At 39.9% G+C, this 230,686-nt stretch carries 206 protein-coding genes, 4 tRNA genes and 1 riboswitch (2 of these 211 running past the window's edge); of the genes, 135 read left to right on the top strand and 75 right to left on the bottom strand.

The genetic code is table 11. From position 1 onward, the window contains the following. The 4 genes from AAH582_RS17025 to AAH582_RS17010 all read left to right on the top strand — a co-directional run. Positions 1-119: the 3' portion of a PadR family transcriptional regulator gene (locus tag AAH582_RS17025; protein ID WP_046675346.1), read on the top strand. Its footprint begins 220 nt before the window's first position; 119 of the gene's 339 nt are visible here — the last part of the coding sequence; its start codon lies beyond the left edge, outside the window; it ends in the stop codon at positions 117-119. Next, the gene (locus AAH582_RS17020; protein WP_343318987.1) at positions 116-790 is read left to right on the top strand and encodes a hypothetical protein; all 675 of its coding nucleotides are present in this window, start codon (positions 116-118) and stop codon (positions 788-790) included. Before AAH582_RS17025 ends, AAH582_RS17020 begins: the two co-directional genes overlap by 4 nt. A gap of 18 nt (positions 791-808) precedes the next feature. Next, a complete protein-coding gene (locus tag AAH582_RS17015; protein WP_343318986.1) occupies positions 809-1,801 on the top strand; it encodes a hypothetical protein in 993 nt (330 codons plus the stop codon). A 169-nt stretch (positions 1,802-1,970) separates the two neighbouring features. Continuing rightward, positions 1,971-2,636, top strand: coding sequence for a hypothetical protein (locus tag AAH582_RS17010; RefSeq protein WP_343318984.1), 666 nt, complete (start codon positions 1,971-1,973; stop codon positions 2,634-2,636). Between the two features lie 94 nt (positions 2,637-2,730). On the opposite strand, the gene AAH582_RS17005 is transcribed toward AAH582_RS17010, so the two are convergent. Then, on the bottom strand, positions 2,731-3,678 hold the full coding sequence (locus AAH582_RS17005; protein WP_343318981.1) for an alpha/beta hydrolase family protein: 948 nt from the start codon (positions 3,676-3,678) through the stop codon (positions 2,731-2,733). A gap of 677 nt (positions 3,679-4,355) precedes the next feature. Here AAH582_RS17005 and AAH582_RS17000 point away from each other — a divergent pair. The 8 genes from AAH582_RS17000 (at position 4,356) to AAH582_RS16965 (ending at position 17,260) form a co-directional block, all read left to right on the top strand. Next, positions 4,356-5,756: an inorganic phosphate transporter gene (locus tag AAH582_RS17000; protein WP_343318979.1), complete on the top strand. Its 1,401-nt coding sequence runs from the start codon at positions 4,356-4,358 to the stop codon at positions 5,754-5,756. An 80-nt stretch (positions 5,757-5,836) separates the two neighbouring features. Continuing rightward, positions 5,837-6,670, top strand: coding sequence for a universal stress protein (locus AAH582_RS16995; RefSeq protein ID WP_343318977.1), 834 nt, complete (start codon positions 5,837-5,839; stop codon positions 6,668-6,670). Between the two features lie 250 nt (positions 6,671-6,920). Further along, positions 6,921-7,469, top strand: coding sequence for a sigma-70 family RNA polymerase sigma factor (locus AAH582_RS16990; RefSeq protein WP_343318975.1), 549 nt, complete (start codon positions 6,921-6,923; stop codon positions 7,467-7,469). 60 nt (positions 7,470-7,529) lie between these two features. After that, positions 7,530-8,582, top strand: coding sequence for a FecR family protein (locus tag AAH582_RS16985; protein ID WP_343318973.1), 1,053 nt, complete (start codon positions 7,530-7,532; stop codon positions 8,580-8,582). Positions 8,583-8,692: 110 nt separating this feature from the next. Further along, positions 8,693-12,028 carry a SusC/RagA family TonB-linked outer membrane protein gene (locus tag AAH582_RS16980; RefSeq protein WP_343318970.1) on the top strand — a complete coding sequence of 1,112 codons (3,336 nt, stop codon included), beginning with the start codon at positions 8,693-8,695 and terminating at the stop codon, positions 12,026-12,028. Positions 12,029-12,045: 17 nt separating this feature from the next. Next, positions 12,046-13,674, top strand: a complete 1,629-nt coding sequence (locus tag AAH582_RS16975) for a RagB/SusD family nutrient uptake outer membrane protein (RefSeq protein ID WP_343318968.1) — start codon at positions 12,046-12,048, stop codon at positions 13,672-13,674. Between the two features lie 61 nt (positions 13,675-13,735). Then, positions 13,736-15,259 carry a hypothetical protein gene (locus AAH582_RS16970; protein WP_343318966.1) on the top strand — a complete coding sequence of 508 codons (1,524 nt, stop codon included), beginning with the start codon at positions 13,736-13,738 and terminating at the stop codon, positions 15,257-15,259. 6 nt (positions 15,260-15,265) lie between these two features. Next, positions 15,266-17,260, top strand: a complete 1,995-nt coding sequence (locus AAH582_RS16965; protein WP_343318964.1) for a hypothetical protein — start codon at positions 15,266-15,268, stop codon at positions 17,258-17,260. Positions 17,261-17,302: 42 nt separating this feature from the next. Here the strand turns inward: AAH582_RS16965 and AAH582_RS16960 are convergent, their stop codons facing one another. Further along, positions 17,303-17,674 (bottom strand): nuclear transport factor 2 family protein, encoded by a 372-nt coding sequence (locus tag AAH582_RS16960; RefSeq protein ID WP_343318962.1) that lies wholly within the window; start codon positions 17,672-17,674, stop codon positions 17,303-17,305. A 263-nt stretch (positions 17,675-17,937) separates the two neighbouring features. On the opposite strand from AAH582_RS16960, the gene AAH582_RS16955 reads away from it, so the two are divergent. Then, entirely contained in the window at positions 17,938-19,524 is a 1,587-nt protein-coding gene (locus AAH582_RS16955) for a glycoside hydrolase family 16 protein (RefSeq protein WP_343318960.1), read from the top strand. Between the two features lie 56 nt (positions 19,525-19,580). On the opposite strand, the gene AAH582_RS16950 is transcribed toward AAH582_RS16955, so the two are convergent. Then, positions 19,581-20,462, bottom strand: a complete 882-nt coding sequence (locus AAH582_RS16950) for an AraC family transcriptional regulator (RefSeq protein WP_156167711.1) — start codon at positions 20,460-20,462, stop codon at positions 19,581-19,583. 33 nt (positions 20,463-20,495) lie between these two features. Beyond that, positions 20,496-21,752 carry a hypothetical protein gene (locus AAH582_RS16945; RefSeq protein ID WP_343318956.1) on the bottom strand — a complete coding sequence of 419 codons (1,257 nt, stop codon included), beginning with the start codon at positions 21,750-21,752 and terminating at the stop codon, positions 20,496-20,498. Positions 21,753-21,896: 144 nt separating this feature from the next. On the opposite strand from AAH582_RS16945, the gene AAH582_RS16940 reads away from it, so the two are divergent. From AAH582_RS16940 to AAH582_RS16930, 3 genes are all read left to right on the top strand, one after another. Then, positions 21,897-22,463, top strand: coding sequence for a Crp/Fnr family transcriptional regulator (locus AAH582_RS16940; RefSeq protein WP_343318954.1), 567 nt, complete (start codon positions 21,897-21,899; stop codon positions 22,461-22,463). Between the two features lie 52 nt (positions 22,464-22,515). Continuing rightward, positions 22,516-22,965, top strand: coding sequence for a DoxX family protein (locus tag AAH582_RS16935; protein WP_343318952.1), 450 nt, complete (start codon positions 22,516-22,518; stop codon positions 22,963-22,965). A 98-nt stretch (positions 22,966-23,063) separates the two neighbouring features. Further along, the gene (locus AAH582_RS16930; protein ID WP_343318950.1) at positions 23,064-23,756 is read left to right on the top strand and encodes an HAD family hydrolase; all 693 of its coding nucleotides are present in this window, start codon (positions 23,064-23,066) and stop codon (positions 23,754-23,756) included. Between the two features lie 385 nt (positions 23,757-24,141). Here AAH582_RS16930 and AAH582_RS16925 read toward each other — a convergent pair whose 3' ends face one another. From AAH582_RS16925 to AAH582_RS16910, 4 genes are all read right to left on the bottom strand, one after another. Next, positions 24,142-24,906 (bottom strand): helix-turn-helix domain-containing protein, encoded by a 765-nt coding sequence (locus AAH582_RS16925; RefSeq protein ID WP_343318949.1) that lies wholly within the window; start codon positions 24,904-24,906, stop codon positions 24,142-24,144. An 87-nt stretch (positions 24,907-24,993) separates the two neighbouring features. Next, a complete protein-coding gene (locus tag AAH582_RS16920; protein WP_343318947.1) occupies positions 24,994-27,522 on the bottom strand; it encodes a TonB-dependent receptor domain-containing protein in 2,529 nt (842 codons plus the stop codon). Positions 27,523-27,683: 161 nt separating this feature from the next. Further along, complete coding sequence (locus AAH582_RS16915) at positions 27,684-28,373, bottom strand: LytR/AlgR family response regulator transcription factor (protein WP_343318945.1); 690 nt, start codon at positions 28,371-28,373, stop codon at positions 27,684-27,686. Next, positions 28,363-29,403, bottom strand: a complete 1,041-nt coding sequence (locus AAH582_RS16910) for a sensor histidine kinase (protein ID WP_343318943.1) — start codon at positions 29,401-29,403, stop codon at positions 28,363-28,365. The genes AAH582_RS16915 and AAH582_RS16910 overlap by 11 nt, the downstream gene beginning before the upstream one ends. 309 nt (positions 29,404-29,712) lie before the next feature. Here AAH582_RS16910 and AAH582_RS16905 point away from each other — a divergent pair, with 309 nt between their 5' ends. The 3 genes from AAH582_RS16905 to AAH582_RS16895 all read left to right on the top strand — a co-directional run bounded on the left by AAH582_RS16905 (position 29,713) and on the right by AAH582_RS16895 (position 32,250). Next, positions 29,713-30,669: an aldo/keto reductase gene (locus tag AAH582_RS16905; RefSeq protein ID WP_312194189.1), complete on the top strand. Its 957-nt coding sequence runs from the start codon at positions 29,713-29,715 to the stop codon at positions 30,667-30,669. A gap of 19 nt (positions 30,670-30,688) precedes the next feature. Then, positions 30,689-31,171, top strand: coding sequence for a YdeI/OmpD-associated family protein (locus AAH582_RS16900; protein WP_115050467.1), 483 nt, complete (start codon positions 30,689-30,691; stop codon positions 31,169-31,171). Between the two features lie 92 nt (positions 31,172-31,263). Continuing rightward, entirely contained in the window at positions 31,264-32,250 is a 987-nt protein-coding gene (locus tag AAH582_RS16895) for a Gfo/Idh/MocA family protein (RefSeq protein WP_343318942.1), read from the top strand. Positions 32,251-32,534: 284 nt separating this feature from the next. Here AAH582_RS16895 and AAH582_RS16890 read toward each other — a convergent pair whose 3' ends face one another. Next, complete coding sequence (locus tag AAH582_RS16890; RefSeq protein ID WP_343318941.1) at positions 32,535-33,512, bottom strand: cyclase family protein; 978 nt, start codon at positions 33,510-33,512, stop codon at positions 32,535-32,537. Between the two features lie 9 nt (positions 33,513-33,521). Continuing rightward, positions 33,522-34,505 (bottom strand): aldo/keto reductase, encoded by a 984-nt coding sequence (locus tag AAH582_RS16885; RefSeq protein WP_343318940.1) that lies wholly within the window; start codon positions 34,503-34,505, stop codon positions 33,522-33,524. A gap of 331 nt (positions 34,506-34,836) precedes the next feature. Between AAH582_RS16885 and AAH582_RS16880 the strand changes: the two genes are divergently transcribed. Next, positions 34,837-36,519 carry an FAD-binding dehydrogenase gene (locus AAH582_RS16880; protein WP_343318939.1) on the top strand — a complete coding sequence of 561 codons (1,683 nt, stop codon included), beginning with the start codon at positions 34,837-34,839 and terminating at the stop codon, positions 36,517-36,519. Between the two features lie 161 nt (positions 36,520-36,680). On the opposite strand, the gene AAH582_RS16875 is transcribed toward AAH582_RS16880, so the two are convergent. Beyond that, the gene (locus AAH582_RS16875; protein ID WP_046675370.1) at positions 36,681-37,550 is read right to left on the bottom strand and encodes a DMT family transporter; all 870 of its coding nucleotides are present in this window, start codon (positions 37,548-37,550) and stop codon (positions 36,681-36,683) included. Positions 37,551-37,898: 348 nt separating this feature from the next. Here AAH582_RS16875 and AAH582_RS16870 point away from each other — a divergent pair, with 348 nt between their 5' ends. Both AAH582_RS16870 and AAH582_RS16865 read left to right on the top strand, forming a co-directional pair. Then, on the top strand, positions 37,899-39,182 hold the full coding sequence (locus tag AAH582_RS16870) for a Gfo/Idh/MocA family protein (RefSeq protein ID WP_343318935.1): 1,284 nt from the start codon (positions 37,899-37,901) through the stop codon (positions 39,180-39,182). A gap of 12 nt (positions 39,183-39,194) precedes the next feature. After that, positions 39,195-40,955 carry an alpha-L-fucosidase gene (locus tag AAH582_RS16865; protein WP_343318932.1) on the top strand — a complete coding sequence of 587 codons (1,761 nt, stop codon included), beginning with the start codon at positions 39,195-39,197 and terminating at the stop codon, positions 40,953-40,955. Positions 40,956-41,070: 115 nt separating this feature from the next. Here the strand turns inward: AAH582_RS16865 and AAH582_RS16860 are convergent, their stop codons facing one another. Continuing rightward, complete coding sequence (locus tag AAH582_RS16860; protein ID WP_156167713.1) at positions 41,071-41,937, bottom strand: cold shock domain-containing protein; 867 nt, start codon at positions 41,935-41,937, stop codon at positions 41,071-41,073. A gap of 301 nt (positions 41,938-42,238) precedes the next feature. Between AAH582_RS16860 and AAH582_RS16855 the strand changes: the two genes are divergently transcribed. The 16 genes from AAH582_RS16855 (at position 42,239) to AAH582_RS16780 (ending at position 62,429) form a co-directional block, all read left to right on the top strand. Continuing rightward, positions 42,239-43,138 carry an SPL family radical SAM protein gene (locus tag AAH582_RS16855; RefSeq protein WP_343318927.1) on the top strand — a complete coding sequence of 300 codons (900 nt, stop codon included), beginning with the start codon at positions 42,239-42,241 and terminating at the stop codon, positions 43,136-43,138. A 663-nt stretch (positions 43,139-43,801) separates the two neighbouring features. Further along, entirely contained in the window at positions 43,802-47,068 is a 3,267-nt protein-coding gene (locus AAH582_RS16850) for a SusC/RagA family TonB-linked outer membrane protein (RefSeq protein WP_343318923.1), read from the top strand. 4 nt (positions 47,069-47,072) lie between these two features. After that, positions 47,073-48,815 carry a RagB/SusD family nutrient uptake outer membrane protein gene (locus AAH582_RS16845; RefSeq protein ID WP_343318920.1) on the top strand — a complete coding sequence of 581 codons (1,743 nt, stop codon included), beginning with the start codon at positions 47,073-47,075 and terminating at the stop codon, positions 48,813-48,815. 481 nt (positions 48,816-49,296) lie between these two features. After that, complete coding sequence (locus tag AAH582_RS16840) at positions 49,297-50,538, top strand: quaternary amine ABC transporter ATP-binding protein (protein WP_046675375.1); 1,242 nt, start codon at positions 49,297-49,299, stop codon at positions 50,536-50,538. Between the two features lie 2 nt (positions 50,539-50,540). Next, the gene (locus AAH582_RS16835; RefSeq protein ID WP_343318916.1) at positions 50,541-51,368 is read left to right on the top strand and encodes an ABC transporter permease; all 828 of its coding nucleotides are present in this window, start codon (positions 50,541-50,543) and stop codon (positions 51,366-51,368) included. A 1-nt stretch (position 51,369) separates the two neighbouring features. Continuing rightward, the gene (locus AAH582_RS16830; RefSeq protein WP_343318914.1) at positions 51,370-52,209 is read left to right on the top strand and encodes a glycine betaine ABC transporter substrate-binding protein; all 840 of its coding nucleotides are present in this window, start codon (positions 51,370-51,372) and stop codon (positions 52,207-52,209) included. A 127-nt stretch (positions 52,210-52,336) separates the two neighbouring features. Beyond that, positions 52,337-53,101 carry a response regulator transcription factor gene (locus tag AAH582_RS16825; RefSeq protein ID WP_343318912.1) on the top strand — a complete coding sequence of 255 codons (765 nt, stop codon included), beginning with the start codon at positions 52,337-52,339 and terminating at the stop codon, positions 53,099-53,101. Between the two features lie 10 nt (positions 53,102-53,111). Then, positions 53,112-54,470 (top strand): HAMP domain-containing sensor histidine kinase, encoded by a 1,359-nt coding sequence (locus AAH582_RS16820; RefSeq protein ID WP_286898222.1) that lies wholly within the window; start codon positions 53,112-53,114, stop codon positions 54,468-54,470. A gap of 124 nt (positions 54,471-54,594) precedes the next feature. Continuing rightward, entirely contained in the window at positions 54,595-55,077 is a 483-nt protein-coding gene (locus AAH582_RS16815) for a hypothetical protein (RefSeq protein WP_343318908.1), read from the top strand. Between the two features lie 67 nt (positions 55,078-55,144). Then, positions 55,145-56,146, top strand: a complete 1,002-nt coding sequence (locus AAH582_RS16810; protein ID WP_343318906.1) for an ABC transporter transmembrane domain-containing protein — start codon at positions 55,145-55,147, stop codon at positions 56,144-56,146. Continuing rightward, complete coding sequence (locus AAH582_RS16805; RefSeq protein ID WP_343318903.1) at positions 56,136-57,497, top strand: HlyD family secretion protein; 1,362 nt, start codon at positions 56,136-56,138, stop codon at positions 57,495-57,497. Before AAH582_RS16810 ends, AAH582_RS16805 begins: the two co-directional genes overlap by 11 nt. 7 nt (positions 57,498-57,504) lie before the next feature. Beyond that, a complete protein-coding gene (locus tag AAH582_RS16800) occupies positions 57,505-58,935 on the top strand; it encodes a TolC family protein (protein ID WP_343318898.1) in 1,431 nt (476 codons plus the stop codon). Between the two features lie 129 nt (positions 58,936-59,064). Beyond that, a complete protein-coding gene (locus AAH582_RS16795; protein ID WP_313153864.1) occupies positions 59,065-59,583 on the top strand; it encodes a hypothetical protein in 519 nt (172 codons plus the stop codon). Further along, positions 59,570-60,070, top strand: coding sequence for a hypothetical protein (locus AAH582_RS16790; protein WP_343318888.1), 501 nt, complete (start codon positions 59,570-59,572; stop codon positions 60,068-60,070). Before AAH582_RS16795 ends, AAH582_RS16790 begins: the two co-directional genes overlap by 14 nt. After that, complete coding sequence (locus AAH582_RS16785; protein ID WP_046675390.1) at positions 60,054-60,803, top strand: YoaK family protein; 750 nt, start codon at positions 60,054-60,056, stop codon at positions 60,801-60,803. Before AAH582_RS16790 ends, AAH582_RS16785 begins: the two co-directional genes overlap by 17 nt. 162 nt (positions 60,804-60,965) lie before the next feature. Further along, positions 60,966-62,429: a glycoside hydrolase family 76 protein gene (locus AAH582_RS16780; RefSeq protein ID WP_343318879.1), complete on the top strand. Its 1,464-nt coding sequence runs from the start codon at positions 60,966-60,968 to the stop codon at positions 62,427-62,429. Between the two features lie 50 nt (positions 62,430-62,479). Here AAH582_RS16780 and AAH582_RS16775 read toward each other — a convergent pair whose 3' ends face one another. Together AAH582_RS16775 and AAH582_RS16770 are read right to left on the bottom strand one after the other, a co-directional pair. Next, the gene (locus tag AAH582_RS16775; protein WP_046675391.1) at positions 62,480-63,259 is read right to left on the bottom strand and encodes a response regulator transcription factor; all 780 of its coding nucleotides are present in this window, start codon (positions 63,257-63,259) and stop codon (positions 62,480-62,482) included. Between the two features lie 2 nt (positions 63,260-63,261). Beyond that, positions 63,262-66,417: a two-component regulator propeller domain-containing protein gene (locus AAH582_RS16770; protein ID WP_343318872.1), complete on the bottom strand. Its 3,156-nt coding sequence runs from the start codon at positions 66,415-66,417 to the stop codon at positions 63,262-63,264. Positions 66,418-66,593: 176 nt separating this feature from the next. Between AAH582_RS16770 and AAH582_RS16765 the strand changes: the two genes are divergently transcribed. From AAH582_RS16765 to AAH582_RS16730, 8 genes are all read left to right on the top strand, one after another. After that, positions 66,594-67,754 (top strand): aldose epimerase family protein, encoded by a 1,161-nt coding sequence (locus AAH582_RS16765; protein ID WP_343318867.1) that lies wholly within the window; start codon positions 66,594-66,596, stop codon positions 67,752-67,754. A 200-nt stretch (positions 67,755-67,954) separates the two neighbouring features. After that, a complete protein-coding gene (locus AAH582_RS16760) occupies positions 67,955-71,116 on the top strand; it encodes a SusC/RagA family TonB-linked outer membrane protein (protein WP_343318863.1) in 3,162 nt (1,053 codons plus the stop codon). Positions 71,117-71,120: 4 nt separating this feature from the next. Further along, positions 71,121-72,941, top strand: coding sequence for a RagB/SusD family nutrient uptake outer membrane protein (locus AAH582_RS16755; protein ID WP_046675394.1), 1,821 nt, complete (start codon positions 71,121-71,123; stop codon positions 72,939-72,941). A 10-nt stretch (positions 72,942-72,951) separates the two neighbouring features. Further along, a complete protein-coding gene (locus tag AAH582_RS16750) occupies positions 72,952-73,626 on the top strand; it encodes a DUF3823 domain-containing protein (protein WP_343318848.1) in 675 nt (224 codons plus the stop codon). Between the two features lie 2 nt (positions 73,627-73,628). Next, the gene (locus tag AAH582_RS16745; RefSeq protein WP_343318843.1) at positions 73,629-75,674 is read left to right on the top strand and encodes a beta-L-arabinofuranosidase domain-containing protein; all 2,046 of its coding nucleotides are present in this window, start codon (positions 73,629-73,631) and stop codon (positions 75,672-75,674) included. Positions 75,675-75,712: 38 nt separating this feature from the next. Next, positions 75,713-77,557, top strand: coding sequence for a glycoside hydrolase family 2 protein (locus AAH582_RS16740; protein WP_343318838.1), 1,845 nt, complete (start codon positions 75,713-75,715; stop codon positions 77,555-77,557). Positions 77,558-77,647: 90 nt separating this feature from the next. Then, positions 77,648-80,122, top strand: a complete 2,475-nt coding sequence (locus AAH582_RS16735) for a glutaminase family protein (protein ID WP_343318835.1) — start codon at positions 77,648-77,650, stop codon at positions 80,120-80,122. 42 nt (positions 80,123-80,164) lie between these two features. Continuing rightward, entirely contained in the window at positions 80,165-81,265 is a 1,101-nt protein-coding gene (locus AAH582_RS16730; RefSeq protein WP_343318830.1) for a family 43 glycosylhydrolase, read from the top strand. A gap of 294 nt (positions 81,266-81,559) precedes the next feature. On the opposite strand, the gene AAH582_RS16725 is transcribed toward AAH582_RS16730, so the two are convergent. Next, complete coding sequence (locus tag AAH582_RS16725; RefSeq protein ID WP_343318824.1) at positions 81,560-82,504, bottom strand: alpha/beta fold hydrolase; 945 nt, start codon at positions 82,502-82,504, stop codon at positions 81,560-81,562. A 424-nt stretch (positions 82,505-82,928) separates the two neighbouring features. Here AAH582_RS16725 and AAH582_RS16720 point away from each other — a divergent pair, with 424 nt between their 5' ends. The 8 genes from AAH582_RS16720 (at position 82,929) to AAH582_RS16685 (ending at position 90,614) form a co-directional block, all read left to right on the top strand. Further along, positions 82,929-84,434 carry an ankyrin repeat domain-containing protein gene (locus tag AAH582_RS16720; RefSeq protein ID WP_343318818.1) on the top strand — a complete coding sequence of 502 codons (1,506 nt, stop codon included), beginning with the start codon at positions 82,929-82,931 and terminating at the stop codon, positions 84,432-84,434. Between the two features lie 118 nt (positions 84,435-84,552). Continuing rightward, positions 84,553-85,038, top strand: coding sequence for a DUF2271 domain-containing protein (locus AAH582_RS16715; RefSeq protein WP_070567915.1), 486 nt, complete (start codon positions 84,553-84,555; stop codon positions 85,036-85,038). Positions 85,039-85,051: 13 nt separating this feature from the next. Then, positions 85,052-87,250, top strand: a complete 2,199-nt coding sequence (locus AAH582_RS16710) for a PepSY domain-containing protein (protein ID WP_343318810.1) — start codon at positions 85,052-85,054, stop codon at positions 87,248-87,250. 85 nt (positions 87,251-87,335) lie between these two features. Then, on the top strand, positions 87,336-88,316 hold the full coding sequence (locus tag AAH582_RS16705) for an FAD:protein FMN transferase (RefSeq protein WP_343318806.1): 981 nt from the start codon (positions 87,336-87,338) through the stop codon (positions 88,314-88,316). A gap of 326 nt (positions 88,317-88,642) precedes the next feature. Then, entirely contained in the window at positions 88,643-89,200 is a 558-nt protein-coding gene (locus AAH582_RS16700; RefSeq protein ID WP_201303555.1) for an RNA polymerase sigma factor, read from the top strand. A gap of 12 nt (positions 89,201-89,212) precedes the next feature. Further along, complete coding sequence (locus AAH582_RS16695; protein WP_343318800.1) at positions 89,213-89,551, top strand: hypothetical protein; 339 nt, start codon at positions 89,213-89,215, stop codon at positions 89,549-89,551. A gap of 238 nt (positions 89,552-89,789) precedes the next feature. Then, positions 89,790-90,083 carry a hypothetical protein gene (locus AAH582_RS16690; RefSeq protein ID WP_343318797.1) on the top strand — a complete coding sequence of 98 codons (294 nt, stop codon included), beginning with the start codon at positions 89,790-89,792 and terminating at the stop codon, positions 90,081-90,083. A gap of 75 nt (positions 90,084-90,158) precedes the next feature. Further along, on the top strand, positions 90,159-90,614 hold the full coding sequence (locus AAH582_RS16685) for an Hsp20/alpha crystallin family protein (RefSeq protein ID WP_046675408.1): 456 nt from the start codon (positions 90,159-90,161) through the stop codon (positions 90,612-90,614). A 670-nt stretch (positions 90,615-91,284) separates the two neighbouring features. On the opposite strand, the gene AAH582_RS16680 is transcribed toward AAH582_RS16685, so the two are convergent. After that, positions 91,285-91,869, bottom strand: a complete 585-nt coding sequence (locus AAH582_RS16680) for a DUF4126 domain-containing protein (RefSeq protein ID WP_046675409.1) — start codon at positions 91,867-91,869, stop codon at positions 91,285-91,287. Between the two features lie 266 nt (positions 91,870-92,135). Between AAH582_RS16680 and katG the strand changes: the two genes are divergently transcribed. The 21 genes from katG (at position 92,136) to AAH582_RS16575 (ending at position 111,471) form a co-directional block, all read left to right on the top strand. Beyond that, a complete protein-coding gene (gene katG, locus AAH582_RS16675; protein WP_343318790.1) occupies positions 92,136-94,415 on the top strand; it encodes a catalase/peroxidase HPI in 2,280 nt (759 codons plus the stop codon). 409 nt (positions 94,416-94,824) lie between these two features. Beyond that, positions 94,825-95,226 carry a hypothetical protein gene (locus AAH582_RS16670; protein ID WP_343318788.1) on the top strand — a complete coding sequence of 134 codons (402 nt, stop codon included), beginning with the start codon at positions 94,825-94,827 and terminating at the stop codon, positions 95,224-95,226. A gap of 82 nt (positions 95,227-95,308) precedes the next feature. Next, a complete protein-coding gene (locus tag AAH582_RS16665) occupies positions 95,309-95,653 on the top strand; it encodes a hydrogenase maturation nickel metallochaperone HypA (RefSeq protein ID WP_046675411.1) in 345 nt (114 codons plus the stop codon). A gap of 11 nt (positions 95,654-95,664) precedes the next feature. Then, positions 95,665-96,393 carry a hydrogenase nickel incorporation protein HypB gene (gene hypB, locus AAH582_RS16660; RefSeq protein ID WP_053003869.1) on the top strand — a complete coding sequence of 243 codons (729 nt, stop codon included), beginning with the start codon at positions 95,665-95,667 and terminating at the stop codon, positions 96,391-96,393. 155 nt (positions 96,394-96,548) lie between these two features. Then, positions 96,549-97,079, top strand: coding sequence for a hypothetical protein (locus tag AAH582_RS16655; protein ID WP_343318782.1), 531 nt, complete (start codon positions 96,549-96,551; stop codon positions 97,077-97,079). Further along, complete coding sequence (locus tag AAH582_RS16650; protein ID WP_343318779.1) at positions 97,080-98,081, top strand: ABC transporter substrate-binding protein; 1,002 nt, start codon at positions 97,080-97,082, stop codon at positions 98,079-98,081. It begins immediately after the preceding gene. Continuing rightward, positions 98,078-99,094: a FecCD family ABC transporter permease gene (locus AAH582_RS16645; RefSeq protein WP_343318776.1), complete on the top strand. Its 1,017-nt coding sequence runs from the start codon at positions 98,078-98,080 to the stop codon at positions 99,092-99,094. Before AAH582_RS16650 ends, AAH582_RS16645 begins: the two co-directional genes overlap by 4 nt. Then, a complete protein-coding gene (locus tag AAH582_RS16640) occupies positions 99,091-99,933 on the top strand; it encodes an ABC transporter ATP-binding protein (protein ID WP_343318773.1) in 843 nt (280 codons plus the stop codon). The genes AAH582_RS16645 and AAH582_RS16640 overlap by 4 nt, the downstream gene beginning before the upstream one ends. Positions 99,934-100,028: 95 nt before the next feature. After that, positions 100,029-100,622 carry a GNAT family N-acetyltransferase gene (locus tag AAH582_RS16635; protein WP_343318770.1) on the top strand — a complete coding sequence of 198 codons (594 nt, stop codon included), beginning with the start codon at positions 100,029-100,031 and terminating at the stop codon, positions 100,620-100,622. Positions 100,623-100,662: 40 nt separating this feature from the next. Next, positions 100,663-103,101, top strand: coding sequence for a TonB-dependent receptor (locus tag AAH582_RS16630; RefSeq protein ID WP_343318768.1), 2,439 nt, complete (start codon positions 100,663-100,665; stop codon positions 103,099-103,101). A gap of 186 nt (positions 103,102-103,287) precedes the next feature. Next, on the top strand, positions 103,288-103,638 hold the full coding sequence (locus AAH582_RS16625) for a hypothetical protein (protein ID WP_046675413.1): 351 nt from the start codon (positions 103,288-103,290) through the stop codon (positions 103,636-103,638). A 175-nt stretch (positions 103,639-103,813) separates the two neighbouring features. Beyond that, on the top strand, positions 103,814-104,116 hold the full coding sequence (gene ureA, locus AAH582_RS16620; RefSeq protein WP_075993440.1) for an urease subunit gamma: 303 nt from the start codon (positions 103,814-103,816) through the stop codon (positions 104,114-104,116). Between the two features lie 18 nt (positions 104,117-104,134). Beyond that, complete coding sequence (gene ureB, locus AAH582_RS16615; protein ID WP_046675415.1) at positions 104,135-104,509, top strand: urease subunit beta; 375 nt, start codon at positions 104,135-104,137, stop codon at positions 104,507-104,509. Beyond that, on the top strand, positions 104,506-106,227 hold the full coding sequence (ureC, locus tag AAH582_RS16610) for an urease subunit alpha (protein WP_046675416.1): 1,722 nt from the start codon (positions 104,506-104,508) through the stop codon (positions 106,225-106,227). The genes ureB and ureC overlap by 4 nt, the downstream gene beginning before the upstream one ends. 158 nt (positions 106,228-106,385) lie before the next feature. Beyond that, positions 106,386-106,973: a hypothetical protein gene (locus AAH582_RS16605; protein ID WP_343318763.1), complete on the top strand. Its 588-nt coding sequence runs from the start codon at positions 106,386-106,388 to the stop codon at positions 106,971-106,973. A gap of 3 nt (positions 106,974-106,976) precedes the next feature. Further along, positions 106,977-107,552 carry an urease accessory protein UreE gene (locus tag AAH582_RS16600; protein WP_343318761.1) on the top strand — a complete coding sequence of 192 codons (576 nt, stop codon included), beginning with the start codon at positions 106,977-106,979 and terminating at the stop codon, positions 107,550-107,552. A 42-nt stretch (positions 107,553-107,594) separates the two neighbouring features. Then, a complete protein-coding gene (locus tag AAH582_RS16595) occupies positions 107,595-108,284 on the top strand; it encodes an urease accessory protein UreF (protein WP_343318759.1) in 690 nt (229 codons plus the stop codon). A gap of 12 nt (positions 108,285-108,296) precedes the next feature. Continuing rightward, complete coding sequence (gene ureG, locus AAH582_RS16590) at positions 108,297-108,935, top strand: urease accessory protein UreG (RefSeq protein WP_046675418.1); 639 nt, start codon at positions 108,297-108,299, stop codon at positions 108,933-108,935. Between the two features lie 2 nt (positions 108,936-108,937). Continuing rightward, entirely contained in the window at positions 108,938-109,735 is a 798-nt protein-coding gene (locus AAH582_RS16585) for an urease accessory protein UreD (protein ID WP_046675419.1), read from the top strand. A gap of 10 nt (positions 109,736-109,745) precedes the next feature. Then, positions 109,746-110,636, top strand: a complete 891-nt coding sequence (locus AAH582_RS16580) for an urea transporter (protein ID WP_159333068.1) — start codon at positions 109,746-109,748, stop codon at positions 110,634-110,636. Between the two features lie 28 nt (positions 110,637-110,664). Continuing rightward, complete coding sequence (locus AAH582_RS16575; RefSeq protein ID WP_053003873.1) at positions 110,665-111,471, top strand: DUF2490 domain-containing protein; 807 nt, start codon at positions 110,665-110,667, stop codon at positions 111,469-111,471. Here AAH582_RS16575 and AAH582_RS16570 read toward each other — a convergent pair. The 12 genes from AAH582_RS16570 to AAH582_RS16515 form a co-directional block, all read right to left on the bottom strand. Next, positions 111,468-112,355 (bottom strand): helix-turn-helix domain-containing protein, encoded by an 888-nt coding sequence (locus AAH582_RS16570; RefSeq protein ID WP_046675421.1) that lies wholly within the window; start codon positions 112,353-112,355, stop codon positions 111,468-111,470. The genes AAH582_RS16575 and AAH582_RS16570 overlap by 4 nt on opposite strands. A 155-nt stretch (positions 112,356-112,510) precedes the next feature. Further along, positions 112,511-113,083, bottom strand: coding sequence for a DUF1572 family protein (locus AAH582_RS16565; protein WP_343318755.1), 573 nt, complete (start codon positions 113,081-113,083; stop codon positions 112,511-112,513). 348 nt (positions 113,084-113,431) lie between these two features. Next, positions 113,432-114,175 carry a GIN domain-containing protein gene (locus AAH582_RS16560; protein WP_343318754.1) on the bottom strand — a complete coding sequence of 248 codons (744 nt, stop codon included), beginning with the start codon at positions 114,173-114,175 and terminating at the stop codon, positions 113,432-113,434. Positions 114,176-114,418: 243 nt separating this feature from the next. Next, positions 114,419-115,075 carry a thiaminase II gene (tenA, locus tag AAH582_RS16555; RefSeq protein WP_343318751.1) on the bottom strand — a complete coding sequence of 219 codons (657 nt, stop codon included), beginning with the start codon at positions 115,073-115,075 and terminating at the stop codon, positions 114,419-114,421. Beyond that, complete coding sequence (gene thiD, locus AAH582_RS16550; protein ID WP_343318749.1) at positions 115,062-115,901, bottom strand: bifunctional hydroxymethylpyrimidine kinase/phosphomethylpyrimidine kinase; 840 nt, start codon at positions 115,899-115,901, stop codon at positions 115,062-115,064. The genes tenA and thiD overlap by 14 nt, the downstream gene beginning before the upstream one ends. Continuing rightward, the gene (gene thiE / locus AAH582_RS16545; protein WP_343318748.1) at positions 115,898-116,530 is read right to left on the bottom strand and encodes a thiamine phosphate synthase; all 633 of its coding nucleotides are present in this window, start codon (positions 116,528-116,530) and stop codon (positions 115,898-115,900) included. Before thiE ends, thiD begins: the two co-directional genes overlap by 4 nt. Next, a complete protein-coding gene (thiM, locus tag AAH582_RS16540) occupies positions 116,520-117,323 on the bottom strand; it encodes a hydroxyethylthiazole kinase (RefSeq protein WP_046675427.1) in 804 nt (267 codons plus the stop codon). The genes thiE and thiM overlap by 11 nt, the downstream gene beginning before the upstream one ends. Before the next feature lie 79 nt (positions 117,324-117,402). Further along, positions 117,403-117,495, bottom strand: a riboswitch (TPP riboswitch). Between the two features lie 63 nt (positions 117,496-117,558). After that, the gene (locus AAH582_RS16535; protein ID WP_343318746.1) at positions 117,559-118,401 is read right to left on the bottom strand and encodes a VanW family protein; all 843 of its coding nucleotides are present in this window, start codon (positions 118,399-118,401) and stop codon (positions 117,559-117,561) included. A 140-nt stretch (positions 118,402-118,541) separates the two neighbouring features. After that, a complete protein-coding gene (locus tag AAH582_RS16530; RefSeq protein WP_046675429.1) occupies positions 118,542-119,792 on the bottom strand; it encodes a hypothetical protein in 1,251 nt (416 codons plus the stop codon). Positions 119,793-119,825: 33 nt separating this feature from the next. After that, on the bottom strand, positions 119,826-120,569 hold the full coding sequence (locus tag AAH582_RS16525) for a dienelactone hydrolase family protein (RefSeq protein ID WP_046675430.1): 744 nt from the start codon (positions 120,567-120,569) through the stop codon (positions 119,826-119,828). A gap of 118 nt (positions 120,570-120,687) precedes the next feature. Then, complete coding sequence (locus tag AAH582_RS16520) at positions 120,688-121,533, bottom strand: NAD(P)-dependent oxidoreductase (protein ID WP_343318744.1); 846 nt, start codon at positions 121,531-121,533, stop codon at positions 120,688-120,690. Between the two features lie 59 nt (positions 121,534-121,592). Further along, positions 121,593-122,222: a Crp/Fnr family transcriptional regulator gene (locus tag AAH582_RS16515; protein WP_343318743.1), complete on the bottom strand. Its 630-nt coding sequence runs from the start codon at positions 122,220-122,222 to the stop codon at positions 121,593-121,595. A 397-nt stretch (positions 122,223-122,619) separates the two neighbouring features. On the opposite strand from AAH582_RS16515, the gene AAH582_RS16510 reads away from it, so the two are divergent. The 3 genes from AAH582_RS16510 to AAH582_RS16500 all read left to right on the top strand — a co-directional run bounded on the left by AAH582_RS16510 (position 122,620) and on the right by AAH582_RS16500 (position 126,979). Beyond that, positions 122,620-125,232, top strand: a complete 2,613-nt coding sequence (locus AAH582_RS16510; protein ID WP_343318741.1) for a TonB-dependent receptor — start codon at positions 122,620-122,622, stop codon at positions 125,230-125,232. 102 nt (positions 125,233-125,334) lie between these two features. After that, on the top strand, positions 125,335-125,718 hold the full coding sequence (locus AAH582_RS16505; protein WP_343318740.1) for a hypothetical protein: 384 nt from the start codon (positions 125,335-125,337) through the stop codon (positions 125,716-125,718). 49 nt (positions 125,719-125,767) lie between these two features. Next, positions 125,768-126,979, top strand: coding sequence for a tetratricopeptide repeat protein (locus AAH582_RS16500; RefSeq protein WP_343318738.1), 1,212 nt, complete (start codon positions 125,768-125,770; stop codon positions 126,977-126,979). 54 nt (positions 126,980-127,033) lie between these two features. Here the strand turns inward: AAH582_RS16500 and AAH582_RS16495 are convergent, their stop codons facing one another. Together AAH582_RS16495 and AAH582_RS16490 are read right to left on the bottom strand one after the other, a co-directional pair. Then, the gene (locus AAH582_RS16495; protein WP_046675434.1) at positions 127,034-127,873 is read right to left on the bottom strand and encodes a prephenate dehydrogenase; all 840 of its coding nucleotides are present in this window, start codon (positions 127,871-127,873) and stop codon (positions 127,034-127,036) included. 129 nt (positions 127,874-128,002) lie between these two features. Continuing rightward, entirely contained in the window at positions 128,003-129,163 is a 1,161-nt protein-coding gene (locus tag AAH582_RS16490) for a pyridoxal phosphate-dependent aminotransferase (RefSeq protein ID WP_343318736.1), read from the bottom strand. Positions 129,164-129,428: 265 nt separating this feature from the next. Between AAH582_RS16490 and AAH582_RS16485 the strand changes: the two genes are divergently transcribed. The 4 genes from AAH582_RS16485 to AAH582_RS16470 all read left to right on the top strand — a co-directional run bounded on the left by AAH582_RS16485 (position 129,429) and on the right by AAH582_RS16470 (position 133,928). Next, positions 129,429-131,264 carry an ABC transporter ATP-binding protein gene (locus tag AAH582_RS16485; protein WP_046675436.1) on the top strand — a complete coding sequence of 612 codons (1,836 nt, stop codon included), beginning with the start codon at positions 129,429-129,431 and terminating at the stop codon, positions 131,262-131,264. A gap of 103 nt (positions 131,265-131,367) precedes the next feature. Then, positions 131,368-132,567 carry an aminofutalosine synthase MqnE gene (mqnE, locus tag AAH582_RS16480; protein ID WP_046675437.1) on the top strand — a complete coding sequence of 400 codons (1,200 nt, stop codon included), beginning with the start codon at positions 131,368-131,370 and terminating at the stop codon, positions 132,565-132,567. A 13-nt stretch (positions 132,568-132,580) separates the two neighbouring features. Then, positions 132,581-133,207 (top strand): histidine phosphatase family protein, encoded by a 627-nt coding sequence (locus tag AAH582_RS16475; RefSeq protein ID WP_343318733.1) that lies wholly within the window; start codon positions 132,581-132,583, stop codon positions 133,205-133,207. Further along, complete coding sequence (locus tag AAH582_RS16470; protein WP_343318731.1) at positions 133,200-133,928, top strand: menaquinone biosynthetic enzyme MqnA/MqnD family protein; 729 nt, start codon at positions 133,200-133,202, stop codon at positions 133,926-133,928. The genes AAH582_RS16475 and AAH582_RS16470 overlap by 8 nt, the downstream gene beginning before the upstream one ends. 475 nt (positions 133,929-134,403) lie before the next feature. Here the strand turns inward: AAH582_RS16470 and AAH582_RS16465 are convergent, their stop codons facing one another. The 6 genes from AAH582_RS16465 to AAH582_RS16440 form a co-directional block, all read right to left on the bottom strand. After that, the gene (locus tag AAH582_RS16465; RefSeq protein WP_343318729.1) at positions 134,404-135,657 is read right to left on the bottom strand and encodes a DEAD/DEAH box helicase; all 1,254 of its coding nucleotides are present in this window, start codon (positions 135,655-135,657) and stop codon (positions 134,404-134,406) included. 235 nt (positions 135,658-135,892) lie between these two features. Beyond that, positions 135,893-136,939, bottom strand: coding sequence for an aspartate--ammonia ligase (gene asnA / locus AAH582_RS16460; RefSeq protein WP_343318727.1), 1,047 nt, complete (start codon positions 136,937-136,939; stop codon positions 135,893-135,895). A gap of 253 nt (positions 136,940-137,192) precedes the next feature. Next, positions 137,193-137,519: a HesB/IscA family protein gene (locus tag AAH582_RS16455; protein ID WP_046675441.1), complete on the bottom strand. Its 327-nt coding sequence runs from the start codon at positions 137,517-137,519 to the stop codon at positions 137,193-137,195. 81 nt (positions 137,520-137,600) lie between these two features. Beyond that, positions 137,601-138,779 carry a cysteine desulfurase family protein gene (locus AAH582_RS16450; protein ID WP_343318724.1) on the bottom strand — a complete coding sequence of 393 codons (1,179 nt, stop codon included), beginning with the start codon at positions 138,777-138,779 and terminating at the stop codon, positions 137,601-137,603. Positions 138,780-138,805: 26 nt separating this feature from the next. Continuing rightward, positions 138,806-139,231, bottom strand: a complete 426-nt coding sequence (locus tag AAH582_RS16445; RefSeq protein ID WP_046675442.1) for a DUF983 domain-containing protein — start codon at positions 139,229-139,231, stop codon at positions 138,806-138,808. 2 nt (positions 139,232-139,233) lie between these two features. Continuing rightward, entirely contained in the window at positions 139,234-140,100 is an 867-nt protein-coding gene (locus AAH582_RS16440; protein WP_343318721.1) for a helix-turn-helix domain-containing protein, read from the bottom strand. Between the two features lie 145 nt (positions 140,101-140,245). Here AAH582_RS16440 and AAH582_RS16435 point away from each other — a divergent pair, with 145 nt between their 5' ends. Further along, positions 140,246-141,103, top strand: coding sequence for a mechanosensitive ion channel family protein (locus AAH582_RS16435; RefSeq protein WP_343318719.1), 858 nt, complete (start codon positions 140,246-140,248; stop codon positions 141,101-141,103). On the opposite strand, the gene AAH582_RS16430 is transcribed toward AAH582_RS16435, so the two are convergent. The 6 genes from AAH582_RS16430 to AAH582_RS16405 form a co-directional block, all read right to left on the bottom strand. Further along, the gene (locus AAH582_RS16430; protein ID WP_197084121.1) at positions 141,100-141,258 is read right to left on the bottom strand and encodes a hypothetical protein; all 159 of its coding nucleotides are present in this window, start codon (positions 141,256-141,258) and stop codon (positions 141,100-141,102) included. The genes AAH582_RS16435 and AAH582_RS16430 overlap by 4 nt on opposite strands. Further along, positions 141,255-142,229 (bottom strand): 2-hydroxyacid dehydrogenase, encoded by a 975-nt coding sequence (locus tag AAH582_RS16425; RefSeq protein WP_343318717.1) that lies wholly within the window; start codon positions 142,227-142,229, stop codon positions 141,255-141,257. Before AAH582_RS16425 ends, AAH582_RS16430 begins: the two co-directional genes overlap by 4 nt. Positions 142,230-142,382: 153 nt before the next feature. Then, complete coding sequence (locus AAH582_RS16420) at positions 142,383-143,813, bottom strand: serine hydrolase domain-containing protein (RefSeq protein WP_343318715.1); 1,431 nt, start codon at positions 143,811-143,813, stop codon at positions 142,383-142,385. 31 nt (positions 143,814-143,844) lie between these two features. Beyond that, positions 143,845-144,585, bottom strand: coding sequence for a LytR/AlgR family response regulator transcription factor (locus AAH582_RS16415; protein ID WP_046675445.1), 741 nt, complete (start codon positions 144,583-144,585; stop codon positions 143,845-143,847). Then, the gene (locus tag AAH582_RS16410; RefSeq protein ID WP_046675446.1) at positions 144,578-145,624 is read right to left on the bottom strand and encodes a sensor histidine kinase; all 1,047 of its coding nucleotides are present in this window, start codon (positions 145,622-145,624) and stop codon (positions 144,578-144,580) included. Before AAH582_RS16410 ends, AAH582_RS16415 begins: the two co-directional genes overlap by 8 nt. A 3-nt stretch (positions 145,625-145,627) precedes the next feature. Next, on the bottom strand, positions 145,628-146,506 hold the full coding sequence (locus AAH582_RS16405; protein WP_053003878.1) for a LiaF transmembrane domain-containing protein: 879 nt from the start codon (positions 146,504-146,506) through the stop codon (positions 145,628-145,630). Positions 146,507-146,772: 266 nt separating this feature from the next. Between AAH582_RS16405 and AAH582_RS16400 the strand changes: the two genes are divergently transcribed. After that, positions 146,773-147,108 carry a DUF3276 family protein gene (locus tag AAH582_RS16400; RefSeq protein WP_046675447.1) on the top strand — a complete coding sequence of 112 codons (336 nt, stop codon included), beginning with the start codon at positions 146,773-146,775 and terminating at the stop codon, positions 147,106-147,108. 105 nt (positions 147,109-147,213) lie between these two features. Here AAH582_RS16400 and AAH582_RS16395 read toward each other — a convergent pair whose 3' ends face one another. Next, positions 147,214-148,047: an alpha/beta fold hydrolase gene (locus AAH582_RS16395; protein WP_046675630.1), complete on the bottom strand. Its 834-nt coding sequence runs from the start codon at positions 148,045-148,047 to the stop codon at positions 147,214-147,216. A 188-nt stretch (positions 148,048-148,235) separates the two neighbouring features. On the opposite strand from AAH582_RS16395, the gene AAH582_RS16390 reads away from it, so the two are divergent. The 9 genes from AAH582_RS16390 to eno all read left to right on the top strand — a co-directional run bounded on the left by AAH582_RS16390 (position 148,236) and on the right by eno (position 154,362). Further along, a tRNA-Arg gene (locus AAH582_RS16390) sits at positions 148,236-148,309 on the top strand. Between the two features lie 27 nt (positions 148,310-148,336). Further along, positions 148,337-148,410: transfer RNA gene (locus AAH582_RS16385), tRNA-Arg, on the top strand. 169 nt (positions 148,411-148,579) lie between these two features. Further along, a tRNA-Arg gene (locus AAH582_RS16380) sits at positions 148,580-148,653 on the top strand. A gap of 74 nt (positions 148,654-148,727) precedes the next feature. After that, the gene (locus AAH582_RS16375; protein WP_046675448.1) at positions 148,728-149,297 is read left to right on the top strand and encodes an adenylate kinase; all 570 of its coding nucleotides are present in this window, start codon (positions 148,728-148,730) and stop codon (positions 149,295-149,297) included. Between the two features lie 36 nt (positions 149,298-149,333). Beyond that, positions 149,334-150,332, top strand: a complete 999-nt coding sequence (gene obgE / locus AAH582_RS16370) for a GTPase ObgE (protein ID WP_046675449.1) — start codon at positions 149,334-149,336, stop codon at positions 150,330-150,332. A 527-nt stretch (positions 150,333-150,859) separates the two neighbouring features. After that, the gene (locus AAH582_RS16365; RefSeq protein ID WP_046675450.1) at positions 150,860-151,216 is read left to right on the top strand and encodes a TM2 domain-containing protein; all 357 of its coding nucleotides are present in this window, start codon (positions 150,860-150,862) and stop codon (positions 151,214-151,216) included. Next, a complete protein-coding gene (locus AAH582_RS16360; protein WP_053003879.1) occupies positions 151,216-151,527 on the top strand; it encodes a DUF2752 domain-containing protein in 312 nt (103 codons plus the stop codon). The genes AAH582_RS16365 and AAH582_RS16360 overlap by 1 nt, the downstream gene beginning before the upstream one ends. A gap of 227 nt (positions 151,528-151,754) precedes the next feature. Continuing rightward, entirely contained in the window at positions 151,755-152,855 is a 1,101-nt protein-coding gene (carA, locus tag AAH582_RS16355; protein WP_046675451.1) for a glutamine-hydrolyzing carbamoyl-phosphate synthase small subunit, read from the top strand. Positions 152,856-153,066: 211 nt separating this feature from the next. Next, positions 153,067-154,362, top strand: coding sequence for a phosphopyruvate hydratase (eno, locus tag AAH582_RS16350; RefSeq protein ID WP_046675452.1), 1,296 nt, complete (start codon positions 153,067-153,069; stop codon positions 154,360-154,362). Between the two features lie 120 nt (positions 154,363-154,482). Here the strand turns inward: eno and AAH582_RS16345 are convergent, their stop codons facing one another. Genes AAH582_RS16345 through AAH582_RS16335 form a run of 3 tightly spaced genes read right to left on the bottom strand, consistent with a single transcriptional unit; the run spans position 154,483 to position 157,210 of the window. Next, positions 154,483-155,370 (bottom strand): DUF72 domain-containing protein, encoded by an 888-nt coding sequence (locus tag AAH582_RS16345; RefSeq protein ID WP_343318707.1) that lies wholly within the window; start codon positions 155,368-155,370, stop codon positions 154,483-154,485. Position 155,371: 1 nt separating this feature from the next. Further along, entirely contained in the window at positions 155,372-156,562 is a 1,191-nt protein-coding gene (locus AAH582_RS16340; protein ID WP_046675454.1) for an MFS transporter, read from the bottom strand. A 6-nt stretch (positions 156,563-156,568) separates the two neighbouring features. After that, on the bottom strand, positions 156,569-157,210 hold the full coding sequence (locus AAH582_RS16335) for a YceH family protein (RefSeq protein WP_046675455.1): 642 nt from the start codon (positions 157,208-157,210) through the stop codon (positions 156,569-156,571). Positions 157,211-157,367: 157 nt separating this feature from the next. Here AAH582_RS16335 and AAH582_RS16330 point away from each other — a divergent pair, with 157 nt between their 5' ends. The 3 genes from AAH582_RS16330 to AAH582_RS16320 are packed head-to-tail and all read left to right on the top strand — an operon-like array spanning position 157,368 to position 160,442. Continuing rightward, positions 157,368-158,273 (top strand): histone deacetylase family protein, encoded by a 906-nt coding sequence (locus tag AAH582_RS16330; protein WP_286753750.1) that lies wholly within the window; start codon positions 157,368-157,370, stop codon positions 158,271-158,273. A gap of 10 nt (positions 158,274-158,283) precedes the next feature. Then, positions 158,284-159,342: a nucleoid-associated protein gene (locus AAH582_RS16325; protein ID WP_046675457.1), complete on the top strand. Its 1,059-nt coding sequence runs from the start codon at positions 158,284-158,286 to the stop codon at positions 159,340-159,342. A gap of 20 nt (positions 159,343-159,362) precedes the next feature. Further along, positions 159,363-160,442, top strand: a complete 1,080-nt coding sequence (locus tag AAH582_RS16320) for a DUF3810 domain-containing protein (RefSeq protein WP_343318702.1) — start codon at positions 159,363-159,365, stop codon at positions 160,440-160,442. 66 nt (positions 160,443-160,508) lie between these two features. On the opposite strand, the gene AAH582_RS16315 is transcribed toward AAH582_RS16320, so the two are convergent. Further along, positions 160,509-161,144, bottom strand: a complete 636-nt coding sequence (locus AAH582_RS16315; RefSeq protein WP_046675459.1) for a hypothetical protein — start codon at positions 161,142-161,144, stop codon at positions 160,509-160,511. A gap of 57 nt (positions 161,145-161,201) precedes the next feature. After that, positions 161,202-162,317, bottom strand: coding sequence for a lipid-A-disaccharide synthase (gene lpxB / locus AAH582_RS16310; RefSeq protein ID WP_343318699.1), 1,116 nt, complete (start codon positions 162,315-162,317; stop codon positions 161,202-161,204). 231 nt (positions 162,318-162,548) lie between these two features. Here lpxB and AAH582_RS16305 point away from each other — a divergent pair, with 231 nt between their 5' ends. After that, positions 162,549-162,854: an FtsB family cell division protein gene (locus AAH582_RS16305; RefSeq protein ID WP_070567789.1), complete on the top strand. Its 306-nt coding sequence runs from the start codon at positions 162,549-162,551 to the stop codon at positions 162,852-162,854. Positions 162,855-162,941: 87 nt separating this feature from the next. On the opposite strand, the gene AAH582_RS16300 is transcribed toward AAH582_RS16305, so the two are convergent. Beyond that, positions 162,942-163,652: a DUF4397 domain-containing protein gene (locus tag AAH582_RS16300; RefSeq protein WP_046675462.1), complete on the bottom strand. Its 711-nt coding sequence runs from the start codon at positions 163,650-163,652 to the stop codon at positions 162,942-162,944. Between the two features lie 303 nt (positions 163,653-163,955). Between AAH582_RS16300 and AAH582_RS16295 the strand changes: the two genes are divergently transcribed. Beyond that, complete coding sequence (locus AAH582_RS16295; protein WP_053003880.1) at positions 163,956-164,324, top strand: YkvA family protein; 369 nt, start codon at positions 163,956-163,958, stop codon at positions 164,322-164,324. A gap of 54 nt (positions 164,325-164,378) precedes the next feature. Here AAH582_RS16295 and purH read toward each other — a convergent pair whose 3' ends face one another. From purH to AAH582_RS16265, 6 genes are all read right to left on the bottom strand, one after another. After that, a complete protein-coding gene (purH, locus tag AAH582_RS16290; RefSeq protein ID WP_343318695.1) occupies positions 164,379-165,905 on the bottom strand; it encodes a bifunctional phosphoribosylaminoimidazolecarboxamide formyltransferase/IMP cyclohydrolase in 1,527 nt (508 codons plus the stop codon). A 122-nt stretch (positions 165,906-166,027) separates the two neighbouring features. After that, on the bottom strand, positions 166,028-166,666 hold the full coding sequence (locus AAH582_RS16285) for a uridine kinase family protein (RefSeq protein WP_343318693.1): 639 nt from the start codon (positions 166,664-166,666) through the stop codon (positions 166,028-166,030). A gap of 32 nt (positions 166,667-166,698) precedes the next feature. Next, entirely contained in the window at positions 166,699-167,622 is a 924-nt protein-coding gene (locus AAH582_RS16280; RefSeq protein ID WP_343318692.1) for a LysM peptidoglycan-binding domain-containing protein, read from the bottom strand. Positions 167,623-167,633: 11 nt separating this feature from the next. Further along, positions 167,634-168,389: a hypothetical protein gene (locus AAH582_RS16275; RefSeq protein ID WP_343318690.1), complete on the bottom strand. Its 756-nt coding sequence runs from the start codon at positions 168,387-168,389 to the stop codon at positions 167,634-167,636. Between the two features lie 161 nt (positions 168,390-168,550). After that, positions 168,551-170,143, bottom strand: coding sequence for a hypothetical protein (locus tag AAH582_RS16270; protein ID WP_286753755.1), 1,593 nt, complete (start codon positions 170,141-170,143; stop codon positions 168,551-168,553). Positions 170,144-170,213: 70 nt separating this feature from the next. Further along, entirely contained in the window at positions 170,214-171,407 is a 1,194-nt protein-coding gene (locus AAH582_RS16265; RefSeq protein ID WP_084823262.1) for a hypothetical protein, read from the bottom strand. A 178-nt stretch (positions 171,408-171,585) separates the two neighbouring features. On the opposite strand from AAH582_RS16265, the gene proS reads away from it, so the two are divergent. The 3 genes from proS (at position 171,586) to agaR (ending at position 174,844) form a co-directional block, all read left to right on the top strand. Beyond that, positions 171,586-173,058 (top strand): proline--tRNA ligase, encoded by a 1,473-nt coding sequence (gene proS, locus AAH582_RS16260; protein ID WP_046675471.1) that lies wholly within the window; start codon positions 171,586-171,588, stop codon positions 173,056-173,058. A 15-nt stretch (positions 173,059-173,073) separates the two neighbouring features. Further along, positions 173,074-173,862, top strand: a complete 789-nt coding sequence (locus tag AAH582_RS16255) for a GDP-L-fucose synthase (RefSeq protein ID WP_343318686.1) — start codon at positions 173,074-173,076, stop codon at positions 173,860-173,862. Between the two features lie 220 nt (positions 173,863-174,082). After that, entirely contained in the window at positions 174,083-174,844 is a 762-nt protein-coding gene (gene agaR / locus AAH582_RS16250; protein WP_046675473.1) for a transcriptional repressor AgaR, read from the top strand. Positions 174,845-174,949: 105 nt separating this feature from the next. Here the strand turns inward: agaR and AAH582_RS16245 are convergent, their stop codons facing one another. From AAH582_RS16245 to rpoN, 3 genes are all read right to left on the bottom strand, one after another. Continuing rightward, on the bottom strand, positions 174,950-176,026 hold the full coding sequence (locus AAH582_RS16245; protein WP_046675474.1) for an agmatine deiminase family protein: 1,077 nt from the start codon (positions 176,024-176,026) through the stop codon (positions 174,950-174,952). 89 nt (positions 176,027-176,115) lie between these two features. Beyond that, positions 176,116-176,991 carry a carbon-nitrogen hydrolase gene (locus tag AAH582_RS16240; RefSeq protein WP_046675475.1) on the bottom strand — a complete coding sequence of 292 codons (876 nt, stop codon included), beginning with the start codon at positions 176,989-176,991 and terminating at the stop codon, positions 176,116-176,118. Positions 176,992-177,071: 80 nt separating this feature from the next. After that, the gene (gene rpoN, locus AAH582_RS16235) at positions 177,072-178,538 is read right to left on the bottom strand and encodes an RNA polymerase factor sigma-54 (protein WP_112376123.1); all 1,467 of its coding nucleotides are present in this window, start codon (positions 178,536-178,538) and stop codon (positions 177,072-177,074) included. 520 nt (positions 178,539-179,058) lie between these two features. On the opposite strand from rpoN, the gene AAH582_RS16230 reads away from it, so the two are divergent. Then, positions 179,059-181,320: a penicillin-binding protein 1A gene (locus AAH582_RS16230; RefSeq protein ID WP_343318680.1), complete on the top strand. Its 2,262-nt coding sequence runs from the start codon at positions 179,059-179,061 to the stop codon at positions 181,318-181,320. Positions 181,321-181,390: 70 nt separating this feature from the next. Here the strand turns inward: AAH582_RS16230 and AAH582_RS16225 are convergent, their stop codons facing one another. Continuing rightward, on the bottom strand, positions 181,391-181,714 hold the full coding sequence (locus AAH582_RS16225; RefSeq protein ID WP_343318678.1) for a GIY-YIG nuclease family protein: 324 nt from the start codon (positions 181,712-181,714) through the stop codon (positions 181,391-181,393). 101 nt (positions 181,715-181,815) lie between these two features. On the opposite strand from AAH582_RS16225, the gene AAH582_RS16220 reads away from it, so the two are divergent. From AAH582_RS16220 to infB, 4 genes are all read left to right on the top strand, one after another. Further along, positions 181,816-182,592 (top strand): XRE family transcriptional regulator, encoded by a 777-nt coding sequence (locus AAH582_RS16220; RefSeq protein WP_046675479.1) that lies wholly within the window; start codon positions 181,816-181,818, stop codon positions 182,590-182,592. Between the two features lie 233 nt (positions 182,593-182,825). Continuing rightward, positions 182,826-183,290, top strand: coding sequence for a ribosome assembly cofactor RimP (gene rimP / locus AAH582_RS16215; protein WP_343318675.1), 465 nt, complete (start codon positions 182,826-182,828; stop codon positions 183,288-183,290). 5 nt (positions 183,291-183,295) lie between these two features. Then, the gene (gene nusA / locus AAH582_RS16210) at positions 183,296-184,537 is read left to right on the top strand and encodes a transcription termination factor NusA (protein WP_046675481.1); all 1,242 of its coding nucleotides are present in this window, start codon (positions 183,296-183,298) and stop codon (positions 184,535-184,537) included. A 103-nt stretch (positions 184,538-184,640) separates the two neighbouring features. Further along, positions 184,641-187,790: a translation initiation factor IF-2 gene (infB, locus tag AAH582_RS16205; RefSeq protein WP_343318671.1), complete on the top strand. Its 3,150-nt coding sequence runs from the start codon at positions 184,641-184,643 to the stop codon at positions 187,788-187,790. 72 nt (positions 187,791-187,862) lie between these two features. On the opposite strand, the gene gloA2 is transcribed toward infB, so the two are convergent. The 4 genes from gloA2 to AAH582_RS16185 form a co-directional block, all read right to left on the bottom strand. Further along, positions 187,863-188,255, bottom strand: a complete 393-nt coding sequence (gloA2, locus tag AAH582_RS16200) for an SMU1112c/YaeR family gloxylase I-like metalloprotein (RefSeq protein ID WP_343318669.1) — start codon at positions 188,253-188,255, stop codon at positions 187,863-187,865. 88 nt (positions 188,256-188,343) lie between these two features. Next, entirely contained in the window at positions 188,344-189,405 is a 1,062-nt protein-coding gene (locus AAH582_RS16195) for an NADH:flavin oxidoreductase/NADH oxidase (protein ID WP_343318668.1), read from the bottom strand. 119 nt (positions 189,406-189,524) lie between these two features. Then, a complete protein-coding gene (locus AAH582_RS16190) occupies positions 189,525-190,241 on the bottom strand; it encodes a 3-ketoacyl-ACP reductase (protein WP_343318667.1) in 717 nt (238 codons plus the stop codon). Positions 190,242-190,299: 58 nt separating this feature from the next. Next, complete coding sequence (locus AAH582_RS16185; RefSeq protein WP_231585276.1) at positions 190,300-190,887, bottom strand: NUDIX domain-containing protein; 588 nt, start codon at positions 190,885-190,887, stop codon at positions 190,300-190,302. Positions 190,888-190,909: 22 nt separating this feature from the next. Here AAH582_RS16185 and pyrE point away from each other — a divergent pair, with 22 nt between their 5' ends. Continuing rightward, the gene (pyrE, locus tag AAH582_RS16180) at positions 190,910-191,560 is read left to right on the top strand and encodes an orotate phosphoribosyltransferase (RefSeq protein WP_046674428.1); all 651 of its coding nucleotides are present in this window, start codon (positions 190,910-190,912) and stop codon (positions 191,558-191,560) included. 19 nt (positions 191,561-191,579) lie between these two features. After that, a complete protein-coding gene (locus tag AAH582_RS16175; protein WP_046674429.1) occupies positions 191,580-191,978 on the top strand; it encodes an SRPBCC family protein in 399 nt (132 codons plus the stop codon). Positions 191,979-192,030: 52 nt separating this feature from the next. Here the strand turns inward: AAH582_RS16175 and AAH582_RS16170 are convergent, their stop codons facing one another. Then, positions 192,031-192,747, bottom strand: coding sequence for a superoxide dismutase (locus AAH582_RS16170; RefSeq protein WP_343318666.1), 717 nt, complete (start codon positions 192,745-192,747; stop codon positions 192,031-192,033). 264 nt (positions 192,748-193,011) lie between these two features. On the opposite strand from AAH582_RS16170, the gene AAH582_RS16165 reads away from it, so the two are divergent. After that, positions 193,012-194,058, top strand: a complete 1,047-nt coding sequence (locus tag AAH582_RS16165) for a ferredoxin--NADP reductase (RefSeq protein ID WP_343318665.1) — start codon at positions 193,012-193,014, stop codon at positions 194,056-194,058. A gap of 122 nt (positions 194,059-194,180) precedes the next feature. Next, a complete protein-coding gene (locus tag AAH582_RS16160; protein WP_343318663.1) occupies positions 194,181-196,109 on the top strand; it encodes an acetoacetate--CoA ligase in 1,929 nt (642 codons plus the stop codon). Between the two features lie 90 nt (positions 196,110-196,199). Here the strand turns inward: AAH582_RS16160 and AAH582_RS16155 are convergent, their stop codons facing one another. Next, positions 196,200-197,807 carry an acyl-CoA carboxylase subunit beta gene (locus AAH582_RS16155; RefSeq protein WP_343318661.1) on the bottom strand — a complete coding sequence of 536 codons (1,608 nt, stop codon included), beginning with the start codon at positions 197,805-197,807 and terminating at the stop codon, positions 196,200-196,202. Positions 197,808-197,960: 153 nt separating this feature from the next. Between AAH582_RS16155 and AAH582_RS16150 the strand changes: the two genes are divergently transcribed. Genes AAH582_RS16150 through AAH582_RS16140 form a run of 3 tightly spaced genes read left to right on the top strand, consistent with a single transcriptional unit; the run spans position 197,961 to position 200,738 of the window. Continuing rightward, positions 197,961-199,109, top strand: a complete 1,149-nt coding sequence (locus tag AAH582_RS16150; protein ID WP_343318659.1) for an acyl-CoA dehydrogenase family protein — start codon at positions 197,961-197,963, stop codon at positions 199,107-199,109. Positions 199,110-199,112: 3 nt separating this feature from the next. Further along, on the top strand, positions 199,113-199,955 hold the full coding sequence (locus AAH582_RS16145) for a hydroxymethylglutaryl-CoA lyase (protein WP_343318658.1): 843 nt from the start codon (positions 199,113-199,115) through the stop codon (positions 199,953-199,955). Positions 199,956-199,961: 6 nt separating this feature from the next. Next, the gene (locus AAH582_RS16140; RefSeq protein ID WP_343318657.1) at positions 199,962-200,738 is read left to right on the top strand and encodes an enoyl-CoA hydratase/isomerase family protein; all 777 of its coding nucleotides are present in this window, start codon (positions 199,962-199,964) and stop codon (positions 200,736-200,738) included. Here the strand turns inward: AAH582_RS16140 and AAH582_RS16135 are convergent, their stop codons facing one another. Beyond that, complete coding sequence (locus tag AAH582_RS16135; protein WP_053003732.1) at positions 200,739-201,215, bottom strand: hypothetical protein; 477 nt, start codon at positions 201,213-201,215, stop codon at positions 200,739-200,741. Between the two features lie 736 nt (positions 201,216-201,951). On the opposite strand from AAH582_RS16135, the gene AAH582_RS16130 reads away from it, so the two are divergent. From AAH582_RS16130 to AAH582_RS16115, 4 genes are read left to right on the top strand one after another with little or no spacing between them, the layout of a single operon-like run. Next, positions 201,952-202,803: an ABC transporter ATP-binding protein gene (locus AAH582_RS16130; RefSeq protein ID WP_343318654.1), complete on the top strand. Its 852-nt coding sequence runs from the start codon at positions 201,952-201,954 to the stop codon at positions 202,801-202,803. Beyond that, positions 202,787-203,596 (top strand): hypothetical protein, encoded by an 810-nt coding sequence (locus AAH582_RS16125; protein WP_343318652.1) that lies wholly within the window; start codon positions 202,787-202,789, stop codon positions 203,594-203,596. Before AAH582_RS16130 ends, AAH582_RS16125 begins: the two co-directional genes overlap by 17 nt. A 1-nt stretch (position 203,597) precedes the next feature. After that, positions 203,598-203,981 carry a GntR family transcriptional regulator gene (locus tag AAH582_RS16120; RefSeq protein ID WP_343318650.1) on the top strand — a complete coding sequence of 128 codons (384 nt, stop codon included), beginning with the start codon at positions 203,598-203,600 and terminating at the stop codon, positions 203,979-203,981. Next, positions 203,978-204,823 carry a hypothetical protein gene (locus AAH582_RS16115; protein ID WP_343318649.1) on the top strand — a complete coding sequence of 282 codons (846 nt, stop codon included), beginning with the start codon at positions 203,978-203,980 and terminating at the stop codon, positions 204,821-204,823. Before AAH582_RS16120 ends, AAH582_RS16115 begins: the two co-directional genes overlap by 4 nt. Before the next feature lie 95 nt (positions 204,824-204,918). Here AAH582_RS16115 and AAH582_RS16110 read toward each other — a convergent pair whose 3' ends face one another. From AAH582_RS16110 to prmC, 3 genes are all read right to left on the bottom strand, one after another. Beyond that, positions 204,919-205,956: a LacI family DNA-binding transcriptional regulator gene (locus AAH582_RS16110; RefSeq protein WP_046674439.1), complete on the bottom strand. Its 1,038-nt coding sequence runs from the start codon at positions 205,954-205,956 to the stop codon at positions 204,919-204,921. A 246-nt stretch (positions 205,957-206,202) separates the two neighbouring features. Then, positions 206,203-206,275, bottom strand: a tRNA-Lys gene (locus AAH582_RS16105). Positions 206,276-206,367: 92 nt separating this feature from the next. Continuing rightward, positions 206,368-207,252: a peptide chain release factor N(5)-glutamine methyltransferase gene (prmC, locus tag AAH582_RS16100; protein WP_343318646.1), complete on the bottom strand. Its 885-nt coding sequence runs from the start codon at positions 207,250-207,252 to the stop codon at positions 206,368-206,370. Positions 207,253-207,286: 34 nt separating this feature from the next. Between prmC and ribD the strand changes: the two genes are divergently transcribed. Together ribD and AAH582_RS16090 are read left to right on the top strand one after the other, a co-directional pair. After that, complete coding sequence (gene ribD, locus AAH582_RS16095) at positions 207,287-208,333, top strand: bifunctional diaminohydroxyphosphoribosylaminopyrimidine deaminase/5-amino-6-(5-phosphoribosylamino)uracil reductase RibD (protein ID WP_046674441.1); 1,047 nt, start codon at positions 207,287-207,289, stop codon at positions 208,331-208,333. A gap of 67 nt (positions 208,334-208,400) precedes the next feature. Next, on the top strand, positions 208,401-209,684 hold the full coding sequence (locus AAH582_RS16090; protein WP_343318644.1) for a DUF2851 family protein: 1,284 nt from the start codon (positions 208,401-208,403) through the stop codon (positions 209,682-209,684). On the opposite strand, the gene AAH582_RS16085 is transcribed toward AAH582_RS16090, so the two are convergent. Next, positions 209,681-210,331, bottom strand: coding sequence for an ankyrin repeat domain-containing protein (locus tag AAH582_RS16085; RefSeq protein ID WP_046674443.1), 651 nt, complete (start codon positions 210,329-210,331; stop codon positions 209,681-209,683). The genes AAH582_RS16090 and AAH582_RS16085 overlap by 4 nt on opposite strands. 349 nt (positions 210,332-210,680) lie before the next feature. Between AAH582_RS16085 and AAH582_RS16080 the strand changes: the two genes are divergently transcribed. The 9 genes from AAH582_RS16080 (at position 210,681) to AAH582_RS16040 (ending at position 217,559) form a co-directional block, all read left to right on the top strand. Continuing rightward, positions 210,681-211,250, top strand: a complete 570-nt coding sequence (locus AAH582_RS16080; RefSeq protein WP_343318642.1) for a UbiX family flavin prenyltransferase — start codon at positions 210,681-210,683, stop codon at positions 211,248-211,250. Between the two features lie 215 nt (positions 211,251-211,465). Continuing rightward, entirely contained in the window at positions 211,466-212,734 is a 1,269-nt protein-coding gene (locus AAH582_RS16075) for a dihydroorotase (RefSeq protein WP_343318640.1), read from the top strand. A 4-nt stretch (positions 212,735-212,738) separates the two neighbouring features. After that, on the top strand, positions 212,739-213,413 hold the full coding sequence (locus AAH582_RS16070) for a hypothetical protein (protein WP_343318639.1): 675 nt from the start codon (positions 212,739-212,741) through the stop codon (positions 213,411-213,413). A gap of 4 nt (positions 213,414-213,417) precedes the next feature. Then, on the top strand, positions 213,418-214,020 hold the full coding sequence (locus tag AAH582_RS16065) for a DUF4199 domain-containing protein (protein ID WP_053003733.1): 603 nt from the start codon (positions 213,418-213,420) through the stop codon (positions 214,018-214,020). A gap of 96 nt (positions 214,021-214,116) precedes the next feature. After that, positions 214,117-215,067, top strand: a complete 951-nt coding sequence (locus AAH582_RS16060; RefSeq protein WP_046674669.1) for a glycosyltransferase family 2 protein — start codon at positions 214,117-214,119, stop codon at positions 215,065-215,067. Positions 215,068-215,073: 6 nt separating this feature from the next. Beyond that, positions 215,074-216,201 (top strand): glycosyltransferase, encoded by a 1,128-nt coding sequence (locus AAH582_RS16055; RefSeq protein ID WP_343318637.1) that lies wholly within the window; start codon positions 215,074-215,076, stop codon positions 216,199-216,201. A gap of 86 nt (positions 216,202-216,287) precedes the next feature. Next, a complete protein-coding gene (locus AAH582_RS16050; protein WP_046674448.1) occupies positions 216,288-216,560 on the top strand; it encodes a hypothetical protein in 273 nt (90 codons plus the stop codon). After that, entirely contained in the window at positions 216,557-217,324 is a 768-nt protein-coding gene (locus AAH582_RS16045) for an MBL fold metallo-hydrolase (protein WP_046674449.1), read from the top strand. The genes AAH582_RS16050 and AAH582_RS16045 overlap by 4 nt, the downstream gene beginning before the upstream one ends. 79 nt (positions 217,325-217,403) lie before the next feature. Further along, positions 217,404-217,559 (top strand): lmo0937 family membrane protein, encoded by a 156-nt coding sequence (locus AAH582_RS16040; protein WP_156167667.1) that lies wholly within the window; start codon positions 217,404-217,406, stop codon positions 217,557-217,559. 7 nt (positions 217,560-217,566) lie between these two features. On the opposite strand, the gene AAH582_RS16035 is transcribed toward AAH582_RS16040, so the two are convergent. After that, the gene (locus tag AAH582_RS16035; protein WP_343318634.1) at positions 217,567-218,250 is read right to left on the bottom strand and encodes a 2-C-methyl-D-erythritol 4-phosphate cytidylyltransferase; all 684 of its coding nucleotides are present in this window, start codon (positions 218,248-218,250) and stop codon (positions 217,567-217,569) included. A gap of 83 nt (positions 218,251-218,333) precedes the next feature. After that, positions 218,334-219,383 (bottom strand): tRNA preQ1(34) S-adenosylmethionine ribosyltransferase-isomerase QueA, encoded by a 1,050-nt coding sequence (gene queA / locus AAH582_RS16030; RefSeq protein WP_046674451.1) that lies wholly within the window; start codon positions 219,381-219,383, stop codon positions 218,334-218,336. Positions 219,384-219,568: 185 nt separating this feature from the next. On the opposite strand from queA, the gene AAH582_RS16025 reads away from it, so the two are divergent. From AAH582_RS16025 to AAH582_RS16015, 3 genes are all read left to right on the top strand, one after another. Next, entirely contained in the window at positions 219,569-220,813 is a 1,245-nt protein-coding gene (locus AAH582_RS16025) for an ABC transporter permease (RefSeq protein WP_343318632.1), read from the top strand. A 79-nt stretch (positions 220,814-220,892) separates the two neighbouring features. Next, on the top strand, positions 220,893-221,462 hold the full coding sequence (locus tag AAH582_RS16020) for a DUF2306 domain-containing protein (RefSeq protein WP_343318631.1): 570 nt from the start codon (positions 220,893-220,895) through the stop codon (positions 221,460-221,462). After that, positions 221,459-222,373 (top strand): YARHG domain-containing protein, encoded by a 915-nt coding sequence (locus AAH582_RS16015; RefSeq protein ID WP_046674454.1) that lies wholly within the window; start codon positions 221,459-221,461, stop codon positions 222,371-222,373. Before AAH582_RS16020 ends, AAH582_RS16015 begins: the two co-directional genes overlap by 4 nt. Before the next feature lie 93 nt (positions 222,374-222,466). Here AAH582_RS16015 and hisD read toward each other — a convergent pair whose 3' ends face one another. Both hisD and hisG read right to left on the bottom strand, forming a co-directional pair. Then, positions 222,467-223,756, bottom strand: a complete 1,290-nt coding sequence (hisD, locus tag AAH582_RS16010; RefSeq protein WP_046674455.1) for a histidinol dehydrogenase — start codon at positions 223,754-223,756, stop codon at positions 222,467-222,469. 21 nt (positions 223,757-223,777) lie between these two features. Next, complete coding sequence (hisG, locus tag AAH582_RS16005; protein WP_046674456.1) at positions 223,778-224,629, bottom strand: ATP phosphoribosyltransferase; 852 nt, start codon at positions 224,627-224,629, stop codon at positions 223,778-223,780. 580 nt (positions 224,630-225,209) lie between these two features. On the opposite strand from hisG, the gene AAH582_RS16000 reads away from it, so the two are divergent. From AAH582_RS16000 to AAH582_RS15990, 3 genes are all read left to right on the top strand, one after another. Beyond that, positions 225,210-225,800: a phosphatase PAP2 family protein gene (locus AAH582_RS16000; RefSeq protein WP_343318627.1), complete on the top strand. Its 591-nt coding sequence runs from the start codon at positions 225,210-225,212 to the stop codon at positions 225,798-225,800. Positions 225,801-225,816: 16 nt separating this feature from the next. Next, positions 225,817-226,893 (top strand): Gfo/Idh/MocA family protein, encoded by a 1,077-nt coding sequence (locus AAH582_RS15995; protein ID WP_084823200.1) that lies wholly within the window; start codon positions 225,817-225,819, stop codon positions 226,891-226,893. Between the two features lie 135 nt (positions 226,894-227,028). After that, positions 227,029-228,276 carry a hypothetical protein gene (locus AAH582_RS15990; RefSeq protein WP_343318624.1) on the top strand — a complete coding sequence of 416 codons (1,248 nt, stop codon included), beginning with the start codon at positions 227,029-227,031 and terminating at the stop codon, positions 228,274-228,276. Between the two features lie 94 nt (positions 228,277-228,370). Here AAH582_RS15990 and AAH582_RS15985 read toward each other — a convergent pair whose 3' ends face one another. Further along, a complete protein-coding gene (locus AAH582_RS15985; protein WP_046674459.1) occupies positions 228,371-228,994 on the bottom strand; it encodes a 7-carboxy-7-deazaguanine synthase QueE in 624 nt (207 codons plus the stop codon). 654 nt (positions 228,995-229,648) lie between these two features. Here AAH582_RS15985 and thrS point away from each other — a divergent pair. Continuing rightward, on the top strand, positions 229,649-230,686 hold the 5' portion of the coding sequence (gene thrS, locus AAH582_RS15980) for a threonine--tRNA ligase (RefSeq protein WP_046674460.1). 888 nt of this gene lie beyond the right edge of the window; the window shows 1,038 of its 1,926 coding nt (coding positions 1-1,038); its start codon is at positions 229,649-229,651; its stop codon lies off the right edge, out of view.

Raw genomic sequence — 230,686 nt, 5'->3', positions numbered from 1 at the left:
GAAAGTATTACTCCCTGACAGTGAAAGGAAAAAAAGCGCAGATAAGTAAAATGAAAGATGCGTTGACCTTTGTGGAGAAGTTGCAGGTTATTTTGAACACGAAACCAATTGTATCATGACAGAAAAGAAATTGACCAAAGCGGAGTTAGGTATTCTGATGGATTTTATCCGTTCTAAAGGATATCATTATGTTGATGTTCAAATTGAAATTTTGGATCACTTCGCCTGTAAGGTAGAGGAACTGATGTCTTCAGATGCCGGCATGTATTTCAATCGAGCCATTGATCTCGCTTATGCCGGTTTTGGAGAGGCGGGGTTTGGAAGCATTGCAGCTAGTTATGAATTGAATCTGCAAAGAAAACAGATCAATAAATTTCCTGCTGATTTTTTACAGTTCGTCAAGCATTGGCATAGTGCAATTTATATCCTGTACTTCACATTGTTCTATTATTTTGTGCCGCTCGATGCAGATGCTTTTTGGACGGGATTAAAATTAGGGATGATTGGTACACTAGTTTTTTATATTCCAGTATACCTATTGCGGCATCGGCCTCGAGGGAACAAATACTGCGTTTATCGCAATTATCTTGGTTTAACAATACCGATTATGGTTTTGATCATCGGGTTGATTTCTTCGGAATGGATCGTTAATTATGTTCCTTTAGCTTTGTATCGTGTTGTTATTCTTATTTTTATGTATATTGGATTAGGAATTTTGTCTATCTTTGAGAAGAATCTAAAGGCCATTGTCCGACGGGTAGATGAGATCGAAGTGCTGCACCAGAGCTGACGATTAATTTTTTAAATTATGAAATATCTTTTCCTGTTGTTATTAAGCATTTGTTTTTTGTCCAGTTGTGACAAAGAAGATAGTGATTTTGACGCTAGGGAGATCGGTGATGGAACAATGGCTAAAAGGTATCAATTTGTAGGGCGTTCCGTCGGGTTTTCGGTTAGCCAGATCTACGTGGATGGCACTACAGATAAAAACTTCTATTTGGGGACAGTTTGGGGATTAAAAGATACTACGCCGCAACTAAAACTAACTTCCCTTCGCAATTATAAACCTTTCAAGAGCACAATTTCTTCTACACAGCCAACTTTAGCTCCAATCCGTATCATTCCTGGATTTGATGCTGTGCGAGCTTTCGCTAAGAAAAGCAAGGGGGAACCGGCTGTTTTGAGGCAATCGTCTGTAGGGGCATTTTTCGATTATAGAGCGATACGCTACCATCTTAATAATAGCCCTGACGTAGATAGTGTACTCAAATTGGTCCGTCACCATGATTCTACCACGATAAAAAGAACTAATAGCCTGTTATTGCGTCGAGAACATATTACATTTAGTCTCTATGCGGATCTGAAAGACTATGAACAGGCTTTTAGTAAGGATGCACTAGGGAAGTTTAAAAAAATAGGATATAATCCCTACTATGTTTCGTCAGTCAACTATGGTACCCACTCGATTATGATGGGAGAAAGTGATTTTCCACGTGGTGATCTTAAAAACGTATTGGAAAAATTGCTGTACAATCAATTTCTGACGAAAACCGACGAAACGGTGTTAAATCGTTCCGATGTGCTGGTTTATTTGCGTGGTGGACGTCAAACTAGTTTTATTAGACGCGCAACAGGTTTGGACGCTATTAAAAAACTTGTCATTGATTATAAAAATGAACTTGAACTGCAACAGAATAGCTTTGATTATCCCATTAGCTATAGCCTAGGAAACCTTAATTCCTATGGGGACCTGAAATTCTGGTACTCTTATGATTTTCTCGTCCGTGAGGAAAAAGAGTGATTTTTATTTAAACATTTAGATAATTAAAAGGATATTTTTTACATTTGGGCTATTGTCGCAAACGGCATCATAGCGCTGTTTCCTGTCTATCTATTTTAAACCAGGCATAACCATTCGCCTTTTTGCTTCAATACCATTATTAGCTATAAACAATTATTAAAGAAGAACTATGGAAGAAACAATTAAGACATTGATCTACTTTCACGCATTTTTTGGTGGAATAGGATTGATTACCGGCCTGATCAGTGTGGCTGTAAAAAAGGGAGGAGCAGGGCATAAGAAGACGGGGATCATATTTTCCTATGCGATGGTGATTAGTTCTTTAATTTCACTCGTTATTGCGAGAATGCCGGGCCACGAAAACACATTTTTATTTTTGATCGGTATCTTTACCATCTATCTCATTCTGGCGGGTAATCGCGCGTTGACTTTACGCAGTAAGATTAAACAACAGGCCGATTGGAAAGACAAACTTATTTCGGCTACGATGCTGCTTGCATCGGTTGGTATGTTGTGTCTTGGTTTAATTGGATTGGTACAGCAGGTGGCAAATTCTGCTTTATATGTCTTTTTTGGTGGTTTTGGTGCATTTATGAGTATTCGGGATTTTCAGCTGTTTAAAAGTTTCAAAGAAAAGAAAAATGGTTGGCTGGTCAGTCATTTGGGTCGTATGGTAGGCGCATTGATTGCGTCGGTGACTGCCTTTTTAGTTGCCGGGATTCAGCTTGGTTCAACGCTGGTTTGGATTACGCCAACCATCATCGGCACCTTGTATATCATCTATTCCAATAGAGCATTGAACAAAAATAAAGTGCTTCGTGCGGATTTGCATTAATCCAGCGAGTTAAACATTTGAATTGATTGAAGAAAGGCCTAAGTTTTTTATTTAGGCCTTTTTTAATGCTTAATCTTATGTTCATGAAACCTTATCAAGAGGTTCTTTGTGCCTTTTTTTTACTTCTACTTTTGATCCAGTTCAATGCAATAGTGCTAGGTTCACTAGATGCCGAAAGGCTTGTATTGTGATCTAATAAAGGAAATAGGCAATATTCGAAAGGCTTTCCTTGTGCTTTAAGTGCATTGAGACGTTCAATGGATAAACCTACAGGTATTTGGATATCTTTGGATCCAAAAAGCCAGAGCCCTGGAGTTGTTATCGTTTTAAGTGGTGTCATGGGATCGGTATTTGTAAATTGATAGCGATCCGGATCATTCGCCACATGTTGTCGGGCATCGGCTTCCGTATGTTTATCCCAAAAATCTTTTTTTCCATTCGTAAAGAACTGGAAGCGCAGCTGCTCACGGGCAGGGATAACTGCTCCACTGTACAAGACAAAAAAGTCGATCAAAGGATTTTGGTTAGTCGCTAAGGGAATGATCCATCCCGCTTGGCTGAATCCAAGTAGTCCCATTGGAATGTTCGCCTTCCCGAGTTGCTGATGGAATGCTTTTACCGCTGCTTGTGCATCTTTGGCCAGCAGGTGGAGGTTGGCAGAGTCGATATTATTTGTACCGACCTCAGGGCCAGCGTAGGTTCCCTCAGATTTACCAACTCCGCGCTTGTCATAAGTAAATACAGCAATACCGTTTTGAGCCAAATATGAGGCAAACTCCATCATCCTTTTCTCTTGTCCAGAACCATGGATAAGGACAATGGCCGCATGGGCACGGCGAGGCTGAAGTATGGTTCCTGTTAACTTAATACCCTCACTTTTAAATATAATATCTTTTGTAGACCAGTCTAAAGATTGAGCTTTTGCATGTTGCGCGAAGAGTAGGCAATACATAGCGACGAGAAAAGGTAGCGTACGAAGTGTAATCCGCTGTAAGGGAGCATAGTTCGTCAGGGAACAGTTTAATGAGGAGGATTTAGGCATAATTAATTCGGTGTTAAATTTATTTTTGTCTAAAGTAACGAGTTTAAATTTAAAAAGTTTGTGCTTTTCGGTGGACTGTAGGTTTGAATCGGTAAATCGTCCTGTTTTTGCTGTAAATGGCGGATCAAAATTCCCTTGAATCGTCTGCTTGGTTTTTTGCAGATAGCAATGTCCATTCTTGAAAAAGGTTTACAAAAGGTTTAACACGGCTTTTACTTTACAGTTGGTCTAATACGACTCTTACTTCACAGCTGGTCTTTTACGGGGTTTTGATTTGTCTATATTTATTTGGGTAAAAACTAGTGGTCAAATTTGATTTTATTCCGTTTTATAATCGTTATTTCTACGGAACTTATTCGGTCTTTATTCGCTTTCATCCGAATGAAGTCCGAATGAGGTCCCTATAAAGTTCGTATTAGCTCCCTGAAAATTAAGAAATTTGTGAGAAATAAAATAGCGACGGAATAAGATTCGTTAACAGTGTTTTAAGTTTTTCTTTCTTGTTGTATAACGTAATATATCCTTTATCAAAAGTTAACATCTGAAAATTATTTTTGAGCTGAATGAAGCGATTGTTCCTGCGGTAGTTTTCCTTAAGGAAAACTCAGCAAGTAAGAAAAACTAAGCAAGGACAACCATAAATCTTATGAAAGAATACTATGCACATTTTCTGCAACATGATTCCTCTCTTAGGGGAAACCGATCTTAGTACTGGACTCCTTATTGTTTTTGCCCTTTGTTTATTTGCCGTTGTGGCCTTTGAATTTGTCAATGGCTTTCATGATACCGCGAATGCTGTTGCAACGGTCATTTATACCAAAGCACTTAAACCAATTGTAGCCATTCCTTGGTCTGGTTTTTGGAATTTTCTCGGTGTTTTCGCAGGCGGAATAGCCGTGGCTATGGGAATCCTTAAATTGGTGCCTCTGGATACCTTAATGGCACTCCCGGTTTCCGTAGGCGCTTGTCTGGTCCTTTCTGTATTATTGGCTGCTATTATCTGGAATTTGGGGACTTGGTATTTTGGTATTCCTTGTTCGAGTTCACATACCTTGATTGGTGCCCTTATCGGGGCTGGTATAGGTTTCACCTGGTATCATGGTGGCAGCGGTGTCAATTGGCATAAGGCTGAGGAAATTGGTCTTTCTTTGATTCTGTCACCTTTGATTGGCTTTGGTCTAGCGGTGATATTGATGCTCTTTTTGAAGCATGTTGTCCGTTATAAAGCACTTTTTCACATCCCACAAGGAGAAGATGACAGACCCCCATTTTTAGTACGGGGTATTCTTATACTGACCTGTACATTGGTCAGTTTTTTTCACGGTAGCAATGATGGACAAAAAGGAGTAGGGCTGTTTATGTTGATCTTAATTGCATTTCTTCCTGCCCGTTTTGCAATAAACCATTCCGTACCAGATGCGGCTGTCATTAAAACGCTCGATCAAACGGAAATCGTGTTGCAGACAATTGCTTCCAGTAATGTTGTTCAAGGAACGATGTTTGCACATGTCCATGAAGAGATTGAGCAAGTCAAGTTGCATTTGATGGATAAAAGTGTAACGGATAAAGCTGGGACGTTTAAATTCAGAAAAGAGGTTGAAGGTTTGGTCAAATCGATTGCTACATTGGAGAGCAATAAACGGATCAATATCAATGCTGAAAATCGTTTGGAGCTCAATCGTAAGTTGGTTGAATTGAAACATCTTACGGACTTTGCACCGATTTGGGTGATCTTAACGATTTCGGTAGCACTAGGTTTGGGAACAATGATCGGTTGGAAACGTATTGTAATAACAATAGGTGAAAAAATAGGAAATGAACATTTGAGTTATGCTCAGGGGGCCTCAAGCGAGATTGTCGCAGCTTCGACAATTGGTATCAGTACCGTATTGGGTTTGCCCGTTAGCACAACGCATGTGCTCTCAAGTGGTATTGCTGGTTCAATGGTAGCTTCTGGAGGAAAGAGCAATTTAAACAAAGGAACACTCAAAAGTATCGGTCTTGCTTGGGTACTTACTTTACCTGTGTCGATTGGCTTGGCTTTATTACTATTTGTATTCTTCCATCTTTTTATTTAGTTGATTGTTATCTGAATGTTTTTGTCATCCATTGACTTTGTACACATGGCTATTGGCAGTTTAATATTAAAACTTAAAAAATGAAACAAATTCTCGTTGCCTCTGATTTTTCAATCAATGCAAGTCATGCTTTGCGTTATGCCTTGTCTTTGGCTTCTCGTTTGCATATGGAAATTGCTGTTGTACACGCCATACACCCGACAGAAGGGATCAACAACAGTACTTATAACGCGATCTTTATAGAAGATTATTACGCTAGAAAACGAGCTGCTTTGCAAGAATGGACTGATCAGGTGGTTCAGGAAAATAAATACAATGGCCTTAAAGTGAGATCTGTTGTCGAAGTAGGTTATCTGCGTAATGTAGTCACAAAGTATGTTGAATATACCGATGTTTCTTTTTTGGTGATGGGAATCACTGGGGCGACGGGCATTAAGGAAATTGTCGGTAGTAATGCAAGTATGGCTGTGACAAAATTGCGTATTCCGACCTTGATTGTACCTCCTGAAAGTAATCTGTCCGCCATTCCGGTCATTACATTGGCAACGGATTACAAAACGACAAAATTGTCTGTGCGTGATGTCAAAGCGCTCAATCGTATTTTAAAACTTTCGGACCCCAAGAAGTTGGAAATTCTACATGTTTCAGAAAGGGATTTGGACGAAAAGCTGGTGCGTAATGGGGAGAAAAAAATGCGTCAGTTGCTTCCTAACGTAACTATCAACTTTAACTATGTGGATGAGGATGATACACGCCCATCACATGCGATCGTTGATTTTGTGGAAAACAATCAGACCGATATTCTATGTTTGGTCAAACGCAACCATAATATGATTTATCGTTTATTTGCAAGTAGTACGGTGAATGAAGTTCTGAACCGATCGGTTAAAGCGATTTTGGTGTTGCATGAATAGTCTATGTCGAAACTTTTTTACGCTATATATCAAGCCGTTTTGGATTTTCCAAGCGGCTTTTTTCTTGCCTTGCCCCATGCTGCAGAACACCTTTGTGGAAAAAATTTGAGTTGTCTGATCCATAGTTTATACATGACTGGTCAATGTATTGCCTTGACCTCATGAGAAAACCTTGGCACTGAGCTTTCGATTTTTTTTGCATTCTTGGAATGAATTTGTTTAACTTGTGCTGCGAATTGCAAAGTAACCAATGTATTTGAAACCTTTATCTGCGGAAAATAAGAGGAATATTGCCATTGATCGAGATGAAAGCTCGTTTAAGGCTTATTTCGTGGCCAATTATGGAGTTTTGAAGACCAATGCGATTTCTTTTATCAAGGATAAGCAGCTAGCCGAAGATGTGGTTTCCGAAGTCCTATGGAAAATTTGGTACCTGGGGCCAGATTTAATGAACATCGCAAATGTCGAGGGCTATTTGCTTCGAGCGATAAAAAACAAATGCCTTAACCTCCTGCGCATCCGCCAGGTCGTACTCACTGACGGAACGGAATATCAGGATACGTTGATTGATAAAAATACCCCGGAGCAAATTTTAATATCAACAGAGAGTATCCAACGTATTCAACAGGCTGTCGAGGGGCTTCCGCCGAAAACGAAAGAGGCTTTTAAACTGGTGAAAGAGGAAAGGAAAACGTATTTGGAAACTGCGGAAATGATGGGCATATCCAAGAAAACGGTAGACCGACATATTCAAATTGCTTTAGAAAAGCTGTGGTCCTGTATTAAAGAAAAAAAATAATTTTTCTATTGGGGATTTTGGTTTCTTCAGGTGTCTCTACTCCAAATAGACCGAATGCACATGTTTTCATCTGAGGAACAATACTTTTTATTTTTAGCGGCTAAGTTGCTAGCAGGAGAGCTCACATCCGAGGAGAGAATCGCGCTGGATGACTTGCTACGTGTCGACAAAAATAAAAGGGAGTTATTGGCCTATTTAGCGGAGAAGCATGAGGAAGAAGATCTAGAAGCTGAAATAAGCTATGAAAAGTCAAGACCAATAGAGCTTACCGCTGTTGAGGATGTAACCGTCCGTCCGTTTATAGGTCGCCGTAAAGTTAAGTTACTATCCATTGCCGCCAGCCTATTTATCGTTTTTGGGGTATGGTCCTTTTGGTTTATCAAAAATGATAAAAAGGTAGCTGGAGATGCGGAATGGCAGACCATTGTTACTGGCAAAGGGGAACGTAAATCGATCAAATTGAGCGATGGCTCGGAAGTATGGCTGAACAATGAAAGTGTATTGCGGTTGAAGGCTGGATTTGGTAAGACTGACCGTGTGCTGGAATTGGTTGGTGAAGGTTATTTCGCTATAGCCAAGAACCCCAATTTACCGTTGAAAATCAAAACGGCGTATGCGGAGGTACAGGTCTTAGGTACAAAATTTAACCTCCGGGCGCTTCCCGATGAGAACACCACGACAACCTCCCTGATCGAAGGGAAAGTGCGTCTAAAGGTCATGGATAATCAGCAGGAGAAGCTATATGAACTCCTTCCGGGTAATAAAGTGTCTGTGATCAATCAACCTGTATCAACGAATGATCATCGGAGTAAGTCTGTTGTTCAGCAACCAAAAGTGACCTTTGCAAAGCTTGACCTCGTTGATGCCGAAGTTACTGAAACACTCTGGATGAAAAATAGATTGGTTTTCAATGGCGAAGGTTTTGATATGGTTGCAAAGATAATGGAGCGTTGGTTCGGTAAACCTATTGTCGTCGAAAATGAGCGGCTCGCAAAAGAGCCCATCACCGGCATATTTGACGAAACAACCTGTGAAGAAGTCTTGAATGTCATCAAGCGCACAGGTACTAAACTAAATTATTATACCCAAAATGATACACTTTATGTAAAGTAATATAAAAAAAGGGTATCCCTCATAGTGAGCAATACCCAAATGTTTTAACCAATGGCATCGGACCCTAGGAAAGTAGGATGCCAATCGATTATTTCTTAAATACCAAAATTATGAAAAAAAAATCACATGTTCTTTATCATGTGCCTATCTCGTATTATCTAAAATGGTTGTTAATGGCCAAATTTTTAATCATTTTCTTATTTGCATGTGTCGCCACCGGATTTGCAAAAGAATCGAAAGCGCAGAAAACAGTTTCTTTACGGTTTGAAGAGATCCGACTCAAAAATCTATTGACTTCAATTGAAGAGCAGACCAAGATCAATTTTATCTACAACGATAACACGATCAATGCGATTAAAATCAAGCATGTTGACGTCCGCAATAAAAAATGGACTGATCTTTTGTTGCCAATTTTAGCCAAGGAATCCTTGGAAATGGATATGGTCAGCGAAAACCGTATTATTATACGTTCGACAACAAAGGTTCAGGATAGAATAGCTTCGGGTGTAATCAAAGATCAGCAAGGAAAGCCTTTGGCAGGGGTATCTGTACGCATAAAAGGTACGGATAAAATGACGCAGTCAAATAGCGATGGTCAATTTTCGCTGGTCGTTGAAAAAGAAAATAGTATTTTACAATTTTCTTATTTGGGATACCTTTCTCAAGAGATTGCCTATCAGCGACAGGCTATTGATGTCGTTCTCCAGGAAGATCTCGCGCAGCTTGAAGAGGTTGTGGTCATTGGGTACGGAACACAGAAGAAAGCAACATTGACGGGGTCGGTGAGCCAGGTTTCGGGGAGCGAGCTGCAGCGATCTCCTGCACCGAATCTGTCCAATTCCCTAGCAGGAAGAATGCCGGGTGTAGTAGCTAATAATCGCTCTGGTGAACCTGGAAATGATCAATCGCAGATCTATATCCGTGGCAAGGGATCTTTGGGGAACAACAGTCCTTTGTATGTCATTGATGGAGTGGCCAATCGCGGTGGAATAGAGCGGCTTAATCCAAGTGATATAGAGACAATTTCGGTCTTAAAAGATGCGTCGGCTGCCATATATGGTGCCCAAGCAGCAAATGGTGTTATTTTGGTCACGACGAAACGCGGTAACGGTGATAAACCGACCATCACCTACGATGGTAATTACGGTTTTTCCGAACATACAAGGACACCAAAGCTGATGGATTCTTACCAGTTTATGGTGTATGATGATGAAATCAATGCACATTTTGGGCGTGCTGAAAAGTATAAAGATATCAAAGGAAAGTATCTGGATGGAACGATTGATCCCTTATTGTATGCCAACACCGATTGGATGAAGTCCGTATTTAAATCTTCTCCACAGACGCAACATTCTCTGTCACTTCGCGGTGGAGACGAAAAAGTGCGTTATTATGTTTCGGGAGGATACCTCTATCAGAAACCAGGGTTTAGAAATACGGATCTAAATTTTAGGACAGTTCAATTTCGCACCAACTTGGATGCTAAGGTAACCAAAGACCTTTCGGTATTAGTTGAGGTAGCCACCAGACAGGAAAATCGGAATAATTCAAATTACGATATGGGAACCTTCTTTTGGGAAGCGTTCCATGCCTATCCTTTTTTGCCTGACTATTATCCGAATGGATTGCCCGGTCCAGGTCTTTCGTGGGGTAATAATTTGACGATTCTGGCTTCGGGTAAGACCGGCTATCAGCGTGTAAAGGATAATTTTGTCAATACAAAAGCAGGTTTTGATCTCAAAACACCTTGGTTATTAGATGGATTAAGTTTTTCTGGTTACGCAGCATTCGATTCACAATATAGACATGAAAAGAAGCTGAATGATATGTGGGATGCTTATCGTTATAATCCTGCAACAAAGAATTACGATAATATCCGTGAAACAACGGGCGATGCAAATATCAACCTCACTGAAAGAAACGATGATATACGCACTGAGACCTGGAATTTTAAAATCGGATACGACAAGAAATTTGGCTCACATAGTGTCAATGCTTTCATTGCTTATGAGCAGAGCAAGAACAGAGGTGATTGGTTTTCGGCGTATCGGAGAGACTTTTTAAGCGATGCCGTAGATTACCTATTTGCGGGAAGTGACAATCAAAAAAATAATGACGGAAAAGCAACGATTTCGGCACGTCAGAATTATTTTGGTCGTGTAAGTTATGGTTTTAAGGATAAGTATCTGGCTGATATTACAGTGCGAAGAGATGGCTCACAAAACTTTATGAGCAATGCACGTTGGGGTTGGTTCCCGGGGGTATCGGCAGGCTGGCGTATTTCTCAGGAGAATTTTTTCAAGGAAAATGTGCCTTTTGTCAATGAGTTGAAAATCAAGGCTTCCTGGGGCAAGCTAGGAAACGACCGTGTGGACCCTTTTCAATATATCAGTACCTATGTTCTTGGAGATGGTGCCATGTTTGGTCTTGACCCAAAAAGAACAAAGGGTTTTACTGTCGGAAGATTGGCTAATCCAAATATTACCTGGGAAAAAGTGGATACGAAAAACGTAGGCTTTGAGTCTGTTTTCTTCAAGAATACCTTGAGTTTTGACTTGCAGTATTTTTATTCGATGCGTACGGACATCTTAACACCCAAACAAGCTTCTGTACCACGCTATACAGGATTAACGCTACCTGATCAAAACATTGGTGAAATTTCAAACAGAGGGGTGGAAAGTAGTTTGCTTTACCGCAATAGAGTTAATGACTTTAGCTACTCAGTGGGTGGAAATTTCACTTTTGTACGTAATAAGATTCATTTTTTTGACGAAGCACAAAATACGCCGGAATGGCAGCGTAGGACTGATCACAGCATAGACTCCTGGTTGGTGTATAAGACAGATGGTATTTATCAGAACCAGGCGGAGATTGATGCGTCACCACATTTGCTGAATACAATGCCAGGGGATATCAAGTATATGGATGTGGATGGTGATGGAAAAATTACCAGCAATGATATGGTACGTATCTATGAAAGTCCGATCCCTGAAATTACCTATGGTATCACCATGGGGGCCAAATGGAAAAATTTTGATTTAAATATTTTGTGGTCAGGACAGGGACGTGCAAAACAGATCATTAAACCGGGAAGTTACAACAGAGATGTAACTTATTTTGAGAACAGATGGATTTCTGAAACGGAGACACCCAATGCCCTGTATCCAAGAGCCTTCGACCGTGACGATACATTCAATAGCATGAATTCGACATTCTGGTTAAAGAATGCCTCTTTTTTAAGACTGAAAAATGTGGAGTTGGCATATTCATTGTCGCCTAAAGTGCTGGAAAAAATCAAAATGAAAAACTTACGGGTATTCATTAGTGGATTTAATTTGTTTTCGATCGATCAGATCAAGATACAGGATCCTGAAGGAACAAATGCAGGTGGTATGTACTATCCACAACAGCGGATTTATAGTGCAGGGGTGAATTTGAGTTTTTAAAGAAAATTTATTGACAGATGAATACAAAGATAAAATTATATATAACGATCTTTTTTGCAAGCTGTTTGACATCCTGTTCAAATTATTTGGATGTTAAACCGTTGGATTCTTTTACTGGAGATGCTATATTCTCGGATCTGAAATTGACCGAAACCTATGTAAATAAGCGTTATACAGAAATACGGGACGGTTTTGGAAATCTTGGTTTGAGGTATATTTCGGACGAGGCATATCACAATTTCAATTCGGGAAATCCTTATTTATACAACCGGGGAGAAGTGACGGCAGACCAGTTCGGGGACTATTCCACATGGAATGCTTATTATGAAGCGATTAAGAACTGCAATATTTTCTTTGATAATATTGATAAGTTGAAAGCCGACAAGGGTCAAGTTGATCGGTTGAATGGTGAGATGATCTTTCTTCGCGCATTCTTTTATGCGGATCTTGTCTCGCGTTTTGGTGGTGTTCCATTGATCACAAAAACTTTCGATCTGAACAGCGATATGATGGTGCCACGTAATTCCTACGATGAATGTGTAGACTTTATTGTGAAAGAATTGGATAAAGCGGCTGGGTTGCTCCCTCTCAGTTACGAAGGAAAGGATTTTGGTAGGGCAACTAAAGGTGCAGCATTGGCACTGAAGTCACGGGTAACATTGTATGCTGCAAGTCCATATTGGAATCCATCCAATGATAAGGCGAAATGGCAAAAAGCTGCTGATGCGGCAAAGGCCGTCTTGGACCTCAACCAATACCAGCTTGATCCAAATTACAAACAGCTTTTTACGAGCAACAAAAGTAAAGAGATCATCTTCATGAAGCAGTTCAATACTGAATTTGGACATTCTTTTGACTGGACCGATTCTCCGAATGGTTTTACAGGTTGGTCAAGGACCTGCGTGCTTCAGGACATGGTCGATGCCTATGAGATGGAAGATGGGGCTATGCCTTCTGCACAGGCCTATGTGGATGGCAAACCTTGGGAAAATCGTGAACCTAGATTCTATGCCTCCATTGTATGTGATGGTCAGCAGTTTAGGGGTAGAGAGATTGAGTTTTATATATCCTCAACAGGAAACCGGGCGAATAGTGGTAAGGATAGCGAATTCGGTATTGATGATTGGAATGCATCGAAGACCCACTATACGATCCGTAAATTTATGGATGAAAGTTTGCGTAATACCTGGAATGATAAAAGTGCTCAACCGTGGATTTATATGCGTCTAGGCGAGATATATCTAAATTATGCGGAAACGCAGTATCAATTGGGCAATGAAGAGGTGGCTCGCACGTACATCAATAAGATTAGAGAACGTGCACGTGGTGGGAAGGTAGGTGTACTTCCTGCAATTACGAGCACGGGTGCCGCGCTTTTGGGAAAAATACAGCAGGAACGACGCATAGAACTAGCCTTTGAAGATCATCGTTTTTTTGATGTAAGACGTTGGAAAATAGCTGAACAGACTGAAAACAAACCGGCGCGAAAAATTACGATTGTGCGGGATGACCAAACGAAGAAGAAAAGTTATAAAATTGAGGTGCTTCAGGAACGGAAGTTCTTTCCGCAGCATTACTTACTTCCAATTCCACGCAGTGAGATTCAACGAAATGCATTGTTGAAACAAAATCCAAGTTACGACTAATCAACCAACCTCCAAGGGTCTGCCCAATGCAGATCCTTGGTTTATTAAATTGCTACTCCTTATGAAAACCTTTTTATTATTTACGGTACAGACTGTGCTTTCTGTCAGTGTGTTTGCTCAGAAGCAAGATATTTCAATCGATACGGACCAAAAGGAACTCCAAGAGGTCTTCGACTGGGCTAAGCAAAAAGCGCGATCTTTTGTTGTTACGGGAACGCGGGGGCCGGTGAATGTTTACAAGAAAAATCAATCCGCAGACAGCGCTTTGTATCAACCGGCCTATTGGGCGGGATATCCTTTGCGAACGGCCTTCTATTCGCGTGATTTTTGTCATCAAGCGGTAGGAGCGCATCTGTTGGGTTTGGAAGAAGAGAATTTTACGATGCTTCGTTTCTTCGCGGCAAGTGCTACTAAGGAACGAAAGTGGTTTCCTTTGTGGGCGATCAATTTTGATGGTAGCCCTTATACGTTGGACTACAGAAATGACGATGACTTTGTCCGCGAGATACCGGCAGTGTTTGAGTTGGTTGAAAAGAGTGCTCAGCTCTATGACTGGACCAAAGATCAACGCTATCTTAACGATCCGGCTTTGTTGTTATTCAACACAAAAGCGGTGAGTGATTTTGTGGCATTGCATGATGTTAAAGCGCCAAATGGTGTGCCCGAAAGCGATGGTTCGGGTAATATTTTCAAAGGCACGGCCACCTACAATGAACATCGTGACCAAACCTTAATTGAAGCCGGTGACGGTATTGGTAGTCAGTATCAAGCCTATTTGGCCTTCGCTAAACTTTCTGCATGGGGTGGCAAGAAAAACCAGGCTAGGAACTACGCTAAAAAAGCCCAGACCTTGTGGAACTATTTCAACACAGTATGGGGCATAAAAGGCAACAAGGGACTGTATAACCGAGGCTACGATAAAAATAATCTCCCGGTGTCTGGTTGGGGAAAAGAAAATTCTTGGTTTCTGCCCTTAAAAGAAATTACCGACCAGCGATCACATAGGCATCTGAAATATTTGGATTATATCGATGCACAACTTGGCTCAAAAGAAGGGCTGCCCGAAAATATTGAATCAATCACATATGTTCCAGAATTGTTTTTCAAATATGGTCAGAACGAACGAGGTTGGAAATGGCTGAAATATATTATATCCAAAATTAATACGGTGCATGCCATGGCTACGTTAACAGGCACCAATGGTGATTACCCCGAAGTTTCCTTTGTGCTGATCAGTAATGTTGTGCAGGATATGATGGGGATCAACCCTGGTATAAAAGGTAATTCTTTAGAAACTTGCTCCCACCTTCCTCAGAAAATTGGTCGGGTGAAGGTGTCGAATGTCAAGATTGGTGGGGCAATGTTTACGGTAGCGCAACGTGGCCTATCGGAGACTACCCTGTCATACAGTGGCGGAGAAGCAATACAGTACTGGCAGGCTGGTTTTCCGGGAAGTCACCCTTATCTTTACTGTAATGGCATCAAGAAGAAAAGTCGTATCGGTCAGAAAAATGGTTTTACTTACAGCTATATCGAGGTGAAGATTGACCGCGATATGCAATATACGGTAGCTACGCAATTATAGATCGTCATGAAAATTAAATTATATTATTGGGGCATCGTTGCCGTTGGCTTAATACTGCAGTGCAATTCGACGGTAGCTCAAAATTCAAAAAAATGGTCACTATTAAAGGATAATAGGATTGAATGGAAGGTTAAGCAGGGGGAGAATCACGAAGATCATATGGAAATGGCAGGTTTGCAATCGGCTGCTGTCGTTTACTATGGTGTTCGCGACGGTCGGCTTTTATTGGACAAGAAGGTTGTATTTCCGATGTTACGAACAATTCCCAACAATACACATGCAAGTTTAACCGTACCCTTTCAGGATAATAAGTCTTTATTGATAAAAGTAGATGGCGTAGCGGTCGATGAGTATCCGCTACGTTTTGTACTTGACGGAAAATTAGCTGTTTATTCGACGACGAACTCACCACTGGAAGTAGAGCGGACGTTATTCCCATCCGTCGATAAACCTGTTTTGATTGAACGCATTAAGCTGGTGAATACAGGGAGTAAATCCGTACGAATCGATCTGATGAACAAGTATTCGAAATTCGAGTCTGACCCGACGAAAAGTGTATATGGGCCGTATGTTGTACAGGCCTTATTACGGGATACGCTAGTGCCAAATCTCGAACCAAAGCAAAGTTACCTGTTTGATATTGTGTATGAGGGAAAGAAAATATCAACGCCTGTTTATCAGTATTCTCCATCTTATGAATTGCAGAAAAGAGAGGATTTCGTGAAAAGTTTAGCCGACGATCTAATACTGGAAACACCCAATGATACGATCAATACAGCATTTGCTTTCGCTAAGATTCGTGCAACTGAAAGTATTTATGATACGAAGGGCGGATTGATGCACGGTCCCGGAGGTTTAAGCTACTACGCTGCTATTTGGGCAAATGATCAGGCAGAATATGCCAATCCTTTCTTTCCTTTCTTGGGCAATCGCAACGGCAACGAAAGTGCCATAAACTCCTTTCGTCATTTTGCCCGTTTTATGAATTCGGATTATAAACCAATTCCGAGCTCAATAGTGGCGGAGGGCGATAGTTATTGGAATGGTGCTAAAGATAGGGGGGACATGGCCATGATTGCCTATGGAGCATCCCGGTATGCGTTGGCCTTGGGCAAGAAAGATATTGCCGTCGAATTATGGCCATTGATTCACTGGTGTTTTGAGTATCTGGAGCGTCAGAAGACAAGTGAAGGAGTTTATCGATCGGACAGTGATGAACTGGAAGGGAGAGCACCGGCAGGTAAAATTAATCTGTCGACAAACAGTATTGCCTATAGCGCTTATCAGAGTGCGGCAGACCTTGCTCATGAATTGGGAAAGGAGGATCTTTCTCAGCAATACAGAAAGCGGGCCGAAGAACTCCGTCGTTCGATTGTGCGTTATTTTGGTGCTGATGTGCAAGGCTATTCCACCTACCGTTATTACGACGGTAATACCATCTTAAGGGCTTGGGTATGTTTGCCAATGACCATGGGGATAACCGAGCGGAGTGCTGGAACAATTGACGCCTTATTATCAAAATATCTCTGGACAAACAATGGTATCCTCACACAATCCGGAGATAAGGTATTTTGGGATAGGGCAACCTTATATGCCTTTAAGGGATTTTTTATGACGGGAGCAACCGAAAGGGCGCTGCCTTATTTTAAGTATTACTCTTCGATGCGTCTTTTGGGGGATCATGTACCCTATCCGGTTGAGGCCTGGCCTGAAGGTGGACAACGGCATTTAAGTGCCGAAAGTGCCTTGTATTGCCGGGTTATAACGGAAGGATTATTTCATATTGTACCCACTGGTTTTCGAAAGTTCAGTATAAGTCCCAGTCTGCCAAAGGAGTGGAAGTATATGCGGCTTAGACGAATACAAGCCTTTGATCGAGTGTTTGATATTGAAGTATCCCGGAAAGGTACGCAAGAGTTTCTTATCGTGAAACAGCAAGATGGTCGGCTCATTCAGAAACCAATTTTGAGCCAGCAGGCAATCAGTATCGCCTTAAATTAACCTAAAAATCTCCACAAGTCATCGTCCTGTGGAGATTTTTCACTATAGTCCCTTATAGTGCGCTGAAACTTTGCATATTTTTCCATGTACATCTAATTCCATATATTCCGCGGAAAGCGAATCGTTGACGCTTTTATAGAAAAGTACCATGGAGTTTACGCCCGTAAGTATGTGGTAAAGCTCAAAATGAAGTTCTGGATATTTTTCCAGTGCGCTTTTAAAATAAGCTTTTAATTCTTCTTTGTTGTTTATATTTCCCGCCGTATTCACACCCATTTTCTGAATAAAGGGGGAGCGAAAGTCAATGTCTTCACTATAGTGTCGCATAATTGTATCCAGATCGTGTTGGTTCCAGGCGTCAACCCAATGTTGCGCAAGATCTGCAGGCTGATTAAAATTATCTAGTGTATTCATGTTGTATTAAAAATTAATCGATGTATCTGACGGAATTGTCAAACCAAACCGCTTAAAGCAATATACATAATTTAACTATCTTATCTGCCGTAAGGATGGATAAACCGTTATTGACCCACAATTTGTTGGAATCGCTAAATTGAACAAACGGTTGCGTTTTGATCAGAGTTGTCAATGCTGATAATTCTCGTTATTATCGTAAGGTTATAGTCTGTTCGTAAGCAGATTGACTATAGTTTGTTCGTTTATAAAATAAGAAAATTGTGAAAAAATATCTATTTCTTGCGGGTATTCAGGTAATGTCAGTGTTAGGGTTATCAGCCCAAACGACAGGGTCAACTGTGCCATTACAGCTATTGGGTACCCGGAGTTGGATCCGTGTAGACACGAAGGATAATCAACCGAGCATGTCCGGAGCGAAAGTCTTTTGGGCAAAAACGAATAAGAAACCGCAAACAGCCAATGCGATATTAGCAGAGGGTGCCAAACGTTATTATATTCAGCAGGTGGAGCCTGAAACGACCTATTATATCTGGATAGAATCTGCTACAGGAAAATCCTTGGCGAATGGAAAAGTGTATACGAGCAAGAGGTGGCAGCTGGATGATACTGAACTCGATGAAGAGCAAAAGAATCCAAGTTCAAGAGCAGTTCCTGTTGGTATGGAAGTCTATTGGCAGGATGAATTTAACGATCAATTACTTAATCGGAATAAATGGACGACCAACTATTTTTCATCTTTGAACTATCTGAATGCAAAATCCAAGGATGAAATGTTGCATGATCGTTTGCCACAACCCGCTTATACTTTAAATGGATCAGCGATCAATCTGTATGTCAATGATACGATTCCCAAGCGGATTTTTACGGAGGGTGGCAACCAGAAGATTTCATCCATCCAAACCTATGATTGGAAGTCCAATGAAAATTTACTGGACAACAGCAAAGGTGGGTACTTTGAAGTTAAGGTAAGGCGTAACCGCCAAGGTAGTCCCAAGGGAACAAATACAGCTTTTTGGTTTGATTCACCTGGACCAGATATTCGTTATTATCTTCAAGAAGGATCCGAAGTCGACGGAATTAAAGGCATTCGCCCCAAGGGACAGCTTTTTGAAATCGACGTTTTCGAATATATTACGGCTCAATTTGTGATACATGGGCATGTCGATCAAAAAGGGGTATTTCAACGTAATCTTGCTACACATATTGCGGAGGGATATGAACATGTCGGACAATGGGTAACACATGGGGTATTGTGGACACCTACCAGTATTAAACATTATATCAATGGAGACCTGATCAAGGAGTATACGAATAAAAATCAGATTTATTCACCCAACCACTTTTTGAACGTATTTCTTGGAGCCTATGGATCTGAAGGCGGAGTCAATATGGAGGTCGATTATATTCGGGCGTATAATTGGCCTTTAAAAAATGGTAATGAATTGCCTAATCCAGATTTTGAGGGTAAATCTGGTCTTGCACCTTGGGAAGGAGCAGCGGTCATCGAAGAAGGGCGCGGAGAAATGGGGAGTAAAGCGGTGGTACTTTCGCCGGGTCAAAAAATAGAGCAATATGTTTATTTGAATCCTCAACAAGACTTCAAGCTTGTCTATTGGAGTAATGGAGGCAAAGTTCAGGCGGAAGTGGATGATGTCGCTGTCGTAACAGGAAAGTTATCGAATTTAAAGACTTTAATAGCTGACTCAGGAAAGAGAGGTGGAAAACAGGCCGTTGATTTTGTTACTGGCAAGGAGATCAATCCGAATAAAAAAATAGTTCGGATCGGATTTACCAATGTCGGAAAGGAAAACGCATTTTTGGATAATATCACATTGAAGAAAAAATAGGCTGTAAGCTATTTTGAGTATAAAAAGGCCCCACTTATATCAGAGTGGAGCCGTTTTTATGGTAAGTAAGCAGGGAATGATTTTTTTTGATATTCCGATGGCGACATCTGCGTTCGTTTCTTGAAAAAATGAGCGAATGTAGATAATTCCTGAAAGCCTAATTCAATCATAGTAGCCTTGATTGGGTTGGGCCCCAAGCTTAATAGATGCATCGCCTCCTTTAATAAGCGATTGTGAATCAGTTTAAGTGGTAGAATACCCATATGTTGATTTGTCAGCTTCCGAAGACTATACGTGGTCATATTGAGCAAATTCGCATAATAGGCCACCTGGTGTTCCTGTTTGTAATTTAGCTCGATCAACTCTAGAAGCCGATCCATCGTAGTCGGTAGGTAATGTTGTGGGACACGACCAGTTCTATTCAACATGATACGGTTGATTTCCTGCAAACTAGTTGCTGTACGTGATCCTATGATTGTAAATAGAGGCTGAAAACGACAAAGCTCTGAACCGATTTTAGTTAATTCACTATGGAGTTTTTCAAATTCATGCTGAGCGATGTCAAGTATAGGATGATCCCGCAGGAGTTTTGTATTAATCGGAAGGGTAAGGCAAAGCTTTTCAAAATTTTGTTTAGAAATTTTAAACTGATGGGCCAAGGTTTCCTCAATAAAAGAAAAAGAACTTGTTTGTCCTGGAAAGATTAAATGAATTTGATAACCCTTCAGCTGATGATTCTGTTGGTCAATTTGATGGATGCCACCTTTTGAGTGTGATAAAGTGAGAACAAAAACTTGATTTCCGGCAGCTTGAATGGTGTAATTTCTGACGTTCCAAGATTGGTATAAAAAACCGAGATGTTTCACATGTTCACCATATACCAAGACATTTCCGGCGTAAAACATGGTTAATTTGAGCTGGATAGGGAGGTTGTGCACGATTTGTTTTTATTTAATTTTTACGATTCTTATTTAACGATTATAGGGATATTCCTGTACCCAATGAAACTTGCGTTGCATTAATTCGAAGGCTTGCACGTCTTGTTTAATCAGTTTAATTTGCTCTGTATGGTCATCAAAGGCTTTTGTCAGAAGAATATTTCCATCTTGGTTGATTTGATAATCAAATTGATAATTGTTTAGGGTGATTTTCTTTCCAACCGCATCAATAACAACGCTCTCTTTTTGTGGGTTATAGTCTGAGGTGCGTATTAAGACCTTGTTGTTGTCAATTTCAAAAACAATAAGTCGCCAATTTTCGGGGATTGTTTTGCGTGGTGTTCCCGCTTCTTCGATACGGTAAATTCCATACAAAGATGATTTTTTTAGGTACTCAGCCATCATTTTTTTTGTACTGCATATACCCATGACCTGTTGTACCATAAAGAGAATTAACAGGGCCAATTTGGCGATAAATAAACTTTTTCTTTTCCAGCTTTTGTTGAATAGAGGTTGTTGAATAGGGAGTAATTGTACAGGTTTTCCTGAAATAAAAATTGCGTACAATGCTTTTACGTAGGGAAGCAGTAGAAATATGGAAAGTAGCAGGAGTGCTGTAGAGAGCATTTTGACAGGGACGTCATAAAAATAGTTGACGGCCATAATATTGATACTTGTCGCAACTGTAATTAGCGCACCGAAAACCATCGTCTTTCTGAAAAGCAATAGACCCGATAATATTTCTATTGAGCCGATGAGTATATTGTAGCCTTGAGAATAACCGATATAGGTCCATGCGAGGCCCATAGGAGAATACTCGCCCAATGGCTGCAGGAGTTGCGTTAACCTCGGTGGCTGCATTTGCATATAGAAGAGTTTGATGAGGCCATAGTTAATAAGCATAAAAGCAACATAATAGCGTATTGCTGTGGTTAACCAGTAAAAAAGAAAATTATAGTTCGCTCTTTTTCGATCTAATATGGACCATAAAGCTGCCCCAACTAATGCCAGTATGAATAGAATCAATAAGCATACCCAGGCATAGGAGGTGTCCCCACTTCCGTTGATGAAGATACTGTGGTCGTAAGAATAGCCCAATATATTTTCTGCAAACCAGGGAGTCAACCTTTGCATAAAATGGGTAAGAGGGGTGCTGATATATCCATATAACGGATAAGTGCCGTTATTAAAAACAAGAATAAACGACAAAATGAAAATAAAGGGAAATCGAAAACCTAATTTTCTAAAGGCAGGCCACCGTTGTGGACCGTTTTCGTTAAGTATATGCATGATTAAAGTTTATAGTATTTAAGTTAATATTTTTCGGTAAAATAGGTCGTATGTTTATTGAAATAAATAATCGATTAAATAGTAAATAATCATTACGCTATATTTGAACAGAAGTTTTTATCTTGCTCCTAAAAATTAAGAATCATGAACAAGATCAGAGAATATTTCGAATCGCTCGTTGTCATGAATGATACGGACTGGGAACTATTTTCCGCTAAGCTTGTTAGGATGGTGTTTCCAAAAAAATCACTGATTTTGGAAATCGGAAAAACTGAACAGTATTTATCTTTTATTGAAAAAGGAATTGTACGTTTCAATATCCCAAAACTGGACTATGATTTTACTTTTGGATTTGCTTTTGAAAACTCTTTTGTAAGTGGGTACGATTCCTTCTTGACACAGCAACCTTCCTCGTATCATCTCGAGGCAATAACAGATTGTATTTTATGGCGGATATCGTTTGAGGATCTCCATATGGTATATCAAACAACAACGGTTGGAAATCTAATTGGACGGAAAGCGGCTGAGGACATTTTTCTAAAAAAAATGAAACGGGAACTGACGCTACTCGAAGATTCGGCGAAAACCAGGTATATCAATTTGATGCGTGAGCAGCCTGAACTGATTCGCAGCATTCCCTTAAAATATCTGGCGTCTTATATTGGTATTAGGCCGCAGTCGTTAAGTCGGATCAGGAAAGAAATTTATTAACAAATGTTCATTGATAACCAAGGGAAGGGCTCCTATTTTTGTTATAAAAAAGATGAAACCATTTTTTGTTTTAATTGTCGTTTGCATTATTTCCAATCTCATCCTATTGCTGTTGAAGGGGGATATGGATATTCTTTTAGCGGGAAAAGTTGGATTGGCGGTGATGCTGTTGTTCACTGCATTGGGACACCTACTTTATACCAAAGGAATGATGTTGATGCTGCCCGACTTTGTTCCATTTAAAAAAGAAATGATCTATGGAACTGGTTTAATGGAATTCATGGCTGCAATTGGACTATTTGTCCCGCAGGTGAGCCGCATAACGGGAATCCTTTTAATTGTCTTCTTTCTACTGGTATTACCTACAAATATTCGGGCAAACTTAAAGCGTATCAATTATGAGACGGCTACCTTTGATGGCGCTGGTCCAAACTATTTGTGGTTTCGTATTCCATTTCAAATTTTGCTGATCGTCTGGACTTATTATTTTGTGGTGCATTGAAGTAGTTTTCTTAACTAAAGCATAGCAATAAATTAATATGATTTTGTTTAGTTTTATTTAACAATTTTTTATTTTTGCTAAACTTTAGATTGAATAGAATGAAAGAAGCCATCAAGATGGTCGTATTTGATATGGCAGGTACGACAGTGAACGAAAATAACATTGTTTATAAGACACTTAGAAATGCTATAAATACGGTAGGTGGATACGAACTGACATTAACTGAGGTATTGGCCCATGCCGCGGGTAAAGAGAAGCTACAGGCGATTAAGACCGTACTCAAAAATAGTTTGGATGTCGATAACGATGCATTGGCACAACGGATGTTTACATTGTTTTTGGAGCAGTTGGAACATGCCTATGAAGTAGAAGAAATTTACCCAAATACGAATGCCGAAGAACTTTTTGCTTTTTTGAAAGAAAAGGACATTTTGCGTGTACTCAATACGGGCTATGATCGTAAGACAGCTGAGTCACTTTTGAAGAAGCTTAATTGGAAAGTTGGCAAAGATGTAGATGCGTTAGTTACTGCATCTGATGTACCTCGAAACAGACCCTATCCCGATATGATTGAGCTGGCAATGCAAAAATTTGAAATTGCCGATCCGGGTTTGGTGGTTAAAATTGGTGATTCTATTATCGATATACAGGAGGGGCAACAAGCAGGTTGCGCCTTGAGTATTGGCATAACAACAGGAGCACATGACACGGCTCAACTCACATCTGCAAATCCCGATTATGTGATTAATGATTTATTGGAAATTGTTGAAATTTTCGAAAGAAACCGTTAAATTATTCCTGTACGGAAGGAAAAAAAGCGTATGGAGGAAAAGAGTATGGATTCGACTTCTTCTACATATGCTTTTTTTTACGGTTAATAAGGTATCGGCATTGGGGTTTACCGCCCAATTATTAACGTGAATTCGATTTTTTTATATTTTTAATCGCGGTCATAAAGACGTACAAAAGTGTCGAAGTGATTAAAATACTAATTATTACATTTGCCGGTTTACTTCCGGTAAGCAAAGGTGTTTTGGTTAAGATAAATAATACAAAGGTTATAAAAACCATAATCGATTTAAAAATTTCCGTTTTTTTCATGGGGTAGTTGTTAAATTTTTCCATGCTGTAAAGTTCAAATAAAACCTTACGCGAAAATTGTACGAAAAGGACATTCTACACAAAAATATAGGGATACTTTTCACCCCCACTTGCTTGAAGTTTATTAAAGAAATCTTTAGGATTAAAATGGGCTAACTTTTTAATCTCTTTATAAAAGTGTGGCGAATCAAAGAAGTTATGCTCAAGGCATAATGCGGTCAGATTCTGTTGACTGTTTGCAAAATGAGTTTGAATCGTATTTCTAAAGCGCAGTATACTTTTATATTTTGAGATACTACAGCCAATATGTTTTTGAAATTGCCTATGCAGTGTTTTCTCTGTTAGAAAGACCTGCTCAGCAAGCGTCTGTATGGACTGTAAAGGATTTTTATTAATTGACCTGACGGTCTCTTCCACGGCCTGTAACTGAATTGGTTTGTATCTATGATATAGGTAATCTTCTAAGTATGTCAGCGAATTTTCTTCATTATGTTGAAAAAGCCTATTACGGTCTAGATGAATATTCTCTGCATCAATGATTTGAAAGGCATAGGGATTACTGAAAAAATAGTTTATACCAGTCTCGTTAAAGTTAACAGCAATCTCGTCTATCGAGTCTCTGTAATTCATCTGCAGCGGCTGTAAATACTTACCAAAAAAGAGGACTTTGAGGTTCTCTTTTTTGCTTTTTGACAGTGTAATAGTATTGCCTTCGGTTTCGATGCTTACATTCTTAAGGATTGCTACTGTTGTGCCTTTTTGCGGGAAGACAAAATAACGTAAAGCTGAAGTGTTGTCAAAATTTTGCATACTGTCATAATTGACAATATGTTTTTTCATGAGCTCGGTTTTAGGGTATAATATCTTATACATAAGGTGTTAATTGTATCTTGAAGCAATAATCTCGCCTCAAGATACAATTATTTTTTATTGCATTTGTAGGCCTTCCATTGAATTCTGGTTTTTGTTTTTCTTAAACATATTCATATCCATTTTTCCAAAACGGTAGGAAAGATTTAATTTGATCAACTGTGGATTAGAAAGTCGATAGTAGGTTTGAGAGAATCCTTCACCTGATGAAACAATGGTATTGCCACGTGATCTGAAGATGTCATTAATAGCCAATGTTGCTGAGGCAGCCTGATTTTTCAAGAAGCTTTTCTTAATAGCCAAATCTATGCCATAGAATGGTTTGATGTAGCCTTGTGAAGAACTTTGCGCCTGGTTCATTGGTGGACCGAATGTTTGTCCCTGTGTAACCGGCATATTTGTTTTGCCTTGATATTCAAAGGCTAGCTGTAGATTCCAGTTTTTCTGTAAGTTGAATGTATTGTTCAATTTTCCAAATACGGTCCACATACCTTCCGATGGTGTTTTCTCATCAACTTCAATTTTAGAATTGTAGAAGTTGAGGTCTGCTGTCAGATCCCACCATTTTTTGAGATTATTGGTATACGTGAATTCGGCACCATAATTTTTGCTGGAGTTGGCATTGATGTAGGTATTGATAAAATCCATTTTGTTTGTCACCGGATTGAGTTCCTGTGTTAGGTAACGTGTAATTAGATTGTTTGTACGTTTATAGTATACCGTTGCCAAAAATGTACCTTTTCCATGTGCGCGACTGTAGGAAAGTTCGCCGGATGTCGTGAATTCAGGAACAAGATCGGGATTACCTCGTGTAATATTTAAGCTGTCTGTGTAGTCAACAAAAGGGATGAGCTGAAAGAAGTTCGGACGGTTGACACGACGGGTTACGCTCATTTGTATTTGGTCTTTCTCGGTTAGCTTTTTGCTTAAGAACAAAGACGGAAATAAGCTAAGGGGATACTTGTTGTGAAACTTTTCGTTTGTATTCAAAAGTTCGCCGTCGTAAGTTGAGCTTTCTGCGCGTAATCCAACTTTATAGGATACCCAGTCCTTGAGATTTCCTCCAAGTGAGGCATAGGCTGCATAGACGCTGTTTTTATTATTATAGTTTGCTGAAGCTGCGGTGATATTTTCAAAATCCTCCTTATCCACTGCTTTTAAGGAATTCGTGTTGAGGTTTTTGAGTTTATTGATCTGGGCACGCAGGCCAGTTTCGAGTTTCATGCCATTTTTGAATGGTTTGACATAGTCGGCTTGCACAGTCATAAATTTATTGTTGCCGGAGCCGATGTTTTTTTGGATCTGCGTTCCGCTGACCTCATCGCTGGCATTGCGATAATTGGTCGTATATAGACCATTTGAGGTGTTATTCCCGCCAAAATAGTTAAAATCGACAGACAATTCCTCGCCTTCAGTTTTGAATTTTTGAACGAGACCAGCTTGCAGGCCACGTGGTTTAAAGCTTCTTTCAGATTCGGAAATCCGATCGCTCATTGAAGTACCGCCCCCTGAAGTGGTGGAAATTGCTGAATTTTCATTAGGCTTAAATTTACCTTGTACTAATACACCGGCCACGGATAACGTTGTTTTGGGACTTAAGTCGTAATCTACCCCCAGTCGTCCAAAGGTAATCATACCTTTTGTTTTGCCCTCGATATCTTGATCTACTGTTGATTCTATGCCATTGATTGTACTGGTACGGTGGCTGTCGCCCTCGGTGTTGGTCCGCATGCGCATATTCATTCCCGTCAGTGAGATGTTGAATTTATTTTGACGTAGATTTAAACTACCCATAAAGTTCGTTCCGCCAAAGCGGTCAGCTCCTAAGGTGACCATACCATTGTATCCGGCTTTCTTATTTTTTTTCAGAATAATATTGAGGATACCGGCCATACTTCCAGAAGCGTCGTATTTGGCAGATGGATTTGTGATGATCTCGATTTTATCAATGACATCAGCCGGAATTTGATCCGGTGTAAGCGTGGTCGGTTTTCCGTCAACAAAAATCGTTGGCGCTGCATTTCTCAATTTTACATTACCGTCGATATCTACTTGTACAGAAGGCATATTGCGGAGTACATCGATTGCTGTACCGCCAGCCGCGACGATATTTTTCTCTACGTTGAAGACTTTTTTGTCGATGTCCATTTCGAGTAATGCCTTGCGGCCAGTCACGGTGACTTCATCGAGCTTACGGTTATCATTTTCCAGTTTGATCGTGCCGAGATCTTTGATTGTTCTTCCATCGGTGTAGTCTACAGCTAGATCAATCGGTGCATAGCCTACAGAGCTAATTTTTAGCTTCCATTTTTCTTTTGGTGAAATGGCTGCAAAATTGAATTTTCCATTTTCTGAAGAGCTGGTACTTTTTACGAGAATTTCCCTTTCTTTACCTGTAGCTTGATCCTTGATGACCTTCAATAAATTCACGGAAGCTTGTGCGATCGGTTTCCCGTTGTCGTCCACAATTTGGCCGGAGAGCTGGCCTTCGGACATGGCGAAAGCAGGACGACCGCCTGCAGGGGCTTGAGCGTGTACAGAAGCAACCGCAGTTGCCATTAATGCTATTGCTATAAATCTTTTCATTTTTTCTTTGCTATGCTATCGGCTATCGGCTACGCGGATTAGGCTGTTCGATAGTACGCAAATTTGAAAAGGATTTTTTAGCTATGCAATCATCTGTAGACCGAAGCGGCGAATGTGTAGACGAACAGATAATTGTATCGATTCAATTTGTACCTGTAGCATTAGATAAACTGTTCGATATTTTTAATATATTTTTTACCAATAGGAAGGGCAGTTTCGGGTAAGGTGAGTTTGCTTTGACCGACCTGTTCAATACGATTTTTGTTGACAATAAAGGAATTATGTATGCGTAGAAAATCGACTGTAGGTAATATTTTTTCCATCCCTCGGAGGTTGCTGCGCGTAAGAAGTGGCGATTCACGGTCGACCAGGTATATTTTCACATAGTCTTTCAAGCCTTCGATGTAGCTGATTTCATGGAGAAAAATTTTCGTCTTTTTGTATTCTACATTGACGATAATATGATCCTGTTCGGGTAGCTGTTTTGCACGGAGCAGCATACCTTCTTCCACTTTTCGGACTGCGGCTGCGAGTCGTTCTTTTGAAATGGGTTTAAGCAGATAATCTACGGCATTTAGCTCGAAACCTTCAACAGCATATTGGTGATAGGCCGTGGTAAAGATAACTAAGGGACGGGGAGTGAGTTCGCGAATAAACTGCGTACCCAATTGATCGGGCATTTCAATATCCAGAAAAATCAGATCGATAGCGTGATCTTTTAAATAGTCTTCAGCTTCGGCCGTCGCATTAAATTTACGGGCGACTTCGATTTGCTCAAAATTCAATAAGTCGTCTTCTAAAATGTTGAGCGCGAAGGGTTCGTCATCGATTAGTATACATTTAATCTTCATCGGTCATCAGTTTTAAAGTCACTTCGAAATCTCCAGCATCGGTTTTTCCGATCCTGAGGTCATGTCGGTTGGGATACAATAATTGTAATCGTCTGCGTACATTGGTCAGTCCTATCCCTTCGTTTGGACGCGGTTCCGTATGTTGTAAAATGCTATTTCGGGATAAAAACATAATGCCACCTGGAGTCTCCTGAAATTGAAACTGTATCTGTGGTTCATTTTTGCTGTCCACACCATACTTGAATGCATTTTCCACAAAATGGATGAAGAGTAATGGAGGGATCATTCTGTTTTTGACCCTGTCTTCGATATCTAGTGCTACATTTCCTTGGATAGGAAGACGAAGGGTCTGTAAGGCGATAAAATTGCGCATATGGTCGATCTCTTTAAAAAGTTCGACTTTGGGGCCGTCTACTTCGTAAAGTATGTAGCGTAGCATTTCGGACAACTTAACAATAGTGTCTTCGGAATCTGGTGATTGTTTACGAATGAGCCAACGGATATTATTGAGCGTATTGAATAGGAAATGCGGGCTGATCTGAAGTTTTAACATCGTTAGTTCTGCCGTTGTTTTTTCAAGCGCAATCTGTTTGTTGAGCTCCTTTTGTCGGGCTTGCTCATCGTAGAGAAAGATCATCGAAGAGGTGATCATACAGAGTGAGTAAATAATGCCCGGGCCGATAACTAATCGTACGAAAAGAATATTTTCCTTGGTCAGATGAGCGAGCTCCCCATCTGGATTAAAATATACTATACAGTAGTTCAGCGCTACATAGGTGGCAAATCCAAGCGCCATTAATAGTACAAAGATCTTTCTACGGCCAAAAAAATAGGTGGGTGCAACAACGTAGCAGTGCAAGTAAAAATGAGTAGCCAGGAATACAATATTTACTAAATGCGATAATGCCGAATAAGGCTTGAAATCCGCGATTTTATCCGGCTGGTAGAGGTACGTAATAAAGGGCAAAAGCAGTAATATGGTCCAGATGACAATATGTAAATAGAATTTTCTGAAGAATCTGCCGATCATGTTATGTTTAATTACTCCCTTTTACTTTTGGATAAGACCAAACTTAGATAAATTGCTTTTTATATGCAATATAAATACGTTTCTAGGTAAAAACAATTATTCATTGAAGCTGTTCTCCGAAGGTTATCATGATCTGTTGTCAATCGATATGGTGTTATAAACATGAGCAGCTATTAAATGAAATGATGTTAAAAAGAGGTTCAGGAAAGAACACGAAAACGGGAAATAGGCTGGACTGTTGGAAATAGTTTTGTATTTTGCAGGTATAAACTTTATAACGTGACGTTCAATCCAAACCGATATCAGCATATGCCCTACAGACGCTGTGGGAAGAGTGGTATTCTCCTGCCAGCCATTTCATTGGGGCTTTGGCAAAATTTTGGCGAAACTGATATTCAAGCTGTATTCCGCAAAACTTTGGTGACCGCTTTTGATCACGGGATTACCCATTTTGACCTTGCCAATAATTATGGTCCGCCTCCGGGAAGTGCAGAAGAGAACTTTGGACATATATTGCGTAGCGATTTTGTGGGCTATCGTGATGAACTTTTAATTTCCACTAAAGCGGGGTATACCATGTGGCCGGGCCCGTATGGTGACTGGGGAAGTCGTAAATATTTGATGGCCAGCTTACACCAAAGCTTAAAACGGATGAAGCTCGATTATGTCGATATATTTTACCATCATCGACCGGATCCGAATACACCGTTGGAAGAGACGATGGTCGCATTGCGAGATATTGTTCATCAAGGAAAGGCCTGCTATGTGGGTTTGTCCAATTATCCTCCTGATCTTGCTCAGAAAGCTGCTGCGTTATTGCGTGCAATGGGGACACCATGCCTTATTCATCAGCCTAAATATTCGATGTTGGTGCGGACGCCCGAGGAAGGGCTTTTGGATGTGCTGCAGGCAGAAGGAATCGGAGCGATCGCTTTCTCTCCTTTGGCACAGGGACTGTTGACCAATAAATACCTAGGTGGCATTCCGGCAGATTCGCGCGCTTCGAAAGAGCATTTTTTGAAAAGTGACATGATCACTGCTGAATTGATGGAGAAGATAGACCGGTTGAATAATCTGGCGATACAAAGAGGCCAAACATTGGCTCAAATGGCAATTGCATGGTTGTTGAAAGATGAACGTGTAAGCTCCGTTTTGGTAGGGGCCAGAAATAGTGAGCAACTGGTTGATTCACTCCAGGCCCTGGACAGGCTAGACTTTACGGCGGATGAATTGGCACTTATTGATGCTATTCTGAAGTATAATTAATCACCTAATTGATCGTGTCATGTTTGCCTTTGAAGCACAATTGGAAATTATCGGTATCAATCCTTTTGTTTTTGTTCCTGCTGATATTCTGGAAAACCTATTTAAGGATGCGGGAATGAACAAAGGTTATATTCCTGTGAAGGGAAAAGTTAATGAAAAAGATTATGTTCAGACCTTGCTGCGATTTAAGGGGGAGTGGAGACTGTACATTAACACGGTTATATTGGCGAACTCGCCGAAACGAATCGGCGAGACCTTAACCATAACAATCGCTTTTGATCCGGAAGACCGGACTATTTTGCCTCATCCAGAACTCGAAGCAGCATTTGCGCTAAATAAGGATGCACTAAAGGTGTTTGATGGATTGTCTCCATCAAAGCAAAAGGAAATTATCCGTTATATTTCTAACTTAAAAACTGCGGATAGTCGAAGAAAAAACATCGAAAGGGCGATCGGTTTTCTATTGGGTAAAAATCGATTTGTGGGGCGTGAAAAGCCCTAAGAACTCAGACCAGTACTTCCATGTATGTCCTGTAATTACGGCCAGATATAGGGAGAATTGGTTAGAATTTTAGCGATAATTTGAATATACTTATGGAAAATCCTAAAATAGTATGGGGTATCATCGGCTGTGGTGATGTCACAGAAAAAAAAAGCGGACCTGCGTTTAATCAGATAAATAATAGTCAGCTAATGGCTGTCATGCGAAGAGATGCGGCGAAAGCTGCTGATTATGCTATGCGACATCAGGTACCCCTATGGTATTCAGACGCTGACGATTTGCTCGATAATATCGATGTCAATGCGATTTATGTCGCAACGCCACCGTCCTCTCATCTCGCGTATGCACTATCAGCCCTGCGTAAAGGGAAATCTGTTTATGTTGAAAAGCCCGTTACGTTAAATGCGATAGAAGCGGAAGCATTATTGGCGGAAGTAAAAAACAGGAACGGGAAATTGGTTGTTGCGCATTACCGTAGACAATTGCCTTTGTTTCTAAAGGTTAAAGAGCTTGTTGAAAACGGTGAAATTGGCCAGCTAAGGACGGTGCAACTCCGTTTATGGCAAAGCAGAACGCCCGACCTGGTAACTAAAAGTGGCGGAGATTGGCGTACTGATCCTGCTGTTTCGGGCGGCGGCTACTTTTTTGATTTAGCCCCCCATCAATTGGATTTGATGCTCTATTTTTTTGGAATGCCGATTTCATATAATGGTTTTAGTTTAATTCAGGACAAGGACAGTGCTGTTGCCGATCAGACCACAGGGACCATTTTATTTAATAACCAGCTTGTTTTTAATGGAAGTTGGTGTTTTAATGTTGCCAAAGAAAATCAGGTAGACAGTTGTGAAATTGTTGGAAGCCTTGGTCGTATTTGTTTTTCCATTTTTGGAAATTCAGTTGTTATCAAAACAGGGGATGGAGAGCAGGAATTCAGATTTGACCATCCCGAAAATATTCAATTGCCGATGATCTCGCGTGCGGTAGAGTATTTCAGCGGCATTGGGCCAAATCCATCTCCGATTGAGGAAGCCTTGGTCCTGATGCAGATCATCGATAACTTTTCGACAATAAGGCAATAATATTTTGCTTTGCTGATAAGCTGTAGTCTTTAAGGATGAAGCAGGTATAATGGAAAGCCTATTTGGAAGATAGGTATGATTTTGGTCTTCCAAATAGGCTTAATTTTTCTGACAGTGTCTGATCTTATTGGCCACAAAGAACCTTCAGTTTGCTTTCATTACTGTTGGTGTCTGCGAAGTTATGAAGGTTTTATTAAGTATTCTTTCTCTTGAATGGCCCCATTGGAGCAATGAGTTCTAAGTTGGTGCCATAAAGAGGTTCACCGAACTGATCTTAAAAGCAATTAATAGATCGCTACTGGATTGACATTGACCTGTGTGGATCCTACATATAAGGGCTGTCCAAGGACAAATAGAAATTCCCAGACTTTTTCTTTTACCAAGGGGCGTGTGTCGATTAATTCAAGATTGTATATGCCACGTTTGGCCAATAAAAACTGATTGATTGGAAATTCCTCGTTGGTATTGGGGTTTGGATATACTTCAGATGCCCACGTGTCACCACCAAAAGCAACGATACCTTGATCTGCTAGCCATTTTGCTGCATCCATACCGATACCGGGTTCAGTTTCCAGGAACTGTTGGTTGTTGTTGCCGATCAATTCTAACCAACCTGTGTTGAATAAGACGATGTCACCTTTTTTGATCGTGATCCCTTGTTTTTTTAATACCGATTGAATGGCTTCAACGGTAAATTCTGTACCACCTTGAACGATATCTTTTCCATAATAGGCTGTCATATCCAAAACAATAGCACGGGTTACCAGTGGTGGGACTTTTTCTATTCCAAGTTTTTTAACGCCTTCTACCGTAACAAAATCCTGCGCTTTGTTGCCATTGTAGTAGATATTGTTGATTCCGATATGTCCAATACCGTTCAATTGGGTGCCGACACCGGTCCAGGCATTTACCAATTCGTCGTTGAAAGTGAATTTATTGGGACCAAGTGTTGCACCAGCCTGTTCTCCGGGTTGTATATTATACAAGTTAAAACTACGGTGGCGGAAAGCTGGAAGCTGTTTGTTTACAGGGACAGCAAGAGGGACAGTTTTTCCCTTTTTGACAAGTTTTAATGACTGTAGCACCAATTCTTGTGATATTAAATTGGCAGCTCCGATCTCGTCGTTCTTACCATAAGCAGCATGATGCCATGTACTATCTGTTGGGTCTACCAGCAGTGTTTTATTTTGCGCATTGCTTTGCAATGCTGTGAGTGACAGTACCCCCATGAGGAGTACTGTCAACTGATTGAATTTTTTCATCGTTGAATATTAAATTTTTGCTAATGCAAGATTGATAAAGGATAGTTCTTCTGCGGTAAGCGTGATGTCGATGGCCTGCGCATTTGCGATGGCCTGCTCTGCATTTCGGGCACCTGCCAAGACCACAGTGATCGCCGGCTGTAAACTAGTCCAGCGTAATACCAATTGAGAAAGCGTGACACCTTTGTTTGCGGCAATTGGACTGATGGTATCCAAGAAGGTCTTTACCTTGGCCAGATCAAATTGTTGGAAATAACCATTGCGGTGATCGTTTTCTTTTAATTTACCCGTATTGAAATATTTACCGGTTAACAAACCACGCTCCATAGGGCTATATACAATGATACCCAGATCATTTTCCTTTGCGTAAGGAACAAGGTCCTGTTCGATACCTCGGTTCAGCATGCTGTAACCAACTTGATTACTCGCTATATTGAGGGTTTTTCGTGCTTCTGAAACTTGGTCAGCGCTATAATTGCTGACGCCGGCAGCACGAATCTTACCTTGTTGTAAAAGAAGATCCAAGGCTTCCATCGTTTCGGAAATCGGAGTTGTACTATCTGGCCAGTGAATCTGTAGTAGATCGATATAGTCGGTGCGTAGGCGTTTTAGGCTATTCTCTACTTCCTGAATTACACTAGCTTTTGATGCATATTTATAAACTGGAATAGTTTTACCAGCTTCTTCTGCGTCAAAGAAAAATTCACCTTTTCCTTGGTTACTACCGTCCCATACCAAACCAAATTTGGTCAATACCTGTATTTTGGTCCGATCATAACCTTGAATTGCCGCACCGATCATTTCTTCACTCAAACCGAAGCCATAAAACGGGGCTGTGTCTAACGTAGTGACACCGTTGTCGATCGATGCTTTCACAGAATCAATAGAATCGTTCTTTTCATTTCCGCCCCACATGTTACCGCCAATTGCAAAAGCTCCATAAGTAATTGCTGACAATTCTAAATCTGTTTTTCCTAATTTTCTGTATTCCATTTTTTTATTTTTTATGTTTCCTGTTCAAGTTATTTATTGTTCTGATGCACCTTTTTTTATCAAATAAATCTGTTCGAAAGGATGCCTACTATTATCTGAATGATTGATGGCACAAAGTTATAATGCTATTTTTTATTATTAAAATAATTTAAATTAGGTTATTCTATTATTTTTATGATATAATGCTGGGCCCTTTTTTTGAAAAGCGCCGGCAGATTTCTGTTAAGTTTTTCTTGTACATTCCTACACAAACTAGTAGATTTATATAGTGTGGTAGGTCTTGTGAGCACTTACATTTTTATTGGGATAACCGTTCAGTAAAAGAATATCTATGCAAACAGTTGAACAATTTAAACCTGATGTGATTATTATCGGAGCGGGTTTAGCAGGGCTTACAGCAGCAATGGAGGTTACCAATGCTGGTAAGAAAGTGCTTCTTGTGGATCAGGAGACAGTTGAAAATCTTGGTGGTCAGGCCTATTGGTCCTTTGGTGGGCTTTTTCTTGTCAATTCATCTCAACAACGTCGCATGGGTATCAAGGATTCTTTTGAACTGGCTCGGCAGGACTGGATGGGAACTGCAGGATTTGACCGCGAGGAGGATTATTGGCCGCGACAATGGGCAGAGGCCTACCTGAAATTTGCGACGGAAGAGAAGGCTGCTTACGTCGCTAAGCTCGGTATTAAGCTGATGTTTATGGTCGGTTGGGCTGAGCGCGGTGACGGATCGGCCTCGGGGCATGGTAATTCCGTTCCTAGATTTCATGTTAGTTGGGGGACTGGAACTGGCGTTGTGAAACCTTTTGTGGATAAAGCTTTTGCTGCGCAGGAAAAAGGTCTGCTGCGGTTTTGCTTTCGACATCGCGTGACAAAATTGCTAACGCAAGATGGCGCGGTCATCGGAATTGCGGGCGATGTTTTGGAAGATGATAACAAAGCAAGGGGTGTTGCTACCAACAGAAATATTCTTGCAGCGTTTGAATATTATGCAGATCAGGTCGTTATTGCTTCGGGAGGGATTGGAGCAAATCATCAATTGGTACGCGAAAATTGGCCTGAACGATTAGGGAAAGCACCAGTGCAAATGATTTCAGGTGTTCCCGCCTATGTCGATGGAAAAATGATTGGAATTGCCGAAGAGGTTGGGGCTCATATGATAAACCGCGATCGCATGTGGCATTATACGGAAGGGATTGAAAATTGGAATCCAATATGGCCTATGCACGGCATCCGTATCTTGCCTGGGCCGTCTTCATTGTGGTTTGATGCCCGCGGTAATAGGCTTCCAGCTCCTTATTTACCTGGATTTGATACCTTGGGTACACTCAGACACCTGCAAGAGACAGGCTTTTCTTATTCCTGGTTTATCCTGACACAGAAGATTATCAAAAAGGAGTTTGCTCTTTCAGGTTCAGAACAGAATCCGGATATCACCAACAAGGATTATAGGTTATTTTTGAAACGCATTTTTGGGAAAAATGCACCTGGACCAGTTGAGGCTTTTAAGGAAAAGGGACGTGATTTTATTGTTTCGGACAATCTAAAGGATCTCGTCGCTCGTATGAATGGTTTGACAGGGGAGGATCTATTGGATTATGAAGCGATTAAATCGCAAATTGAAGCGCGTGACCGGGAGGTCGATAATAAGTTTTCAAAGGACACGCAAGTAAATTATATTCGAAATACACGAAACTACCTTGGTGATAAATTAGGTCGAGTGGCAGCCCTCCATAAAATCCTGGCGCCGGAAAATGGACCGCTCATTGCGGTACGTCTCCATGTGTTGACGCGTAAAACCTTAGGCGGTCTCAAAACGAATCTCCATTCGCAAGTACTAACAAAGGATAACAAGGTGATAGCGGGTTTGTATGCAGCGGGCGAGGTAGCTGGATTTGGTGGTGGTGGCATGCATGGTTATCGAGCGTTAGAAGGCACTTTTTTGGGCGGTTGTATATTCTCAGGCATGAAAGCCGGACAACATATTGCGCGTTTGGCAAAGGCAGCATCTACCTAAAAAATGTTATGAAAGACGATTCTTTTCTTTATAATGCCAGTTTTTCCACCCGATGTTGTTGCCGGATAGCGTCGGCCCAGGCCATCGGTGGTTACATTTAACGTTAAAACAACATTTCTATAGGCAATCAATGCGATGTTTGCCTATTGAAAAAGAAATTATTAAGTTTTATTCCGGATAGAGCGCAGCGTTTGAAGAAGAACAGAAACGAGTACAAAAGCGAGCCCCACATAAAAGGAAGCATTGACTTGTTTGCCTTCGTTGAAGAATAAAAAAGCAATGATAATCGAATAGATGGGCTCAAGATTGAAACTCAAATTGACCGTAAATGCAGATAGCTTCTTGAGTGATTCGGCAAAAAGAACATAAAGACCAACCGTACAAAATAAAGACAGCAAGATTAAATAGATCCCATCAGAAAAGCTTGGTATAAAACGTTCGGTGGGAAATAAATAATAGAAAATAGGCAGTCCAAGTCCCAATACAATGGTGCCACTAAGCATTTGATAATAGTTGAGTAATTTACTATCATATTGTTTGACCAATCGCTCATTGTAGATGGTATATAGGGCCGCGAAAATAGTTGAAATTACACCCAAAATAATGCCCATTTGATAAGAGCTATCAAAATGAAAGATTAAACTGATTCCGATCAAGGTCAACATGCTTAACATCAGCTGCGCCGCACTAAATCTTTTTTTATTGATGATAGGTTCTAGAATGGCTGTGAAAAAACTGGTCAGGCAATAGCACACTACGCCAATGGAAATATTGGAAAACTTGATACTTCCATAGAAAAATATCCAATGGATGGTGAGCAATAATCCACCTCTTGCAATATTCAGTATATCTTTTGTCGATTTTAATCGCTCAATCTTGAATAATTTGAGGACAACGAAAAGAATAAGTGTTGAAAGTAAAACCCTAAACCACACGAGTGGTATCTGATTGAGGGTAATGAGTTTGCCGAAAACTCCGGTGAAGCCTGCGAGCAGTACCGCGGTATGAAGTACTAAATATGATTTTTTCATAAGAAAAATGTCTTTCCCATAAAGGGAAATTTAAAAGCCAAATAAATAGTTAATCCTTGTATCATCCGAATTTGCTCCTGATCAGATGTCATTATTCGTTTGACATTGCGCTATGTTATTTTGCTGGTGGAGAAAGACAAGTTCTTCGGTCCATGGTTTTATGCTAGTTTTTAACAAATATAGAAATTATCTACGGTATTCAAAGTCCTTTATTTCAGCCATTTTGTTGGATTAATATTCTTCATCCTAAAGACTAAATCTTATATTAGTGATCTCACTAGGGGGATGCCCAAGATAATCGTCTTCCTAGTATTGAATATGCAATATCAATATAAACCAAACTAAACAATGAAGAGGAAAGAATTTATTCGAAATACGAGTCTGTTGGCGGCATCGGCACTTTTTGCACAGACGAAAGTATTCGGTTTTCAAGCTGATACGGTCCGTGTGGGGCTGATCGGTACCAACGGTATGGGTTGGTCTAATCTGAACGCTATCTTGAAAGTACCAGGCGTGCAGTGTACGGCATTATGTGATGTCGATGAAAATGTTTTGAAGAATCGCGCTGAGGAATTAAAGAAACGCAATATTGATGTGAAGACTTACATCGATTATAAAGATCTTCTGAAAGCAAATGACGTTGATGTTGTTATTGTCGCTACGCCCGATCATTGGCATTGCATGCAAATGGTTGATGCTGTTGCGGCAGGAAAAGATGTATATGTCGAAAAACCGATTGGCAACTCCATTCGGGAATGTGAAATTATGGTTGCAGCTGCTAAAAAGTTTAAACGTGTTGTACAGGTAGGGCAGTGGCAACGAAGCCAACAACATTTTAGAGATGCGATGGATTTTGTTCATAGCGGAAAATTGGGAAAGATACGCCTTGTTAAGGCTTGGGCTTATCAAGGTTGGATGAAGAGTATTCCGGTTCAGGCAGACGCTCCTGTTCCTACTGGAGTACATTATGATAAATGGTTGGGGCCAGCCCCAAAACGTGCGTTTAATCCCAATCGTTTTCACTTCAATTTCAGGTGGTATTGGGATTATGCGGGTGGCCTGATGACCGATTGGGGTGTACATATGTTGGATTATGCGCTCATCGGAATGAAAGTGTCAGATCCTGTTTCGGTAATGGCTGCTGGTGGTAAATTTGCTTATCCCGACGACGCCGCTGAAACACCAGATAGTCTAACAACGGTGTATGAGTTTGATGGATTTAATGTTCAATGGGAGCAGGCAACAGGTATAGATTTGGGCCCTTATCAGAAGACTCACGGTGTTGCTTTCATTGGTAATAATGGTACCTTGGTCGTTAATCGTGAAGGCTGGGAAGTTATTCCCGAGAAAGGACGAATGGACGCTGTCTCTTTCCAACGTTCACAGGACAATGGACTGGACAAGCATATGGTTAATTTCGTTGAAGCTGTTAGAAAGAAATCAGTAGAAGGTCTTCATGCTCCGATAGAAGCGGGGGCTCATATTGCGATATTCTCACAGATGGGAAATATTGCGTACCGTTCTAAAAAGAAATTGTTTTGGGACAAACAAAAGCGCAGTTTCAATGATAAAGATGCGGATGGGTACTTAGTGAAAGTTTATCATAATGGCTATAATCTGCCTAAAGTGTAAGGAAATATGGGTATGAAAGGTATCGTATTGGGTCTCGCTCTGGCGACATTGTCTGCAAAGCAAGTTTCGGCGCAACAGATGGAAAAAATGTGGGATGGTCAAGGAGGAAAAAATTCCATTTCCCAAAATAGAGGGAAACTGTTCCGTGACGGCAAATATGCGATGTTTATCCATTGGGGAATCTATTCGCAGCTGGCAAATACCTGGAAGGGGAAAACGTTTTATGGCATAGGGGAATGGCTCATGAACAAGAGCATGGCCAATATCCCCGTCGCTGACTACATGGCCGCGGCGGCGTCATTTCATCCAGATCATTTTGACGCTAAGGCGATTGTGCAGCTTGCAAAAGATGCGGGGATGCGCTATATCGTGATTACGAGCAAACATCACGATGGATTTTCGATGTTTCATTCGAAAGTGAATTCGTTTAATATTGTTGAGGCGACCGATTTTAAACGTGATCCGATGATTGAGCTCGCGAAAGCCTGTAAGGAAGGGGGCATCGGTTTTGGCTTCTATTATTCGCAAAATCAGGATTGGACTTATCCCGGTGGAAACGGAGGTCCCAAGGTAGATGCTGCTGGTCAGCCGAAAACATTTGACGATTATTTTTGGGAGAAATGCTATCCTGAGGTGAACCAGATTACGACGCAGTATGGGCCGATAGAATTGGTTTGGTTCGATACGCCTGGTGGGATGGATAAGAAATACGCCCAAAAACTTGTCGAATTGGTTCATAAAAATCAACCTGGGGCTTACGTGTCGGGACGTGTTGGGCATGGACTCGGTGATTATTCTACTTTGGGGGATATGGAAGTACCACGGCAGAATGTTCCAGGTCTTTGGGAGGCAGTAGATGTAACCAACGACTCTTGGGGGTATGCTTGGTACGACAATAATTGGAAGAGTGCCCGTGAAATCTTGTCTCGTACATTGTCTACAATTAGCCGGGGCGGGACTTACATGTTAAATGTTGGGCCTAAACCAGATGGGACTATTCCAGAGCCAGCGAGCTTAGCTTTGCGTGGTGCTGGTGCATGGATCCGAAAATATCCAGCGGCCGTCTATGGTGCGCAAGCTTCACCTTGGGGGCACGCCTTGCCTTGGGGGGATGCTACTGTACAAGGACGTAAAATTTCATTATTGGTCTATCACTGGCCAACTAATGGAAAGTTGTTTGTTCCGGGCCTAACAAAAGGGATAACGTCGATCAATCTTTTAAACGCAGATGGGAAGAAAAAGTTAAATTATACGACCGATGGAAAATGGTTGGAGATCAATATCCCATCGGTAGCGTCGGATCCGCTGGTTTCTGTGATTGAGGTCGTTATGCAGGAGACACCTGTTATTGATAAAATGTTGGGTGTCGATCCGGCGATGGAGACAATTCTTCCTGTAGACTTTGCCGAAGTTGAAGGATGCCATAAAACCGGGAAATCCTGGATGGAGAAATTCGGTGAATGGAAACATGTCGTTCAAGTAGGGCAATGGAATGATCAAAGTAAACTAACGTATGCTATAGACATTGTTAAGCCAGGCTATTATCAAGTTGATCTAAATTATACAGGGCAGGGGAGAGTGGTGTGGAAGATCGAAAACTCGGCTGGAGAGATCGTGCAGAATCAACAAGCCGCCGCTTCTGTGTATAATTGGTACCCATGGGGATGGATGAAATTTAAAGCCGCAGGAAGATACAACGTTACTGTTTCATTTCTTGAAGGTGATGGTGACAAGGTCAGTCTCAGTGCACTTCGATTTAAACCTGTAGAATAGGCTGTTGCTGTCTATTCTACAGGTTTTTCAATCATCAATTTCTGTGCTTTCTGCCTTAATTGATGATATTCCCAAAAAAATCAAACAGGGATTTTTAGGCAGGCATTCGATTCAGCTACTCTTGCATAAGAGTCTGTATTTTCTCAATAGAATCCTCATTCTCCAAAAACTCAAGATACGGTAACAAAGGTTCGATATCTTTTTTGTCCATTGTTTCTATGTCTTCAAATAAAGCATTTACAAAATCACTGCAAAAAGATTTGCCAAAGCTATACGTGATGATTCTCGCAAGATCATCACAATCGATCTCCGTGGCATTCAGATTAAATACAAGTTCAGGTATTTCGTAGTCGCCTTCTGCCGGATAGCCGATATACCTAAACATGCTTTCCTTCCATACACGAAATAGAATTTGATGCGAGACATGTTTTCCAAAGTATTCGAACACCTTGGAAAGTAGATCGCAGGCTGCCTCCTTCTCAAAAACACCGGTAATGCTTTTGTCTATCAATTCAGCATAAGGAATGAAAATTGAGCTATCGAAATGAACATCAAAATTAGCGGTAAGCATAGCCAATATATGTTCTTTGGGCTGGATTCTTAGAAGTTGTCTTGCTGTTAATGAGGTTAAGTTGTGCTTTTGTTCTCGACCGTGGCTATCGGGGAGGAGCACGGTGTGTTCTTTGTCGAGGAGCGAGATGACGAATTTCCAATCTTCGGGCCTTTTGAGAATCCTGCAGTTCTGAGCGAGATAACCGCTTCTTTTTGGGTCAGGTTTCTTGTCTCCGACAATAACTTCTCCAGGTTGAATAACATGTTCTGGAGGAACTTTAAACCTGCGTATATGCACAAAGAGTTCTTCTCCGGAAGGTAACGCAAGAGTACCAAATCCTTTGTTATTGTCGAACCATTTGACAGCGCCGATAAACATGGCTGGAGTTGAGTTTTGTTTCAATAGCATAAAGGTAATGAATAAATGCATTTATTATGCATTGAAAATGAAATATTTGTATTTATTTGTCGTGAAAGACTTTTGACGGATCCGATGGATTCTTAGTCTACATGGTTAAGAACGCTTTCTAAACAGCCAAAATGTTCGTAATTTCAATAGAAAGCGACAATCAAATTAGTGGGACGGAATTGGACAGGTAGTCAAAAGGCGTTTTGAAAAATCGATTGAGAGAATAATTTCATAGCATTTTTTGTCGCCTAGGCGGAATTTTGAGTTAACTTAGTCTGTTGAAATCTGTTCTATAAAATCGTTCATTACTATAACGTACCCTATGCAGTCTGTAATTGTCAAATCTATTCTCAATAAAACAAAACAAAGAGATCCTTGGTTTCTTGACGATTACACCGTTAACCCTTATAGCGGATGCTCGTTCAATTGTTTATATTGTTATATCAGAGGCAGTAAATATGGTATTAATATGGCCGAAAAGCTAAGTGTCAAGCGTAATGCGATTGATTTGTTGGACCGAGCGTTAGCGCTCCGTGCCCGTAAAAAACAATATGGGATAATTGTACTGTCGTCTGCAACAGATCCTTATTTGCAATTTGAGCAAACGGAGTTACTGACGCGGCAATTATTGGAAATTATAGGACATTATCGTTTTCCGGTGCATATTATCACCAAATCGGATCTAGTTAGTCGAGATTTTGATTTGTTGAAGCAGATTGATGCTGAAGCGATACTTCCATTGGATCTGCAGGGTAAATTAACACATCGTTCTTTTATTACCTTTTCCTTTTCGACCATCGACACAGAAATTGCCAGCATATTTGAACCAGGTGCACCACCGCCTGAGCTTCGTTTAAATGCATTGAGTCAGGCACGAAAGATGGGATTGTGTAGTGGCGTAAGTTTAATGCCTTTGTTGCCCTTTATTTCAGATACCGGAACTCATCTTGATCAGATGTTTGGGGCTTTTCGATCCAATGATGCAAATTATATTTTTCCGGCAACCTTGGCCTTATATGGTTCTGATCCTGGTGATAATCGGACGTTGGTTATGCGTGCGGTCGAAAAACACTATCCACAACTCGTGGAAAAATACCAACGATTGTTTGGTGCGGACGGTAAACTTCCTGGCTATTATCGACAGGCATTTGCGGAAAAGGTTAAGGGACTATGTCTGCAATATGGGCTTAGGGACCGGCTGACGAATATTGATCCCTTATAAATTCCTGGGTATTTTTGGCGGTTGATCAATACCAAAGTAGCTTTTTCTCCTTCTCTGTGATGTGTGTTAAGTTGAGCCTTTTGCATTTTTTCCTTATTGATAGGCCATTTAAGTTGAATGTGATGGTCTTGATTCTAATCTTTTTAATAAGCAATCTTATTCCGTAGTAAATACAGGTTTTTAGGTATGCTAACTGTTTGAATTTTAGCTTTTAATTGTATGTTTTCGCCCTGACTAAAACCGATTGAAGACAAATGTATTGGATAAAGGTTTTTTATGACGAAGTTTTATGTTAAAACGAAGAAAATAATTAATCTAATTGTTTAGGTATGCTTTCGACTTAGTATTGGCTGCAATTCGTTGTTTTTCATGTTGTTTTGTTTCAAATATGTTACATTTCATTTCGTATAAGGTTTTTTATAAATATTGTTTTCTCATTTTTATTTAAAAATTTGATTATCAATATTTTGTCTTGTTTTTTTAAAGTTATTGATGTTTTGTTTTACTAAAAAATTAAAAAAGACATTCTGTTTCGTGTTAAAATTGTATTATCTTAATATTGATTTAACCAATTGTCGTTTAATTGTTTAGTAATGCTTTGTTAATAATTTACAAATATTAAATAACCTTTCTTTGTAACCGAAGAAAAACAAAACCAAATTCATGAAAACGAAACACGTATTACTTCCTGTAATGATCGGGATGTCTCTCGGCGCGTGGGCCAAGAGCAGACCTGTCTTTCTGACATCTATTCCGGATGTTGAAATTTCCGCCAAATTTCAGGGGCCTATTCGAGGCATTGTAAAAACAGCAACCGGTGAACCTATCTCGGGTGTGTCGATTTTTAATTCAACTACTGGCAAAACTACGCAAACTGACCAACAAGGTGCTTTTGTCATCGAAGGGAAAACTGGGCATGTATTGCGCTTGTCGATGATCGGTTTTGAAACACAGCACGTAAAAGTAGAGGCAATACCCTTAACCATTCAGCTGGTTTCGACAGATCAATCCCTTGATGAAGTAATTGTTGTCGGGTATGGTAAGCAAAAAAAGGTAAACTTAACAGGTGCTGTTACTCAGATTGATGCGAAGATACTTGAAAATCGCCCAGTTGCCAATGCAACTCAAGCTTTGCAGGGAGCAATACCAAATTTGAATATTACTTTTACCAATGGCAGGCCAGGAGGGGAAGGAAATGTTAATATCCGGGGTTTCGCTTCGATAAACTCAGCTAATGCACAACCTCTTATTCTCATAGATGGAGTTCCAGGAAATATCAATACGATCAATCCCCGTGATATTGAATCGATATCCGTTTTAAAGGATGCTTCGGCAGCAGCGATTTATGGCGCTCGGGGGGCATTTGGTGTTATGCTCGTAACAACCAAAAAAGGAAAGGCCGGAAAAATGAACATTAATTACAGTAATAATTTTGGTTGGTCTGGACTGACGGTGCGGACAGATTTTATGACGAGCGGGTATGATGCTGCGAAACTAAATGATGAAGCTTTTATTCGTGCCACCGGTAATAGTTATACCGGATATACAGAAGATGACTATGCTGAACTATTGAAACGAAAAACAGATCCTAGTCTGCCTTCCGTAGTGGTTCAGAATAGAAATGGAAAAGATCAATATGTATATTATGGCAATACAGATTGGTGGAACGAGATGTATCGAAAAACACAGACCTCAATGGAACATTCGTTAAATTTCTCTGGCGGTAGCGAAAAAATTGATTACTATGTGTCGGGGCGACTTTATGAAAAAGGGGGGCTAATGAAAATTAACCAAGATAAATTCGATGCTTATAATGTTCGATCGCGCATAAATGCGCAGGTGACCCCTTGGTTGAAGGTAAGTGCAAATACCCAGCTGAATTACCAAAACTACACCTATCCAGGATGGGCGACAAGTCCAGATAATAACAATAATTTTATTTCAACAACGGTACACGCTTTACCATCTTACGTGCCCATGAATCCCGATGGTACCGCAACCTATAGGACGGAACTGAACAATTATAATATTGGTGATGGTATTTATGCGGATTTGTTGCATGGAAAGTCAAAAGGAGGCGAGGATAAATATGAGTTTATCAATATGTTTGAGACAGTATTTCAGTTGGCGCCAAACTTGACCTTAACGGGTAATTATACCTTTACTTATAATCCGATCCATAACTGGAATAGAAGAACGGCCGCTCCTTGGTCTGTTTTTCCTGGTGTGATCAATTACTTGGGAAATGATACCTATACCGAAGCGATCATCAATAGGCCAAAACATTCACTCAACCTATTCGCCAATTATAGCAAGCAATTTGGAGATCATCAGCTTGCTGCCACGGTAGGCTTTAACCAGGAAACCACAGGGTACAAACGGATCGGTGGTACACATACTAATTTGCTGTCGGAGGACCTGAATGATTTTGCGCTGGGGACTGGTCAAATGCAGTTACTCGGGAATGCAAATACCTGGGCATTACGAGGCTATTTTGGAAGGTTGAATTACAATTATAAAGGGAAGTACTTGTTGGAGGTGAATGGTCGCTACGATGGAACGTCTAAATTTCCATCCAGTCAGCGATATGGTTTTTTTCCCTCTTTCTCGGGCGGATGGCGGATTTCGGAAGAGTCGTTTATGGCTAATCTGAAGCCGGTTTTGAATGAAGCTAAATTTAGAGTCTCCTATGGGGCGTTGGGTAACGCACAGGAAGCTGCTGAGTATGGTTACATCCAATTGTTGAATGCAGGATTGTCTAATTACATAACCAATGGTACAAAAACACAATACCTGAGTGCACCAACTCCAATTTCAGCTGATTTAACCTGGGAGAGAACGAATACATTAAATTTCGGAACAGATCTCGAATTTTTTAGAACTCGATTGAGTGTATCTGCTGACTATTTTATTCGAAATACGCTCGATATGTTGATCCCAGGAAAAACATTGCCAGCGGTTTTTGGTTCGGCGTCGCCTCGGACAAACGCCGGAGACCTAAGAAATAAAGGCTGGGAGATTTCTGTGGCTTGGCGTGATCAATTTGACTTGGATGGAAAACCTTTTGGCTATAATATTGGGCTGGGATTGTCAGATTCTAAAGCGAAGATTACACGTTTTGACAATAAGGAAATGTTGCTAAGTAACTATTATGTCGGCCAGACTTTGGGCGAAATTTGGGGGTATAAAACTGATGGTTTTTTTCAGTCCCAGACGGAAATCGACAATTGGAAAGTTAACCAGGATTATGTGGATAAACAACGGTTGGCAGCACCGGGAGACTGGTCCAAACTTCATCCTGGAGATTTGAAATTTGTTGACATCGGTGGAAAGGATGGCGTTCCGGATGGAAAGGTTGATGCTGGAGACAATACATTGATGAACCCTGGGGATCAAGTGATCATTGGGAACAACAGAGCCCGTTATACATTTGGTTTTAATTTGGGAGCAAATTGGCAAGGATTTGATATCTCAGCTTTCTTTCAGGGGATAGGTCGACAACATTGGTGGCCTGGAGCAAATGCAGATAAGTTCTGGGGGCCATACTCAAGACCGTATTATTCGTTTGTGCCGAAAGATTTTGAACAGGATATTTGGACGCCTGAAAATACAAATGCCTATTATCCACTGTTAAGAGGCTATATTGCCTTGAATGATCGTGGATCTTTGAACGTCAAATCGGATCGTTACTTACAGGATTTAGCTTATATACGGCTAAAAAATCTAACCGTAGGCTATACGGTTCCTCAGGCCTGGCTGAAGCGCGTGAAATTGGCCAATGCGCGGATTTATGTGTCTGGTGAAAATATTTGGACGGCGACTAAGCTCCGTTCCAAATATATTGATCCCGAACAGTCGGCTCAAGAGGTCAACGGAAGATCATATCCAATCTCTAAAACATTTTCATTTGGTCTAGATTTAACATTTTAATAGTATGAAAAAGATAGTATATATATATGCATTGTTGAGCTGTGGCATGATGGCTTGTAGCAAAGATTATTTGGAACGTTTGCCTGAATCGTCGGTTACTCCTGAGGCTTCCTTTAAAACAGAAAAGGATTTGGCGTTATTTACAAAGTCATTTTACGATGCCGCACTACCTTCGGCCGAAGGAGTTTATAACGAATCGGTCGATAATATCGTTAAGACAACATTGGATGATGAATTGACCGGAAAAAGACAGGTTCCGATAAGTGGCGGTGGATGGACTTGGGCAAATCTTCGTAATATCAATTACTTTTTGGCGAATTGCTTTAATACAGTTTCAGAAACAACTGCTGCACCTTATGCTGCCGAGGCGCGCTTTTTTAGGGCATATTTTTATTTCGATAAACTGAAACGTTTTGGAGATGTGCCCTGGTATGACAAGGTCATTGATCAAAATGACGAAGAACAACTTAAGAAGGCAAGGGATCCGAGAACTTTGGTTGTATCAAACATTCTCGCTGATCTGGACTATGCGATTGCCAATCTACCGGCTACCAAAAGTGATGAAAAAGTGACCAAATGGACTGCATTGGCCTTAAAGTCCCGGGTCGCACTTTTTGAAGGAACATTTCGTAAATATCATACAGAATTTAATTTACCCGATGCAAACGGCCTGTTGGAGAAGGCAGCCGACGCAGCCAGCAAGCTTATGGAGGGAGCGCAATACAGCATATACAATGCCGCGGGAACAGACTCTTATGGTGCATTGTTTTATAGCGTTAATAGTTTGCCACAAGAGGTTATTTTAGCGCGGAAATTCTCGGATGCTTTGCAAATTTGGCACAATGTAAATTATTATACGATTACAGCTTCCTACGGAAAACCCGGATTGGATAAAAACTTGGTGGATTCTTACTTGATGAAAGATGGAACCAGGTTTACCGATAAATCCAATTACCAAACAATGACGTTTAAGGAGGAGGTCCTAAATCGCGATCCACGTCTAAGCCAGACGATTCGTACGCCGGGCTATAAGCGTATTGGAGGTGCCGCTGCTGTTGCTCCAAACTTTGGGAATTCAGTGACGGGATATCAATTGATCAAATTTGTGGGAGATGTAAAGTATGATAACTTCAATCGTTCTGAAAATGATATGCCGATTTTTAGGTATGCCGAGGTTTTATTAAATTATGCTGAAGCGAAAGCAGAGTTAGGTACATTGAGCCAGGCCGATTTGGACAAATCAATTAAGTTATTGCGCGATCGTGTAGGCATGCCAAATCTAAATCTGCAGGCGGCTAAATCAAATCCAGATGCATTTTTAGCGAAAGACTATCCGAATGTAGTTGGTGATATGAAGGGGGTACTATTGGAAATAAGAAGAGAACGCCGTATTGAATTGGTGATGGAATCTTTCCGTTGGGATGATATCTTAAGATGGAAAAGCGGCCAGTTGGTCACGAGACAATTTAAAGGGATGTATTTTCCGGGTACAGGCAAGTTTGATTTAGATAATGATGGTAAAGATGACGTTTGGATTTATGAAGGTAACAAGCCGAGTGCCTCGGGAATTCAGCTATTGAAACTGGGCTCGGAAATCTTATTGGAAAATGGGAATAAAGGAAATGTGATTATTAATGCGCATATCAAAAAAGTTTTCGATGAAAAGAAAGACTATTTATATCCAATTCCTGTCCAAGAACGACAATTAAATCCTAACCTTACCCAAAATCCAAACTGGGGAGAATAATACACCTTAAAAAATGCGATCAGTGGTCGAGTGCTTCTCCTGCTGATCGTATTTTTAATATTTCGATATGTTTTTTTAACTAACTGTTTTTTAGTTGTATAGGTTATGAAAAATGCGTTTAATTTATTTTTCGTACCTTTGTACTGTCAAAAGACAGAATGGCGTGAGTTTATTCCGCTATGGCTTTGTGCCTTTGGCACAGCCTAGGTTGTTCGTTATACTTGTTGAAGTATATTTTGGAGATGCTTTATAAATGGAGCATTTCGTCTTTAAAAGATTAGTTTCTTTTTCATCATTGCTCTTACCGAACCGAGAGTAAAGTATGTTAGTTAATAAGTTGATTGAACTGTACGAGTAAGATTTCGATCAAACGGACTCAACTGTAGGGATATTTTTTATTTGTAAGAAAATAGCGTAGGCGTATGGCCTTAGTGGATCACTTATGCCCTTTTGGTTTATTTATGTTTAAAAAAATTAAAAAATGGATAAAACTAGCAAGGTAAAAGTAAAAGTTGAAGACTTGGTACTTGTTTTCGGAAAGCAAAAGAAACAAGCTTTGCATTTACTGAACGAGGGTTTCTCGAAGAAGGATATTTTAGCGAAAACGGGCTGTACTATTGGGATTAACAAAGCTAATTTTGAAATCTTTGAGGGGGAATTTTTCGTTATAATGGGGCTTTCGGGAAGTGGGAAATCTACCCTGCTCCGTTGTCTGAATCGATTGAACGAACCGACATCAGGAAAGGTTTATATCAATGGTGAGGATATAACAGGGAAAAATAATAAAGATCTTCTTGAAGTCCGTCGAACGGAAATGAGTATGGTCTTTCAAAAGTTTGGTCTATTGCCACATCATACCGTGTTGAGCAATGCTGCTTTTGGTTTAGAATTGAGAGGGGAAGAACGGGACAAACGGGAATCTAAAGCGCAGCAAGCGCTTGATGTCGTCGGGCTGAGTGGATTTGAACAACAGCTACCTTCTCAGTTATCGGGTGGTATGCAACAGCGGGTTGGACTGGCTCGGGCACTTGCAAATGATCCTGAAGTACTACTGATGGATGAGGCATTTTCAGCTCTCGATCCCCTGATTAAAACAGAAATGCAAGATCAGTTACTGGAGTTGCAGGATAATTTACAAAAAACAATCGTATTTATTACCCATGATCTCGATGAAGCGATCAAATTGGGCGATCGCATTGCTATTATGAAAGATGGTGTCATCGAACAGATCGGTACTGCAGAAGATATCTTGACAAATCCAGCAAGTGAGTATGTTAAAGCCTTTGTTGAAAAAGTGGATCGCAAGTCGATCATTTCGGCAGGTTCACTGATGTTTGAGAAACCTACTGTTGTACGTTTCAAAAAAGATGGCCCTGAGGGGGCGCTGCGGAAAATGCGGGCGACAGGAATTGAAATTCTCCCTGTAGTCGATGCGCATGATACTTTCCTTGGTTTTGTTCATATGAGTGAAGTCATTCAATCGGCAAAGCGTAGGGAACCCACCGTAGAATCCATTATACATGCCAACGTTCCAACCGTATCGAAGGAGGTCACCGTTGAAGAAATGTTGCCTTTGATATCGGAGATCCGGTCCCCAATCGCTGTGGTGAACGAACATAATCGTTTATTGGGGATCGTAACACAGACGTCGTTGATTATTGAAGCGACAAAGTATAATGAAGAGGAAATTATTGAATTAAAAGAGAAAGCAAATAATCAGTAGAAATGAATAAAGTAATCGATATAGGACAATACATCGCTGTAGCCGTCAATTGGCTGACAGATCATTTAGAGCCATTTTTTAACCTGATAAAAAATACAGGGAATGCATCCATTATTGGACTGGAATGGGTGTTAACAACGATACCTTTTTTTATTATCATCGCATTATTTACAGCATTAGCCTGGTGGAAATCTGGGAAAGGGGTCGCAATGACGACATTGTTGGGATTAACATTGATCTATCTGATGGGATTTTGGATTGCAACGATGGAGACTTTGGCGCTGGTATTGGTCGCTACCTTGACAGCCTTGGTTATATCAGTTCCTTTGGGTGTGTGGGCTGCAAAAAATAAACTAGCGGCCAAGATCATTCGTCCCTTGCTTGACTTGATGCAGACAATGCCGGCCTTTGTCTATTTGATTCCGGCAGTGTTATTTTTTAGTATTGGTAAAGTCCCAGGAGCTTTTGCGACCATTATTTTTGCTATGCCACCTGCTGTACGTTTGACGACTCTAGGGATTGATGCGGTTCCAAAAGATATCGTGGAAGCTGCACGTTCATTTGGAGCAACCAATAGCCAGATCTTATTTAAAGTAGAATTGCCCTTGGCTACCAAAACAATTTTAGCAGGGATCAATCAAACCATATTACTGTCTTTATCGATGGTTGTTATTGCCGGAATGATTGCTGCCGGTGGTTTGGGAGAAAAAGTACTTGAAGGTATCAACAACTTGGATATTGGTCTTGGTTTTGAAAGCGGTTTGTCCGTTGTGATTCTCGCTATTATTTTGGATCGGATCACACAGGGCTTTGTAAAAAAGAAAGCATAGTATGAGGAAAATAAAAAGTATGGTATTGTGTCTGATGGTGTTATTGCTTGGGGCATGCAGCACGGGCGGGAATAAAAATATTATTCATATCGGCATGGTCGATGGCTGGGCCGAAGGAGTTGCAATGACAGAGGTCGCAAAAGTAATTATGGAAGAAAAGGGGTATCATGTCGTTATCCAACGAGCTACGCCCGATATGATCTTAGCCTCTATGAACAATGGCGATACAGATCTATATATGGATGTCTGGCTGCCATTGACTCATGGAAGTAAAGTGGCTAAATTTCCAAATATTGAAGAGCTCGGAACGAGTTATAGCCATGCGCGAAATGGACTTGTTGTGCCAGATTATGTAACAATTGATCGGATTGAAGAGTTGAGAAAACATGAACGAGAATTTGATAAAAGGATTATCGGTATAGAAAAGGGTGCTGGAATAACACGTGCTGTAGATCAAGTGATCAAAGAGTATGAACTCGATTATAAACATGTGAATTCATCTACGGTTGCCATGATTACGGAATTGCAAAACGCGATCAAAGCAAAACGATGGATTGTGGTAGCTGGCTGGCAACCACATTGGATGTTTGCTAAAATGAAATTGAAGTTTTTGGAGGATCCTAAAAAAACATTGGGTGATGCCGAGCAAATCAAAATTTTTGCACGAGGAGACTTTCGCATGGAGCAACCGGAGCTTGCCGAATTTTTTTCCAAAGTCTACTTTGATGAATCAACAATGGCTGATTTGTTGTCACAAATGCAAGGAAGCCAGAACAAAGCCGATACGGCAAAAGAATGGATCAAGAAACATAACGATCTCGTAAAGGGTTGGTTACAGTAAACTGCAGTAATTTATAGTTATCGATGAATACAGCGCTTTTGCTTTTGCAAAATAGCGCAAGATTCTTTTCGTGTGGATTCTGGCAAAAAAATGGTATTTGTGTCTCTTAAGTCAAAACGTTATTTTTATGGTTTGGATCGTAGTTCATTACAGCGAACTACACATCATGACGAATATGGAGGAGCAAAAAATTATTTTGGTTGAAGATGAGCAGGATGTTGCCGATTTGATCGTACAAGGCTTAGGCGAAGATGGTTATAGGGTCATTCATCTGGGGCGTTCGGAAGGTTTGGAACAGCTCTTGGCGAAGCAAGATGTCTCCCTTGTGCTACTAGACATTCTTTTGCCGGGAACTAATGGACTGGATATTTGTAAGCAGATCAGGCAGTGGGGCTATACAGATTTACCTGTTATGATGCTGACTGCACTTGGAACTCCAGAGAATGTGGTGCTTGGACTCGATAACGGTGCTGATGATTATCTTTCCAAACCCTTTAAACTTATTGAATTGAAGGCTCGGATACGTTCATTGATCCGCAGACAACAGTCTATCGTACAGGCAACGCAACGTGAATTGCTACCTTCGAAAGACACATTTAGTTATGGTTTTCTGCGTATCGATGATTATAAAAAAATAGCCTATTGTGACGGGCAGGAACTCAATTTGACCAGCACCGAGTATCGTTTGCTTTTGTTGTTTATTCAGAGCCCCAAAAAGGTATTTGAGCGAACGGAGCTTTTGGACAAAATATGGGGTATAAATTTCGATATCGGATCAAATGTTGTCGATGTTTATGTGAATTATCTGAGAAAAAAGATTGAAAAAATAACGAGCAAAAAAGCGATCCATACGGTTATTGGTATGGGATATGTTTTAAAAATAGAAGACTGAATATTTAAACATGCACAATTATAACCGAAAGCTTACTTATCTCATTGCAATTCTGGTCATTTATGTGAGTTGTTTTGTTGGCTTTATTTTTTATTCCATTACGAATTTTGCTTTTACAGATTTTTATAAGCGGCTGGACCTGCGGCGAAATATTGCTGCGGAGAAATTTCTGAATAGTAAATCTGCCTCCCAAACTGATCAGTGGAGCCTTGATTTTATTGAAAATCTCAATAATCAGCATGAATTTTTGGTGGAATTTGATAGCAATGGTGCTATTGTAAGAAGCCAGGGATTCCATAAAGAGCTTTGGGATAAAATCAATAAAAAGGGAAGCTCAAATTTCAAGTCAGGCAATCAATTCTATTCAACTAAATACTTTTCGCAAAATGGTCGAAAGTATATCGTGGGCGCTTCTGCTGAAAATTACTTTTATACACACCATTTGGCCTATCTTCGTAATCTCCTTATTATAAGTCTGATTTTGGGAATTCTCTTTATATTCGTTGTTTCGGTTTTTATGAAGCGCTCGTTTTTAAAGCCCATACTGACCATGATGAAAGAGGTGCAGGAGATTGGTTCTGAAAATCTCTATAAACGATTGGATGAGGATAAATATAAAGGGGAGCTTCATGGTCTGGCACTCACCTTTAATCGGATGTTGACGCGCTTGGAAACCTCTTTCGAAACACAAAAGAACTTTATCAGCAATGCATCACATGAACTGAATACGCCATTGACATCCATCATAGGACAGGCAGATCTTGCTTTATCCAAAGAACGCACAACGGAAGAGTACCAACGAACATTATTTAAGATCATTGAGTCGGCAGAGCATTTGGAAAAGAAAACAAAAGCACTTTTACTGCTGGCGCGTACAGGTTTTGTTAATAATGCGACTGCATTTAGCCCCGTTCGTATTGATCAGATTGTGATGGATGCCGAACTAACAGTTAAGGCCATCAATGACAAATTTAAGATTATTACAGATTTCAGTCTGTTACCAGATGATAGTATGCGGCTCAAGGTGAATGGAAATGCAATTCTGCTACAGCTTGCGCTATCCAATATTATCAGCAACGCGTGTAAGTATTCATCCGATAGAACAGCATACATTGCTTTGGGTGCATTGGACAATAAAGTCTTTATTCTAATAAAAGACAAAGGTATCGGAATACCTTCCCGTGAATTGGACCATATTTACGATCCCTATTTTAGAGCTTCCAATACGAGTGGGATAGACGGTTATGGTATAGGACTTCCCTTAGCTAGAAATATTATTAAGCTGCATGGTGGGACATTGAAGGTCAATTCTGTTGTGAGTGAAGGCACCACTGTAGAAATTGAACTACCCACTTACCTTCGCTTCTAATGTAGTTTTAATTTAGATGGTATTTCTAATCTCATTTTAATACAGTTGCGAGCTTTCTAATGGAAAGCTAATTTTAGATTCATTCCGTTGCCATATGTGCGTTTTAACTTTGCTAAAAAAAAGCATGGCTAAAACAACGCGTATATTAATACCCAGTGATTTTACAGTCGACTCCCTTCATTTTGTGCGTCAAAGTATTGAAGAGTCAACGGCAGATTGTATCGATATTATCCTTGTGTATGGCAATAAAAGCAGTACTTCTGCGAGTGAATTACTCGGAATTGGATTGGAAGATCAACTGGAGACACTTCAATCGGATTCTTTTTTAAAAGGCTGCAGCGTAATCTATCAGCGCTATAAAAACCGTGGGCTCAGTATTTTTGCAGATATCTTGGGTACCGATAACAGTCATTATTTGCAGCATTATCTTCGAGGCCAGTCTGTAAATGAGATCATAATACCACGAGATTATATCTATAAAAAGAAAACACGCAATTTTTTTAATGTCGCTAATGCACTCCGTAAGGTTGAGGGCCAAATTTGTTCTACGATTATATTTAAAGAGCAATCAAGTATCGGAAACAGAGCAACCGGACTAGTTGAATGATCGCTCGGAGTTTTACCGTTGTTTTAGCTGAAAATTATCATTTCTAACGTATCTTCTATCTATTTTTATGGGGCATATACAAGGCGGACCATCACCCTTACAGCGGTTGGCAAGCCTATTACATACTGAACGGAAAACGATCAATTATATATTTATTTATGCTATTGTGATCGGTATTTTTAGTTTGACTATTCCAATAGGGATAACAGCAATCTTTAATTTTTTAAGCAATGGAGCGATGTATAGCTCTACCTATATCTTAATTGCTTTTGTGTTATTTGGCGTGATCGTGGGCGGAGTATTATTGATCGGACAATTGACCTTAGTCGAGTATTTGGAGCAGAAAATCTTTCTAAAATCGGCGATTGAATTTTCGTATCGACTGCCAAGAATTAAACCTAAAGAGTTACTTGGAAAAAACCTAGTGGAGTTGGTCAACCGATTTTTTGATGTCATCATTATTCAAAAGGGAATTATCAAACTTTTGATCGATATCATCGCCGCGGTTGTAACAATTTTCTTCAGCGTGGTTTTATTATCTTTTTATCATCCCGCATTTTTGGCCTTTGGCCTTATTGTCATTTTTTCTGTTATTACGATACTTGTTTTATACTACAAAAGAGGTTTGAAAACCAGCATTGAAGAGTCTGAATACAAATATGAGACGGTAGCCTATTTGGAAGCTGTTGCCGGACAAATAGACCATTATCGTGGAGATGAGATGAAAATGAACGAAGTGACGAGAACAACAGATTCCATTGTCAGTAAATATTTATCGGCGCGAAACGATCATTTTAGAGTTTTAAAGCGTTTTTTTCTAGGTTCTTTCCTGCTTCGGACCCTGTTGTTTGGAGCGATGCTCTTGCTTGGATCCTATTTTGTTGTCGAGCGGCAAATGACTTTTGGTCAATTTGTAGCTGCTGAAGTTGTGATCGTTCAAATTGGTTATGCCATTGAAAAACTGATGACTAACTTAAATACAATTTTTGATATGCTTACGGGAGTTGTCAAACTGGCGGCTGTAACCGATCTTGCGTTGGAGGAGGACGCTGCGGTTTATGTTGATTAATAAGGATCATTCGAATCGGACAACGCTTTCTTGGAGAGATCTCTCTCATGATGCAGTTGATAGCTTATTGAAGGAGCGGGGATCCTTAGTTTTGGGGCGGATCCTTGTGTTATCTGGGATTGTTTTTGTACTGGCACTTTTTCTCCCCTGGCGGCAAACAATTCTTGGAGTAGGAACGATTACCGCTTTACGTCCACAAGATAGACCGCAGACTATCCAAAATCAGATTGGTGGCCGCATCGAGTATTGGGCAGTTACCGAAGGGCAGGAAGTGAAGAAAGGTGACACAATTTTGGTCCTTTCGGAGACTGCACAATCCTATTTTGATCCCATGCTACCTGTAAGATTGGAAGAACAATTGCATGCCAAAAGGAGTGGAGAAGATGCCGCTAATCAAAAGATGCAAGCTACCCAAGCACAGATTGAAGCATTGAAAAATGGGCTGGATTTTCAGCTTGCATCAGCTAAAAATAAGGTGGTTCAAGCACAAAATGTGGTAAAAATAGATAGTGCAGAACTTGTCGCTGTCATGAGCTTTTTTGAGACCAGTGAAAAGCGGCTTAAACGGTACGAAGAAGGATATCGTGATGGCTTATTTTCGTTAACGGATATTGAGACAAGACGCTTAAATCTACAAAATGATCGAGCTAAAGTAGTAAGTGCGGATAACAAATTATCAAATTCAAGACAATCACTAACAAATGCGAGCATCGAATTAAACAACATCCGTGCAAAGTATAATGAATCATTAGCTAAAGCGCAGTCTGATTTAAGTTCCGCTTTTTCTTCCAAGGCCTCAGTACAGGGCGATATCGCTAAACTGAGAAATGAGATATCCAATATCGATGTCCGACGAGGATTATATGTCGTGAGGGCTCCACAAGATGGTTTTATTGTAAAAACCTTTAAAGCTGGAATAGGTGAAAATATGAAGGAAGGGGAGTCCGTTGCGACATTGCAACCTAAAAAACCACTGCTTGCCGTAGAACTTTATGTAAATGCAATGGATATTCCATTGATAGAGCCTGAGAGTGATGTAAGGCTGCAATTTGATGGCTGGCCATCAATCCAATTTTCCGGATGGCCTTCTGTCGCGGTGGGTACCTTTGCCGGAAAAGTTTCAGTCATCGATAAAGTGAGCAGTACGAATGGTCGATTTAGGATTTTGATACGCGCGACCGATCCGGTTCCTGAGGGTGACGAGCCTTGGCCAATCCAGTTAAACCAAGGTTCAGGTGCTTATGGAAGGGTTATTTTAAACAAAGTTCCTTTGTGGTATGAGATATGGCGACAGTTGAATGGTTTTCCGCCGAGTTTGGAACGAGAACCAAAAGAAAGTGAGAAAAAGTAATTGTTATATGAATAAATTGAATTTTATTTTTATCGTGTTCTGCTTTTTTTTCTATTCTCATCTTTTGGCTCAGGAAAAGGATTATGGAACACCGAAGACTTTTACAGTTGATGACATGGAAGAGCTTTTAATGGCCAATCATCCCATTGTTAAACAAGTAAATCTACTGAGTGAAACTGCAAAAGCCCAAGTAACACAAGCGTTAGGGAAGTTTGATCCGACGCTAAATTTGAGCTTTAAAAATAAGCAATTCGGTCATACGGATTATTACAATCAGTGGAATAGCGAGTTGAAAATCCCACTTTGGTTAGCAGGAGCAGATCTGAAAATAGCCTATGATCGAAATGTAGGTGATTATACAAACCCACAATCCCGAACGAATAATGCGGGGCTCTCTGCAATCGGTTTAAGTATTCCTTTGGGGCAAGGTTTAATCGTCGATAGCCGAAGGAATACGTTACAGCAGGCAAAGGCGATGATCAGCTATCTGGAAGGCGAAAAGATCAAGCAAATTAATGCCATTTGGTTTCAGGCACTTTCAGATTATTGGAACTGGTATTTTGCTTACCAGCAATACCAACTTTTATTAGAGGGCGTTAAATTAGCGGATCAGCGGTTTAGAGCAATCAGTGAGCAGACTATGCTGGGGGACAAACCTGCAATCGATTCTATCGAAGCTTCGGTCGTCGTAAAAGAACGACGGATAGAACTTTCAAAGTATGAAGTAGAACTTAAAAATGCGAAAATTGTATTGTCCAATCATTTGTGGAATGATCAACAATTTCCGGTTGAACTTCCCGATCATGCCATACCACATAAGCTCGAAGACCAAGTTATTTTGCCGGATAATCGTGTAATCGAGGCACTACTGGATTCGGCAAAAATTGCTCATCCCGAAATGATCAAGTTGGCTAGTAAAAATCAGCAACTGCTATTTGAAGAACGTTATCGAAAAGAAATGCTTAAACCTAAATTGAATGTGTCGGGCACGCTCATTTCTAGCCGTCGCGGTTTAAATGATTTTGTACCACCGCAGTATGATTTTAATTGGCAGAACTATAAGCTAGGTTTTGAATTTGCATTTCCACTTTTTATTCGCGCCGAACGTGGGAAGCTCAAAGAGGTAAGGATTAAGCAAGATCAACTACGATTTGAACAGGTAGCGACGGAGAGAAATATTTACAATGACGTCGTTAAAAAGTACAATGATTTAAATGCTTACAGTAAACAGATTGAACTTCAATCGATCAATATAAGTAACCAGGAATTGCTCCTTAAGGGTGAATTAAATAAGTTTGAGCTGGGTGAATCAACCTTGTTTGTTGTTAATAGCAGGGAAAACAAGCTGATTGAAATGCGTATCAAGCAAGAGAAGCTTTTTACGGACTACCGGAAGGCACTGGCAGAGTTATACTACAAGGCCGGAACTAAATTTTAATCCCATTTTAATCTACATTTTATTTTTAATCTTATTTTAATACAAGTCCTAAAATTCTAATAGAAAGTTAATTTCAGATTCATTCGGTTGCCATGATGACCTGTTAATTTTGTATAAAAATAATTGGATATGGCAAAGGCAACGCGTGTATTGATTCCAAGTGATTTTACGATTGATTCGCTCTTTTTTGTGATTCATAGTATAGAACAATCGTCAGCTGAAGAGCTAGACATTATTTTGGTCTATGGCAATAAGAGCAGTACTTCGATTAGTGAGTTATTAGGGATTACACTGGAAGATCAGCTTAATAATCTGCAATCAGAAGATTTTTTGAAAGCCTGCCAGATGATCTGTCATCGCTATGAAAATCGTAAGCTAAATATCTATACAGATATTATCGGCTCTGACAATCTCAATTATTTACAACATTATTTGCGCGGAGCTCGGATTGATGAAGTCAAGGTTCCCACAGATTATGAATTTGAAAAAAGAACAAGGCATTTTTTCGACGTCGGACGGGCTTTGCTTCACTTGAGTAAAAGTAAGCAGAAGAATGTCTCGATCGTAGAAAAACCCGGGACAAACAAAACCGGCAGAAATGTCTTGGCGGATTTATTTTTTAACAAGAAATGGGATGTTAATTATTAAGAGAAAAATATTGGCACAATTCAACTTTGTCTTGTTGTCCTTTTTGCTTTTAGGGGCTAGTTCAATGGTTATGTTTTATGAAAACCCTGAGCGGCTTTTAGAAGGGGAGTGGGAAGAGCAAGGTTGGTACTTTGAGAAAGTGGAGAAGTCTCCAACATTCAAAAAACAGGCGGTTATCCATGAAGGAATAAAAGATGCTGCAATCGCGCACCTTCCACCCCTGCAGGATGGATTATGGCATTTTGAAAAAATGGGTGATAAAAATTTTATTGCCCATCATGAGGACAAACAATACAATTGGTTTTTGAAGGGACGAGGCCATATTCTTGAGCTTCGTAAGAATGACGAGCTAATAGAGAGTTTCGTTATCCAAAAATTGAATAAAAACCAGTTGGTGCTGTATCTTAATTTGGATATGCAGACGAAAGGAATTGCACGTATTGTGCTGAAAAAAGGAGGAAAGGAAAAGTATGCTGAGAAAATATAGTAACCATAGGACGATTCAAGATAACATTAGGCTGGGGGGAATTACCGCGTTTTCTGCAGGAATGGTCAATGTCGCATCTGTCATTGTCTTTTTCTCGTTTACCTCGAATGTAACGGGTTATTATGCTGTTTTTGCACAGGAGATAGCGAAAGGGAATTGGTACCAAGGTGCGGTGGTGCTTTTTTGGATTTTACTTTTTCTAGTAGGGAGTATGCTTTCTAATCTGATCATCATTCATGGTAAAGGACGTTTTAGCTCCTATTTGACACATTCCATTCCCTTGGTATTGGAAATATTGAGTATATTATTTGTTGGGATATATCTTGATGTATTTTATGAGGATTCTTTGAAAGAAACTGAGATACTTGTCGGTGCATTGCTCTTTGCGATGGGGCTACAAAATGGCTTGACTGCGAGCATATCGAATTCTGTTGTGAAAACAACACATTTGACCGGGCTAACGACAGATTTGGCCATATTGATTTCGATGTTCACCAAGGAGTCTAACCGGAGCAATAAGGCATTGGTCGACAAATTCCATTTGCTATTGAGCATCGTGAGCGCGTATGTCGTTGGCGGACTTGTGAGCGGTATTTCATTCACTTACCTATCAAATAAAACATTTTACGTGGTTTGTTTTGTTCTTTTAGTCATCGGTTTATACGATCACTACAAATTGTATCTGTTGAAAAAGCAATTTGTGAATCGTCATCGTCAACCAGTGGCAGCTTAGTTGACTGAGCAAGTTCTTGGTTAGCTAAGCAAAAGGGCAAATAGTTCAATCGCATTTCAAAAAATGCGATTTTTTTTGTCCAAAAAATGCTTATCTTCATACACAGTTATCACGCTCTACCGAAGCGAATGAAAGACTACTTAATCAATTTAAAACCGTATCATGATCAAATTCTTTTCCATCCGGCCTTTTTGGGCACTTTCTCTAATTTCGCTGTCAGTATCACCCCTCTGCGTAAAACAGGCTTATGCGCAAGAATTGCACACCCAAAGATCAGTACATGATCAAAATAAAAGCCAGCAGAATCTTTTACGGGCAATCCGATTGATTGATCGATCAATGGACGTCTATTTTTCCGGTGAAGATTTCAAAATGCATCGTTTTTATAACCCATTTACGAAGGTTCGATCCGAAGAAACAGCTAGTGTATGGATGTATTCTGCTTCCATAGAAGCTGTAAACGCTGTGTTGAGTGGCTTGAAAAAGCAACAGAAGGTAGATAACGGCAAGCTTTATAAAATGTATTATTCCCGCTATGTAGATTTATTGGCTAAGCTTCACGCAAATGCAGCCTATTATTTAGGGACCTTTACGCTAACGTCGTTTACGCAGCATAAAGAATGGACAGTGTATGCTGTCGATCGCGTTCGAGAAAAAGGAAAAGCAAATGTAACGGGCATATTGAACGTCTATGATGATCAGATGTGGTTGGTGCGGGAATTATTGGAAGCTTATCATTTGACCGGGCAAGATGGCTATTTGCAAGAAGCTGAGTACCTTACAGCTTATGTTCTTGATGGTTGGGATTGTACTTTGGATGAGAAAGGGAAAGAGCATGGCGGAATTCCCTGGGGACCAGGATATGTAACGAAGCACGCCTGTAGTAATGCACCGATGATTAGTCCGCTTGTTGCATTGTATGAAATCTATAAAAACAAAGGGGATCAAATAATTGCGCATTCCATCGATCAGAAAGATAAACTAACGCGTATTGCTAAAAAAGAGCGGAAGGCCGATTTTTATCTTCGTTATGCTAAAAGGATTTATGATTGGCAAAAAGCAAATCTTCTTAATGAAAAAGGTGTCTATGCGGATATGATGGGTGATTGTTTTCCGGATTGTTCGATAGCTTATGAAACGGTCAACGGCGTGCGATACCGAAAAAATACCGAACTCAGAAAAGCCGTCGGAACTGCATTTTCCTATAATAGTGGAACGATGATTTCCGGAGCCGCAGATTTATATCGCGTTACAAAAGCAAAAAACTATTTAGCGGATGGTAAAAAATTGGCTGATGCGACTTTTACTTATTTTGGCAAACTGGGGCAGCAGGTTCCTGAGCATTATACGTATGCAACAGACGGTTTTAATAACTGGTTTAACGGTGTACTGTTAAGAGGCTATACCACTATATTACCAAATTATAGTAAGGCTGGGATGTATGTGAAGTCTTTTCAGGAAAACTTGGATTATGGCTATACGCATTTCTTGAGCGAAGGATTTTTGCCAAATGATTTGCTCGGAGGTTGGGCAAAAGATAAAAGCAAGAATGATCTGGAGGGAATGTTTATGTTCACTTTTGCGGCACAATATGCAACACTCGCGCAAGTTGAACAACCAAAATAAATGCTCAAATAGGGGCACTTATTTTGGTTGGGATAGGATTGTCTGCATCGTTATGATTTAGATAAAGCAGTTTGGGCGTCTTGAAATTCAGTAGGGCTCTGTCCAAACTGCTTTTGAAAATTACGAGAGAAATGAGTCGCGGAGCTATAGCCTAGTAAATTAGAAATTTCATAGACTTTATGCTGCTTTTGGATGAGCAGTTCTGCTGCTTTTCGGAGCCGCGTTAAATTAATCAGTTCATTGGGCGATAGGCTCGATACCACATTAATTTTGCGATAGAGGGTAGGTCTGCTCATGCAGAGAATATCGGCCATCCGATCGACATTAAACTGTGGGTCATCGAGGTGTTGCATGATGATTTCTTCAATCTTCAACAAAAACTCTTGTTCACTTTGATTTTGACCGATTTGCTGTATTTGCGACATCGGATTTTTAATAAAAAATTCCTTGACTTTAACTCTATTCTTTAATAAACTCGCGATTTGTGCTCTTAAAAAGGCAGGTGAAAAAGGTTTTTCAATATAAGCGTCGGCACCATACTCCAAACCCTGAATTTTTGATTCAATACTATTTTTTGCCGTCAAGAGTATAACTGGAATGTGTGCATATGCGATATCTTCTTTAATTTTTTGACAGAGTTCAAAACCATCCATTTCTGGCATCATCACATCGCTGACGATCAGATCAAAATATTCAGTGGCTAATAAATCCAGCGCTTCCCTACCATTGGAACTCGTTGTTATCTGATAATCCTCATTGAGATCATCCGCAATGAATTCAAGTAGTTCAGTATGATCATCTACTAATAATAAATTGGATTTGGCATTCATAATTATGGGTTTGTATTGTGATTCAAAGGCAATGTCAAACTAAATACGTTCAATTGGAGGTCGTTTGTACTGTATAACAGGGTACCTTGGTGTTTTAACGTTAAGGACCTTGTCAATGCCAAGCCTAGGCCGCTTCCAGGAACATTCTTATTTTGTTTTAAGCGATTGAATGGTTCAAAAATTCTTTCCCTTTCTTCTGAAGGAATTAAAGCTCCGTCGTTTTTCACGGTCAATATAAAGATATTTTTCTGTTTATCCATATTCAAATTCACTTCAATATAGGATGAAGAATATTTCAGGGCATTATTCAAGAGGTTGTAACATATCTTGTCGAATGCGTCGATATCGACTTGACCTATGATATCTGGCATAATGTGTGATACCATCTGCTTGTCCTGCGCCTGCAGTGTGACTGTAAAATTGTTGATAATTTCCTGGACCGTTTGGCTTATGTTTTCTGATTCAAAGTGTAATTTGAATCCTTCCGTTTCGACCTGTCTAAAATCCAATAGCTGATTGCTAAGGGCAATCAACTTCTCCGTGTTGTTTTGCATGGTCAATAGTAGCTTGTCGGTTACAGGATTGTGATCTACTTTATCCATAAGCTTCTCTAAGGGGGCCTTGATCAATGTCAACGGTGTGCGTATTTCGTGCGCAACATCGGTGTAAAAATTGATTTTTGAGCGATAGAGTTCTTGCTCGCGTAGATTTTGTACGGTTAAAAGATGTTGTCGATTGCGTTGTTTGATCTTTTCATTGAAATGATGAATAACAAATATAATCAGCCCCACAAGGATTAGAGCATAGCAAACAAAGGCCGGTATACTTGCCCAGATCGGAGGAAGAATAGTGATTTTAAGACTAGCAAAAGTGGGGATTGTATTGCCATTTGGATCTTCTGCTTTTACAGTAAAAACATAGTTTCCGGGCGCTAGCTTGGTGAAGTAAGCCCGTTGATTGCTTGTAATGTCTATCCAATTGTCGTCGAGACCATCCATTTTGTAGCTATAGTGAATGGAATGGGGGGCTTGGTAGTGTAATGCCGCAAAATCAAGACTGAAGGATGACTCGTCGTGTTTCAGTTTGATTTTATCCGTGAACAGAATTGATTTGGACAGAATATTTGTATCGGTGTACTGATTGATCGCCCTATTGTTGATGTAAAAATTAGTGATGTAAATCGGAATTTGATTCTTGTAGTTGATTTGGTTGAGCCTTTCGGGATTGAAACGTATCAGTCCATTGATGGTGCCGAAATAAAAGTTTCCATTGTCATCATTAAAGGATGAATTGTAATTGAACTGAATAGTCGGTAGGCCAGACTCCAAGTTGAAGATGCGTTTTTTTCCACTGGGAAGATGGTAGCGTACCAGGCCCTTGGAAGTACTCACCCAAAGGTTATTTTGTTTATCTTCTAAAAAGGCGAGTGTCACATTACTGGGCATTCCTTCTTCCAGGCCAATGTTTTCAAAGCCATCCTGATTTGATTTCTTTTTAGCCATCCCACCTTCGGTAGCTATCCAAATTTGATTTTTTGAGTCCTCAAATATACTGTTGACCCTATTGTTGGGCAAGGAATTGAGATCGTTCTGATGATGCGTATAGTGTTTAAAATAACGTGTGGTCGGATGATAACAGAATAGTCCATCACGCCACGTTCCGACCCAGATATTCCCCTTTTTATCTTCCAAAATGCTTGTATAAAACATGTATTCTGGGACATTATCAATAAGGTGGAAAGATTTTTTTTCTAGATCAAAGCGGTATAGGCCGCGTGTGGATGCAGCCATGATTTCTCCTTTTCGAGTTTTATAGAGATAAAAAAGAAAATTACTTTGGAGATCGGATGTTGATACATTGCTGTTACGATCGATGTGATAGATAACTTTTTGAAGCTTTGGCGAAAAAATGTCCAGACCATTGACGAAAGTACCAATCAGTAGTTTGTCGCCAATAGGGAGAATACCGTGAATATTGTTATTTGCCAGATTCCCCTGTTTATCGGAGAAGTTCTGGATATAACCCGATTTAGGATCCAATTTAGATAGACCTCCGTTTTCGGTGCCTATCCATATATCGTGGTTGATGTCTTTTTTGATAATCCGAACGACAGAGCCTTTTAAGCTCCCGGGGCGATCTTGCGGGAGGAATTTTTCGATTATACTATTATTCTTGTGATAATAGTTAATCCCACCAAAGTAGGTTCCCAGCCAAATACCCTCATCCTTATCTTGTAGGATATTATAAATGGCATTGTCAGATATCCCCCAAGGGTTTTCTTGTTCTTTCTGAATGTTGATGTAATGTTGGCTAGCAATTTGATAAATGAAGAGGCCAGATTCGGTTGCAAACCAATATTCATGATCGTTTGGCTGTATAATATCTCTTACATAGAGAAATTGATGCAGCTTGTCCGGACCAAGAATTGACTTGAGGGACTTGTTTTTAAAATTGTAGCTATAAACCCCAGTTTTCGACGTGCCAATCAATAAGTCTCCATCGCGGTTTTCCATTATTTTCTCAATACTAAACCAGTCTTTAGGACCATATTTTGCTTGAAAGTCAAGCATGAGTGCGGGTTTTCCAGAAGAACCTATCTGGAAGATCTTACCTTCAGGAGTTCCAAAAAATACAGTTCCATTTTTTGTGCAGCTGATAGACGTAATATAGAGGTCCGATTTTGTAAATTGTTGAATTGCGTGACTAACCAAATCATGGCAATAGAGCATTCCATTGGATATAAACCAGATCCTTTTGCGTTGATCGGTAACAATGACGGGTACGTCCGCATTTTCAAATTGTTTGCTCAGTAGTCTAAATTGCTCGTCGACGGGGTCGTAGCAATAGATTCCCTGATCTGTTCCAATCCAAATTCTTTTTCGAAAGTCCTCTTTCAAGGAGATGATATTATTACCACCCAAGCTGTTTTTCCCAGATTGGGAGGCATCAAAATGTTTGAAATTGTTACCGTCAAAGCGATTTAATCCATCCTTTGTGCCGAACCAAAGAAAACCCTGACTATCTTGCATGCTACAAATGACAGCATTGTTTGACAAACCTTCATTGATTTGATAGTGATTGAAATAGTAGGGCTGCGCATATAGCAAGGAAGGGAGTAACAGGATAAATAGCAATCGTAAAGGCTTCAGGTTGATCATGATCATTTTTTGGTTATTGATACAAAATAGAGCTAAAATGAAACAATTTAATCTTAAAATTTCTAAAAAATTTAAGACTTTAGCTTATAGATTGTAATCGTTAAAATTATAAAAAATCTAGAAAAGGACGTAAGTTCTATCTAAACAAAGATTATAAACCCTTTAAAATATTACGAATGAGAGGAAAATTGACCTTGCTTGGTCTTTCTGCAATACTTGCTTTTAGTGTGTCTTGCCAGCAACCGACTGGTTCTAAAACTCCCAAAGCAGATTCTTTATCGGCCTTCATGGATACCGCGCAGTTCAGCGGAACTATTGATCAAAAACAGGCGTATCTATATGAACTGAGCAATAAAAATGGCGTACAAGCTTATTTTACCAATTTCGGTGCACGCTTAGTGGGACTATGGGTACCGGACAATAAGGGTGAGTTATGCGATGTGGTTTTGGGCTTTTCTAAAGCAGCTGATTATAATAATCCCAAAGAACCATTTTTTGGTACTATTGTAGGGCCTTTTGGTAATCGGATCGCCAAAGGCAAATTTAAGTTGGATGATAAAACCTATACATTGGCGGTAAATAACGGTCCTAATACGCTGCATGGCGGTTTTAAAGGTGTGCATTTTGCCAATTGGACATTAAAATCGTCAGATAAATCATCCCTTACATTTGCTTACACCTTACCTGACGGACACGAGGGTTTTCCAGGAAACATCCAAATGGAGGTGACTTATACGCTGAACGATAATAATGAATTGTTGATAGCTTATCGTGCTACTTCCGATAAAAAGACGGTGATCAATTTGACCAACCATGCTTACTTTAATTTAAACGGTGAGGGAAGTGGTACCATTCTGGATCATCAACTTCAATTGTTTGCCAATGAATACACACCAGTAGATAGCACACTAATACCCACAGGGCAATTAGCACCGGTAAAGGGAACAGCTTTTGATTTTACAACCTTGAAACCGATAGGAAAAGATATTAATGCCAATGACCAGCAGCTTAGTTTTGGAAAGGGCTATGACCACAATTTTGTCTTAAGTAAGGAGAAAGATGGCGACTGGTTTAAAGCGGCACATGTGATCGGTGATAAATCAGGGGTGGTCATGGATATTCTGACAACCGAACCTGGTATTCAATTTTATAGCGGCAACTTTATGAACGAACAAGTACAGTTGAAGAACGGTAAAAAAGATTCCTTCCGTACGGCCTTTTGTCTTGAACCGCAGCATTTTCCGGACGCTCCGAATCAGCCAGCTTTTCCAACAACAGTCCTGAACCCGGGGCAAGTATATCAAACGAAATCCCTGTATCGTTTTTCAGTAAAATAATACATATTTAATAATGATTGGTTTGAAAGTATACCGCTGAAAAGAGGTGTACTTTCTCTGTTTAATAGACTTTAAAACGTTTTAGGTTGTATTAATTATTTGATACAAATAGGCAGTTTTTTGAGAAAAAACGAAAGCCTGTCCGATTGAATATACCTTAATTTTGGACAAATCAATTATACAAACTAATCAATCTAGGTATGTTTAAGGGTCTTAAATGTCTGCCAATTTCTGCTACTTTACTCTGCTGTGCGAGCAGTTTTATTCCTTTAGCAAAGGGAGCAGATTTATTTCCAGTTCCTGCAGAAAGCATTGCTTTGCAAAAATCAATCAAGGGTGTGGTTAAAGATAAAAGTGGCAATCCGATCGTAGGAGCGACAGTCGCTTTAAAATCCAAATCAAGCACTGCCGTTTCAACGGATGCAAAAGGTAATTTTAGTCTAACAGGTGTGAATGCTGGGGATCTACTGACTGTAAGTTCAGTTGGGTATCTCTCAAAAGAAGTGGCCGCGAGCGCCGATTTAGCCATTACATTGGACGATGAAAATTCACGTATCGGCGAAGTGGTTGTGGTGGGGTACGGTACACAAAAGAAGGAATCTGTTACTGGTGCAATCACGGCAATTTCTTCGCAGGATATTTCCAGATCTGTTGCGACAACAACCTCAGGAGCTTTGGTCGGGAAGATTGCAGGGGTCAATAGCCGGATGTCGGATGGACGCCCTGGTGCATGGACGGGGATCAGCATCCGGAATATGGGAACTCCCTTGTATGTGATCGACGGTGTTCAAAAAGATGAAGGCCAATTCAATAATTTGGACTTCAATGACATCGAATCTGTTTCGGTTTTGAAGGATGCGTCCGCAGCGATTTATGGTGTACGTGCAGCCAACGGAGTGGTGGTTGTAACGACAAAGAAGGGGAAGCGGGGCGATAACAATACCTTTAATATCAATTCCTATTACGGTTGGCAAAGTATGTTTCGTTTTCCTAAGCCTGCAGATGCAAGTACCTATGTAAAGAGCTACATTCAATCGGATGCCATTCTTGGTGTGAAGGATCCAAAATACACATTAAGCGATCTTGAAAAATGGCAACAGGGGACAGAAAAGGGTTACCGCCCATTTGATTGGTACGATTATATCTTAAAAACTAGTCCGCAAACCTATATTGCTGGAAATGTGAGTGGTGGGTCCGAAAAGATCAATTATTACTTAAGTGCTGGGCATCTCGACCAACAATCCATTATCCGTAATTATGGCGGTTTCAAACGTACTAATGTTCAGATGAACATTGATGCGAGCGTATCTAAACGATTAAAAATAGGGGCTAATTTGAACGGACGGATCGAACAGCGTAAACAACCTGGGGTACCCGGTGCTGACGATACTTGGCAGGCATTATTTGCCATTTATCGCAACTTACCTACTGCGCGGCCATTCGCCAATGACAATCCGCTCTATCCAACACAAACTGCAGCCAATACCGAGACGAATTTTGCAATGCTGAATTATGATCTATCGGGTACATATCAGGAAAAATGGCGGGTAATGCAACTAAATTTTAATGCCGAGTATAAGATTACAGATGATTTGGTTGCCAAAGGAACGGTAGGGTACTATTTGGCTAATAAATGGATGGATAATCAGGAGTTCACTTACAAATTGTATGGCTATGATGAAAAAACGGATACCTATCCAGTTATATTTAGCATGGATAACCCTTGGCGGGAGCGGTCTATCGCTCAAATCGAAGAAATTTCAACACAATTCACTTTAAATTATAACAAACGTTTTGGAAAGCATGGTGTGAATGCTGTATTAGCCGCGGAGTCAATAAAACGAGATAACCCCGATATTTATGTCCACGACAGACCAGCATCAAATGCATTGAGTTTGATCTATTTTCAAACGATGGATACCTATAATGATACTGGAGTAAATACGCAAGCAAGAGCCGGCTTTGCAGGTCGGGTCAATTATGACTACGATCAAAAATATCTTTTAGAACTTTCATCGCGTTATGATGGATCCTGGAAGTTTGCTCCTGGAAGTCGATGGGGATTTTTTCCTTCAGCATCCGCGGGATGGCGGATCTCTTCTGAAAAGTTTTGGACAGATGGCATGCGGAAGGTACTTGATGATGTTAAGCTTCGGGGATCTTACGGGATATTGGGGGATGACAATTTGGATGATTGGAAATATTATGCTTTTGGTTACCTGAGCGGATATACCTATAATTCCAAAGGTTCGACGATTGACGGAAAATATGTTATTGGCACCCAACCCCGTGGACTTCCTGTTAAAACGCTTTCCTGGATTGAGGCACACATGTTGAATGTCGGGCTCGATTTTAGCACATTAAAGGGAAGATTGACGGGTAGCTTGGATTTCTTTCGAAGGAAAAGAAGCGGTCTACCGGCTTCCAGAAATGATGTATTGATACCAAATGAGGTTGGTTTTAGTCTGCCTTATGAAAACCTAAACTCCGATATGCATAAGGGTATCGATGGCTCAATTATGTGGCGGAGTAAGGCTGGCGATTTCAACTACTTTGTCGGTGGTAATTTTACATTTGCCCGTCAGATTGATGGTGAACAATATAAACCCCGGTTTGGGAATTCCTGGGATCAGTATCGGAACTCCATTTTTGACCGCTACGCCTATCTAAATTGGGGCTTACATGCTACTGGACAGTTTCAGTCCTGGGAAGAAATTGCCAATTACGATGTAGACAATGACCGTCAAGGTAATTCTACCTTGAGACCAGGAGATATAAAATATGAAGACATCAATGGGGATAAAGTGATCAATGAGCTGGATCAGCGGCCAATAGGATATCGGCAAGGCGGACTTCCTTATTTCAATTTTGGAATTAATCTGGGCGGACAATTCAAGGGATTTGATTTGGCCATGGATTTGACAGGAGCAGCATTTGCATCCTATCGTCCCAATTACGAAGCGATGAACCCTTTCCACGATGGTGGAAATAATCCGCAATATTACATGGAGAATCAATGGATGCTCAGTGATATTACCAACCCCAATAGTACATTGATTCCCGGCAAATATCCAACATTGATTCGCGGAAATCAAAACCATAGTAATTATTGGCATAGCGATTTTTGGCTCACCAATGTCAATTATATAAAACTAAGAAATCTTCAGATTGGATATACCTTGCCAGATAAGTGGATGAAAGCTCGTGGAATCCAAAAATTACGAATATATACAATGATGCAGAATCTCTTCAGTATAGATAATTTGGGTGATATGAAGATCGATCCGGAAATCACAAGTGATTCAGGTGTTCAATACCCAACAAACCGGGTTATAAATGTGGGTGTTAATTTAACTTTTTAATAACATGATAAAGAGGAAGGTTATTTTATGGGGTGTATGTTTAGTATGTACATTTTCAAGCTGTAATAAGTTCTTGGACCGGGAATCACAGGCAATTTTTACCGATGATCAGATATTTTCAGATCAAAATATGGTGAAGTCAGTGTTGGCCAATTATTACGGAAGAGTCAGCTGGGGCCAGCAGTTTGGCGACAACGGCTCCTTTGCAATGCTAGATGAAGCCGGATTTTCCAGCGGTTCTCCCAACAATATGCAGGAGTTTCCAAATGATTTTTGGCGGATGTATGATTACGAATTGATCCGCAATTTAAACCAATTTATTGTGGGTGTCCGTCAATCGACACTAGACGATAATAATAAGAAGAGCATAGAAGGGGAGGCTCGTTTTATTCGTGCTTGGACGTATTTCAATATGATCAAGCGTTTGGGCGGTGTGCCATTGGTGGGAGATAAGGTATATGATTATACAAGTGGGATGGATCCGGCCGAACTGCAGTTATCGAGAGCCACGGAAGCTGAGAGCTATAATTATGTCATCAGTGAATGTACTGAAGCGGCTAAAATGCTCGGTACAGAGAAAACCATCAATTCGGCGAGAGCCAATAAATGGACAGCTTTGGCGCTAAAAGCCCGCGCAAGTTTATATGCCGCATCCATCGCAAAGTATAATTATAAAACACCCGATGTGAAGACCGCAGGCAATGAGGTAGGTATCCCTGCATCTGAAGCAACTAAATATTATCAGACAGCTTATGAAACTGCTTTGGATATTATAAATAATAGCCCTTATGCGCTGTATAATGCAAATCCGGATAAGGGCAAGAACTTTTATCTTGCCGTAACCTCAAAATCAAGTAATGAAGTAATTTGGGCAAAAGACTATGCTTATCCTGGTGAGACCCATTCTTTTACCAATAATAATATAGCCTCATCAGTCCGCGGTGATATTGATGCCAATTTCGTAACCCCAGTACTCAATTTGGTAGAAGCATTTGAATATACAAATGATCGAAAAGGGGATCTGAAAACGAAGACTGCTGCTGGTGACTATGTTTATTATACAAATCCCGAAGATCTTTTTGCCAATAAGGATGCACGCTTGTATGGTACGGTAATTTACTCCGGAGCAGATTTTGCTGGAACAAAAATAACTTATCAGGCGGGGGTTCGGTATAAAGAAAATGGTACATGGAAGACAGTAACAGGTTCGCCTGGTTCCTCAAATGATAAATTTGGCGGACTTATTACGAGTGAGGATGGCCCTACGACTTCCAACGATATGTATGTCAATAAAACTGGATTTAATATCCGGAAGTTTATTGACGAAAATAAAGATGCCTCTACACGCGGGCGCGGTTCGGATATTTGGTTTGTCCGTTTTCGTTATGCTGAATTTCTGTTGATCGCTGCAGAGTCGGGGCTTGAACTTGGTAAACCGCAAGCTGAGTTGACTGGATATATCAATAAGATCAGGGAGCGCGCGGGAATACAAGCATTGACGACTATTTCTTTAAATGATATCATTCAGGAACGTCGCGTTGAATTTGCTTTCGAAGATCATCGTTATTGGGATTTGAAACGTTTGCGCATCGCCCATGAAATCTGGAACGGAAGTGCTGATAATTACAATGCGGTGCACTATGCCCTATTTCCGTATAAAATATATGCTCCTGGGGATCCTAACAATGGCAAGTGGGTTTTCGAGAAACAGAAATCTAGCCATACGCTCTATCCGCGAAATTTTAAATATCAGAACTATTATAATTTCATTGACCAAAATTGGATTAACAACAATCCGAAGCTAGTCCGAAATCCTTATCAATAGCATTATTCTTATGAAAACTTTTTTTTGTAAATTAATAGTCGGGTTGTGTTTACTCTTGGGTGTTTTTGCTTGTGGCAAAGATAATTATGATGCACCACAAAGCACATTAAGCGGACATGTAGCCTATAATTCCAAACCTTTGGGGCTGAGAGGATCCAATCAATCGGTCTATCTTCAACTCTGGCAGGATGGTTATCAATTTCGGTCTCCCATTAATGTTTATTTAACTCAAGATGGTTCGTTTTCCACGAAACTCTTTGATGGAAAGTACAAATTGGTGACAACCAGTGGAAATGGACCATGGGTGAGCAGTGCCGATACGTTACTGGTTGATGTGAAGGGTAATACCACAGTGGATTATCAGGTGAAACCCTATTACATGATGAGTAATATAACCTATAACACACAAGGAAATATCCTTAAAGCATCTTTTGATATCGAAACAATAGATGCTTCAAGAACGATTGATTTAGTCACCTTATTGGTCAATGATACAAAATTTGTGGATTTGGGCCAATATACTTACAAGATGGAAAAAACCGGATTAAATGCCGGCCATGTCGAATTGGAACTGGATATCAAAGATATTTTGACCAAGAGTGCAGCGGTGTATGCGCGCGTAGGGTTACGGGTAAATGGGATTACCGAGGCGCTGTACGATAGTGAACCAAAGAAACTAAAATAAAAATGATTAAAAGAATTGGCTTTTTAAGCTTATTGTTGGGGTTTGGCTTAGCTGCGTCGGCCCAATCAGGAATAGCAACTTCCGTAAACCAATTGCCGTTGACAGGTAAGAATACACAATACGTGAACAATAGGGCTCCACTAAGACAGAATGCCTTGCTGAAATTGCCGGTAGGCAGTATAGTGCCTGAAGGCTGGTTAGGGAAGTACCTAGCGTTGCAAAAAGATGGTCTTACAGGTCATTTGGGCGAAATTAGTGCCTGGTTGTCCAAAAAAAATAATGCATGGTTAAGTACGGATGGGAAAGGAGATTATGGCTGGGAAGAAGTTCCTTATTGGCTAAAAGGTTATGCTAATCTGGGCTACATCTTAAAAGATCCTACAATCCTAGCGGAGTCAAAGATATGGTTGGAAGCCGCACTAAAAAGCCAGCGTCCTGATGGATACTTTGGGCCATTGATGCTGCGTAACAACAAACCGGATCTTTGGGGGAATATGTTGATGTTGTGGTGCCTGCAATCTTATTATGAATATAGCGGTGACCAACGTGTCTTAACGTTGATGACCAATTACTTTAAATGGCAGGCCAATTTGCCAGATAGTTTTTTTCTCAAGGATTACTGGGAGAATAGCCGTGGTGGGGACAATTTGCTATCCGTATATTGGCTCTATAATAGAACACAAGGAAATGAATGGCTGATGGATTTAGCGGATAAAATCCATCGCAATACCGCCAATTGGCGACAGAAAGATGATTTGCCGAATTGGCATAATGTCAATGTTGCACAATGTTTCAGAGAGCCGGCAACCTATTATCTGAAAAGCCAATCGCCTGCAGATCTTAACGCGACATATGCTAATTTTCGTTTTGTCAGGCAGGTATTTGGTCAGGTTCCAGGCGGTATGTTCGGTGCCGATGAAAATGCACGTCCAGGATATACCGATCCCCGTCAAGGGGTGGAAACCTGTGGTATGGTCGAACAGATGGCGTCCAATGAAATCCTTCTTGGGATAACAGGCGACCCATTTTGGGCAGATCATGCGGAGGAAGTCGCTTTCAATACCTATCCAGCAGCCGTAACAGCAGATTTCAAGGCCTTAAGGTATATTACAAGTCCAAATATGACCATCAGCGACAGCCATAATCATGCTCCTGGAATTGATAATAACGGGCCATTTTTAATGATGAATCCCTTCAGTTCACGCTGTTGTCAGCATAATCACAGTCAGGGCTGGCCATATTATGCTGAGCATTTGTATATGGCAACGAATGATAATGGTGTTGCGGCAGTACTATATGCCGCATCAAAGGCTGAAATCAACGTCGGAAACAAGCAGGCTATTCAGATCCGGCAAGAGTCCAATTATCCTTTTGAAGAATCGCTACGATTTGAAATAGGAACACAGGGCAAAATGGTTGATTTTCCCTTTTATCTCCGTATTCCAGCCTGGGCGAAACAAGCGAAAGTAACGGTTAATGGTAAAAGCCAAGCTATGGAAGCTGGTGCAAAATATATTCGAATTCAACGGCAGTGGAAAGACGGCGACAAGGTCGAACTTTCCTTACCAATGACCATAGATCTGAAAACATGGACAGCCAATAAAAATTCAGTGAGTATCCAGCGTGGACCATTGACTTATGCCCTTAAAATCAAGGAGAATTATGTGAAAAAAGATAGTAAGGCTTCGGCAATAGGAGATTCCAAATGGCAGGAGACTGCAGATCCATCCAAGTGGCCATCCTATGAAATCCTTCCTGCAAGTGATTGGAATTACGGACTTGTACAAAATCAATTGCAAGCTGTTAACCACCTAAAAGTGGTCAAACGACCATGGCCTAAAGATGCATTTCCTTTCGACGCAGAAGCAGTACCTATTTCGATTCTTGTGAAAGCGAAACGTATCGATGGGTGGAAAATTGATGAAAACGGGTTAACGGGGGTATTGCCTCTGAGCCCCGTGGAAAGCAAAAGCGAGGTACAGGAAGTTGAACTAATTCCAATGGGAGCAGCACGTTTGCGCATTGCTGCTTTTCCCACGGTGAAATAATATAAATACGATATAAATAAATGACTTAACGATTTTTTATGATGAAGAAAACCTTATTTTTTGCCAGTTTGATGATGGCAGCACAATTGAACTTTGCTCAGGATTGGAAACCCGCCGGATCACATATATTAACCCCCTGGGGCGAGAAAGTAACGGCCCAAAAGCCACATCCTGAATACCCTAGGCCACAATTAATCAGAACCAATAACTGGCAGAATTTAAATGGACTATGGAAATATGCTGTCACTCCGGTAGGTACTAAAGAGATTCCTCGGCAATGGGACGGCAACATCCTTGTTCCTTTTGCTATTGAATCGGCATTGTCCGGTGTTGGTAAAGAGGTTGGAAAAGATAAAGCCTTATGGTATAATAATACCATAACATTGGACAAGTCTGTCCATAAAAATAAGGTCCTGTTGCATTTCGGTGCCGTAGATTGGCAATGTGATGTGTATGTAAATAATCAATTGGTCGGAAGACATGAAGGTGGTTTTGATCCATTTTCGATGGATGTGACAAGCTTCCTAAAGAAAGGAGCGAAACAGGAAATAGCCATTCGGGTATGGGATCCGACTGATGATGGTCCACAACCACGGGGTAAACAGGTGAACAAGCCGAATGGAATATGGTATACACCAGTGACGGGAATTTGGCAGACCGTTTGGTTAGAAAGTGTTCCACAAGCTTATATTGTAAGTACCAAACAGACGCCGCGATTGGACGATGCTGTCTTGGCCTTTCAAGCTTCCGTAGAGGGAAGCCAAGCCGGCGACGAAATAAAGGTGCGTGCATTGGATGGCGGAAAGCTTATTAAAGAACAAATAGGACAACCCAATACATCCTTTGATCTTTCGGTACCCAATCTGGAGCCCTGGTCGCCGAGTAACCCTAAACTCTATGATCTGGAAATTCAGCTGATTCGAAAAGGAAAAATCGTAGACCAGGCGAAAAGCTACTTCGCCATGCGGAAGATAGCCATGCAGAAAGATGAAAACGGCGTTCAACGTTTAATGTTAAACAATAAGTTTACGTTCCAATATGGTCCTTTGGATCAAGGCTGGTGGCCGGATGGTCTACATACCGCGCCAACGGATGAAGCGCTGAAGTTTGATGTCGTCAAAACAAAGGAAATGGGATTCAATATGATCCGTAAGCATATCAAGGTAGAACCGGCGCGTTGGTATCGGTACTGTGATAGTATAGGTATGCTTGTCTGGCAAGATATGCCTAGCGGCGATCTTGGTGGAAATCATTGGGATATGCAACCGGGAAAGATTTCAGGTGGCAATCGGGATAAAGTACGTTCACAGGAATCTGAGAATTACTACCGGAAAGAGTGGAAAACCATTATGGAGGTGTTGCACAACTATCCAAGTATTGTCATCTGGGTGCCCTTCAATGAGGCTTGGGGGCAATTCAAAACGAAGGAAATTACGGAATGGACCATGGCTAATGACTCGTCAAGACTGGTAAATAGCGCCAGTGGTGGTAACTTTATGGAAACTGGACATATCTTGGATATCCATAATTATCCGGATGCAGCCATGCCTGATCCAAATTTGTTTGGTGCTAAACAAGTGCTTGCATTGGGTGAATTCGGTGGTTTGGGTTTACCGATAGACGGACATTCTTGGCAACAGAAAGACAACTGGGGATACCAAAGTTTCAAGAATAAAACGGAATTATTGGAGCGTTACAAACGTCTTATCCATGATTTGACACGTCTAATTCCGATGGGATTGTCGGCCGCTGTTTATACACAGACAACAGATGTGGAAGTAGAAACAAATGGTTTGATGACTTATGATCGTAAAGTTGTAAAAATGCCTGAAGCAGAATTGAAGGCTGCACATCAGGCGCTTTATAATGCACCTACCAAATAATTGATAGCGATATGGCCGCAACACGGGTTGCGGCCTAAATTTATCGCTGAAAATATACCGGTCAACCTAAACCTATTTTATACGAAATCAATGAAATTAAAATTACTAATTGCAACGGCTATTGTATGTCAATCGGTATCGTCGTTTGCACAAAAACAAGTCCTTAAGAATGATCTTCGCGCGCCTGCCTATCCTTTAGTAACAATTGACCCGAATACAAGTGCCTGGTCCTATAGCAACGAATTGAATGCGGATGTTGTACGCCATTGGACCGGAAAATCCTTTCCCTTATTGGGCGTCCTTAAAGTGGATGGAAAACCCTATCGCTTCCTGGGCAAAGAAGAGGCTGAACTCTTGCCTTTGGCACGGATGGGCGAACATGCGGCTTGGACGGGAAGTTACGTTGTCAATGAACCTGCCTCAGACTGGATGAAACCTTCATTTGATGCACGGCAATGGAAAATGGGAGCAGCGCCATTCGGCACCAAGGACAAAGAACCCAATGTGGAGACTGATTGGCAGGAACCTAAAATTTGGGTTAGAAGGGAAGTTGAACTGACTGAGGATCTTACGGGCAAATCTGTATATATCGAATTTACACATGACGATGACGCTATTTTGTACGTCAACGGTATTGAGGTTGCTAATACAGGCAATTCGACAGGTAAAAATAGTCGGGTCAAGCTGCCCGAACATGTCGTAAAAACATTGAAGAAAGGAAAAAATATACTCGCGGGTTATTGCTATAATAGGGTAGCGAATGGATATTTTGATTTTGGACTCTTTACAGAAAAAGAAGGTAGTATTCAATTCGACAATGAAGCGAATCAGATCACTTCCAATGTGCAGGCAACACAAACACATTATTCGTTTAACTGCGGGCCCGTGGACTTAAATATTACATTTACTGCGCCGATGTTTTTGGATAAATTGGACTTAATGGCTAGACCCGTAAATTATCTTTCCTATACCGTTCATGCGAAGGATGGCAAGAAGCACCAGGTACAACTCTATTTGGAGGCAGCACCAAATTGGGCACTGAATTCTCCACTTCAAGATGCTGCAAGCAGTTCCTTTATTTCCGGAAATCTCCAATTTGTAAAGACAGGAAGCAAAAGCCAGCAGGTTCTAGGAAGGAAAGGTGACGACCTACGGATAGATTGGGGGTATTTCTATATGGCAGGTGCAAAATCAAAGACAAAGTCCGCGGTCGGAAGTAGCCATCAATTACGCTCTAATTTTCTGAAGAGTGAAAATAGCTCTTCTCCAAATGGAGGGCAACAATTGGCACTGATGCAAACTTTTGATGTCTCATCAAGCTACCAGGATAAGATCTTGTTGGGCTATGATGACCTGTACTCGATCCAATATTTTGGACAAAATTTACGGCCTTATTGGAATACCAATGGAAATAGTTCCATTGAGAAACAATTTGAACTGGCCGACAAAGAGTATACTGTTCTCAAAAAGGCTGCTGATAAATTTGATGCCGAATTATGGGGTACGGCTTTGCGCAACGGAGGTGAAGACTATGCTGCATTATGTGCCTTGGCCTATAGACAGGCAATCGCCGCTCATAAACTTGTAAAAGCACCCAATAGCGATCTGCTTTTACTGTCCAAGGAAAATGATAGCAATGGGTCAATAGGAACTGTTGATGTAACCTATCCTTCGGCTCCGATTTTCCTTTACTATAATCCAGAACTGGCAAAAGCACTAATGAACGCCATTTTTTATTATAGTGAAAGCAATAAGTGGACAAAACCTTTTGCTGCGCATGATGTTGGGACCTATCCTTTAGCGAATGGCCAAACTTACGGTGGGGATATGCCCGTGGAAGAATCAGGCAATATGCTGCTATTAACTTATGCTTTGGCCAAGGTGGAAGGCAATGCCGCTTATGCCAAAAAACATTGGAAAGTGTTGTCTACCTGGGTAGATTATCTAGTCGATAAAGGTCTTGACCCCGAAAATCAGTTGTGTACAGATGATTTTGCAGGCCATTTTGCGCATAATGCCAATTTATCCATTAAAGCTATTTTGGGTATTGCATCTTACGGTTATCTGGCCCAAATGCTTGGTGAAGAGGCTACGGCGAAAAAGTATTTGACCGAAGCAAAAGCAATGGCGATGAAATGGAAAAAGATGGCCGAAGATGGGGATCACTACAAGTTAACTTTTGATAAAAGTGGAACCTGGAGTCAAAAGTATAATATGGTCTGGGATAAATTGCTTAAGATGGATATTTTTGACCCTTCTATCCGTGAAACTGAAATTAAATACTATCTCAGCAAACAAAATAAATACGGACTTCCCCTGGACAATCGTCAGCCTTACACCAAAACCGATTGGATTATTTGGACGGCGACCATGGCAGATGATAAGCCCACCTTTGAGGCATTTTTGAAGCCAGTCTACCGTTTTATGAACGAAACAACCGATCGCGTTCCCATGTCGGATTGGACCTATACAGACCGTCCTAAGAGAGCTGGATTTAAATCAAGATCCGTTGTCGGGGGCTATTTTATCAAAATGTTGGAAGAGAAATTGGGAAAAGCAAAATAGCTTTCCCTATGATATAGAAAATAATATAAATAGAATAATAAGATGTTGAATGCAATGTTGTTCAGATATTGGATTGGCGGAGTTGCCGTACTGAACCTGTTGAGCTCCTGTGGAAGCGCTACAGGTTCAGTGAAGCCGTCGGGACAAATAACAAATGCTACGGCTCAGCATAAAACCTATAGCAATCCGGTTTTTGAGCCCATACTTGCTGATCCTACAGTCGTTAGAGACCCACAGCGCAAAATGTTCTATGCATACGGGACAGCCGACAATTGGGGCGACGGAAAGGGGCAACGTTTGGTGTCTATTCTACAATCGGCTGATCTTGCTCATTGGACTTGGATTGGTACGGCCTTCAGCTCAAAACCAGGTTGGAAAGCAGAAGGCGGAATCTGGGCCCCCGATGTAGTGCAGTTAAATGGTAAGTATCTCTTATATTATGCCTATTCCACATGGGGTGATCCCAATCCCGGCATCGGTGTAGCCCTAGCAGCTAGACCGGAAGGCCCCTTTATCGATCAAGGTAAACTTTTTGATAGCAAGGAGATCGATGTGCCTAATTCAATAGATCCTTATTTTTTTACTGAAAATGGGCAGAACTATCTATTCTGGGGCAGTTTTAGCGATGCGAATACGCAAGGCACTTATGGTGTTGAACTCGATAAAAATGGTACCGGTATACCTGATTTAAATGGGAAATTTAAAGTCGCTGCAGGAGATTTTGAAGCCGTTGTGATTCATAAACGAAAAGGGTACTATTACTTTATCGGATCCAAAGGCTCCTGTTGTGAAGGAGAAAAAAGCAGCTACCATGTTCTTGTGGGGCGCTCTCGTGATCTGAAAGGACCCTATGTGGATCAAGAAGGCCGCAACCTTACACAGCGGGGGAGTGGAACGCTGTTGTTAAAAGGAAATGATCAATTTGTGGGGACAGGTCACACTTCGCGCATTATTACAGACGACAAAGGAAAAGATTGGATACTCTATCATGGTATTGATCCAAAGCAGCCTCGTGTCGCTACGGGGGGAAATCGCCGGATGCTATTGTTGGATCAGATCGTCTGGGATAAGGACTGGCCAAAAATTGAAGGGACAACCAGCAGTGTTGTGCCACAACCAGCACCAACGTTTAATTTTAAATAGCTAGCAGTGGACCTCCAATTTTTGTTGGTCTTGATTTTCGCTGTCGATAAAAAATATGATACATCGAACGAAGAAACATTTTGAACTTCTTGACGCCATATTTTCATTTATTATTCATGTTGGGGAAAGGAGTTATCCATTTAGCTGGATTTGTATGAGCTATGTAGAACTCAATCACCCATCAAATAGGCAAATGGCTGTGATTATTGTTATTGGAATGCTGTTGTTGATTTTTTTATCTTTATTAGTCTTTACTGTTTAGATGAGCCTATTCGGAAATATTACGGTCGAAAGCTAAAGTAAATGACGATGAAGCCAGCTACTGATGAACTGGAATACCTCCATTTTGCAGTCTTCATTAAGAATTTCATGCCGCATGCCTGCATATAATTTAAGGGTTATATCGGCCTGCCCCTGTGCACTTAACTGTGCTACACTCTTTTCGACGCCTATGCCAAAATCTCCAATTGTATCATCTTGTCCGCTGATAAATACAATTGGTAGATTTTTTGGGATATTCTTGGTAGCCTCGATAGCTGTCGCTTGCAAAGAAAGGTCTAATACGGTATGAAACCCATTGTTGGTAAACAATCCCCCACAAAGTGGATCTTCCAAAAATGAAATACGGTTTGTCTTGCTTACGCTTAACCAATTGCTGTTATTTTGGTTAGGCTCGTTCTTAAATCGAGCATTATTACGTTTGTCAAAAATGCGATTGATCAATTTACTTCTTCCTTTAGGGGCAATACTATTGAGAAGAGTGAGTAAAAGGCGAAAGGCCATGGATCCTTTTTGACGTTGGCCTGTCCCCACGATAATGGCCCCCTTAAATTGCCGACCAATTTTTTGCAAAACACAACGTGTGACAAAGGATCCCATGGAATGCCCTAAAATAAATTGAGGCAGTTGCGGATAGGTTTCACGTAAGAAGTTACTCATTGTAATGGCGTCATCAATAAGTTGTTCTTTAGCCCCATGCTTTTTAAAATAACCCAATTGATCGACCTGTAGCGCCGTTTTTCCATGGCCCAATTGATCGTAGCTTAAAACCGCAAAATTCTGTGTAGTCAGATAACTGGCCAATTCTTCGTACCGACCACTATGTTCCTGCATGCCATGAACCAAGAGTAATGTTGCCACTATTTGATTGTCGTCGGGTACATACAGACGATAGAAAATTTTATGTTCAGGTTCAGTCGTTGCGCTGATTGTATAAAAATTGGAAACTACCTTGCTCATTATACCACTTTATTTTAAGTAAAGTAAGATAATTTTAGTGCATTTGCAAGTTTAACAATCTTCTTTCAGATGTTGTTCGGATGAAGCCGAAAGCCTTTCAGGGCAATTGATCAATAAAAATTAGCACGATTAATTTTTGTGGTTTGGGAATATTTTTTAGATTTGCATTAATTTAGAATTAATTTAAATAAAGTAGTTGGTCTATTTTAAACATGGGCTTGTCTGTATGCAGAAATTGTTGCAAACATCGAATTCGGAACGCATCCATGTTCTAAAAATATACGCGTTTACACATATTCTGATGAAACCAACACGATATATTCCGACCCATGTTATCGTATAATTAAAGCTCAATTTGCAGAATAATTGAGTAGGGAATGAATAGGTTATGTTGCTCCATCACCTTCAAAAGACAAATAAAAGAATGAAAAAGACACTTTTGGCAGCTTTATTATTCGCTGCATCTTATGCACAGGCGCAGACAAACTCGTTAATGAACGGCGAGTTCTGGAAGGGCAAACCTACATTGACCGTTGTTAAAGCAGAAATCAGCAAAGGAAATAGCCCTTCTCAGCCGAATGCGGCATCCTTTGATCCGGTCACTATGGCTATATTAAATGGTGCTCCGACTGATGTCGTCAAATTCATGATCGAACAAGAAGGGAATAGTGTAACCAAGAAGACACATCACAGCCGTAGTTATTTACACTGGGCAGCGTCAAGTGGAAATGCTGAACTGGTCGATTTTTTAATAGCGAAGGGATCTGATGTCAATTACCAAGATAGCCATGGTTACCCAATTGTCGCTTATGCAGCTTCAACAGGAAATACAAATACTGCTGTGTATGATGCCTTGTTTAAAGCAGGCGTGAATCCCAAACAGAAATATGAAGGTGGTGCAACATTGATGATGCTTGCAGCGTCTGCAGACAAGGACCTGGCATTGACGGATTATTTCATAAAAAAAGGATTATCTATTCAAGATAAAGATGAGTCGGGCCGTACGGTAACGGATTATGCTGCTAAACTTGGAAATACCGCGCTTATGGAGAAATTCATCGCCCGTGGTGTAAAGCCAACCAACAATGCGTTGTTTTTTGCGACTCAAGGTTCTAGACAAGCTTCTAACGGTTTGGCGGTTTATACCTATTTGGTTGAAAAGTTCAAATTGGATCCTAAGGCCGTAAATAAGGAAGGTGCTACGGTACTGCATGCTTTGGTTCGTAGGCCAGATATGGATGTGATCAATTATTTTTTGGATAGTGGGGTAGACGTCGCCAAAGCTGACAACGAGGGCAATACGGCACTTATGGTTGCAGCCAGCGGAAAAGATGCTAAATTGGTCGAGTTGCTGCTTACTAAAGCAAAAAATGTGAATGCTGTAAATGAAAAAGGGGAATCTGCATTGACTAAAGCAATAGCAAATGGGACTCCTGAAGTAGCTGCGGCATTGATTAAAAATGGAGCCGATACCAAGGTATTGGATAAGGAGGGCAATAACTTAGCGTTCTATTGGTTTAATTCTTACAAAGAATTGCCACAGGGGGGCAGACCAGGTGGTCAGGGAAATGTGTCACAAGGGGATGAGTTTAAAGAAAAATTAGCGATCCTTAAGACGAACGGATTGGACGTTATTGCTCCGCAAAAAAATGGTAGTACATTGTATCATTTGGCAGTAGCCAAAGAGAATGTGAAGCTTATCCAGAAAGCTAGCGAACTTGGAGTAGACATTAACGCACAAGATAAAGAAGGAACGACGGCACTACATAAGGCAGCTCTCCTAGCTAAAGACGATTCCATATTAAAAACATTGGTTTCGCTTGGTGCAAAAAAGGAATTGAAAACAGAATTCGATGAAACAGCTTATGACCTGGCGAAAGAGAACGATTTCTTAGCTAAGTCCAATGTGCAGCTTGACTTTTTGAAATAAGACAACATCGTATTCCAGTGGTATTTCTAATCATATCGATGAAATATCCCGATAAATAATAGAAATATTGGTAACGCTGAACGGACTAAGGATACCTTAAAATTAGATACAATTGAAGATGAATAACATATTTAAAACAACGATAGCCACTCTTTTATTTTCAATGGCAGCCCTAAGCTCTTTCGCACAGGCAGCTAAATATAAGTGCATGATCCAAATGAATGCCTACGAAGGTGAGAAAGCCTACGTCGTGATTTCACTGATTAATCCTAGTGGAGCTTACGAAAAAACACTCGCCGTATTGGGATCTGATAAACAATGGTATAATACCATCAAGGAATGGTACAAGTTCCAAAATAAGACCAAAGAGAAGCTAAATGCGGTGACGGGTGCGTCAGTTGGTGGCGGTGACCGTGCCATGCGTACATTGGATATTGACGAATCGAAGTTCAACAAAGGGTATAAACTCCGTTTTGAATCTGCTGTAGAGGAACAAAAATATCATACTGCCGATGTTGAAATCCCTTTAACAAAAGAAGCCATTACCGAAAAAGCGAATGGCAAGGGATACATCAAACTTGTCAAGTTAAATAAAATACAATAAAAGAGGGTTAAAAATGCTGGTATCTATTTGGAGGTATGCACATTTAGCCTTAGCTATTGTTTCTTCTGTCTTTTTACTTTTATTATCGATAACTGGCGTAATATTGGCCGTTGACGCTGTCAACGAAAAAATTCCACCTTATCGGGTTGAACATATTGAAACCTTAAACCTTGCGCAGTCCGTAACAGCCTTGCGCAAGGTTTATCCCGAAATCATAGCGATTTCGGTAGATCACAATCAATTTGTGAGTATTGATGCCATAGACGCTGATGGCAATACCGTGAAGGGTTATATTGATCCAAATACCGGGCGTCTGCTTGGTCCCCAATTGAATAAGTCCCAATTTATTCAATGGGTTACAGCTTTACACCGCTCGCTCTTTCTGAAAGTAACCGGCCGGGTGATTATTGGTGTGGTTTCATTTCTGTTGTTTCTTATTACTATTTCAGGAATTGTTCTGATTGTTAAGCGTCAACAGGGCGTTCGGCACTTCTTTGCCAAAATCAATCGGGACTTTTTTGCCCAGTATTTCCACGTTGTTTCAGGACGTTTATTTTTGATACCAATTTTGATATTGGCCCTAACTGGTACTTATTTATTCCTGGTACGTATTGAAATCTTAAAAAAGCCGAATCAAACCATTGAATATCCCAATAAGATGAAGGAAGATATCGAATTGGAGGTGGCAAAATTTTCAATATTCCAAAATACAAAACTTGTTGATTTGAAGACCTTGGAGTTTCCGTTTATGGAAGGCGATCCTGACGAATATTTTGTACTGAAGCTTCGCGATCGGGAATTGACCATTAATCAGTTGAATGGAAGCTTGCATAAAGAAGTCAAGTACCCCTTTACTGCATTGGCCGAAGAGTTGTCTTTAGACCTCCATACGGGTAAGACCAATATTATATGGGCGATTGTGCTGGGGCTTGCATCGTTGAATATCGTGTTCTTTATTTATACAGGGTTCGTCATTACATTCAAGCGCACGCGTACAAAGATCAAGAATAAATATAAACCTGAAGAAGCGGAGATTGTTATTCTTTTCGGAACGGAAAATGGAAGTACGCTGTTTTTCGCCAATCAGATCCATAAACAGCTCTTGGCGGATGGGCAAAAATCGTTGCTGCTCGGAATGAACCAATATCAATGCCTTCCAAAGGCAAAACACTTGCTTGTGTTTACTTCGACATACGGGCTAGGAACAGCACCCTCCAATGCACTTCAATTTGAACAAAAGCTCAATAGCCATCCACAAAAACAAGATGTACAATTTTCGGTTCTCGGCTTTGGTTCAAAAGCCTATCCCGATTTTTGTGCCTATGCGCGCGAAATTGATTGTTTATTAGAAAAACAAGGTTGGGCTTCGCGTTTAACAGACTTACATACCGTTAATGATAAGGATGTTGATGAACTTATTTCATGGATACATGACTGGTCTTCGCAGGCCACTATTGCATTAGCTTCTGCACCGGCTATTTATAGTGCTAAGGTCGTCGGATTGACGAAATTTAAGGTGGTAGCAAAGTCTGCTATTTCAGCGACTAACACGACCTTTACTTTAGTGCTGAAGCCTGTAAGTAAAATTAACATGCAATCGGGCGATTTATTGGCAATCTATCCCGCGCAAGATCAACGTGAACGTTTTTATTCGATCGGCTACAAAGATGGAATGGTGCAGCTCGTGGTGAAATTGTTTCCTGATGGATTTGGTTCTAGCTTCCTCTATCGATTGGAACCGAATCAAACCCTGCAGGCACGTGTCATGGTTAATCCAAGTTTTCATTTCCCGAAAGCAGCAAATGCAGTCGCTTTAATTGCGAATGGTACAGGGGTAGCACCCTTTCTTGGCATGATTTCAGAAAATGAAAGTAGGACGCCTTTGCGTCTGTATGCTGGTTTTCGCCATCGAAATGAAATGACTGCGCACTATGTGGATTTTGCTGATCAACAGCTGAAATTAGGGCAGCTGCAACAGCTTGAACTGGCTTTTTCGCGCGAGGAAAATCCACAATATGTCATGGATCTGATCCGTCGGGATGCGTTATATTTTGTTGAATTGCTGGATAAAGGAGGATATATATTGCTCTGTGGTGCATTGCGTATGCAGCATGATGTTGAGCATACTTTAAATGAACTTCTCCTGGCGCATGTCGGCAAAACTATTGCGGACTACAAAGAAAGTGGACAAATATTAACGGATTGTTATTAGTAAATTGGTGGGACAATGGTAAATCCCGTCACGAAGACTACTTTTTGTATAGATCGACTTTATAATACCTTTTTGGATCAATCTCATGAAGAACAATAAACAATGTGTCCTGCTTTTAATGCTCTGCTTTGTGTCCATTACTTCGGGGATTGCGCAGGTCTTGGTCAAGCGGCAGGTTACCCTTATGGGCTCTGTTTTTGAAATCAGCTTGGTAGATCGGGATAGCGCGATTGCAAACACGCATATCGATGAAGTCATCTCCGAAATTGATCGAATAGAAAACCTGATTTCAGAATGGCGTCCGCAAACCCAAATAGCAGCGGTGAACCGCAATGCAGGGATTAAGCCCGTTAAGGTGGATCGGGAAGTGTTTGAATTAACAAAGCGAGCGATCCAGTATGCTCAAAATTCAGGCGGAGCCTTTGATATTAGTATTGTTGCCTTGGATAAAGTTTGGGTATTTGATGGTAGTATGACCACGATGCCTACGGAAGATCTGGTTAAAAGGTCTGTCGCCAAGGTAGGCTATCAACACATCCTTCTTGACAGTGCATCTTCGACAATTTTTCTGGAGTTGCCCGGTATGAAGATCGGTTTCGGCTCGATTGGGAAGGGCTACGCTGCTGATCGTGGCAGGGACATAATGAAGGCAAAGGGAATTGAAGCAGGTATAGTTAATGCTTCCGGAGATCTTTCGGCTTGGGGAAGCCCACCCCGGGGGGATGTCTGGAAAGTGGGTGTAAACAATCCGTTCAAACCCCATCGAATGGTCAAAGTTCTTCATTTGAATGAAATGGCCGTAGCAACTTCAGGCAGCTATGAGAAATACGCGGAGATCAATGGGAAACGGTATTCACATATTATAAATCCAGTGACAGGTTATCCAGCTACGGGATTAACTTCAGTGACGATTTATGGACCTTCCGCCGAGATTGCAAATGCCCTCAGTACCTCAATCATGGTACTTGGTGAGAAAGAAGGAAAAAAATTAATTCAGCGTTTCCCTGCATACCGTTATATTTTTATTACCGATAAAGGTAAAGTCATTCAGCAGCGGTGGAAGTAATAGACCACACAGCATCATTTTTTTTCTGAAAGTGTCTGATCTTATTGGCCAGAAAGAACCTTCAGTTTGCTTTCATTGCTGTTGGTGTCTGCGAAGTTATGAAGGTTTTGTTTTATTCCTGATAAAGTAGGTTGAATGCATCAGCTATTAGCTGATTATCTCGTATCTTTATCCTAACAAAGCGTATACGAAAGAAGACGGTAGAGAACGTGTGCTTATTGGTCAGAAAGTGGAAGTCAGCAAGAAGAAAGATTCATGAAAATAATTTAAAGTAAAAGTTTGACTAGTTCGTCTATGCTGCTATGGACATTGCATACCAAAATCATATGGCAGAAAAAAATTCCAGATCATTTACGGATATCGTTAAGACTTATGGAAGTCAGCTGCTACGTTTTGTTAAGGGAAGGGTAAAGAAAACGGAGGATGCAGAAGATATCTTACAGGAAGTCTGGTATCAATTTAGCCGTTTGACCAATATGGACGAATTGGAGAATGCGGGAGCATGGCTCTATGCTGTCACACGAAATAAGATTACAGACAGCTACCGGAAAAAGAAAAGTGAATCGCTTGATGAGCTTATAGCGGGTGACGAGGATAGCGAAAGTACGTTTCCTATTCGTCAGCTCCTTTTAGCTGACGACTCAAATAATCCTGAGCTAAAATTATTTAAGGATATCTTTTGGGATGAGCTGATGAAAGCATTGGAGGAATTGCCGGAAAAACAACGTCGGGTTTTTGTGCTCAATGAACTGGAAGAGAAAACTCTTCAGGAAATTGCAGTCATGGAAAATGAGAACCTAAAGACGATTATCAGCCGAAAAGGGTATGCAGTGAAGCACCTGAGAATACGGTTGCGAAGTTTGTATGAAGAATTAAAATTTTAAAAGGATTAAGCTATGAATGGAAGAATGAAAAGACAGCGGAAGGGTAAATTCGCTTTTATGGTTGTCGCTATCATCGTTGGTGTTTTTTTGTTGGTAGCATTACTACAATATTTGTGGAATACATTAATGGTTGATATTTTCAATCTGAAAGCAATTACCTATTGGCAGGCGCTGGGACTCTTTGTCTTGTCGAAAATCTTGTTCGGCAGGGGCTTCGGTAAGCCGGGAGGTGGCCGATTCCGACGGGATTTTCCGCGTCAGATGGAAAAAGGAGAAGATCTTTCCGACGAGGAAAGAGAACGTTTGCGCGAAGAATGGAGGCGTCGTTTTGGAGGACGATGCGGGTTCTGAAAAAAAGAATAAAAATTTTAAAGTAAAAACTGTTGTTGGGCGTCTTCTTCTATAAAGGCGCCTTTTTTTATGCCGATATCCTGATGGTAAACAAGTAACAGAACGCGAGGATCTGTCAGCAGGGATGTTGGATAAAACAAATAGTTAATTACAACATACAAATGATCTAGGAAAATTCTATGTGCAATGTGCTGAAAATAGATATAATCCGCAATCATTTTTAAAAAAATGTATTCAAATGAAAAATAAACTTCGATTTATATTGCCACGCCTCATTGTGCTTACGGCAATAGCAGGATTAGCAACATTGATTATTGGGACGATCTTTAAACTCTTGTTGTTTGGGACAGTTCTCTTTGGTATAGGAAGCTTTGCCGCGGCAAGAATGCGTAGAAGAGATAGACAAGCATTCAGAATGGATAGGGCTCCGGTATATCCGAACGTTCACCGTCATTATAACACAGTGGTCGCTATTGTTCCATTACAAGGGCAAAAACGTGCTAAGAAAGCAACAATAGTTCCAGTTTACTAAGGTTAAAAATTGCAAGACGAGGAAATTCATCCCACATCAGTTTACACGTATTATTCAATATTAAAAATTAAAGACATGTTTAAAAGAAATCATTATACCAGCGAATATTCAAATCATAATAAATTTTGCGGACAACATTTCAAAGACCGCTTTGAAAAATTCCAACAACAGTTTTTTGATGGTGAAGCCGGGCACAATGCTGGCGTACAGCAAGCTGTTCCTGTAAATATTGCCGAAAATCAAGAGTTCTATGAAGTGCAGCTTTTTGCCGCTGGACGTAAGAAAGAACAATTCCAAGTCAGCATAAATGACGGGATACTGAAGATTTCATGTACAGAAAACACCCAGGACAATGCCATAGATTATATCTATAAAGAGCAGGATGGATTGGCATTTGAACGTGAATTCCAATTAAATGAACAAGTACTTACAGATAATGTGCATGCAAGTTTCGAGGATGGGGTATTGACGGTTATCCTTCCAAAAGATCTTGAAAAAGTAAAACGGCCACAAGAGGTTGTTATTGATTAGTAAAAACCAGTTTTGATCTGGGCGCACATCAAGGCTGCTGATGTGCGTAGCCTTAAATCAGCGTAAGAGCTGATGTTGAAAAAGGACAGCATCGAATTTTGCTGTCCTTTTTTTGTCTCTTAATTTACCACCAACCGGTGCCCAAAAGCAGTGAACAGTAAACGAATTTCGAATTGCTGTTTGGCGCTATGGTCCTTATATCCGTACTACTTTTCTAAGTATTCCCGGAATTTGTCTCGATTGTTGACGAGTGCCATAATTGCTCAATAAGGGCCTAGATCAAGATAATTTCAAAACGGAAACAAACTAATACCAGATTGTAGGTAACAACAATTTTTAATCATTTTTTAAACAGTACTCAGTCATTGTTTATTCAGTCTACACTGAACGATCACTGAGCAATCACTGAACGAGCACTGAACGAGCACTGAATAAACACTGTCGAAAGGCATAACATGATACCTGCCAGGTATTCGCTTGATTGAAAGGTATAAAGGTTAGGGATTTGGAGTTTACGCAGCTATAGATCAGCTAGGGCTATAAGATGTTTACAATATCCCTAGTTGGTTTGTCTGCGCTAAATTTGCTTACGCCTGTGCTGGTGAGGCTTGGCTTTATTGTCGCTCGTATGGCACTGTGTGAAGTTTATTTAGATGTTATGTTGTGAAAGCTACTCCGTTCTTTTAAGTTTTTTATTGAGTTGTTCTTTGCCAAATCGCCAAAAGAAATAGAATAGGCCTATAACAACTATAATTGCCATAAAGGGCACAAATATGGCGAGTATGGTCAAAATGGTTGAACCGATGGTTTCCATGGTCGAGATCATAAAATTGCCAAAACCTGCCGTTCCAACAGACGAGACTGCCCGGGTGCCAGCTAGCGCTGTGCTAATGGTCGCCGCGGTACCGCCACCAGCGATGATTGCCATGGCCCAGCGGAAAAAGGGTGAAATATCTGCAAACTGTATGGCAAAAAGTAAGGTGCCTGCTATCGTCGCGAGAGGAATTGAAAGGCTGTCCAATATATTGTCAATAAAAGGAATGTAATATCCCGCTATTTCTAGGATCATGGCTAGGCTTGTAGCTGCCAAAACAATAGGTGAGCCCGCCCAGGCCAATTCATTGCCAACCTGGAACAATTCAAGCCGACAGCCAAGGCTCAATAAGAATAGCGGCATGAAAACCCGGAAGCCGGTAGCAGCAGCCAGACTCAAGCCTATAAAAGCACTTACCAAAAATGTGGATAGCTCATTCATGGTCAATATTTTTGATACAACCTAATTATAGAATAGTAAAAGAATCGCTTTTGTTTTTCAGACTTCCAAAAATCGTCATATTCTAGCTGCTCATTAAAAGATGATTTTTAGTATTTTATATAATTATATATTGTGTATATAGATTTTGATTATAGTGTATCGAATCATTCGATGTACAAGTGGGATCTCATTTGTGTAATTTTATGAAAGTGGGAGTCAAACAATTTGATCACTTAAGATATTATATAAATAAACTTTCTTTTCATATGGACAACAACGAAAAAGACATTAGCAAATGCCCATTTCATAATGGTACGATGCGCAACGCCGTTGCGGGAGGGGGAACTCAAAATCAGGACTGGTGGCCAGATAGACTTCGTGTAGATCTGTTGAGACAACACGCAAGCAAGTCAAATCCGATGGACGAGGGCTTTGATTATGCGGAAGCATTTAAACAATTGGATTTAGAAGCCGTAAAAAGAGATTTGCATGCCTTGATGACCGATTCGCAGGACTGGTGGCCTGCTGACTTTGGACATTATGGACCATTATTCATCCGGATGGCTTGGCATAGTGCAGGAACCTATCGGGTAAGCGATGGTCGAGGCGGAGCTGGGTCTGGGCAACAACGTTTTGCACCACTGAATAGCTGGCCTGATAATGTGAGTTTGGACAAAGCGCGTCGCCTGTTGTGGCCTATCAAACAAAAATATGGTAAAAATATCTCCTGGGCAGATTTATTGATTTTAACAGGTAATGTTGCTTTAGAGTCTATGGGCTTCAAGACTTTTGGTTATTCTGGTGGACGTGTGGATGCTTTTGAACCTGAATTGGATGTCTATTGGGGTTCTGAAAAAACATGGTTGGGTGGTGATGTACGCTATGCTCATGGTTCAGAAGGCGTAGTGGAATCACACGGTGTATTATCTGCCGATGATGATGCGGATGGTAAACAACATTCGCGCAATCTTGAAAAACCGTTGGCAGCGGTACAGATGGGATTGATTTATGTTAATCCGGAAGGACCAGACGGAAATCCAGATCCTATCGCTGCAGCAAAAGATATACGGGATACTTTTGGTCGGATGGCGATGGACGATGAGGAAACTGTCGCTTTGATTGCTGGAGGGCATACGTTTGGAAAAACACACGGAGCAGGACCTGCCGACAATGTCGGAAAAGAACCTGAAGCAGCCGGCATTGAACAACAAGGGCTTGGTTGGAAAAGTACCTATGGCAGTGGAGTAGGAGCAGATGCGATCACGAGTGGCTTGGAGGTTATTTGGACACAGAAACCGACAGAATGGACCAATCTCTTTTTTAAAAATCTCTTCGAAAATGAATGGGAGTTAACAAAGAGTCCTGCAGGAGCGCATCAATGGGTAGCCAAAGGAGCTGATTCGACTATTCCAGATCCTTTTGATCCAACTAAAAAACGTAGGCCAACGATGCTGACGACAGATTTGTCCTTGCGTTTTGATCCAATTTATGAAAAGATCTCGCGTAAATTTTACGAAGATCAAGACGCATTTGCTGATGCATTCGCTCGCGCCTGGTTTAAATTGACGCACCGTGATTTGGGACCACGAGAGCGTTATTTAGGTGCCGAAGTTCCTGCTGAGGAATTATTGTGGCAAGATCCTATTCCTGCTGTCGATCATGTTTTGGTCGATGCTGATGATATTAACACATTGAAATCTGCCCTATTGAACGCGGGGCTCAGCACTGCAGAGCTCGTAACGACCGCTTGGGCTTCAGCTTCTACTTTCCGTGGATCTGACAAGAGAGGTGGTGCAAACGGTGCGCGGATACGGTTGGCTCCGCAGCGTTATTGGCAAGTCAATAATCCAGCACAATTGCAAAAAGTTCTTACGGCGCTTGAGCAAATTCAACAGGACTTTAATGGAAAGCAACAGGGCGGAAAGAAGATCTCATTGGCTGACTTAATTGTCTTGGGTGGTGTTGCTGCGATAGAGCAGGCCGCTCGTGCAGCTGGACATGCTGTCAACGTACCGTTCCATCCGGGGCGTATGGATGCATCACAGGAACAGACTGATGTAGAATCCATGGGCTATCTTGAGCCAATTGCGGATGGATTTAGAAATTACCGTAAAGGTGCTTATACCGTGTCTACGGAATCATTATTGATCGACAAAGCACAATCACTCACGCTATCTGTTCCGGAATTAACGGTATTGATCGGCGGACTTCGTGTTCTTCAGGCAAATTTTGATGGTTCTGCATTAGGAGTGATGACAGATCGGCCAGGCCAATTGACGAATGACTTTTTTGTCAATCTATTGGATATGGGAACAGCTTGGAAAGCCATCTCTCCGGACCGGGAAGTTTTTGAAGGATCAGATCGTAAATCTGGTGTTAAAAAATGGGAAGCCGGACGTGCAGATCTTGTTTTTGGTTCCAACGCTGAACTGAGAGCTGTTGCTGAAATATATGGCAGTGCCGATGCAAAAGATAAATTCGTACAAGATTTTGTGAAGGCATGGACTAAAGTGATGGAGTTAGACCGTTTTGATCTGCATCGCTAATTGTTAAGAATATCAGTTTTTCAAGAAGCCAGGTCCGACGCGAACCTGGCTTCTTGTTATTTTAAATTTATCCAGATAACCCTGAAATTAACCTTTTGCTCCGACGCTAAGATTGGTTCAGATTTTTTACGATGTACATGACCAATATTTATCGCTATGGTCCCACGACATGAACCAATTTACTTAATGACAATAGCAGCCAAAAAAGAACCAATTTTTGCCTCTAATATCATTTTAATCTCACCTTAACCAAATTTTAATTTAATATATGAAGAATTATGGAATTTTCTTTGGGTGTTTCCTATTTTGTGAAATAAAATTCAAGATTTGTGCTACTTTTTCTTCTTTGATCGGTAGTAACTTTGTAATGGTTTCAAAGGAATCTTTGATACTTTATTAGGTTAAAGCTATGTGGAAGCACTTTATTTTTCTATTTGCAGCACTGTTGTTATCATTTAAGAATTTAAATGACAACAGTCTTGTACTGAAAAGTGATAGTGTCGAATCCCCGCTTTTATCCTCAAAAAAATCGTCAAAACATGCGGACCATACACGCATCGTCCATTTTCATAAAGATCATAGTCAATTCTGTTCGCTTTACCCATCGCTTCAATCCATTGTTGCTGAAATGGACGTGGAAGTGGCACAAGATTGGTTGATGGATCGCTGGTTGGTTACGGTTGATTTGCTTTGGCATGAACTTCTGCCATCCCCACAACAGAAAGATTATCGGTATGAACATACCCTTGATCTAGAGCATATACCCATCGCTCGATTTTTGCTGTTTGAGCAAATCAAAATTCCATGCTAAAGCATATGCTTTTCTTCACATCATAGAAGCAAAGAAAGCTGTCATTTCTTTTCTAAATTTATTTATTTCTTAAAATATACCAATGCACGAGCTAAGTATAGTAAAGGATATTTTTGATACGTTGACCTCGCATTATGAGGCTAGGGTAGATGATATTCAAAAAATTCAAGTTACAGCAGGGTTGTTATCCAACGTCCAGCCTGTATTGATCCAAAATGCATTTGATGCTTTTATTGCCGAAAATACGCAATACCAAGATATGGAAATGGAAGTCGTTGTAAACGATATTATTGCATATTGTGAACATTGTCAGAAAAACTTCCCGGTTCATTTTCATCGATTTGTATGTGATTGCGGACAAGCTTCTAGTACAATTGTTCAAGGGAATGAACTCTATATATCAAAAGTAATTTTTAAACAAGACTAAAATCGTTTATCATGTCAGACAATACTTCAAATCCTAAAAGTTTAGGTAACCGTGTAGGTTCGGTTCAATGTGAAAATACAACGCTACATTTATTAAAAGCAAATGATTTTGTCGCAAAAGCCATCCGCGATAGACTGAAAGACGTTTGTGTGATCAATGTATGTTCTTCTCCGGGTTCGGGTAAAACCACCTTGATGCAAGAAACGGGAAAACGTTTGGCCAAAGATCTGAATATTGCTGTTTTGGTGGGTGATCCAGAAACCGAACGTGATGCGGTTCGTATGCGTGAGGTAGGCATTAATGCATTGCAGATTGTCACTGGCGGAATGTGTCATATTGAGGCACAGATGATCTTACAAGCCTTGGATCATATCAATATCGAAGGAATAGACTTGTTGTTTATTGAGAACGTCGGGAATTTATTGTGTCCATCAGCATTTGATTTGGGGGAAGATTACCGCGTGACTTTATTGGCGACCACAGAAGGGGACGATAAACCGAAAAAATATCCACGTATGTTTTTAACAAGCGAATTGATGTTGGTTTCCAAAGCTGATTTATTGCCATATGTACCTTTCTCGGTAGATGCGGTAACGAAAGATGCGCGCGAAGTAAACCCCAATTTGGAAGTTATTACAATCAGCACATTAAATGGTGACGGTCTTGATACCTGGTGTGATTGGTTGAAAGAAAGAGTTCAGGCGAAAAAAGATCAATATAAGGCGCTTGAAGTAAAATAACGGCCAACTGATAAAATGAGTGGTATAACAATGATCCGCACTTCATTGTTATACTGTATATGTTGCCATGTTATTTGTGTTTAGAAGAAATAGATTTGACGGAGAACAAAGCTGTATCAGTGCCGTTAACGAAATGAAGAAGATAGGTTTACAATATGAATGAGCTACCTGTACCAATAGATAAGATTGTAGCAAAGCATGAGTTTGCTTTTAGTGAAGTCGATCAAGTGTATCTTGAATGGTATGAAGTCCACAAAAGACGCCTAACACGCAATACAACGGGCGGAAAGACAATTTTTATGCAATTGGAGCAAGGTGTGGAATGGCATCATGGCGATGCTTTATTTCATCAGGAAACGCTACAGGCAATCCTGGTTGTCAAGCCTACGTTGACCATAAGATTCAATCCAATAGACTTGGTGCAGCTTGCAGATTTTGGTTATTTTATCGGAAACAGACATCTGCCCATATTCAACGTAACAGATGCCCAATCGCTTCGTCTCCCTTACGATGGACGGCTCTATGAGCAGGTCCTGGCAAAGTATGGAACCTCGATTCAATTGGAGGAAGCCTTACTGTTATCCGAGAATTTGATTCGACTTGAGGCGAGAAATAAAAAGAAAGCAGATTTAAGCGGAACAGATGAACATGTTGATCCGCGTAAGCAAGTCCTAAAAAATAATTAGATGAAAGTGAATCGTATTATACCTGTATTGCTTTTGGCATGTTTGTGTTTAGTGAGCGCCTGCCAAAATCGGCAAGCAGGTACGGTCAGCAATCAAGTGAAAGCTGTCGACAGCCGTGGAAAAGAAGTGGTATTAGCGCATACGGCACAGCGTGTGGTTGTATTATTTCCGTCCCTTGTTGATGAAGTCTACATGTTGGGTGCTGAAAATAGCCTTGTTGGTATTCCTGAACAGGTTTATCAGGTCGAAGATACCTATAACTTTTTGTCCAAATTGGATGATAGGATCGCAAAAAAAACACTGGCGACACCTACTTTCGCAGGCCAGGCAAATAATGTGGAAAGCATAGTGAGCTTAAAACCTGACCTTGTTTTGACGTTCAATACCGATCAGGATAATATTTCCCAACTAGAAGATCTTGGAATTCCCGTGTTCACTTTTTCTTCGCAGGATGAAAAAAGTATTTTTAATGAACTGACAGGGATGGGAGCATTACTCGGAAAGAAAGCGCGAGCGGAAGAAATTGTTCAGTTTGTTTCGGCGGAGATCAAAAAAATGACTGCTCCCAAGGATCAAGTACAGAAGAAGGTTTATTACGCTTGGTCTAAAGGTCGGGTACTTTCGACATCCGGTCGTGGTAGTTTGATTGATATGGCGATCCGCCTTTCGGGCGCAGCTAACGCCTGTCCGTTGGAAATGGAAGCCCCAAATGTCGGCGCAGAGACAATTTATAAATGGAATCCGGATCTCATTATTCTTTGGAATTCTACATTGGCAGACGTCTATAACTTAAAGGAACTCGCGGCCTTACCGGCAGTGCGAAATAAACAGGTATTTGTGATGTCACCGTCGTTTCCATTCGACCCACATACCGTCAAATTTATGCTTTTTGCCAAACAGATAAGGCATTGGTGTTTTTCGGATTATACGAAACAGCAACTTGACCAGGATATGGCTATCGCTTTTGAAAAACTTTACGGTAAAGCAGGACTACTTCAATGATGCATCAATTAAAAAAGCTGTTATTGCTCGTTGTTCTACCATTGTTGGTTTTATTGTTTTCCCTATTAGTAGGCTCAAGCCAGAACATTGGTTTTGTTGAGCTCTGCCAACGCATTGGATCGGAAGTGGGGGGATATTTAGGTCACCCTACTGCGGTATGGAAGGATAATATGGATACCATATTGTGGCAGGTACGTTTACCACGGATTCTGCTGACCTTTATGGTCGGAGCTGCTCTAGCGTCTTCTGGCGGAATCTTGCAGGCCATTTTTAGGAATCCAATCGTTGATCCCTTTACATTGGGTATTTCTTCGGGATCTGCTTTTGGGGCTGCATTGGCTATGTTGTTTCCGCTATTGCCGGTCAATATATCCGCATTTTTGTTTGGTGTATGTGCTGTGGGGTTGACTTATTTTGTTTCAAATGCTGGTTTGAAAACCTCGATTATTGGGATGGTATTGGCAGGAATGGTTATTTCCGGTGTATTTACAGCCATGTTAACCTTGTTGCAATACATCAGTGATCCCTATAAATTACAAGCTATTGTACAATGGACAATGGGGAATCTGCATACGGCCTCCTGGTCGAAAGTACAGCATGCTTTTCTGCCGATAACAATAGGATTGGCTATCCTGATTCTGTTTCGTTGGAAGCTGAATCTTTTAGCCTTGGGCGATCAAGAAGCCATTGCTGTTGGCGTCAATCCGAAACTGTTGAAACTGGGATTTATTGCTGTAGCTACACTAATTACAGCATCAGCCGTTGCAGCTGTAGGGGTAATAAGTCTATTTGGATTAATTGTTCCACATATCAGCCGGATGATCTTTGGCCCCAATAACAATATTGTTGTGTGGGCAAATATCAGTATTGGTGGTACTTTTCTTCTACTGATCGATGATTTTTCGAGGGCGGTCATGCCATTTGAAATTCCGATCGGTGTATTTACAATGATTATTGGCGCTCCCTTGTTTATTTACCTGATGCGTCGTAATGAAATCAACTGGAATTCATGAGTAATTCGATTCATATCAACAACCTTTCTTTTGCCTACGGCAAGGATATCATTTTAAATGATGTAACCATGTCTTTCCCAAAAGGAAAGCTTTCTGTTATTCTCGGTCGGAATGGAAGTGGTAAATCCACGCTATTTAATATTATTGCAGGGCTGGAAAAAAAATATGATGGATCGGTTCTTATTAATGAAACGGAGCGTCGCGATTGGAAGGTTGGTCGAGCTAATTCATTGAAATTGGGTTTTCTGAACCAGTTCCATCAGACTACATTTCCTTTTAGCGTTGTTGATGTTATTCTGACGGGACGAGCTTCATTTTCTCGTTTTTCACCAAGTAAAGAAGACTTCGAGGCAGTAGAACAGATCTTGGATAAATTTAACCTCACACACTTAAAGGACAAACCCTATACGTCGTTGTCTGGAGGGGAGCGACAATTGGTGTTACTATGTCGGGTATTGGTACAGCAACCTGATTTATTATTGCTTGATGAGCCTACGAATCATTTGGATCTGAAATATCAGATTGCGGTGCTGCAGACCGCCAAGGAGCTGGTCAAGGAAGGAACAACCGTGTTATGTGTAATGCACGACCCTAATATGGCGTTTCTTTTTGGTGATCATTTTTATCTGATGAAAGACAATAGGCTTGTGGACCTCCACGGTCTGAATCGGGAACAAGTAAGAAATTTATTGGAACAGACCTATCAACTTCCATTGATTAGTTTGGAGAATCAAAAGAAATGGATGTTTGTTCCGAGGCTGAGTGGCGCTGCGGCATTTGAACCTATGGTGGAGGCACAACATAGTCCAGCAACGGTCACTGAGATGAATACCCTCTGATGAAGTGCTGGAGTAAGCGCCTTTGTAAAAACATCATGGATTGTAGGTAAGATGCCCAGTTTACGGGGCGATTATTTTAAAATAGCGATAACACTATGAATATATTTAAAGACAGTGGCCATATATTGATTGAAAATAAACGGATGAGTAAGCGATCTCTTCCCGCTCAACCTCAGTTGAAAAATATAACCATATCTCGTGTTGAAGAGGAGGATATTGATGTCGTATTACCTTATGTCATTGAATTTCGGAAACAGTTGTTCCCCATGTTGGATTCAAATAAGCTTCCTAAGGATCTACTCGCATTTTCAGCCGTATATCTTGAGGCTGAAGCTGCTGCATTCTTGCAGGCAAAAGATCATCGGGGTAATTTGATCGGCGTCGTTGGTATGTCGGCTTATGATTACCGTTTTCCGCATTTGGATATAGATAGAAGGAAAACGGTAGAAGTTGCCCGGCTTTTTGTGGATCCGAGTTACCGTAGGTCCGGTTTAGGAACAGCCTTATTCAAGGGCTTGGTCGCTGTAGCTAAGGAGAAAAGTATTGAAAGGCTTTATTTACATACTCACCCATTCTTGACAGGAGCCTATGAGTTTTGGGGAAAACAGGGCTTTCAATTAAAGGACTTTTGTAATGAATCGAATTTTCCAACGATTCACATGGAATTATTCATTGATCGTATTGCTTAACGTCAAATTGGGGAAGCCAAAATATATATAAATTATTCGAATGAACAACGTAATGAAAGCGCTAGCTTTCGCTTTATTGACAAGTGCTTCCGTACCGGGAGCTGTATATGCACAACAAGGTGTAGCATTATTTGGAAAAATTCAGGATGAAAGCGGTGATCCCATCGCTGGGGTTACACTGACCTTAGTCGGTGGACAACAACAGACAAGTTCTAATGCTCAGGGCGAATTTAGTTTTACCGGAATAATTTCTTTTCCTGTACAGTTACGTGCAGATGCAATTGGTTATAAGCCTGTATTGCTGGATTTGAACGCGGCTAGCTGGAATGCAAAAAAAGGAGTTCGATTACTGATGGTAGCCGGTGATAATACCTTGGATGAGGTATTGGTAACAGGTAGACGCAACAATTCCTATTTGACAAATGACATGGAGTTGGGCGGAAAATTTGCTGGAAAATTAAAAGATCTTCCACAATCTGTTGCTGTTTTAAGTAAGGAATTTATAGAGGATAAGCAGGCATTCACTACTGGGGCATTGGTTCAGGATTTGGCTGGTGTGACCGAAGCATCTTCCTATGATGATGTTGTCATTCGTGGCTTTAAAAGCGGTTATGAAACGGGTGTACGGCTTGTCAATGGCTTACGCTCGGGGTATGGTTATGGTAACAGTTATTATAACTCTCCCTTAACAATCAATCTTGAAAATATCGAGGTTTTGAAAGGGCCAGGAGCATCCTTGTTTGGAGATATCGTACCGGGTGGTACGATTAATATGACGACCAAGAAGCCTTTGGAAGATTTTAGAGGGCATGTGAATTTTTCAGGTGGTAGTTTTGAAACGATGCGAACAACTGTGGATCTCGGTGGACCTCTGGACAGTGCCAAACGTATTTTATATCGTTTTAATGCGGGTTACGAAGATACAAAGACTTTCCGAGATGTAAATCGCCAGAAACGAATCATGGTGGCTCCTTCGTTCACCTTTAAACCAGCTGAGGGCACGGTGGTGGATATTGATATGGTGTATAATCAGTTCAACGGTTATCTTGATCGGGGAATGGGTATTAAGGAAAATAACTTTTATGCTTTGCCAAGATCATTTACGTTGAGCCAGCCTTCCGATTTTTATAATTCCAAGACTTTTTCGTTAAGCGGCCGATTGTCTCAGCGTCTGGCAGAACATGTTAGCTTGAATCTGAGCTACATGAAATCCATCTATCAGGAGGATGTCAACGAACATCGGACAATGAACACCTTTGCTGATGCGCCACATAATACCATTATGAATATGCGTTTTTTTGATCGTCATGGACGTGACTATACAGATAATGTTGTGGGTTATGTTAAGTGGGATCTTTTGGGTGATCGGGTTGATCATCATTTAGTTGCGGGAGTTGATTTTGCACAGTATCGGGGCGACAAAGAAAATCAATTGCGGGAGGCGCGGCAGCAAACTGTAGATGGCAAAGTTGTCCCGTTGACTTTTGACTTGAACAATCCCACTTATACAACGCATGACCTGACTAATTATGTGTGGCGCACGGGAGTCGCTTATCCTTTTTTAAGCCCTTATAAAACAACAGGTAAATATATTCAGGATCAAATCAGCATTGACGACCGATTGAAACTTATTGTAGGTCTACGTCATGAACACTATTCTTCTGAAACACTTGATGGACAAAATCGTTTTCATGCGACACAAAATGCCTTATTACCGCGTTTTGGTGTGACCTATGGAATCAATAAGCAGATTAATTATTTTGCAAGTTATTCGCAGGGCTTTGTGCCTGTGGGTGCCAATTTTATTCAGAACTATAAAGATTACGGAGCTGATAAACCCTTTGATGCCGAGCGGAGTTTCCAGGTGGAAACGGGGATGAAGGCCGGTTTTTTTAAAGAGCAATTGCAAGTTGATCTTTCCTTATTCCGAATTGAACGACGGAATATGCTCATTGCCACAGGGGCTATCAATGATTCAGGGCTGCCGGAGTATAGACAATCTGGCAAAGCGTTATCCCAGGGGGTCGAATTCGATGTCCGTGGGCAGTTGACACGTGAGTTCCAGATTATGGCCAATTATACCTATAACGATACGGAGGTAAAATCTTCCTCTGTTCCTTCTGAAATAGGGCAGTCCCTGCCGGGAGCACCCAAAAATATGGCGAGTGCCTGGTTGAAATATGTGTTTTCAACTAGTACATTAAAAGGTTTGGGTTTTGGCGCCGGTGTTTACTATGTAGATCGTAAAAGGATGGATAACAGTATCGGAAAGGATAGCGAAGGAAATGCACTTTGGGGACAATGGCCTTCGTATACCACTGTAAATGCTGCTGCATATTACCACATTGGTGCGATGAAAATGGCGTTAAATCTGAACAATGTATTCGATCAATATTACTTTTTAGGTGGTTTTGACTACACACGGGCCTTTGCTGGTGCACCGCGAAATGTCATGGTATCAGTGGGTTACTCTTTTTAATGCTGAAATAGTAATCTATAGCCGCCATAGCGGGCTTTTTCAACAAATTTGGACTATTTAATTCAAGATTTGTGCTAGTCAAGTAGCCCGCTTTGGTTGTAAATTTGAACAACAAATAATAGTATTGTGAACACAAGAATGAGGTATAGTTTAGTCTTTTTAGTTTTTCTTTTGAGCACCCTGCTCATGAAAGGAATAGCTATGCCATCGCATTCTACTGTTCAGCATTTACCCCTCGTCCGCCTAAGTCTGTCGACACTTCAAGCTCATCTAGAAAAAGGTTCAGGAAATACCGAGCGGGAAAACTTGGTTGCTGCGGTTAAAGATCATGATTTCTATGATATTACTGAGCAGATGGACCTCAAGGATGAATGGAGCAAGCTGCTCTATTGGGGGGTGCTTTCAATTTGTCTTTTTGTATTCTGCTATCCTGTATGTCTCAAAATTCAGAATAACAGAAGGCCTTACATGGATCGACTGATCCTTCCGCCAAAATATATTCTTTTCCAAAGTTTAAAGATCCCGTTTCTGGGATAAAAATTTCCATTTCTTACAAGGGTTGAGAAGAGACAGACCTTGCACTGCATAAGGGTGTAATCTGTCCTTTTAATCACGATTTTGAACGATTTTTTTAAGTCGTATGACCTTGTCGTGACCTGTACCCACCGTGACTTGTTTTTAATTCGAATAACAACAATTTAAATAAATTTATATGCATTTATTACCTAGAGAGACAGAGAAGCTATTGCTTCATCTTGCCGGCGAACTAGCGAAAAAACGTAAAGCTAGAGGACTTAAATTAAACTATCCGGAGTCTATTGCATTGATCAGTAGTGAACTATTGGAAGCCGCTCGTGACGGACGTACTGTCGCCGATTTAATGCAGTATGGTGCAACATTGTTGACACGTGAAGATGTTATGGAAGGTGTGCCCGAAATGATTCATGATGTACAGATAGAAGCTACATTTCCAGATGGTACAAAACTGGTTACTGTTCATAACCCGATTCGCTAATTGTTAAAAATATAATCTATGATCCCAGGAGAATTTTTTATTGCAGATGGCTATGTGATCTGCAATGAAGGTAGAGAAGTTACTACAATAGAAGTTACCAACACTGGTGACAGACCAATTCAGGTAGGCTCACATTTTCACTTTTTCGAAGTGAATAAAATGATGGAATTTGATCGTGAGAAAGCTTTTGGTAAACGATTGAACATTATTGCCAGCACAGCAGTACGGTTTGAACCCGGTGAGACAAAAGAGATTGAGTTGGTACCGTATGCAGGTGGCCGAAATATCTATGGTCACAACGATTTGGTGAATGGTAATACCGAAACTGAGGTTGCGAAAGCAAATGCGCTGAAAAAAGTAAAAGAACAAGGCTTTAAAAATAAAGTATCATGAGTTTGAAAGTAAAAAAAATCAATTATAGCGCCATTTTTGGCCCTACAACAGGAGATAAAGTTCGTTTAGGAGATACCGATATCATTGTTGAGGTGGAGAAAGACTATGCTCATTATGGTGATGAAGCTAAGTTTGGCGGTGGTAAAACTGTACGTGACGGGATGTGTCAGTCTTCCATTCAGAAGCGTGATGAAGGAACATTAGATTTGGTCATCACCGGTGCCATTGTGATTGACCATTGGGGAATAGTAAAAGGTGATATCGGTATCAAAGATGGTAAGATTGTCGGTGTGGGGCGCGCAGGGAACCCTGATACCATGGACAATATTACACCCAACATGATTATTGGCGCATCTACAGAGGTACATGGTGGTGCTGGATATATTGTTACACCAGGAGGTATTGATACACACATCCATTACATCAGCCCTACACAGATTGAGACCGCTTTGTATAGTGGGGTAACAACAATGATAGGTGGCGGAACTGGTCCCGCAGATGGAACAAATGCAACTACGGTAACTCCAGGAAAGTGGAATATACGGCGCATGTTACAAGCGGTTGAAGACCTTCCGATGAACTTTGGTTTCTTTGGAAAAGGTAATGTGGGGACAGAGCAACCAATTGTGGAGCAAATCGAAGCAGGAGCTTTGGGGGTAAAAATCCACGAGGATTGGGGAGCGACTCCGGCAACGATAGATCGCGCACTTACAGTTGCTGATAAATACGATGTGCAGGTGGCCATCCATACGGATACACTGAATGAAGCGGGTTTCCTAGAAGATACTATTCAAGCTATCAATGGACGTGTCATCCATACATTCCACACCGAGGGTGCTGGTGGCGGTCACGCTCCAGATATCATCAAATCTGCGATGTATCCAAACGTCTTGCCGGCATCGACCAATCCAACACGTCCATTCACTAAAAATACGATTGACGAGCACTTGGATATGCTGATGGTTTGTCACCACTTGAGTAAAGAAATTCCGGAAGACGTAGCTTTTGCCGATTCTCGTATCCGTCCAGAAACGATTGCTGCTGAGGATGTACTGCAAGATCGTGGTGTATTCAGTATCATGAGCTCGGATTCACAGGCAATGGGTCGTGTAGGTGAAGTCATCACACGGACTTGGCAGACTGCAGACAAGATGAAGAAACAAGTCGGTCCGTTACCTGAAGACGAAGGTAAAGACAACGATAATTTCCGTGCACGTCGCTATGTAGCGAAATATACCATCAACCCAGCAATTGCTCACGGCATTTCCAACTATGTTGGTTCAATCGAGCCTGGTAAAATTGCCGATATGGTTATCTGGCGTCCAGATCTATTCGGTGCAAAACCAGAAATTATTGTGAAAGGAGGAATGATCATCGCTGCTAAAATGGGGGATGCAAATGCTTCTATTCCTACACCGCAGCCTATTATCCTTAGAACCATGTTTGCCGGATTAGGAAAGGCTGTGCATCGTACCTGCTTTAACTTTGTCTCTAAAGTGGCTTTTGAAAAAGGCATTAAGGATGAATATCGTTTGGAACGCTCCTTGTTACCTGTGGAAAATTGTCGAAATATCTCCAAAAAAGATATGATCCATAATGATGCTACACCTGAAATTATCGTCAATCCGGAGAATTATGAGGTAAGTCTTGACGGCGAGATCTTGCGGTCGAAACCTGTGGATACCGTTTCGTTGGGACAACGATACTTCTTGTTTTAACCCTATAACTACTTTTTATGGCGTGATTTAAGATCACGCCATAAGCTATGAAAAAACAATGTATTGATGAAATCATCATGGGCTTATCAAAAGCGCATAAAGAGAGGGAATAATGATTGCTCATGGTGCTTCATTAAGCTAAAATACGATTTACGCTAATGAAAAATTTGAAGACATTCTTAGGCTGTTGTATAGCAATAGCGTGCTTTACCATTCAATCTGCCTATGCGCAAAAGGGAGGTATCATGGTTTATGGGTCACTGAATTACCACGAAACGACGGCTGGGCATCAATTTAGTGCCGCACCATTAGGTGCTGCATATTTTTTCACCGACAACATGAACGTCGGTTTAAATTATGGATTCAACTCGTCCAAAAATAAGGCCTTGGATTTTACGGATCATTCGCATGAAGTAGGACCATTTTACAGCAATACCTGGCCATTGAGTGAGCACTTTATGTTGATAGGCCAGGTGGACGTACATTACCTTTGGGGCGATCAACATGTCAATTCCAACGGAGCCATGGTCGATGGTAAATACAACGGTTACTTGTTTAGAGTATATCCACTTGTTGGCATCGCCTTGGGAAAAGGTTGGGCATTAAAGGCCAAAATAGCTGAACTTTCTTATAAAAAGACGAATAGTAAAGATCCCGCTATTCCGAACGATCACGAAGTTATTACAGGAATCAATGGATCAACTGTAGGTTTAGGCCTGTCTAAAAATCTATTTGTTAAGAATTAAAAAATGATAATCACGGAAATCACAAGGAATATTCATGGTGAGCAGGTCACTAAGCGTCTGGATTTGCTTGCTATTGAATGGTATGAGTCGACCAAACGTATTCAACGTTTACGTACAGCGGAGGGAATGGATATTGCCGTCAAATTGTTGGGCAAGACATCCAGCTTGCAGGATGGCGATATCTTGTACGAAGATGAAGAGAAAATTGTTGTGGTAACGATCAAACCTTGTGAAGTCATCCGTGTCATGGCAATTGATTTCCAGCGAACGGCCTTTGTAAGCAGTGAAATTGGAAACAAACATTTGCCTCTATTTGTGGAGGCAAATGAATTGCTCATGCCTTATGAACGGTCAATGTATGAATGGCTTGTGAAACAAGGTTTTGACCCCCAGTGTGGCGAGCGTCAACTTTTACATCAGCTCAATGCTAATGTCGATCCGAAACATCATCAGAAGATGAAGTCTTCGACGAAGAATATACCGCTGTTAATCAGCGATAAAGTCTTCATGAATTTACAGGCGCCAACAGCCGGTATCGGTTTAATGCCCAATGATAGCGAAGATTACGCAAGGGATTGATAGGTCCTTGATGATATATACTTATAATAAAAAATAATGTCAATGAAAAATACATTTCTAGGCAAGTTACTCCATTTAGCAGATCCTACATTGCCAATTGGTGGGTTTACCCATTCCAATGGACTGGAGACTTATGTGCAACAGGGCTTGGTCTGTGATAAGGCTACAGCAGACAATTATGTGCGTCATAACCTCTGGTATAATTTGAAGTATAATGATGCTGCTTTGATGAAATTGGCCTATGAAGCAACTTCTTCGCAGGACATCGATACATTGATCGCCCTGGATCAAGAATGTACAGCATTAAAAAGCCCAAGAGAAATTCGCGATGCCAGTAAAAAACTGGGCTTACGTATTTATAAAATATTCAGTCGGTATCAACAGCAGGATTTTATGCTGTCCTGGGGTGAATTAATCCAAAAGAAGGAAGTAGATAGTCATTACTGTTTGATGTATGGCATGTTGGCGTCACTTTTAGAAATTCCTTTGGAAGAAGCGTTACACGGCTTTTACTATAATGCCGCCATTACGATGGTTACCAATGCTGTTAAACTTGTGCCATTAGGACAATTGGATGGCCAGGATATACTTTTTGGTTTACATGATGATATACTTGATCTCTGCAAAGAGACCTTAACAGTTGAACGGAATTTAGTGGGTTTATGCAACATCGGATTTGACATCCGTTGCATGCAACACGAACGATTATATTCTAGAGTTTATATTTCTTAAAGAACAATTAAAATGGAAAATAGAAAATATGTTAAAATAGGGGTTGGTGGTCCGGTAGGATCTGGTAAAACAGCATTATTGGAACGATTGAGCAGACGTTTGATGAATGAAATTGATCTTGCCGTAATTACCAATGATATCTATACCAAGGAGGATGCGGAATATATGGCCAAAAATAGTTTGCTTCCCCGTGAACGAATCATCGGTGTAGAAACCGGCGGTTGCCCGCACACCGCGATACGGGAAGATGCGAGTATGAATCTGGAAGCTGTGGATGAGCTGGCAAGTCGTTTCCCGGATTTAGAGTTGATTTTGATTGAAAGTGGCGGTGATAACCTGACGTCTACCTATAGTCCGGATCTCGCCGATATCACCATTTTCGTCATTGATGTTGCCGAAGGTGAAAAAATGCCGCGTAAAGGTGGTCCGGCAATTACAAGATCAGACCTGTTGTTGATTAATAAGAAAGATTTGGCACCCTATGTAGGTGCAAGCTTAGAAGTGATGGAGCATGATGCGCGTAAAATGCGTAAAGGTTCTCCGTTCTTGTTTTCAAATCTAAAAACCGGCGATGGTTTGGAAGAGATTGTGGGCTGGATTAAAAAATACGCACTCCTTCAAGATATTGAGGAACCTAATTTACTACGTTAATTATGATTTGTTCTTTAGCTATTAAGATAGCACATCGCGAAGGAAAATCCTTTTTAAAAGATGCGTATGCCACACAACCGTTTCGTATCGTTCCTGTTGGGCAATATCAAAAAGACAATGCCGCGTACTTGATGATTATGAGTTCATCGCCTGGTTTGTTGGATGGAGATGACCATCGTATTCAAGTTGATATTGCTCCGGGTTCTAAGTTACAGTTACAAACGCAGGCTTACCAGCGTTTGTTTCATATGAAAGGTCATTCGTCCCAAACGATGGAAGTGAATGTAGGCGAAAATGCTGTTTTTTCTTATGTACCTCATCCAGTAGTACCTCAGCATTCGTCTCATTTTTTGAGCCATAACATTGTACATCTTGCTTCAAATTGTCACTTATTGCTGAGTGAAATCGTGACTTGTGGCCGGAAAATGTCCGGTGAAGAGTTTATGTACAACCACTTTCAAAATCTGACAGAATGCTATGTCAATGGTAGGCTCGTGGTGAAGGATAATGTATTGCTGCAGCCAGATCGTATGCCTATACAAGGTTTGGGTATTTTGGAAGGCTATACGCACCAGGGAACGTTGATCTATCTGAATAGCGCCGGCTTGAATCCAAGTGATTGGATCGAGGCTTTCCATGAGCAATACGGGGAAACCAAAGACGTTGCGTTTGGTATTAGTGAATTGCAACATGACGGTTTTATGGTTCGCGTTTTAGGTTACGGTGCCGAACAGCTCTATCTTCTTTTTAAAGAAATGCAAAGCACATTATGGGACAACATATTTTTGAATAACAACTAATTATATTCCAATGAAAAATAACATCCTAGCTTTTATTAAAGCTTTTTTTAAAGGATTTGGGCAGATTATGTTACAAGGTAACATTTGGACGGGTATCTTATTTATCGGAGCCATTATTTATGATTCGGCACTTATGGGCTTTGCAGGGATTCTCGCCAACATCGTTGGCGTATTGACGGCCAAGTTGATGAAATTTGATGAGGATCATATCAATGATGGACTTTTCGGATTTAATGCTACGCTTTACGGTATTGCTTTGGTGTTCTATTTCCAGACAAACGTTTGGGTATGGGGAGCCTTAATCGTAGGATCTGCGTTGACCACCATCTTGATGGGGTTTGCATTAAAGAAGAATCTGCCGGTATTTACATTTCCTTTTATCTTAATTACCTGGATCGCATTGTATGTGTTGAGTATTCCAGAACTGGCCTTGCGGACTGTTCCCGAGCATTTTGTTGATATTCAGGAAATGGATGACTTCTTAATCGAAGGCCATGCCTTTGGTCAGGTTATTTTTCAGGGTAGTTTAATTGCTGGATTGATCTTTTTCATCGGGGTTTTCCTGAGTAATCCTATGGGCGCACTTTACGGTTTCGCTGCTGTTATCATCAGTGTTTATATATCACACCATGGCCATGAATCTGTAGATATGACCAATAATGGCATTTTTAGCTTCAATGCGGTTTTGGTTGGAATTGCCCTAAGCGGCCCCCGCGTTAGAGATGGTGTATATGTTCTGATCGGAACAATTATCGCAACATATTTTGATCATTTTTTGATTCACAACGGATGGACAACATTGACTTTTCCATTTGTTTTTGCGATGTGGGCTATGCACCCTGTCAAACTGATCGATCAATGGTTGGTGAATAGGTTTTCATCGGCTGAAGGGACTTCCTAGTCCTTTTTTGTGAACTAAAATTTTATGTATGTTTAAATTTCGTTTAGTAAAACTATTCCCAATAATGCTCTTATTGGGAATTCATGTAAATACGGTGTACGGACAAGTCAGTCCGCCCGGATTAGGAAAAGCAAGGACCGCATCTTGGTCGGTTTTGGGCTTGCGAAGGAAATTGGACAGTGCTGGAACGAAGGAAGCATTGACTTATATCGGTCTAGGGACTAAAAGCACACCGGACGATTCTAATCCATTTCACAAGCAGGCTATTTGGGTGTTAAACCATGAGGTCTATCATAAATTTGCCAAAAATCAACAATATAGTTATGCGTTGAGTTACCGTCGCCAAAACGTTTACGATGAGGCGGCACCATATCATAACGAAGGTGTTGAGCAAGAGTTTAGGTTGTATGGTCGATACGCGTATACATTGACCTTTAACGATCGTTTGAAATGGAAAAATACATTAAGGCAAGAGTTCCGAAAATTCTTTACAGCCGATTTTCAAAAAGCAGAAGAGAATTTTCAATTTAGGACCCGCTTGAAGTCGCAACTGAATTTTAAAATTTCAGCTAAAAATAAGCAGGAATTGGCGTTGAGCGCAGAGGGACTTTTTGCAATCAGTAAGCTCTACGAACCTGTTAGTACCTGGTCTAGCTTTGGCTATAAAGAGACCCGCTTGGGTTTCTATTACATGACAGATATTCCTAAGACACCTTTGCGGTTGGATCTGGGTTATATGAACGACTTAATTAAAGGCTATGATAACGTAGATTTTGGGGTTCATTATTTAGCTGTAGATTTAATCTGGAATCTGCCTTACCGAAAAAAGCATTAGTCCGCCATGAACTTATGTTTCCGATAGTCACTGGGTGAATACCCAGTGATTTTTTTGAATAGTCTGGTGAAATAGGATGGCGATTGAAATTTCAATTCAAAGGCTATTCCAGCGATATCTCTCGTCGCGTCCTGCAGCAGAATCTGACTATGTAAAATACTTATTTCGCTAATCCATTGCTTCGGAGGTTTATTCGTCGCTTCTTTTACACATTTATTGAGGTAATTTTCTGAAATATGCAATAAATTGGCATAGAATAATACGTTTTTATGATCAATATGGAATTTTTGTACATATTCGCGAAAACGGAAAGCGATATCGAGCTGTCGGCTCATCGGTGCCTTTGTTTCAATATCCGATTTTATCACCTTCAATAGGACACACTGCATCATGGATATGCAGACTTCCATCACGCGGCCCTCGGTAAAAAGTTCCTCTTCCAACAACATGAGCATTTGCTGGATCCAGTGCGCTACATGGGGTTTTAGTGTGGTAAAAGGATGGGAATTGAAAAATTTGATATCGTTTATACCGAGTTCAATATCAGTCACAATTTCATTTTCATAGACCACGAAAAAACCTTCTACATCATCAGAAATTGCCAGCGTTGCCGTGATATTACCTTGTTTAATGTTAATGACTTGATTTTCGGTTAAGGTATAAGATGCGCTTTCGAGATGCTGGGTCAGTGATCCCTTCGTTACAAAAATGAGAAAATTAAACGTTGTACGATAGGGGATGACAGGCATCAGGATACTGCGGAGGTAATTCTCGATTCGATAGACTTGAATTTTATTCTCATTGAATAAATTGTGCTCAGAAACATCCGGTAGAAATAACTTTTTGTACTCGTAATTATTGATGATCTTAATCGAATTTTTCATAGTTTTTAAAACAACCTACTTACCAATGAAATCAAAAAAAAAGACTAGTTGTATGTATGACAAATATACTTAAAAGTTTGCGAAAATTAACTTAAAATCCACTGCTTCCATAGAAGTAATTACGGTGTTAATCGAGTGTAAACGCTGATTTAAGACTACTTCTCCTGATCCTTTTGTAGATACTCGGACGTGAAATGTTGTTGCTGTTTTTCGTGGCTGAATTTCTCCTTATTATAGGAAGCTGAATTACCCTTGGGTATCGATAGGGAGGTCCATTTGTCATCCAAACATATTTTCCCGATATAGAGCATCTGACCGATGTGATAGGGATAATGTGCTAGCTGCCGTAAGATCGCTTCCATGACGGTATGTCCTTGATTACGGATATAGATAATTTTAGCGAGATCTTCTTCTTTGAGGGATTCAATAGCCTGAAACAAACAGGCCCATCCGGCATTCCAATAGGTAATAAGCTCATTGCGATCGGCCCAGCTGTTCTCAAACTCCTGATCACGGTTTCTATTTTCTTTTTCGCCATCTGTGGTGAGAAAATCGGTCCATCGAGAAAGCATATTTCCACCTAAATGTTTAACAATTAATGCAATGCTATTGCTCGAATCATTGGGTTGCCAAAAGAGTTGTTCAGTGCTTAGCTGTGCAATTGTTTTATCACCCAATGATTTATAATATTGAAATTGCTTGATACAAGTCGCTATAAGATTATCCATTGACTCGAAAGTTTGTCATTTATTATGAATATCAATATACAAAAATGTCGTGAAACCGAGATCTAAAAATAGTTTTTTTAAGCTGAAATCTGGTGTTGCTATCGATTTCACTAAACTCCTGATATTGCTTTTTGAGGTGATAAATGTGTGAATTTATAAGGAGAAGGAAAGGAGAAGGAAAGGAGAAGGAGAAGGAGAAGGAGAAGGAGAAGGAGAAGGAGAAGGAGAAGGAGAAGTGTGAGCAAAAAGGCCGATAAAAGCAAAGGTGATACTGGGGTATGTATCACCTTTAAGCTAACTAAACATTAAACATAAATAAACAGTCTTTTTTAAAGACCACACTAAAAATTACAATACTACTCTGCCACTTGTTGATTTGTCAACTTGGACATTTTTTGGCTGATTTTTTAACGCAATTCTTGCCGATGTAGAAACATTTCCCTGTAAGTTTTCTTTCACGCTGAGCGTTACATTTGCAGACGAATTGGCTTGTATTTGGGCATTTGTTGTCGAGAAACGGCTCATGTCAACCGATGCGGATGAATTGGTGTTCAAATTTAAATTTGAAGCGCTACCCGCAATTTCCTGCTTAGACGAACTGCTTGCCGATACTTGCAAATTTTTACTGCTGACATCTGTCGTTAACTTGCTAGAAGAGCTCGTTGAAAGGTTGATATCATCAGCAATTAATTTTTTAAGCGATATTTTTGCGGAGGAGGATACGTCTACAGAAATTTTGTTTGCCTTAATCGTTTCATCGGTATAGATCGAACTGCTGGATGATGCCGAAAAGCGTGTCGGTATCTTGCTTGAGTAAACAGTTACGCGATTGTTTCTCGCATTTCTGATTGAACTGTTTCTTTTATACTGTACATACAGTGTACCGTTTTTTACAGTCGTTTCGATGAGGGATAAATGTTCGGGATTATCTGCTTCAACAACAACCTCATTGCGATTAGAGTGAATATAATCTACACGTAATGAAGTTGCCGATGAAATGCCATCTGGAGCAGTGATCTTACGTGTTTCGCGTTCTTGTGCCTGAGCTACATATAAAAATGAAATAAAGGCAATGGTTAAGATTCTTTTCATTATTTTTCTGTTATTAGTTTAAATATATTACTGCTTAAAGTTTCATTTTAATTTCCCTTTTATCTTATCCTGTGTGCTTATTATATGTACACCTTATTGTTAACGGCTACTTATAGTATAATAGTAATGCCAAAACTTTAAATCCGTCTAAAATATTGGTTAACACCAGTTTTGCTGCTGAGTCCTATTTTCGTTCGTGCTCATTTTTGAACATACACTGTTCGGTATCGGACAATAGTTTGTTTACCATACGCTTCGTTTGTAGGCTGCTAGCCAGAATTGATACTCTAATTGGGAAGCTGTTACAAATACTTGTCGCATCTTCTCCCGTTTTGTTGCAGTAGTTTCTGCTGCAATTTTGTCCACGTAGTCTTTCGCCTTGATAACTCCTTGTGCAAAATCGTCACCGCTATAAGTTGCTATCCATTTTGAATAGGGATTTCCCTGCGTATTTGCTGTCGATACAATGTGGTCTCCGACCTCTTTATAAATCCAAAAACAGGGAAGTGTTGCCGCCATTGCGACCTCAACGCTCTCGAAAGCGGCGACGCTTTTGAGAAAATGTACATAATGATGGCAGGTTGGTTGGATCTTGTTGTTCTCGTCGACAGGACTTAAACCAAACTCCCGAAAGTAATTTTCGTGTAATGCCCGTTCAACAAGAAGCGCATTGCGACCAAATTCGAAATAGTCCAATGCTTGTTGGTTATCCGCACTTTTTGCACCTATAAAGGCGAGCACACGGCCAAATTCTTCTAAATAGAAAGCATCCTGCTGCATGTAAAATTGAAATTTATCCAGGGGAAGACTACCATCACTAAGCTGAACAATAAACGGCATAGTAAGTATATCCGAATAAATAGCTGTTATGGATTCCCAGGCATGATCAGTCCAGTTCATATTGAATAAGTTTAATCGGATTGTGGAAGTGATTTAATGGCCCATTTCCTTTGCCAATAAGAAGATCTTTACTACCAGCTATTGCTGCGTGTATATAGGCCAATGCGAATTCAACCGCGCTATTGAGACCAACGTCTTGTGCCAAATGGCTCGCAATTGCTGAAGAAAGCGAACAACCGGAACCGTGTGTATTTTTGCTGTTAATTTTTTGAGATTTGAATTCAATTGGTGAATTCGTGTGCTGGAACAATAAGGATGTTAACTCTTGACTTTGGAGATGCCCGCCTTTAATCAGTACGGATTGACAACCTTTTGCCAACAAGGTCTTTCCCGCTTTTTCCATTTTGTGAACAGTGTCAATAACTTCGTTTACTAAGACACTTACCTCATCTAAATTTGGTGTAATCAGCGTTGCCAAAGGAAAAAGAAGTTCAATGCAGGCCTGAATCGTATCATCGTGAATGAGCTTGTGTCCACTGGTCGATACCATGACTGGGTCAAATACGATAGGCCCTTTATATTCTTTTAAATAGCTGCTAATAAGCTCCACAAGTTCAATATGGTGTACCATTCCGATTTTGATTGCATCGGGATAGATATCGTCGAAAATAGCATCGAGCTGATCTTTGACAGCTGATGTAGGGATTTCATAAATGCGTCTTACACCCTGTGTGTTCTGGACGGGTAAGGCGGTTAACACATTCATGGCATAACAGCCTAATGCAGATATGGTTTTGGTATCGGCTTGTATGCCTGCTCCACCGCTACCATCGAACCCTGCAATGCTGAGTACAGTGGGGACGCGGTATTTCTTATCTTTTGTCATTTTAATAGTTCTTTTAATTGTGCGCTGGCAGCTCTGGGATCTTGACTTTGGCATATGGCCGAAACCACTGCAATGGAGTCTGCACCTGCGCTCCAGGCCTCTTCTGCAGTTTGTAAGTTCATCCTACCAATCGCAATTAATGGTTTTTCCGTCCTATTCCGAAGTTGTTTTAAACCTGCAATTCCCCATTCGGTTACCGTATCCACTTTTGTTCTCGTTGAAAAAATGGGGCTTACACCAAGGTGGTCGACAGCGCACATTTGTTGACTTTCTAGCTGTTGAACAGCTTCTATGGACCAGCCTATGTTTAATTTATCGCCATATTTTTCGCGAATAGGGAGCGGCTGCAAATCATTTTGACCCACATGTACTCCCCATGCCTCGATTTTTGCAGCGATTGCTACGGCATCATTGATCACGAGCGGAATACCATAACGATCGGTCAGTTTTTTCAAACGCATGGCTTTATCCAAAAATGTAGCGGGATCGTCAGTTTTTTCGCGTAATTGAATAAGATCGACTCCACCAATGATGGCTTCTTCGGCGACATTGAGCCAATGTTGAGGATAACAGTCCCGCTCAGAAATTACCAAATATAAAGGGTAGGGAAAAAGCGGATTAATGCGCATAACATTTGATCTTGAGCTTTGATTTTAGACGTTCTGCATTGAGCTGATAGAGCTCATCATAGAGGTTCAATTGTAGGGTACCCGGGCCAGTGGCTTTTTGGGCCGCGAGTTCTCCAGCCAAGCTCAAAATGGACACGCCGGCAACAGCTGCTTCAACATATTGGTCTGTAACACCTAGAAATGCACCAATAAGTGCAGTAGCACTACAGCCAAGTCCTGTTACTTGCGTCATTAAAGGGGCGCCATTAAAGACTTCAACCCTGTATTGTTCGGAAAGAATATAGTCTACTTCTCCGGAAATACAGATAATGGAGCCGGTTTGTTTTTGCAATAATTGGCCAAATCGGAGTGCATCCTTACTAGCTGTCGTGCTGTCGACTCCTTTTGTGTTCGGTTGGTTGAAATTGTACAGCGTCATGATCTCTGATGCATTTCCCCGAATAACCGTTGGTTTGAGATCAAGTAGATTGGCTAATAAATCATTGCGGAATGCCGATATTCCGGCACCCACGGGATCAAGTACCCATGGCCGTCCAATAGTATTGGCATGTTCGGTAGCAACCAGCATAGCTTCGGCTGTATCTTCACTCAAGGTGCCGATATTAATGACAAGAGCTTGCGCAATATCGACAACTTCGCGTACTTCTAAAGGACTGTGAACCATCACAGGGGACGCCCCTAGGGCTAAAAGTGCGTTGGCGGTATTGTTCATCACGACAAAGTTTGTGATGTTGTGTACAAGGGGTTTTTCAACCCTCAGCTGCGCTAATAAATTGATAATTGAATCTTCCATTCTTTTACATGTGCTAAGATGTACGGTGCGGCCTTGGGGGGAAGAAGAGCGATAGCCTGTGCAGAAGGAGTATGCTGTACAGTGGATTTTTGCTTTTCCCTACGCCGGTATAAACCGAATCAGGTTCAAAGGGACTATCTCAATTCTATACAGAATACCCCCAAAGCCATACCAAACTTAAACAAAAAAGTGGACTTTTCATATTTATCATTTTTCGATCACTTCGCTCGCTGAATTAATCGGTCGTATTTTGATCGGCACTAATTTCAGTATACAGGGTAGGGACGTAGGTGACTCGGGCGAAATTTTTGGTTAAAAGTTCTGTTTCCAAAATCTTTCCACCCTGAAACTTTAAGAACTTCTCGCGCCAAATCTCATTTTTACGAAAGAACTGATTGTCTATTTTGAGAAAGTGATGTTCTTTTTCAAAGACATGGTATGCAAAATCCAGCTCCTGATCGATCCTCAATTCGCCCTCTAAACATTTCTCTGTAAACCAGAGGTTGATCTGGAAGGTGTAAGGCGTGTTGTTGGTGAATTGATAATCACGGTAGTTATAAAATACGGTAGCCCCACTACCGAATGGCAAAACACGACCATCGTCAGGAAAAGGATCGAAGGAGTGATGATAACGTTCGCTGACGGTGAGTGGACTATGGATAACAAGCCAATGGATGAGATTGGATATTTGACAGATTCCACCGCCAATACCCGCCCTTGCTTCACCGAAGGATAACTCCATGCCGGGCAGATACCCTTTCTTTACGGTGGGAAGCCCCACGAGTTTACAAAATGAAAAGGTTTCCTTCGGTCTGATCAGAATGTTATTGATCTGTGCTGCTGCAATTTTTAGGTTGGTCACTTTGTTGATCTGCAATTGCATATTATTTTCGCCCAGCTTTTTTAATAATACAGACTGATGCTTTTTAATACGAAAGGGAAGTTTTTCAGCTGATTTAACTGTGCTGTATTTTTTGTCGTCAAATAGCCAGACGGCTTTTCGCTGCATTCTTCTTACCCATACTGCAAAAAAATAGAGTATGGGGTGCTGTTGACTGATCAGTTTTCTTTTTTTCAATACGATGTTTATTTATCGCTATCAAAATTAATGCAGAAATCTATCTTTTGCCGCTTTTTTTGATTTTGTCCTGTGTTTTTACTGTATAGGGAGGTAGAACTTTTGTTCCATCGGGTGCATACTGGCTTTTCGGTCTATGTCTATTGCGGTTTTCTTGTTTGTACGTATTTGCCCGTGAGCTTCCCATGCCCGTTATAGTTCCAGTTTTCATACGTACAGTTTCCTAAATCTTTTACAATTGATTTTTGTTGCAATACTCCCTTGAAGTAGAATTCATCAACTGTTTCGTTGGCCCGGTAGGATCGCTTGATTTCCGCTGTGAGTTGGTCATTTTGGTCGAAGGTTTGGCGTAGTATATAATCACTTGTTTTCGGATCGCTATACGCATAACGGACCCGACTTTCCCTTTGATCATTTCTGCCCGACACCTCTTCGTTAATGCGATTCTGTTTGTCATAACTGTAAATGGTCCAATCTATCCGCTGGTATAAAAAATGAATGGATTCACTTTTTACAACCTGGAGTTTGCTGTTCAAGTGGTCTATTGTCGCTGTTTGTAATGTTGGATCGTAGGAAACAATGGCGTTTGGGAGATAACGGTAAATGGTGCTGTTGCTCCATTTGCTGTTTTGAAGGTACTGTATGGAGTCGATAAGTCCGAATTGATTATAGCATCTTTTGCTGAAATAATTATTTCCGCCGGAAAGATTGTTGGATGTGAGCTCTTTGCCTTCTTCATATACAGTCGTCACAATTGCTCCAGTTTCCACCTCATTTTCATCGGAAAACTGCTGCATGACGTACGTGCCGTCACATTGATTTTTACGCTGACTGTAGTAAAGAGGGAGAGCTGTATTGGCGATAATAGCCGCTGCATATTGCCTGGATGGAATAAATTGCACTTGTGCAATGGAGTCAAAGAAATGTTGGGCATTATATTGTGACGAAGGATTCTTTGACGCAACTTGTGTGTTGTTGCTTAATATGGATTTGGCTGCTGCCAGATAGGTATTACTATCGTATATGATCTTGGGTTTGCCTAAGCCATCAAACAAGATCATGGCATGACGTTGTTTCAATGACAATACATCGATGGTCCATTGTTGATTTTTAACGCTAAATGTAAGTTTTTTTGCATCGGTTTTTGTGACCAGTAAATTTGTTGTGCTAAAAGGTACTTGCTTGAAAATCGCCGCAGCATTTTTTTCGTGTAAACGCATGATAAAATCAGTTGATTTATCGGACTCATTGGTTACAAACAGAACTGCCTGTGTAGGGCTAGCTATTGTTAACGATTTTACTGTTTGCGATGCTGCAATGGGACTATATAACAGCAATATCAACAACTGAATGATAATCGGATAAATGTGCAGTTTCGCGTTATAATTCATTTGGGTCGATATTGCTGTTGTTGACTTTGCTATTTAATTTAATACTTCTTTCAAAAATAATAAGGTGTGCTCCCAGGCACGTTTGGCCATCACGGGATTATATTCCGCTGACTCGGGATTCGTAAACGTATGTCCAGAATTTGCGTAGGTAATTATTTGCCAGTCTGCTTTTCCTTCATTTAATTCCTTGACCAACCCATCGTAATCTTCTTTTGATACACTCTTATCGGCTGCAGGGTGCTCAATGAGTACTTTTGTTTTAATGGAACCATTGGGTCTATCGGCAGCTTTGGATAGGCCTCCGTGGATACTGATCACGGCATTGACGGGGAAGTCGGCTCTCGCCGCTTCTAATGCTCCTGAACCTCCAAAGCAATAGCCAATGATCGCAATTTTTGTCGGATCTGCGCCTTCTTTTTTCAGTTGTTCTAATGCGAGCTTGATGCGGTGCTGATAAGCTTTATAGTCCGTCTTGTAGTGGCCTGCAATTTTCGAAGCTGCGGTGTTGTCCGCAGGAATATTTCCCTCACCGTAGATGTCGGCAATGAACGCGATGTAACCTTCTTTTTCAAGAAGCAATGCCGCTTGTTTCGCTTCGTTGTCAATTCCCTTCCACGCAGGAAGAATTAAGACAGCAGGGCCTTTTTTTGCCCTATTGGCGGTTACCATGCCGTTGAGTTTTTGTTCACCATCCTGGTAAGAAACCTGCTTTAATTGTTGGGCCTGCGTAGTCATCGTGACCATAGTAAGCATCAATAGTGTCATAACTGTTTTCATCTGTCAATAATTTGTTCCGCTCATTATTTTATGTGATCAGAAATGAACCTAATTTGGAGTCCATCTCAACTAAATATAATTTTCAATGTATATTTTTTCCGCTGTCGCCAACCTGAAGTTACGACTTTATGGATTCAATAATACCAATAACATCGAGTTGTCCGAGACCTTGGTCGTGTGCTTTTCCGTAGGTATCGAGTAATGTCTTGAGGAGGGGATATTCGGCACCGGCTTGTTGCGCCAGTCGAATATCTTTCAGCATAAGATCTAGCGCGAAAGCAGGACTGTAGTTTTCTTCCACCAGTAAAGGCGTTTTGACTTTTGTTGCGCCACTGCCACTGGCACTATCATTGATGATTTCGAGCATATCACTCCGTTGAATTCCCAGTTTATCTGAAAATAAGATCGTCTCTGCGAGACCTTGATAGATCGTTGAAAGAAAATAGTTGATCGCAAGTTTGGCGGCAATTCCCTGTCCATTTTCGCCAAGATGTTTGATCGACTTGCCCATCTGCTCGAGGTATGGCCGGGCGCGATGAAGATCTTCGGGATCACCACCCACCATAATAATAAGAGTGCCTTCTGTGGCTGGCTTGGTACTCCCGGCCACAGGTGCATCTATAAATGCGGCTCCTTTTTCTTTGAGTTTGGATGCGATAGACAGCGTGAGTTCACGGGATATGGTACTCATATCGACAAATAATTTCCCTTTGATATCTCCCTGGAGGATTTTTTCATATACTTCATTGACAGCTTCATCATTGGTGAGCATGGAGAATATAATATCAGCATGTTCGACCAATTCGACTGTATCTTCTCTGATCATTGATTGCTCTTCAAAGCCCGCTGCTTTTGCACGGTTTCTATTGTAAACAGAAAGGGGAAATCCTGCTTTTTCCAGGTTTTTAGCCATGGGATGCCCCATGTTTCCTAATCCTATAAATCCTAATTTTTCTATCTTCATCTAAAATTACATTAATAGCTCTTGAAATTTACGTCTAACTAAAGATACAAATGTTTTGGTCATTCCACTAATACCCTGATTTCGTTGCGAAGGAGCACTATTTTATCTTCCTGTTCCAGTTTTTTTAAAATTCGGGAGACAACTACCCGGGATGTGTTTAGGTCAGAAGCAATATCCTGATGCGTAAGAGTAAGTATTCGGTCGTTGTTCAGCTTTACTTTGGCTTTCAGATATTGGATGATTCGTTCTTCCATATTGGAAAAAGCTAGACTATCAATAGCTTGTAACATTTCGTCCATACGGCTTGAATAGCTTGATATGATGAAATTTCGCCAAGAGGGGTATTTTCCCATCCAAAGGTTGACAAGCTCATTTGGAATCATGGCAACCGTTGTTGTTTTTTCTGCGAGGGCACGAATTTCACTTTTTTTATTTCCGAGACAACAGGCTATTGACATCGTACAGGTCTGACCTTTTTCCAAATAGTAGAGCAGCAGTTCGCCTTTGTCTTCATCTTCCCGGACAATTTTTATTGCTCCATCTAGGAGGAGGGGCATCGACTTGATGTATTGATTGGTATCAATGATGAGATCCCCCTCATGAAACGTTTTGATGTGTGCGTTTTCGGCTATTGCAGTAACTAACTCTGGCTCAAGAATGCCTGTATAAGCTTGTTGGATTGACAACATACGGTATTATTTTAGTTAAAGTTAATTATTTACGGGCTTATTTTATCTACTGTGGATGGAAAAGAACGTCGATAAAAATGATGTATGGAAAGACCCGATTTTTTGTAGTATATATAAAATCGCGAAATTGATAAATTTTGATTTATTCAAAACAGACAAAATGTTATTCTGATTATTTTTAGTGTTTTTTTAAGAATGCGATGAATGTGTTGTATTTATTTTATTTAATCTGTTTTTTTATTGCCTCTTTGTTTTAGAAGTAGCTGTTTTTCTGTGGAAGCTTAAAACTGATTTGTTTTGTATAGCGCTAGGGTCTGATAATCCTATTGTTAAAATTAGTTAAAAAGACAATCAATTCCTAATTTTGCGCCACAAAAACAAAACAATCACATCTAACATGAAAAAGTCTTTACTTTTTTTTGCCCTCGTTTTTGCTAGTTATAGTGCCGTTCATGGTCAAACAGCAAATACTGGTTCGGTTTCAGGAGTTGTCAAAGAAGCTACTGGACAAACGGTTAAAGGAGCAACCATTAAAATTACCCACATCCCAAGTGGTCAAGTTGTAAGTGGCTCAGCCGATGCCCAAGGAAAATTTCAAATTTCAAATCTGCAAGAAGGAGGTCCCTACAAAGTAGAGGTAACCTACATTGGCGAAACGCCTGTTGTTTTCGAAAACATCATGCTGAAATCGGGGGAATCGTTGAATATCAATCCAATTTTTACGGCTGGATCTTCAACAAATTTGGATGAGGTTGTTGTTGTCGGTCATGGTGTTATTGATATTGCTGCGGGAAGAAAGACGCCGATTGCCGTTTCGACGATCCGTAAACAGGATTTAGAGGAAAGGGTAGGCGCACAGGATATTACTTCAGCATTAGCTAATACCCCGTCGGTTTATATCACTGGTCAGGCAAAAGGTTTTGGTGAGTCTTCTATGACAACACGTGGTTTTGATCAGTCCAATACCGCATTTTTGTTGAACGGTCAGCCGATCAATGGTATGGACAATGGAAGTGTATATTGGTCAAATTGGTCGGGACTTACAGATATTGCCTCTTTAGTGCAGATTCAACGTGGTTTGGGATCATCTAAATTAGCGATTTCATCTGTCGGCGGTACCGTAAATTACGTGACACAATCTACCGCAATGAAAGAAGGTGGTTTTGTCCGCACTACTGTTGGTAACGATATGTTTATGAAGGCAACAGTAGGTTACAATACCGGTCTGATGAAAAACGGTTTTGCTGTTTCGGCTATGTTTACGCAATGGTCAGGTAACGGTTATATGGATCATACGGAAGGTGCTGGACAAAGTTATTTCTTGTCCGTTGGATATAAAGCAAATGAAAAGCACAACCTGAACTTCATGGTAACCGGTGCACCACAGTGGCACAACCAAGGATATACCTCAAAATTGTCGAACTATCTCGCTAATGGCAGACGTTACAACGACAATTATAAGGATGCAAACGGCGTGATGATGAATGCACAAAAGAACTTCTATCATAAGCCGGTAGCCAACTTGAACTGGGACTGGACCATCGATGATAAATCATCTTTGTCAACTGTCGTTTATGCGTCGTTAGCTGCTGGGGGTGGTCAATCGTTAAGAAGTGATAAATACAACAAAGGCAAATATTTGGCTGCTGATGTGAACAATCATCAGTGGTTTGGTATAGTTTCCAATTATAACCGTAAGCTTTCAGAGTCCCTGAATTTTAATGTGGGTTTCGATGTGAGAGATTATAAGGGTACACATTATCGTAAATTGACAGATCCACTTGGAAATACAAATGGTGTTGTATTGGGCGGTAATGTTAATTTCCCTAATAAGCCATTGGTTACCAATACATACTCAACAAATCCTTGGAAAGCTTTCTCCAGTAAACCTGATTCGCGTGAAGATCGTTTAGCTTGGGATTACAATCAATACATCCGTTACGGAGGTCTGTTCGGTCAATTGGAATATGCGAAAAATGGCTTTACAGCGTTTTTCCAAGGATCGGTTTCCGAACAACAAAACAAACGTTCTGATTATTTTCAATACACGCCAGGTAATGAGGATTCTAAAGACGTGAACAATTTTGGCTACAATACGAAGGGTGGTGTAAGTTATACAGTGGGACATCATAGTGTTTTTGGTAATGCAGGGTATTATTCCCGTCAGCCTTATCAAAACAATATTTTCATGAACTTTGCAAATGATATTAATGAAAATGCTGAAAATGAAAAAATCCTTGGTTTAGAGGCTGGTTACAAATTTGCTTCTCGATTCTTGGATGTGAATGTGAATGTTTACCGTACAACTTGGGAAAACCGTGTTACGGGTAGTTCGAGTTTAGCGACGGCAGATGATGTGAAAAAATACAATCCGACAAATGATCCTGGTATTTTGGTCGAAGGTGCCTACCTTTATACAACCAATTACGGTGTAAAACAGGTGCATAGAGGGGTAGAAGTTGATTTTGAAGCCCGTCCAATCGAAAAATTAAGCCTAACAGGATTTTTATCGATAGGTGACTGGAAGTATGATGGTGCAGTAAATTCGGTCGTACGTAACGACAACCGCATCGAACTGGGGCGTTCTCAGGTGAATTTAACAGGTGAACACGTTGGTAACGCAGCACAAACTTCTTACGGATTTGGCGCTAAATATAAAGTGTTTAAAGGTTTGTCTGTTGACGCAAATTACAGATACTATGAGCGTTTATATGCGTCGAATTATCGGAGGGAAGTTATCGATGGCCAAACCTATGGACGCTATATGAAATTGCCGTCTTTTAATCTTTTGGATGCCGGTCTTTCTTACAATGTTAAGGTAAGTGACAAGAACAGCATGAGTTTCCGTGTCAATATGAACAATGTGTTGAATAAGTTCTATATCTCGGAAGCTACTTCTAGCAACTTGGTGACAGATGTGAACAATACTTGGAATGGTATTGATACGTCCAATTTTGTTTTGATCGGCCAAGGTAGAACGTGGAATGCATCTGTGAAATTTACATTCTAATAAAATTATCTTGAATACAAAAGGGCCCACAATTATTTTGTGGGCCTTTTTTTGTTTTTTAATAAAAACTTAATAATTTTAGGTGATCTAATTGTCAACCTGATGTTGCATAAATTAATTTGTCTGGAAAATTTACAGATCGGTACTGTCCATTTTTCTGCTTTTGTTGTTAATTTGGATGGTGGAAATACGGGCTTTGCTTTATTTATTAACCAAGAAAATGACCCGATTTTTATTTTTCGAAAAGAAAAGAAAAATGAGGTATCTTTCCATGTGAATGAGGAGCAATTCTTTTGGATTGTCAAAAATAGCCAGTTTACACCAGGAGAACGTCAAAACTTCTTTGCTGAATTTGTCGAATTCCTACGCTTGATGGAAGAGAAGGTTTCCAATTATGTTTTCAAAAAGGAAAAATTAATCCGTTTTACAAATTCGAGGGATATTGTCCGCTATAAATACTTGTACCTGACAGGTGAAATTAGTTAATGAGCATACCCGACTATAATACCTGATCTATCGTTAGATTTCTTTTGTAATGAAATTTACCTTAGTTTTGGGCATGAAGCATATGATTTCAAATCTAGCTGTTATCCTACAGAACAATACTTTTGTGGGATCAGATTTTACACTGCCAGTACCTGTACTTCTCGCTAAGTTTTCTTTTTTACCGATTTCATCCTTTTTTCCGGAAGAGAGCCTGTCCTTTTCACTTGATACAGTCGAACAGGGTAGTTTGAGGCATACGCTGGAAGGTTTTAATAGCGGAATCGTTGGGAATGGCGATCCTGCCGCTTTACTTGAGGAGGCGATTGCTTTGGACAACAATGCGCTTGCTTATAGTTATTTAGGGCTTTATTATTTTAAGATAGGGGCCTATGACAAAGCTATTGCGACCTTTACAAGCGCCATTGAACAATATGAAGAAGAACCATTTTTTTATGCAAGTCGTTGTTTAGTCTACAGACAGGTCGAGGAAGATGAAGGCGCTTTCTATGATTATCAAATTGCTAAAAGACTGGATTTTAATTACCATAGCGTTTTGGAATGGCAGGAAAATCAAGCTGAACTAACGTATTTTGAAGCTGAAAATTTGGTCATACAAGAGCTGGAATCGAAGTCTAGGACGCTCAGTATAGACGAAATAAATTCATTGGGACTGGAATATGTCCATTGCTATAGCTATTTAAAAGCAATTGGGCTTTATTCTTCTGCTATTGTGGAGTCCGACAACAAGGATAGCAATCTTTTTGTTTTTAGAGGAAGTTTATACCTAAAGTTGACCTGTTTTGAGCTGGCATTGTCTGATTTCAACCGGGCCATTGCTCTTGATGAGAATCTTTCTGCCGCTTATATATTTCGTGCAAAAGTGTTTGAATCTTATCGCAATTACCAAAGTGCGTTGGAAGACTATGCCAAAGCGGAGGAAATAGACCGTGATTCATCGATCGTATACGAAGAAAGGGCATCTTTGTTTGAGCGATTGGGAAATTTTGAGGAAGCATTATTGGACTTTGATCGCCTTGTCACGCTCAATCCGGAAGATTTTTATGTCTATTCCTTACGGGCCGATTTGAATGAAAAGCTGGAGGATCTTCCCGGTGCTTTAGCGGATTACTCGAAAGCGATCGATTTGAATCCATATTATTCTGATTTGTATTCATATCGGGCAGCAATTCGTGAAAAATTGGGTGATCCTATCGGTGCAAAAGCCGACTTGGATAAATTCAATGAATTGGAAGATGAATAAAAAAGTCCACCAAAAGGTGGACTTTTATACCGGCTATCTTAACTAAAGTATCCTTTACTTAATGATCCTTTTTATCTTATTGGAACGGGTAATCAGTTTGTGTAATTTGTCATAATCCTCCGTCGCAATAGAATCGTGCAGCGATTGCAGCTGTTTGATATGTTCTTCGAGTACTTCGAGTACATTTTCGCGGTTTTGCTTGAAAATCGGTGTCCACATATCTGGAGAACTTTTGGCTAGACGTACTGTAGATTCAAATCCCGAGCCTGCCAGCTCAAAGATACGTCCTTGAGATTTCTCTTTTTCCAATACTGTTAAGGCGAGGGCGAAAGACGTCAGGTGAGAAATGTGGGATACATAAGCCGTATGCACATCATGTTCATCTGCATTCATAAAACAGCTGCGCATCTCCAATTGGTCGGTGATGGCATCGGCAATCTCGAAAGCATCCTCATCCGTTTTAAATGCTTCAACATACACCATCATTTTGCCTTTGAATAAGCCCGCTATTGCAGCTTCAGGCCCAGAATACTCTGTTCCGGCCATGGGATGGGCTGCAACGTAACGCCCCCGGTTAGGGTGATCCTTGATTTTGTTGAGAATATTTGTTTTTGTCGATCCCATGTCAATGACGACCTGATCGGTAACCAAATCCAAGATTTGGGGGACAACATGCAAAATAGCATCAACAGGTATTGTGAGCACCAGTACTTTACAGGTTTTAATTGCCTCCTCTAAGCTGGCTATTTCATCGATAAAGCCGATATGCATCGCCTTATCTAAGTTTTTCTGACTTTTATCTACACCGATTATTTTGTTGCAGAATTTTGTTTCTTTTAGGCGAATGGCGACTGAGCCACCAATTAAGCCTACGCCTACAATGGCAATGTTCATATATAAACAATTATATTAAGCGTACTTTTGTTCAATGGAATCCATTGAGCAATTTATACAGCGGTTGTTTGTCCATTAATTATTTTATTTATCATTTCAGGACATTGCAGCCTTTGACGTACAATGTGCTTAGAAATTATCTTTGATACGTTGGATTGACTCTTTGAGTACATCCACGGTGGCACAGAGACTGATGCGTATATATTGATCGCCTTTATCTCCGAAAATTCCGCCCGGTGTAATAAATACCCGTGATCTCTCCAAAACAGCATCACTCAGGGCATAGCCATCCTCGTATTTCTCCGGAATACGCGCCCATACAAATAGACCTACTTGGTCTTTTTGATAAGCACAGTCCAGCAAATCCATGATCTCATAAACCTGTTCGCGTCGTTCCGCATAAATTTTGTTTAGATCAGCATACCAGGATGCATCAAGTTGTAGCGCTTTTGCCGCGGCGAGCTGCACTGGTAAAAACATTCCTGAGTCCATGTTGCTTTTGAAACGGAGCACTTGGTTTATACGTTCTTCAGCACCCACGAGTACGCCAATTCGCCAACCCGCCATATTGGAAGATTTGCTCAGCGAATTCAATTCAATAGCCACATCTTTGGCGCCAGGTATACTCATAATGCTTTTTGGCGTATCTGTCAAAATAAAGCTATACGGATTATCGTGGCAAATCAGGATATTACGCTCTTTGGCAAATTGAATCAGCTCTTGATAAAATGCATCGGGTGCTGAGGCACCTGTTGGCATATGGGGATAGTTTATCCACATCAGTTTAACCTTTGACAAGTCTTGTTTTTTGAGCTCATTTAAATCAATAAGCCAATTTTTTTCTTGTGTAAGATTATAGGTAATCGCTTCAGCACCGCTCAGCCGCACTGCAGCCGCATAAGCTGGATAGCCAGGATTAGGTATAAGTGCCTGATCCCCTTCCTGTAGGTAGGTCATACAGATATGCACAATGCCTTCTTTTGACCCAATTAAGGGTAATATTTCGGTATTGGGATTAAAAGTCGCATTATAATAACGTTGATACCAATCTGCAACGGCTTGTCGTAGGGCGGGTGCGCCTTTATAGTTTTGATAGCCATGCACATTTGGAAGTTGGGCATTCGTATTTAATGTCTCGATCACCTCCGGATGCGGGGGCAAGTCTGGACTTCCAATTCCTAGGTTGATTACGCGCGCTCCCTGTTTGTTCAACTCATCTATTTCTCTTAATTTTTTGGAGAAATAATATTCTTCAGTGTGCTGCAATCTTTTGGCAACGTCTATTTGCATTTTATTTTAATAAATTTGGTATTTGAATAAGGCTAAATTAGGGAATTATCTATTAAAAGGAGATTTTTTTATCGATTTTTCAAGCCGAACAAGCTGAATGCTTTATTCTTGCGATGCAACAATTTTATACTCCCTTGCCAGGATATGTGCTTTTCTTGATTAATTTATTATTTTTGTTCAATTTCCTCGTCAAAAATCTGAAAGGTAGAGGAGAGACCGACGAATTACTTTTGATGTAAAAGTAATTTGTCTTAGTTCAACATAAATGAAAACATATTTTAGGCTCTTATCGTTTGCTAAACCCATTGAGAAATTTGCAATCCCCTATGTAATTTGCACGCTGATCACGGTTATTTTTAGCACGTTGAATTTGGCATTACTTGCTCCTTTACTCCATACACTTTTTAAAACCGGAAAAGAGGCTTGTGAAGCAGCTTCTGAAGTCGTGAAACCTGAAGCGTACACAGATATTTTAGCTTGGTTCAATTACTATGCATCGATGGCAAATGAGCAGTTTGGTGCCTATGGCGCATTGCAAAGGGTCTGTATTGCAATTGTGATCTCCGTATTTATCAGTAATCTGTTTCGCTATTTCTGTCAACGAATTATGGAGAACTTCCGTATTCATACTTTGCTCAAATTGCGTAGAGCGGTATTTGATAGCGTAATGGATTTACATGTCGGTTATTTTACAGGACAGCGAAAAGGAGATATTGTTTCTAAAGTTGCGTCTGATGTACAAGTCGTGCAGTATTCTGTGACGGGGACTTTACAGGTGGTTTTTAAAGAGCCCTTGCAATTGATCGCTTATATCGTGATGCTTTTTAATATCTCCGCACAATTGACATTCTTTTCCCTATTGGTTATTCCAGTCTCTGCATTTTTTATTTCTAGAATCGTTAAGAATCTTAAAAGCCAAGCGCATGCGGCACAGGAGTCGTATGGAAATATGATTTCTTATTTGGACGAAGCATTGTCTGGAATTAAAATTATCAAAGCTTTCAATGCCGTTTCATTTATTAAGAACAGGTTTCATAATGAAAACGAACGTTACGCCAATATCGGTCGTGCTATGGCTAAAAGACAACAGTTAAGTTCACCTGTGTCCGAATTGCTAGGGGTAATTATGGTGGCTATTATTCTTTTGTATGGAGGCCATTTGGTGCTTTCGGGTGACAAGAGTTTAACTGCTCCCGCATTTATTGCTTATATCGCTATTTTTTCGCAGGTGATGCGTCCGGCAAAGGCGTTAACAGATTCTTTTAGCGGTATTCATAACGGTCTCGCTGCGGGTGAGCGTGTATTGGAACTTATCGATGAACGGACGGAAGTGAAAGATAAGGCCGAAGCGAAGCTTGTGAAAAGCTTTGAGAAGAATATTGTCTTTAATCAGGTGAATTTTTCGTATACCAAAGATAAAGAGATTCTCCAGAACATCGATTTAACCATCGAAAAGGGAAAAGTCGTTGCACTGGTCGGGCCTTCGGGAGGAGGAAAATCAACGCTGGTTGATTTAATTCCGCGTTTTATGGACGTCACTGGGGGGCAAATTTTGTTTGACGGTATTGATTTACGGGATTTAGACCAGGATTCTTTACGGGACATGATCGGTGTCGTCAATCAAGAGTCCATTTTGTTTAATGATACGATCTTCAATAATATTGCATTTGCTAATCTTTCGGCCAGTCAAGAGGAAGTAGAAGCCGCTGCACGGATTGCCAATGCGCATGAATTTATTTTGAAAACAGAACAGGGTTATCAGACCAACATAGGTGATCGGGGCGGTAAATTATCTGGTGGCCAACGTCAGCGGATCTGTATTGCACGGGCTGTCTTGAAGAATCCACCGATCATGCTTCTTGATGAGGCGACTTCTGCTTTAGATACCGAATCTGAAAAATTGGTGCAGGACTCCTTATATAAATTAATGGACAATAGAACAACGGTTGTTATTGCCCATCGTTTAAGTACCATTCAGAATGCGGATAAAATTGTGGTTATTGAAGCCGGAAAGATTGTAGAAGCAGGTAGCCATAGTGAGCTGATACAGCAAGAAGGATTATACCGTAAATTAATCGAAATGCAACAGTTTACAGATTAGGCTCCTTTTCTAAGAGCTATGTCAAATTAGTTGTTGTCACATTTTTTATTATAACTTTTGTTGCCTTTTCGGTACATTTGATTTAAGATAGGAGATACATTTAATGAACGCAATAGATAAATTGAATTTCTTGATTAACGATAAGAATTTAGCTGTCGAATGGAGAGATATAGCGGAGAAAGTTTTGCGAGAGGAACGTATCACTTTTGAGGAAGGCGTACTTTTGTATGAGAAAGGTGAGTTAGGCTACCTTGGTGTGCTTGCTAACTATATTCGCGAGAAACGCCATGGTGATCATACTTTTTTCAATCGTAATTTTCACATCGAGCCGACTAATGTCTGTGTCTATGACTGTAAGTTTTGTTCGTATTCCCGCTTAATAAAAGAACGGGCTGAAGGTTGGGAGATGGAAGTCGACGGCATGATGGATATTGTGAAAAAGTACGACAAGGAGGCTGTTACTGAAGTTCATATTACCGGAGGGGTTGTTCCTAAGCAGAACCTCGAATTTTACGCCGATTTTTTTCGCAAATGTAAGGCACATCGCCCCGAGTTGCATATCAAGGGACTTACACCTGTAGAGTATTACTATATTTTCAAGAAAGCAAAATTGAGCCATTACGACGGATTGAAGTATCTGCAATCCTGCGGATTAGATTCTATGCCGGGCGGTGGTGCGGAAATCTTTCATCCGGAAGTCAGAGAGCAGATTGCACATGATAAATGCACAGCCGAACAATGGCTGGATATTCATGAGCAGGCGCATAAGCTGGGCATGCATACCAATGCAACCATGCTATACGGCCATATAGAGCAGTTTTGGCATCGTGTGGATCACATGGAGCGCTTAAGACAGCTGCAGGATAAGACTGGTGGTTTTCAGACCTTTATTCCATTAAAATTTAGAAACAAGGAGAATCAAATGTCCCATATTCCGGAGGTATCCGTTATTGAAGACCTCAGGAATTACGCGATTGCTCGAATTTACATGGATAATTTTGATCATATTAAAGCTTATTGGGCAATGATATCGAGGGATACGGCCCAGTTGTCCTTGGCTTTTGGGGTCGATGATATAGACGGAACACTGGATGATACGACAAAAATATACAGCATGGCAGGAGCAGAAGAGCAAAAACCAGGGATGACCACACAAGAGGTTGTCGAGCTGATAAAAAATGTTGGACGCCATCCGATTGAAAGAGATACCCTCTACAATGTGGTAACCGATTATAATGATGTTGTTTTTGATCAAGTTGATCAAAAGAAAAGCTATTACGCATTACCTGTTGTCAATTCATAACTCATATCGCACATTGAAAAAGACATTTTATTTTATACGACACGGACAGACTGATCTAAATTTAAGAGGTATTGTGCAGGGGCGTGGTGTTAATTCCCCACTCAATAAGACGGGCATAGCTCAAGCTCAGGCTTTCTTTGATCACTATAGTACGGTGCCTTTTGATAAGATATATACCTCCACTTTATTGCGTACTCATCAAACTGTACAGGGCTTCCTTGATTTGAATTTGCCTTGGGAACAGCTCGTTGGTTTGGATGAAATAAGCTGGGGAATTTATGAAGGGAAAGAACAAACACCGGAGTTGCTTGCTGGTTTTGAACAATTGGTTGCAGCATGGCGTAATGGAGAATTGGATGTCAGTATTGAAAACGGAGAGTCTCCCCATGAATTAATGGCTCGTCAACAAGTCGCCTTGGATCATATGCTCGCTCAGACAGATGAAAAAAACATATTAGTCTGTATGCACGGGCGTGCTCTACGGATAATGCTTTGTCTAATGACTGGCGTCGATGCCCGTTATATGGATGATTTCCCGCATACAAATACTGCTTTATATAAATTGCTGTATGATAATGGCCAATTTGAGATTGTAGACCATTACAATACTGCACACTTAGAAGCATTGATAAATGAATAAAATTAGAGTTTCTGCCGTATCGTATACCAATACTTATCCGTTTTTGAATGGAATACGTAAATCAAAAGTGATGGAACAAATCGATTTGAGCGTCGATTATCCAAGTGCCTGTGCACAGAAAGTAATCGATGATCAAGCTGATATCGGGATCATACCGACCGCTGCCTTGTTAAGTCTACCTGAGTATTATATTAACACTGATTTTTGTATCGGTACAGAAGGTGCTGTCGATTCTGTATTTATTTTTGCCAATAAACCTATTGAAGAGATAAAAACTTTACGTTTAGATAAGCAATCGCGCACTTCAAATGGTTTAGCACGTGTATTGATAAAAAATTATTGGAAAAAGGATGTGGAATTGGTCACTGATGAATCTATAGAACCAGATGCCTATGTTTTAATTGGGGATCGTACTTTCGGTAAGAAGAATGCAGTACCTTATGTTTATGATTTAGGGAAAGAGTGGTTTAACTTTACCGGGTTACCTTTCGCTTTTGCCTTATGGGTGAGTAACAAAAAACTTCCCGACTCTTTTGTGGAGCAATTTAATGACGCTTTAGCGTATGGTGTTGAACATGCAACCGATGTGATAGCTGGTCTCCCAGAATTTGAGGGCTTTGATTATACAAAATATCTGACGGAGCATCTTAATTTTCATTTGACAGCCAAGAAGCGCGAAGCTGTGCAATTGTATCTCCGGTATTTAAAAGAATTGGATTAACCTGGGGGCGCTTGGCCTGAACAGGAACGATGACATACCCTGAAAAATTTTAAATCAGAATCGCCAGGTAAGCCTTACACGGCGTTGTGAAGGCTTATCTGGCGATTGATTCTCCGGGTGCACTACCCCCTGATAAATTCCCTTTATTTCTTGCTTTTGTTTTTAACGACTTTGGTAAGGCGTATAACTCCGATTACGCCATGTCTGGAATTAAAAGGGTGACAGTACCCTTTTTACAGGGTACTAACAAGGGGTTAATAGGGGTACACCCCTGTTAACCCCCTGTTATACCCCTGCTAACCCCCTGTAATACCCCTGTTAGAATTAAACATGGTATTAACCAAGAGTTAACCAGGTTCCTATAAAAAACACTCATTGAGTGGGTTTTTATATCGACTTATTTTAACGACAATGCAGGTCTCCTTATGGATTGGAATCACAGTTGGATTATCGACTGACCTTCGCGCGCGAAGAATTAGGTACGTCCAATTTTTACTTTACGTCCTTTGATTTTTTGCCCATTTGCCTTGTTGATAATAACAGAAGCAAGCTTTCTTTTAACGGCGACATAGGCGACCTTATCTTTCACTTCTATTATACCGATGTCGTCTTTTTCAACACCTTCCAAATGCAGGAGAAAACCTACAATGTCAATTTTATTGACTTTATCTTTTCGTCCAGCACTAACATAAAGTGTGGCGAAAGGTGAATTCTCCGGAAGATCATAGTACTCGGGAAATTCCTCTTCAGGTATTTCCGTCGATATATAGGGATAGGCTTCTTCAGGCTTTAGGATGACATAGACATCACCCTTTGCCTGCATACGCGCAGTACGTCCATTGCGATGAATAAAGCCATCTTCTTTATGTGGTAGCTGGTAATGAATAATGGCATCAACTTCAGGGATATCCAGTCCTCTTGCCGCCAAGTCGGTCGTGATCAAAACATTGTTGGAATGATTGCGGAATTTGAGAAGCGCCAGCTCACGATCTTGTTGTTCGAGTCCGCCATGAAACGTGTCGTGAATAATATTGCGATTGTCCAGCAGTTCGCTGATGTGATCTACTGCATCGCGATGATTACAGAAGATAATCATTTTTTTCGTTCCGATCTTGCAGATGAGTTTTAGTAATGCCTCCAATTTCTTTTGAACTGGGACAACTACTTTTTTGATTGTAATGTGGGGTATATTCTGTGAATTATTCAAAAAATCAATAAGAATAGGCTCCTGTATCTGTGTAAATGGCGGAATTACCTCCATCATCGTTGCAGAAGTCAGTATACGTGATCTGATGGACGGTATATGCCGAATAATGAAATCCATTTGATGCTGAAATCCCAGTTCCAACGATTTGTCAAATTCGTCTAGCACGAGGGTATGAATACCGGAAGGATCAAAATTTCCTTCTTCGATATGTTGTTTTATGCGTCCTGGAGTTCCTATAATAATTCCGGGAGCATCCTTGAATTCATTTTTTTCGATGCGGGTACTATGACCGCCATAGGCACAGGTGACTTTGTGACCTGTGGCTACCTTGCGCAGTACTTGCTCTATCTGTAAGGCCAGTTCGCGGGTCGGAACTAAGATCAGTACTTGAACCTCCCGAACGATTTCCTTCAGTTGCTCTAAAATCAGCAATGAAAAGGCCAAGGTTTTGCCAGATCCTGTGGGTGAAAGTAAGATTAAATCATGATCTTTTTGGTACGATTCCACTACTTTTTCTTGCATTTCATTTAAGGATGAAATACCTAATTTATTTAAAATAGCTTCTAGCTGCATTTAGCAAAAATACAAAATACCGCTAGTTTGAACGGAACAAAAGGAATGAAAATTTTTAAGGCATTGTATGAAAAAGAAACAAGGTAATCGGTCTATAAAAGATGATTACCTTGCGCTGATTTGTATCGGTATACTGAAAAACTCGGTATAGTTGTCGCGTTATTAATTCTCAATAAGTATTGTTTTATAATATATCAATACCTTCTTGTCTTAGTGTTTCTTTTTTGTCCTCTTCCCAGATACTGACTTGGACTTCTCCGATATGTTGTTTCTTGAGCATAAACATACAGACACGCGATTGTCCGATTCCACCGCCCATAGATTCCGGCAATTGATCATTGAGAAGCATGCTATGGAATGTCAGTTTGGATTTTTCAGTGCAATTTCTGATTTCCATCTGATGTGCCAAAGCGGTTTTATCGACGCGGATTCCCATGGAAGAAAGCTCAAAAGCTGAATTTAAGATGGGATTCCATACCAGAATGTCTCCGTTCAATCCTTTGTGTCCAGCTTCATTTGCAGTACTCCAGTCGTCGTAGTCCGCTGCGCGTCCGTCGTGTGCAACACCATTGCTGAGTGCCCCTCCGATACCATATAAAAACACCGCACCATATTCTTTTGTGATCGTATTTTCACGTTCTTTTGCAGTTAGATTAGGATATTTTTGCAGTAATTCTTCAGCCGAAATGAATGTAATATTTTCTGGAAGAATAGCTTTTATCTGTGGATACTTGCTTTCAACCTGTTGTTCTGTATAGCATAAGGCATCGTAAATTTTTAGTACGGTTTCTTTCAGTAAGGCCAAATTACGTTGATCTTTATTGATTACTTTTTCCCAATCCCATTGGTCTACATAGATCGAATGGATAGGGGTGTAATCTTCATCAGGCCGCAGTGCTTTCATGTCGGTCACAATGCCTTCCCCGGGTAACATTTCAAGCTCTTTTAAACGGACTCTTTTCCATTTTGCCAATGAATGTACCACGACCGCTCTTTTTTCATTCAATGATTTAATCGGAAATGATACCGGACGCTCAATTCCATTTAAGTCATCATTTAATCCTGTGCCATCTAAAACCACCAATGGTGACGAGATCGGAATTAAATTTAATGCTTTTTTTAGTTGTTGGACAAATGTATCTTTCACGAAGCTGATAGCAACTTCGGTATTTAAAAGTTTTCTTCCCTCCATATGAGTCAAATGAAATACCATGCGTGGGTTGGTACGCATCGTTTTATTTTTTATTCAGTTATTTCATACAAAAGTATGAAAATATCATTGGTTAATCTGTTTGGTTGTTATTTTTAATATTTATCCATTAAAAAGTTGAAAAAATAAAAAAATTCTAACAAAATGAAGGTAGGTCAATATTTAATTATAAAACTAATAATTTGTTGGTGCAACCAAAAGTGTTTGGTTACTTACCAAAAGAGCCCTGAAATATTTCAGGGCTCTTTTGTTTATGGTGGATCGACGTGATTAATTAAACGGAGAAGCTCTCGCCGCATGCACAGGTCCGGCTGGCATTCGGGTTGTGGAATTCAAACCCTTTTCCGTTCAAACCATCGGAATAATCCAGTTCTGTACCTGCTAGGTATAAAAACGATTTTATATCCAAACAGACCTTCACGCCTTTATCTTCGAAAAATTGATCACCTTTTTTTTCTTCGTTATCGAAGTTCAGCTTATAACTCAAGCCCGAACAACCGCCACTTTCCACAGCAACACGCACAAAGTAATTGCTATCATATTGCTCATCCTTCATGATTTCCTCGATACGAGTTTTTGCTTTGTCAGTAACTGTAATCATAGTAATATCCTTTGTATAGCACAAAGATACATACAATCTTGTTATATTTCGCCTGTTCTAAAGTTTTTAGAATGTCATAAATTAATCGATCAGGCCAGCTTTGAAAAGTTGCCAGACGGGGGATTGATCGCGGATTTTGCCAACCGCTTCTGTGATCAATTGGGCACAGTGTATAATATCTTCTTGCGTCGTCAACACGCTTAAGCTAAAGCGAATGGCCGATAATGCGTCTTCTTTAGAAATACCCATAGCCATTAAAACATGGGAAGGTTCTCTGGATCCGGTTACACAGGCTGAGCCCGAGGAGAGGGCCAAAGCAGGGCAGGCAGTCATTATTTCGCTGGCTAGGATATGTTTAAAACTAATGTAACTGGTGTTTGGTAGGCGGGGTACATTTTTTCCATGAATGATGATTTCAGGAATACCACCTAAAAGTTCTTCCAATAGATCGCGGTTTCGTTCGACCGTATGATAAGATGTTGGTTTAAGCAGAGACAGGGCTTTTCCAAAGCCGACGATAGCTGGAACGTTGTACGTACCGCCTCTAAATCCGCTTTCCTGACCACCGCCTACAATCAGCGGAGTAATCTGTATCGGCTTCGATTTTCGACGGATATATAAGGCACCGATTCCCTTCGGGCCATGAAGTTTATGCGCGCTCAGGCATAAAAGGTCAATCGGGACTTTTTGTAGATCAATGTTGATTTTTCCAATAGCCTGCGTAGCGTCACAGAAAAATAAGATGTCTTTCTCCTTACAAATAGTGGCGATTTGAGTTAGCGATGTGCATACTCCTGTCTCGTTATTTGCCGCCATGATGCAAACGAGTATGGTCTGGGAGCTCATCGCATTTTTTAAATCGTCTATACGAATCATGCCTTGTGCATCGACGGGGAGATAGGTGATCTGCGCTCCTTTTTTCGTCAGTTGTTCACAGCAGCTTAATACAGCTTTGTGTTCTGTTGAAACGGTGATAATATGATTTCCCTTGGATTGATATTTGTCAAATATGCCACAGATTACGGTATTAATACTTTCTGTTGCACCTGAATTGAAAAATAGTTCTTTTGGTGAACAATTCAGCACTTCAGCTATTTGCGCTCTAGCCAGTTGGACGGCGGCATTGGCTTCACGCCCCATTTGGTGATAGACACTCGATGCATTCGCATAGTTTTGGATGAAGTAGGGCGTCATGGTATTCCATACCTCATCCAAAATTCGCGTTGTCGCGTTGTTGTCCAAATAAATCATATCCTTCATCAGGATAAAGATAAGGATAATGAAGGTTATGCTGAAGCCTTCACGTCAACTTCCTTTTTTTTGACATTCGGATCATATCTTAAGCCTGGAGTTAACCAATACATCAATATGATACGGGAATAGCGGTAGTTGAATGGCGACATTAAAACAACGCTCATGATAGCAACGGTTGCATAGAGTATAAAAGAAGAGTCATTGCCTGTCAGGATATAGGTCGCCATACAAGCTGTCACCATTTCTGCAATGGAGAACGCATAGGTCACATACATGGCACCATAAAAATAACCTGGCTCACGCTCATAACGAAGTCCACAGTATTCGCAATGGCTATTCATTTTTTGTACTTTAAGACCATATGCAGGACCTTGGTACACATGGCCGATCCGGCATCTTGGACATTTCGCTTGCCATGCAGCTTTAAATTCAGATAATTCGTATTTAACTTCTTCCATAGTTATAGTTGTTTTCTGAACTCTTCCGGTGTGAGCCCAGCGGATTTTTTGAAAAATTTAGTAAAGTATGAGTTGTCATTGAATTGCAGTTCATCTGCAATCTCGCTGATATTTAAGTTTCGATTGACTAATAGTCGCTTCGCTTCGAGTACAATCCGGTTTCGTATAATTTCACCTGCTGATTGGCCGATGTATGATTTGCAGATTGCATTCAGGTGATTGGGCGTAATAAATAACTGATCTGCGTATACACTGGGCAATTTGGTAGACCTGAATTGCTGTTCAACCAATTGCTGAAAACTATTGAATATTTTGTGATTATATGGCGTACTGTGCTCTTGATGATCCTTTTCTGTAGAAATTGAGATATACAATATAAATTGGAGCAGAAGTGTACGGATATAGTCTTCCGATTGACCTGCCGCTTTTGCGGAAGCAATTTGTTCAAGAATGTGAATAGCCTGCTTTCGAAATTGTTCGCCAATAACAAAAATCAGCTGCTCAATTTTACCCTGTAAGAAGCTGAAGCGTTCCAGGTAATCGGTTCTTAAGAGAAAAGACTGAAAGTAGTCAATGGAAAAATTGACAACATAGCCTTCTTCGTCACCTGTAAAGTTCCAGGTATGAACCTGACCTGGTACCATAAAATAGATTTGATAAGGTTCAATGTTGTAATGATTGAAATCGATAATGTGTTCTCCTGAGCCCTTGGTGAATAGCACGAAATGGAAAAAATTATGTTTGTGAGGAAACACCATATCCTGATGCTTGATGATATATTCTTTTAGATCATCAATATGAATCGTTGTTTTGTTATTGAGATCAATGCTACAACTATCAATAATCGGAATGGTATTTTTTCTATTCATATAGCAAAATTACGCTAAATATCCTTTTAATAGTGGTGTTTATTTGGTCTTTTATGGTGTTTTTCAATGATTTTTATATTTTGATACGGTATGCGATATGTTGGAACAATCCTTGTGCCTAGAGGTTTAAAATATATTTTATAACATGGAAAGTAATTTAAATAGTTTGGGGAGTAGATTTGGTCGTTTGACCGATATTGTCATTGAGTCTATTCCGGGGATTATAGGGGGAATTATCCTATTGATTCTTGGGAAATATGTGATCAATTTTGTAGATCGCTTATTACATAAACGTTTCGAAAAGAAGAATGTAGATCCCTCTATTCGGGCATTTATCTCCAGTATTGTAAAGATCGTCATGTGGGTGATGTTGCTCCTTACCGTCGCAAGTCAGATTGGAATACAGACAACTTCTTTTATTGCCGCTTTATCCGCCTTCGGGTTGGCCGTTGGTATGGCGCTGCAGGGAAGTTTGAGTAATTTTGCTGGCGGCGTGCTGATTTTGATGTTTAGACCATTTGAAGTAGGCGATTCCATATCGAGTGCAAATGGTACCGCAGGTACTGTAGAACGGATTGATATCTTGTATTCTACTTTAATAAGCGATGATGGTGTACGTGTTTTTAGCCCAAATGGCCCTTTGGCCAATTCGGTTATTAAAAACTATACGAAAATTGTGCAACGCATGTTTGAATATACCATCAGTATCTCTTATGATAAAAATGTGAAAGAAGCGAAAGACATTATCTTAAGGGTACTTCGTTCCAATGAAAACGTATTAACGACTCCTGAGCCAACTGTTTTTATCAAAGAATTGGGAGACAGTGCCATGGTTTTAACCGTTCGTGCGTGGACGAAAAGAGAGCATTATGTCGCTGCTCGAAACTCAATGCAGGAAAAGATTATGTTGGAGCTGGAAAGGAACGATATTAGTTTATCTTCCAATCCGACACAGATTAGCATTGTTTCGAATTCAAGTGACCTAGGGACTGCAAAAGCTTAGTCCTGATCTGTTCCCAAGGCGTGTATAAGGACAAAGTACCGGTAGGCAATGATAGCCTGCTGGTACTTTTTTAATTTCAATGGATCCATCTTACCATATTTTGGTAAGATGGCTTTATTTAAGCTGTTTAAAATCTGAAAAAATCTTCGTTTCATTGATATACCTCTTTATTGATAATCTGGGGCATTTTTTCGCCTTTAATTGCTGCCAGTAAGTTACTGGCGGCCATCAATGCCATATTATCCCGCGTTTCTTCTGTAGCAGACCCGATGTGTGGTAGTACACAGACATTTTCCATATTTAACAGTGGATTTTTCGGATCCATCGGTTCAGGATTTGTCACATCAAGTCCGGCACCCCATAGTTGGCCAGTCTCTAGGGCTTCTGTTAGATCTATTTCATTGACCAATCCGCCTCTAGCGGTATTAATCAATATAGCGGAGTTTTTCATGCGCGCAAATGTCATTTTGTCAAACTGGTTTTTAGTCTCCGCTGTCAAAGCCGCATGGATTGAAAGGACGTCGCTCCGCGTAAGTAGATCGTCGAAATTCACATATCGTGCGCCAAGAATTTGTTCTGCTTCGTCATTACGGCTCCGATTGTAATAGATAATATCCATGTTATACGCTGCTTTGGCTTTTTTCGCGAATTCAAAGCCAATTCGCCCCAGTCCATAAATACCCAGTGTTTTGTTGTTGAGCTCGATGCCTAGGTTTGCTGTTGGATCAAAACCTTTCCATTCGCCCTGCAAAATTCTCTTGTGGTTGAAAAATGCCTTCCGTGATACCGACAGCATTAAAAGAAAGGCGACATCAGCTGTTGCTCCCGAAAGTATGCCAGGCGTATTGCTTACAGGTATTCCATGCAGTGTGGCAGCTGAGATATCTACATTGTCATAGCCTACGCTCATGAGGGATAAGGCTTTAAGGTTTGGGCAGTTTTGGAAAAAATTTGCATCAAACTTCTGCATTCCGCCATTGAGCACGTAATCAGCCTGTTGGCTCGCTTCGATAAGCTGCCTTTCGGATAGGGGATCGGCTGAATCGTGTATCGTTAGATCGTGACCGGCAGATTTTAATAAATCTATACCTTTTTGTGGTATTTTTTTAGTGATAAATATCTTCATGTAAATAGCTGTTCTTTAGCTTTCTTGTGATTGATTTTGGTAAACCAATTTGTGTTTTCTTCTAGTCAAAATTAATGATCACTCATCGCTATAACAACAAAAAAAGCCATATTGTTGTTTCAATATGGCGCATTATTCTCTATTTTTTGAACTTTATTTTTTACGGAGTATGTAATCTAAAATAGCTTTACCCTTGTCATCGGCAGAGATGGCAGAATTGGACAAGATGATAACGCCACTTTTTTTATCAGGCGATAAGGCTAGGTAGGAGCTGCTTCCGGCAGTTCCGCCATTGTGCCAATAGACCGTTAGGTCGTCAATCAGGTTCATATGCCATGCGAGTCCCAGGTCGGTGTCTGGAGGTAGAAAAAAAGTAAACAATCTGGTGTTTGCCATGGCGTTTTCCAATGGGGTCTGCGGCATCTTGAATTGCGCATTCGCAAATTTAAGTAGATCCTCAAGAGTCGATTTTAATCCGCCAGCGGGACCAAAAGCGTCAAACGACCAGGGAATTACTTCTTGACCATCTTTGTTATATACTTTAAAGGTATCTTTCCTCTTAGGATCCAATACCTGAAAGGTATTATTCATTTCAAGCGGCTTACAGATGATGTCTTTTACGAGCTGATCATAACTTTTTTTATAGATACTGCATATAATATCTCCTAATACGGCGTAACCAAGGTTGCTGTACTCGTACTCTTCACCTGGTTTTTTCGTATTTTTAAAGCTTGCGAGGTAGCTATAAAGTGCTTTTTTATCGTATGTTTTGTAAGGATCGTTTTCGTTAAATCCTTTGACTTTGTCGAGATTGTCAGGAAGTCTTGGTAAGCCAGAGGTATGATTGGCCAACATCTGAAACGTTATTTTTGAAAGTTCTTCATTTTTCTTGAGTGTATCAGGAAGAAATAGCGCAATAGGCTGATCTAAGGTTATCGTTCCTTCCTCGACAAGATTTGACAAAAGTATAGCGGTAAAAACTTTACTTAACGAGCCAATTTCATAGGTAGACGTTTTTGTAGGCGCTGTTTGGTTGCCTTTGGCAGTCTCACCATAGAAATAGGTTTTTGTTTGTCCATTCTTTAGAATGCCAATTGCAAGTGATTGCGTATTTTGTTGTTTCAAATAAGCATTTGCAACGGAATCGACAAAAAGGTCGTCATTATCGACTGATTTCTGTGTTGCAGGTACCACAATAGTTTTTTCCACTTGAGGCTTGATTGCCAGAGGAGTGAATTTTAATGTATTGAATTTTAAGGTTGTGTCCGTTGCAAAAAGAATTTCATACGATTGGCTGTCGAAGTCCATCTGATAGGTTGCAAGCCCTTTTTCAAACTTTTTTATGGTTGAGCTTTTTACTCTTCCTAAGGGATAGAGTTCCTGTAGTACTTGCGTGAATTTGGCTAGGCTAAATTGTTGTTTGAAGGCGTCACTGGCCATATTATAGGCGGAGTCTGTCATCTGGGAATTGATAAAAAATTCCAGCTTATTGTAAACTCCTCTGTTGATCTGTTCCTCAGGATTCGTTTGGGCAAAGGAGTAAGATGTGATGCCCAGCAATACTATTGTAATAAAATGTTTCATAACGATTGATGGGCACAAATCTACGGAATGTTTAAATTCCAATCAATTGTTTTAATCGGGCATAGCCTGATTTACTGATATTGAGCTTTTCTCCTGATGTCAGTGCAGCAATATACGAATCCTTTTCATAAGGTTCCAATTTGGCCAACTGATCCACTTTAATGATAAAAGATCGGTGTATACGGACAAATTGATTCGGATCCAAAGATTTTTCAAAAAATGCCATTGTTTTATTTTTTAGGTACATGCCATCTTTGGTATGAATCTTAACATAGTCATCATAAGACTCCAGGTATTTGACGGTATCAATCGGAATAATCTTGATCTGGGTGCCTGTTTTGACAACAATACGGTCGATTTTTGTTTCGTCCTGCGCTGTAAGCACTTCGTAGTTGGGTTGAACTTTTTTCTCGGGTGCGGAGTAGCTTGCTCTGAATTTTTCTAAGGCTTTTTTGAAACGTGTTGGTGATACCGGTTTTAATAGGTAATCCAAGGCGTTCTTTTCGAAAGCTTTCAAGGCATATTCGTCAAAAGCGGTCGTAAAGATGACCGCCGGAGGGTTGTCAACAAGTTCAAGCATTTCAAATCCGGTCAATTTGGGCATTTGTACATCCAGAAAGATTAAATCCGGTTCGTGCGCATGGATAGCTTTAACAGCTTCAAAGCCATCACCACATTCCGCCATGATGGATATATCGGCTTCATTTTTTAGGTAACCCGCAATAATGGAGCGTGCAAGGGGTTCATCATCGATAATAACGACTTTAATCATATTGAGGTATTTTTAGGGTGCTGGTAAATATGTTGTCCTGAATTTGAGTTTCCAGTAGATCATTTCTTCCATAAAGGAGATATAATCTGCGTTGAATGCTGGATAGTCCAAATCCAGTGCCTTTTTTCGGCTTTGACTGTTCTTCGGTGTCGAAGGGGTTGGTAATCTGGATCAGTAGTTGACCATCAATCGAATAGCATTTTATTTTAATTTCTACTTGATCGGTTACATTGTATAATCCGTGTTTAATCGCATTTTCCACCAGTGGCTGAATAATCATGGCTGGCAATCTATTGTTGAAAATTTCTTCTGAGGAAGAGATGGATGTATGGAGTCGATGACCGAAGCGTACTTTTTCAATATCGAGATAAAGTTGAAGGTGATCGAGTTCTTCTTCAAGTGTGATAATTTGATTGTTTTCTTTTCTTAATGTTCCTCTTAAAAAGTCCGACAGCTGGAATGTCATGTTTCGGGCTTCGTCCGGATTGGCGCCAATAAGTGCTATGATGGAGTTGAGGCTATTGAAGAGGAAATGAGGCTGTAACTGTTGCCTTAGATTATACAGTTCGGCTTCCCGAAGTAAATTTTCAGATTCCTGCTTCCGTTTGATGTTGTTGATATTGTCTTCCTGGATGTTCCAGACAATGTTGATAATAGCAACCGAAGTTAAAATAAGGAAATTAACAATACCGCGATAGGGTAATGTTAAATCCAAAAGTGGGGTGAAGGTCGATTGAATAAAGTAACTCATCAAGAATCGGCTTAATGCGATGCTTATTGCGCCCATGATTAAACCGATGATGAGTACTTTCCAAATCTCCCGGGGTTGTGGGGTATAAAAATTGAGTGCTGATGACATGCCATAGCAGCAAAACATCATCACCATGCTGTTTATAAATGAATCTTTGAATGCGAGTTGTTGGTCAAAACCAGAACGAAGCATCAATAGGTATTGTAATGCAAGATATCCGATAAATACGGATATGCAGATAATGCCAATTAGTCGACTTTTAACACTGAGGAACAGCTTGCTTTTCATCTATTAAGCATTTTTTATGGTTAAATTACCTAAAATACAGGTGCCTGTTATATAGATTTTTTTATCTGTATCGGGGTTATAAATCGTTTGGAACCGACGGTCATCGACAGAGCCTAAGACCGAGGCGACGTTGCTAAATACTGTCCAATGCGGGGGGATAATTATACGTGCGCTGCCAAACAATTGGAACGTATCAATCACAATTGGCTGCTGAATATCCGCTTTGGTTAAATCCAGCTCTACGCTTCCAAATACATTGGTCAAATTGCCTCCCCTGAAGTTTTTGGAATAGATTACTTTCTTTTGGCCCGCAAAGATGCTGTTCAGATTGAGGTTGTCCTCAAATGACTGGTGAAAGGAATCTTTCTCTTTGTCGCCAAAAGCCTGCTGATTAGGCGAGGCTTGTTGGCTTGAACCGTATTGTTCGTTAAATGGTCTGGATTCCTGATCAGTAAGGCTGTCCGTGGTCCCCTCGGTAGGTACATTGACTCGCTTATCCCAGTCGTAAGAGCCTTGCGGCGGATTAGGGTAAGCTGGGGGAACCATCGGTGGTTTCCTTTTGCTCATGATAAAGTAAATCCCGAGCGAAATGATGATGATAGGGACGGTTACAGAACCAAAGTCGGTGCGCATCATTCTTGAAATAAGGCTCGCTCCGCCTATGATCAATAGGATAATTGCCGATTTTTTCTGAAATTGGGAATTTATGCCAATGACCAATCCAATTATGATTAATATCGTTTGCCAGCCAAATAACCAATCCGGAAACCAACTTCCTAAATTGAGGTTATTCAATAATAAGAATATACCTACGATGATCACAATCGCTCCTACAATATTGCGGCTATTATTGCTGTTTGGTATGATGGGTTCTTTTTCCATAATGTTTTTACTATTTATGACTCAAAGATAGCGTCACAAATATATTCTACATATTTGCTTTAGGTAATACAACTTATATTTTCGGTAAATGTAATGATTTCGTCGGTAAAAAATCTTGTTGTTTATTTTTTATCTTGGCTATAAATTGAAGCGAACTGCCATTTTTACGCGTAATTGTCTTTTTTTTTAATATTATTTGGTGTATTAAAATGAATTATTATATATTTATCAAAGATTAAGATTACTTTAAACTTAAATAACAACCAATGGGAGATTTTGAAAACAAAGAACGTGAAGAAGTTTTTTCAAAAAAGGTGAGAGCAGGTAAGCGTACTTATTTTTTTGATGTAAAAGCAACTCGATCGAACGATTACTACATTACTATCACAGAAAGCAAGAAACGCTTTGAGGATGGCCAGTTTATTAAGCATAAGATTTTCTTATATAAAGAAGATTTTGAAAAGTTCGCTGAGGGTTTGACAGATGTAGTTAATTACATCAAGTCTAATCAGGAAGTAATCGAGAAACGTTATGAGCCTAACTTTGATGATGCATACGCTGAAGAAGCGGATGTTCGGTCAAAAGATGATTTTTCGTTCTAGTATCCGTAGAGCGAAATCTGAATGAAAAAAAGAAATAAAAGCCACTGATGTGGCTTTTTTTATTGTTTTTATATCCGATATGGTATTTGGCGACCAAATAGAGTGTTATTGTGGTATATTTCGTAGGAAATCATTTAGCACGGTGTTGAATTTTTCGGGTTCCTCGAGATTTGGCAAGTGCCCGGATTCTTCAAACTCCATATAGCGGACGTCTGGTATATTTTCAATAAGGATATTGGTTTGTTCTTCGCTCATCATCTTGTCGTGTTTCCCTTTTATGAGCAGTGTTGGAATAATAATCGTCTTCAGCGAATGGGTTGTATCTGTTCGTGAAGCGAGAGCAAGTTGAGTTGCACAAATGCTGGCAACCTCATTTCTGCGAATACAGCTTTTGATGAGTTCAACAGCTTCAGTGTTTTCACGGATTGTTTTATCGTGAAACACATTTGCGATAAAGCCAATGGCAAACGGTCTTCTGCCATATTTTAATAAAGCCTGAATGGAATCAAAACGCTTTTGTTTGGCTTTGTTGTCGTCGGCAAGCGAATTTGTGTCGCAGAGGATAAGTCCTTTAAGCTGTTGTCCGATCAGTTCATAAGTCCTGAGCGCGATATAGCCCCCCATCGAGATTCCGCAAAGGATAACATGATTGAGGTCGAGTTTACGAATAAATTCCACGAGATCTTTGGCAAAAACATCAACGGAGAAAAAACCATGACCGTTGGTACTTAGGCCATGTCCTCGAACATCAATAGCGATGCCCATATAATCTTCGTCGAGTTGCAGGAGCTGTTGTTTCCACGTATTTTTGTTGAAGGGAAAACCATGGATAAAAATGACTGTTTTTGGAGCGGGGTATAATTTGCTGGGGCGAAGATAATAGGAGATACTGATATCTCCGATGCGAATTTTGCTGAGTTTTAATTCTCTTTTGCTCATGAATGCTAACATTTGTCCGTGTCTGAAAAAAAAAAGTTGATATTTTAAATATAATATTATCAACGAGATAAAAGAAATGTTGTTGTATAAAGTTTAAAAAAGAGAAAAAATGTTTGTTAAATCGATAAATATAACGATATTTGCATCACCAAAACGGAAAAGGATAACGGATTTGTTTTGGTTGCCTAGCGCTCCTAGCTCAATTGGATAGAGCATCTGACTACGAATCAGAAGGTTAGGGGTTCGACTCCCTTGGTGCGCACAAATACAGGTTCTGTATGTTAAAAAGGCATTCCTAGCTCAATTGGATAGAGCGTCTGACTACGGATCAGAAGGTTAGGGGTTCGACTCCCTTGGAGTGCACAAATTAAAGCCAGTCAATTTGATTGGCTTTTTGTTTTTAGCGCTGTTGCAAGGTTGTCGCTGGGAGGGGGGAACTTCTTTTTGAAAAAAAATTTGTAAAAGAACGAATTCTGACTATATTTGCGTCACCAAAACACATGGGACAGAGTTCTAAACGTAATGGTTTATTGCGCTCCTAGCTCAATTGGATAGAGCATCTGACTACGGATCAGAAGGTTAGGGGTTCGACTCCCTTGGAGCGCACAACTGAAAAGCCTAGTCATCATCTGTGATTAGGCTTTTATTTTTTAACTCGTTTTAATTTCTTAAATAAAACTATGCTAAACCTTGTAATATTTGGCCCTCCGGGTGCAGGTAAGGGAACCCAATCTGCAAAGCTTATTGAAAAATATCAATTGGTTCATGTTTCAACCGGTGATATTTTTAGAGCACATATTAAAGGTCAAACGCCACTTGGTCAACAAGTGAGCCAGATTATTGCTGAGGGAAATTTAGTGCCAGATTCGATTACGATAGCAATGCTGGAAGAGGAAGTGAAGAAAAATCCAGATGCAAAAGGATTTATTTTTGATGGATTTCCTCGTACTGTTGCTCAAGCTGAGGCATTGGATGCTTTTTTAGAAGGTATCAATACTTCAATCTCGGTTGTGATCGCACTGGATGTGAATGAGGATGAATTGAAAGCACGCATCGCTAAACGGAAGGAAATTTCTGGCCGTGCGGATGATGATGCGGATAAATTGGTGAAGCGTATTGATGAATATTTCACCAAGACGATTCATGTGTTGCCGTACTATGAGGCACAAGGCAAACTTTCTAAAGTGAATGGTATCGGCGATATCGATTCTATCTTTAAAAGTTTGACAGATATCATCGATAATTATTAATTAAGATAAGTATTTTTTAGACTGTAATAAACTGTAATGGCGCAAGGTTCGAATTTTGTTGATTATGTGAAAGTGTGTTGTCGTTCTGGACATGGTGGGGCAGGTTCGGCTCATTTGCACCGTGACAAGCACACCGCGACTGGTGGACCCGATGGTGGTGACGGCGGTCGTGGCGGACATATTATACTGAAAGGAACGACTAATCTCTGGACCTTACTCCATTTAAAATATCGTAAGCATATTATCGCCTCAAATGGTGAGTCTGGTGGCAGTTCTTTGCGTACCGGGGCAACTGGACGTGATGAGATCTTGGAAGTGCCACTGGGTACGATTGCAAAGGATGCGGAGACGGGAGAGGTATTGTTCGATATCACAGAAGACGGTGAAACCAGAATATTGGTTCCGGGTGGAAAAGGCGGGCTGGGCAATTGGCATTTTAAGTCGCCGACACAACAGACACCACGGTTTTCGCAACCTGGTCTTCCGGGGAAAGAGCAGTGGATGATTCTCGAATTGAAGGTTCTTGCTGATGTTGGATTGGTTGGATTTCCGAATGCGGGTAAATCAACGTTGTTGTCGGTGGTCTCTGCTGCAAAACCAGAAATCGCGAATTACCCCTTTACAACACTGGTGCCTAATTTGGGTATGGTGAGCTACCGGGACAACCGTTCCTTTGTTATGGCCGATATCCCGGGCATTATTGAAGGGGCTTCCGAAGGAAAAGGATTAGGATACCGTTTCTTGCGACATATCGAACGAAATTCTGTTTTGTTGTTTATGGTGCCGGCTGATACAGACCGGACGATCCGTGAGGAGTACGCCATTCTATTGAATGAACTGACTGCGTATAATCCAGAATTGGCCGATAAACCCAAATTGCTGGCTATTACCAAATCTGATATGCTTGATGAGGAGCTGGAGAAGGAAATGGAGCAGGAGCTACCGGAAGATGTACCTTATATTTTCATTTCTTCGGTGACAGGTAAAAATATATTGCCATTGAAAGATATGATCTGGAAGGCAATCAACTCTTAAGTTTAAATACATAAACAGAAAAGGCGCTCCACACCGTGAAGCGCCTTTTCTGTTTATGTTAATTACGGATTGCTGCCCTTAAACTTTTATTGTACCCCCAGTTTTAGTGGTAGCCGCAACTGGCTGATTTAAGAAACACATTATAACTGATTCATCCAGCCACTAACTTATTCATAATACCAGTTTTCAATCAGTTTTAGTCAGTACTTGTTCAGTGCTTATTCAGTCTTCACTGAGCAAGCACTGGACGAACTCTGAACAAGCACTGTTAAAAAACCTGATTTGATCTCTTTGTATTTCTTATTTTCTGCAACTAAAAATTAAAAGAAAAAAAGGAAGAGGCTGCGTTTACCTAACAAAAAGATCGCTGTTCTGTGGTAATAGGTCATTTTAACGGGAAGATGAACCAGCGCAAAGCATTGTGCTCCAAAAAATGTATGTTTTTTAAGTTTTTTTATTAATTTCAACCTATTATTTAATCCCTGATGGACGAATGTTTTTTAGTTCCATCGCCAAACTAAATCTAAATGAAAACAGAAGACGAAAAGTATTGTGTAGAGTGCGGTAAGTTAATCAATATCAAGGCGGAGGTGTGCCCATTTTGTGGTGTGAGACAGCCTATTTTTTATGCTAACCAACCTTTTCAACAACAAAACAACACCTTTCAGGACGACAGGTGGTTACCAGCACTGTTATTTTGTTTTTTTCTGGGCCCTTTTGGAGCGCATCGATTCTACTTGGGGCAAATTGGTACGGCTGTTATTCAGCTGCTTACCTTGGGGGGATGTGGTATCTGGTATCTAATCGATTTGATTATGATTATTGTCGGAAAATATAAAGATGCCAACGGCAATTATATCAAGAGTCCAATCAACAATAATTAATGATTTTGCTCGTCCTGAAATACCTTAAATGTCATTGGATATATTCGTTGGTGTTGGGGTATTTCGGGGTTGCCATTGGCTTGTACCTTTTTACAGATATCCATATCCTTATTCCCTGTCTTTGGAAGAGTATCAGTGGTTCTGATTGTCCCGGTTGTGGGCTGACAAGAGCCTTTATCGCCTTGTTGCGGATGGAATGGAAGGAAGCTTGGCTAGAAAACCCGTTGATTTATATGCTTGTCCCGCTATTGACTCTGTTGATTTTGAGGGACTTTATTCGGTTTCGGGAAGTCCATTCAACGGAAGGATAAAAAAATAAAAAATATTTTCACTTTATAAGTGATATGTCGTAACTTTGTCTCCCGTGAAAATTAAAGTAGAGTCTTTACTGGTAGGTGCCTTAGGAAACGGTTTGTCAATCGTGATGATGCATTGTTAATTGATATTTAGCCCATTTGAGGGCTTTTTTTATATCCAGTCAAGAAGGCTTTAAAATTCATAAAAGTAAGGATACACATTTTATAATATTACATCGATAATGACCAACTACAGCAAATTGCCTGCAATTTTAGTTTTAGAAGATGGTACAGTTTATCACGGTAAAGCCGCTGGTAAAATTGGTACGACTACTGGGGAGATCTGTTTTAACACAGGAACAACCGGTTATCAAGAGATTTTTACAGATCCATCTTATTTTGGACAAATCATGGTAACAACCAATGCGCATATTGGTAACTATGGTATTGATGCGGATGATACCGAATCAAATCAAATTCAGATTGCGGGGTTAGTTTGTAAAAACTATAACATCAACTACAGCCGTAAAATGGCTGATGAATCGATCCAAAGCTACTTTGAAGAAGGAAATTTAGTTGGTATTTCTGATGTGGATACTCGTTCATTGGTGCGCCATATTCGTGATAAGGGGGCGATGAATGCGATTATTTCTTCAGAAACATTGGATGTTGAAGAATTAAAACGTCAGTTGGCACAGGTTCCTTCCATGGATGGACTTGAATTGTCTTCAAAAGTAACGACAGCCGAGCCCTATTTCTTCGGGAATGAAAATGCTTCGTTGCGTGTAGCGGTTTTGGACTTGGGAATCAAGAAAAATATCTTGCGTAATTTTGAGGCTCGTGATGTATATACAAAGGTTTTTCCTGCGAAGACAACATTTGAAGAAATGGAGCAGTGGAATCCGGATGGTTATTTCATTTCCAATGGCCCTGGCGATCCAGCGCCGATGGATTATGCTATCGAGACTGTAAAAGCTATTTTAAACGCAAATAAACCGATGTTTGGTATTTGCTTAGGTCACCAGATTTTAGCATTGGCAAATGGTATCCGCACAAGCAAATTGCATAATGGACACCGTGGTATCAACCACCCCGTGAAGAACATTATCGCCAACCGTTGTGAAATTACGTCGCAGAACCACGGTTTTGGTGTTGTTGCTGAGGATATTCAAAATTCTGAGAACGTCGAAATTACACACGTTAATTTGAACGATCAGTCTATTGAAGGTATCCGTATCAAAGGACAGAAAGCATTTTCGGTGCAATATCATCCAGAATCATCACCGGGTCCACATGACTCGCGCTACTTATTTGATGATTTTGTAGCAATGATCAAAAACTAAGTTGTACAATATTATACAAAGAACCCTTCAGATTTTGAAGGGTTTTTTATTGTTTTTAGTTGAACAGTTATGCCGATGGAGCATAATTTATTCACAATAAATAGGGGAATAAATACATTTTTTATTATATTTGATTGTGAAAAATGTCTGTAGACAAGAGTGTGTCTTATCTACACTAAGTAATGCAAATAAATTATAGTCTAATAAAGAGATGAGTTTAATTATCGATGTTCATGCGCGTCAAATTTTGGATTCGCGCGGTAACCCTACAATTGAGGTAGATGTTACTACACAAAATGGTTTTGTTGGTCGTGCAGCTGTTCCTTCAGGTGCTTCAACTGGTATTCACGAAGCAGTAGAATTACGTGATGGCGACAAGTCAAAATATCTAGGAAAAGGTGTTTTGAAAGCTGTTGAGAATGTAAACACTAAAATTGCAAAAGCGCTAGAAGGTGTAGATGTTTTCGAGCAAAATGCCATCGATAAAATCATGATTGATTTAGACGGTAGCGAAAATAAAGGAAACTTAGGCGCAAATGCTATTTTAGGAGTTTCTTTAGCTGTAGCGAAAGCTGCTGCACAAGAGTCACGTCAACCATTATACCGTTATATCGGTGGTGTAAATGCGAACACGTTACCTATTCCTATGATGAATATCATCAATGGTGGTTCACACTCTGATGCACCTATCGCATTTCAGGAATTTATGATCATGCCTGTGGGTGCGCCTTCATTCTCCGAGGCTTTGCGTTGGGGTACTGAGGTTTTCCATACGTTGAAAAAAATCTTACATGACAGAGGTCTTTCAACTGCAGTAGGTGATGAAGGTGGTTTCGCGCCAACTTTTGAAGGTACTGAGGATGCCATCGAAACAGTTTTGAAAGCGATTGAAATTGCCGGTTACAAACCTGGTCAAGATGTTTGTTTAGCGTTGGATTGTGCTTCTTCTGAGTTCTACAAAGATGGTAAATACGATTATACTAAATTTGAAGGTGATAAAGGTGCTGTGCGTTCTAGCGAAGAACAAGCAAGCTATTTGGCTGAATTAACAGCTAAATACCCTATTATCTCTATAGAAGATGGTATGGCTGAAGATGATTGGGCTGGTTGGAAAACATTGACTGACAAAATCGGTGACCATGTTCAATTGGTGGGTGATGATCTTTTTGTTACCAATACAAAACGTCTTCAACAAGGAATCGATACACATACAGCGAACTCAATTTTAGTGAAAGTAAACCAAATTGGTTCATTGACTGAAACAATCAATGCGGTTACTTTGGCTCAAAATTCTGGTTACACTTCTGTGATGTCACACCGTTCGGGCGAGACTGAAGATGCGACTATCGCTGACTTAGCTGTAGCACTGAACTGTGGTCAGATTAAAACTGGTTCTGCTTCACGTTCTGATCGTATGGCTAAATACAACCAATTGTTACGTATTGAGGAGGAATTGGGTGGTAATGCACGTTTCATCGGTAAAAACTTTAAATACGCTAAAAAATAAGCTTTAGCATATTTTTATATAAAAAGCCGAAGTATTTTCTACTTCGGCTTTTTTTGTGGGCAAAATATGCTCAATGATCTTTTCTCTAGTTGCCTTTAGCACCGGAACTGATATCCTGACCTAGAATAATGTATTTCCTGTATTTTTGTTGGGATAGGTTAGATCCAAATCGAATGTTGTATTCAGTTTTTTGATAAAATGTGTTGCCAGTAATGGCGATTCTATCTCAATATTCTGGTGGATAAAGAAATACAGTTTTTGCAACCCGTTTTCGCGCCATAGTTTCAGCACATCGATCCATTGATCCAGGCGATCGTAATCTGATGCGTGGTTGGCACCTACATACCGTACGAAAGCAGTCGGTGTGGTTAAGCGCATATGGAGCATGTCTCTACGGCCTGCGGTATCGACCAGTACGTTGGTCACATTGGTTTCCTCCAACAGTGCATAGAGTTCTTTTGTTACTTCGGGTTTGGAAAACCAATCTTTATTTCGTACTTCCAAGGCTAGTGGGACTTCTTTTGGCCAGTCATGAAGAAATAGTTTTAGACGGGCCATATCCTTTGGACTATAATTGTCGTGCATCTGCAAAAAGGCCATTCCCAGTTTCTCATCGAAATGAACAATGGAATCCGTAAACAATTTTACTTTATCACCCGTATTTAATAATCTGCTAAAATGGCTGATGGATTGTGGGATTTTTGGGAAGAACTTGAAGTTAGCAGGTGTTTTCTTTTTCCAGGTTTCTACCTGGTCTATGCCAGGCGAATTGTAGAATGTGGCATTGAGTTCAATGCTGTTAAATTGCGTGGAGTAATAAGCAAGTTCGTCTTTTGTACCTCTGGGGTAAAAGCCTTTTAAATCTTGTTTATTCCATTTTGCACAGCCTACAAATACCTCAAAAGGTTGACTGTTTTTGAAATGCTGTAATAAGGTTAAGGTTTCCGGTGGAGTAGGAGGAAGGGTAAAATCGATTTCCTCCGGATGTTCAACTTGGCCGAATTTCATATTAGTTTTTTCTTAATTTATAATCAAATAATAGATGAGCCAACAGTGCCAATACCGTATAACATGTGCCTACGACAATAACACCGGGCCATTGGAAGTGTTGCCATGCTTGTGCAGCAAAAAAAGTGCCTGTTGATCCGCCAATAAAATAACTGACCATATATACGGTGTTTAGTCGGTTGTTGGCCCCGAGGTTTAGCGCATAGAAATCGCTTTGATTTAGGATGTGCATAGACTGTAGACCAAGATCAATGAGAATAACACCAAGAATGAGCCCCCAATAGGTATAGCCAAAGAGGGTAAATAATAACCAGCTGAATAACATCAATAAGATCGCATATAAGATGATTTTTGCTTTGCCTATATAAATGGTTAGTTTATTGACAAAAGCAGCGGCAAGCGCACCACAGGCACCTACGAGACCAAAGGCTCCTGCAGTTGCGGGGCCATCAAAAAAAGGTGGGGCCGAAAGATGGAAAACAAGCGTTGTAAAAAATGCGGAAAAAGCTCCAAATCCCATAGCTCCACGAAATGCAGCCAACTGTAATACAGGTTGTTTTCTGGCAAAGTTCCAGACTGATCGCATCAATTCCTGGTAAGAACCTTTAAAATTTGGCAGTACCTCCGGTAGCCTGATCGCTATGGCGATGGCTGTAATGACCATAATTGCTGAGGCTATCCAGTACATTTCGCGCCATCCGAAGTAGGAGCCGACAAAACCGCTTACAACCCTAGATAGTAAAATACCAATCAGCAGACCCGACATGACCATTCCGATCGCTGAAGCCTGCTTTTCTTTGCTCGCAAGCTCAGCAGCCATGGGCACAAAAACCTGCGGAATAACGGAGGTGAAACCTATCAGAAAGCTGAACAGCAAGATCGATAGGATAGAAGTGGACATGGCCATACCGACTAAAGAAAAAATAATGAAAAAGAAATCGATCAAGATCATTTTTTTTCGCTTAAACATATCCCCTAAGGGGACGATCAGTAACAGGCCAAAGGCATATCCGATCTGCGTTAACATGGCCGAATTACTGACCATGGCCTCGTCAATATGTAGGTCTTTGGCAATCAGGTCCAATAGTGGTTGATTGTAATAATTATTGGCGACAACCAAGCCTGTGGCGATGGTCATCAGCCACAAGGTTGCTTTGGATATTTCGTTTTCGGAATCTATTGTTTGCGACATGAGCGACTAATGTAATTCATCCCAGAGATCCTGAAATTTCTGTTTCAATGCTGCAACTTCCTGTTCCAATTGTCCAATTCGTTCGAGTAAGATCTGGTCGTTCGAGGAGCTGCCTGTAGGAACGCTATTTTCATACGCTTCCAGGTTGATTTCTCCTAATAAATGAATGTAGCGGACTTCTTTATGCCCTATTTGTTTAGGCAGGGACTTCAAGTACCCTTCTTGTGCCAATTTTTCCAATTGCTCATTGATTTCACCCAATGATTCAAATTCATAAAGTCTTCCAGAGTTTGAATTAATTTCCCCCGCGGTCATTGGTCCTCTGAGTAGTAATAAGCAAACAATGGTTAATTCGGAAGGAACCAGTGGAAATTGTATGGCAAAATTGTGTTTATACTTTGTTACGCGAGATCCTCCGCCAACAACTGTCGAGATTAAGCCCTTTTTCTTTAATATATCCAATGTAGCGATAATATCTTCTTCTGTATATTGTACAACCGGTTTGCGGGAAGTCTTTTGATTACAAGCAGCTTGTAAGCTGTTGATTGTCATTGGATAATATTCTGGGGTTACTTTTGATTTTTCGATTAGTGAGCCTAGTACACGTTGTTCCATGGCAGACAATTGGGGCAAATGAGTTGTTTCCATTTATCTTGAAGAATATAAATTTATGATTGAATACAAGTATGCTGTTATGCAACGTAACATTGGCTTGCAGTTTGTTCCTTCTCAAAGATGCCCTTTTTCTCCTACAACTCCAAAAGATCTTTTTCTTATCTTCGCATGAGTAATAGAAGATTTTAAGGTGCTTAAGATAGCTTTTCGTCAAGAATTTGTCCATCCCGTCAAAGAGGGGCATCGATTTCCGATGCTGAAATACGAGTTGATTCCTTTACAGTTAAAACATGAAGGGCTGGCAGATGAGTCAAGTTTTTTCAGTCCTGAACTAGCAAGCTTCGAGACATGCTGTTTGGTCCATGATCCAGTGTATGTAAAGCAGTTGTTTGAGCTTACTTTGGATTCGAAAATGATCCGTAGAATAGGTTTTCCATTAAGTCAAAGCCTTGTTGATCGGGAGCGATATATCTTAGATGGGACGATCCGAAGCGCCGCATATGCACTTGAGTATGGTGTTGCTTTTACCATTGCAGGGGGGACACATCATGCCGGTTATGATTTTGGTGAAGGCTTCTGTCTGATGAACGATCAAGCGACTGCCGCCGGGTACCTGTTGAAGCATAACTATGCAGGTCGTATCCTTATTATTGATCTGGATGTACACCAAGGAAATGGTACTGCGCATATTTTTGAGGGGCATAATCAGGTGTTTACCTTTTCAATGCATGGCGAAAAAAACTATCCCTTTGTCAAACAGCGTTCCCATTTGGATATCGGCTTGGAAGATCAGGTTACTGATGCGGAATATCTCACTTTATTGGAAGAAAATTTGGTTGATGTGTTCCGGAAATTTGAGCCTGATTTCGTTTTCTATCAGGCTGGAGTAGATATTTTGCAAACAGATAAGCTGGGGAAATTGAATTTAAGCAGCAGTACCTGTCGTCGAAGAGATGAATTGGTCTTTCATATGTGCCATAAACACCATATCCCTGTTCAGGTAAGTATGGGCGGAGGTTATTCTCCTGAAATTAAAGATATTGTCAATGCACATTGCCAGACTTTTAGAATAGCAATAGATTTATATAATTTATAAGATAAGAAATATGTTTTTTCACCAAGATGCAACTTTTGAAGCGTTATCCATTCATCGTGTAGGCAATAAAGCGCAAGATGAATTTTATATTTTGTCGGATGCTCCGGTATCTCTTGAAGGAGATGAAGTGTTACCTGGACTATTGATGCAGTATTTTATGAGTCCTTTTGCAAAGGTGAATGAGGTATATCGCTTATATCATCCGAATGGAGAGCTGGAATTGAATGAGATTTTCTATTTTGCAAGACAGTATTTCAAGGAGCAGCTTCCATTTCACGATTTTTCCCAACAAATTTCAAAACACCTTTATGAGGTATCCAACCATCCTAAAATTAAAGCTGGGGAGGTATATGTCGTTGCCTTAAAGAATGTACAGATCGAAGGGGAAGAACATGATGCTATTGGTATATTCAAATCTGAGAATAAAGAGACTTATCTGAAAGTATATCCGGAGCAAGGTGCTTTTATGTTGGAATATGAGCAGGAGGCGATCAATATAAATAAACTGGACAAAGGCTGTATTATTATCAATGTAGAAGAAGAAGAAGGTTATAAGGTGCTGGTTCTCGATCAGACAAACCGTCAACAGGAGGCAGTATACTGGAAAGATGAGTTTCTACAGCTGCGCGTGCGTAACGATAACTTCAATCAAACAGGGAATTATCTAAAAGTCTATAAGAACTTTGTTCAGGAAAAACTAGATGAGACATTTGAACTGGAGAAAGCGGACAAAATTGATTTGATGAACAAATCCATGAATTACTTTAAGGAAAAGGAAACTTTTGTCCAAGAAGAGTTTGAGGAGGAAGTACTGGGCAATCCGCAGGCTATTGCTTTATTTCAGGACTTTAAAGCGGGTTTTGAAGACGAATTTGACTCTCCATTTCAGGCAAGTTTTGAAATAGCGGATAAAGCGGTGAAAAAAATGGAATCTTCTTATAAGTCTGTTTTAAAGCTGGATAAGAATTTTCATATCTATGTTCATGGCAAACGTGAATATCTTGAGAAGGGGTACGATGAGGATAAAGGCATGAATTATTACAAGGTCTATTTTGAGAACGAAAGTTAATCGTTTTATAGCTTATTTGAATGGAGAAACGCGATAAAATAGCTGTTTTCACGGTAGTATTACTTCTGATTGGAATTTTTATTTTCTCCTTGGTTGAGCAATATAGCCAATGGATTGAGGCGTTTTATGCACGCGGGTTTTACCGTTCCTATAGTCATGTGCCAAGATTTATTTTTGGGTATGTTCCCTTTAGTTTAGGTGATCTATTTTATGTCCTAGTCGTTTCATTTCTACTCTATTCAATTGCTAAATTAATCGGAAATTTATGGAAAGGAAGATGGAAAAGTTCCTTTCGTTCGGTTTTGACTGTGATCAATTTGGTACTAGGTCTCTATTTTTTCTTTTACCTATCATGGGGTATGAATTACTATCGTGAACCAATCAGTATAAATGCCAATTTGAAAGTTGATAGCTTAAAGTTAGCGGATTATCTCGTGGTTTTGAATGGGTTTTTGGACAGTACAAATAATCTGCGGGAACATGTGGATCCATCCGAATGGGAAGAGCATAAAGAAACTATTCAAAGGGATTTGAATATATGGGTACAACAGGATACGGCTTTTGCAGATTTCCTGTCAAGAGGTCAAATTAGGGCAAAATCACCCATAAATAGCAGGATAGTCTCTTTTTTTGGTGTCTCGGGTTATTTTAATCCATTTACTCATGAAGCACATGTCAATAAAGCCATGCCAGTAACCTTTTTACCTTTTACTACAGTGCATGAACTTGCGCATCAACAGGGAATTGGTTTTGAAGACGAGGCGAATTTTATCGCTTTTGTTCGCTTACAGCGACATCCACAAACCTTTTACCGATACTCGGCTTATCTACAGACCACACTGTATATGCTACGTGAACTGCAGGGCATGTATCCTGATTTAGGAAAAGATTACAAGAGAAGATTAAGCGCAAAAGTATTGAACGATATGGAAAAAGAAAGGTATTTCTGGAGTCAGTATACGGGTTGGGTTGACGATGTGATGGGATTGTTTTATAATCAATACCTCAAGCACAACAATCAACAGGAAGGCATAGCGCGATACGATCGGATGACACGGTTGGTGTTGGCCTATGAGCTTAAAAGAAGAGGCTGTAGATAATAATGAGCCCATTAAAAAAGGCGTATTAGAGAATAATACGCCTTTTTTATGGATTAAGGAATTTTGTTATTGTGTTGAAATTAGTTCAAATGTACCTTCAGTTCCGGCACTGCCCGAATAAATTTGCCCTTGAGGCAAGCCTCTCAATCCGGTGGGAGCGGTTTTAATCCGATCATAGATGTTTCTCAAGTCCGTGTTTGCATTGACAGCCCGCCCACCTGCTGCAACATCTCCATAAATATAATTAGGCGCTTTTTTATTTGTTGTCTGAGGTTTAAGGCTACCAGTTGTTAAATTGACTTTAATTTTTCCTCCGTTACCATTCGGAAAAGTTTTGGTGCCATTAAAAGCGTCATCTCCCTTTGCAATGATATAAAGAGAACCTAATTTTTGAAAATTAGCATTGATGTCAAAATTTGCACCATTATTCTTTCCATCTGTTCCATAGATGGTTGCTTTATTTCCAATTTCAGCATAACCAATTGTTAGCTTGACATTTTTCTTACCATAGAACGAAAGGGTAGAATTGTCTTTCATGATTAAGGTATCGATGTGCATGACAACAGTAGAGTCTCTATTATCGATATTTTTTTTCGCTTTTTTGCCAATTTCCAGTTTAGAAATATGTTGTGTTTCTTGTGCTTTACCAGTGAAGGTCATTGCAAAGCAAAGAAAAAAGCCTAGAATAAATTTAAATTTCATAAAACTTTTAATTAATTGTAACTAACTAGTAGTTTGACAAATAAAAGGTAAAAGAGTTTAAAATTTAGCGAGATATTTTACAATTAATTTGGCAGTTTTCTTTGATGCGCCAGGAGAACCTAGCTTTTCGGCTAAAATATCATAGTTTTCCATCACACTTGCACGGTGAGCTTTGTTATTGATAAGTTCACCTACTTCATAGGAGATATCGTATGCCGTGCATTCGTCTTGAATCAATTCCCGTACTGATAAGAAATTGTTAATTAGATTGACTAGTGAGATAAATTTAACCTTGATGACTAATTTGGCAATCCATACCGATATTGGGTTAGCTTTATAAACGACAACCTGAGGTACTTTCAAGATACCTGTTTCGAGTGTAGCCGTTCCACTCGTTACGACTGCGGCTTCTGCGTTATGGAGAATGTCGTAGGTTTGATCGAAAATTACGGGAATATCAATACCTTTAAAAAATTGCTTGTAGTAGGCTTCATCAAAATTAGGCGCACCGGCAATGACAAATTGATGTACAGGAAAGAAAAATGGAAGTTCGGCCATGATGGGAAGGAGGTTGGCAATTTCCATTTCGCGGCTTCCGGGTAAAAGGGCGATCAAGGGTTTTTCTGAAAATCCATGCTGCTCCCTGAACTTTGGGTTGAATTGATAGGCTGAAATCGCATCCAATAGCGGGTTTCCAACGTAATCAACGGGCATGCGCCACTTTTTATAAAAATCTACCTCAAAAGGCAGAATACAAAACATATGGTCGACAATCCGTTTGATTTTCTTTACGCGGCCTTGATTCCAGGCCCACACTTTAGGGGAAATATAATAACATGTTTTGATGCCATTTTTTTTTGCAAAATCAGCAATTTTCAAATTGAAGCCAGGGAAATCTATAAGAATGACGGTATCCGGTTTTTCTTTCAATAGATCATTTTTAACAAGTTTGAGATTCCTAGATATCTTGGGCAGATTTTTTAAAACCTCTATAAAGCCCATAAAGGCCATTTCTGAAGTATGTATCAAAGCTTTTTTTCCCGCCTCTGCTTGCATGAGATTGCCCCCTACGATTTGGAAAGTCGCATCGGGGTCTTCAATTTTTAATGCTTTAATAAGATTGGCACCATGTAAGTCTCCTGAAGTTTCACCTGCAATAAGATAGTATTTCATATGTCAATGATTTTATTCTTTATGATCCTATGAGATATCTTTTTTTCGTTAAAACTGCGTTTAGTCTTAACCATGGATATTTCATTCAAATGATCGTTTTTGAACTGTTAAAGATAAGATTATTCTAGGTATATGATGAATTCGAACATATTATTCCATATCTTTAATTAAAGATGTTCAAGTTTTGAAGAAAATATCGGAAGTATAAAAGGTAAATAGTAATTTTGTCTTATGCAACGATTGTGGTCCTTAATAAGAAATAAGTATTTGTTAGCCGCTTTGGCTTTTCTCGTGTGGATGTTGTTTTTTGATCGAAATGACTTTGCCACGCAGTATAGTTATCAAAAGCAGAAAGCGAATTTGGAAAGTGAACGCTCCTTCTACCTCAAGGAGAATGCGGCTATCATTAAAACAATAAACGATATTCGATCAAATCCGCAGGAAGTGCAACGTATTGCACGTGAGAAGTATAAGATGAAAAAAGATAATGAAGATATTTATGTGATTACTAAAGTAGCACCTAAAGAGAATCATTAAGATCTACAATATAGTATAAAATGAAAAAACAACGGCCATCATGTTTACATGACGGCCGTTGTTATATAGTATATAGATATGGGTATTTTAATTTGCGGCTTGGGCTACTAGACCAATATATAAAGGTTTTTTTTCATCATTAGCCTTGCCTATGAGTATTAATGAATAATAATAACCTTCAACCAATTTAATGTCGCTGCGTGTTGCGATAGTTTTTCCGGCTTTATCACGAGCTGTGACAGTGAATGTACCACTCTTTTGAGCAATAAATCCCTGATGGGCACTTGCTGAATTTTGTGTTTCTTGTGCTCTATTGGTCCATTCTGAAGGGGAAGCCTGATCGCCTATTTTCAGGCTAACTAAATCTGTACCTTCAGCAAGATTAAAGAAGCGTAAACCAGACTCTGTATTTTTGATGTCTTTATTGATTCGATCTGTTGTGATAACCTGTACAGGTTTGGCTTTAGTTCCAAATAAAAAGGATGTATAGATGGTGCTATCTTTGATTGTTACAGTTGTATCCGTTAATTTCGTGTTATATTCAGCGGAGACTGCAATTCTACGTGCTCCTGTAAATAGCCCAATTTGAGCATAACTCTTGAATCCCAATGGATAATTAGGGTTTTGAAGCGGACCGCCGTCTGCAAAATATATAACTGCATTGGCATCCGTGTATCCATTAACCATGGTAAGCAATGCGGCAGGAATTGGCTGGTCATCGTTATCTTTTAGACAGCTTGTTAAAAAGAATGCCGCTAAAGCAATAGCAATAAAATTAAATAATCTATAGTTTTTCATAACCGTGTAATATTAAAATTTGTTTTTGTGACTCACATTGCGCTTGTGTTGTCTATTATACGGAGATGACTGACACTTTGCTACAGCGATTTGTAAAAATAATAAAAATCCATATTCAGACCTCGTTTTTTATTCCGATGACCCTTGTAAATGAGTATTTAAAGTAGTTGGTTGGTTCCAAGTAAAATTTAGTTCGTGTGAAGGGAAGGAATTGGTTATGTTCGCTGTGCAATCCGATTCTGGTTCGTGTTTGGTTTAGCGCGAGGATTTGGATTGTTAAACTAGTAATCCTAATTTTGAAGTATGAACAATAGAATCAAAAGAATTGCGAAGGGAATGTTTGAGCAGTTTAGGCATCGTAAAATTACGGAATCTGAATTTGTACAGGCGGAGGCAAAAGCGAGGAATCTAGGAGGCTATATGGACGACTTCAACGTATTAATTGCGATGTGTAAGGACACCATTACGGGGAAGTATAAAATGGACAAATGGAATTTATCGATTATTATTGGAACGATACTTTATGTGGTTTCGCCGATTGATGCAATTCCCGATTTTATTCTCGTGGGCGGGTGGATAGATGATGTGGCCATTGTTGGTTATGCGATTCGCAAACTCAGCGCTGAGATGGAACAGTACAAGCGTTCAAAGTTTCCTGTCGAAACGAGATAAATAAAAAAAGCTACTTTTCTAAAGTAGCTTTCTTTATTTATTGTTGAAGTTCAATTAGTGCTTAAAGTGTCTAACACCTGTTGTCACCATGGAAATTCCTTTTTCATTGGCCATATCAATTGATAATTGATCTTTGATTGAACCACCAGGTTGTAACACCGTTGCTATTCCAGCTTCCGAAGCAATCTCCACACAATCAGGGAAAGGGAAGAAGGCATCAGATGCCATCGCACAGCCTTTAAGGTCAAAACCGAAAGAAATTGCCTTCTCAATAGCTTGTTTCAATGCATCTACACGAGAAGTTTGCCCTACGCCTGAAGCTAACAAAGTACCATTTTTAGCAAATACGATTGTATTTGATTTGGTGTGTTTTACAATTTTGTTTGCAAAATAAAGATCCTCCAGTTGTTCAGCAGTTGGCTCTACTTGCGTTACCGTAACCATTTGTTCAGGGCCTTCAATCGTATTGTCTTTATCTTGAAGAATGACGCCGTTCAATAAAGTTTTGAACTGTTGGCTAGGTAATGTAACCTCTTTACGAACCAAAATAATTCTGTTTTTCTTTGCGGTAAGTATGGCGATCGCTTCTTCAGAATAAGAAGGTGCAATCAACACTTCGAAGAATAATTTATTGATCTCTTCAGCTGTTGCCGCATCAACTTGTCCATTCGTTATTAAGACTCCACCGAAAGCTGAAACAGGATCACATGCTAAAGCATCTAACCAAGCTTGTTTGATTGTTGACCGTGAGGCAACCCCACAAGCATTTGTGTGTTTTAAGATCGCGAATGTAGGCTCTGTGAACTCATCAATCAAGGCAACGGCAGCATCAACGTCAACCAAATTGTTGTAAGATAGCTCTTTACCGTTTAATTTATCAAACATCTTATCTAAGTCGCCGAAGAAAATGCCTTTTTGGTGCGGGTTTTCACCATAGCGCAACACCTGTGCTTTTTGCTCAGATTGTTTAAAAACCTGAAGCGGATTTTCTTGATTGAAATAGTTGAAGATTGCCGTATCGTAATGCGAGGATGTATTGAATGCACGTTTAGCAAATTCTTTACGTTGTTCCAACGACGTATTACCTTCTTGGTTTGCTAGTATTTCTTCCAATTCTTTGTAATCATTTTTGGAAGAGATAATAACTACATCGTTAAAGTTTTTAGCGGCAGCGCGTATCAATGAAATTCCACCGATATCTATTTTCTCGATAATATCTTGTTCCGATGCACCGGAAGCAACAGTTTCTTCAAAAGGATACAAATCCACAATAACCAAATCGATCTCAGGTATTTCATACTGAGCAAGCTGTTGTTGATCCGACTCAAGCGGGCGGCGCGCTAAGATACCGCCAAATACTTTTGGATGCAATGTTTTTACACGGCCTCCTAAAATAGAAGGGTAGCTGGTGAGGTCTTCAACTGGAACAACATCTATACCTAAATCTTTGATAAATGTTTCTGTTCCACCAGTGGAATAGAAGGTAACACCGTATTTGTTTAATAATTCAACTAAAGGAGCGAGGCCGTCTTTATAATAGACTGAAACCAATGCATTTTTAATCTTTACAGGATGGTTCATTATGATGGATTTGTTTCGTGGCGCAAAGATAGGTATTTAAAATCTTGATATCAATAAATCAAGTACTTTAAATAGAAAGGAGAAACTGTTTACGAGATTCTCCTTTCTAGATTGTTTTAATTTTATACCAAATTGAGCTTTAATTTTAGCTCTTCAGAAATTTGGTTGGTGATTTCCCAGATTGGCTCTGGTTCATCGGTATTGTTAAATATGACCTGATCGCAAGTGTCCTGATAGGGCAGTAGGTACTCGTTGTAGGAAGGTAGAACATGGTTTACCCATTTGTACATGACATCATCTTCAAAGTATCCCCGTTCAACCAGATCGCGGTGTAAGCGTCGTCTTAACGCGATATCCTGATCAGCGCTTAAAAATATCTTATGATTGATTAAATTATTAATCTCTGTATAATAGAAAATGAATAGACCTTCAATAATTAAAATCGGTGCCGGTTTAATCTCTAATATTTTGGGTGTTAATGAAGGGTTGTTAAATGTATACTCTTCTTTATATATTGTCTCACCGTTAAAGAGAGCCTTGATATCTTTATAAAAAGCATCTCTGTCGATTGATGTCGGAATATCGAAGTTATAGAGCCTGTTTTCCTCCTGAGTTTTAGTATTGGCAGGGATGTAATAATCATCTTGGGAAATTAAGGTCACCTCATGTGGGTTAAAATGTTTTAAAAAGCTATTTAAAAAAAAAGTCTTCCCAGAACCACTACTTCCGGCAATTCCTATGACATACGGTTTGTTATCCATTCTTACTATGCTATAAAAGCTATTTTATTCTGTTAATTTTCTAGAGGTAATCCATACGCAATTTCAACCTGGAAGCGTTTATCAAGTGCGCCTATGCTCGCGGCGGCAGACTTTGACAACACGACAATTGCATTTTGGTTTTCGGCATTATCATTAAATTTACCGACCACTTTTGCATAAGTAACACTTTTAGTCATTGGGTTAGTAATTTTTAAAATAGTACCTACTGGAGCTGACTTATGAAGAGCGAGGTTGCTTGTACCTTGAGATGATAGCCCATCAATCCAGACGCCAATACCACGTTCGGACTTTTCGCGTATTCCGTAGCGGTTTGTTGAAATTTGATTTTCTTCTTTATCATCACCGTCAGTAGAATCGGGACTTACAATTTCGATTCCTTTAGGTTCAACTAATTTTGGTCGTTCAGGAGGCAGGGGTTGATTGGGGATCATAAGCTTCATTCCACCGCCAATAACATTATTTTTTAAGTTATTTGCTTTTTTGATGTCTTCAACAGAAATACTGAACCTTTTAGATATGGCATAAAGTGTCTCTTTCTCACCAACGATATATTCCGTGAAACCTTCTTGCTGCTGCGGATTACGCGGATTTTGCACTGTCGTATTTCCACGGTCATTGTTTACTGTTGATTTCGCTTTTCGACCTGTTGGAATCTTAACAATTTGACCCAGGCTTAATGTTCCATTACCGTTTATTTGGGTCAATTGGCCTACCGTCGTTTTATACTTTTTACTTAACTGGTAATAATTATCTCCTTTTTCAATTTTGAACAGCACGTATTCTTCACCATTGATTGCTTCAGTGCCTACTGAATCAGGGATAAAATTAGCGCGTAAAGAAGTTGAGTTTTTTGCTTCAACGTGTTGAATAGCTAATATCGCGATGGATAGAATAGCTATCTTTTTATATGTCTTTAATTCGAATAAAACTTTCATATATTTTGCAATTATACTAAATACGAAACAAACTCCCGTTTATTATCTGTCAAAAGGAATATTTGTTTGTGAATAAGAAAATAAATGTTGAAGAGCTTTAGTTCCAGCTTGGAAACTGCAATAATAGACTCTGTCAATGTTTCTCTTGTGGATTGCACTAGCCTGATTTGATAACAATTGTCTCTGTCTTTTTCATAGAAAGCCCAAATAAAGTAGTCATTCACTGTATTTATCCAGATTTCACCGTCAATTGGGAAATCCTTCAAAAAAAGGGGTATTTCACCATTGTAGATAATAGGATAGACGAGCTCGCTAGCATAAGGTTTAAAGAGAGTTTCATTTTTGCTTTCAATCGACATCGATTGGAGGTTCAAAAATAATTGGAAACCTTCTGCTATTACTTTTGGTCTAATGAGCACGCCTTGATCAACCATACCGATGAATATGTAGTTGAACCAGGTTTCTTGAAGCTGTGGATTATAGCAATCGATTACCTGTATGCCTGCGTCAATAGGTGAATTATTGGCAATCTTCTTAAGTATTAATTTTTTGCATTGAATTCCAGCTAGGATCCACTCTTTGGCTATTGCCTTGAAGTCTTGTAATACGTAAGCCCCTTCAAAAGTGATGACATTAAAATAGGGGAGGGTATCATATGGATTTCTTGTCTCTATAGCGATCAATTTATTCTCCGCATCGATTTCTATCCGCCAAATGGGGTATGTAAAAATGAAATTGAATGCTTTTGAAATTGTGTGATTTGCCATGTAATTTTCAATCCAAGGGGACAAACTTAGATAAAGTTACTTTTATATACAAGTATAATCACGCGTAAACTGATTTTATTGTGTTTTATGTTGGTTTTATGCTATTTTTTCTCAAAAAAAAGTCCAGACATAGCTGGACTTTTTTTTGAGAAAAATATTGTTTAAAATTTAGAACCAATTGTTAGTACAACATTAGTCCGTTGATTTTTTATATCTGCTACTGGACTAGCATTATTCCAGTAGTTCTCATTAATCAAATACGGGCTTTCTTTGTAGTTGACTGCATTATACGCACCGGTCAAATCAACATACATGCCGCGGCCAAGTTTAGCGCCGATACCTAAAGATGCTGTATAATTCGTGTAGTCTGCATTTTTATAGGGGTTGCCGCTGTAATTGAAACCAGCTCTTCCGCTGAATACGTTATCAAACATCACTTCACCACCAATTCGGGCATTAAATGCACCTTGGTAAGTATCTTTGATGTTTTGATTCATGTTCTTTTCTAACGTTTTACTGTAATTTCCCACATCTTTAAAACGCATAGCGGCGTAGTCTACCCATTCGACATCAGCCGTTATTAATCCTCTTGAGAATAATTGGCTTGCCCCCAGAGACAATTTATAGGGTGTATTCATGTTATACTCCAAGTAACTATGCCCTGCGTCATCACTGGTTCTATACTCTTTAAATGATTTGTCTTCATTTGGTCTGAAGTAACGGAACTCAGAATTGCTATATGATTCATCCCGGATGCTCATAAATGTAGGTGACTTAGCGGTGAATCCCATGCTAAACGTTGGCGTAAATTTATAGATTACCCCAAGTTTAAAGTCTACACCGGTACCATCAGTGGCTTGCGCATAATCATCATATAATTCATAATCTTTATCCAACATGGCATACTTTTGGGCATTGGTTGGTTTTAAAAATTCTGAATCTTTGTTGATGGCTTTTAATTGGTCGGCGGTCATTGTTTGACCATATTCAGTAAACCAGCTGGAATTGTCGTAAGTAAACGCAGTGAAACCTAAAGAGGCTCCCAAATACAATTTGTTGCTATAATTGGCACCAAATGACAAAACAGATTCGGACTTACTACCTTTTTCTAAGATCGAGTTTACTTGATTAAAGCCATTTTTTCCATCAAAAGTTCCGCCAACAGTAATTGGTATATAGGCGCCTGCATTTTTGGGGTCTACGTCGAATAACAAAGAGTTGTTATAGACTTCCTGGCCCCAGCCTTGAGTTCCTCCGACATCTGAAAGACGGTCTGAATAGGCATCTGATATCGAACTCGTATTATTTACTCCTCGATATTCTAACAGATTGTTATAGACGTAATTTCGGTTGTAAGCAATACCAACATTAAAATTTAACCAGCCTCGATCTAAGTTCCCGCCATTGCGGTAAGTTGGTAGGTGAAAAACAATTCCAGCATTATCTAAGTTGAAATTGTTCTTGCTACTGTTTGAATTTTGACCAAAATAGTCGGTTTTGTTTTTATTATTCAGGTACCTGCCAGTAACTGATATATCAGACTGATTGAAGTAACCTAGACCTGCGGGATTACTCGTAATCGAACTTATATCTCCACCTAATGCGGTAGATGCATTTCCCATGGCCTTAAAACGAGCTGTTCCGCCATTGTCCCCTTGGGAGAATAAAAGTACATCTTTCGTATATTGCGCTTGAGTAGTCCCTGCTGCACCTAAAACGAATGCAGTTCCAAAAAGTAATTTTTTGATTGTCATATGCTAAAATATCGTCAATAATAATCAGTAGCACACAAGATGCTGCATGCTACTGTTTAAATGCTTTTAACTATCGAGTACGTCCTCCACTTGATCTTGAGCTACCGCCTCCAGAGAAGCCTCCTCCCGAAGATCTAGAACTACCACCTCCAGAAAAACCACCGCTAGAGCGGGAAGATGAACCACTATCATAGCTTCTTGTTGGCGGAGTATACGATGGTCTTGACGTTGAGCTTGGGTTGCTGGAACGTGTTTCCATCGAACGGCTCATCGGACGAGATACCTCTCCTGAACTGTTTCGTGATCTGGAATCATTATTATAATATCCGCTAGAGGTGCTACGTGTGTTGTTTGGATAGGAGCCATTGACTCTATCTGATGTTCTTGAACGCATACCGTCTGAGTAAGCTCTGTTCGAAACGCCATCTGATGTTCTTGTTCTTCCTCCAGTTCTATCGTATGAAGAACTCCGTGAAGATACCGTGCCATCAGAATTTCTTGATCTACTAGCAACGGATGTGATTCTGCCTCTAGAATCACGTGCTACGCCAGTACGGTCGTATCCTCCAGAACTTCGAGCAACGCTGTTACGGTCATATCCACCTGAAGTTCGGGTTCGTGATGATGAACTGCGCGTGTTATAGTTATCTCTGTATACAGATCTACTTGATGCGTAGCGTGGTCTTGAGTTACCCCAGTAGCCACCGCCCCAGTAACCGTTTCCATACCAACCAGATCCCCAGTAGCCGCCGCCATACCAGCCACCCCAAGGTCTGTAACCGCCATACCAAGGAGAGCCCCAGCCCCAGCTAGATCCCCAACCCCATCCGAGGCCGATAGACCACGATGAACCCCATCCAGAGTTCCATCCCCATCCCATTCCGAATGAAGGGCCGTATCCATACCAACCGCCGAAACCATAACCATACCATGGATCAAAAAATGGATCAAAGTACGTCATGCCCGGACTAGCGTAATAGAAACGATTGATACGGTTTGCATATTCAAGATCTTCATAGGAATCATTATTGTAATCCTGATCAGAATATTCGTCATCATAGTAACCGCCTTGTGCCTGTCCATTTGGTTGGGACTGATCTGCATCTGTGTAATAGTAATCTGGGCTTTGATAAACCTTTTGTCTCGCTTGCCCATTATTGCCATAGACATCGTCGCCATAGATTTGCCTACTTGTACCGCAGGAACCCAGCATGAACGCTCCTGTTATGGCAAGTGCTCCGATAAATAATCTATTTTTTTTCATAATATCCTAAATCCTTATTTTCGATTATACAGCCTTATTTACTATCTTAGACGCAGATTTCTCGAAGGGGTTTAATCGAAGTAATCAAAAATACAAATATTTTTTATTGAACGCTTTTCGTATTAGAATTACAGACGGGATTTAACGTAATAATGTTACAATAATTTATCAATTTCATATGAGTAAAGGAATAACAAGTCGTGCTGAAGATTATTCGCAATGGTATAACGAGCTTGTGATCAAAGCTGATCTAGCTGAAAATTCAGCTGTACGAGGCTGTATGGTGATCAAACCATACGGGTACGCTATCTGGGAACGGATGCAAGCGATCTTAGATAAAAGATTTAAAGAAACAGGTCATAGCAACGCTTATTTCCCTTTATTCATTCCCAAATCGTTTTTTTCTAAAGAAGCTGCGCATGTGGAAGGTTTCGCTACCGAATGCGCGGTAGTAACTCATTATAGATTAAAAAACGATGGTACAGGCAAGATCGTAGTGGATGAGGAGGCGAAATTGGAGGAAGAGCTAATTGTACGTCCGACTTCTGAAACGATTATATGGAATACCTACCGTGGTTGGATTGAATCTTATCGTGATCTTCCAATTTTGGTCAACCAATGGGCCAACGTCGTACGATGGGAAATGCGTACACGTCTTTTCTTGCGTACTGCAGAGTTTTTGTGGCAGGAGGGCCATACAGCTCACGCAACCAGAGAAGAGGCTATTGAAGAAACCGAACGTATGCTTGATGTCTATGCTGAATTTGCTGAAAAGATATTGGCTGTACCTGTTGTACGTGGTAGAAAAACAGAAAACGAACGTTTTGCGGGTGCCTTGGATACCTATTGTATTGAAGCATTGATGCAAGATGGAAAAGCATTGCAAGCAGGAACTTCTCATTTCCTCGGCCAAAACTTTGCAAAGGCGTTTGACGTGAAATTTACGTCTAAAGAAGGAAAATTGGAGCATGTTTGGGCGACTTCTTGGGGTGTTTCTACACGTTTGATGGGTGCATTGATTATGGCTCACTCAGATGATCAAGGATTGGTATTGCCACCAAAATTGGCACCAATTCAAGTTGTCATTGTTCCGATTTTTAAAACTGATGCAGAAAAAGCACAGATCGATGAATTCGTGAATCAGTTGACAAAAGAATTACGGGTGAACGACATATCCGTAAAATACGACGATCGGGACACTCAACGTCCGGGCTTTAAATTTGCAGAATGGGAGTTAAAGGGTGTTCCTGTACGTGTCGCAGTTGGGGCAAGAGATATGCAAAATGGTACGGTAGAATTAGCGCGACGTGATACCCAAACGAAGGAAACGGTTGCTCAGGAGGGCTTGGCTGGTACTATTGTACAATTGCTAGACACTATACAAGAAAATATATACCAAAAAGCATTAAATTTCAGGACATCGCATTTTACTGAAGTGAATTCGTATGATGAGTTTAAAGAAGTACTGGAAGGTAAGGGTGGTTTTATCTCTTGTCATTGGGATGGAACAACAGAAACGGAAAAACGCGTAAAAGAAGAAACCAAGGCAACAATTCGTTGTATTCCTCTGGATGCGAAAGAAGAGGAAGGTGTTTGTATCTTTACCGGGAAGCCTTCAAATCGTCGCGTACTCTTTGCAAAAGCCTATTAATAGTCTTATCAGAATATGAGGATACTCATTTTGGGATGTGGTTGGCTTGCAGAATCTTTTGCGCTACATATGAAGTATCAAGGCCATGAGGTTTGGGCTAGTACGACAACATCTGAAAAATACCATCGGCTTAATGCCGATGGTATTTTTTCATTTATTCTAGACTTTGATTATGAAAACTTTCCAGCAAGGATAGATTTACCTACTCAATTTGACTTCGTATTAAACAGTGTACCGGCAAGTCAGAAAAATAGCGTAGCGATTCTTGAAAACAGATTTTCGAATATTAAATCATTTTACAGGCACATTACTTGGAAGAAACAAGTCTTTCTGAGCTCTATTGGAATTTATCCGGATAAAGATGCTGTATTTGATGAATCCTATGCAGATACAACCGAGCTCTCATCAAAACTCTTGCTTGCTGAAGCATGCATGTTGGGATTGGCTGATACGATAATTTATCGATTAGGAGGTTTGTTTGGTAAAAACCGTGTTTTTGCCAAATATTTTTCCGAACGTATTTGTACGACGGGTGAACAGCCTGCCAATTTTGTTCATATCGATGATGTGATCAGACTGTTAGAGGCGGCATCTTGCAATGTGCTTAAACATACTGTATACAATGTTGTTGCTCCTTTACATCCTAAAAAAAAGGACGTAATTCTAGCGTCGGCAAAAAAATATGGCTATATTTTGCCACTTGCATTCGAAGCAACGAATACGATTCAAAAAATAGTTAGGGGTGAATTACTTCAAGAGGAACTGGAGTATGAATATGTCCTGCCCGATCCTTTGCAATTTTAATTCATTTTTATTTTAAAAAGAAAAATGAATTTGTGACTACCAAGGTGAAAAAATTAAATAATTTCATTATTTTAACATCAATTCTACTATGGGAAATTTAAGTAGAGGGTCATATTTGTGGGAATTTACCGATATCGAGAAATTTTTGCCGGATATTGGTGTTTTCCTTTGAACAAACCGATAATAGATTAGTATTTTAACACCATATTATAATAGAGCCATGACAAATGTAGAGAGACATCAATATATCTTAAAACAATTAAAGGAAGTCGGCGTAGTTCAGGTAATTGATCTATGTGAGGAATTGGGCGTTTCCTCTGTGACCATTCGGAAGGATTTGACCTTGTTGGAAGATAGTGGATTGTTGTTTAGAACGCATGGCGGGGCAACACAATATAATCCTTATACGACTGATCGTACCGTATTTGAAAAAGAGAAACTTCGTTCGGATGATAAAAGCAGGATCGGGAAAAAAGCGGCTGAAATGATTGAGGAAAATGATTCCATCATTATAGCTTCAGGAACGACCATGCAGTCGCTAGCAAAGCAGATTGTTCCTAAAGGAAATATTACTGTAGTGACTTCAGCATTGAATGTTGCAATGGAATTGATCAAATATCCTTCGGTTGAAATCATGCAGATGGGGGGGACGCTTCGCAAGACCTCAACATCCGTAACGGGAAAGTATGCAGAAAATTTATTACAGGATTTTTATTGCAGTAAATTGTTTTTGGGCGTGGACGGGATTGACCTGGAGTACGGGGTATCCACGTCAAGTGCGCAGGAGGCTCAATTAAATCGCATTATGATCGATACGGCTCAAAAAGTTGTCGTTCTTGCAGATTCTTCCAAATTTGGAAGAAGAAGTTTCGGACGAATTTGTGGTTTTGATAAAATTGATATATTAATTACCGATGACAAAGTAAATACAAGCTTTGTGGAATCGTTAGAAAAAGCTGGGGTAAACGTCATAGTTGTTTAACACAGTTTAACAAAAACTCAAAACTATGCTCGTCTTTTTATCATAAAAAATGTCCCCAAAAGAGTGTTTAACTTTTTGGGGACATTTTTTCTATGGACAGTTTTTTTAGCTCAGTGCCGGCTCCTGCTGGCTTAAACAGTGGAAACTTCCCAGCCCCCAAATAATGTCCACGGAATTTATACCGATGACTTTACGTGTAGGGAAACAGTCTTGAATAATATCCAGTGCTCTTTGGTCATTTTTATCGTTGAAGATCGGCACGACAACGACATCGTTTGCAATGTAGAAATTAGCATAAGAAGCAGGCAGTCTTGTTTCGTCATAGATGACCGGTGCTGGCATTGGGAGCTCAATGATATGCAGAGGTTCTCCATTTAAGAGTCTAAATGAACGAAGTGTTGCTAGATTTTCTTGAAGTATCTCGTAGTTTTCATCCGTTGGATCTTCCTCGACAACTGTTAAAACGGTATTTTCGTTGACGAAACGTGTAATATCGTCAATGTGCCCATCGGTGTCGTCTCCAACGATACCGTCTCCAAGCCATAAAACCTGTTCCTGACCGTAAAATTCTTTTAAATAAGTTTCTATCTGCTCTTTTGTCAGGTGTGGATTTCGGTTTTTATTCAATAGACAAGCAGTTGTTGTCATGATTGTTCCTGCGCCATTAAACTCAACTGAACCGCCTTCCATGACGATATCAGGGACAAATAGAGGAAGGTTGAATGTTGTGGCAATACGTGTCGGAACAATATCGTCCAGGTCGAAAGGAGGGTATTTTCCACCCCAGGCATTATAGCCCCAGTCGACTACTGCTTTTTGATTTGTTGCTTGGTTAATAATAAAAGCGGGACCGTGGTCTCTACACCAAGCATCGTTAGTCGGATTAAAGTAGAATTCGATATTGCTAAAATCTGTTGTCACTTCTTTGAGTGCGGTAATAGCAAAATTTTGCATTTCCTCATTAGCGACGTTAATCCTTACTTTTTGCCCTGCTGCTACGGCTTTAATAAATTCGCAATAAGGTTTGTATATTGTTTCGATCTTCCCGGGCCAAGATTCCTCTTTATGTGGCCAGCTCAACCATAAGGCTTCTTGCTTTGCCCATTCTGCGGGAAAAGAGAAGCCCTGTTGTTTTGGGGAATTGTCAAAATAGTCCAGGGTGAATGTTTTTTTTTGTTCCATACTTATTTTAGCGGGATTAAAAAAGCCATTTCAGTTTGTTTCAGCACATTGGTATGCCTTCGAAACTGAAATGGCTAGCATATCCAATATTAGTCTTCGTCAATAAAACGTTTGGTGATCGGCGCGTATGTTTCGATTCTTCGGTCTCTCAAAAATGGCCAATGTTTTCTGAAATAGTCCGATTCATTTAAATCTAGTTCGACGACCTCAATTTCTTCTTTGTCATGTGAAGCAAGGTACAGTAATTTACCTTGTCCATTCGTCACGAAGCTTCCACCCCAGAATTTCATTGCACCATTTTGTTCAAATCCCACACGGTTAACGGATACAACAGGAACGCCGTTTGCAACGGCATGGGAGCGTTGTATTGTTTGCCATGCATTATATTGATCTTTGTTGGTTTCTTCATCTTGGTCTGTTGCCCATCCAATAGCAGTAGGATAGAATAAAATTTCGGCACCCATCAATGCGGTAATTCGAGATGCTTCCGGATACCATTGATCCCAGCAAATTAAGATGCCTATTCTTCCAAATTTTGTTTTGAATACTTTGTAGCCTAAATCGCCTGGAGTAAAATAGAATTTTTCGTAAAACGCAGGGTCATCTGGAATATGCATTTTGCGATATTTTCCTAAATAGGAACCGTCTGCATCCAATACAGCGGTTGTATTATGGTACAGTCCTTCTGCTCTTTTTTCAAATAATGAAGCGATAATGACGACACCTGCTTCTTTAGCAACAGCCGATAGGGCGTCCGTTGATGGACCCGGAATGGCTTCAGCCAGTGCGAAATTGTCATAATCTTCCACATCGCAGAAATATAAAGAGGTAAATAGTTCTTGCAGACACACAATTTGCGCACCTTTTGCAGCGGCTTCTTTTACTTTAGCGATAGCTTTTTCGAGATTCTCTTGTTTGCTTGCGGTACAGCTCATCTGTACAACTCCAACTTTTACTTTGCTCATTCTTTAATGCTTATTTTAATACAGCACAAAGATACTATTCTTAATTTGGATTTGGTCGGTAGGAAAAACAAAAAGAGCTCTTAGAGCTCTTTTCGTAATCTTGCTACCGGAATGTTCAATGCTTCCCGATATTTTGCAACCGTTCGCCGCGCAATATTGTAACCTTTTTCTTTGAGAATCTCGGTGAGTTTCTCGTCGGCTAAGGGCTTCCGTTTATTTTCTTTTGCGATGCACTCCTCCAATATTTTCTTAACCTCTTTATTGGAGACTTCTTCACCAGAATCCGTTTGAATAGCTTCAGAGAAAAACGATTTTAAGAGAAATGTTCCAAATTCTGTTTGTACGTATTTTGAATTTGCTACCCGTGACACAGTTGATATATCCATATCGATTTTGTCGGCGATGTCTTTTAATATCATTGGTTTTAGCTTACGATCATCACCAGTGAGGAAATAATCATATTGGTATTCCATGATTGCATTCATTGTTTTTAGTAGGGTTTGTTGACGCTGTTTTATTGCATCAATAAACCATTTGGCTGAATCCAGTTTTTGTTTGACGAATTGCACAGCCTCTTTCATTTTTTTATCCTTTTGATCTGATTTCTCGTAATGTTCAAACATGTGTTGGTAATCACGACTGATGCGGAGCTCAGGTGCATTTCGGCCATTTAAAGTCAGATGCAGTGTTCCATCATTATTGCTGATATGGAAATCCGGGATAATATGTAGTTGCTTGCCTGCTACTGCGCCAGAATCTCCTGGTTTTGGATTAAGTTTTAGGATTTCGTTGACTACGTTTTTTAAATCCTCTGATGAAACGCCTAGAGATTTTTCTAATTTATCATAATGCTTTTTGGTGAATTCTTCCAGGTAATTCGCTACGACTTTAATAGCGAGTTTGATTGTGGGATTTTGTGTGTCCTTTTTTTGTAATTGGATCAATAGGCACTCTTGCAAATCTCGTGCTCCAATTCCTGCAGGCTCAAAATCTTGAATTACCTTTAACATATCCAATACTTCCTGTTCATCGGTCATTACATTTTGGCCAAAAGCGAGGTCGTCAACAAGATTGATGATGGGGCGGCGTAAATAGCCGTCGTCATCTAGACTGCCAATAATTTGCTGGCCAATTAAAAAGTGCTTGTCATCTAAAGCTAAAAGGTCTAATTGTTGTTGTAACTGCTCATAAAAGGAGTGTTGGATAGCAACAGGCATTTCTTTGCGGTCGTCATCGTCGTCTCCATAGTCGTAGCCGTTGCCGTAATCTTTGAAATCATCTTCCTGGATATAGTCTTCTAAACTAAAGTCTTCTGAGTCGAATCCGTCTTCATTGTCGAAATTGTCGTCTGGATCTTTATCGGGGTATTCTTCTATAGGATCGGTCATATTAGTCAAGCTACCATCTTCTAACGCAGGGTTTTCTTCTAATTCTTCCTTGATTCTCGCATCTAATGAAACAGTCGGAACCTGCAACAATTTTATAAATTGTATTTGCTGCGGGGACAATTTCTGTAATAGCTTTTGTTGTAATGTTTGTTTTAACATGCTAATAGTTGACTTTTTTACATCTAAATTTAAACAAATATCATTATTATTTTAAAATAAAATCGATAATAAATAAAAAATAGGTATAATATTTGTGGAACGCGGGAAAAAAGTGATAAAGAAATTTGAGACTAGGCCTGCTTTCTCCATACGGGTCTTTTGTTATTTAATCGTGGCTGTAATTTCCAAAACCCATCCTTTCGAATTATGTCGTATTTTTCAGTTGTTTGGCAGGTGTTTTTTATTGTTAAAAAATGTAAATAGTTGATTACAGCGATTTATTTAGTTGTATATTTAGCCCCTGAAAATAGACAAAAAGGCATATTGGACGGGTTTAAAACCTTTTGCTGGTCGGATGTGTTGAATATAAGATAAATTTCCATTTATGTTTAAACGTATTAAGAATAGGATTCTTCGTTATCTTGTTATAGCAATATATTTTATCATTATATTGGTATGTGCTATACAATTGAATTTTTTGTGGCTCTTTGGTTATTCTCCTACAAAAAAGGATATCGTTATGCCTAGTGTTAATATCTCTACGGAATTATACACGGCAGATAGTGTTTTAATTGGACGGTATTTCGACGAGGACAGAAATCCAATTCCTTTTGATAGCATTCCCAAATCTGTTACTAATGCGTTAATCGCGACTGAAGATGTGCGTTTTTATAGCCATAATGGTGTTGATTTTTTTGGTCTAGGGTCAGGTATTATCTCTACATTAAAAGGGGATAAGCGGGGTGCAAGTACAATTACGCAACAATTAGCTAAAAATCTTTATCGTACACGTTATAATAAGGCAGGTGGATTGTTGACCCGCCTTCCCGTTGCTGGTCTCGTGGTGACGAAGTTTAAGGAGTGGATGACGGCTTATAAATTGGAGCAACGTTATTCCAAAAATCAGATTTTGGAGATGTATTTAAATACAGTTTCCTTCAGTAATAATGCCTATGGGATTGAGACTGCTGCAAAGCGTTATTTTTCAAAAGGTGCCAATCAATTGAATCAGAATGAAGCTGCTGTTTTGATTGGTATGTTAAAAGGAACTACCTTATATAATCCAATTCGTAATCCTGAAAATGCTTTTGTGCGTAAAAACACCGTTTTAAGTCAAATGTATAAAGGCGGTTTTCTGAAAAAAGAAGAGTATGATAAACTGGTTAAGGAGAAGATTGTTTTGAATACAAATAGTCAAGATCTTAATGCAGGTGGAGATTCTTACTTACGTGCTGCAGTAGCTAAATGGTTGGAAAAATGGTCTGAGGATAACAATTATGATATCTATACAGACGGTTTGAAAATTTACACGACGATAAACTCTAAGCTCCAGAAGCACGCGGAAGAAGCTGTGGCAAAACAGATGGTTGAATTGCAGCAGCGGCTAAATAATACCTGGGAGGGCCAGGAGCCTTGGCGTGATTTATCAGGTAAGGTTATACCCAACTTCCTGGATAATTTGGCAAAGAAAACTCCTTATTATGCTTTTTTGAGTAAAAAATATGCGAATACCCCTGATAGCATCAATTACTTCCTAAATAAAAAGAAGAAGATCGAAGTTTATAATTGGAAGGATGGTGGTAAGATCCAAAAGGATATGTCTACAATGGATTCTTTGAAATATTATGCCATGATGTTAAATGCAGGCATGATGTCTATGGATCCGTATTCGGGTGAAATTAAAGCATGGGTGGGTGGGATCAACCACCAATATTTTAAGTATGATCACGTGATGCAGGCGAAGCGACAAGCGGGGTCCACATTTAAACCTTTTGTATACTTGGCTGCTTTGGAGTCAGGGATGTCTCCGTGTGATAAGATTACGGATAAACCTGTTACGATCAAGATTGATAAAGGAGATTCTGTTGAGGTGTGGGAGCCTAAAAACGCAGATTGGAATTTTTCCTATCGTGAAATGTCATTGCGTCATGCGATGGCGCGTTCCATTAATTCGGTTACGGTTCAGTTAACTGATATGGTTACGCCCGCGAAAGTTGTTGATGCGGCACACCGTTGTGGTATTACAAGTAAATTAAATCCTGTTGCCTCTGTGGGATTAGGACCTAATGATGTTTCTGTTTTTGAAATGGTGAATGGATACTCGACGATGATGAATCACGGTGAGCGTGTCTCACCTTTATTGGTGTCTAAGATAGAGGATCATGATGGTAATGTTATTGCCACTTTTCAGGCGGAGCGTAAACAAGTGGTGGATAAACAAGATGCCTGGTTGATGACGTATATGTTGCGGGGTGGTATGGAAGAACCCGGAGGTACATCTCAGGGATTGTGGGAATGGGATTTATTTGATAAGGAAAATGAAATCGGAGGAAAGACAGGTACTTCTTCCGAATATGTAGATGGTTGGTATATGGGGGTGACTAAAGATTTGGTGACAGGTGTTTGGGTTGGCTGTGACGAACGGAGTATTCACTTTAAAAATTCTCATTCGGGAGAAGGTTCTCGTACAGCATTACCAATATTTGGGGTGTATATGGAGTCTGTTTATAAAGACAAACAATTGGGGTATACACAGGGTAAGTTTCCTAGTCCTACTGTTGAAATTACGAAATCTTACAAATGCGAAACTCCACGCTATAGTGACCCAGAGCCAGAGCAGAGTGATTCCACACAAGTAGATGAGCCTGCTGATGAAGGATTTATCGGGCCTGAGGAGGAGGGTGTGGAGCGTCCTGTTGAGCGTAATCATACTGAAGGTGACGATCGTGGAGTTAATAGCCAAGGGGCGTCCTCGTTGGAGGAGCTTAGTAGTCCAAATTAATACGACATAAAAGATTATAGCTAAAAAAATAAAGATGGCCGCCTAGTTAACTAAGGTGGCTTTTTTTATATTAAGCTGCGTGGTTGGAATCTCTCTTGGTGAAAGCTTGGTGTTGCTGTGGGAAAAGATTATTCCAGTTGGGATTATATTTACGGATTAGCCGTTCGACTTGCATGGGTGTGAAATGCCGTAGTTCACTTATTCTCGTATTGGCGGTCTCACAATTTGTAAAAGACTCTGTGTAGATTATTCGATTTAAATGTGGGCCCTGATTGAAAATAAAACTATTGGACTGCTGTAATTCCATTACTGTGCTAAACATGTTGGAACTGAGGCCGATTTTAAAATGCTTCCGGTTGTTGTCAGTTGATATATATACAATAAAATTGTTCATAATGCTAAATTATTTGGACGTTTAAAATATATTTACTAATTTTATTGGCACAATATTACTAATAAAATTAGTTTTTGCAAAATATTTTTGAAAAAAATCATATGTCAAATATCTCGTCCAATCTGAAATTCCTGAGAAAAGGAAAAAAAATCACACAGCAACAATTTGCTGATATTATGGAAATTAAGCGTGCGTCTGTCGGTGCGTATGAGGAGGATAGGGCAGAGCCCAAATATGAGTTATTAAAGAAGATTGCCGAATTCTATGGTTTGACTATGGATGAGTTGGCGAATGATGTTATTGATGAAAAATGGAAGCCAGTTCCCAAAAGCAATGCGTCCAATTTAAGGGTACTCAGTGTGACTGTGGATAAAGATGATCGTGAAAATATTGAACTTGTTCCGGTTAAGGCTAGCGCAGGGTATTTAAATGGATATGGTGATCCAGAATATGTCGCTGAATTGCCTAAATTTTCTCTGCCGATGTTTGGCCAGGGGACATTTCGCGCTTTTGAAATAAAGGGGGATTCGATGTTGCCTTTGCCATCGGGCTCTATTATTGTGGCCGAATACGTAGAAAATTGGCATGATATTAAACCAGGGAGTACTTATATTGTCGTGTCCAAGGAAGATGGTGTGGTATATAAACGTGTTGCTTTTAAATTTAAAGAGGATAAAGGTTTGAAGCTTGTTTCTGATAATAAGACCTATGAGCCTTATTGGGTGGAAACAGCAGATATTCTTGAAGTGTGGAAGGCTAAGGCTTTTATCAGTACGCAGCTGCCCGAGCCTACTCCGGAGCCAACCATGGAAACGCTGACAAGCATGATGGCGCAGATGCAGAAGACAATTAATGCGGTGGTAGATGGTTCAAAATAGTGGAGAAATCGCTCATTTACTTTTACTGTTAGCTCTGCTGCGAAGAAAATTTTTAGGGCTGGCGGGCGATAGATTTCTTTTATTACTCGCTTAGTGATATTGAACATAAAAACAATCTATCTAAGTTTGTTTTTTATTTTATAAAATGCTATATTTGCATATCTGAAAGGAAGGGGGCTTGTATTGCCCCCTTTTTTTAATTCAATTAATTTAGCATTTCTAGAAACAGAACAATGCAGCATATAGAAAAGAGAGTTATTGAACTCATTGAAGAAAAAATTGCGGATCGCGAGGATTTGTTTATTGTCAGTGTGAAGATGCGCCCAAATAAGATTCTTGAAATTCTATTGGACGGAGATAATGGTGTAAATATTGATGATTGTGCGCAGGTTAGCCGTCATGTTGGTTTTCACCTGGAAGAGGAAAATGTAATTGATGATGCATACCGTTTAGAAGTTTCATCTCCAGGTATTGATGCTAATTTTGTTAATATCCGACAGTATCAAAAGAATATAGGTCGTACAATTCAGGTAAAGTTGAACGATAATACAAAAGTTGAAGGCACATTATTGACCGTAGACGAGATGAAGATCAATGTTCTTCAAAAGGTAAAAGAAAAAGGTAAAAAAGCACAAGAGGTAGAAAAAGAACTTCCTTTTGATCAAATAAAAGCAACAAAAGTGGTAATTTCATTTTAATAATAATGAGTAACAGCAACATCAATCTGATAGACTCTTTTCAAGAGTTTAAGGAGTTTAAGAATATCGATAGACCTACTGTTATTACAGTATTGGAAGAGGTTTTTCGTAGTATGATCCGTCGTCGTTTTGGTACGGATGAAAATGTGGATGTTATCGTGAATCCAGATAACGGAGATTTGGAGATTTGGAGAACGCGTGTCGTTGTTGAAGATGAGTTTTCAGAAGATGATGATCTTGAAATCGAATTAGCGGAAGCTAGAAAGCATGATGAAGATTTGGAAGTTGGCGATGATTTTATAGAACAGATCACATTGGAAAGCTTTGGCCGTCGTGCAATTTTAGCTGCACGCCAGACGCTTGTATCTAAGGTTTTGGAATTGGAAAAAGACGAGGTCTTCAAGAAGTATAAGGATAGAGAAGGAGAGTTGGTCATAGGTGAGGTCTATCAGATTTGGAAAAAGGAGATCTTGGTATTGGATGAGGACGGGAATGAATTAATTCTTCCTAAATCAGAACAAATTCCGGCTGACTATTTCAAAAAGGGAGATGGCATTCGTGCAGTTGTACATAAAGTAGATATGATGAATAATAATCCGAAGATTATTATTTCACGTACTGCACCTGCGTTCTTACAACGTTTATTTGAACTTGAGGTTCCTGAGATTTTCGATGGCTTGATTACAATCAAGAAAATCGTTCGTGAGCCAGGGGAAAGAGCGAAGGTTGCTGTTGAGTCTTATGACGATCGTATTGATCCTGTAGGAGCTTGTGTCGGTATGAAGGGATCGCGTATTCATGGTATTGTTCGTGAATTGCGTAATGAGAATATTGACGTGATTAATTTTACAACTAATCATTCCTTATATATTGCTCGTGCTTTGAGCCCAGCGAGGATTAGCTCAATCAAAATTGATGAAGAAAATAAGACTGCGGCTGTCTATTTAAAGTCGGATCAAGTTTCTTTGGCAATCGGACGTGGCGGACATAATATTAAATTGGCTGGTAAATTGACTGGTTATGAAATTGATGTTTATCGCGAAAATGACGAGTTTGATGAAGATGTTGATATCGAAGAATTCAGCGATGAGATTGAAAGCTGGGTTATTGATGAATTGAAGCGTGTCGGCTTGGATTCAGCGAAGTCGGTGTTGTCTCTTAGCGAGGAAGAGCTGGTTAGACGTACCGATTTGGAAGAAGATACTATTCGTGAGATTGTACGTATTTTACAAGCTGAATTTGAATAAAATTCAGCTCGTTAATTTTTTTCTATCTAACATTCGGAATAAATTGTTTATGGATGGAAAAAAACATATTTTTGTAATTATATTAAAATAGTTTATATTATAGATGACTGAAGGAAAAGGAACAAACTTGCTTAAAGCAGCAAAGGAACTCAACATCGGGATACATACCGCCGTGGAATGTTTAGTGAAAAAAGGATATGATGTAGAAGCAAAGCCTAACACTAAATTGAGCGGAGAGATGTATGGTGTGCTGTTAAAAGAGTTTCAGGGAGACAAATCACTGAAAGATGAAGCTAAACAAATTGTGATTGGCAAAATTCGTCGTGAGGAGTCGCCGTCCACTTCTCCTAAGGAATCATCTAAGAATGAGGATTTCGAAGATCATGATGAATCCAAGGAAATCTTGGTCAAGAATACGGTAGAAATCCCTTCTGTTAAGGAAACTACTCCTGCAAAAGTAGAGGAGCCTGCTCATCAAGGTGGTATGAAGGTGGTCGGTAAAATTGATCTTGACGCATTGAATAGAGGCGGAAGTAAGGTCAAGAAGGAAGAACCTGTTAAGGAGGAACCAAAAACCGTCAAAGAAACACCTGTAGAGGTTAAAGCTGAAGTTAAGGTGGAAGAAAAGAAGGAAGCCGAAACCCAAGCGCCTATTGTTGAAGCAAAAAAAGAAGAGCCAAAGGTTATTGAGAAGAAGCCGGAAGTTGTTGTACCAAAAGCTGAAATAGAGAAACCCGAAGTAAATAAAACTGAAGTAAAAGCAACTCCGGTTGTAGAGACAAAAACTGAACCTGTGAAGGTAGAAGACAAGAAAAAAGAAGAAACAGCGCCGAAAGCTGTACCAGTAACTCCAATAGTGGAGCCTGCGAAAAAACAAGGAGATGAAATTATTTCTGCCCGTGCGGAAAGATTGACAGGTCCTAAAGTCATTGGTAAAATTGAATTACCATCTGCTAGACCTTCCCACAAACCAGTGGCTTCATCTTCAAATGCTGGAAATAATAATGAGAAACGTAAGCGTAAGCGTACGAATCCAAATGGTCCAGTAAACCCAAATGCGGGGCAAGGTCAAGGTCATAATAATCAAAACCGTGGACCGCGTGATGGTAACAATCCCAACAACCGGGACCAACAAGGAGGTAACCGAGCTGGGAATCATGGTCCTAACAACAACCCGAACAATCGTCAAGGGCAAAACAACAACCAACACTCAGGTAGACCGGGACAAGGAGGTAACAACCAACATCCAGGTAGACCAGGACAAGGTACGAGACCGCAACACGGTAATCGTTTTGACAATAGAGGTAAGGGAAGACCTGTTGAGAATAAGGAAGAACCTACTGAAAAGGAAATCCAAGATCAAATCAAGGCAACACTTGCTCGTTTGAGTGGTGCAGGTAAATCTGGTAAATTTGCGCAACGTGCCAAATTGAGACGTCAGAAACGTGATGACGTGGCTCAGCATGCAGAAGAAGCTGCAATGGAGCAAGAAATGATGGCAAAAGTATTGCGTGTTACAGAGTTCGTAACTGCGAACGAATTAGCTAATTTGATGGACGTTCAGGTAACCCAAATTATTGCAACTTGTATGAGTTTGGGTATGTTCGTATCGATTAACCAACGTTTGGATGCGGAAACTTTAACCATTGTAGCGGATGAATTTGGTTATCAGGTAGAGTTTATCAAACCTGAGGATGAGGAGACTGCTGAATTGGAGGAACCGGATACAGAAGAGAACTTAATTTCAAGAGCGCCTATTGTAACGGTCATGGGACACGTTGACCATGGTAAGACTTCTTTACTGGATTATATCCGTAAGGCGAACGTTACTTCTGGTGAGGCGGGTGGTATCACCCAACATATCGGTGCATACGCGGTGAAATTGGAGGATGGTCGGAAGATCACTTTCTTGGATACTCCTGGTCACGAAGCTTTTACAGCGATGCGTGCCCGTGGTGCCAAAGTAACAGATATTGTTATTATTGTTATCGCAGCTGACGACGCCGTCATGCCGCAAACAAAAGAAGCGATCAACCACGCGCAGGCAGCAGGAGTTCCAATCGTATTTGCATTTACTAAAGTAGATAAACCGGGAGCAAATCCTGATAGAATCCGTGAGCAGCTTTCTGCGATGAATATCTTAGTTGAAGACTGGGGCGGTAAGTTCCAAGCGCAAGAGATTTCAGCAAAAACGGGGGAAAATGTTGACCTATTATTAGAGAAAGTTCTATTGGAAGCTGAGATGTTAGATCTGAAAGCTGATCCGAAAAAACGCGCTGTTGGTTCAGTAATTGAAGCAGCTTTGGATAAAGGTCGTGGTATCGTGACAACGGTGTTGATACAAAGTGGTACATTACGTGTTGGAGACCCTATTTTAGCGGGATCGCATTCAGGTAAGGTGAAGGCTTTGACTAATGAAAGAGGTGAACGTGTTAAAGAGGCGGGACCTTCTGTCCCAGTGCAAATCTTGGGTATGGCCGGCGCACCAACAGCAGGGGATAAGCTTTATGTTCTTGAAAGCGAGTCTGAAGCTAGAACGGTAGCCAACAAACGTCTTCAGTTACAACGCGAGCAAGGCATGCGTGCAACTAAACATATTACCTTGGATGAAATCGGTCGTCGTTTGGCCATCGGTAACTTTAAAGAACTTAATATTATCGTTAAAGGTGATGTGGACGGTTCTATTGAAGCATTATCAGATTCATTATTGAAATTGTCTACTGACGAAATTCAGGTTAATATCATTCACAAATCAGTGGGTGCAATCTCTGAATCAGATGTATTGTTAGCTTCTGCTTCCGATGCGATTATCATAGGTTTCCAAGTACGTCCAACACAAAACGCACGTAAATTGGCCGAGAACGAGCAAATTGATGTACGTTTATATTCGATCATCTATGATGCGATTGATGAAATCAAGTCTGCGATGGAGGGTATGTTGGCGCCGAAATTTGAAGAGAAAATCGTTGCTGAGGTTGAAATCAGAGAAACCTTCAAAATTTCTAAAGTAGGTACGATTGCCGGATGTATGGTTAAAGAAGGTAAGATCAATAGAAATAATGATATCCGCATAATCAGAGATGGCGTTGTAATTCATACAGGTAAACTGGCTTCTTTGAAACGTTTCAAAGATGATGTGAAAGAAGTTTCAATGGGTTATGAGTGTGGTTTAAACATTGACCGTTTCAATGACATTCAAGTAGGAGACATTGTTGAAGCCTACGAACAAGTTGAAGTGAAACGTAAATTGTAATCACTTAGTGATACACTCACTAATAAAACAGAAAGCGGCATTGATTAAATACAATCAATGCCGCTTTCTGTTTTATCGTTCGTATAGTTCTATTGGAACCTGATCAGGATCAAAAAAGAATGTAAAGCGTTTATTTGTTAGATTGTCTATTCTGACCCCTTCGTGTAATATACCCGCTTTTTCGAGCTTATTTAATTCGATGTCGAGATTATCGACTTCGAATGCAAGATGTCTTAAACCGGCAGCTTCTGGAAAGCTAAGTCGATTAGGCGGTGATGGGAAAGAAAATAGCTCAATAATATAATTATCATGTAGTTTGAGGTCCAGTTTATATGAATCACGTTCCGCACGATAGTGTTCCCTGGCAATCTCTAGGCCCAGTATATCCGTATAGAATTTCTTTGAACGCTCGTAATTGCTGCATATAATGGCAATATGATGTATCTTGTTGAGGTTTAATTTCATCTTTCAATACTTATCTCATGGCGTGTGTAATACGTGTTTTTTCATTGAGGATATGGAGCAATAAAAAAAACTATTTTAATGTTTGATATTATTTTGCTCTTTCATATTGTTTAGGCCATGCAATGTCAGCGTCTAATTCTTTGGCAAAATGTAATGGAAGGTGTGGATCATCAAGAAATCCTCGTGCAATTAAGATTAAATCTGCTTGCTTTCGCGTAATGATCTCGGATGCTTCGGTAGCAGTTTTAATTAAACCTACTGTGGCTACGTTATTCTGGGTATTCTCCTTGATAGCGGTGGCGAAAGGGAGTTGGTAGGCCGGTCCGATATCAATTTTTTGATAGGAGACCAAGCCCCCGCTTGAAACATCAATCAGGTCTACCCCCAATGCATATAGCTGTTGTGATAAGGTTATGGATTGCTTTAAGTCCCATCCTGCTTCGGCCCAATCTGTTGCTGAAATGCGTACCCATAAACTTTGGGTTGTTATTTCTTGCTTTACTCTTTTCACAATTTCAATAAGAAAACGTATTCTATTTTCAAAGATTCCACCGAAAGAGTCTGTCCGCAAGTTGCTCAGTGGTGAGAGAAATTGATGAATCAGATATCCATGTGCTGCATGGAGTTCAATAATTTCGTAGCCGGCTTGTATTGCTCTTTTCGTTGCTGTTCCGAATTGTTCAATCAGATTTTGAATGGCTGAAACATCAAGTTCTTGAGGTTCATAATCTCCAGTATGGAAAGCGATTGGAGATGGGGCAACTGTTTGCCAACCCTGTGGATCCGTTGGTGAAAATTGATTTCTGCCAAGCCAAGGTTTGTTACTGCTAGCTTTGCGACCTGCATGGGCAAGCTGTATGCCTGGTATGGAATTATTTGCTTTAATAAACTCTGTTATTTCCCTTAATTTTTCGATGTGTCGGTCGTCCCATAAACCAAGGTCTCCATCACTGATTCGACCTTGGGGGGTAACTGCAGTTGCTTCTTGTATTACTGCTGCAGCTCCGCCGATTGCAAATTGGCCTAAATGAACCAAGTGCCAGTTATTTGCAAAACCATCTTTTGCCGAGTATTGACACATTGGGGATACAACCAAACGATTTTTCAATTGTAAATTTCCGATGTTTACTGATGAAAATAATTGACTCATAATTGCTTGTTTATAACAGGTAGGAGCAACGAGAGCTCCTACCTTGATCATTTCTTTGTGTTATAAAAGAAAGCCATTAAAAGGTCTGTATTTGACCGTGACGAATAGCTGTTCGATTATTAGGGATTTGTGGACCATAAAGATGCTGATTTTAGCATTGCTCTTCTTGGTAGTTTTAAATTAGCAATGATCAGCTCCGCGAAATCTTCAGGCTGCAGAACTTTTTCTGGATCACCATCGGTAAGCCCAAGATCTTTGGACATATCGGAAGCAATGGTACTAGGCATAAGTGTACATACCCGAATATTGTTTTTCCGTACTTCCCGCATTAAAGAGTCGGCGAAGCCAATGACGCCAAACTTTGATGCACTATAAGCGGAAGTGGTGGCAGCGCCATTTAATCCGGCTGTCGAAGATACCATAATGATATCGCCTTGATTTTTTTCAATCAGTTGCGGAAGGACAGCTTTTGTAACAAAATATGTACCCAAGAGATTCGTTTGAATAATCGATGTCCAATCGGCAACATCCATGTCGAGCACAGAGGAAAATGATGCCACTCCCGCATTGTTAATTAATATATCAAAGCTGCCGAAAGTGTTTTTCAATTGCTCAACCTCCTGTTGTACAATAATATAATTTGATACGTCAAAGACGGCATAAGTGACCTCAGTGCCCAGTTTGGCAAGTTCCGCGGCCGTATCCTTTAAAGCAGCTTCATTTCTTCCGGTAATCGCGATATGAACACCTTCTTTCGCTAATGCATATGCAATCGCTTTTCCTAACCCCCGCGCGCCACCTGTAATTAAGGCTCTTTTTCCTATTATATTTTCCATATCATAAAAATAAGCATGATCTTTTTTATTCGTGTCAGATGAACCTAAAAAATTCAACTTACTTTGCTTTTTTTAGGATACTTTCGATAATAGGGTAAGTATTGTTCCGTATGTCTTCAAATTGGTCCACATGACGCCATTCTGCTTTTGTAATATCTTCTGCAGTTTGGGGAATCAATTTAGGGACTTTGTTAACTCCCATTTCATACCAGTTTGTTGCTTTTAGGACGAATTCTCCATTTCGCAAAAAATAGGTATGGTATGATGTGGTAATTTTTTTTCCTAAGTAGTTGATTTTGATGCCACATTCCTCTTCAACTTCGCGTACAGCTGCTTCCCGCATTTTTTCATTTTCTTCCACTTTACCTTTCGGAAGATCCCATTTTCCTAATCGGTAGATAAAAAGATAGTCTCCATCACCGTTTTTCACCAGCCCACCTGCAGCTTTAATGAGCTTAATTTTATTTTTTAAGTTTTGAAATACGGTTTCAAAATCCTTGTTGATGTAGAGATATGTTTTTGGAACTTTATCAATTTCAGATTGTTTGAAAAGTTTTTGGAGGTCAATCTCCTGAAAACTAATTGTTTGTGGGTTTTTGATTTTCGATGGAACAAAATCTGCTAAAATTAGCACGGTTTCGTTCATATAAATTTTATAAATTTGCGCCATGAATAATTTAAATGAGGTTGAACAAAAAGTTGCTGAATCCTTATTGCAAATTAAAGCAATAAAATTGCAACCTAAAAGTCCTTTTACATGGGCGTCGGGTTGGAAGTCTCCAATTTACTGTGATAACCGTATCACTTTATCTCATCCTGCGATTCGTACATACATTCGTCAAAAGCTTTCTAAGCTTATTCAAGAAGAGTTTGGATCAGTGGATATGATTTCCGGAGTTGCTACGGCAGGTATTCCACAAGGCGTTTTGGTAGCACAGGATCTAGGACTACCATTTTCTTATGTTAGAAGCTCTGCAAAGGACCATGGTCGTCAGAATTTGATCGAAGGTGAAGTGGTTAGCGGTCAACGTGTTGTTGTCGTTGAAGATCTGATTTCGACAGGTAAGAGTAGCTTAGTCGCTGTAAAGGCATTACGTGAGGCCGGCTGCAATGTGGTTGGATTGGTGTCTATTTTTACTTATGGGTTGCAACAAGCTACTGATAATTTTGCCGATGCAAAATGTCCTTATTTCAGTTTATGTAATTACGATGCTTTGATTCAGGTCGCTGCTGAAAATAGTTATGTATTGGAGGAGGATATTGAGATCTTGAAAAAGTGGCGATTGAACCCAGCTACTTGGGGAGACAATTTTCAATAATGAGGATTAATTTATCGTTATGACTACTATTCAGAACACAACAGAAATCAACAAAACTGTCAGCGATGTGTATGCATTTTTGGCGGATCTCAACAATCATGAACAATTAATGCCAGAAAATATCTACAATTGGTCTTCGACTACGGACGAAGCTCGATTTACAATACAGAATATGGCAAAATTGGCACTTCGGGTAGAAGAGCGTGTTGAGAATCGGTTTATTACGTTGGTTCCCTCGGAAAAGGCGCCTTTTGAGGTTACTCTTCGTTGGGAATTGCAAGTTATTGCTGATACGGTGACAAAGGCAACATTTATTATAGATGCTGATCTCAACATGATGATGAAAATGATCGCTTCTGGGCCATTACAAAAATTAGTTGATTTTCAGGTCAACAAATTAAAAGAAAAATTAGGGTAGATTGGTTCATAACGGATATAAAAAAGCTCGATTATTACTAATCGAGCTTTTTTTATGCTAATCTTTCATTGACTTTTTTCCAATTCACAACATTCCACCAATTTTTAATATAATCGGCTCTTTTGTTTTGATAGTGCAGGTAGTAAGCATGCTCCCATACATCAAGACCTAAAATAGGAATGCCTTTTACCTCGGCAACATCCATCAAAGGGTTGTCCTGGTTTGGAGTAGATGTAATTTTTAAGTTACCAGAGTCATCCAAAATCAACCAGGCCCATCCCGAACCAAATCGTGAGGTTGCTGCTGCGGCAAACTGTTCTTTGAATTTGTCTAAAGAACCGAATGTCTTATTGATCATCGTCAATAATTTTTCGGAGGGTTGGCTAGGCTTATCGGACAAGCTCTCCCAAAAGAAGTTATGGTTCCAGGCTCCGCCAGCATTATTCCTTGCTTTAGGAGAATACTTAGATACGTTTGCTAGGAGCTGCTCCTCAGAGGCCTCTTTAATGTTTTCAGCAACAATAGCGTCGTTAACGGCGTTAATATAGGCCATATGGTGCTTTGTATAATGGATTTCCATCGTCAACGCATCAATATTAGGCTCCAAAGCAGCATAACTGAAAGGTAATTTTACTTGGGAAAACTTTAAGGTAGCGGCATTTAATTCAGTAGCTTTCGCGGAAGCAATATCTTGTAATATTGATCCAGATACAGCGATGCCTAATGTGGCTTTTGCTGCATTTTGAAGGAAGTTTCTGCGTGTTTGCATATAATCTTTTTGTGATTAGTTTTGATATAAATATAACGTGAAATTTTACAATTATTGTGCAAGAATTGTCTGTTAATTGTAATACCACAAAATTGTTATAAATTTATTTTTATAGGAGGGCTCACTTTGTTTTGAATGTCGGTTTTATGGTGTTGTGCTATATATAATTATGCAATATTCTAGGGGGGCGTTAAGGTGATCTAAGGCCACTTGTACTAAAGAATTATAATTGTTTATAAAATCAAATTTAGCTAAGTTTGATCTATGTATACTTTAAGGATTTCAAAAATCATCCCCCAACCTAATAATAATATTACCTTTCAGCTTGAGTCGATAGCAGGCGACTATCCTTCCTATAAAGCGGGGCAATTTATTACGCTTTCTTTTGTGTTTGGCGACCGTGAGGTACGTCGTTCGTACTCCTTTAATAGTTCGCCGGATAATAATGAGCCCTTAAGCATCACTGTTAAGCGTGTCGAAAATGGCGAAATATCTCGACTGCTCCACCACACTATTGTAGAAGGGGATATCGTCAATGCGATGGAACCTCAAGGTTTGTTTGTATATGAGCCTGAGCCGGAAAAGGTTCGTACCTTATTTTTGTTTGCTGCAGGAATTGGCATCACGCCCTTGTACGCTATTCTAAAGACAGCGCTTCTTGCGGAAAGTAAGTCAAAAATCGTGTTAATTTACAGCAATAGTACCCTGGAGTTAACTCCGTTTCGCGCGGAATTGGAACATTGGGCAGACCGATTTCCTGATCGATTAACTATTGTGTGGATTTTTTCCAACAGTAAAAACCTGATGAAAGCCAGGTTAAATAGAGATTATATACATGCTATTGTTAACGATCATTTGTTTGGAAATAGGGAAGACGCATTGTTCTATACCTGCGGTCCTGTGATTTATATGGATCTCTGTCGTTTTACACTTTTGGGAATGGGATTTGATTCCAACCAAATAAAACGAGAGACATTTCTATTGCCCGAAAATGAAGCGGATGATGATGACGAGACTGAAAAGGAAGTCGATACAACGACTTATACCATCGAATTATATTTTCAAGGTAGAACGTATAATCTTGAGGTTCCCTACAATAAAACCATTTTGGACATCGGATTAGAACATAAAATCAAGCTGCCGTATTCCTGCAAATCCGGTATGTGTAGTACTTGTATTTCGCAGTGTACAAGGGGAAAAGTGAGAATGGACTATAATGAGGTGTTAACTGATCGTGAAGTTGAACAAGGAAGAGTACTTTTGTGCACCGGGCATCCGGTAGAAATGAATACGGCTATAGAAGTACTATAATTGAGTATTCGTATTTAATCGAAAAATATGAGGTACAGTTATCGGCAAACAGAAATATTTAAAATTGCATATATAAGTAAATTTATCTAAGTTTGGCTATAACCGTTTTATAGCTAACTATTATGGGGAAATTACTCTGGAGCCCAACAGAAGAGCAAAAATCTCTAGCTGAGATCAATAAGTTTAAACAATATGTGGAGAATGAGCACGGCTTATTCTTTCCATCCTATCAGGACCTTTGGGCATGGTCAACGACGGAACTGGCTAATTTTTGGAAGCGTATAGCCGCCTATTTTAATTTAAAATTTCATTCAGACCCTGCAAAAATTGTCGAGTTACCAGCAGATTCCACAAGCTTTATTGGGACAAAATGGTTTGCTGGTGCAACCTTGAGTTATGCTGAACACGTATTTCGAAATACAACGGAAAAGCGTCCTGCATTAATCTTTCAATCCGAACAGTGCGCTAAAAGAGAGGTCTCATGGGCCGAGCTAGAATCCATGGTTTTCAAACTTCAGGTCTATTTGAAAGAAATCGGTGTACAAAGTGGAGATCGCGTCGCTGGTGTATTGATTAATGGCGTTGAAGCTGTTGCGTTATTTTTGGCGGCTAATTCCATAGGTGCTGTTTGGTCCTGTTGTTCGCCGGACTTTGGTGAGGCAAGTATTCAGGATCGTTTTGAGCAGATTGAACCCAAAGTGCTCTTCGCAAATTCCAGTTATTATTATAATGGACGTCTTTTTGAAAAGGCGGAAAGTATTAAGCAACTTTCGCAGCGGCTACCATCTTTAGTAGCTTGTGTTTTGATTGATGATCCTATTTGGGAAGAGATTCTGAAAAAGGATCTTACACAAGCTAAGCTCCAATTTACGGCAATGCCTTTTGACGCTCCAATATGGATTTTGTATTCTTCAGGAACTACCGGGAAGCCCAAAGCCATTACACATGGAGTTGGTGGTATGCTATTAGAACATATGAAAGCACTTGGACTCCATCAAAACGTGCAAGACGGCGATCGATTTATGTGGTATTCTACTACAGGATGGATGATGTGGAATTATGCGCTTTCGGCCCTTTTAATGGGAAATACATTGTGTATATATGATGGAGCTACGAATTATCCCGACAAATTGAGTTTATGGAGGTTTGCACAAGAAAGTAAGGTGGATCATTTTGGTGTTGGCGCTGCTTATCTCATCTCCTGTCAGGATCAAGATTTAAGATCTCTGGCCTATCAGCCGAAAACAATAGGGTCGACAGGCTCACCACTTCCGCCAGATGTATTTGAGTGGCTAAATGTGCAGTTTCCAAAAAGTCAAATTGTCTCGTTAAGTGGTGGTACAGACGTTTGCAGTGCCTTTCTTTCGGGTTGCACTTTGCTTGATGTTTATGCAGGAGAGATTCAATGCCGCGCCTTAGGAGCTAAGATAGAAGCATTTGATGAGAATGGTCATCCGCTTTATGGGGAGGTGGGAGAACTCGTTATTTTAGCTCCCATGCCCTGCATGCCCATCTATTTTTGGAACGATGTGGGGAATAAAAAATACTTCGATAGTTATTTTGATAAATATAGTGGTGTTTGGAGTCATGGTGACTGGATTAAGATTACTGCCCATGATGGAGTAATTATGTACGGCCGTTCAGATGCAACTCTGAACCGTGGCGGCGTACGCATCGGTACTGCGGAGATCTATAATGTTTTAAATAGAACTGAAGGGGTCTTGGATAGCTTGGTTATTTGTGTAGATCATGAAAATGGATCATCTGATATGTTGCTTTTTGTTCAATTGGACAATGGCTTATTGAATGACGCGTTAAAAGGGGAGATTAAACGGGAGCTTCGGCAGCAATATAGTCCGCGACATGTGCCTGACGATATTTTTCAAGTAGCGGCTATTCCTTACACATTAAGCGGTAAGAAGCTGGAGCTGCCTATTAAGAAGATCTTTTCGGGGGTGCCCGTAGAAAAAGCGGTGTCAATAGACATTATGCGGAACCGAGAATCTTTGTTGGACTTTGAAGCGATTAGCAAAATCTGGAGAAGATCCTAAGTATAGTAAGCTATAAAATAGCTAATTTAAAAACCCCTCAGATGACGAAGTTTCCCGTTTGAGGGGTTTTCGAATTTAACTTTGCTCCACTCAGACCTGTATAACACCTACATTATACCGGTCTAGGATAGGTTTTTCGTTGGCAGCTTCAATTCCCATGCTGATAACTTTTCGTGTTTCTTCAGGTGCTATAATTCCATCAACCCATAGTCTTGCAGCAGCGTAATATGGGCTCAATTGCTCGTTGTACCGGTCTTCGATGGATTTAAGGAGGTCGTTTTTCTCTTCTTCATTAATTTCCTGACCTTTGGACTTTAAAGCTGATTCTTGGATTTGAAAGAGTGTTTTGCCTGCTGCGGCACCGCTCATGACTGCCATTTGGGCAGTAGGCCAAGCGTAGATTAGTCGTGGGTCATATGCTTTTCCACACATTGCATAATTTCCTGCGCCATAACTGTTTCCGACAATAAATGTAAATTTTGGGACTACGGAGTTGGCCATTGCATTGACCATTTTTGCGCCGTCTTTGATAATCCCCCCTTGTTCAGATCGGCTCCCTACCATAAAACCAGTGACGTCCTGAAAAAAAACAAGTGGAATACGCTGCTGGTTGCAATTCATGATGAAGCGCGCCGCCTTATCTGCTGAATCACTATAGATAACTCCGCCCATCTGCATTTCCATGGTGTTGCCAGGTTTCTTGGCTTTAATGATCTCGCGTTGATTAGCAACGATCCCGACAGCCCAGCCATCTATGCGGGCGAGGCCGCATACAATGGTTTTCCCATAATCTGGCTTGTATTCTTCTAAAGTCTCTGCGTCTACAATTGCATTCAGGATATCCTGCATACGATAAGGTTTTGTTCTGTCTTCGGGAAGAATCTCTGCTATTTTACTCGGATCTGTTTTTGGGGGTAGGCTTATCTTTCTGTCGAAATTAGCTTTTGGATTTCCACCGATTTTATCGATAACATTTTTTATAGCATCTAAACAGGTTTGGTCGTCGGGAAATTTATTGTCTGTTACGCCGGATATCTCCGAATGAGTAGAAGCTCCGCCGAGTGTTTCAGCATCTACGGTTTCACCTATTGCAGATTTGACCAGGTATGGGCCTGCTAAAAATACAGATCCTGTTCCTTCGACGATAAAGGCATAGTCGGACATAATAGGTAAATAAGCGCCACCTGCTACGCAACTTCCCATAATTGCTGCAATTTGTGGTATTCCCATGGAGGACATTCGGGCGTTGTTACGGAATATGCGTCCAAAATGATCTTTATCCGGAAAGATTTCATCTTGTAGCGGCAAAAATACGCCAGCAGAATCTACTAAATAGATAATTGGCAAGTTGTTTTCCATGGCAATTTCTTGCGCGCGTAGATTTTTCTTTGCAGAAATTGGGAACCATGCCCCAGCTTTTACTGTTGCGTCGTTGGAGACAATGACACATAGTTTGGATTTTACGTAGCCCAGTACTGCTGCGCAGCCTGCGTTTATGCATCCACCATGTTCTTTGTACATTCCTTCACCGGCAAACATACCTATTTCAATATATTCTCGATCTGGGTCCAGCAGATATTCTATTCGTTCCCAAGCTGACATTTTGCCTTTTTCTTTCAGTTTTTTTATTTTATCGATGCCGCCACCGAATTTTAAATTTTCTCTTTTTTGGCGAAGTAACGCGAGTAGCTCCTTCATAATTTATAATCTTGGTTTTAAAAACTGTTAAATTAAGAATTTCTTATTTTTAGATAAATTTAAAATAAAATTTTAAAATATTTGCAATTTTATTCCTAAATATTTTGATATATTTGAATTGAATTACCGATTGTAAATTTAATATTCATGCTTATGTTTATTGAAAATAAACAACAAATGGATATGATCAGACAAAGTGCACGGGATTTTGCACAGTATCATATCAAACCTTATGTGATGGAATGGGACGAAGCCCAAATATTTCCAATAGAAGTTTTTAAAAAGTTAGGCGAACACGGTTTCATGGGGGTGATCGTTCCTGAAGAATATGGGGGATCGGGACTTGGATACCAGGAATACATTACTGTTTTGGATGAGATTTCCAAGGTGTGTGGTTCAATCGGGCTTTCTGTGGCGGCGCATAATTCGCTGTGCACAAATCATATATTAAGTTTTGCCAGTGAAGAACAGAAGAAGCGTTATCTTCCAAAGTTGGCGACAGCTGAATGGATTGGTGCCTGGGGACTTACAGAAACCGGTTCTGGTTCGGACGCGGGTGGCATGACGACATTTGCGGAGAGAGATGGTGATCACTACGTGTTAAATGGTTCTAAGAATTTTATCACGCATGCCATCAGTTCTAGTGTTGCTGTCGTTATTGCGCGGACGGGGGCTAAAGGAAATAAAAAAGGGATGTCAGCTTTCATTGTTGAGAAAGGTACACCTGGATTTACCGCAGGAAAGAAAGAAAATAAATTAGGGATGCGCGCCTCAGAAACTGCCTGTCTGTTTTTTGATAATTGTCGGATTCATCGGGATCAACTCATCGGTGAGGAAGGGCAAGGGTTTGTGCAGGCCCTAAAATTATTGGATGGCGGACGTATTTCTATTGCGGCACTTTCTTTGGGTATTGCCCGCGGAGCTTACGAATGTGCGTTGAAATATGCGCACGAGCGTGAGCAATTTGGGAAAAAGATTTACGAATTTCAGGCAGTTTCTTTTGCGCTTGCAGATATGGCTACACAGGTGGAGGCCAGCGAACTGTTGACGAGGCAGGCGGGCTATTTAAAGGATCATGGAGAGCGTGTTTCTAAAATTGGTGCGATGGCTAAACTTTATGCTTCAGAGGCCGCCGTTAGTGTCTCAAATGAATCTGTGCAGATCTTTGGTGGCTACGGATTTACAAAGGACTATCCTGCTGAGAAATTTTTTAGAGATGCTAAACTTTGTACAATAGGTGAGGGGACTTCAAGTATTCAGAAAATGGTGATCGCTAGAGAGATTGAGAAAGATATTTTATAGCATATGATGAGGGATCAAGTTGTATTGGTTGATTGCCCAAGAGACGCTGTTCAAGGGCTTCATAACTTTATTGAGACAGCTAAGAAAATTAAACATATCAATACGTTAATCGAAAGTGGGCTGTTTGATGTTATTGATTTTGGATCTTTCGTTTCGCCGAAAGCAGTTCCGCAGTTGGCGGATACAAAAGCAGTACTGGAAGGAATCAGAAAGACCGATAAAGTGAAATTATTGGCGATTGTAGCCAATTTACGGGGGGCACAAGAGGCAGCTCAAGAGGAGAAAATCGATTTTTTAGGGTATCCATTTTCAATATCGGAAACATTTCAATTGCGAAATACGAATATGGGCTTGGCAGCTTCTTATCAGCAGGTAAAAGAAATGAAAGCTTTGGCCGACGCTAATCATAAATCTTTGGTTATTTATATTAGCATGGCTTTTGGGAACCCCTACAACGATCCTTGGTCACCACTATTGGTAGAAGAGTGGATCGGGAAATTATACGATCTGGGTATCCGGGAATTTTCTTTGGCAGATACTACTTCAGAAGCCGATGCGAATCAGATTTCAGCATTATTTAGTATTGTTAAAGCTCGTTTTCCACAACTAGAAATAGGGGCACATTTTCATGCAAGGCGAGAGGAGAGCATGGCAAAGATTGACGCCGCTTATCTCGCCGGCTGCCGTAAATTTGAAGGTGCATTACTTGGTTATGGCGGTTGTCCATTTGCAAAAGATGATTTGGTTGGCAATATACCTTCAGAGCTCTTGTTGCAGTATTTTGGACGAGGAACTGATGCTGAAATAATCGGATTGGAGCATAGCTTCAGGGAAATGATTTTGTAGAGGGAGATGGAAAAACTAAATTTTATAAAGGTGCGCATTCAGCAGCATGTGTTCAATTTGACGCTGGCCCGTTCGGATAAAAGAAATGCTTTTAGTCCGACTATGGTGAACGAAATCGCCTATGCATTGAATCTGGCGAATAGCAATCCCGATATTCGTTTAGTACAAATAGAGGCTGAAGGTCCAGTGTTCTGTGCCGGTATGGATCTTAAAGCTTTTGAAGATCCTACAGTGGATATCGGTAACCCGGCTATTCCAAAGGTTGAAAAGTCTTTGGCAGAAATATTTGCCTGTTTAGATAAGCCTTCAATCTGCGTTGTTAGGGGAGATGTTATTGCAGGTGGTTTTTTGATTGCATTATCTTGCACTTACTTATTTGCACTGCCCCATGTACGTTTTTCTTTGCCGGAAGTAAAAATCGGACTCTTTCCATTTCAGGTATTGGCCTTACTTATGGAATATATGCCTGAAAGGAAAGCGATGGATCTCTGTATCAGGGGAAGTTCTTTTTCTGCTCAGGAGGCGTTGGATAAGGGCATCCTGTACGGAGTTTTGGATGTTGAAGAAACTGCCTTGGTCGAATTGAGAGAAACTATCCTTAAAAATGCTCCCTTGGCTATAGCAAGGGGTTATGGTGCACTCCGAAGACTAAAAGAACGAGGCTTTGATGATAAGTATAGTTTTCTCTTAGATGCATTGGCGGATTTGCGTAGATCCGATGATTTCAAAGAAGGAATGGATGCCATGCGTGATAAAAGAAACGCTAATTGGAAAAATAGCTAATTAAAATGATCGAAAACTCGGTCTGCTTGTCAAGGGGGAGAATTCCCAAGGAATAGAACTAAGGATAATCAGTAGAGCTAGTCCAAACCAGATGAATAATATTTTGAAACGTCGATCGCTTGTATCGGCGTTTCTACTTTTAAGGACACCTAATGTTAAGCAAATTGCGGCAATAATCATCATGCTACTGTGTTCCATTCCGAAGAAGCGAATCTGCCTCAGATGAACTGCTTTGTTGAAATGTTGCAGGAAGTATTGTGTAATGGGGCTCAATACATAGAGGCCAACACCCATAGCTAGCTGAATATAGAAGGAAATAACCGTTGTTTTTACAAGAAATTGATCGATAGGGGAGAATGGAAGTTCCTTTTTTCTTTTGTAAAAGAAGTCGACGAGACTAATGGCCAGTATCATCAGTACTTCCCATCTCCATAAAGAATGCATCGCTAGGATGAAAGGATAAATGTAATTCATCATACAAACAAAGATGAAAATAAAATAGATTGAATGCTATTAGAATCTACGACGCTCATTAAAAATAACGTGTATTTTCATTGTTTGAGCATTCGCCTTAAATAACCAAGTGATATATTTACATCTATTTATTCTTTATATAATATTATTAATTTACTGATTGTTAGTTTGTTTTGTGTTGTTATTAACTTCTGGTTAATACCGATTCCGAGCGTTATTTACTGTTTTTTTGATGGTATAAACTGACAGTATGAAGAATGACACGGTAATCGTTAGAAAGATCGTTGTACGATTTGTGTGATAAGAACAAACCTAGACCCAATAGTTATGATGTTATTGTATACTTTGTTTTGGATCGTTTTTAGCTCGTCTACGGCACTGTTTTAGGGTTTGCGAGGGTTAGTGTGGTTTTTAATCTATTTTGGCTTAGAGCGCGGTTATTTTGATTTTTCTGGGGGTTTAAATTAGTATAGGGTATTAAATGGGTGTCAAGTAATGGTCAAAGTTGGATTTTATGTATTATGAATTTTGTAATTTTTTTTAATAAATATCTGTTTTTCATTATTTTTTATTGATTTATATAAATTTTATATTTAGATGTGTTTGCCGTTAAATTTACGGATTGCATGCGGTGAAATGAGAAGAGAGGTAAATTGAGATTTATATATTTTTTAACATATTTTTGGAATTATATCAAGTTTACTTTTATATTAGTGTATTAATTAAATAATACAGTAGTATGGTTACTATCCAAAATCTAAATTTCAGCTATAGTAAATCGAGGCCACTCTTTGTTCAGATGGATCTTGAGTTGAAGCAGGGGCATATCTATGGTTTATTAGGGAAAAATGGTGCCGGCAAATCGACTTTGCTTAAGAATATTGCCGGTTTGGTCTATCCTATTTCAGGGCGAGTCGATGTACTGGGGCATAATCCTAACAGAAGGGAACCTTCCTTGTTAAGGGAGATTAGTTTTATTCCCGAAGAATTTTATTTGCCTGCGGTAAAATCCGAACAGTTTCTGAAGGCAAATGCAGGTTTTTACCCCAAATTTAATCGCGAATATTTTGATCGTCTTATCGATGAGTTCGATATTCCAGTCGAGCAAAAACTGGCTAGTATGAGTTACGGGCAGAAAAAGAAATACATTATTTCCTTTGGTTTGGCTTCGAACACTAAAGTGATCATTATGGATGAGCCAACTAATGGATTGGATATTCCTTCTAAGGTTCAGTTCCGGAAGATCATGGCTTCTTCGATAACGGAAGATCGGTGTGTGATTATTTCGACACATCAAGTACGTGATCTGGATAATCTTATTGACGCTGTTATTTTGCTTGATGATCATAAGGTGGCACTTAATGCTCCGATGCATGTGATTACTGATCGTTTATGCTTCAAAAAAGTAAGAGAATTGCCTTTGGATACACTCTATTCCGAAGAAGGGGTGAGTGGTTTTAATGTAATTCTTCCAAACTCGGCGGCAGAAGATTCGAAGCTGGATCTGGAGCTGTTATTTAATGCTGTTCTACAGTGCAAGGAAAAGATTACGAACCTTATAAAACATGATGAATATGTCAAATCTATTTAACTCTACGCGTTTTTTGGGGCTGATTCGAAGACAATGGATTGGTTTTGGCCGAATTTATCTAATGTCAATTGGAATTATTGCTGGGGTAATTTTTGGTTTTTACGCGGTTAACTTTGGGTCAAATTATGATGATATCAAGAAGAACACTGTTTATTCGGTGCTAAATTTCAGAGCACCATTATTTTGTATCCTGGGCCTCTTTTTTGTGACAGTCATCTCGAGCAGTTATTTTGCAGATTTAGGGAAGAAAACTCGGGCGATTTTTGAATTGATGATTCCGGCTTCACAGTTGGAGAAATTCTTGGTGAGTCTCTTCTATACAGTTGTGGTGAGTATTGGCTCTTATTTATTGGTGTTTTATTTGATCGATCTGGTATTTGTCTCTTATTTGAGGAGTTTTGGCTCAGTGACTGTGAAAGAAATTCATGCTGCTGGGGAGGAAATCAGTGTTGATGTTTGGTCATATTTCTTTAATGTAAGCTATCCGGATCCAGCTTATTATTTTTGTTTTTTGCCCTTTCTTCTAAATGCTATCTTCTTACTTGGCGGCATTGTATATAACAACTATCAATATGTAAAGACTGCTATTTTTCTCGTGCTTTATTGTGTTGTTTGGATGTGCCTCTTTGTTTATTTGATGAAAACCCAAACCCAGGATACTGTGGGTGTCATGGATAATAATTATTGGTCTGATTCAAATCACATTTTTGCATTGATTGGCGCAGTGGGAGTGTTTCTTACCCTAATGATTTGGGGAGTTGCTTTTTTAAGGTTAAAAGAAAAGGAGATTTAACATGGAGTTCAATGCAAATAAAGCCATTTACCTTCAGATCGCCGAATATGTATGTGACCATATCTTGCTAGCGACTTGGAAAGTGGATGAAAAACTTCCATCGGTAAGGGAGTTGGCAGTACAGATGGAGGTTAATCCCAATACTGTAATGCGGACCTATGATATGTTACAGCAGAAGGAAATTATAGCAAATAAGCGTGGGATCGGTTTTTTTCTGACACAAGATTCTGTGAAAAATGTGAAGTCATATAGAAAAGCAATTTTTCTAGAAGAGGACCTTCCACTATTTTTTCGTAATATTTATTTGCTAGAAATTGGTTTGGATGAATTGGATCAGCGCTATAAACGTTTTGTTAGTCAGAATTTTAATCAAAATGAGTCATGAAATTAAGTACAAAAATAATAATGGGATTAGCAATAGGCTTATTCGCGGTTCCGATGCTTGTCGCATCCTACCTAGTTAGTATAAATCGGGTTGATGCGAAAAAATATAATGCCGCTGTTGAGCAGGAGGTATCGAAGCCAGGTGCGAAAGATGTTTATTACCGGTCGTTCCCTCTGGCGGCTTTCGATAAGCTTTATCTTGTAGGTACCAATGAAAGTGGTATAGGGTTGTATTGGGTGAAAAGTGATAAGTTTATGGTTAAAGTTAATAAAAGTCAAGCTGACTTTGTGAAAACGAATGTCGATCAGTCTGGCAATCTTACCTTAGATCTTTTACCTGGAGGAGAGGGATTTTATAAGTCAATTTATATTTTTTCGCCTGATCTTAAGGTTTTAAAATTAAAAAATGCGGGTATTAACGAGTTATCTGCCAAGTTGGACGAGTTGACTGTTGTCGGTGATAGTGTTGATGTGTTATCCCTTGCGGAGAAATCCGTTATAAATACGTTGAATCTAAACCTTACAAATTCCACTATTGATGATTTTGGTGGAACTGACAGTCGGGGAAATTCTCTTGTCAATCGTTTATTTGTTAACACGACGAATAGTGTTTTGGGACTTCCGCGTACGAATTATCAACGTGCAGATATTGTTGCAAACAACTCAGAAGTTTATTTCAATAGGAAAGGGCCTGAAGCCAAAGTTGGTCTTCTGAATATCAAAACAGAAGGGAAGTCGTCTGTTCGGTTAGATAGCTTACAATGGGGGGCGCTGAACGGAAGTTTGTCCAACGATACGAAAATAGATTTGCCTGTCCATGCGTTACGGTCCTTAATTAAATAAGACTTTATTGACGGATTGCGCAATGGGTGGTGGATTGCAAAGCTAGTTATACTTTGAAAGCGTCAAAATTCCATAGCGGAGTTTTGACGCTTTCTTTAAAGGGATGATGTAGATTTTCGGTGTTCTATGCTGCAGTCCAAAAAATACGTTTCGAATTCGAAATAATTCTTTTTGTTTTTTTTCTTTAACATCTGCAAGAGAAGCTCTACTGATTTTTCTGCCATAAGCTGTGTCGGCTGGGTGATTGTTGTTAAAGATGGGTTGAGACTGTTGGCAAAAGGGGTGTTGCTAAAGCCAATTAAGTTCATGTCGTCAGGAATTTTCACCTTTAATTTATTTAATATGTGCAAGACTTTTAGCGACAAGGTGTCTGTCGTTGAGAGGAGTGCGTTTGGAGCGGAGGGCTTATTTAATAACGTGTTTATTTTGCTTTCCAGTTCGTCATCGATATTATCTTTGGGGCTTGAGTAGGATATTTCAACAATATTTTCTTCTTTAAAAGGAATAGAGGCGTTAAAGAGGGCATCTTTATATCCTTTTATTCTGCTTACATTTCCACCGATATCTTTGCATAATAAAAGAATGATGTTTTCGCGTTTGTTTTTGATCATTTCTTCTGTTGCCTGGTAGATGACCTTGTTGTTTTGGATTCCGATTTTGAATGTATCGAGCTGATGGTTTATTCGGTCAAAAATAATAACAGGGCAAACCTGGTCCATCATATAAAACAAAAGCGATAGGCTCGAGTCATTTTTTACAGGGGAAATGATTACTCCTTCGATATTGCTTTGTATGCAAAGTTCTAGCGCTTCTTTTTCTTTTTTCTCATCGTTAAAGGTTTGCAATAGAATCAGCTTATAATTCGTCTGCGATAGAATGTGGGAGATCTCTTCGTAGAAATCGAAGAAAAATGAGCTTGAGATAAATGGAACAATGATCGCTAGGGTGTTTGATCGCCCCGTTTTTAAGCTTTTTGCGGAGAAATTTGGTATATAATTAATTTTCTGCGTGAAATCTAAAATTAACTTTTTTGTTTCTGCGCTTATTTCATGGCTATCATTTAGTGCTTTGGAAATGGTTCCTGGAGAAAGGTTTAACTGTTGGCCAATCTCTTTTAACGTAAATCTCTTCATGTGCTCGATCCTCTTTCATTGATTACAAACGTTCTAGCGTCAATACGATGGTAAGATAGCGCTAGAATTATTCTTGAATTATCGGCTGCTATTTTTAATGTATTAAGCCCGTAAATTCTTGAAATTATAAAGATAAGATAAAAAACATGTTTTCAAATGGAGATCAAGAAAAGCGTTGTTGATGAAAAAGAAGTTTTCCGCAAGTGTTAAACAAAAAAAGCTAATCCTGCGATTAGCTTTTTTTAGTGATCCCGCTGGGATTCGAACCCAGGACCCATACATTAAAAGTGTATTGCTCTACCAGCTGAGCTACGGAATCCTTTCTGTTTTTGAAAGTGATGCAAAGGTAGAATTTCTTTTGATATATGCCAAATTATAGCGTGCAAATTTTAACGAAAAGGCCTTAACTGCTTAATAAATAAATGGATTATTTTTTATCGCGTTTTTTTTTGCATGGATTATTCGGTCTGCTCCATTGATATCTTTTATGAGTTTGACCTGTTCGAATCCTTTTTTGACCATAAGTTCTTTCATTTCTGCGCCAAGATATTGGTTGATTTCAAAATATAGATCCCCATTTGGGGCTAAATGTTGTAGCGCGAAGGATGAAATAACATCGTAAAAAATCAATGGGGCACTTTCTTCGATAAATAAAGCTAGCTCCGGTTCGTAAGCCAATACATTTTGATTCATATGTTGTTTTTCTCCCGGAGTAATGTAGGGCGGATTGGATACGATGATATGATATTGCTGATCAGAAAAGATGTATTCCCATTCAAATATATCCGCATTGATAAATTGAACCTGAGTTTTTAAAATCTTCGCATTTTCTTGTGCTGTTTTTATCGCCTCTTTTGATATATCTACCGTTGTTACTTGAGCATTATTGAGGTGTTTTGATAAAGTGATCGAAATGCAGCCCGAACCAGTTCCTATGTCAATAATTTTCAGGTTTTGAGAAGCTTTGTGGTTTTTGATAATCAGATCGACCAGCTCTTCAGTTTCCTGGCGTGGAATGAGGACTGATTCATTGACCTGGAAAACCTCCCCATAAAAATCTGCTTTATTGAGTATGTACTGTATAGGTCTGTGCTTTTTTAGATCCTGAAGGATACTGCGTACTTCGGCCTTATCCGCCTCGTTGACGATATCGGTTTTTCTCAATTGATAGTTGGTTCTGTTTAATCCAAATGTTTCGGCAACTACTAGGAAGAATATTGCTTTTATTTCATCTTCCTCATATAACTGCCGAAGCTCCTCTTGAAATAATAATTCGAAATCTTGAAGTATTTTCATGTGTCAAAGGTACGATTTTCATAGATTTGTACCTATGGATATGCACAAGTACTATATGCATCGTTGTTTGGAACTGGCCCAAATGGGTGCGGGGTCAGTGAGTCCCAACCCAATGGTTGGGGCTGTCATTGTTTTGGACGGTAAAATTATCGGTGAAGGATATACTTCTCCATATGGTGGGCCGCACGCTGAGGTCAATGCGGTACAGCAGGTGATGCAAAAGTATGGGGAAGAAGCAAAACGGCTTATTGAGAGAAGTACTTTTTATGTCAGCCTTGAACCTTGCGCGCATTATGGGAAGACGCCCCCCTGCGCCAATATGATCGCGGAGCTGAAACCTTTGAAAGTTTTTATAGCCTGTTTGGATCCTTTCGCAAAGGTTAATGGAAAGGGTGTGGAGATACTACGGGAAGTGGGGATTGAGGTTGAAATTGGTTTACTGGAAAAAGAGGCCGTATGGCTCAACCGTCGGTTTTTTACACGTATTGGTCAATTCCGTCCCTATGTTATTTTAAAATGGGCACAAACCAAGGACGGTTTTATAGGACAAAGGGACAAACAGGTTTGGATAAGTAATGCAGCTAGCCGACAGTTGGCTCACCGTTGGAGAGCGGAAGAAGACGCCATTTTGGTTGGTACAAATACCGCAGTTGTAGACAATCCAAGTCTGACTGTAAGAGATTGGCAGGGTAGCAATCCATTACGTATCCTTTTAGATAGAGATCTTGCTATCCCACGAGATGCCAATATTCTCAATGAGCAAGCTGATACAATTGTGTTCAATGCTAAAAAGACTGCATGGGAGGCAAACATTAAGTATATTGAGCTTGAAAATTACGGGTTGTATCTGCCGCAGAATATTCTTTATCAACTATATTTAATGGATATTCAGTCGATCATCATAGAAGGTGGACGTGCGACCCTACAGATGTTTATAGATGCAGATCTTTGGGATGAGGCAAGGGTATTTGAGTCTGAGACAACCGTATTGAACGGGATTGAGGCTCCTCAATTTAACGGACAATTGCTAGAAAGCAAATTGGTTTCCAATGATCTGTTAAAAATCTATAAGAAACAGTAATGATTAAATTGTATATTTAGGGAATTATAAGCCATAGCCGGTTAATTTAATTCTTAAAATTACAATTATGTTAGTTACAGAAAACTTAATGCAGTTTATCTGGAAACTTCGGCTATTCCATGCAAATGGGCTGCATTCTACGGATGGAGAATCCTTGGTCGTTGTTGATGTAGGGCAATATAATACAGATTCCGGCCCCGATTTTCTCATGTCACATATTAGGTATAAAGATGATGATTGGTTTGGTCATGTCGAGATACATGTTCAATCTTCGGATTGGGATCGACATGGTCACCAAGATGATGTTGTTTATAATAACGTTATCTTACATGTGGTTTGGAAAAATGATAAAGTTATCTACCGAAACGATGGGACATCTATACCGACATTGGTGCTTTCGGAATATGTGGAACAACCTCTGTTAGACAGGTATTCAACAATGATGAACACAAAAAGTTCGATACCTTGTGAATTTCAGCTTGGTTCAGTGGATCTTTTGAAAAAATCCATGTGGCTGAGTACTTTATCTATTGAGCGTCTGGAAATGAAGGTTCAACAAATTTTGGTGATTTTAAAACAATTTAATACAGATTGGGAAAAAACGTTATGGGTGTGGGTCTGCAGATGTATGGGATTGAAGGTTAATGCCGATACATTTCAGGAGCTTGGGGAAAAATTACCTTTGAACATTTTACAAAAATATCGTTCAAACCTGTTTAAAATAGAAGCTCTTTTCTTTGGAATCAGCGGGTTGTTAATTCAGATGCCAGGCAGCGAGTATATGAAGCAGCTAGCCGGCGAATTTGAGTATCAAAAGCATATCCACGGTATAGAAGTTACTTATGGGATTTGGAAAAGGATGAGAATGAGACCCTACAATTTTCCCGAACGGCGAATCGCTCAATTAGCTGTTTTGTTTAGTAAGAACGAGTTGCGAGTTGCCCAGATTTTGGCCGTAGATGATTTGGAGACTGCCCGAAAATTATTTAGCATAGAATCGTTGGACTGTTATTTTGGCGGAAATTTTTCTTTCGGTATAAAAACGAAGATGAAAAAATCGGTTCGATTAGGTAAAGAAACTATTGATACACTTGTTATTAATGTAATTATCGTATTTCTTTTTTCATATGGTAAATATTTCAGTATTCAGGCCTATATTGATAAGGCCTTAGATCTTTTGGAGCAGCTTCCTGCAGAAAAAAATGGTGTTGTGAGACAGTTTGCTCAATATGGCTGGCATGCTCAAAGCGCCTTGCAGAGTCAGGGGATTTTACAATTAAAGAGATTTTACTGCGATCGGAAACGCTGCCTTCATTGCAGAATCGGATCTGAAATTTTAAAAAGAAATTAATTCTTTAAAATCTCTGCGATCTCCTTGTGGCCTTTTTCATACGCCAGATCCATTGGAGCTAATCCTGAAATATTGATGATTCTGGTGTCGGCTCCATTTTCGAGTAAGGCAACAATAAAATCGATATTACCATATTGTGCAGCGAAATGAAGTGGGGTTTCGCCAGTCGCTTGAATGGCATTGACATCTGCATTAGCGTCGATAAGCAACTTACCGATCTCATCATTGTTGTTTGCCGCGGCAATATGTAGCGCAGTGGTGAGCTGTTCGTTTTTGGTTACGACATTCGGATTGACTTTTTTGGCGAGTAAAAGACGGACAATATCTGTTTTGTTGAAATATGTTGCTAAGGTCAATGGCGTAAAGCCCTGTGACGACCATTCATTGACAACAGATGGTGCTTGCGAAATAATGGCCTCTACGTATGAAGTCAACCCAGCCGCGCAGGCCTCATGGATAGTCATGGATTTGGTGTGTTGTAAAAGTGTCCGTATGATCTGGGGTTTGTTGTAATAGCAAGCCAATAGTAGGGGAGAAATTCCATGACTCGTTGTTTCCTGTAAAAGTTCGGGATTTCCAATCAATAATAAGTCGATATCATGGCTTTTGCCTTCTTCAATATATTGTTCTAAAACGGAAAGGTTCATGTCTTAACAAATTGTCTAACGTTGTTACTAAAATAGACTTTATTGACGAGAATAAATATTTGATTTGCGAAAATAGTTGTATTTAATTTTGCTTTGGATTGAACTGAAATTTAGAAGAAGGGTGTTTTTGCGGGGTGAATTGGATCTTAAAATCCGGAAAAACATTGTTTTTAGCGTATTTTATATACACAAATGTGTAGTAATGCATATAATGTTTTTGTAAATTAAAAAGTAGATGTACTTTTGTTAAGCCCCTCCCAAGGGCATGTTTTTCATAGGTAGATGTAGGGTCGGGTGTTTCTCACTACGACCCTTTTTTTATAGCTTTGTTTTTATTATATTAAAAGAGATGTCTAAGAGAAAAATTGTTATTGCCATTACTGGAGCTAGCGGCTCAATCTATGCTGAAGTTTTACTGAAAAAACTATTGGTGTTAAAAACACAGATCGCAGAAGTTGGGATTGTAATGTCGAATAATGCGAAGGATGTATGGCGTGCGGAGTTAGGCGATGAGAGTTATCAGGATGTACCGTTCAAATTTTACGATAAAGGTGATTTCTTTGCTCCTTTTGCATCAGGATCAGCTCGCTATGATACGATGATTGTCTGTCCGTGTTCAATGGGGACCTTATCAAGAATAGCCCACGGAGTGTCTTCTGACCTGACAACGCGAGCGGCGGATGTTATGCTAAAAGAACGACGAAGATTGATTTTGGTTACCCGTGAGACACCGCTAAGTATTATACATATCCAGAACATGAAATTGGTGACAGAGGCCGGAGGTATCATTTGCCCAGCATCACCTTCATTCTATAGCTTACCAAAGACTTTGGAGGATGTTGCAGAAACTGTGGTTGATCGGATTTTGAGTCTTGCTGGGTTTGAATTTAAACATTATCAGTGGGGAGAAAATGCCTAGTATTTCCTCGTTGAAATCTATTTTTAATGTTCTTTAATAAATTTGTATTTTGTAACTTTGTTTCTCGAAATGAAGCAATCACGAGCATCACGCGAAAAAGTTATTTATAGCTATATGATTTATAGTGATAAAGCCACCGTCTGTCCATGCATACTACGCACGCTACCCGCTTCGATAAACAAGTTGTATCCTTTTAATTTCAATCACATTCATATATGAAAAGCTTATTGATTACTTCTGTTAAAGTAATTTTACCTGGTAACGAATTTCATCAGCAGCAAGTTGATGTATTTATCGAAAAGGGAAAGATTGCACAGATTGGAAAATCTGTCAAAGTAGCTGATAAAAACATAGAGACCATAGATGGTGCTGGGAAAGTTTTAGCGCCAGGTTTTTTTGACCTACATGCCAATTTTGGAGAACCTGGATTAGAAACCAAAGAAGATATCGTTAGTGGAAGCGCAGCTGCTGCTGCTGGAGGATTTACTGGAGTAGCCGTAATGCCGAATACCGAACCGGCGATTCAAAGCCGTTCCGAGGTTGCACTTATTGTCAATACAGCGAAAGGAAATATTGTTGATGTACATCCAATTGGAGCGATCAGTAAAAAGAGAGAAGGGAAAGAACTGGCCGAGCTATTTGATATGAAGCAAACGGGTGCTGTCGCTTTTAGTGATGGAAACAGGAGTGTACAGCAGGCGGGATTAATGAGCAGAGCGTTGTTATACGCTAAGGGATTCGATGGATTGATTTTTTCACATGCTGAAGATGAGTCTATGGCAGGTGGAAACAAAATGAATGAGGGTGCGATGAGTACTTATTTGGGAATGAAAGGTATTCCTAACCTGGCCGAATCGTTAATGGTTTCTCGTGATCTGTATTTAGCGGAATATACTGGAGCTCCAATTCATTTTGCATCCATCAGTACTCCAGAAGCTGTCGATCTGATAAAAAAAGCGAAAGCAAAAGGTCTTTCAGTAACATGTGATGTTGCTGCACACCAATTGGTATTTACTGACGAAGATATTGTCGGTTTTGATAGTAATTATAAGGTAAGCCCCCCATTACGCACAAAGGCAGATCTGAAGGTGTTACTTAAAGGTATTAAGGACGGTACTATTGATGCTGTCGTTTCGCAACATACGCCGCATGAAATAGAATTTAAGAATGTTGAATTCCATATTGCAAAAAATGGAATTATTGGACTGCAGACCGTATTACCACTCCTGGTTCGTGCTGGATTAAATGAAGAACAAATTGTCAATAGTCTTTCAGTTAGACCTCGGCAGATTCTAGGACTTGAAGTTCCTCTTATTGAGGAAGGGGCAATAGCCAATCTTGTTGTATTTGACCCCGTGAAGACTTGGAACTTCGATGAAACAACAAATAGATCTAAATCTAAAAATTCGCCATTATTTGGACAGACTTTAAAAGGTGCTGTCGAATTGATCATCAATAATAATCAAATCATAAAAAACGATTAAAACCATGGAAGCAAATATTAAAGCAGCCGTTGAGGCAGGTATATTAAATTATGGCAAGGTTGATGGGATCTCGACTGCCCCGGAGTTTCTTCAAAAGATTATAGGCGTATTCAATACGGAAGCAAGCTATCTAGAGAAATTAGAACTGTTGGATCAATCTTTTGATGATTATCCACTTTTTGATGAGTTGCGTGAGGTTTATGTAGACCTTTTACTCATGAACTTTTTTTCCAATGATGTTTTAAAGCTTGAAGATGACTATTTGGATTCCGAGGAATGGGAGGCTATAGAAGATGAAACTATAGATAGGGGAACAGAATTGTTGAATATTTTTCTTTATTTAGGAGAATGCAAGGACGATGAGATTGAACCTGAATTGGATGACTTCCTAAAGGAATTTTTATTAGTTGATGAAGATGAATTTCAGGATGAGCATGAAATTTATGAAGATATCATTGCCAATCAAATTGTAGTAGATAGCCCGTATGCTGAAATTGCAAAAGTAGGAAAAGGATTAAATCCGAGAAGTGAAGTCTACGAACTTTTCTATCCTATTATGAGCTTCTTTAGCGAGTTGAAACCATCTGAAAAACAATTTGACGAGTATGCAGAAGCGTCTTCCAATAAGGCATTTGATATTGCACTTTACCAAATAATTAGTACGTACTATAACAAATAATTTTATGGCAGATTCAATCAACCAAAGTAATGTAGGATTTGATGCGGTAATTGACAAAAAGAAAAGTATTATCTACGGTGTTATCCTGGGAATAATTTCTTTTATTCTCGGATTAGTCGTCTTGTTTGTTGTCAAAGACTTAAATTCCTTTTGGGGGGTAATGTCGATGTCATTTATTGTTAATACGGGTCTTTTTGTTATTATTTCAGCGCTCTTTGCATTCTCGCTTAGGAAAGCAAATGGCGGATACTGGAATTTTTCTATAGCATTAAAATCCATATTTATGATGCTTGCTATTTCTACTATTATTTCGACAATTGGAACACAACTCTATGTAAATTTCATTAATCCAACCTTACAGGAAAAGGTGGTGACACATACAATTAATGTTACAATTGAGTATATGGAAAAGAACAATGTGCCGGATGAGGTTATCGATTCAAAAATCGCAGAACTTGAAAAGCAAGTTGATGCTATTGGAAAGATAACCCTAGGACAGGTGTTCAAAGGGTTGGCTATCACGCTGATGTTTCAATTTGTTTTTGCATTACTGTTATCAGCCTTGACAAAACGAGAGAAATTGGTGATTAAACAAGAGACCAATTAGTGTTTAATAAAATAATTCGACCCTATAAGGTATTACTGAAAAAGTAATACCTTTGTTGGTATTATAATACTACATTTTAGCATGATTAACATTCACATGGATATTTCTGTTGTTGTTCCTTTATTTAATGAAGAAGAATCCTTACCCGAATTGACAGCTTGGATCGACCGTGTCATGGCGGCCAATCATTTTTCCTATGAGATTATTTTAGTTGATGATGGGAGCAAAGATAATTCCTGGAAGGTTATTGAAGAGTTGAAGTTAAAGAATACGAATATTTCTGCGATAAAGTTCCGACGCAATTACGGAAAATCTGCGGCTTTAAATGTGGGCTTTGCTGCGGCTCAGGGCGATGTAGTTATTACAATGGATGCGGATCTACAGGATAGTCCAGATGAGATTCCTGAGCTCTATGACCGGATCGTAAACAAGGGAGCAGATTTAGTATCGGGTTGGAAGCAAAAGCGCTATGATCCATTGACCAAAACAATCCCAACCAAATTATTCAATGGGGTGACAAGGTCTATGTCTGGAATTTATAACCTGCATGATTTTAATTGCGGTCTTAAAGCGTATAAAAAAGATGTTGTTAAAAACATCGAGGTTTATGGCGAGATGCATCGTTATATACCCGTTATTGCGAAATGGGCTGGATTTACCAATATACAGGAACAGGTTGTACAGCATTACCCACGTAAATACGGTACAACCAAATTTGGACCGGGCCGTTTTGTAAAAGGTTTCTTGGATTTATTATCCATATTTTTTGTCGGGAAATTTTCGAAAAGGCCGATGCACTTTTTTGGTGTTATGGGCGTGATCAGTTTTCTTGCGGGTTTATTTATCTCTATCTATCTGATTTGCCACAAACTGATGAGTATCGCTAGCGGTACACCATTTAGAGATATAACCGACCAACCTTTATTTTTCTTTGCGCTGACGGCGATTATTTTGGGGACACAATTATTTCTGACGGGGTTTTTAGCGGAGTTAGTGTCAAGAAGTAGCTCCGACCGGAATGATTATCAAATTGAGAAGGTCATTTAAAATAATATGCGAATTGTGATTTTAGGATCCGCCTATCCTTTAAGAGGAGGTGGGATAGCGTCTTTTAATGAACGATTGGCAGTTCACCTTCAGGAGGTAGGGCATGAGGTGGACATCTATTCTTTTAGCCTACAGTATCCTAATTTCCTTTTTCCCGGAAAGTCACAATATTCGGATGAGCCAGCACCAACTGGCCTTCATATTAAGACCACGGTCAATTCAATTAATCCATTTAATTGGATTAAGGTTGGTAAAGAACTAAAAAAGGCAAATTATGATTTGCTTATTGTGCGGTTTTGGATGCCATTTTTTGGACCTTGTCTAGGAACAATTCAACGACAAGTTCGAAAAAATAAACATACTAAAATTGTATGCATCGCTGATAATATAATTCCTCATGAACAACGGATAGGGGATAGCTTGTTGATTCGTTATTTTTTAAAGTCTGTTGATGCCTGTCTCACCATGAGTAAAAGTGTGCTGGCAGATCTGAAAATGTTAAGCCCTCAAATGCCAGCGGTATATACGCCGCATCCACTCTATGATAATTATGGTGTACATCAGAGTAAAAAGGAAGCACGTCGTTTACTTAAGATTGCCGAGGGGGATAAAGTCGTATTGTTTTTTGGTTTTATTCGTCAATACAAGGGTTTGGATATCCTCTTGGAGGCACTGGCTGATTCCAGAATACGTGCCCTTGGGGTGAAATTGTTGCTGGCGGGTGAATTTTATGGTGATCCAGTCCCTTATTTGGATCTTATAAAAAAGTATAAACTGGAAGAGTTTATTTTTATGCATACTGATTTTATTCCTAATCAGGAAGTTGGCCGGTATTTTTCAGCTGCAGATTGTGTGGTGTTGCCCTATCGTAGTGCTACGCAGAGTGGAATTACACAGGTTGCTTATCATTTTGATTTACCGATGATTGTCAGTAACGTCGGTGGATTGCCCGAATTAGTTCAAGATGGCTATGTCGGTTATGTGGTGGAACCTGATGCCCGCCAAATAGCCGACGGCATTTTTTCATTTTACCATCACGATAAAGAAGAACAATTTAGAACAAATATTATTGACGAGAAAAAGAAATATAGCTGGGATACTTTTGGCAATGAACTCCTTAAGTTGGCTGATTGATTGACTGTCGTGATTTTATTTGTATATAAAATCAAATTTATCTAAGTTTGGGAGACTGAGGTAGAAATTTAAAAGGAGGAGCGATTTTGTTACCGTTTACACAAAGCAGTTTAGCGAAGATAGAGGAGTTTTTCAAAGAGCAGGGGTATAAAGTGAGGTACGAGAAGGGCTCTTTTCGTACGGGTGCCTGTATGTTGCAGACAACAAAAGTTGTAGTAGTCAATAAGTTTTCGAATCTTGAAATAAAAATCCAGTCGTTGTGGAACATATTGCTGGATATTGAGATTGATCCGGAGGCTATTTCTGAAAAACTTCTTCCACTGTATGAAGATGTGTTGAAATCAAAAATTGTAGCTTGAGAATAACATTTTTAGGAACCGGAACATCACAAGGCGTACCTGTTATAGCGTGCCAATGTCAGGTCTGTCAGTCTGAAGACAAACGTGACAAGAGATTACGTTCTTCTATTCTTATTGAATATAATCAGCGGACATTGGTTGTCGATACTGGTCCTGATTTTAGATACCAGATGCTTCGCGAGAAAGTTATGCATTTGGACGCCGTATTAATGACGCATTCACATAAAGATCATATTGCCGGACTGGACGATGTCAGAGCTTTTAATTATCAGCAGCATAGTTCTATTTCAATTTACGGCACCGAAGCACTTCACGAAGCGCTAAGGCGTGAATTTTATTATGCATTTACGGAAGTTAAATACCCAGGAGCCCCTAGGCTGGACTTGGAAGAGATAAAGGCCGGTGTGCCATTGCCTTTATTCGGAAAGGAAATTATGCCTATCGAGGTTCTGCATTATAAAATGCCTGTGTTGGGCTTTCGAATTGGAGATTTCGCCTATATTACCGATGCCAAATTCATTTCTGACGAATCAAGAAAATTATTGGAAGGAGTAAAGATTCTTGTTGTAAATGCTTTACAGAAGGAATCCCATATTTCACACTTAACCTTGGAAGAGGCGATTGAATTTGCCTATGATATTCATGCCGACAAAACCTATTTTACGCATATTGGGCATCGAATGGGCCTGCATGAGGTTGTTTCCAAGGAACTGCCTGAAAATATGTTTCTCGCCTATGATAGATTGCAGTTGGATATATCCTAATCTCTTAAATCTAAAACTATAGTCCTTTTTTCGTTGTTATACCTATAAAAATAAAATAAGGTATTAAAATTATAAGAAAATGGGAAATCTATTGTACATCATCGCCGTTGTTTTGGTTATCATCTGGGCGATTAGTTTTTTTGGAGGTTATGCGGCTGGGAATAATATCATCCACATTCTTTTAGTGATCGCAATTATCGTGGTATTGTTACGTGTCATTCGGGGCAATGCTTAAAATCCATTTAAATTAGTTTCAAATAAAGTTGGGCAATTTGTAAGTCTTGGGGATAGGTGATTTTTATATTCCTGGAATCACCTTCAACAATATGAATATTTTTGCCCGTTTTTTCTACCACGGAAGCATCATCGGTAAAGAGGGGATCCTCATCTTGTTGATAGGATTTTAATAACAGTTTGCCAAGGAAGACTTGCGGCGTTTGTATTAACCAAATCTGATTTCTATCTGCGGCGGTATTTGTGGACATATCGCCTAAACGCACCGATTCGACACTCTTTTGTGCCAATACAATTGCCTGATGTTCGTAAGCTCCCTGAAAAGCCTTTCTAATTAACTCGTCTGAAATAATTGGACGGGCTCCATCGTGTACGGCAATATAATCTTTGGGGCCAATGTCGAAGTTTTGTTTAATGTAATCTATACCGTTCTTTACACTTTCAAAACGAGTTCTTCCGCCAAATGTAACATGTATTGGGCTGTCAAATTGATACTTTACACATAATTCGTTCCAATAGCTTTCCATTGCTTCACTGATCACCAATATAACTTCTGAAATGGTGTTGGACTGCGAAAAGCGATCAATAGTATGCATCACGATCGGCAGTCCATTCAAGTTAAGAAATTGCTTTGGAAAGTCGCTCTTCATCCTGTTTCCGGTTCCTGCAGCAACGATTATGACAAAGTTCATGGTATTATTGAAAGATTTTATTTAAAAAAAACGTGGATAGTTATGAGGCCATCCACGCTTTTAGTTTTTATTATATCAGATCGTTAGATAATTAACATGGCATCGCCATAGCTATAAAATCTATATTTTTCTTTTACAGCAACTTCGTATGCATTCATGACGTTTTCGTAACCAGCGAAAGCAGCAATCATCACTAAAAGTGTAGATTCTGGCGTGTGGAAGTTTGTAATCATCGAGTTTGCAATACTGAAATCGTAAGGAGGATAGATGAACTTACTGGTCCAGTCCGATGCCGCTTTTAAGTGGTGGTCTGCAGAAACTGAAGATTCTATCGCGCGCATGGAAGTCGTTCCCACGGCACACACACGACGTTTATTGTCGATCGCTCTATTGACAACGCGTGCAGCTTCATCCGTGATGATAAACTGTTCGGAATCCATCTTATGTTTGGTTAAATCTTCGACTTCAACGGTACGGAAAGTTCCAAGGCCAACGTGAAGAGTAACCTCTGCAAAATCAACACCTTTTAGTTCCAGGCGTTTCATTAACTCTCTGGAGAAGTGAAGTCCCGCTGTAGGTGCAGCGACAGCCCCTTCATTTTTTGCATAGATCGTTTGATAACGGAATTTATCTTCCGGTGTAGCTTTACGCTTGATATATTTAGGAAGCGGAGTTTCACCTAAGATTTCGATATTACGGCGGAACTCTTCATCGGTACCGTCAAATAAAAATCTAATTGTACGGCCACGAGAAGTTGTATTGTCGACCACTTCGGCAACCAATAAATCATCATCACCGAAATATAATTTGTTGCCTACACGGATTTTACGCGCAGGGTCTACCAATACATCCCAAAGACGAAGTTCATTGTTCAATTCACGCAACAAGAAAACTTCAATCGTCGCTCCAGTTTTTTCTTTATTTCCGTAAAGGCGCGCTGGAAAAACTTTAGTATTGTTTAAGATCATGACATCTTTGTCATCGAAATAATCCAATACATCTTTGAAAATTTTGTGTTCAATTTTACCAGTATCTCTGTGTAAGACCATCAAGCGTGATTCGTCACGATTTTCAGAAGGTTCAGAAGCAAGTAATGATTCTGGTAAGTTGAATTTAAATTGTGATAACTTCATCTTTAATAATAGTATATATTAATATCTGCCTTTCAGTGCATTACAGTGCACCGAATACCAGGCTGCCAAAAGCATACAAAGTTATAACTTTTTCGGGTATAGAGAGGCCATATTTCTAATTAATGTATATATTTTTGGGGATTTTGACATTAAATCAAAACTATATTGTATTTTAGAATACAATTATGCTATTTTTTAGATTGATATTGGAGAGTTGTCAGTTTGCTTTTTCGGCATTAAAAGACAATCGTACACGCACCCTACTATCGTTGCTAGGTGTTACCATCGGTATTTTTACGATTATTGGTGTATTTTCTGCGGTAGATACCCTAAGAAATAATATAGAGGAATCAGTCAAGAAGATTGGCAGTAAAACACTCTATATCGAAAAATGGCCCTGGGATGGCGGCCCAAATTTCCCTTGGTGGAAATACTTGAATAGACCTGAGCCCACATACAATAATTACCTGGATTTAAAAAGTCGGATGACGACGGCCGAGTATATGGCGTATATGATCAATATCGGCAATACGACTATAAAATATAAAAATAATTCGGCCCAAGGCTCATCGGTTAATGCTGCGACTTACGAAAATCTTTACATTCAAAATTTGAATATTGTAGATGGTCGTTACTTTGCTGAAAGTGAGTCGAGGGGAGGAGCCCTTGTGACTGTATTGGGAGCAAATATTGCAGAGGGGCTTTTTCCGAATGAGGAGCCTGTTGGCAAATATATCAATATGTTAGGCCGAAAAATTCAGGTCATTGGTGTATTAAAGAAAGAAGGAAATGGTGTATTGATTAATACCTCTCCGGATGATACAGCCTTTATTCCTTTCGAGCTGGCGAGAAATTTGGTCAACTATGATAATTTCTCACCAAGTATAGCGATGGTTATTAAATCAAACTACACGCTTGGCGAGGCTGAGAGCGAAGCGAAGACACTTATGCGGTCAATTCGTCGTATATCACCACAACGGGAGGAAAATTTCTCCATTAACCAGACAACAATGATCACAGGTGCATTGGATCAACTTTTTGGTATCATTAATTTGGCGGGTTTTTCAATTGGTATTTTTTCAATTTTAGTCGGCGGTTTTGGTATTGCGAATATCATGTTTGTAAGTGTCAAAGAACGTACACATATCATCGGAATTCAGAAAGCGCTAGGAGCTAAAGATTTCTTTATTCTTTCACAATTTTTAGTAGAGTCTATTGTACTTTGTTTGTTGGGTGGAGGGATTGGTCTCGTTGTCGTCTATTTTTTGGCTTTTGTGGTACAAGCTGCGACTGGCGTTGCTATTGTGGTCAGTTTGAAAATGGTAATGCTTACTGTTTCACTTTCTACTTTTATTGGGTTAATATCAGGGATTGTTCCAGCTTTGATGGCTTCTCGATTGGATCCGGTAGAAGCGATTCGGAGTAAATAAAAAAGGTATGTTTAAAAGGGCTCAATTTTCGATATTACATGGATTTTGGCTTTTAATCTTTGCTTACAGCTGCCTGTTGATGGCTGAAATTACTTTTCGCTATCGCGGCTTCTCTCTCGATGCTAATTTCTTGATGATTAAGCAGACCGAAATAGAATCACTTTGGTGGTATCGCTACGTGTTTTATATCCATGTTTGCACGGCTATCTTTGCCTTACCTGCCGGCTTTACGCAGTTTAATACTTATCTATTGAATAAATATCCGCGGGTCCATCGAAGTATCGGGTATTTATATGTATTCGCCATTTTGGTTTTTGCCGCTCCTTCAGGTTTGTTTATTGGATCCGTTGCAAATGGCGGGTTGACAGCTATTGTTGCTTTTGAATTATTGGGGCTTGGATGGTTTTATTTTACCTGGCGAGCGGTTCGTTTGGCCAGTCAACGAAAATTTGATAAACACCGTGATTTTATGATACGTAGTTTTGCATTAACCTGTTCGGCACTGACTCTACGTTTTTGGAAGGTTGCCTTGGTATATTTGTTTCAGCCCAACCCCATGGATGTTTATCAAATTATTGCGTGGTTGGGATGGATACCTAATTTATTGCTGGCAGAATTTATTATTTATCAAAAAAATCATAAATTATGAAGAAAAATCTTTGTTTACTGTTATTGCTTGGAGCAGTCCTTGGTTGTAAGGATGGGAAAAGTAAAAAGAATGAAGCAGCTGAAAGGAAAGACAGTGTTATTATCGACCGTGAGGCACATCAGGAACTTTATGGTAATTGGGTCGGCGACTTTGTTGTTGATGAAAGTACACTTGGAGAAGACGAGGGCTTGCCAACAACGGATTATGCTCCGAAGATAAATCTGACGATAAAGAAAATTACCGATAAAGGAGCTGTTTATGGACAGAATGTTGTAAAGGGGAATCTGCGCTCTTTTGTGGGGAAGTTGGAAGAAAACGGTGCTGATATTCGCTTATTATTGGATGAACCTGGAGACAGAAAATCCGACGGGCGTTTTGAAATTAAGCTTAATCATGACACGCTAATTGGTAACTGGTCCGCGTATGACCAGGGCGTAAAGATCAAAAAGCGAAACTTTAAATTGTTGAAAAAACAATTCGCCTATAATCCAAATCTGATGCTTAAAAATCAGGATGGAGAGGAGGGGACCTTGGTTGACTGGATTAATGAAAAAAGAAAAGAGGAAACTGACGTGGATGGTGATTCAACGTATACATACATTATACAATATTATAGGTCTGCATCTCCTGCAGTCTTTACAGTGAATGCGTCTAAGCAAAAGTTGACAGAGAAAGATCTGAAAAACCTCAAGAAATTAGATTTGGAGATTATTCGGAATACCATTTTCGCACGACATGGCTATGCGTTTACCAAACCCAGCATTCGCCAATTTTTTGAACCTGTAGATTGGTATGTACCTATTTCAAAAGATGTGAGTGCAGACTTAAGCCAACTGGAAAAAGATAATATAGCTTTGTTGACTAGGTTTGAAAAATATGCAACAGATAATTATGACACCTTTGGAAGATAATCCAGTTAGCATTACGAGACAATATTTATGCGATCAATCACACAAAAAAGGCTTTACATTGTAAAGCCTTTTTTGTGTTTTCAATAGGGATTTTTATCCTTTCTTCCGAATGGAAATCGCATTTTTATGCGCCTGTAGTCCCTCGAGTTCAGCGAGTATTTCAACCACTGATCCGATTTGTTGAAGTCCGGTTTCGTTTATATGTTGAAAGGTAACTTTTTTAACAAAAGAATCTACCGATACGCCTGAATAGGAGCGTGCATAACCTGATGTCGGTAGTGTGTGATTTGTACCTGAGGCATAATCCCCTGCGCTTTCAGGTGTTAAGTGTCCTAAAAAAACAGAACCAGCATTACTGATATAGCGTGTTAAGGATTCCCATTGGTCCGTCTCCAAAATAAGGTGTTCTGGCGCATAATCGTTTGAAAACTGTATGGCCTCCTGAAGCGTCTCAACAGTTACTGCATAGGAATTTTCAATCGCTTTTGAAGCGAGCTCCTTGCGTGGCAAAACCGCTAACTGGGCTACAAGGGCTGTGTTGACTGCATCAACTAGCGCATTGGATGTTGCAACCAGGACTGCTTGACTGTCGGCTCCATGTTCAGCCTGTGCCAAAAGATCTGCTGCCACAAATGCTGGACTTGCCGATTCATCCGCGACGACCAGCACTTCGGATGGTCCTGCAGGCATATCAATACTGACATTTGCTAGCCCCTGTATGATGGATTTTGCTTTTGTGACAAACTGATTGCCCGGGCCAAAGATCTTATCCACTTTTGGTATGGTCTCCGTTCCAAAACCCATCGCTGCAACAGCCTGAGCACCTCCAACTAAGTATATTCTGTTTATCTTAAGTAATTTTAAACAAAAAGCGACAAAGCCATTGATTTTTCCATTGGATTGAGGTGGAGAACAGACGACGATCTCTTTGCATCCAGCTATCCTTGCCGGTACACCCAGCATTAAAAGCGTGCTTGGTAACACCGCTGATCCGCCAGGGATATAAAGTCCAACTTTTTCAATCGGACGGACTTCTCGCCAGCATTTTACACCGGGCATGGTTTCCACCGTACGCTCTCTTTTTAGCTGTGTACTATGGAATTTATGGATATTTTGAAAAGCGATTTCGAGTGCTCTCTGTTGATCACGGCCTATGGTAGACGCCAATGCGTCTATATCTTCCTCGTCTAAATATAATCTGTCAAGTTCAACTTTATCAAATTTGGCAGCATATTCGCGTAATACGATATCACCTTGTTGGCGTACTTGTTGGATAATTTCCTGGACAACCTCTTGTATTGCATTGTTTGGGTCCGTATTCCTGGCTACCAGTTGCTGGATTTCGGTTTTCCCTAACGTTTTGTAATCATATTTTTTTAACATGGTTGTATACGTGCATCAAGTTTAAAGAATGATTTTTTCAATTGGCATCACAACGATACCTTGGGCACCTTCAGCTTTTAACTTATTGATCTTATCCCAAAAGTCATCTTCAGTGATAACGGTGTGTACGGCTACCCAACCTTCTTCTGCCAGCGGAACAACCGTAGGGCTCTTAACACCGTGCAATAAAGAAGTAATGGCAGGCAAATTTTTCTTTTCGACATTCAATACAACATATTTAGTTTCTTTTGCTAAAAGAACAGATTCGATTCGTTGCACTAATTCCGCCAAAACTTCATTGCCTTCTAATCCTTTTCTTCCGACCAATATGGCTTCTGAATTTTTGACATCAGCAAAGGGTTTCAAACCATTGCTTTTTAGTGTTCCACCGGTCGATACGATATCACAGATCGCATCACTAAGACCCAAACCAGGTGAAATCTCAACTGATCCGGATATCAAACGGATGTCTGCATTGATCTTATACTCGTCTAGAAAATTCTTTAGGATATTTGGATAAGAGGTTGCGATTGCTTTGCCGTTAAGGTCTTTAATGTCTTGGATGGTACTATCTTTGGGAATAGCCAGTTTCAATGTACATTTTCCAAAACCAAGTCGTTTGATGTATTCTACTTTGGATTCGGTCTCATCAATGATGTTTTCACCGACGATGCCCAGGTCGGCTATACCTTGTTCCACATATCCCGGAATATCATCATCTCTCAGAAATAATATTTCCAGTGGGAAATTCCCAACCGTGGTGATTAAAGAGCTTTTGTAGTTCTCAAAGTCTAAACCACAATTTTTCAGTAATTGAACAGATTTTTCGTTTAACCTACCCGATTTTTGGATAGCAATTTTAAGATTTTTCAACGCTTTATAAATGTTAGCAGTAAATTATTAATAATAAGAAATCAAACAAGAGGGAAGGTATTCTACGTAAGAACACATTAAATTAACATATCGCCACAATGGCGATGATGCAAATGAAAATGATGTACGTAGGTATAAACCATGTTTGTATTAATAACTGCAAGCAAATGTATAGTAAATTAATGGGAAATGCAAGACTATCATTTTAAAATTCTTATTCTAATGGACTTGTTGTTGAAATGAATTCAATTTTCTTGAAAAAATTGTAAAAACTAGGCCATTGATTGGGGAATACACCATAATTTAGACAAAAGACAATGCTGATTTCCTATCCTATAGTAGGCTGTTTGAATTACTTCAATAGCGAGCTGTGAAATTTTGTCCAATCGAAATGTTTCTTTATAGGGTGACAACTCTCATAAATTTCCTTATTTTTAAGGATTGGGGGGTGACTTATTAAGTTAATAGCGGATAAAAGTGACAATAGTGGGGGGAGAAAGTTGTTGTTTAATAAATTGGAGTAGTGTGTTTAATGGTACCTAATTCAAGGGAATTGTAAATTAGATCAATTATTTGTCAGATGAAAAGATTAGCTTTTATTTTTATTTGTTGGATTAACTGTCTTTATGGCCCTGTTCTAGGACAAGAAAGTCCAGCGTCTACGTTAGATATCCGGATATTGGAGTCCATAGCTGAGACTAGGACAGCGCCACAAACACAAACATTTAAAGTGCTTTCTGATATCAATAACTATGTTCAGATAGCCGTTCCTGTCGGTTTACTGGTTGCCGGTGCGGTCAACGATGATAAGGCAATGCGTCAGAATGCCCTGTATGTTGCTAGTAGTACGGCTGTAACAGCGCTAGTGAATGTTGGTTTAAAACATATCTTTAAGCGAAGTAGGCCATTTAAAAAATATCCTAATTTCATATCGGTTCGTACAGCCGGTGGGTATTCCTTTCCCTCTGGTCATACGTCATCTGCTTTTGCTACGGCTTCTGCTTTGTCTCGAGCCTACTCGAAGTGGTACGTCGTTGCGCCATCACTTTTATGGGCGAGTAGCGTGGGATATTCAAGGATGTATTTGGGCGTACATTTTCCCTCCGATGTGTTAACAGGTGCTGCATTGGGGACAGGAGCAGCATTTGCGTTGGATGGATTAAAGAAATAATATAGAAATAGAAGAAATGATGCAACAGGTTATTAAAATATTGGTTGTTGGATGTGGAAATATGGGCGCATCTCATGCGAAGGCATATCACGATTTAGATGGGTTTCAAATTGTGGGTTTAGTAGCTCGCGGGGAGAGCAAAAGTAAACTGAATGAGCAATTGGGAGGTAACTATAAACTGTTTGAATCTTATGAGGATGCACTTCAGGAAACGAAACCGGATGCCGTTTGTATTGCGACCTATCCAGATACACATAAAGCGTATGCTATAAAAGCCTTTCAGGCTGGCGCTCATGTTTTTATTGAAAAGCCTTTAGCTGAAGACGTGATTTCGGCGCAGGAAGTCGTCGATGCAGCGGTGCAATACGATAAAAAACTGGTTGTTGGATATATTTTGAGGTATCATCCCTCCTGGGTCAAATTTATTGAAATATCCAAAACAATGGGAAAGCCGCTTGTTATGCGTATGAACCTGAATCAACAGAGCCATGGGTATATGTGGGATGTGCATAAAAATCTAATGTCTAGTTTAAGTCCCATTGTTGACTGCGGAGTTCATTATATTGATGTCATGTGTCAAATGGTGGGGGCTAAGCCATTGTATGTATCTGCAATAGGTGCACGGTTAACCGATGAGATTCCTGCCTGGAACTACAACTACGGACAATTGCAACTGCATTTTGAAGATGGGTCCGTAGGATGGTATGAAGCCGGATGGGGACCAATGATTAGTCAGAACGCTTTTTTTGTAAAGGACGTTTTTGGACCTAAGGGCGCCGTTTCCATTGTCGCAAACAAAGCAAGCGATGAAGGTAAATCGGATTCGGTAGCATCCCATACACAAACAGAAAGCCTTCGCGTACATTACGCCGATTTAGATTCGGCAAACGAATTTACGAAGGTCGATGAGTGGGTCAACTTATCCGATGAGCCTGATCATCAAGAATTATGTAATCGGGAGCAGTTATTCTTTCTGCAGGCGATTGTAGATAATTTGGACCTTTCTGATTCGATGGAAGATGCCGTTAATAGTCTACGGATTGCTTTGGCATGTGACGAAGCGGTGAAAACTGGGCAGATGATAAAATTGTAGTTTATTTTGATTAGCGATCACGTTTTTACATTTTATGGAAATATGAAGAGAAAAAAGTAAATAAATAAAAAAATAGAGCAAAAGATAGGCTTTTTGGTCTGTCTTTTGTTATTTAGCTACATATTTATCATTCTTATGAATAATTTACTCAGCGTTGCACTATTATTTGGATTATCAATTTCGACAACTTATGCGCAAGATAAGCAATGGCAGATGGAGTTGGTGTTTAAAGGTGAAGTTTCACCTGAAAAATTTGAAAATGAAGTTCCGGAATTTGCAAAAGAGTTTTATGAGCCATTTTTGAAAGGAAAAATGGCTTATCGGAATGTGGAAATTTTAACTGATGCCGATTATTCTTCCACTGTCGTGAATCAAAAAGCACATGCTATTTTAAATCGAAAATTAGCAAAAACATATTCGTATTCGGTCGGCGATGATATTGTTACTGCCGAAGCATACAATCCGGCCTATAAGATTGTCAGTGCGAAGTTAGGGGAGTCGGAAGGTCCTTATGTTCAGTTGCAGGACATGGGCGAGATCGAATCGATCGCGGGAATTACCTGTAAGAAAGCAAAGTTATTGATAAAAAACCATGCCGATTCCGCAGTAGCAACGGTATGGTATTCGGAAGCGGTGCCTACTTATTATTTGACGGCATTTTCATTTATCAATGATTTGCCTGGAGGTGTGCTCAAACTGTCTTTGGGTGAGAACAATGACCTTGGTTTTGAAACAACGAAAGTCACCAATGTATCTTCTGCGGCAGATTTCGAGCTTCCCAAAAATGCAAAGGTGATTGATATCTCGGGGGAAGGTAATACGAGTGAGGGGGAAGATGTGAGTTTATTTGAAGATACTTTCCCATTGGATAAGTCACTTAAATGGACCATGGTCAAGGATAAAGATACCAATGATGAATACTATGGTATAAAAAACATGGCGGGAGAAGATGTACTGCCTTGCTCTCTTTTCTCTTTAGCGTATTTTAATGAGCAGACTGCTATTGTTTCAGATAAGGATAATTATTTTTGGTTGTTGGATAAGAAGGGGGGGAAGGTAAATAAGGAAGGGTTTGACTGGCTTACGCCAGCAAATCAAAAACTTGCTATTTTTCAGAAGGATGGTAATTTTGGATTGGTTACACAGGAAGGAAAAGTTCTGCTTGACAAGAAGGAAAATATCAGTAAATTTTTAGACAATTATTTGATGTTCTCTGAAAATGGTAAAGTTGGATTGTTGGATGAAAATGGAAAGATTTTATTAAAGGCGAACTTATTATTTCTAGATGCTGATAATGCTGGAAATGTGCTGGTCAGGGAGAAGGAAGGTGAAGAAACGAAGACGCTAGACCTCGACGCTTTTTTAAAAACCTATGTGAAGTGATTTAAATGATATACATTAATATAGATTGATAAAAAAAAGGCTTTCGATACTGTCGAAAGCCTTTTTTGTGTCTATTTAATCGTGCATTTCACTATTAAGGAATGTTTAAAAACTTATGTGTTTGTAGTGAAATATCCCATTTAGGGTTTTCTTTTACGTAATCAATAATAGAAGGTGTCATTTCTTTAGATTTCGACCATTCAGGTTGAAGGTATAATCTGCAGTTTGGCCCTACAAGTTGTGCATATTCTTCTCCCCAAGCGAAATCGCTTTTATTGAAGACGATAACTTTAAGTTCACCAGCAGCTTCTAACACATCTTTGCGTGGTGCTTTGAATTTTTTTGGAGATAAACATATCCAGTCCCATTCACCACTCAGAGGATATGCACCAGAGGTTTCAATAAACGTTTTAATCCCTGCCTCATGAAGCCCTTTTGTTAGGTAATCCAAATTATAAATAAGCGGTTCGCCACCCGTAATGACAACTGTTTTTGCCGGATATTTCTTTGCATTTTCGATAATCGAATCTGCGGCTGTAAGGGGGTGGATAGATGCATCCCAGCTTTCCTTTACATCGCACCAATGGCAGCCAACATCGCAACCACCCAATCGTATGAAATAAGCAGCAGTCCCGGTATGGTAGCCTTCTCCCTGAATCGTGTAAAATTCTTCCATTAGGGGTAATAGTGTTCCGTCTTCTGGTACTTGATTTGACATAGTTAAAATTTCAGTCTGCAAAGGTAGCAAATATTAATGAGATGCTCAATTTGTCCTGTTGCTTTTAAGTAGCTGCCCTGTCATTTTTTTATATATAGTAGCTGGTAATAATCTGCTTTTATCCCTTTGTTTTTAGGTTCATGTTTAAACAAAGCACATAGTTTACCGCTACCATGCTATCAGGCCTATACTATGTTTTCTATTAACAGTGAAACAACAGTCCTTTTGTAGGGGTATAACAGGGGGTTAGTAGGGATTTACCCCTGCTAACCCCCTGTTATACCCCTGTTAACCCCCTGTAATTACCCTGTTAATATATAACCTGATTTTCATTAATTGTAGGGATGTACCTCGGTGCGATAGAGCGACGTTGCTGGTCAATAAGATCAGATTATCAATCCGTTTTAAACTGCAACGATGAGGATGTAAAGTGTGTAAAGCCAATGAAGTCGGCGTATTTGAACAGTGGAGAGGTGGGGAGCCTGTAAATGCCCTGTATAATGCGTTGAATAGCGCAAAAAACCTGTTATTTTATCAGAATTTTTACTAAATTTGTGTCACAATTTATTTATTGAAAACGTAAGTGTAATAACATAATTGTACATGTTGTTTTATGTTTTCTATTTTTTAACAATTTAAAGATCATAGTTGTAAATGATTAAAATTACACTACCGGATGGTTCCGTAAGAGAGTATCAAAAAGGAATCACTGCTGCAGAGATTGCGTTATCCATCTCAGAGGGGCTTGCAAGAAACGTCCTTGCTGCCGAAGTAAATGGTGAGGTGTGGGATTCTGCCCGTGCTATTGAAGATGATGCTACTGTTAAGTTATTAACCTGGAATGATACCAAAGGTAAATCCACTTTTTGGCATTCTTCAGCCCACTTATTGGCTGAGGCTTTGGAGGCATTGTATCCGGGGATTAAATTTGGTATTGGTCCCGCGATTGAAACCGGATTTTACTACGATGTTGATTTTGGTGATCGTGAATTCTCGTCTGATGACTTTAAAGCCATCGAAGACAAGATGCTGGAGCTGGCTAAACGGAAAGAAACATTTGAACGCAAAGCTGTTTCGAAATCTGATGCATTGGCTTACTTTACTGAAAAAGGAGATGAGTATAAGCTAGATTTAATCAAAGACTTGGAAGATGGAAAGATTACTTTCTACACGCAAGGGGAATTTACAGATTTATGTCGTGGCCCTCATATTCCAAATACTGGGTTTATCAAAGCGATTAAATTGACTAATGTTGCCGGTGCTTACTGGAGAGGTGATGAGTCTCGCAAACAGTTGACACGTATTTACGGTGTTACGTTCCCTAAGGCATCGGAGCTTACAGAGTATTTGAAATTTATAGAAGAGGCGAAAAAACGCGATCACCGTAAACTTGGGAAAGAGTTGGAACTTTTTGCTTTTTCTGAAAAAGTTGGTGCAGGTTTGCCACTTTGGTTGCCTAAAGGAGCTGCATTACGTCAAAAGCTTATAGACTTCTTGCAGAAAGCACAGTTAAACTCAGGGTATGAGCCTGTTGTTACGCCGCATATCGGACATAAGCAGTTATATGTGACTTCTGGACACTATGAGAAATATGGCGCGGATTCATTTCAACCAATAAAGACTCCTATCGAAGGAGAAGAGTTTTTGTTAAAACCAATGAATTGTCCGCATCATTGTGAAATTTATAAAGTA

Origin of the sequence: Sphingobacterium multivorum, assembly GCF_039511225.1 — a bacterium.
In the GTDB taxonomy this organism is placed as follows: domain Bacteria; phylum Bacteroidota; class Bacteroidia; order Sphingobacteriales; family Sphingobacteriaceae; genus Sphingobacterium.
This window is presented reverse-complemented; position numbering and strand designations above follow the sequence as displayed.

Excerpts from the sequence above, each read along its gene's own strand:
- AAH582_RS16850 (WP_343318923.1), top strand. The coding sequence starts at position 43,802 with ATGAAAACGAAACACGTATTACTTCCTGTAATGATCGGGATGTCTCTC.
- AAH582_RS16190 (WP_343318667.1), bottom strand. The coding sequence starts at position 190,241 with ATGGAAAATATAATAGGAAAAAGAGCCTTAATTACAGGTGGCGCGCGG.
- AAH582_RS16635 (WP_343318770.1), top strand. The coding sequence starts at position 100,029 with ATGAATATATTTAAAGACAGTGGCCATATATTGATTGAAAATAAACGG.
- AAH582_RS16720 (WP_343318818.1), top strand. The coding sequence starts at position 82,929 with ATGAAAAAGACACTTTTGGCAGCTTTATTATTCGCTGCATCTTATGCA.
- AAH582_RS16665 (WP_046675411.1), top strand. The coding sequence starts at position 95,309 with ATGCACGAGCTAAGTATAGTAAAGGATATTTTTGATACGTTGACCTCG.
- AAH582_RS17015 (WP_343318986.1), top strand. The coding sequence starts at position 809 with ATGAAATATCTTTTCCTGTTGTTATTAAGCATTTGTTTTTTGTCCAGT.
- AAH582_RS16340 (WP_046675454.1), bottom strand. The coding sequence starts at position 156,562 with ATGTCGCAAACAATAGATTCCGAAAACGAAATATCCAAAGCAACCTTG.
- AAH582_RS16985 (WP_343318973.1), top strand. The coding sequence starts at position 7,530 with ATGTTTTCATCTGAGGAACAATACTTTTTATTTTTAGCGGCTAAGTTG.
- AAH582_RS16305 (WP_070567789.1), top strand. The coding sequence starts at position 162,549 with ATGCAACGATTGTGGTCCTTAATAAGAAATAAGTATTTGTTAGCCGCT.
- AAH582_RS16855 (WP_343318927.1), top strand. The coding sequence starts at position 42,239 with ATGCAGTCTGTAATTGTCAAATCTATTCTCAATAAAACAAAACAAAGA.
- AAH582_RS16630 (WP_343318768.1), top strand. The coding sequence starts at position 100,663 with ATGAACAACGTAATGAAAGCGCTAGCTTTCGCTTTATTGACAAGTGCT.
- AAH582_RS16515 (WP_343318743.1), bottom strand. The coding sequence starts at position 122,222 with ATGTTGTCAATCCAACAAGCTTATACAGGCATTCTTGAGCCAGAGTTA.
- AAH582_RS16450 (WP_343318724.1), bottom strand. The coding sequence starts at position 138,779 with ATGAAGGATATGATTTATTTGGACAACAACGCGACAACGCGAATTTTG.
- AAH582_RS16495 (WP_046675434.1), bottom strand. The coding sequence starts at position 127,873 with ATGAACATTGCCATTGTAGGCGTAGGCTTAATTGGTGGCTCAGTCGCC.
- hypB (WP_053003869.1), top strand. The coding sequence starts at position 95,665 with ATGTCAGACAATACTTCAAATCCTAAAAGTTTAGGTAACCGTGTAGGT.
- AAH582_RS16930 (WP_343318950.1), top strand. The coding sequence starts at position 23,064 with ATGAAAGAAGCCATCAAGATGGTCGTATTTGATATGGCAGGTACGACA.
- AAH582_RS16870 (WP_343318935.1), top strand. The coding sequence starts at position 37,899 with ATGAAGAGGAAAGAATTTATTCGAAATACGAGTCTGTTGGCGGCATCG.
- AAH582_RS16275 (WP_343318690.1), bottom strand. The coding sequence starts at position 168,389 with ATGGCAAATCACACAATTTCAAAAGCATTCAATTTCATTTTTACATAC.
- AAH582_RS16090 (WP_343318644.1), top strand. The coding sequence starts at position 208,401 with ATGTTAGTTACAGAAAACTTAATGCAGTTTATCTGGAAACTTCGGCTA.
- AAH582_RS16265 (WP_084823262.1), bottom strand. The coding sequence starts at position 171,407 with ATGAAAAAAAATAGATTATTTATCGGAGCACTTGCCATAACAGGAGCG.
- AAH582_RS16420 (WP_343318715.1), bottom strand. The coding sequence starts at position 143,813 with ATGAAACATTTTATTACAATAGTATTGCTGGGCATCACATCTTACTCC.
- AAH582_RS16505 (WP_343318740.1), top strand. The coding sequence starts at position 125,335 with ATGTTGCATAAATTAATTTGTCTGGAAAATTTACAGATCGGTACTGTC.
- AAH582_RS16365 (WP_046675450.1), top strand. The coding sequence starts at position 150,860 with ATGAAAACAGAAGACGAAAAGTATTGTGTAGAGTGCGGTAAGTTAATC.
- AAH582_RS16570 (WP_046675421.1), bottom strand. The coding sequence starts at position 112,355 with ATGAAAAATTCGATTAAGATCATCAATAATTACGAGTACAAAAAGTTA.
- AAH582_RS16755 (WP_046675394.1), top strand. The coding sequence starts at position 71,121 with ATGATAAAGAGGAAGGTTATTTTATGGGGTGTATGTTTAGTATGTACA.
- AAH582_RS15985 (WP_046674459.1), bottom strand. The coding sequence starts at position 228,994 with ATGTCAAATCAAGTACCAGAAGACGGAACACTATTACCCCTAATGGAA.
- AAH582_RS16670 (WP_343318788.1), top strand. The coding sequence starts at position 94,825 with ATGTGGAAGCACTTTATTTTTCTATTTGCAGCACTGTTGTTATCATTT.
- ribD (WP_046674441.1), top strand. The coding sequence starts at position 207,287 with ATGGATATGCACAAGTACTATATGCATCGTTGTTTGGAACTGGCCCAA.
- AAH582_RS16465 (WP_343318729.1), bottom strand. The coding sequence starts at position 135,657 with ATGCAAGAAAAAGTAGTGGAATCGTACCAAAAAGATCATGATTTAATC.
- AAH582_RS16145 (WP_343318658.1), top strand. The coding sequence starts at position 199,113 with ATGATGAGGGATCAAGTTGTATTGGTTGATTGCCCAAGAGACGCTGTT.
- AAH582_RS16110 (WP_046674439.1), bottom strand. The coding sequence starts at position 205,956 with ATGAAGAGATTTACGTTAAAAGAGATTGGCCAACAGTTAAACCTTTCT.
- rimP (WP_343318675.1), top strand. The coding sequence starts at position 182,826 with ATGCAGCATATAGAAAAGAGAGTTATTGAACTCATTGAAGAAAAAATT.
- AAH582_RS16865 (WP_343318932.1), top strand. The coding sequence starts at position 39,195 with ATGAAAGGTATCGTATTGGGTCTCGCTCTGGCGACATTGTCTGCAAAG.
- AAH582_RS16600 (WP_343318761.1), top strand. The coding sequence starts at position 106,977 with ATGATAATCACGGAAATCACAAGGAATATTCATGGTGAGCAGGTCACT.
- AAH582_RS16835 (WP_343318916.1), top strand. The coding sequence starts at position 50,541 with ATGAATAAAGTAATCGATATAGGACAATACATCGCTGTAGCCGTCAAT.
- AAH582_RS16085 (WP_046674443.1), bottom strand. The coding sequence starts at position 210,331 with ATGAACCTTTCCGTTTTAGAACAATATATTGAAGAAGGCAAAAGCCAT.
- nusA (WP_046675481.1), top strand. The coding sequence starts at position 183,296 with ATGAGTAACAGCAACATCAATCTGATAGACTCTTTTCAAGAGTTTAAG.
- thiE (WP_343318748.1), bottom strand. The coding sequence starts at position 116,530 with ATGCGCATTAATCCGCTTTTTCCCTACCCTTTATATTTGGTAATTTCT.
- AAH582_RS16885 (WP_343318940.1), bottom strand. The coding sequence starts at position 34,505 with ATGGAATACAGAAAATTAGGAAAAACAGATTTAGAATTGTCAGCAATT.
- AAH582_RS16895 (WP_343318942.1), top strand. The coding sequence starts at position 31,264 with ATGGAAAATCCTAAAATAGTATGGGGTATCATCGGCTGTGGTGATGTC.
- AAH582_RS16740 (WP_343318838.1), top strand. The coding sequence starts at position 75,713 with ATGATGAAGAAAACCTTATTTTTTGCCAGTTTGATGATGGCAGCACAA.
- AAH582_RS16220 (WP_046675479.1), top strand. The coding sequence starts at position 181,816 with ATGTCAAATATCTCGTCCAATCTGAAATTCCTGAGAAAAGGAAAAAAA.
- AAH582_RS15995 (WP_084823200.1), top strand. The coding sequence starts at position 225,817 with ATGATGCAACAGGTTATTAAAATATTGGTTGTTGGATGTGGAAATATG.
- AAH582_RS16255 (WP_343318686.1), top strand. The coding sequence starts at position 173,074 with ATGAGGATACTCATTTTGGGATGTGGTTGGCTTGCAGAATCTTTTGCG.
- AAH582_RS16845 (WP_343318920.1), top strand. The coding sequence starts at position 47,073 with ATGAAAAAGATAGTATATATATATGCATTGTTGAGCTGTGGCATGATG.
- AAH582_RS16400 (WP_046675447.1), top strand. The coding sequence starts at position 146,773 with ATGGGAGATTTTGAAAACAAAGAACGTGAAGAAGTTTTTTCAAAAAAG.
- AAH582_RS16830 (WP_343318914.1), top strand. The coding sequence starts at position 51,370 with ATGAGGAAAATAAAAAGTATGGTATTGTGTCTGATGGTGTTATTGCTT.
- AAH582_RS16445 (WP_046675442.1), bottom strand. The coding sequence starts at position 139,231 with ATGGAAGAAGTTAAATACGAATTATCTGAATTTAAAGCTGCATGGCAA.
- AAH582_RS16750 (WP_343318848.1), top strand. The coding sequence starts at position 72,952 with ATGAAAACTTTTTTTTGTAAATTAATAGTCGGGTTGTGTTTACTCTTG.
- AAH582_RS16805 (WP_343318903.1), top strand. The coding sequence starts at position 56,136 with ATGTTGATTAATAAGGATCATTCGAATCGGACAACGCTTTCTTGGAGA.
- AAH582_RS16995 (WP_343318977.1), top strand. The coding sequence starts at position 5,837 with ATGAAACAAATTCTCGTTGCCTCTGATTTTTCAATCAATGCAAGTCAT.
- AAH582_RS16960 (WP_343318962.1), bottom strand. The coding sequence starts at position 17,674 with ATGAATACACTAGATAATTTTAATCAGCCTGCAGATCTTGCGCAACAT.
- mqnE (WP_046675437.1), top strand. The coding sequence starts at position 131,368 with ATGAACGCAATAGATAAATTGAATTTCTTGATTAACGATAAGAATTTA.
- AAH582_RS16640 (WP_343318773.1), top strand. The coding sequence starts at position 99,091 with ATGAGTAATTCGATTCATATCAACAACCTTTCTTTTGCCTACGGCAAG.
- AAH582_RS16715 (WP_070567915.1), top strand. The coding sequence starts at position 84,553 with ATGAATAACATATTTAAAACAACGATAGCCACTCTTTTATTTTCAATG.
- AAH582_RS16415 (WP_046675445.1), bottom strand. The coding sequence starts at position 144,585 with ATGATTAAAGTCGTTATTATCGATGATGAACCCCTTGCACGCTCCATT.
- hisD (WP_046674455.1), bottom strand. The coding sequence starts at position 223,756 with ATGTTAAAAAAATATGATTACAAAACGTTAGGGAAAACCGAAATCCAG.
- AAH582_RS16065 (WP_053003733.1), top strand. The coding sequence starts at position 213,418 with ATGGCAGATTCAATCAACCAAAGTAATGTAGGATTTGATGCGGTAATT.
- thiD (WP_343318749.1), bottom strand. The coding sequence starts at position 115,901 with ATGACAAAAGATAAGAAATACCGCGTCCCCACTGTACTCAGCATTGCA.
- AAH582_RS16655 (WP_343318782.1), top strand. The coding sequence starts at position 96,549 with ATGAATGAGCTACCTGTACCAATAGATAAGATTGTAGCAAAGCATGAG.
- AAH582_RS16285 (WP_343318693.1), bottom strand. The coding sequence starts at position 166,666 with ATGGATAACAAACCGTATGTCATAGGAATTGCCGGAAGTAGTGGTTCT.
- AAH582_RS16920 (WP_343318947.1), bottom strand. The coding sequence starts at position 27,522 with ATGAAAAGATTTATAGCAATAGCATTAATGGCAACTGCGGTTGCTTCT.
- AAH582_RS16810 (WP_343318906.1), top strand. The coding sequence starts at position 55,145 with ATGGGGCATATACAAGGCGGACCATCACCCTTACAGCGGTTGGCAAGC.
- AAH582_RS16130 (WP_343318654.1), top strand. The coding sequence starts at position 201,952 with ATGGTTACTATCCAAAATCTAAATTTCAGCTATAGTAAATCGAGGCCA.
- carA (WP_046675451.1), top strand. The coding sequence starts at position 151,755 with ATGACCAACTACAGCAAATTGCCTGCAATTTTAGTTTTAGAAGATGGT.
- AAH582_RS16650 (WP_343318779.1), top strand. The coding sequence starts at position 97,080 with ATGAAAGTGAATCGTATTATACCTGTATTGCTTTTGGCATGTTTGTGT.
- AAH582_RS16725 (WP_343318824.1), bottom strand. The coding sequence starts at position 82,504 with ATGAGCAAGGTAGTTTCCAATTTTTATACAATCAGCGCAACGACTGAA.
- queA (WP_046674451.1), bottom strand. The coding sequence starts at position 219,383 with ATGAAGTTATCACAATTTAAATTCAACTTACCAGAATCATTACTTGCT.
- AAH582_RS16375 (WP_046675448.1), top strand. The coding sequence starts at position 148,728 with ATGCTAAACCTTGTAATATTTGGCCCTCCGGGTGCAGGTAAGGGAACC.
- AAH582_RS16990 (WP_343318975.1), top strand. The coding sequence starts at position 6,921 with ATGTATTTGAAACCTTTATCTGCGGAAAATAAGAGGAATATTGCCATT.
- AAH582_RS17010 (WP_343318984.1), top strand. The coding sequence starts at position 1,971 with ATGGAAGAAACAATTAAGACATTGATCTACTTTCACGCATTTTTTGGT.
- AAH582_RS16970 (WP_343318966.1), top strand. The coding sequence starts at position 13,736 with ATGAAAACCTTTTTATTATTTACGGTACAGACTGTGCTTTCTGTCAGT.
- AAH582_RS16605 (WP_343318763.1), top strand. The coding sequence starts at position 106,386 with ATGAAAAATTTGAAGACATTCTTAGGCTGTTGTATAGCAATAGCGTGC.
- AAH582_RS16455 (WP_046675441.1), bottom strand. The coding sequence starts at position 137,519 with ATGATTACAGTTACTGACAAAGCAAAAACTCGTATCGAGGAAATCATG.
- AAH582_RS16025 (WP_343318632.1), top strand. The coding sequence starts at position 219,569 with ATGCTATTTTTTAGATTGATATTGGAGAGTTGTCAGTTTGCTTTTTCG.
- AAH582_RS16080 (WP_343318642.1), top strand. The coding sequence starts at position 210,681 with ATGTCTAAGAGAAAAATTGTTATTGCCATTACTGGAGCTAGCGGCTCA.
- agaR (WP_046675473.1), top strand. The coding sequence starts at position 174,083 with ATGACAAATGTAGAGAGACATCAATATATCTTAAAACAATTAAAGGAA.
- asnA (WP_343318727.1), bottom strand. The coding sequence starts at position 136,939 with ATGCGTACCAACCCACGCATGGTATTTCATTTGACTCATATGGAGGGA.
- AAH582_RS16975 (WP_343318968.1), top strand. The coding sequence starts at position 12,046 with ATGAATACAAAGATAAAATTATATATAACGATCTTTTTTGCAAGCTGT.
- AAH582_RS16680 (WP_046675409.1), bottom strand. The coding sequence starts at position 91,869 with ATGAATGAGCTATCCACATTTTTGGTAAGTGCTTTTATAGGCTTGAGT.
- AAH582_RS16170 (WP_343318666.1), bottom strand. The coding sequence starts at position 192,747 with ATGCAAACACGCAGAAACTTCCTTCAAAATGCAGCAAAAGCCACATTA.
- AAH582_RS16645 (WP_343318776.1), top strand. The coding sequence starts at position 98,078 with ATGATGCATCAATTAAAAAAGCTGTTATTGCTCGTTGTTCTACCATTG.
- AAH582_RS16070 (WP_343318639.1), top strand. The coding sequence starts at position 212,739 with ATGGAAGCAAATATTAAAGCAGCCGTTGAGGCAGGTATATTAAATTAT.
- AAH582_RS16300 (WP_046675462.1), bottom strand. The coding sequence starts at position 163,652 with ATGAAAAACTATAGATTATTTAATTTTATTGCTATTGCTTTAGCGGCA.
- AAH582_RS16175 (WP_046674429.1), top strand. The coding sequence starts at position 191,580 with ATGACTACTATTCAGAACACAACAGAAATCAACAAAACTGTCAGCGAT.
- AAH582_RS16840 (WP_046675375.1), top strand. The coding sequence starts at position 49,297 with ATGGATAAAACTAGCAAGGTAAAAGTAAAAGTTGAAGACTTGGTACTT.
- pyrE (WP_046674428.1), top strand. The coding sequence starts at position 190,910 with ATGAATAATTTAAATGAGGTTGAACAAAAAGTTGCTGAATCCTTATTG.
- AAH582_RS16395 (WP_046675630.1), bottom strand. The coding sequence starts at position 148,047 with ATGAGCAAAAGAGAATTAAAACTCAGCAAAATTCGCATCGGAGATATC.
- AAH582_RS16800 (WP_343318898.1), top strand. The coding sequence starts at position 57,505 with ATGAATAAATTGAATTTTATTTTTATCGTGTTCTGCTTTTTTTTCTAT.
- AAH582_RS16530 (WP_046675429.1), bottom strand. The coding sequence starts at position 119,792 with ATGAATTATAACGCGAAACTGCACATTTATCCGATTATCATTCAGTTG.
- AAH582_RS16780 (WP_343318879.1), top strand. The coding sequence starts at position 60,966 with ATGATCAAATTCTTTTCCATCCGGCCTTTTTGGGCACTTTCTCTAATT.
- AAH582_RS16240 (WP_046675475.1), bottom strand. The coding sequence starts at position 176,991 with ATGAGCAAAGTAAAAGTTGGAGTTGTACAGATGAGCTGTACCGCAAGC.
- AAH582_RS16425 (WP_343318717.1), bottom strand. The coding sequence starts at position 142,229 with ATGAAGATATTTATCACTAAAAAAATACCACAAAAAGGTATAGATTTA.
- AAH582_RS16745 (WP_343318843.1), top strand. The coding sequence starts at position 73,629 with ATGATTAAAAGAATTGGCTTTTTAAGCTTATTGTTGGGGTTTGGCTTA.
- AAH582_RS16230 (WP_343318680.1), top strand. The coding sequence starts at position 179,059 with ATGCCTAGTGTTAATATCTCTACGGAATTATACACGGCAGATAGTGTT.
- AAH582_RS16150 (WP_343318659.1), top strand. The coding sequence starts at position 197,961 with ATGTTTATTGAAAATAAACAACAAATGGATATGATCAGACAAAGTGCA.
- AAH582_RS17020 (WP_343318987.1), top strand. The coding sequence starts at position 116 with ATGACAGAAAAGAAATTGACCAAAGCGGAGTTAGGTATTCTGATGGAT.
- AAH582_RS16185 (WP_231585276.1), bottom strand. The coding sequence starts at position 190,887 with ATGAACGAAACCGTGCTAATTTTAGCAGATTTTGTTCCATCGAAAATC.
- thiM (WP_046675427.1), bottom strand. The coding sequence starts at position 117,323 with ATGGAAGATTCAATTATCAATTTATTAGCGCAGCTGAGGGTTGAAAAA.
- AAH582_RS16345 (WP_343318707.1), bottom strand. The coding sequence starts at position 155,370 with ATGAAATTCGGCCAAGTTGAACATCCGGAGGAAATCGATTTTACCCTT.
- AAH582_RS16360 (WP_053003879.1), top strand. The coding sequence starts at position 151,216 with ATGATTTTGCTCGTCCTGAAATACCTTAAATGTCATTGGATATATTCG.
- AAH582_RS16775 (WP_046675391.1), bottom strand. The coding sequence starts at position 63,259 with ATGAATGCCAAATCCAATTTATTATTAGTAGATGATCATACTGAACTA.
- AAH582_RS16075 (WP_343318640.1), top strand. The coding sequence starts at position 211,466 with ATGAAAAGCTTATTGATTACTTCTGTTAAAGTAATTTTACCTGGTAAC.
- AAH582_RS16905 (WP_312194189.1), top strand. The coding sequence starts at position 29,713 with ATGCCCTACAGACGCTGTGGGAAGAGTGGTATTCTCCTGCCAGCCATT.
- infB (WP_343318671.1), top strand. The coding sequence starts at position 184,641 with ATGACTGAAGGAAAAGGAACAAACTTGCTTAAAGCAGCAAAGGAACTC.
- AAH582_RS16765 (WP_343318867.1), top strand. The coding sequence starts at position 66,594 with ATGAGAGGAAAATTGACCTTGCTTGGTCTTTCTGCAATACTTGCTTTT.
- ureB (WP_046675415.1), top strand. The coding sequence starts at position 104,135 with ATGATCCCAGGAGAATTTTTTATTGCAGATGGCTATGTGATCTGCAAT.
- AAH582_RS16815 (WP_343318908.1), top strand. The coding sequence starts at position 54,595 with ATGGCTAAAACAACGCGTATATTAATACCCAGTGATTTTACAGTCGAC.
- AAH582_RS16820 (WP_286898222.1), top strand. The coding sequence starts at position 53,112 with ATGCACAATTATAACCGAAAGCTTACTTATCTCATTGCAATTCTGGTC.
- AAH582_RS16245 (WP_046675474.1), bottom strand. The coding sequence starts at position 176,026 with ATGGAACAAAAAAAAACATTCACCCTGGACTATTTTGACAATTCCCCA.
- gloA2 (WP_343318669.1), bottom strand. The coding sequence starts at position 188,255 with ATGAAATTAAACCTCAACAAGATACATCATATTGCCATTATATGCAGC.
- AAH582_RS16925 (WP_343318949.1), bottom strand. The coding sequence starts at position 24,906 with ATGAAAAAACATATTGTCAATTATGACAGTATGCAAAATTTTGACAAC.
- AAH582_RS16140 (WP_343318657.1), top strand. The coding sequence starts at position 199,962 with ATGGAAAAACTAAATTTTATAAAGGTGCGCATTCAGCAGCATGTGTTC.
- purH (WP_343318695.1), bottom strand. The coding sequence starts at position 165,905 with ATGAACCATCCTGTAAAGATTAAAAATGCATTGGTTTCAGTCTATTAT.
- AAH582_RS16410 (WP_046675446.1), bottom strand. The coding sequence starts at position 145,624 with ATGAAAAGCAAGCTGTTCCTCAGTGTTAAAAGTCGACTAATTGGCATT.
- AAH582_RS16165 (WP_343318665.1), top strand. The coding sequence starts at position 193,012 with ATGTATACTTTAAGGATTTCAAAAATCATCCCCCAACCTAATAATAAT.
- AAH582_RS16880 (WP_343318939.1), top strand. The coding sequence starts at position 34,837 with ATGCAAACAGTTGAACAATTTAAACCTGATGTGATTATTATCGGAGCG.
- AAH582_RS16430 (WP_197084121.1), bottom strand. The coding sequence starts at position 141,258 with ATGAAACGAAGATTTTTTCAGATTTTAAACAGCTTAAATAAAGCCATC.
- AAH582_RS16000 (WP_343318627.1), top strand. The coding sequence starts at position 225,210 with ATGAAAAGATTAGCTTTTATTTTTATTTGTTGGATTAACTGTCTTTAT.
- AAH582_RS16015 (WP_046674454.1), top strand. The coding sequence starts at position 221,459 with ATGAAGAAAAATCTTTGTTTACTGTTATTGCTTGGAGCAGTCCTTGGT.
- tenA (WP_343318751.1), bottom strand. The coding sequence starts at position 115,075 with ATGAACTGGACTGATCATGCCTGGGAATCCATAACAGCTATTTATTCG.
- AAH582_RS16565 (WP_343318755.1), bottom strand. The coding sequence starts at position 113,083 with ATGGATAATCTTATAGCGACTTGTATCAAGCAATTTCAATATTATAAA.
- AAH582_RS16935 (WP_343318952.1), top strand. The coding sequence starts at position 22,516 with ATGAAACCATTTTTTGTTTTAATTGTCGTTTGCATTATTTCCAATCTC.
- AAH582_RS16325 (WP_046675457.1), top strand. The coding sequence starts at position 158,284 with ATGTTTTTTCACCAAGATGCAACTTTTGAAGCGTTATCCATTCATCGT.
- AAH582_RS16560 (WP_343318754.1), bottom strand. The coding sequence starts at position 114,175 with ATGAAAAGAATCTTAACCATTGCCTTTATTTCATTTTTATATGTAGCT.
- AAH582_RS16055 (WP_343318637.1), top strand. The coding sequence starts at position 215,074 with ATGCGAATTGTGATTTTAGGATCCGCCTATCCTTTAAGAGGAGGTGGG.
- AAH582_RS16910 (WP_343318943.1), bottom strand. The coding sequence starts at position 29,403 with ATGATCGGCAGATTCTTCAGAAAATTCTATTTACATATTGTCATCTGG.
- proS (WP_046675471.1), top strand. The coding sequence starts at position 171,586 with ATGAGTAAAGGAATAACAAGTCGTGCTGAAGATTATTCGCAATGGTAT.
- AAH582_RS16280 (WP_343318692.1), bottom strand. The coding sequence starts at position 167,622 with ATGAAAGTTTTATTCGAATTAAAGACATATAAAAAGATAGCTATTCTA.
- AAH582_RS16625 (WP_046675413.1), top strand. The coding sequence starts at position 103,288 with ATGAAAGGAATAGCTATGCCATCGCATTCTACTGTTCAGCATTTACCC.
- AAH582_RS16875 (WP_046675370.1), bottom strand. The coding sequence starts at position 37,550 with ATGAAAAAATCATATTTAGTACTTCATACCGCGGTACTGCTCGCAGGC.
- AAH582_RS16270 (WP_286753755.1), bottom strand. The coding sequence starts at position 170,143 with ATGACAATCAAAAAATTACTTTTTGGAACTGCATTCGTTTTAGGTGCA.
- AAH582_RS16060 (WP_046674669.1), top strand. The coding sequence starts at position 214,117 with ATGGATATTTCTGTTGTTGTTCCTTTATTTAATGAAGAAGAATCCTTA.
- AAH582_RS16225 (WP_343318678.1), bottom strand. The coding sequence starts at position 181,714 with ATGAACAATTTTATTGTATATATATCAACTGACAACAACCGGAAGCAT.
- AAH582_RS16860 (WP_156167713.1), bottom strand. The coding sequence starts at position 41,937 with ATGCATTTATTCATTACCTTTATGCTATTGAAACAAAACTCAACTCCA.
- prmC (WP_343318646.1), bottom strand. The coding sequence starts at position 207,252 with ATGAAAATACTTCAAGATTTCGAATTATTATTTCAAGAGGAGCTTCGG.
- AAH582_RS16115 (WP_343318649.1), top strand. The coding sequence starts at position 203,978 with ATGAAATTAAGTACAAAAATAATAATGGGATTAGCAATAGGCTTATTC.
- AAH582_RS16525 (WP_046675430.1), bottom strand. The coding sequence starts at position 120,569 with ATGAAAACAGTTATGACACTATTGATGCTTACTATGGTCACGATGACT.
- AAH582_RS16335 (WP_046675455.1), bottom strand. The coding sequence starts at position 157,210 with ATGGAAACAACTCATTTGCCCCAATTGTCTGCCATGGAACAACGTGTA.
- lpxB (WP_343318699.1), bottom strand. The coding sequence starts at position 162,317 with ATGAAATACTATCTTATTGCAGGTGAAACTTCAGGAGACTTACATGGT.
- AAH582_RS16790 (WP_343318888.1), top strand. The coding sequence starts at position 59,570 with ATGTTAATTATTAAGAGAAAAATATTGGCACAATTCAACTTTGTCTTG.
- AAH582_RS16405 (WP_053003878.1), bottom strand. The coding sequence starts at position 146,506 with ATGGAAAAAGAACCCATCATACCAAACAGCAATAATAGCCGCAATATT.
- AAH582_RS16490 (WP_343318736.1), bottom strand. The coding sequence starts at position 129,163 with ATGCAAATAGACGTTGCCAAAAGATTGCAGCACACTGAAGAATATTAT.
- AAH582_RS16510 (WP_343318741.1), top strand. The coding sequence starts at position 122,620 with ATGAAAAAGTCTTTACTTTTTTTTGCCCTCGTTTTTGCTAGTTATAGT.
- AAH582_RS16120 (WP_343318650.1), top strand. The coding sequence starts at position 203,598 with ATGGAGTTCAATGCAAATAAAGCCATTTACCTTCAGATCGCCGAATAT.
- AAH582_RS16825 (WP_343318912.1), top strand. The coding sequence starts at position 52,337 with ATGGTTTGGATCGTAGTTCATTACAGCGAACTACACATCATGACGAAT.
- AAH582_RS16020 (WP_343318631.1), top strand. The coding sequence starts at position 220,893 with ATGGCTGAAATTACTTTTCGCTATCGCGGCTTCTCTCTCGATGCTAAT.
- AAH582_RS16295 (WP_053003880.1), top strand. The coding sequence starts at position 163,956 with ATGAACAATAGAATCAAAAGAATTGCGAAGGGAATGTTTGAGCAGTTT.
- ureG (WP_046675418.1), top strand. The coding sequence starts at position 108,297 with ATGGAAAATAGAAAATATGTTAAAATAGGGGTTGGTGGTCCGGTAGGA.
- AAH582_RS16710 (WP_343318810.1), top strand. The coding sequence starts at position 85,052 with ATGCTGGTATCTATTTGGAGGTATGCACATTTAGCCTTAGCTATTGTT.
- AAH582_RS16315 (WP_046675459.1), bottom strand. The coding sequence starts at position 161,144 with ATGAAATTTAAATTTATTCTAGGCTTTTTTCTTTGCTTTGCAATGACC.
- AAH582_RS16980 (WP_343318970.1), top strand. The coding sequence starts at position 8,693 with ATGAAAAAAAAATCACATGTTCTTTATCATGTGCCTATCTCGTATTAT.
- AAH582_RS16520 (WP_343318744.1), bottom strand. The coding sequence starts at position 121,533 with ATGAAGATAGAAAAATTAGGATTTATAGGATTAGGAAACATGGGGCAT.
- rpoN (WP_112376123.1), bottom strand. The coding sequence starts at position 178,538 with ATGTTAAAACAAACATTACAACAAAAGCTATTACAGAAATTGTCCCCG.
- AAH582_RS16575 (WP_053003873.1), top strand. The coding sequence starts at position 110,665 with ATGTTTAAATTTCGTTTAGTAAAACTATTCCCAATAATGCTCTTATTG.
- katG (WP_343318790.1), top strand. The coding sequence starts at position 92,136 with ATGGACAACAACGAAAAAGACATTAGCAAATGCCCATTTCATAATGGT.
- AAH582_RS16965 (WP_343318964.1), top strand. The coding sequence starts at position 15,266 with ATGAAAATTAAATTATATTATTGGGGCATCGTTGCCGTTGGCTTAATA.
- AAH582_RS16135 (WP_053003732.1), bottom strand. The coding sequence starts at position 201,215 with ATGATGAATTACATTTATCCTTTCATCCTAGCGATGCATTCTTTATGG.
- AAH582_RS16735 (WP_343318835.1), top strand. The coding sequence starts at position 77,648 with ATGAAATTAAAATTACTAATTGCAACGGCTATTGTATGTCAATCGGTA.
- AAH582_RS16900 (WP_115050467.1), top strand. The coding sequence starts at position 30,689 with ATGTTTGCCTTTGAAGCACAATTGGAAATTATCGGTATCAATCCTTTT.
- AAH582_RS16695 (WP_343318800.1), top strand. The coding sequence starts at position 89,213 with ATGAATGGAAGAATGAAAAGACAGCGGAAGGGTAAATTCGCTTTTATG.
- AAH582_RS16125 (WP_343318652.1), top strand. The coding sequence starts at position 202,787 with ATGTCAAATCTATTTAACTCTACGCGTTTTTTGGGGCTGATTCGAAGA.
- AAH582_RS16685 (WP_046675408.1), top strand. The coding sequence starts at position 90,159 with ATGTTTAAAAGAAATCATTATACCAGCGAATATTCAAATCATAATAAA.
- AAH582_RS16440 (WP_343318721.1), bottom strand. The coding sequence starts at position 140,100 with ATGAATAGAAAAAATACCATTCCGATTATTGATAGTTGTAGCATTGAT.
- eno (WP_046675452.1), top strand. The coding sequence starts at position 153,067 with ATGAGTTTAATTATCGATGTTCATGCGCGTCAAATTTTGGATTCGCGC.
- AAH582_RS16195 (WP_343318668.1), bottom strand. The coding sequence starts at position 189,405 with ATGAGTCAATTATTTTCATCAGTAAACATCGGAAATTTACAATTGAAA.
- AAH582_RS16690 (WP_343318797.1), top strand. The coding sequence starts at position 89,790 with ATGAAAAATAAACTTCGATTTATATTGCCACGCCTCATTGTGCTTACG.
- AAH582_RS17000 (WP_343318979.1), top strand. The coding sequence starts at position 4,356 with ATGATTCCTCTCTTAGGGGAAACCGATCTTAGTACTGGACTCCTTATT.
- ureA (WP_075993440.1), top strand. The coding sequence starts at position 103,814 with ATGCATTTATTACCTAGAGAGACAGAGAAGCTATTGCTTCATCTTGCC.
- AAH582_RS17005 (WP_343318981.1), bottom strand. The coding sequence starts at position 3,678 with ATGCCTAAATCCTCCTCATTAAACTGTTCCCTGACGAACTATGCTCCC.
- AAH582_RS16915 (WP_343318945.1), bottom strand. The coding sequence starts at position 28,373 with ATGAAGATTAAATGTATACTAATCGATGACGAACCCTTCGCGCTCAAC.
- AAH582_RS16470 (WP_343318731.1), top strand. The coding sequence starts at position 133,200 with ATGAATAAAATTAGAGTTTCTGCCGTATCGTATACCAATACTTATCCG.
- AAH582_RS16945 (WP_343318956.1), bottom strand. The coding sequence starts at position 21,752 with ATGCATATACTTAACGAAAACGGTCCACAACGGTGGCCTGCCTTTAGA.
- AAH582_RS16705 (WP_343318806.1), top strand. The coding sequence starts at position 87,336 with ATGAAGAACAATAAACAATGTGTCCTGCTTTTAATGCTCTGCTTTGTG.
- AAH582_RS16485 (WP_046675436.1), top strand. The coding sequence starts at position 129,429 with ATGAAAACATATTTTAGGCTCTTATCGTTTGCTAAACCCATTGAGAAA.
- AAH582_RS16435 (WP_343318719.1), top strand. The coding sequence starts at position 140,246 with ATGGAAAGTAATTTAAATAGTTTGGGGAGTAGATTTGGTCGTTTGACC.
- AAH582_RS16890 (WP_343318941.1), bottom strand. The coding sequence starts at position 33,512 with ATGAAAAAATTCAATCAGTTGACAGTACTCCTCATGGGGGTACTGTCA.
- AAH582_RS16035 (WP_343318634.1), bottom strand. The coding sequence starts at position 218,250 with ATGAACTTTGTCATAATCGTTGCTGCAGGAACCGGAAACAGGATGAAG.
- AAH582_RS16785 (WP_046675390.1), top strand. The coding sequence starts at position 60,054 with ATGCTGAGAAAATATAGTAACCATAGGACGATTCAAGATAACATTAGG.
- AAH582_RS16760 (WP_343318863.1), top strand. The coding sequence starts at position 67,955 with ATGTTTAAGGGTCTTAAATGTCTGCCAATTTCTGCTACTTTACTCTGC.
- AAH582_RS16770 (WP_343318872.1), bottom strand. The coding sequence starts at position 66,417 with ATGATCAACCTGAAGCCTTTACGATTGCTATTTATCCTGTTACTCCCT.
- ureC (WP_046675416.1), top strand. The coding sequence starts at position 104,506 with ATGAGTTTGAAAGTAAAAAAAATCAATTATAGCGCCATTTTTGGCCCT.
- AAH582_RS16580 (WP_159333068.1), top strand. The coding sequence starts at position 109,746 with ATGAAAAATAACATCCTAGCTTTTATTAAAGCTTTTTTTAAAGGATTT.
- AAH582_RS16155 (WP_343318661.1), bottom strand. The coding sequence starts at position 197,807 with ATGAAGGAGCTACTCGCGTTACTTCGCCAAAAAAGAGAAAATTTAAAA.
- AAH582_RS16940 (WP_343318954.1), top strand. The coding sequence starts at position 21,897 with ATGAACAAGATCAGAGAATATTTCGAATCGCTCGTTGTCATGAATGAT.
- AAH582_RS16160 (WP_343318663.1), top strand. The coding sequence starts at position 194,181 with ATGGGGAAATTACTCTGGAGCCCAACAGAAGAGCAAAAATCTCTAGCT.
- AAH582_RS16040 (WP_156167667.1), top strand. The coding sequence starts at position 217,404 with ATGGGAAATCTATTGTACATCATCGCCGTTGTTTTGGTTATCATCTGG.
- AAH582_RS16730 (WP_343318830.1), top strand. The coding sequence starts at position 80,165 with ATGTTGAATGCAATGTTGTTCAGATATTGGATTGGCGGAGTTGCCGTA.
- AAH582_RS16700 (WP_201303555.1), top strand. The coding sequence starts at position 88,643 with ATGGCAGAAAAAAATTCCAGATCATTTACGGATATCGTTAAGACTTAT.
- AAH582_RS15990 (WP_343318624.1), top strand. The coding sequence starts at position 227,029 with ATGAATAATTTACTCAGCGTTGCACTATTATTTGGATTATCAATTTCG.
- obgE (WP_046675449.1), top strand. The coding sequence starts at position 149,334 with ATGGCGCAAGGTTCGAATTTTGTTGATTATGTGAAAGTGTGTTGTCGT.
- AAH582_RS16585 (WP_046675419.1), top strand. The coding sequence starts at position 108,938 with ATGATTTGTTCTTTAGCTATTAAGATAGCACATCGCGAAGGAAAATCC.
- AAH582_RS16320 (WP_343318702.1), top strand. The coding sequence starts at position 159,363 with ATGGAGAAACGCGATAAAATAGCTGTTTTCACGGTAGTATTACTTCTG.
- AAH582_RS16795 (WP_313153864.1), top strand. The coding sequence starts at position 59,065 with ATGGCAAAGGCAACGCGTGTATTGATTCCAAGTGATTTTACGATTGAT.
- AAH582_RS16595 (WP_343318759.1), top strand. The coding sequence starts at position 107,595 with ATGAAAAATACATTTCTAGGCAAGTTACTCCATTTAGCAGATCCTACA.
- AAH582_RS16500 (WP_343318738.1), top strand. The coding sequence starts at position 125,768 with ATGAAATTTACCTTAGTTTTGGGCATGAAGCATATGATTTCAAATCTA.